The following is a 230,686-nucleotide window of genomic DNA, read 5'->3' as shown; positions in this document are numbered from 1 at the left end:
GGTTGTGATATGACCCAATGCTCGCTGGCCATCCCGCAGTGGGACCTGGTGCTTGGCATGGCCGGCCCGGCGCAGGCGGGCGAGACGGCCTTTGGGACCGCCGCGCCCGACGTTACCGCCAGTAGCCTCAAGCCGTTAACCCGGGCGTTGAGCCATGTGAGCCAGCGGCAACACCTGCGGACGTTCGATGACGAGGATATCCGGGGTAGCGTTGAGCTGCGCGGGCAAATCGCCCGGCTGATGATTGACGGCGGCAGCCGCATGGATGCCGGCAACATCCTGATTACCGACGGCGGCCGGGAAGCGCTGTCGATTGCGATTCGCTGCGTCTGCAAGCCAGGGGATCTGGTGGCGGTGGAAAAACCTTGTTTCCCGGCCGGTTTGCAACTGTTGCACGGACTGGGCATGCATATCCTGGAAATCCCCACCGACCCGGTAACGGGCATCAGCGTCGAGGCGCTGGAACTGGCGCTGGAGCAATGGCCGGTAAAAGCCATCCTGGTCACGCCCACGGGGCAAAACCCGCTGGGCTGCCATATGCCGATCGCGCGCCGCAAGGCGCTGCTGGAGCTGGCTCAGGGACATGATGTGGCCATCGTTGAAGACGATGTCTACGGCGAGCTGTCTTATCCCTATCCCCGGCCGGCCACGATTACGTCAATGGATTTTTCCGGCAATGTGCTGTTATGCAGCTCCTTTTCCAAAACCCTTGCGCCGGGCTTAAGGGTCGGCTGGCTTGCCCCCGGCAGCTATATGAACCGCGCCGTCCATATGAAATATATCGGCACCGGCCCCACCGCCAGCCTGCCGCAGCTGGCCATCGCCGATTTTATCAGGCAGGGGCATTACCTCAAGCATGTCAGGCGTATGCGTGGCCAGTACCAGCATAATCGGGATGTGATAACCGGATGGGTGACGGATTATTTTCCCTGCGGTACGCGGGTAAGCCGCCCGCAGGGGGGCTTTTTATTATGGATTGAGCTGGATCGCCGTATCGATGCCCAGCGACTGAACCAGGCATTATCAGACCAGGCGGTTTCCATAGCCATCGGCGCGGTGTTTTCCGCCGCCGGTAAATATGACAACTGCCTGCGGATAAATTACGCGCGCCCGCTTTCAGACGAGATAAAGCAGGCCATACGGCAGATCGGTATGAAGGTTCAGCAGTTGCTGGAGCAACCCTGATTTCGTCCGGACCTTAAACAGCCAATGATTTAGTCAGCGTGATAAGCGCCAGATCGTCGCGTAAAGGCACGCCCACGTTGGGATCATTATAGGGAAAGGGCTCCGTATCACCGGTTTTGGCAAAACCGCGCCGTTCGTACCACGCAATCAGCTTATCCCGCACATTGATAACGGAAATCTTGAGGCTCCCGGCACCCGCGTCGCGGGCAAATTTCTCCGCGCCCGCCATGATGCTTTTGCCGAGACCGGCGCTTTGCGCATGCGGGCTTACGGCCAGCATCGAGAGATACCATTCGCCTTGATCCAAGGGCGTGAGCGCCACGCACCCGCATAATTCGCCGCGAGCGGGCTCCACCGCCAGCAGAATGATCGACGCGCCATTCTCTATCATGTCGGCCAGGTCGCGCCGGCTGGTGCGCGGCCCGTCGATCAGCCCGACTTCAGTGGTCCAATCCGGCGCCGAGAGGCCTCTGTAGGCCTGGTTAACCAGTTCCGCCACGCTGTCCAGTTCTTGTGCCCCTGCGATGGATAGCTCCATGTTTTCCTCTGCTTTCTGGCCATTTCCCAGTGCTTATTAAAGCCGCATTATCACCGGCCCGTCAATAAGCAGAGGCCGTCATGACGGCGCGCCCACCCGGTATGACGCCCCCTAGGCGGTCACATCAGCGCAGGCGCGCGGTTTTGCGCATTGTCGCCTGACTTACGGCTGTTCAGGCGTGGGAAACCGGCCCAACTGCTGAAACAAACCGAACCAGTCCTCAAGATGCCAGGTCCTCTTAATGCGCGCCCCTTCGAATTCGTGGAATTCATGGATAGCAAAACCGACCTGTTTGCCCGTCGCCGGAATGCCGAACAAAGGCCCTAGATGGGTGCCGGTAATCTCCGCCCGCACCCCCATGCGCCCGGCCGTCTGGATGACATCGAGGATAGTGATTTTGACGTCGGGCATCGCCGCGATAAAGGCGCGGATAATCGGCTTAAGACCATCGGGGCCGGGACCCTGGCCGGGCGCCAGGGGAATATCGTCCCAGTCGGCGGTGACGGCGATATCCAGCAAATCCGGGTTCTGGTCGTTAAACGCACGGTAGAGCATGTCGACCGTTTGCCGTTCAACACGCAGTTGTTCTGTTTCAGCGAGCGCGGTGGAGGATGTCATTTGCGGCCGTTCCTTTCTGATAAGTGGAAATATAAGGTTGGAGTCTGATGAATCCGCTATTATTTGTCCAACAGATATAAGATATGAATGAGTATTTGATTTATGGATTTCCACGGTATCGATCTGAATTTGCTGGCCGCCTTTGACGCGCTGATGGACGAGCGGAACGTCACCCGCGCGGCGGCGCGCGTAGGGGTAAGCCAGCCGGCGATGAGCGCGGCGCTGTCGCGTCTGCGCGCGTTATTTGGCGATCCGTTGTTCCTGCGCAGCGCCGAGGGGCTGCTGCCCACGCCGCGCGCCAGGGATATCGCGCAACCCATCGCTCAGGCGCTGCGGCAGATAGAAGCGGCCCTGGTGGCCAAACCGGCGTTCATGCCGGCGAAGGCGTCGCTGGCCTTTACCCTCGGGGTGCCCGACTATCCGGCCTTTGTGCTGCTGGCGGCCCTGGTCACGGCGCTGGAAAAGCAGGCGCCGGGCGTGTCGTTAAACGTGCGCGCCTTTACCGGCCGGGATAGCGCCGTCGATCTGCTGGACGCGGGCACTATCGACGTCGCGGTCGGGGTCATGCCCACCCGCCCGGAGACCCGGATAATGACCCGGCCCATCCTGCGGGACGAGTTTGTCACCATTACCCGCCGCGCCGGCGCGGCGGTGGAAGACGCGATGACATTGGAGCGCTTCCTGGCCCTGCGCCATGTCCTCGCGTCCCCGGAGGACGACCGGCACGGCCTGGTGGACCAGGCGCTGGCGCAGATGGGCAAACAGCGTATCCTGGCGCTGACGCTGCCCCAGATGTTCGCGGTGCCCGGCGTCGTGGCGCGGACCGCATTGACGGCAACCCTGCTGCGGCGGGTCGTGCTGAATTCGCCCGTCCGGCACGAACTGGCCTTGTTTGCGCCGCCGGTGGTATTGCCGCCGATAGAATTCCACCTGATCTGGCACCGGAAAAGCGATCAGCACCCGGCCCAGCGCTGGTTCAGGGAACTGATCGCGTCACATGCTTTAGCGTTGCAATAACCATTTGCCTGGCGGGCAAACCGGCGTTACGGTAATTCAGCGATTATTTTTCCCGCGAGGACATGATGACGGCAAAAAACAGTGAAAACGACAACCCCGCTTCCTTATCGGCCATCGCCCTGGCGCAAAAATTACAGGCTTTGGCGCAAACCGGGCTGACCTATACCAAAGATCGTTATGATATCGAGCGTTACCTGGAGCTACGGAATATCGCCGCGCAGCTGACAGCCGACGTATTGGCGTTAGATAAGCCGCCGGTATTGGACATGTTCAAACAACAGGAAGGGTATGCCACGCCAAAGGTCGACACCAGGGCGATAATTCTGCGCCAGGGTAAAATACTGCTGGTGCAAGAGGCCGATGATCGGCTGTGGAGCCTGCCCGGCGGCTGGGCCGATGTCGGCGATAGCCCATCCGGCGCGGTGTGCCGTGAGGTCGAGGAAGAAACCGGCCTTACCGCCAGCGTGGAGTGCTTGCTGGGCGTATGGGACCGTAATCAGCATGGCCATCCGCCTTATCCCTGGCACGTCTATAAGCTGATATTTCATTGCCGGGAATTGGGCGGTGAAATCCGCTTAAGCGAGGACTCGCTGGACGTTGATTTTTTCGACCCCCTCGACCTGCCGCCGTTATCGTTAACCCGCATCGTGCCAGTAGAAATTGCAACCAGCCTGGAGATTATAAAAAACAATAAAAGCACCTGGTTTGATTAGCGCCAGGGGAAGAATATCCGCGGGTAAACATCGCCACGGATTTCTTCCGGCGGGATATTATTCCCTATTTTCAGCGGTATTCCCGGCTTTGCGTTGCGATATTTCACCCGCCGGTTTCCGGCCCGTCTTCTGCCAATAAGGCGGTAGCAGAAAGCTGGCCACGGCAATAATGCCCAGCCCCGCCCCCGCCAGCAATAATGTTTGGGCGCCGTAGTGATCCATCCAGATTCCGCCCGACATGGCGCCGGCGCCGATGCCGATATTAAAGGTCATCACGTACAGCGCCGACGCCGCCTCCGCCTGCCCCGGCGCCAGCTCTATCACCCAGCTCTGCAGGCCGATAATCAGCATGGCGATGGATGCGCCCCATAGCGCCATTACCAGCCAGGAAATACCCGGCAGCCCGGCGAAGCACAGCATCAGCAGTTGGCTGATAACAATACCGATGGCGGAAACCACCGCCAGGCGCATCGGCCGCGGCCCCAGCCAGCCGGCCAGCAGCGTACCCGCGGCACCCGCCAGGCCGAAGACCAGCAACGCCAACGGCAGGCGCGCGCCGCGCATCCCCAGGGTCTCGGTCACCAGCGGGGTGATATAGGTATAGCCGTTAAAATGGGCGGTAATTATCAACAGCGTTATCGCGGCGGCCCCGTAGAGCGGCCAGTTGCGACGGGGAAACCCCGCGCCCTCGCCGCGCGCCGCCACGGCCATCGGCGGCAGCCAGAAATAGCCCATGATAAGGATTATCAGCCCGAACGCGCCGAAGATCGCGAAGCCCTGCTGCCAGTTAAAAGCCTGCCCCAGGGCGGTTGATAACGGCACGCCGGCCACGATGGCCAGGGAAATTCCCGAGAACACCCAGGCGGTGGCGCGGCTGGCCGCCATGCGCGGCGCAATTCTGACCGCGTAGGACGCCAGGCTGGACCAGAAGACGCCATGCCCCAATGCCGCCACGATCCGCAGTCCCATCAGCTGTCCCCAGGAATGGGTTATCAGGGCCAGGCCGTTGCACAGGGTAATAATCCCCAGCAGGACCAGAAATAGCGGCCGGCGATCAATGCGATTGGTCGAAAGCGTCAGGGGGATTACCGTCAGGGTAATGATCCAGGCATACCCCGTCACCAGCGAGCCGACCGCGGCGTGGGAAACCCGCAGATCCGCGGCAATGCGCGACAGCAGTCCAATAGGCAGGTACTCGGTGGTTTGGGAAACAAACGCGCCCAACATCAATACCAGCAACGCACGTATCATCTTTTGAATATCCAGTAATGCACGGGAGGTGCGTAAAGACCGACGGATGGCGTTAACCATAACCGCTAAAGGATTAAAGAAAAATACGATACTATTCACTTCTCAGATGACATTTACGTCATGAATGGAGGGAGCATGGGCTCTTTAAACGGCCTGGAACTTTTTGTCCAGGTGGTCAGAGCGGGCAGTTTTGTCGAGGCGGCCCGTCTTTGCGGCCTGTCGCCCTCGGCGGTGAGCAAAGGCATCGCCCGGCTGGAGGCGCGTTTAAGCGTCCGTTTGCTGAACCGAAGCACCCGCAGCGTCGCCCTGACGGCGGAAGGCGCCCGCTTTTACGACAGCAGCCAGACTATCCTGCGCGCTGTTGAAACCGCGGAAAATGAGCTGACCCAGATAAAGGAATATCCCCGGGGCAAGCTTAAGGTCAGCCTGGCGGATGAAAGCATGGTATTGCCCCGCCTGGCCGACTTTGCCCTGGCCTGGCCGGCGATAGAGCTGGAACTGGATTTTTCCGATCGCATGGTGAATGTTATCGCGGAAGGCTTCGACGTGGTGGTGCGCAGCGGCGCTATCAGTGATTCCCAATTGATGGCCAAAAAACTGGCGGTCTTCAGTTCAAAAGTGGTCGCCTCGCCCGCTTATCTTGCCAGGGCCGGCATTCCGCTGCATCCGGATGATTTACAGCGCCATGCCTGCCTGCATTACCGTTTCCCCCACAGCGGTAAACTTGAATCCTGGCAGTTGCTGGGCGTGGATCCGGCATCGGCCAACCCGCTGCCTGTCGCCATGGTGTGCAATAACATTCAGGGACGGCTGAGCTTTGCCCGGCGCGGCGCGGGGCTGGCATGGCTGCCGGATTATATTGTCCGCCCCGCGCTGGATGAGGGCGCCCTGGTCAGCGTACTGGATGAGTATGCCGTCAGGGCGGAGCCGTTATGGCTGTTATGGCCTTCCGGGCCGTACCTGCCGTTAAAGACCCGGGTTTTTATCGATTATCTGGCCGGGTGTTTCCAGCCCGGCGCGAACCTAGCCGGCGGATAGCGCTGTAATGCGCCAGGCTCAGGCCGCGCCGGGCTCGGAATCACCCGCCACGGTCGGACGCCGGTGCGCGGCAAAACCGGACTGCCCCGGCGCAATCTCAGGCCGCAGCGTCAGTTCGGGGATAATATACTCGCCGCCGTTCTGCGCACGAAAAGAGAGGGGTGGGGTGCGCCACAGGTTGTCCAGGCGCTGCGCGAGCGTGTCGCTGATAGCCGAAAACCGCGCCTCGTCCATGCGGCCGGTGCGATAGACCAGGAAGGGCGGCAAGACGTCGAACCCGGGATAATAGAGGATCCCGTGTTGGATCGGGAACAAAATATCCTCCATCGGGCCATTGATGCCGCGCGGGCTATAATGCGGCTCCCATCCCCCCGTGGTCACGATCAGCATCGCCCGTTTTCCCGCCATGGCGCCTTCCCCGTAGCGATCGCCCCAGCGCGCGTCGGAGTGTTCTCCCACACCGTAAGCGAAGCCATACGCATAAACGCGCTCCACCCAGCCCTTCAGGATGGCCGGCATCGAGAACCACCACAGCGGAAACTGCAAAATCACCGCATCCGCCCAGCGCAACTTGTCCTGCTCCTGGGCGATATCCGCGCTTTGCCGGCCGTTTTCGAAGGCGAGCCTGGAATCCAGCGAGGGATCGAAACGCGCGCCGGCCGGTCCGTCCAGGCTATCGTTGGCGTCAAGCGCGGCTTTCCACTTCATGGCATAGAGGTCCGATACCTGGACCCGGTGGCCCGCCTGTTCTAAATGGGTAACCGCGAAATTTTTCAGCGCGCCGTTTAAGGATTGAGGCTCGGGATGGGCATAGACGATCAGGATATTCATAGCGGGACCTTGGTGATGGCAAAGAGGCAGAATAGGCTGTGGTCAGGTATAGTAGAAATTAATTTATTCTATTCCGGGTATAGCGATGATTAATCTCCAACGACTGGATCTTAACCTGCTGGTGACGCTGGATGTGCTGCTCGCGGAACATAACGTTACGCGCGCGGCGCGGCGGCTGAACCTGTCGCAGCCCTCGGTCAGCGTCCATCTCGCCAAATTAAGGGAAACCTTTGGCGATCCCCTGCTGCTGCCGGGACCCAGGGGCATGATCCCCACGCCAAGGGCCGAGGAGCTGCGCGCGCCGTTACGGCAAGCGCTTGACGCGCTTTCGCATGCGATGTCGCCCGGCGCGCCCTTTGACCCCGCCACATCCAGCCATACCTGGCGCGTCGCCGCCTCCGACTACAGCGAATCGACGGCGCTGCTGCCCGCGCTGCCGGGATTACGCCTGATGTCCCCCGGCAGCAGGCTGGCGGTGCTCGCGCCGGTGCCGTCGCTTATCGCCCGGCAAGCGGAACAGGGTGAAATTGACCTGGCCTTTCATACCAGCGAAGGATCGCCGCCCGGCCTGCATCGCCGGGTGCTGTTCGCGGAGCGCTATGTACTGGTCGGCCGCGCCGGTCATCCGCGCTTGAAAAAACCGCCGACCCTGGCGCAGTTCTGCGAACTCGATCAGGTGATCGTATCGCCGGATGGCGGGGGATTTTACGGCATTACGGACAAAACGCTTGCCGATCTGGGGCTGGCGCGCCGGGTGGTGCTGTCAGTGCCCCATTTCCTGCTGGTGATGGCGGTGCTGGCCCGCACCGATCTGGTGGCGATGCTGCCATCGCGCCTGGTGCGCGACGCCACCGCGCTGCGGGTGACCGAACCGCCGGTGGAGGTCGAAGGATTCGAACTGGCCATGCTATGGCATGATCGCGCCCATCACGACCCGGCGCATCAATGGCTGCGCGGCCATATCGCGGCGTCGGTGTGAACAAGGGCCTCGTCTCATCCGGCCGGATATTTAGAGGCTTTATATCCCGCTGAAAAGTGATCTGTCGCAAAGGTTATTATGACGATGATTAAAGAATGTATACTGTAAATATAATCTATTGAATATAGATATTTTATTGAACCAACCCTATCTAGCCGTTTATTTATAAAAATTGTATTAGCCACATTATTTATTTTTTTGCGGAGGAATGATGAAAATATTAACCACTGTTGTGCTGGTCCTGTTAATCATTGGCGGACTGAACTGGTTACTGGTCGGACTGTTTCAATATGATCTGGTCGCCGCCCTGTTCGGCGGACAGGCCGCCGTCGTATCACGGATTATTTATGCGCTGGTGGGGCTATGCGCTATTTACACGATCGCGCTGTTGCCGAAACTGCGCACCGCCTGCCACCACGCATAACAACACCGCCTCCCGTCCGCGGCGGGACGGGAACAATAATGACTCTCCCGCCGCGCAGGATGGAAAAACCGATAAATACCCCCGCCCATTCCGGGCCGGGGATATTATTATCACGATTTAAAAATCGACATTGACCCCCACTTGGAACGAGCGTCCCGGCTCGACGGCCAGCGCCTGGTTGGCGAAATCCTGCCGGGTGACATTGGTTAACTGGCGGCTGCTCAGATAATCCCAGTATTTGCGATCGGTCAGGTTATAAATGCCGCCGCTGAGTTTGACGTTTTTCGCCACCTGCCAATAGGCGGTAAGATCCACCAGGCCGTAACCGGGAATACGCATATAGTCCGTGGTGGCGTCGGTTAATGCGCCACCGCTATTGGTATAGCTTTGGCGGTTGGTGGCGGTGGCCTTTTTCCCCTTCTGGAATGTCGAGGTAATGGCGGTGCCGTAGCGCCGGCCCGGATCGTCCCAGGCCAGTCCCACAATGGCTTTCATCGGCGCGACGCTGTCTAAATCGACATAGTCGTCGCCCATATAGCTGGATTTGGACTTGCCCTTATTATAACCGAACGCGACGGTGGCGCTTAAGCCATTGACCGATTCAAACCAGGTGCCGAAATTAAATTTACTGCTGAATTCTCCGCCGTAGATATAGGCTTTGTCGCGGTTCTCAGCTTTATAAGCGACAAAAATATTGCCCGGAACGCGGGTAAATTCCCCCGGATTGGCGCTGCGGGTATAGCGGGTATTGGCAATAAAGTTTTTATAGGTGTTGTAGAACAGCGCGCCGTTAAAGGTCACGCCGGGAGTAATATCGCCTTTCAGGCCCCATTCAAAGTTATTACTGGTCTCCGTTTTCAGATCGCTATTGCCAATCAGGGCATATTGCTGGCTGCCGGCATAGCTCGAGCCGAGATTCCACGACCCATATAACTGGCTGGCGTCGGGGAACTGCGCGCCGCGTTTATATTGCAGGTAGGTGGTCATGGCCGGGGTGAGATCGTACAGGAAACTCAGGGACGGCAGTATCTGGGTATCGCTGTTGGTCTTGCCGTACAGGGATTCCACCTCGCCCGGAGTGAGCACCGCGCTGCCCGAGGCCAGGCTGGACAGGTTGGTGGGTTTACTGTTCTGGTAGACCGCCCGCGCCCCGGGCACAATGGCAAAGCCGTGCCCGGCCAGGTCAAGGCTGATGCGGTCCTGAACAAAACCGCCCAGGGTGTAGGTGCGGCTGTCGGCCTCGGGCTGCATAATGGCGGTATAGATGCTCGGGGCCGGGAATTGCGCGAACGGCCGCTCCGTTTCTGATTGACGCGCATTAAGGCCGGCGCTCAGCGCATGAATGCCGACGGTTTTCAGCCAACGGCTATCAAAGCCCCAGGTATCGACATTATAATCCGACTGCACCCGCTCGCGCGTGGCGGCGGTCAGCGGCATGTCGGTGTTGTCGTGGGCCTCGGCGTTCTGGTAATAGAGCTGCGTATCCAGCTGGTCTACCCAGCCCAGGTCAATCGGCGTCCAGCGATCCTTCACGCTCAGGCTCCAGCGGCGGGTATCGCTCTGCTGCCGGGACGTGCCGATCACGCTGCTGCCCGCGCTATTCCAGGTATCAAAGTGGGTATGGTTGGTCTTATCGTAATATTCCGCCGTCCCGGTGAACTGATGCTCTTCGTTGGGTTGCCAGATGCCGCTGGTCATGATGGCGGTGGAATGCCAGTTGGCCGGGAAGGCGTCGGCGCTGTCGCTATTGGTCCGCGTCTCCTGTCCGTCCCGGCGGCTTATCACCACCAGGCCCCGCAGCTCCTCATCGCCCGCCGCGGCGGTGATGCCGTTGTGCCAGGCGCGGTTGGCCGAATCATAATCGCTTTGATAACCAAAATAGGTGTTCTTTTTATAGCTCAGGTAATCGTCAGGCGACTTGGGCAGAAAGGATACCGCGCCGCCGATGGCGGTGTTGGCGCGCTCGGTGGGCGTGGCGCCGGAGGCGATATCCACCTGGCCGTACATATAGGGGTCGATATAGTCGCGGCCGATGCCGAAGGTTCCCAGGCCGGCGCGGCTGGCGTAGGCGCGGCCGGTGGCGTTGGGCAAGGGGATGCCGTCCACGTCGATGGCGACGCGGTTGCTTTCCAGTCCGCGGATGTTATAGCCGGTATAACCGCTGCGATCGAAGCCGCTTTTACCCGACGACGAACCGGCGCTTGAACCGGTGGCGCTGATTAACGGCTGGTAGCGCATAAGGGTACCGAAATCATTACCGCCGTGGCGTTGCATATCCTCCGCGCTGATGCGCGTAGCGGTGCCGGCCTGTTTCACCAGGCGAGGCGCATTGACCTTCATGACATCTTCAACGGCGGCCGGTTCTTTTGCCGGCTGCCCCTTGGCGTCATTATCCGAAGCGGCCGGCGGCATTTTGTTTTCCACGGCGCTTGCATGCCAGGCCGGCAGGATAAATAGCATCGCCGAAATAAGGGCGTTAAAAGGCCTGTTTCGCCTTTTTTCAGTGAACATAATAGAGCCTCAAAGCGGTCAAATTATAAGTTAATGCTCAACCATTGCCGGAGTATTAGTAAGGGAATAGCTATCCCAATTATTATTATTGCTAAAACGCGCTGCATTTAATGACGTAAAAACCCTACGGAAATAAGCAGTATTAGTCTGGCTACCCGTTATAAAAGTCAGGTTTTTGCTTTCCTATTCGCTGACGATAACATTATTTTAATTACGGTTATCTGACGGCTTCAGGCGTTGACGCTTGCTGGCGTGGTGTTATATCCCTAATAAAAAGTGGTGAGCCGAAGGCATATTCACAATTGATAACGATAATCTTTACGATAACAGAAATCATTATCATCTTTATACATTTTTAAGTTATATTTGCAACAGTTTCACTGCGAATGATTTACACGCCCGTTAAGCAGGCCCATTCGCAGCCGTATCCCGCTAACATCCGCTTTCGCCGGCACAAAAAGGAACCCTGAATGAACCAGCGTTATCAGCATTACCTTGAGCTAAAACAGCAGCATCCGAAAAAATATGCCCGGGAATTGGCGCAGTTGCTGAATATCAGCGAAGCGGAGCTGGCCTGGGCCAGGGTCGGGCATGACGCGCGGCGCCTGGACGGCGATATGCCGGCGCTATTGCAGGCGCTGGCCGCCGTGGGCGAGACAAAATCCATTACCCGTAATGAATATGCGGTACATGAACAGATCGGCCATTACGACAACCTGCGTCTCGGCGAGCACGGCGGCCTGGTCTTAAACCCGCGGGCGTTGGATCTGCGCCTGTTCGTCGGCCAGTGGAACTGCGCCTTTGCACTTATCGAATCGGGTCCGCGCGGCGAGCGCCAAAGCCTGCAGATTTTTGATCATCAGGGCGACGCGGTACTGAAAATCTATGCCACGGAGCAAACCGATCGCCATGCCTGGGAACAGCTTATCGCGCGTTTCGTCAGTGAAGATAATGCGGCGCTGGCGCTGGCGGCGGCGGCGGATAAACCGGCGCACAACGACAGTCCGGATAACCGGCGCATCGAACTGGACTGGCGCGCCATGACCGATGTGCATCAGTTTTTCCCCTTGCTTAAACGCCACAACATTACCCGGCAGCAGGCGTTTCGCGCGGTGGGCGACGACCTGGCCATACGTGTGGATAACCGGGCGCTGAGCCGGGTATTGCAAGCGGCGCTTGCGGATGCCAACGAAATCATGGTGTTTGTTGGTAACCGCGGCTGCGTGCAGATATTTACCGGCGCCATAGAGAAAGTGGTGCCGATGGAAAAGTGGATCAATATCTTTAACCGCCGGTTTACGCTGCATCTGGTGGAAGACGCCATTGCCGAAACCTGGGTAACGCGCAAACCGACCCGGGACGGCATGGTCACCAGCCTGGAACTGTTTGCCGCCGACGGCACGCAAATCGCCCAATTGTTCGGTCAGCGCAGCGAAGGGCAACCCGAGCAGATCGCCTGGCGCGGACAAATGGCCCTGCTGACGCAAAAAGGCCTACCGGCATGAAAAAATGGCTTATCGTTTTGCTGGCCCTGCCGATGGCGGCGCTGGCGCAAACGCGGGTGGTCAGCATCGGCGGCGATGTAACGGAAATCATCTATGCCCTCGGCGCGGGCGACCAACTGGTGGCGCGCGACAGCACCAGCCAGCATCCCGCCGCGGCCGTCGCCTTGCCCGACGTGGGTTATATGCGCATGCTCAACGCCGAGGGCATCCTGGCCATGCACCCCGGGATGGTATTGGCCAGCGATCAGGCCAAACCGTCGGTGGCGCTGCAACAGGTAGCCGATAACGGCGTCACGGTGGTTACGGTGCCCGGTACGCCCGATATCGCCGTCATCGACAGTAAAATCGCCCGCATCGCCTCGGCGCTGGGCCGGCAAACGCAGGGCGAGACGCTGCGCGCGGATATCCGCCGCCAGATGGCGGCCATCCCCGCCACGCCGCTGCCGGTAAAAGTCCTGTTTATTTTCAACCATAGCGGCATGACCACCATGGCCGCCGGCCAGGAAACGGCGGCCGATGCGGCCATTCGCGCCGCCGGCCTGCAAAATGCCATGCAGGGATTTAAACATTACCAGCCGCTGTCGCAGGAAGGCGTCATCGGCAGCGCGCCGGATCTGGTGCTGATTACCACCGACGGGGTAAAAACCCTGGGCGGCGAGGAGAAGGTCTGGGCGCTGCCGGGGCTGGCATTGACGCCGGCGGGCAAGGCGCGACGGCTGCTGGTGCTGGACGATATGGCGCTGCTGGGGTTCGGCCTTGAAACGCCGGCGGCCATTGCCCGCCTGCGCCAGACCGCTGAAACGCTGCCATGATGCGCCAAGCCCGGCCGGGACGGTTTTTACTGTTGCTGGCACTGGTGCTGCTGGCCATGGCGGCGCTGGCGGTAAATGTCGGCGCGATGCATTTGTCGCTGGTTAGCCTCTGGCGCCGGCCTTTTGACGCGGCGCTCTGGCATATCTGGTGGCATATCCGGCTGCCGCGCATCCTGCTGGCGGTGATCATCGGCGCGGCGCTGGCGCTGTCCGGCGGCGTGATGCAGGGGCTATTCCGCAATCCGCTGGCCGACCCTGGCCTGCTGGGCATCAGCAGCGGCGCGGCGCTGGCGGTGGCCCTGTCGGTGGTCCTGTCCGTGACGCTGCCGCCGCTGCTGGCGCTTTATTCTCCCATGCTGGCGGCTTTTATCGGCAGCCTGGCGGTGACGCTTATTATTTTTTCCCTCGGACGTCCCGGTCATCGCTCTTTGTCGCGCCTGCTGCTGCTGGGCATTGCCATTAACACCCTGTGCGGCGCTGCCATCGGCGTCTTGTCCTGGATAAGCGACGACCGGCAGCTGCGGCAGTTGTCGTTATGGGGCATGGGCAGCCTGGGGCAGGCGCAATGGCCGACGGTACTGGCCTGCGCCTCCCTGGTGCTGCCCGCCGCCCTGCTGGTGCAGCGTCAGGCGGCGCGGTTAAATCTGCTGCAACTGGGCGACGAGGAAGCTCATTATCTTGGCGTGGACGTGAAACGCACCCAGCGGCTGTTGCTGATGCTCAGCGCGCTGCTGGTGGCGGCGTCGGTGGCGGTCAGCGGCATTATCGGCTTTATCGGCCTGGTGATCCCGCATCTGGTGCGCATGTGCCTGGGGGCCGACCATCGCTGGCTGTTGCCGGGCGCCACCCTGGCCGGCGCCGCCCTGCTGCTGCTGGCCGATACCCTCGCCCGCACGGCGGTGGCGCCGGCGGAAATGCCGGTGGGATTGCTCACCAGCCTGCTGGGCGGCCCCTGGTTTTTGTGGCTTATCCTGCGCCGGCGCGGAGGCGAAAATGAATAAGGGCTTAACCGCCGAAGGCGTGGGCTATCGCATATCCAACCGGACGTTATTAGAGGATATCTCGTTATCGCTGGCCCCCGGCGAGCTGGTTGCGCTGATAGGCCCCAACGGCGCCGGAAAATCCACCCTGCTGCGCCTGTTGACCGGTTACCTGACGCCAAGCGTTGGGGAATGCCGCCTGCTGGGCCGCCCCCTGCGCCGATGGCCGGCGCAGGAACTGGCACGGCAGCGGGCGGTCATGCGCCAGCAAAGCAGTCTCTCCTTTCCGTTTACCGTGGCCGAAGTGGTGGCCATGGGCCGCGCGCCCTGGCAAACGCAGCCAAACCGCGACCGCGTGGCGGAAATCATGGCGTTTACCGGCTGCGATGCCCTGGCGGGGCGCGATTTCCGTCGTCTGTCCGGCGGCGAGCAGCAGCGGGTGCAGCTGGCCCGCACCTTGGCGCAGCTGTGGCAGGACGACGGCCCGGCCGGCTGGCTGTTTCTGGATGAACCCACCTCCGCGCTGGACTTATATCATCAGCAGCATATCCTGCGCCTGCTGCGCCGGCTTACGCAGACCGGCCGCCTGACGGTCTGCTGCGTACTGCACGATCTGAACCTGGCGGCGCTGTGGTCCGATCGGATTTTGCTGTTGCATGAAGGCAGGCTGGCGGCAAGCGGCGCGCCGGGCGATGTCCTGACCGAAGCGCGGCTAACGCGGTGGTATCAGGCGGATCTGGTGGTGCGGCCCCATGCGGAGTATGGGGTGCCGCAGGTTTCGCTGAAACGGTAAATAAGAACGCTCTGGCATCTGTGACCAGTCATGACTCGCGCACAGATGCTGCGCCCTGTCCTCTACGATATTTTCTCCTGCAAACGCTGCGTTATGAAAGCTGTGGCGACCAGCCGCGATGCCGGAGCGTTAGTCTGGACATCATAGCCGTCGCCTATCGTCAGCCCTGGCGGGTACCGCCCACCACCAGGTTATCCACCTTAAGCGTCGGCTGTCCCACGCATACCGGCACGTTTTGCCCCGCCTTGCCGCACACGGCGGTGCCACGATCCAGCGCCAGGTCGTTGCCGACCATGCTGATTTGTTGCAGGGTTTCCGGGCCATTGCCGGTCAGGGTGGCGCCTTTGACCGGCGCGGTGATTTTGCCATCCTCAATCAGGTACGCCAGGGCGGTCTGGAAACTGTATTGCCCGCTGACGATATCCACCTGCCCGCTGCCCAAGTCAGCCAGATATAATCCGCGTTTGACCGAGGCGATAATCTCACCTGGATCATATTGCCCGCTGCGCATAAAGGTATTGGTCATGCGCGGCATCGGCAAATGCGCATAGGACTGGCGCCGGCCGTTGCCGGTGGGCGGCAGCTTCATCAGGCGCGCGCTCAGGCTGTCGTGCATATAGCCTTGTAAGACGCCATCCTCGATAAGGGACGTGCACTGTGTCGGCTGTCCCTCGTCGTCCACATTCAGCGACCCGCGTCGTCCCGCCACCGTGCCGTCGTCGACGATATTGACCCCCGGCTGCGCTACCCGTTCGCCGATGCGCCCGGAATAAACCGAGGTGCCCAATCGGTTAAAATCGCCCTCAAAGCCGTGCCCCATGGCTTCATGCAGCAACATACCGGGCCAGCCGGCTGCTATCACCACCGGCATGCTGCCGGATGGTGCCGCTACCGCCTCCAGGTTAATCAATGCCTTTTCAACCATAGCGCGCAATGAGACCTGCAGCGCGACGTCATTGAACATGCCGAAATCCCCGCGCCCGCCCATGCCGGTACCGGCCGATTCCTTATTGCCGCGCTGCTCGACCACCACGCCGACATGCAATACCAGCATCGGCCTGATATCCGCCGCCTGATGGAAATCATGACGCAGAATATAATTGACCGAATGGGTTAATTCCAGGCTGGCGGTAACCTGGACGACCCGCGGATCGAGAGCCCTGGTCATGCGGTTAATTTTTTGCAGCAAGCCGATTTTCTGCGCCGCGTCGCACGCCAGCAGCGGGTCATCGTCGATAAAACGCAGCCGTGCCGGGGGGTAAGCCGCAGGCGCTGGCAAAGAGAGCCGGCCCGGCACCGCGATACTTTTTACCGAGCGGGCGGCCTCTTGCAAATACTTAAGATCAATATGCTGAGAATAAGCGAACGCGGTCTGGTCATGTTCGACCGCACGCAGGCCGAAGCCCTGGTCGACGTCAAAAGAGCCGAAATTCACCACGCCGTTCTCCATGGCCCAGCTTTCACGTCTCAGACTCTGTACAAAAAGATCGGCGTAATCCACCCGGTGCGACAGCACCTGATCCATCACCTCCTGTAGTTGCCCATCGGATATGCCATGCGATTCCAGCAACTGCTGTTTAGCCGGCGCCAGATGGGAGGTGGCTAGTGTTTCAATCATGATAAAACTCCTTTGGCTTAGCGTCCTGCCACCTGCAGGCTGTTGATTAACACGGAACCGCTGGTAAAGGCGCCCTGGGTGAAATTATCGGTGCCGACAGCGGCAATATCGCGGAATATATCCGCCAGGTTGCCCGCCACGGTCACTCCATCGACGGCATGGCGTATTTCACCGCCCTCGACCCAAAAGCCACGCAGGCTGCGGGAGTAATCACCGGTTATCAAACGCGCTCCGCCGCCGCTAAATCCGGTAATCAGAAGACCTGTATGCAGTTTTTTCACCATGGCGGCAAAGTCATCGCCAGGCTGGGTCAGGCTGCTGCGCAGCGTCAAATTGCCCGGTCCCCAACCGTTGCCGGTGGGCGTCATTCCGAGGCGCCGCGCCGCATAGGCCGACAGAAAAAAGCCTGTAAGGTGTCCGTCGTCCACCACCCGCCGCACCGCACCGCCGATACCGTCGCTATCGAACGCCCGGCTGGCGAGCCCCTGCGGGATAAAGGGATTTTCCTCAACGGTGATATGCCCGCTAAAGATCGCCTGGCCAAGCCGTCCGGCGAGAAAACTGTTACGGCGATACAACGCCGCGCCGCCGGCGGCCTGCACCAAATGATCAAGCAGCGTGAGGGCGCAAAGGGGATCGAACAACACCGGACAGCGTCGACTACCGGCCAGCGGCGCGCTATCCAGGGCGGCCAGCGCACCGCTCGCGGCCCGGCGCCCAATAGCTTCCGGCGTCATCATCGTCGAAGCAAGATGGGAATGGGAATTACAGAAATCCAGTTGGCTGTGGCCCTGATTTTTGGCCAGCGCCTTGGCGCTCATCACATGGTCGGTTTGCCGCTGGCCCTGGGCGAAACCACGGCTGTTCATCAAAAACCAATGGGACTGACCGGAACGTACCCAAACACCGTCACTCATCGCGCCCTTGCCCGCTGATGAAATACCGGACTCGATACGATGAGCCAGCGCTTGCGCGCCGGGCTCGTCCAGACCCCAGGGATGCCATAAATCGAGCTGTCGCGGCTCCCGACACAACAACGGCTCCGGTGGCAGGCCGGTAAATTCATCCTCGCCGGTATAACCGGCGATACGACATGCCGCCTGCACCGTTTCGCGCAGGCGCGCGGGTGAAAAATCGGTGGAGCTGGTAGTGCCCTGATGCTGTCCGCGATAGACGGTGAGCGACATGCTGGACTGCGCATCGCGGGTGCGCGCCCGCAGCCGGCCCTGGCGCATTTCAATCAGCAAGCCGTTGCTTTCGGAAAATATCACCTGCGCATCGGATGCGCCTTCCCGGACAGCCTGCGCTATGACGTTATCGGCCAGTTCAGCCAATTGCTGCTGGCTGTGCGCAAAAGTATTCGGCATGGATGCCTCCTGGTCAAAGGTCATGGTTTAAAAGTCCGGCGCTTCGGCCAGCAGCCGGTTCAACGCCCGCTGGATCTTGGTGTTTATCGGTTCGCTGAGCTGGTTGTAATTTTGATGAAAGGTATTTTCTTTGGCGATAAACGCCGGATTTTGCGCCAGCCACTCCGCTCTTAACAGAGTGATTTCCTCCTGGCTAAGCTTGCCGGCCGGGGACAAACGCTCTTTTTCGGTAAACCAGGCGAAACGTATATCGGGCGTGGCGCGATCATCGTCGCTCCACCCTGCTAGGATCTGCAATTGCTGGAACTGGGCCCAGCTTACGCCAAGGGCTACGTTGCCCCATTTTTCGTCATCGGCGGCGGCGGGCAACGGCGAGAGGTGCTGCAAAAGCGTGGCGATGATTTTTTCCAGCTGGCGTTCCGGCTGCTGGTAATCATGCAGCAGCAGGTCCGCCTGCTCCTTGATGGCCGACCAGTCGCCCGGTGCCGTCTCCCCTCCCGCAAGCCGCCCGGCGCTCAATGTCAGCCAGCGCATGAGCAGTTGCCCCAGCCTAGGATCGCGCAGGTAATCAGCCCATGGCGCCGATTCCTCACTCAGCCACCAGTGCATAAATCGCTGCGGCACCAGCCGGTAATCCTTGCCTGGGCGTAACGCGGCGAACAAACCGCCGATCTGCTCCGGGGTCAGGTAGCCGCAGCGGTCCAGCAGCCTACCCAGAGCAATCGGTAACCCGGTAATACGTTCAAAGGCAACGCTATCCGGCTGATGAATCATGGCCGCCATAGTAGTGCCTTTGCCGTCAAGCCAAAAGCTCCCAGGGGCAACAGTAATATCCCCGGCCTTAGCATGTCCGAGGGTGCGTTGCGCGATAAAACCATGCAAGCCCTCATCGCCGTAAAAACTGCTCCACTCCAGCGCCTCCGTCTGACGTACCGGCGGTTGCGAAACGACGTCCACCTCATGAGCCGCCAGCCAGGCATTCAACTGGCCCAGGGATTGGGCACCCACCTGGCGTACCGGTTCCGCCTCGCCTCTGAACAGCAACAGGGTGGGAATGCCGCGCACGCCATAGCGCTCCATGATGGCCGGGTATTTTTCCACATCAATCTTGGCGACCAGTAGCTTGCCTTCGGTATTATTGGCCAGCTTATCGATAACGGGCGCCATGGCGCGGCAAGGTACGCACCAGGGCGCCCAGAGATCCACCAGCACCGGCAGTCGCGCGCCCGCCAGGTAATTATCAAAATTGCTATCGGTTAACTCGTTGGGTTTGAGCGACATACAGGTTCCTATAAAATGTTAGCGACCCTGATCGGGTGTCAGGGTTAAAATATGCTGGTGGAAGTGTTCCAGCTCTTTGCGATGGGCCACGCTGATAATGGTGCTGCCGGGCAATTGATCGATCAGCGCCTGGTATAAACGCCGCTCCGTTTCCGGGTCCAGGGCGCTGGTCGCCTCGTCAAGGAAGAGAACCTCCGGGCGATGCAGCAGTACCCGCGCCATGGCCAGCCGCTGCTGCTCGCCGCCGGACAACACTTGCTGCCAGCGGTCGGACTGGGTAAGCGAATCGGCCCGTTCCGCCAGGCAACAGTCCGTCAGCGCCTGGCGGTACTGCCGATCGGTAAAGGCCTCCGGCTCATCGGGATAGGCCAGCGCGCTTTTTAATGTACCCACCGGGATATAGCTCTTTTGCGGTATAAATAGACTACGCGCCGTATCCGGCCGGATGATACTGCCTTCCCCAAAAGGCCATAACCCCGCGCAGGCCCGCAGCAAGGTGCTTTTGCCGCTGCCGGACTGCCCGCGAATCACCCAGCGTTCGCCGGCCTCGACCTGCCAGCGCGCCACTTGGCATAACGCCGCGCCGTCCGGACGCCGCAGGGTTAACGCCTCGCAGCAAAGCGCTGTGCCCTGGCGCATTAGCTGAATGCCATGGGGCTGGTCGCGGGCTTTGTTTAACGCCCACAGCATATCCCGCAGCCGGTTGGCCAGCGCTATCCAGTTAGTAAAGGATTGATAAGCCTGCGGGAAAAAGGCCAGGGTGCTCAATAGCGTACCGTAAGCCATGGTGATCTGGGTCAGGCCGCCGAGGGTAATTTTTCCCGACAGCAGTAAGGGCAGCGCCAGCAGGGTGGGCAGCGGGGAAAATATCTGGGAGAAAATGCTCTGGAAGAAATTCAGCTTAAAGGTTTTACGCATCATCAATAGGGTATTATTCCGTACCCGTATAAAACGGGACAGTAATCTTTCCCCCTCGCGCTCGCCGCCGCCAAAAAAAGCGATTTGTTCGGCGTTTTCCCGCACCTGCATGCCGAGAAAACGAAAATCGGCTTCTACGGTTTGTTTATTCATATTCACGCCGATCAGCACCTTACCCAGCCAGTGGGCCAGGGCGAGATGGGCAAATGAATAAAGGTACACGGCAAACACCATATAGCCGGGGATAGACCAGGTCCTGCCGCCAAGAGGAAACGACAACGTGCCGGACAGTCCCCAAAGCATAATAGTGAAAGTGACGACGCTGACCACGACGTTGATAATATTGGTGGACAGGTTAATCGTCACATCGGTAAAGAGATTGATATCCTCGGCGATACGCTGATCGCCGTTGCTGATTAAATTGTCGCGCTCCAGTTGGTAATACGCTGGATGACGGGTCCAGCGTTCTACAAAGCGGGTGGTCATCCAGGTACGCCAGCGCAGCGTCAAGTAATTAATCGCCAACACACTGACCAGCGGCAATAATACCGTTACAGTGCCAATGGCCAGGCTTCTTACCATCGTAGCGCTGATGAGGCTCCAATTCAGCGCCACCAATGCGTCGGTTAACTGCCCCTGCAGTTTATTTAAAGCCACAAACGCATAGGTGGTGGTGAAATTAATGGTCAGGATGACGGCAATTAAAAATATGGCCAGCCACTTTTCCGGCGATACCCAGAAAGGACGGATTAATTGCCATATCCCCGGTCGATTACCATCATTGGGTATTTCTTTTGTAAACTTTTGAGCCGTCATAATGTCCATTGCTTAAAACGAATAGGTCACCGATAACCTGGCGGTACGGCCTGGCTTGACGCCGATATACGTTGGTGTGGTCGAGTAATAATACAGATCGCGGTCAAAGATATTTTTCACGCCCAGGGTGACGGTATATTTCGGCTGATGGTAAAAAATAGAGGCGTCGGTCTGGGCCCAGCCACCCATTTTGAAGTAATTACCCGTATAGCCGTTGACCGTGTTGCTGGCCGCCTCTACGCCTACGCCGGCGCCCAGGCCTTGCAAACTCCCCTGCTGTAGTTCGTAGGTAGTCCAGAGGCTACCGGAGTGTTTGGGCTGTGCGGTAACCTTGGTTTTATAGCCGGTAAGATCGGTGGTATCCGGATCCTTAGGCTGGGCAAAGGTGTAGCTGGTGGTGATATTCCATCCCGGTAAAATCTGGCCGTTTAAATCAAAATCGAAGCCTTTGGTTTCCCGCCCCTGCGCGCCGACCGCGTCGCCGGCGATATTGTAGACCACCACATTGTCCTGCACGATATGGAATACCGCTGTGGTAATGGTCAGGTTATCGTCCAGCAGGTTAAATTTAAACCCAGCCTCCTTGGATTTACCGGTCGACGGCGCCAACGGTTTACCGGTAAGGGTATTGATCGTGCCGACGGTTTCGAAGCTATTAAGCAGGTTGGCATAGACCGTCACTTCCGGCGTGATATCATAGCTGATGCCATAGCTGGGTATCCATTTGGTCTCATCTGAAAACGAGGTCACATGACGGGTGGCGGAGTAATTCGCCGTGCTTTGCATCGTCCATTCAGCCCGCTTAGCGGAAAGCTGGAGATGCAATTTTTTCCAGAAATCGATCTGGTCTTGCAATATCAGCCCCCTTTGATCCTGGGTGTTTTTATAGGATTTAAAGGTGGGGTCGGGGATATCGGGAAACGACAGGCTGTCGGGATCGTTGTAGTTGGCGGTGGTGAAAATCCTGCCGTCAGATAAATCCCAGCTGGTGGTTTTTGAATGCTGATAGTCGTAGCCGACCAAGATATTATGGGTTAACGGGCCCATATCAATCTTGCCGCGAATATCGTTTTGCAGGCTTAATGAATTTAAATCCTGCTTATTGCCCAGCTCATGAGTGACCAACGAGCCGTTGGGGTACGCCACGTAAGTCTCATGAATGCGATAATTAAGGGTATTATCAAGATAGGTGGCTTTACTGTTAAAAGACCAGTTGTCGCTTAAATTCTGGTTGAATTCATAATAGGCGGTTTTCGCATTGCCCGCAAAATGATTATCTTTATCCCCCAGACGATATTCCGGCAGGCGCTGAATACGGCCGTTGTTATACAGGGTCGCCGCAGGTCCTGAGGTTCTGCCGGTACTGAATTCCGCGCCTACTTTAAATTTGGTTTTATCCGTTACCCAGGCCAGCACCGGCGCAACATAATCGGCGCGCTTGCCGTTAAAATCAGGAAAGCTGTTATCTGCCCGCATAGTGGAAGCGTTAAAACGGTATTGAAAGGTTTTGTCATCGTTTATCGGGCCGCCGAGATCGATGGCGGTTTTCACTTCGCCATACTTGGCGACCTCGAATTTTAGCGTATGCAGCGGATCGGCCGTGGGGGCTTTACGCACTATGTTGACCGAACCGGCGGGAGAACTGTTGCCCGCCAGCACCGCCTGTGGCCCTTTCAGTACCTCGACACGCTCGATACCGTCGATATTGGAATAGCCGGTGGCGCTGCCGTTCATGGTGCTGTTGGGGTTGGAAACGCCGTCCGTAGAGCCGGAGGTGACGTTAAATCCACGAATATTTATCGAATTAATACCGCGATTACCGCCCTGCATCGTGACGCCGCCGGCGTTGCGCAACGCATCCTCCACCGAGACCGCCTGGCGGTCTTCGATCAGTTTGCGGCTGACCACCTGCACCGACTGCGCGGTATCCTGCAATGATAAATTAGTGCGGGTGGCGGAACTGGACATTGACGGATTATAGACCGTGGCGTCTTCGCTTTGCTCGGCGCCGCCGCTGACGGTAATAGTCGGCAGCGTCTGGCCGCTGTCCTGCGCCGCCTGTAAATCCGACGAGGCGGTGAGCGGCTTGGCCGTGGTGACGGCATCAATGGTCAGGGTGCCGTTGGCAGTGGTGGTGACAGACAGCGGCGTACCCTGCAACTGTTGTAAAATGACCTGTTCCAGGGTATAGCGGCCGTCAACGGGTTTAGCCTGGTAAGGGGCCACCAGTTTAGGATCAAATGAGATGGTCTGTTGGCTTTGCCGCGCTATGGTTAATAGCCCTTGCTCCAGGGAACCCGCCGGTACTGAATAATGAGCTAAAGCCGCCGGCGCGGCATAAGCCGTTTGCGGCAATATCAGCGCCATACCCGCCACGGCAAATGTTAAATCAATCGCCAACGCCAGCCGGCCTGGGGTAAAACGAGTTTTCCTTGCGCGTTGCAGTACTGCATTCATTGTTACGGCTCCCGGAGAAAAGGCAAAGGTTAAGCGACGCCAGTTTGGTAGGGGTCTGCGTTTCATCTCAGTGGGTATGTGCAATGAGGGAAAAAATGTGTCACCGGGTTATATTTATTTTTTTGCGACTTATCGGGATTTTTAACTTAATTTATTAATTACATTACTGTTTTTATTTTAACGGATAAAGTTGTTGCGCGTAGACTTTCGGTTAACGCTCAAAAGCTGAGGGTAAAATGGCTTCTGCGGTACTGAATTGGTGCAAAAAAACGTGCATTGATCGACAACAGTGCACGTTGGTTTTCGTTTGTTGTACAAAACGGCTTGCAGTTACGGCCTTATAACAAAAGCGGCCTTAGTTAATAAAAAAATATACTTATACTCTATGGATATAACCTAGATGTAAAAATTATTGGCTCGCTTATTGCTGGCCAGGCTTGAATGCTCATTCCACTCCCCCCGCGCTGACACGCAACGCAGGAAAGAGCGGCAAAACTGAGGATTGGCCGTAACGGTCCTTATTTGAAAGCCTGAGAAAGGTATTTACGTTAGATTTAGCAAGACGGACAAGACGATGCCTGGCGAATTTACCAACCGTTCAGATGTATTAACGTTTATTTTTCGCAGTGATTACCGTTGGCTCACTGACAAATTAAGACGGCGTATCAGCCATGGCACCGGCGCGGAGGATATTGCGTCCGAGGCGTTTGTACGGCTGGCGGCAATTCCTGAACTGCTCAATATCCGCGAGCCGCGGGCCATGCTCACCACGCTCGCCCAGCGGGTGTTGTATGAAAACTGGCGGCGCCGCGACCTGGAGCAGGCCTATCTGAAAGCGTTAGCGGGCAACCCGCAGCTCTGTCATCCTTCGCCGGAAGAACAGGAACTGGTAATTGAGTCTTTACTGGCCATTGACCGGGCGCTGGACGGTTTATCCATTAATGCCCGCAAGGCGTTCTTGTTTAATCAGCTTGACGGCATGACCTATGCGGAAATAGCACAAGAGCTGGGCGTCTCCACCAGTATGGTGCGCAAGTATGTGGCGAAAGCGCTCACCAGCTGTTATCTGATAACCGCTGGCCAACATGAATAACCGGTTGAACAACGCATGATAAAATTAACCCAGCATCCCGACGCCGCCGCCCAGCACGCCATTGAATGGATGGTGCTGCTGCGTTCCGGCGAAGCCACGGAGGAGGATTTCAGGGAATATGAACGCTGGCGTTATGCCGATGCCAGCCATGACGCTGCCTGCGCCAAAATTGAAACCACCCTGGGTAAAATCCAGTTCCTGACGCACGCCATGCCGCCGGAAAACGTGCGCCAGACTCTGCTGGCGCCTTCCAGCCGGCGTAAATTCCTGCAAAACGCGCTGGGCGTGGCCGCTATTGCCATGGTCGGCGGGACGGTGGTAAACCAAAAATACCCTTTGCCCTATCTGTTGACCGATGTGCATACCGACACCGGCCAACGGCGGCGTATTGAGCTCGATGACGGCAGCACCCTGGATTTGAACGCCCGCACGGCGCTGAATATTTCCCTCAGCGAGACCGTGCGCAGCGTTGAGTTACGCACCGGCGGCATTATTGCCCGCGTGGTGGGCGACGGCAATCGCCCGTTTAGCGTCAATACCGCCATGGGACAAATCCTGGCCGGGGAGGGACTTTTTCACGTACGCCAGGAATCCGGGGGTATTCATCTGGCGGTGCTGGAGTCGGTGGTAAAGGTGACGAACCGGCGCGGCGGCAGCCAACAAGTCGGGGCCGGCCACGGCCTGTGGTTTAATCAGCATACGTTGATGCCGGTGGGCATTTCCCCTTACGCGGAAATAGCCTGGACCCAGGGCAGGCTGGAAGTGAGGGATACGCCGTTAAGCTCGGTGATCGCTGCGCTGAAAAATTACAGCCCGGCGGTTATCCGCCTGGATCCGGCGATAGCCAATCTGCGCGTCAGCGGCAACTTCCCGCTGGACGATGTACCCTATGCGCTCGACGCCTTGGCTCAGACCATGCCGATTGCCATTACCCGCACCACCGGCTATTGGATCCGCATCACCGCGGCCGACGCATGATTTTTTTCAATTCTGCGCTTTTTTTTGCCAACGCCGGTGTCACTTTTTATTCCTCGTTGCACATAGAAAATAAGTCTTCCAGAGATTGCTGGTAATACATATTTGCGGGCAGTCAGGATTTATCACGAGGTAGGGGTGAAAGCACAGCACCGGATGTTGAAAGATAAAATCGAAGTGCCTGCACTGACGGCGACGGCGACGCTGTTGTCCGCGCTCGCCTCGGCGCCGAAAAAAAATCATCAGCCTAAATTAACCATTGCCGCCGTGGTGCTGGCGCATTTGGCGCTGATTGCCGTGGCGATTACCCATACCACGCAATATCGACCGCTGGACATCATCAATCCCGCCGAGCAGACCAGCGTCGAGGTGACCATGGTCGAAGCGCCGCAGCCCGAGGCGCCGCCGGTGCCCCAGGTTACTGAAACGCCGCCGGTGCTGACCGCGGATAACGGCGAACGCGACGTGGCGCAAACCGAGGCGGCTCCGGTTGTGGCTGCGCCGGAAATCAAGCCGGAAACACCGCCGCCGCCAAAACCGCAGCTCAAGCCGAAACCCAAAATCATCGTAAAACCCAAGCCTGAGCCGGTGATATCTCGTTCGCAAGCACAGGCAAAACCTTCACCGCTACAAAATGCCAAGGTCGCCGACCAGGCGGCCCTGCCGGCGACCTCTCAGGGTGAAATGCTGAAAAGCGTGCCCAATGCCGTGCCGAAGACGGTTTCCACCGTCGGCTGCCAGGTACCGGCGCCAGACTATCCGCGCAAGGCAAAACGGCTGCAGGAGGAAGGCGAGGTACTGATCCGGCTGGTGATCAACGCCAACGGCACCCTGGGCCGCAGCGACGTTGCGCGCAGCAGCGGTTATGACGACCTGGATCAGGCGGCAATGGCGGCAGTATCCCGGATACGCTGCAACCCCTATGTGGAAAACGGCCAGGCGATCGCTGTTATGACGGTGCAGCCCATTACGTTTAAATTAACCCGCTAGCTCTCACGGGCGGCGCATGAATATTACCGATAGCCTTTTTTGATAATCGAGGTAGCAAAATGAATGAGTTTGGCATTGAGCACGTTTGGCAGCAGGGCGACATAATCACCCGCGCGGTGGCCCTGGTGCTGCTGGTCATGTCCGTAATGTCCTGGTCGGTGATTGTGATTAAATGCATCCAGGGAGCGGGACTGCGTAAAATCGCCCAGCGCACTAAAAACCGGTTTTGGAGCGAAAAGAATTTACCGTCCGCCATTGATTCATTGGGCGACGGCGGCAACAATCCGTTTCGCGAACTGGCGATCGCCGGCCATGCCGCGATGTCTCACCAATACAATGTAGAGACCAGTATCAGTAATAATCTGGATATTAGCGACTGGCTGGCGCGCGGCCTGAAAAACAGTATCGACGACAGCAGCGCGCGTCTGCAAGCGGGCCTTGGCATCCTTGCCTCCATCGGCAGCACCGCGCCGTTTGTCGGGCTATTAGGTACCGTCTGGGGCATCTATCATGCGCTGCAGTCCATCAGCCTGGCGGATCAGCCGGATCTGGCCCACGTCGCCGGCCCGGTGGGCGAAGCGTTGATCATGACGGCGTTCGGCCTGTTCGTCGCTATTCCGGCGGTGCTGGGATTCAACACCATCAGCCGGCGCAACCGCGGCCTGCAGCATGCCATCGCCCGCTTCGCCCACGATCTGCATGCCTACTATCTCACCGGCTCGCGTATTACCACCGGCGATGTCACCGAACTGCGGGCCGGCGACGCCACGGCCGGTAATCGTGTCCAGCCGTTTCGCGCCGGTCAGTCGATGTAAAGGCAAGTGAGAGGAGTAAAAATGAGCATATCCGGTAATTCACAATTCGAGATAGACGAAGAGCCCCTGGTCAACGATATTAATATGACGCCGTTTATCGATGTCATGCTGGTGCTACTGATTGTATTTATGATCACCCTGCCGGTGATCAATCACTCGGTAAAGGTAAATCTGCCCAAAGCCAATGCCAGCGTGGTGGATAAAGACGTTAAATCCGTTGATATCTCGGTCATGGCCGACGGCAGTATCGCCTGGGATAAGCAGGCGGTGGATGACGCCACCTTTAAAATCCGGCTGGAAGAGACGGCAAAACTGCCGCAACTTCCCCACCTGCGCATTTACGCCGATAAAGCGTCGGAATATGGCCGCGTCTCATTTATCATGACCAGCGCACAGAGCGTCGGTCTGACCAAGTTTGATTTTATCGTCGATAAACACGGTGCCTGAGCTCGCCGCCGTCAGCTTTGCGCCAACCCCATCCGCTGCGGGAAGTAGATCGACGGCGCATGACCCAGTTCGCGTCTGAACATGGTGGCGAACGCGGCGCTGCTTTCGTAACCGAGATCGAAGGCGATGGCGGTGACCGGTTCGCCGTCGGCGAGCCGGGCCAGCGCCAGTACGACACATGCCCTGCGGCGCCATTGCGCGCAAGCCATGCCGGTTTGCTGGCGGAAAAAACGCCTGAAGGTGCTGATGCTCATAAAAAACCGCGCCGCCCATTCTTCCGGCGGCTGGTGTATGGTCGGGTGTTCGAGGAACTGCCGGCACAGCGCCAGCAGGCGCGCATCCTCCGGCAAGGGAATATCAAACGGTACGCCGGGCATTAGCGCCAGCTCATGCAGCAACAGGTTAATCAACTGTCCGTCGCGCCCCGCCGGATCATACAGCGGCGTTACGGCCACCGCCTCGATAAGCAGCTGGCGCAGCAAGGGGGATACCGTGACGATACGGCAACGGTCTATGGCAAACAGCGGCCGGACCGATTCCGGTTCGATATACAGGCTGCGGGTGGAAACCCCCTCGAAACGTACGCTGTGCTCCATCTCCGGCGGCACCCAGACCGCATGCTGCGGGGGCACGATCCAACTGCCGGTACGGGTGCGGACATGCATCACGCCCGACGCGCCGTACAGCAGCTGCGCGCGCCGGTGCCGGTGGGCGGGCAGGGAAAACCCCCGCGGATAATCAGTGCCGATGGCGACGACCGGACGCGCCACATGATCGACATCATTTATGGCAATATTGTACATTCACCGCCCGGCATGACGTGAAATGACCGAATCTCGATGATAGTTGATTGGTAATATCAAGTAAACGCCGCCACGGACGCCTATTATCCCCCTGCCCCGTATAAACCCGCCCGGAATAACCCCAAGCCTTGCTTATTCACCGCCAGGGCTATCAGGCATCATTAACCGCAGGAAATAGGATATGAACGAAATCATCATCATACTCGCCGCCGGCTTGCTCACCGGTATTACCACCATTATGTTCGGCTTCGGCGGCGGTTTTGTGGTGGTGCCCTTCGTTTATCATCTGGTATCGGCCACGCCCGGGCTATCTCATGAGGCCATGCATATCGCGGTCGCCACCTCGACGGCGGTGATGGTGGTGAATTCAGGTTATGCCACTATCATGCAATGGCGCGCGGGGGGCCTGCTAAAAGAAACCGTATTGCCGATGATCTATTTTATTGCCGCGGGTGCGCTGGGCGGCGCGCTATTATCCTTAATATTAACGGATCGGATCATCCGGGTATTGTTTATTCTCTATATGCTGCTGACCCTAATGGATTGTGTTTTTCGCCGCGGTTTTCTCGACCGTCCGGCGGAAAAACGCTTGTCAGGCACCGTCTCGGCGGGAGCGGGTCTCGCCATCGGCGCCGTTGCCGCCATGCTGGGGGTGGGCGGCAGCGTTATGACGGTGCCTTTACTGCGCCGGCACGGCTACGCGATGAAGCATTGCGTCAGCGCCGCCAATCCTTTATCCCTGCCGGTGGCGCTGGCGGGTTCGGCGATATACGCCGTTGCGGCGTGGGGCCGCGACCGGGGCCTGGATTATATCGGTTTTATCAATCTCAAGATCCTGGGTTTGCTGATTATCGCGGGTTTTAGCGGCATCTGGCTGGCGAAAAAGTGTATCCCGCCGGTAAACGACGCGCTACATGCCGGCATATACGTCGGTTTACTGGCGGCGGTGCTGCTGGCCATCGCGCTCTAGGATGCGCGGCGACCGTCAGAGCGCCTGGATATCCTCCTCATGGATTGCGCCGTGCTCCAGGCGGAAAAGGCGATTGCACAACCGTTTGACCAATCCCAGGTCATGGGAGGCAAAAACAAAAATATCGGTCCCGGCAATCCAGTCCTGCATGCGCGTCTCGGCCTTATGCCGAAAAGCGGCGTCGCCCGTGCCGAACATTTCGTCAATCAGCAGGATATCGGGCCGCACCGAGGTGGCCACGGCAAACATCAGCCGCATGGTCATCCCCGATGAATAGGTGCGCACCGGCAGGGCCAGAAAGTTGCCCAGTTCGCTAAAATCCTCGATATCCGCCACGGCGGCCCTGGCCTGTGCCCGGGAATGCCCCATCAACAGCAGCATGCGCATGATATTTTCATAACCGGACAATTCGGGGTCCATGCCTGCGCCCAGCTCGAACACCGTCGCCACCGACCCCGTGCGCGTCACCACGCCGGCGGTAGCGCTGTAAATGCCGGCCATGGTTCGCAGCAGGGTGCTCTTGCCTGCGCCGTTATGTCCAATCAACCCCACGGCATCGCCGCTCTGCAAGCGAAAACTCACCCGATCCAGCGCGGTCACCGTGACGATGGCGCCGGCGCCCTTGCCGATGCGGCCGCCGGTGCCGATCCTGACCAGCTGATTACGCAGGGATTGCGCATGGGCGTTGTAAATCGGATACGCGACCGTGACATTATCAAAGACAAGAGAAGCCATAAGAAGAGTTCCACCCCAAAGAACCGCGCGGTTAAATCCAAAATGCCAGACGCGGAGCGCGGCGGTTAAACAGTATCAGCGTCGCCGTCCAGCCCAGCACGGCCATGGCCCCCGCCGTCAGGTAGACAAAGGCCCCCGGCGCCGCGCCGAAAAGAGGTTCACGCACCAGGGCGATAAAATAGGTAAAAGGATTCATCCAGATAATCGCCTGGTTCACGCCGGCATGGCCCGCCTTATAGATAACCGGCGTCAGGAAAAAGACTATCGGCATCAGCGACTGCACGATTTGCTCCACGTCGCGGAACCGGGCGCCGATTAACCCCAGCAGCACCGACATCCACAGCAGGTTAACCAGCACCAGCGCCAGGCCGGGCAGGCAGAGCAACGTGACCCATCCCGCCGGCTGGGGATAGACCAGCAGCACCAGGACCAGCACTATCAGGTTATGCAGCAGCGTAATGGACTGGCGCGCCATCAGCTGGATGGGATGGATAAAAAAAGGCAATTGCAGGTTGCGGATAATCTGCGCCTGGCGCACAAACACCGAGGTGCTTTCCGTCACGCAGCCTGAGATGAATTGCCATAACAGCAATCCCACGGTCAGCGAAGGGATAAGCTGGCTGCGCTCCTGGTTGAGCAGCTGGCTCCAGACCAGGCCCAGGCCGACCACGCCGATGGCCGCGCCAAGCGTGAGCCACAGCGGCCCCAGCATGCTGCGCTTATACCGCGCTTTGGTGTCGCTGTAGGCCAAATGGCCGATCAGCGGCAGGTGGCGCAGGCTGTTAAGCAAGTCGTTAAAAGCAAAGTCCATTGCGGCGGCTCATCCTAAAGCGCGGTGGTAGAAAGGATAAAAATTCACGTCCGGCATTGCCCGGACCCGGGGGCGTCATCAGGTCCCGCCTCCGTGGCACCCAGTGTAGTGATTTACCGGCACGCCACCAATTGCTACAGCCGCAATATCTTTTTCACCCGGGTAAACACTCTATTCCCTGCGCCGGCGACCATTCCTGTACTAGCATTTCCGCAATGGATGCCTGCCTCATCGCCGTATCGAGGCCATTATTTGCCGGAGAGGGAGAGGGACTCGTTTGGATACCTTGCAGCCGCAGAACGCCGACAGGAATAAGGTCGCAATAGTGATGGGCACCTACAACGCCCAGGAATTTCTTGCTATGCAATTGGAATCCATTGCTCGGCAAACCTGCAATGATTGGTCGTTATGGATTTCCGACGACGGCTCGCAGGACGCAAGCCTGGCGATAATTTCCACCTTCGCGCAACGCTGCGGCGCGCGCAGGCTTACCCTGCTGGCGGGTCCGCGCCAGGGCTTCGCCGGCAATTTCCTGTCGCTGATATGTAACCCGGCAATCAAGGCGGATTATTATGCTTACGCCGATCAGGACGATATCTGGGAGCCGGATAAACTGGCGCGGGCGCTGGCTATTCTCGCGCCCAAAGGACAGACGGAACCTGCCATGTACTGCTCCAGAACCCGGCTGGTGGATGAATGCAACCGTGAAATCGGTTTTTCGCCGTTATTTCGCAAGCCGCCGAGTTTTGCCAACGCGCTGACGCAAAGCCTGGGCGGCGGCAATACCATGATATTTAACCACGCGGCGCGCGGCCTGCTGCTGGAAGCCGGGCGGGTCAATATTGTCTCCCATGACTGGTGGACCTATCTGCTGGTCACCGGCTGCGGCGGCTGCGTGATTTATGACGACTATCCGTCGGTACGCTATCGCCAGCATGCCAATAATCTGGTGGGCACCAATAAAGGCGTTAACAACAAAATACGCCGCCTCAAGATGTTATGGCGCGGCGAATTTCGCCAGTGGGTCGATCGCAACATCATGGCGCTGCTGCTGGCCAAAAATCAATTGAAGCGGGAAAACATCGGGCTGCTGCATACCTTTATCCGCGGCCGTGATGTGCCCTTGTTCGCCAGGTTGAAAGTGTTAAGGCAGACCGGCATCTATCGTCAGACTCTATTGGGAAACATAGGGTTATTTTTCGCCGTGATTTTCAGGAAGATTTGAGGCTATGAGTATATTGGTAACGGGCGGGGCGGGATTTATCGGCGCGAACTTTGTCCTGGATTGGTTGGCGCAGCACGACGAACGGGTAATCAACCTCGACAAGCTGACCTATGCCGGCAACCGGCAAAACCTGGCGGGACTGGCCGACGATCCGCGCTATATCTTTATCCGTGGCGATATTGGCGATCGCGATGTGGTCGACAGTCTGCTGAAAATCTATCAGCCCCGGTGCGTGGTCCATTTTGCCGCCGAAAGCCACGTCGATCGCTCCATTCTCAACCCCGGCGAGTTTATCCAGACCAATGTGGTCGGCACCTTCAATTTACTCGACAGCGTGCGGTTATACCTGGACTGCGCCGATAGCGCCGTCAGGACCGGTTTTCGTTTTATTCACGTGTCCACCGACGAAGTCTACGGCACCCTGGACGCCGGCGCGCCGGCCTTTCGTGAAACCGATAACTATCTGCCCAATAGCCCCTATTCCGCGAGCAAGGCGGCAAGCGATCTTTTGGTGCGGGCCTATTGCCATACCTACGGCCTGCCGGCGATTACCACCCATTGTTCGAACAACTATGGCCCGTATCATTTTCCGGAAAAGCTGATCCCGCTGGTAATCCACCAGGCGCTGGCCGGCAACCCCCTGCCGGTCTACGGCGACGGACGGCAAATCAGGGACTGGCTATACGTGAAGGATCACTGCGCGGCCATTCGCTGCGTCCTGGCCTCCGGCCGGGTGGGGGAAACCTATAACATCGGCGGATGGAACGAGCATAGCAATATCGATGTAATAACTAAAATCTGCTTCCTGCTTGATACGCTGCGGCCGAGGGCGGACGGCAAGCCTTACGCCGGGCAAATCCGCTTTATCAAAGACCGGCCGGGGCACGATCGCCGTTATGCCATCGACGCCACGAAGATCGAGGCCGAACTGGGCTGGCGGCCGGCGGAAACCTTCGAGACCGGCATCCGCAAGACCGTACAATGGTATCTGGACCATCAGGACTGGGTCGGCAACGTCGTCAACGGCGCGTATACCCGCTGGGTGGAGAAACAGTATTTATGATGTTGCCCCTGATGTCCGTGGATACGCGTCGGGACGTATAGAAAAATGGCTTCGCCTTGTGTTGGCGCGGTAATCGTCACCTATCATCCCGACCCGGACGTGCTGTCCGAACTGCTCGCCGCCGTCGGCGGGCAGGTACAGGAAGTGGTGATCGTCGATAACGGATCCGCCGCCGCATGCGTAGCGGGCCTGCTGGCATTCGCCCACGGCTCGCCGCGCCGGCATATCCTGCCCCAGCCCGGCAATCTCGGCATCGCCGCCGCCCAGAACCGTGGCATCAGGCGGGCGCTGGACCTGCATTGCACCCATGTGTTGCTGCTGGATCACGACAGTATCCCGGCCTTAGATATGGTGGCGCAGCTGTTGCTGCTGGAAACCCGGCTCTTAGCCGACAATATCCAGGTCGGCGCGGTCGGTCCGACCCAAGTGGACAGACGCACCGCCACCCGTTCAGGCTTCGTGCGCAAACAAAGCCTGTTTATTCGCCGCCGCTATCCCCGCCGCGGGGGCTACGCGGAAACAGATTTCCTTATCTCCTCCGGCATGCTGATCCGCGCCACGGCGCTGCGGGAGATTGGCCTGATGAACAGCGGCTTTTTTATCGATCACGTCGATACCGAATGGTGCTTTCGCGCCGCTCACCGCGGCTACCGCCTGTTTGGCGCGCAGCAGGCGGTTTTGCGCCATACGTTAGGCCACGGGGTAGTCAAAATCTGGTGCGGCCGCTGGCGCGAGGTGCCGCAACATAACCCGCTGAGAAATTATTATCTCTTCCGCAATACCCTTGTTATGGTACGCCGCACGCCGATGAGCATGTCCTGGCGTCTCGCCCATCTTTATCGCCTGGCGCTGTTCCTGGTCTTCTTCCTGCTTGCCGGCAAGCGTCGGGCGCGGCGCCTGCGCATGATGCTGCGCGGCATCCGGGACGGCGTAATGGGGGTGGAGGGCATGATTGACCGCGGCAAGATTACGCCGGGCGAATAGGCCCGGCGCGGTTGTCCCGCGCCAAGCCGGGTGGGAAAACAGGCTCTGTCATCCGCTATTAGCCGCGACGTACTCATAGATGTCCGTCATCTGCCCTTCCCAGTCCAGCGGCGCCATGGCGGCCAAACCGCCGTCCGCCAGGGTTTGCCGCAGCATGCGATCGTGATAGAGCGCGGTAAACGCCTCCAGCATGGCCTGCGGGGTGGGATCCGCCAGCCAGGCGTTGACGCCGTGGCGGCAAAACCACTCCACCTGCGGTCCATTATTGGAAATAACCGGCACGCCGCAGGCCATTAACTCCACCGGCAGGTACGACAGATTAGTACCGGAGAACGCCATGCCCAGATCGCAGGTGCGATACAGATCCCCGGTGTCTTTAAGGGTCATATTGCCCAGCAGGGTGGCCGGGAACGGCGGGCGGGCTTTTAAGTCCAGGCCGGCAATCACGATGTCGACATCAGGGAAATGGCGGGCGATTTTCTTCAGCGACGCCATACCCAAATCGAAGCAGCGGCGCTCCGTAGACGGCCGGCCGTAAAAGAACAGCCTAGATACCGTCTTGCGCACCCTCGGTTCGCCCGCCGCCGGATAAAAGATGTTGCGATCGGCGGCAAACACATAGTTCCGCGCGCGGCCGCCATGGGACTCGTAACATTGCTTAAGCCAGCCCCCGCCGGTAATACCGGTAAAACCAAAACCATAGGTGGCGTTGGCCTGCATGGACGCCGTGCCATAGGCATAAAACAGGCTTTCATAATCCTGCATAAAATAGAATTTCTGGCGCGCGAAAGGAAATGCCCGCACCTGGTATGCGGATTGCCAGGTGGTGGCGATAGCGCCGGCGCACGCGGGAAGCAGGGCGGGATCGGTAATCACTTCCAATAAACAGCCTGGCAAGGCTTGCATTAGCTCGTCCTGCAATTGCGCCGGGGAAGAGTGCCGTTCATTGTTATAAATAAATATAATATTCCGGGTATCATATTTAGCAAAATGGTTGGCAAAACGAAATAAGGTATAATGGCCCCCGCCCCAGACATTAGACCAATCCGGGACAAACCAGATAAAGGCCGGCCGTTCCTCTTTACTGCGGGCGGCAACCGGCGCGCCGCCATAGGCGGTCCAGGGGATATAATCCAGCACGGCGTTAGCGGAAACGACAGGGTCCACCGTCGCCATTTCCGGCCACACCGTATTCGTGCCGGCATTGACTTTTTGATGCAATAAAACAAAAAAGCGGGGACAGAGCTTGAATAACGAAAATATCAGCGCGTTGCCATAGCCAAATTCACGGGCATAGTGAAAAAAATAGTGCATTTTACTTTTTATCATGCCGTTTCATCCCTGAAATGAGGCAACATAGCTTGCCAGATCATCCTTCCAATAACCCGGTGCGCACGCAGTATCCAACGACGGAAGATAAATGGATTGGATGCCCTCGGAAAAGGGACGCGGCGCGGACAAAGGGAATCGGGACGACTCCACCGGCACGATATCGCCCTGGAACTTTAATATATCGCCGATGGCGCGCGCGATATCAAAACGACTGATGGTACCGTGGCTGGCAAAATGAAAGGTTCCCGTCTGGCGATGGGCCATCGCATTCATAATAAAAGCGCTCAACTGACCGGCGGAGGTAATACTGCCCAGACGATCGCTGACCGCTTTAAGTTCGGTAGCGCCTTCCTTGATTTGCCGGACAATCTTGCCGACAAATTTATGATCCTTCCCCGGACCGCCACCTATCATCCAGCCGGCGCGCAATATCAGGTGATTATCCGGACAGTTGGACCTGACCGCCTCTTCGCCGTTAAGTTTCGAGCGTCCGTAATAATTGGTCGGCAGGGGGATATCCAGTTCGTTATAGCTTATCTTGCCCTCGGCGCCAAAAACGTTCGACGAGGAAATATATAACATCCAGGCACCGCAGGCCTGGGCCGCCCTGGCGATTTGTTCCGTTGCCAGGTGATTGCAGATGCCGGCCCGCGCCGGTTCGCGCTCACAGAGATCCACATCGGTTTCGGCGGCAAAATGCAGGACCACATCCGGCGCGATCTCTTTTACGTAGTCATAGATGGCCTTGTGATTGGCTAAATCGAAATGGCGGCGATCGGCAACGATAATCTCGTAGCCGCGATCGTTAAGCGTGACGGTGACATAGCTACCGAGCATGCCGGTACCGCCGGTAAGGAATATTTTTTCCATAACGTTAAAATACCTCGGCATCGGCCAGCAGGTTGCCGCGCTGGTCCTTGGCGGATAATGTCGGTTCAACGGGTCCGCCGTCGGGCGCCGTGATCTCCCGCCATGTCACCCGGATATCGGGATCGTCGAAACGGATGCAGCGGTCGTATTGCGGACACCAGTAATCGGTCACCATATATTGCAGTTTGGCCGTGGCGGACATGACCTGGAATCCGTGGGCAAACCCCTGCGGGATCCACAGCTGGTGGTGATTGTCCGCGGACAGCAGCGCTCCCGTCCAGCGGCCGAAAGTCGGTGACTGGCGGCGCAAATCCACCGCCACATCAAACACCTCTCCCGCCACCACGCGCACCAGTTTGCCCTGCGGCCGGTGAATTTGATAATGCAAGCCGCGAATCACATGCTGCCCGGAAAAAGATTCATTGTTCTGGACAAAACACAGGTCGCGCTTAACGGCCCATTGGAATTTCTCCAAATTAAAACTTTCATAAAAATAACCGCGTCCATCTGCAAATAACGTGGGTTCAATTAACACGACGTCGGAAATAGACTGGGGGGTGAATTTCATGGCGTATTTTCTTCCAGTAAAAATTTCAGATATTGTCCATAACTATTTTTCATTAACGGCCGGGCCAGCGCGGCAAGCTGCCGTTCGTCGATCCACCGCTGTTTGTAAGCAATTTCCTCCGGGCAAGACACTTTTAATCCCTGCCGGCTTTCAAGCGTGGCGATAAATTGCCCCGCCTCCAATAACGCCGTATGAGTGCCCGCGTCCAGCCAGGTGTATCCCCGGCCCATGACGTGCACCGTCAGCGCCTCTTTTTCCAGATAGAGCCGGTTTAAATCGGTAATTTCCAATTCACCGCGCGGTGAAGGTGTTAACGTTTTAGTTAATTCACAGACCTCCTCATCGTAAAAATACAGTCCGGTTACCGCGCAGGTGGAATTAGGATTGATCGGTTTTTCCTCGAGACTGACGACTTTTCCTCCCGGGCCGAATTTTACGATACCGTAGCGTTGCGGGTCATGGACGTGATAAGCGAAGGCGCAGGCCCCCTTATCGCAACCCATGGCTGTATTCAGTAGTTTTGGCAAATCATGACCGTGAAAGATATTATCCCCCAGGATCAGCGCGCAGGGGTGGCCATTCAAAAATGATTCCGCCAGGATAAACGCCTGCGCGAGGCCATCGGGGGAGGGCTGTACCTGGTAATTCAGATTGATTCCCCATTGTTCCCCGCTGCCTAACAATTGTTGGAAGCGCGGCGTATCCTGCTCGGTGGAGATAATTAATATATTTTTTATACCGGCAAGCATCAGGGTGCTTAGCGGATAATATATCATCGGTTTATCGAATACAGGCAAAAGCTGTTTAGAGATGGCCAAGGTGGCAGGATGCAGGCGTGTGCCCGCACCGCCGGCGAGAATGATTCCTTTCCGTTCCATTTAAATAGTCCTCAACGCTCGGAGCGCACCCTGCCCAGGATATGGGGATAGAGTTTACGGAAATATTGCAAAAAATTGATGATTAACTATTCGTTACCTATTTTCTTTAAATACAATTTTATTGGTTGCGGTGCAATTCCCTTAATATAGCGTATTTGGCGAGAATAAATACCCGCGCGCCGGAAACTTATTATTATCTCAATCGGCCGGACGTAATAACGGACCGAATTCCGCGGCCGCCTTATTCAGCGCAATGGATGCCGGGGCGAGGGCGCTGAACCGCGCCTTGAGATCGCTAAGCGGGGCAAAATAGCCGATGCTGATGGCCGCCAGCTGCTGACGGGAGCCGGGATCCAGCGCCTCGATTTCCACCGACGCCCCGCCCCGGTCCAGGGGCGCGGCAAACATCGCCACGCTCAGCACGTTTAACGAGGGGGATACGGTGGCGATATCGGTGATCGCGGCGCGGATTTCCGCCGGGCGGCCGTCAGCCGCCGCCGGCAGGCGGTTGATCTGCGCCTGGAGTCCCGCGCGCAGTTCGTTGAGCAGCCTGGCGCGCTCGAGCGGGGACAGCGAATCGCCCTTCTTTACCCGCCATTCCACCGTGGCGATAACCGTATGCGCCGGATCCAGCGCATACGGCGTGCGCAGCCTGCGTTGGCTGCCGTCGGGCGATGGCGCCAGGCGATCGTAGGAACCGAGAAACCCACTGGCTTTGGTCGGCATGGTGGTGCTGCAGGCCGATAACAGCAGGACCGCCGCTGCCAGGCTTAATGTCCGCTGACGCTGATAACGCATATTGACTCCGGTGATAATGCCTGGCCGCTTGCCGCGCCGATGCCCACCAAATTATCATCCGCCGCCGGAGAAAGCGACCCCGGCCGCCGGCGCCGGCGAATTACCGCCATGGGGCGCGTCCGGCCAACCCCTGGCACCCGCCAGGCATTGGCCGCGTGAGCTGTTTCACACATTCCCACCCGCCCCGCCCCGTTTACTTGAGTGGCCTCACAAAAGCGGCGCAAATGAATGGAAACCGGTTTCCGTTTTGTGTCCAATTGCGCTCGTAACTTCCCTTTCCCCAGAGGCTGAAAATGAAAAGCATTATGTTGTGCTGTTCCGCCGGGATGTCCACCAGCATGCTGGTGAGAAAAATGCAGGCCGAGGCTGAAAAACGCGGGCTGGATGTGAAAATCGACGCCTACGGCGTGAGCGAATTCGACGGGCAGTTCGCCCGCTACCAGGTGGTGCTGCTGGGTCCGCAGGTCAAATATATGTTGGCTTCGCTTTCGGCCAAAACGGCGGCGCAGGATATCCCGGTGGCCGCCATCGATATGATGGATTACGGCATGCAGCGCGGCGACAAGGTGCTGGATTTCGCCCTTTCCCTGATTAAATAACCGCGCATAATCAAAACAGGACGACACCATGAGTACTCTTTACCAAGCTATGGTCGAGGTCATTGAGCGTTATATCACCCCCATGGCCGGTCGCGTCGGCCAGCAAAAACACATTATCGCCATCCGCGACGGCTTTCTGGCCGCGCTGCCGTTTATGATTATCGGCTCGTTTATGCTGGTGTTTATTTTTCCGCCGTTTTCACCCGATACCCAGTGGCGTTTCGCCCGCGGCTGGCTGGATTTTTCCGTGCGCTATCGCGACCAGCTGATGCTGCCGTTTAATCTCAGCATGGGCGTGATGACGTTTTTTATCTCGGTGGGCATCGGCGCCAGTCTCGGCAAGCATGATAAGCTTGACCCCATCATGACCGGCCTGCTGTCTTTTATGGCCTTCCTTCTGGTGGCCGCTCCCTATCACGACAAACAGATTTCGGTGGCCTATTTCTCCGGCCAGGGCATTTTTACCGCCATTCTTGCCGCCATCTACGCCAGCGAAATGTACGCCTGGCTAAAACGCCGCCATGTCACCATCCGGCTGCCGAAAGAGGTGCCGACCGGCGTGGCGCGCTCGTTTGAAATCCTGATCCCGGTGGTGGTCATCGTCGCCACCCTGCATCCGCTGAACCTGCTGGTGGCGCATTTCACCGGCATGATCATTCCCGAAGCCATTATGCAGCTGCTGGCGCCGCTGGTGTCCGCGTCGGACTCGCTGCCCGCCATGCTGCTGTCGGTGCTGGTATGCCAGATCCTGTGGTTTGCCGGTATCCACGGCGCGCTGATCGTCACCGGCATCATGAATCCCTTCTGGATGACCAACCTGGCGCTGAACCAAAGCGCCCTGGCCGCGGGAACCCCCTTGCCGCATATCTACCTGCAGGGGTTCTGGGATCATTACCTGCTGATAGGCGGCGTCGGGTCCACCCTGCCGCTGGCGTTCCTGCTGCTGGTCAGCCGTTCGGTCCATCTGCGCACCATCGGACGCATGGGCGTGGTGCCGAGCTTCTTTAATATCAACGAACCCATTTTGTTCGGCACGCCGATTATCATGAACCCGGTGATGTTCCTCCCGTTTACCCTGGTGCCGATGATTAACGCCACCTTCGCCTGGACCGCCACCAGACTGGGCTGGGTCGCGCAGGTGGTACAGCTGACCCCCTGGACGACCCCGGCGCCCATCGGCGCGTCCTGGGCCGCCAACTGGACCCTGAGCCCGGTGATCATGTGCCTGTTTTGTATGGTGATGTCGGCGGTAATGTACTACCCGTTCCTGAAAGCCTACGAACGCGCGCTGCTGAGAAAACAGGACGAGAGCCTGGCCGCGGACGCGCGCATGGCGCTGGATTCGTGACGGCGTGACGCCATAAACCCCGGCAGATCCAGCCGGCGGGAAGGGAGCAGGCAAGACGCCCGATGCCGCCGGCATGACATGGAGACCTTTTTATGCAGTATCAATTTCCGGATGATTTTTGGTGGGGCAGCGCCAGCTCGGCGCCGCAAACCGAGGGGGAGAGCCTGGGCCACGGCAAAGCCGCCACCGTCTGGGACCACTGGTATGCCTTGCAGCCCGAACGTTTTTTCCAACGGGTCGGGCCGGGGGATACCTCGACCTTTTACCGCCACTGGCGCGACGATATCGCCCTGCTCAAACAAACCGGCCATAACAGCTTTCGCACCTCGATATCCTGGGCGCGGCTGATCCCGGACGGCCGGGGCGACTGCAATCCGCAGGCGGTGGCGTTTTATAACCAGGTTATCGACGAACTGCTGGCGCAGGGCATTACGCCTTTTATTAACCTGTTCCATTTCGATATGCCGATGAGCATGCAGGCGCTGGGCGGCTTTGAAAACCGCCAGGTGGTGGACGCCTATGCCGATTATGCCGCCCGGTGTTTTGCCCTGTTCGGCGATCGGGTCAGGCACTGGTTTACCTTTAACGAACCGATCGTGCCGGTGGAAGGGGGGTATTTATATGATTTCCACTATCCCAACGTGGTGGATTTCAAACGCGCCGCCACCGTGGCCTATCACACCATGCTGGCGCACGCCGCGGCGGTACGGCGTTTTCGCCAGGACGGCCGGGACGGCGACATCGGCATTATCCTCAACCTGACCCCCTCCTATCCCCGCTCGCAGCACCCGGCGGATCTGGCGGCGGCGAATAACGCCGATCTGCTGTTTAACCGCAGCTTCCTCGACCCGGCGCTGCGCGGGCATTATCCGCAGGAGCTGATCGCGCTGCTGGCGCGTTACGATCAACTGCCGGCCTGCCGTCACGGCGACGACGAACTGCTGGCCGCGGGCATCGTGGACCTGCTCGGCATCAATTATTACCAGCCGCGCCGGGTGCAGTGCCGGATGAACCAGGTCAACCCCGACAGCCCGTTTATGCCCGAATGGCTGTTCGATCATTACCAGATGCCCGGGCGTAAAATGAATCCCTGGCGCGGCTGGGAAATCTACGAGCGCGGCGTCTACGATATTCTCACCAACCTGCGGGAAAACTATCATAACCCGCGCTGTTTTATTTCCGAAAACGGCATGGGCGTAGAGGATGAACTGCGTTTTATGCAAAACGGCAGGATCGAGGATGACTATCGCATCGATTTCGTACGCGAACATCTTATCTGGGTACACCGCGCGCTGGCGGAGGGCAGCCGCTGCCTCGGTTATCATATGTGGACCTTTATCGATAACTGGTCCTGGAGCAACGCCTATAAAAACCGTTACGGCCTGGTGCAGCTCGACCTCGCCACGCAGCGGCGCACGGTGAAAAAAAGCGGCCGCTGGTTTGCCGGCGTGGCGCGCAATCACGGCTTTGACGGAGAAAGTACATGATAGATATGGAAACCACGATAATGACCCTGCTGGTCAACGCCGGCGAAGCCCGCAGCCTGTGCATGACGGCGCTGGCCTGCGCCCGCGACGGCGATGTCGACCGCGCCGGGATGCTGCTGGCGGACGCGGATAACTTTATCAAAGCCGCCCATCGCCTCCAGACCGGCCTTATCGGCGCGGACCAGGGCGAAGGCAAAATCCCCATGACACTGATTTTGGTGCATGCGCAGGATCATTTAATGAATGCCATCTTGGCGCGGGAATTGATTAATGAGATGGTGATACTTTATCAACGGCAACAAGCACAGCAGGATTATGGCGACCATAAATGATGTTTCCCGTTTGGCGCGGGTATCAAAAGCCACGGTATCCCGTGTGCTCAGCGGTAATCGCGGCGTCAGGGAAGAGAGCCGCCAGGCGGTGCTGAAGGCCGCCCAGGCGCTGAACTACCAGCCCAACCTGATTGCCCAGTCCCTAAGCGCCCAGTCCACCGGTTGCGTGGGGGTCATCTGCGCGATGGAGTCCATGCAGCATGCGGTGAATTACCTGCCGGCGCTGGAAAAACAGTTCCGCCGCCATAACAAGCATCTGCTGCTGCGCTTTGCCGATAGCGCCGCCGGCGTCGAGAGCGCCGTATCGTCGCTGGGACGGGGGTTATGCGATGCCATGATTGTTATCGGCGCGCGTTTCGAACTGCCGCCATTGGACGGCAGCGTGGTGCTAATCGACTGCCTGAACGCGCCGAGCGCGCTCAGCATCAGCTTCGATCACGCCTTTGCCGCCGAAACCGCCTGCCAGTACCTGATAAGCCACGGCCGCCGCCAGCTGGCGCTGCTGAACTACCCCGACGGCGAAACCGCGGAAAACGTACTGCACGGCTACCGCCAGGGGCTCGAATACCATCTGGTGCCCTATAACCGCCGACTGGTCGCCTGCCGCGCGCCCTCGCCACGCGCGGCGCTCCAGGCGCTGATCAACAGCGGTACCCCGTTCAACGGGCTGGTCGTCATGAACCAGGCCGACGCCCAGGAGGCCATCTCGGTACTGCACGCCTATCGGCGCGACGTACCGGAGCAATTGGCCATCATCAGCCTGGATGGCGCCACGCCCCTGCCCGGATCCCTGCGGCCGCTGCCGGCCATTGAATACCCCCTGGAAAAACTGGCGGAACAGGCGCTGGCGATGATAACCGATGCCGACGGCCGCGGCCCGCTGGTGATCCGCGGCGATCTGGTGGCCGGATAAAACGCCCGCGCCGGCGGCGGCGGGCCTGCATCGGTTATCACCTCGTTATTAAACATACCCGTACCTGTAAATGATAACTGTTAATTGCGGGCGGTCCTTCACCCCTGCATAGCGATATTTACATCCCCGGCCCGGTTGTTTATGATGTTTACGCCGCAGCGGACATCATCAGGATAAAACTATTTCTTTAGCAGCTTTCCATCAGCACGTTAATTTTTTTATTAGTCTATTAAACTGACCTAAAGAAACTTTACCGACACCATTAATACTTAAATCATTTACAGGGAAATGTAGAAAATGAATCTTTTAAAACCGGCTGTTGTTTTTTTGGTATGTATTATCTCCCTGGCCGGCTGCGCCCGCACCGCCACCATCGCCAACGTCACTACCCCGCTGGCGGCCCACTATTCCGACGATCGGGTAAAAAACGCTATTTTACAAGCGGGCCTGGCGCGGCAATGGAAAATGACCCCGGTCCAGCCCGGTATCATTAACGGCCGGCTTGACCTGCGCGGCCATCAGGCCGATATTCAAATCGTCTACAGCGCTACCGGTTATAAGATCAATTATATTGCCAGTAAAAATCTGTTGGCAGACGGCAAAGGCCATATTCACCGCAATTATAATAACTGGATAAATAACCTCGATAAGGATATCCAGTTAAAATTGTCCGCAACCGCGCAATAAGTCAAGCCAGTGATTTCAGGGCCGGTCTATAACCGGCCATTTTTGCAGGCCTTGACCTTTCCTGGTTTCTCATCACGGCAAGCTGCCCGACAGTCCGGCTAATTCTCGCCGGAGCGGCCGGATTGCGCCAAACAGCCATGCTATCCTGCCGTCGGCATGCGCGGGTTGGCGGCCAACGGCGCATTTATGCATTGTAAACAAATGTAAACGTGGCATCAACGTATCGGCTATGATAGATAAGAGACCTGAAAGGGTGATGCCAGTGAGATTATATGCAAATATCGTTAAACATCCTTGACTGGCAGGCCTCGGCGCCCGGCTTGTCCAGGCGGGACGACTGGCGGCGCTGGAGCGTTGCCGCGCCGCTTATCGCCCGCAATGCGCCGCTGCCGGACTGCCCTCACCTGCCGATGATGACGGCCCGGCGCCTGAGCGCGGGCAGCCGGCTGGCGGTAGACAACGGCCTGGCATTGTTGCAGCGCCATCAGCCCGATGCGGTAATTTTTTCCAGCCGTCACGGCGAGCTGGAGCGCAACCAGCGTATACTCGAGGCGCTGGCGGGGCTCACGCCGCCGTCTCCCACCGATTTCGCCATGTCGGTACACAATGCCGCCGTCGGCAGCCTGACGATAGTGGCGAAGGCGCCGCTGGCATCCGCCTCTCTTTCCGCCGGGGAAGACAGTTTCCAGCAGGGCCTGGTTGAAGCGCAGCTATTTTTGCACAGCGGTTATCAGCGGGTGCTGCTGGTGGATTTCGATAATACCATCCCGGCATTCTACCGCCCGTACCTGGCGGAACAGACCCCGGATTATCCTTATGCAGTGGCGCTGTTGCTGACGCCGGGCGCTACGCTGCGCTGCCGATCGCAGCGCCTGGATAAGCCCATTTCTCCCGGCATGCTGCCGCAAAGCCTGGCTTTCCTGCACGGCTGGTTAAGCGGCGCGCCGGCGTTTACCCTGACCAGCGAGCGCCTGAGCTGGCACTGGAGTTGTTAATGAGCACCCGCGTGGCCACACCCGCCGTCCGCCGGCCCGATAATCAACTGAAGTTTGTCTGGCGCATGCTGATGACCGGCTGTTGCTTCGCTTTATTCGGAATCGGCGGATTGCTGCTGACGGCGTGGTTTCATATCCTGTGCCTGCGGCAAAAAGATCCGCATGCGCGCACCCGCCGCGCGCGCGCGGTCATTTCCGGCAGCTTCCGGTTATTCCTCGGGGTCACGCGGCGGCTGGGCGTTCTGGATTACCATATCCACGGCGCGCATCTGTTGCGCGAAGATAGCGGTAACCTGGTACTGGCGAATCATCCGACGCTGCTTGATTACGTACTGCTGGCCTCGGTCATGCCGCAATGCGATTGCATCGTCAAGCGGGCGCTATTGGATAACATCTATGTCCGCGGGGCCATCAGGGCGGCGGATTACCTGATTAATACGCAGGCGGAGCTGCTGCTCATGGAAAGCAGTAAACGGCTGCACGCGGGGAGCAGCCTGCTGATTTTTCCGGAAGGAACGCGATCGCGCCCCGGCGTACCGATGAAGCTGCACCGCGGGGCGGCGAACCTGGCGGTGCGCAGCGCATGCGATATCCGTATTGTCCATATCCACTGCAGCCAGCTGTTTCTCAGCAAGGGCAGCAAGTGGTACCAGATCCCGCGGACCAAGCCGCTGTTCACCGTTGAGGTCAAGACGCGGTTTTCCGCCGGTGATTTTTTTGCCGGTGGGGACCCGTCGCCCGCGCTGGCGGCGCGGCGTCTGACCCGGCATTTGGCCGGGATCCTGGCACCGGAACATTGCTAAATTTTTTGAGATAACATCATGGAACAGCTTAACCAGGAAATTAAACAGTTGATAATCGACACCCTGAATCTGGAAGGGATCGGCAGGGACGACATCGACACCGACGCACCGCTGTTTGGCGATGGGCTGGGCTTGGACTCTATCGACGCCCTGGAATTGGGGCTGGCGGTAAAAAACCGTTATAACGTCGTACTTTCGGCGGAAAACCAGGAAATACGCAGGCACTTTTTTTCGGTGGCTACCTTGTCGGCGTTTATTCAGTCGCAACGCGCCGCCGGATAAGTATTCTTCAAAGCAGTGCTTATAAAAACAGGTCCAAAGATGGATAAACACGCAATTTACCAAGACGTGACGCAACTGCTGATCGCATTATTTGAAATCGACCCGGCACTTATCACGCCACAGGCGCGCCTGTATGAGGATTTGGATCTCGACAGCATCGACGCCGTGGATATGGTGGTGCATTTGCAGAAAAAAACCGGCAGGAAAATCAAGCCCGAGGCATTTAAATCCGTACGCACGGTGCAGGATGTGGTGGATGCGGTGGCCATACTGCTGGCGGAATAACGCCGTGACTGCCCGTTGCGCGGCTGTCCCGGCCCGCTTCCTGGCGCTCGGGGCGGCCCGCCTGTTCAGCCTGGGGGGGATGATACTGTATCCGTTCGCCGTGTGGTACGGCAGCGCCCACGGGCGACCCGGCCTGACGGCGCTGGCGCTGGCCGCCGTTTTCCTGCTGCGTCTGCTGGTGCTGCGGGGCCTGCTGCCGGCGCTGGACTGGCTGGCCAAAGCGCTGGCGCTGTTCGGCATTCTGCTGTGCGCGGCCAGTTGGCTGCTGCGAAGCCATCATTTACTGCTCTGGTATCCGGTGATGATGAACCTATTGATGCTGCTGCTGTTTGGCGCATCGCTGCTCAGCCGGGCCAGCTTGGTGGAACGTCTGGCCCGGCTGCGGCGACCCCGGCTGCCGCCGCGGGCGATAGCCTATACACGGCGGGTGACGCAGGCCTGGTGCCTGTTTTTTATGATTAACGGCGGCGTGGCGCTGTTTACCTGCCTGTACGGGAATATGTCCTTATGGGCGCTGTATAACGGCGTCATCAGTTATCTGCTGATGGGGCTGCTGATGGGAACGGAATGGATAATCAGGAAACGGACACAAGCCGGCTAGCGCCTTTGCCATTTTTCCCTCCCGCGCGCTGGCTGAGCCGGGAGCGCCCCGATGCCACGCCTGTCGCCTGGCAGGGCGATCGATGCCTCGACCTGGGGCAATTGCGCCATGACGTCACGGTATTATGGCATGCCCTGGCCGATGCCGGCGGCACTCGGTGGGCGCTGTGCTTCGACGATGCCTACGGCTTCCTGGTGGCGCTGCTCGCGCTGTGGCATAGCGGCAAAACGCCGGTCATTCCCGGCCATAACCGGCAGGCGCTGCTGGCGGAGCAACGGCATTTATTCGACGGCGTCATCAGCACCCTGCCGCTGGCCCTGGACTGCCCGCTGCTTGACCCCCGGCAGCATCAACAGCCCGCCGCCCTGCCCCTGCCGCCGCTGGCGGAAGACGCCCGTCTGGTACTGTTCACCTCCGGCTCCACCGGCCGGCCGAAAGAGGTGACCAAAACGCTGCGCGCCATGGAAACCGAATCCCGCTGGCTGGCGGCGCTGACGCGCGACCAGGCGGGGGGGGATACGCTTGCCGGGTGCCGGGTGATCTCAAGCGTTACCCATCAGCATTTATACGGACTGACCTTCGCCCTTTTTCTACCGATGAGCCTGGGCCTGCCCTTTACCCTGGAAATCGCGCGTTATCCGGAACAATTTATCCGCCAGTGCGCCGGGCACCCGGTGCTGTTTATCAGCAGTCCGGCCTTTCTGGCGCGCATCGACCCCCGGCTGCCCGCGCCGCGCTGTATTGCGCTATTTTCCGCCGGCGGGCCGCTGTCCTGGCCCGACGCACGGGCCGCCGGGCAATGGCTGTCGGCCGCGGTGACCGATATTTACGGCGCCACCGAAACCGGAATTCTGGCCTGGCGGCGCCGCTTTGGCGAGACTGATTTATGGCAACCGTTCGACGGCGTTGAATTTCATGCCGCCACGGGCGGGATCAGGGCGACTTCGGCGCTGATAACCGGGCCTGAAGGGCAATTACTGGACGATCGGCTGGTATTCGGCGAAGATGGCCGTCAGTTTTCCCTGGCGGGACGCGACGATCGGGTGGTCAATATCGAAGAAAAGCGGCTGTCGCTGGCCGACATCGAGCAGCGCCTGAACGCGCTGCCGGATATCGCCGAGGCGGTGGCGCTGCCGCTGACCAGGCACGGCCGCCACACCCTCGGCGCGGTGATCGTGCTGTCGCCGGCGGGAAAAGAACGCCTGGCCGCAGGCTCCATGCCGGCGCTGGTGCGGCAATACCGGCGCGCGCTCGGCGCCTGGCTCGAACCGGTGGCCGTGCCGCGTTACTGGCGCGTGGCCGGCGCGCTGCCGCGTACGGCGCGCGGCAAATACGACTGGGATCGGCTCAAGGAGTTGTTTTTTATTATGCTTCCCACTGAGATTTCCCGCCTGACGCCGGACTGGAACCGGGCCGAACTGCTGCTGCGGCTGGATCCGGCTCTGTTCTGGTTTCGCGGCCATTTTCCCGCACGGCCGATATTACCGGGGGTGGCGCAGGTAGATTGGGCGCTGCACTATTTCCGGGAGCTGCTGGCGCGTGAAGCGCCGGGCGGCGATCAGCCGGCGCCCGCCGTTCAGTTCAGCGGCATTGAGAACGTTAAGTTCCAGCTTCCGGTTAAACCGGGCCAAACGCTGCGCCTGCATCTGGAGTGGCAGGCGCCGCACCGGTTATTACGCTTTCGCTATACGCTTTGCGATGCCGATCTCATGGACGGGCCCACGGTCAGCAGCGGGAAAATAATGCTATGTCCCTGACCGATGCCCGCGCCGCGGAGCCGACGACCTGTGTCATCATCCCCTGTTTCAACCATGGTCCCATGCTGACCGGGGTACTGACGCGCCTGCGGCCCTACGGCCTGCACTGCTTTATTATCGACGACGGCAGCGGCGCCCCTACCCGGAACATTCTTGAGCGGCTTTGCGCCGGGCAAGACGGCATCACCCTGCTGCGCCTGGCGGCAAACCAGGGTAAGGGCCGGGCGGTAATGACGGGACTTGCCGCCGCGGCGGCGGCCGGTTATACCCATGCGCTGCAGGTGGACGCCGACGGCCAGCATCAGCTGGAGGACATCCCCCTGCTGCTGCGCGCCGCCGCCGCCGCGCCGGATAAGCTGATTTCCGGCCGGCCGGTATACGATGATTCGGTGCCGCGCGCCAGGCTGTATGGCCGCTATATTACCCATGTCTGGGTATGGATCGAAACGCTGTCGCTGTCGCTGCAAGACAGCATGTGCGGCTTTCGCGTCTATCCCATCGCCGCCACCCTGTCGCTGGGCCGGCGGGTTACGCTTGGCGCGCGCATGGACTTCGATACCGAGGTGATGGTCCGCCTTTATTGGCAGGGCAACGAGAGCCTGTTTGTGCCGACCCGGGTCATCTACCCCGTGGACGGATTATCCCATTTTGACGGGCTGCGCGATAACTGCCGCATTTCCTGGATGCATACCCGGCTGTTTTTCGGCATGTTGCCGCGTATTCCCGCGCTGTTGCGGCGCAACTGGCGGCGGCGCCCGCCGTCCCTGCATTGGTCCGGCATGGCCGAGCGGCACGGCGCCATGGGTATGCGTTTTATGCTGGCCGCCTACCGTTGCGGCGGCCGCAGGCTATTTAACGCCTTGCTCTATCCGGTTATCGGTTATTTTTGGCTCACCGGCCGGGCCCAGCGCCGCGCGTCCGGGCAGTATTTGCACCGGCTGAGACAGACCGCCGCCCTCCAGGGTATTGAGCTGCCGGGCCGCTTGTCCAGTTTTCGCCATTTTATGCGCTTCGGCGACGCGATGCTGGATAAGCTGGCCGGCTGGCAAGGCGATATCAGGCTCGGGGAGCAGATTGATTTTGCCGAACAGTCCCCGGCGCAGCCGGATATCGACCGCCAGCGCGGCCTGCTGATCCTGGCCTCCCACCTGGGCGATATTGAAGTCTGCCGCGCCCTGGCGCAGGGCGGCGGCCGGGTCAAGATCAACGCGCTGGTATTCAGCGCCCACGCGCAGCGTTTCAGGAGGCTGCTGGAACAGATCAACCCGGATGCGGGCATCAACCTGATCCCGGTGACGGATATCGGGCCGGAAACCGCCATCCTGCTGCGCGAGAAGCTGGATCTGGGGGAATGGGTGGCCATCGTCGGCGATCGCACGCCGGTACAGGCGCAGCAACGGGGCGCCGGACGCCGGGTCATATGGAGTGAATTCCTCGGCCGGCCCGCGCCGTTCCCCCAAGGCCCGTTTGTGCTGGCGGCGGCCCTGCGCTGCCCTGTAGCCCTGATGTTTGCCCTGAAAGAGCAGGGCAAGCTACGTATTTATTACGAACATTTCGCCGACCGGCTCGAGCTGCCGCGCCAGCAGCGGCAGCAGGCGCTGCAGCAAACCGTCGACAGGTATGCGGGGAGGTTGCAGCACTACTGCCTGCGCTCGCCGCTCGACTGGTTTAATTTTTTTGATTTCTGGCGCCTGCCCGACGAGCAGGCGCCGCAGCCACCCGAGGCCTGATATGCTGTTAACCGATCCGCGGTTTCGCGCGGAAATAGAGATAACCGTCCCGTTTCATGATGTCGACGCCATGGGCGTCGTTTGGCACGGCCACTATTTGCGGTATATGGAGATCGCGCGCGAGGCGCTGCTTAATCAGTTCGATTACGGCTACCGGCAGATGGAAGCTTCCGGTTATCTGTGGCCGGTAGTGGATGCGCGCGTCAAATACCGCGCGCCGCTGACCTTTGAGCAATCCATCCGCGTTCAGGCGCGCATTGAGGAATACGAGAACCGCCTGCGCATCGGCTACAGCATTTTCGACCGGCCGAGCGGCAATAAAACCACCACCGGCTACACCATCCAGGTGGCGGTGGAGCGCCACAGCCGCGAGCTCTGTTTTGTCAGCCCGCAGGCACTGTTGCAACGCATGGGGATAGCATGATGAAAAAGCTGTTGCCGGGCCTGCTGCTTTGCTGCCTTGCCGCCGTCAACGCCCGGGCGGTTACGCTTGATGCGCTGCAGCAGCGTTTCGCCGGGCAGCCGGTGGTGCGCGCGCATTTTGATCAGCAGCGCAGCATCAGCGGCATCGCCCGCCCGCTGCGCTCATCGGGCGAGCTGCTTATCGCCCGGCAAAACGGTCTGTGGTGGCAGCAGCAGCAGCCGTTTCTGCTAACCCTGATCCTCAACGACAGCAAAATGGTGCAAATCACCGGCAACCAGCCGCCTGAGGTGGTCACCGCCGCCGGTAATCCGCAGATGTTCCGCTTTAATCATCTGCTGCGCGCCCTGTTCCAGGCCGACCGCGCGGTGCTGGAGCAAAACTTTACCCTGCAATTCACCGATAAAGGCCAGGAAAACTGGCAACTGGTGCTGGTGCCAAAGACTTCGCCGCTGGATAAGCTCTTCACGGCCATCACGCTTACCGGCCAAACCTATCTTGATCATATCCTGCTGGAGGATAAGCAGGGAGACAGCACCGCCATTACCTTCAGCCGGCAGCGCACGCAGCCCGGGGTGCTGAGCCATGACGAGCAGCAGCGCTTTGAGCAGTGAATCCTTCAGTAAATTCTACCTGCGCGCGGCGGCGGCCTGGCTGCTGATCTGCCTGGGGCTGTTGCTGGCGTTGGCGCTGCTGCTGCCGCGCAGCCAGATTAACAGCAGCGTATTGGCGTTGCTGCCGCGCCAGGCCATGGGCCCGTTGCCGCCGGCGGTGTACGACGGTTTTATGCAACGCCTCGACCGCCAGCTGGTCTGGATGGTCAGTCCCGCCGACGGGCAGGGATTGGCGCCGGTGCAATGGTGGGCGCAACAGGTGGCTGCCCTGCCCGGCATGGGCGCGGTGAAAGGCCCGATGACCGAACAGCAGCAGCAGCAATGGGGCCGGTTTTATTTCCAGCATCGTAACGCCATGATTGACGACCAGACCCGCGCGCGGCTGCAACAGGGCGGCGGCGCGCAGGCCGACTGGATTGCCGGCCAGCTTTACTCCGCGTTTGCCGGGGTCGGCGGCCAGGAACTGCAGCACGACCCGCTGCTGCTGGTGCGCGGGTCCCAGCTGGCGCTGCAACAGTCCGCCGGCCGCCTGACCCTTGACCAGGGCTGGCTGATGAGCCGGGACCCGCAGGGCGCCGCATGGTATCTGATCCACGCAGAGCTGGCCGCCTCCTCCTATGATATGCAGTCGTCCCATCAGGTGGCCCTGCGGCTGGCGCAACTGCGCCAGCAATTGGAAACGCGCTGGCCGGGCGCGCGGCTGTTATCCCGCGGCACGCTGTTTTACAGCGACTACGCCAGCCAGCAGGCCAGGCATGATATTTCCACCCTGGGACTGGCGACGGTCATCGGCGTGCTGCTGCTGATCGGGCTGGTATTCCGTTCGCCGCTGCCCCTGCTATGCTGCGCCCTGTCGGTGGCCGTCGGCGCGCTGGCGGGCACCGTGGCCTGCCTGCTGCTCTTTGGCGAGCTGCATGTCATGACGCTGATGATGAGCATCAGCATCGTCGGCATTTCCGCCGACTACACGCTCTACTACCTGACCGAGCGCCTGGTACACGGCCGGCAAAATACACCGATGGCCAGCCTGCGCAAGGTACTGCCGGCGCTTTCGGCGGCGCTGGCGACCACGGTGGCGGCCTACCTTATCATGGTGCTGGCCCCCTTCCCCGGCCTGCGTCAGCTGGCGGTGTTCGCCGCCGCCGGGCTGAGCGCCGCCTGCCTGACGGTGATCTGCTGGTACCCGCTGCTCACCAGGCGTTTGCCGGTGCGGCCCACCCCGGCGTTGCCGCTTATCCGCGCCTGGCTGTCCGCCTGGCGGCATCGTAAGGTCCTGCGCGTCGGCCTGCCGCTGGCGCTGGCCGTATTTACCCTGGCCGGGCTGCTGCAACTGCGGATTGACGATGATATCGCCCAATTGCAGGCGCTGCCGCAGCAGATTCATCAGCAGGAAGAAGACATCGCCCGGCTCTCCGGCCAGGAACAGGATCAAAAATGGTTGGTGGTTACCGGCGCCAGCGCGGAGCAGACGCTGCAGCGCATGGAGCAACTGGCGCCGGCCCTGGCGCAGGCGCAAAGCCGGGGCATTCTGGCGGGCTACCGGATGCCGCCGTTGTCGTCGCAGCGGCGCCAGCGCGAGGATCTGGCCTTGCTGACCCGGGCGGCGCCGGCGGCGGTCGAGCGCCTGGGGCAAATCGGGGTGGGCGCCGCGGCGCCCGATCTCAGTCCGATGCCGGTATCGCCCACGGACTGGCTGGCAAGCGTGGTCAGCGAAGGCTGGCGCCTGTTATGGCTTAGCCTGGCCGACGGGCAAAGCGCGGTACTGATCCCGGTAAGCGGCGTGACCGACAGTGCGGCGCTGCGACACCTTGCCCAATCCCAGCCCGGCGTCAGCTGGGTGGATCGCAAGGCGGACTTCGATGCGATGTTCGCCGCCTACCGGCATAAGCTCGGCTGGCTGCTGCTGGCCTCGATTGGGGTGATTGCCGCGAGCTTTATCGCGCGCCAGGGCTGGCGGCAGGGCCTGCTAAGCCTGATCCCGACGCTATTATCCCTGGGGGCGGGCCTGTCGGTGCTGGCGTTAAGCGGCCATACGCTGAATTTATTTTCCATGCTGGCGCTGGTATTGGTGCTGGGCATCGGCATCAACTATCAGCTGTTTTTCGCCAATCCGCGCGGCACGCCCTCCACGTCGATGCTGGCGGTGACCCTGGCGGTGATGACCACTTCCCTGACCCTGGGCATGCTGGTGTTCAGCCACACCCAGGCCATCGCCAGCTTCGGCATCGTTCTCTGCAGCGGTATTTTCACCGCCTTTTTATTGTCGCCGCTGGCTTTGCCGCCCGGGCGGGGGGATTATTGATGAAAGCATTATCCGCACTGGTGCTGCTGCCGGCCCTGCTGCTTGCCGCCTGCGCCGCCGGACCGAAAGCGCCGTCGGCCTGGCTAAAACCCGGGGTGTCCGTAAGGCTGCCGCAGCCCGGCATAACACCGGCCATCAGCGAACAGCAGTTACTGACCGCCACAGTACCGGGACACGGTGCGCAATCCCTGCTGGTGCTGCTGAATGCCGATGGGCAGCGGTTAACCCTGGTGGGGCTGTCATCGCTCGGTATCCGCCTGTTTAAAGTCGCCTACGACCGGCAGGGGATCCATACCGAGCAATCGGTGGTGCTGCCGCAGCTGCCGCCGGCGAGCCAGGTTTTGGCGGATATCATGCTAAGCTATTGGCCGGCCGCGGCCTGGCGCGAGGTGCTGCCGCCAGGCTGGACGCTGGTGGACCAGGCCGACCGGCGGGTGCTGGCGGATCCCGGCGGCCATAGCGTAACCGAGATACGCTATGGGTTAATTGCGGGCCGGCGTCAGCCGGTCGAGCTGCATAACCTGGTTTTCCATTACCAGATCGCCATTCAACATCTGGACGACTAAACGATGATTTCAATTTCAGCGGTCGGCATGCTAAATGCCCTGGGTAACGATATGGCGGAGATCGCCGCCAATCTTACGCGCGGCGTGGCGCCGGGGATGAAACTGAGCCATGACTGGCTATTGCGGGGGCGTCCCTGCTGGCTGGGAGCGGTTACCGGCCCTCTGCCGCGGATACCCGCCCGGCTTCAGCGCCACGATAGCCGTAATAATCGCCTGCTGCTGGGGGCGCTGGCGCAAATCCGCGCCCAGGTGGACGACGCCGTGGCCGCCTTTGGCGCGGAGCGCGTGGCCATCGTGCTGGGCACCAGCACCTCGGGGCTGGATGAATGCGATCGGCAGGTTACCGCCGCCGCGCGCGGGGAAACATCGCCAGGATATTATTATCAGATGCAGGAATTAGGGGATCCGGCGCGTTTTCTCGCCGCGTTCCTGCAATTGGAGGGCCCGGCCTATACCTTATCCACCGCCTGCTCTTCCAGCGCGCGGGCGATTATCAGCGGACGCCGGCTGATTGAAACCGGCATGGCGGACGCGGCCATCGTCGGCGGCGCCGATAGCCTGAGCCGGATGCCGATCAACGGGTTCGACAGCCTGGAATCGTTATCCGCGGAACGCTGCCGGCCGTTCAGCGCCGAACGCGACGGCATCAGCATCGGCGAAGGCGCGGCGCTGCTGCTGCTGACCCGGGCGCCGGGCGCCGTTGCCCTGCGGGGCATCGGCGAATCCTCCGACGCCTGGCATATGTCAGCGCCCCATCCCGAAGGCAGCGGCGCGATCCGCGCCATTGAAATGGCCCTGGCGGACGCCAATCTCGCGGCGTCGGATATCGGTTACATTAATCTACACGGTACCGCCACCCCGCTGAACGACCGCATCGAAGCGCTGGTGATTCACCGTCTGTTCGGTCAACAGGTTCCCTGCAGTTCAACCAAACACCTGACCGGCCATACGCTGGGCGCCGCCGGGGCAATCGAGGCGGCGCTCGGCTGGTTATTGCTGACCGACTCCCTGCCGCTGCCGCCGCAGGATTTCTCCGCCGCCACCCTCGATCCCGGCCTGGCGGAGTTCGGCCTGCTGACCGCGCCCGCCCGCCTGGCCCGGCGTTATATCATGTCCAACTCGTTCGCCTTCGGCGGCAATAATACCTGCCTTATTCTGGGCGATAACGAGGTAAGCCATGTTGCCTGAAACACCCGTCATGCCCGATGCCTTGCCCGCCGCGCACTATCTGCCGCACGACACGCCGATGGTGCTGATCGAACACGTCTGCGCTATCGACGATCTGCATGCCCGCTGCCGGGTCGCCGTCGGCCGCGAAGGCGTGCTGGGTCCCTTTCTGAATATGCACGGCGATTTGCCCGCCTGGTACGCACTGGAGATGATGGCGCAAACCATCGGCGTCTGGTCCGGCTGGCATGGGCGGCAGCGCGGCGAGCCGCCCCGTCCCGGACTGCTATTGGGCGCGCGCGCCTTACACTGCGCCCGGCCGGTATTCCCCCATGGCAGCGAGCTGGATATCAGTATCAGCCTGTTGCTGCGGGATGAGCGTATCGGCAGCTTTGAATGCCGGATAGAGTGCGCCGGCGACACCCTTGCTTCCGGGCGGCTGAATACTTATCAGCCCGATGAAAATGAAATTAACCCATTATTACAGGAATAAGACGATGACACGCTCGGTATTGGTGACGGGAGCCAGTAAGGGAATAGGACGCGCGATAGCCTGCCAGCTGGCGCGGGACGGCTTTACGGCAATCGTTCACTATCATCATGACCGGGCAGGGGCGGAGGAAACGCTGCTGCGGATAACGGCGCAGGGCGGCCGGGGACGGATTATCGCCTTTGATGTCGCCGACCGCGACGCATGCCGTCAGGCGATAACGGCGGATATCGACCGGCACGGCGCGTATTACGGCGTGGTCAGCAATGCCGGCATGACCCGCGACGGCGCCTTCCCGGCGCTGGACGGCGAGGATTGGGACAGTGTAATGCATACCAATCTCGACAGTTTCTATAACGTGTTGCATCCCTGCATCATGCCGATGATCGGCCTGCGCGACGGCGGGCGCATCATCACCCTGTCCTCGGTATCCGGTCTTATCGGCAACCGGGGACAGGTCAACTACAGCGCGGCCAAGGCCGGCATTATCGGCGCCACCAAGGCGCTGGCGGTTGAGCTGGCGAAACGGCATATCACCGTTAACTGCATTGCGCCGGGGCTGATTGATACCGGCATGATCGACCTGGACGCGCGCGCCCTGGACCAGGCCATGGGCCTTATCCCGATGAAACGCATGGGGCAGGCGGATGAAGTGGCGGGACTTGCCGGCTACCTGATGTCGGACATAGCCGGTTATATCACACGCCAGGTCATCTCCATTAACGGAGGCATGCTATGAACCGCCGCGTGGTGATTACCGGCATGGGCGGCGTCACCGCCTTTGGCGAAAGCTGGCAGGCGGTGGCGCAAGGCCTTAAGCGCCTGGAAAACGCCGTGGTCGCCATGCCGCAGTGGCGCGAGTTCGACGGGTTGAATACCCTGCTGGCCGCCCCGCTGCCCGCCTTTGCGCTGCCCGAACATTATACCCGCAAGCGCATCCGCTCCATGGGCCGGGTATCGCTGCTGGCGACCCGGGCCACCGAACTGGCGCTGGAACAGGCGGGGCTGCTGAATGATGCCATCCTGACCGGCGGCGAAACAGGCATTGCCTACGGCTCGTCCACCGGCAGCACCAAACCCATCAGCGATTTCGCCACCATGCTGACGGAGAAACACACCCACAATATCACCGGCACCACCTATGTGCAGATGATGCCGCATACCACGGCGGTCAATGCCGGATTGTTCTTCGGCCTGCGCGGCCGGGTAATCCCCACCTCCAGCGCCTGCACCTCCGGCAGCCAGGCCATCGGGTATGCCTATGAAGCCATCAAGCATGGCTACCAAACGGTCATGGTGGCCGGCGGCGCCGAGGAACTCTGTCCTTCCGAGGCGGCGGCCTTCGATACGCTGTTTGCCACCAGCCAGCTTAACGACGCGCCTAAGCTCACACCCGCCCCCTTTGATGTCAACCGGGACGGACTGGTCATTGGCGAAGGCGCGGGCACGCTGGTATTGGAAGCGCTGGATTTTGCCCGGGCCAGGGGCGCCACTATTTATGGCGAGCTGGTGGGGTTCGCCACCAACTGCGATGCCAGCCATATTACCCAGCCGCAGCAGTCCACCATGCAAATCTGCATGGCGCAGGCGCTGCAAAACGCCGGCGTATCCAGCGGGGACATCGGCTATATCAGCGCGCACGGCACCGCCACGGAACGCGGCGACATTGCCGAGAGCCGCGCCACCGCCGCGCTATTCGGTAATACCACGCCGATATCCTCGCTGAAGAGCTATTTCGGCCACACGCTGGGGGCCTGCGGCGCGCTGGAAGCCTGGATGAGCCTGGAAATGATGCGCGAGGGCTGGTTTGCCCCAACGCTTAACCTGCGCCAGCCGGACCCGGAATGCGGCGATTTGGACTATATCACCGGCCAGCCCAGGCTCATCGACACCGGTTATATCCAGTCCAATAACTTTGCCTTCGGCGGTATTAATACTTCACTGATTATTAAACGCTGGGCACACTGACGCCGCCCGCGCGCTCATCCACCAAGCCGATGCCCGTTCCATTGGTGCCGCCGGTCGCGGCATTGGCAAGAATATAGCCCCATAACACGGCCATGGCATGCAGTGAATCGCCATATTCTTTAGAACCGGAACACGACAAATCCATACGGCCTATTTCCATGGCCAGAACGAGCAGCGACACGGCAAAACTTTTCTGCCCTTTGCAGCTGCTATCTATATGCCTCAGCATACCGATGCCCGGATGGTCATCACCCTTATTTATTATTTCACATGCCTTTTTCTTTGCGCGGCCATGAATTAAGTTCTGCGCTTTCGATTCAGCCAGCCGTATAACGGCAATCCCGATAAAATAAACCTTTTCTTCAACTGTCTGTTGTTTATCTCCCAGGGACGGCAAAGGGACCATAAGGTCGTTAATGATAAGGGTAGCTCTTGCCATTGACGGCTCATCAAGTAATGGTACGATAGCGCCCATCTTGGGGTGAGAACTGTTTGTGGCGCCAAAAGACCACTGTTGGTCGCCATGATGAAAATAATTGCCGACATAAGCCAGCATATCGGCCATGCGCTGCATTACGCGCCGGAAAAAAGGCTTGTGAACGGGCATATTAGTAGCGCTAGCATTTATAGATATTTGACTATTACTGATCGAGTTTACCTCGGATATAAGCGGTTGATTGGCCTCCTCAGCATAATCAAGGTAATCATTATTTATATCATGCCGTATATTGGTTGCCGAAAAATACCACATAACCTTCCTTGGTAACGATAAATTAAATATAAGCACCTTTTCCCGGCCCATTTAATGATAAACCAACGCGGTTGTACATGTACTTTTATGCAATGATAATTTGACGATCCTTGCTTAATATTGCTTAAACCAAACAAACCGGGACAGCAAGCGAACACCGGACGCCTATTTTTTAGGTTTTGCCGCGATCATCTCCACCTGAACGGAAGGATCCATGGCCTCCACCGCCTTTTGCAGCTCCGCCAGGGCGAATTTCAGGGAGGCGATCTCCTGCTGCAGCGCCCGCACTTCGAGCGAAGTGCGGTTGGCTTTGGGAAACGCGTCAAGCACGTCATGTTCATGAAACATGCGCACCTGACGGTTATCCAGGTTAACCATCTGATATTTCAAGCGGCCGCTGTTGATGGCGTTATAAACCGTCTTGCGGCTGACCATTGCTATCTCAATCACCTGGCTTATTCTTAACATCGCATTTCTCTGAAGGCGTAGGGAGATTCCGGCTTCATTCTAACGGGTAGTGATGGATTCAGTGAACAGTTTCGCGATGCCCTCCGGCGAGTTTCCGCCGATTTTGTTAACCTGCTCAATATCCCCCAGCAATGCAAACAGGGATTGGATAATGGCCACTTTTTCGCACGACGGATCGATGGCCATCAACACCACGACGGCCGGTTTTACCACCGCTTGTGGCTCATCGGTGCGATGGAACTCCACCCCCGCCTGGTTTACCGCGACGGCAAAGCCGGTGGCGAGCACATGTTCAAACTCGGTATGGGGTATGGCGATACTGTGCGTCTCCATATCGATGCCGGTGGGATAAACCGCTTCCCGATCAAGCACGCCCTGGCGAAAGCTTGCTTTGACCAAGCCGTCCGCGTACAGGCTGTCCGCCATCAGGGTCAGCAGTTCATCACGGCTTATCGGCTGGGTAATGGTGAAGACGCGCTCGGCGCTGAACATCATGATTATTCTCCCATCTCTGTGCCGGCGGCGCCCGTTTGCGCCGCCAACCGGTCCTCACGGAGGATTTTTTTGCGGTTCCATAGCGCCAGCAGCAGCGCCAAGAGGATCAGCACGCCGACGCCGATGGCCTTGAAATAGAACCCCTGGATAATGACCCAGGGCAGCATTGCGCCGGCATAATCAACGCTGCTGATACTGGTTGCGCCATGGGGTAACGAGAACCCGGTGCTGACGGCGGTACTGGTCACCAGCGGCGCCAGGCTGGTGCCGATTAACAGCGCCAGGCTCAGGGTAAGCAGGCCGGTGAGCAGGGTGCGGAACATATCGCCCCGGCATACGGCGGTCACCAGCACAAAGGCAAACGGCAGGCCCGTCAGCGAGGCGAACGGCAGAAACTGATTACCGGGGATAATCGCCGCCAGCACCAGCATAATCGGGATCATCAGCATCGACACCGACAGGGTAACCGGATGGCCGACGCTGACGGCGGAATCCAGCCCGATGGAAATTTTGCCGAACGAACCGGCCCGGGACTGCGCAATTTCCTGGATACGCTCGCTGATGGGATAGACCCCTTCCATCAACATCTTGGCCATGCGGGGGATAATGGTCATCACCGCGGCCATGGTGATAGCGGTTTGCAGGATGGCCTTCACATCAACCCCGGCGATAACGGCCAGGATGGCGCCGATAATCGCGCCCAGGCAGGCGGGATCGCCTAATATCGATAAGCGCTTTTGAATCACATCGGTATCGATTTTAATATCGCGCACGCCGGGGATACGATCGACTATCGCGTTAACCAGCCAGGCGGCGGGCACAAACGACGCGGAAAAACCATGCGGCACCGAGATACCCGGCAAATTGAGGTATTTTTCCACATCGGCGGTGGTGCGATCGGCTATCACCATGGTGACGATACAGTTCAGCCCGGCGGCCAGCACCCCCAGCCAGAGATTACCGGTGATAATGGCCACCAGCGAGCCGGTAAACGCGTGATGCCACAGGTTCCAGATATCCACGTTCAGGATACGGGTGGTCTTGGTATAGAGCATCAGGACATTGATGGCGACGCACACCGGGATCACCAGCGCGCCGACCCGGGTACCCATGGCCACGGCGGCGGCGGCGGGCCATCCCATGTCCAAGACCGTCAGGTTCAGGCCGAACCGCTCGACAATGGCATGGCTGACGGGCGTTAACGAATCAATCATCAGGTTAACGGTAATGCTTAATCCGATAAAACCGATCCCCACCATCAGCCCGGCTTTAATCGATTTGGCGATGGATAAACGCAGCAGCAATCCCAGCAGAATGAAGATCAGGGGCATCATGACCGAGGCCCCCATGCTCACGATATAATCGATAACAAACATGGTATTAACCCTCGGCGAGAATCAATTCTTTAACGCTGCTGAATACTTTGTCGGTCCCCATGCCGGTCAACAGGGGCAAAGCGTTAATGACCGGTACGGACACTTTCACCGGCGAGGTGGAAACGATAAAGTCCACATCGTCGCGGGTGGCGGCTTCCGCCACGGTACCCTGTGATATGCGCACCTTATCCAGCAAGTTTTCCCCCTGCAGGTAAGCTTCCAGTTTTTTCAGCGCCACGGTGCTGGTGGCAACGCCGGCGCCGCAGCAAATCATCATATGTTTCATAGTCAGTTCCCAGTCGAAGAAGTGGGATGATTAAAACATGTTAATGAATCGCTAAATGTGATCGATGTGTAATTTTACACACTGAGATGACAATATATTTTTAACTACACTATTATCCTTATATATGTTGTTGATATATAATTATTTATATTATAAAAAACATTATGGCCGTGTGTTCCACTGTGTAACACCCACCAGCCGGGTTAAGCGGGTATCCACCGCTGCCCGCGGCCGGGGCCAAAAAACAGGCGCGGCAACGGGTTAAGCGATCGCTTGTCCGCCCTGATCGGGTAAAGTAAGAGCGGATATTCCCGGCAACGGTATAAGGACAGGGTTAATGACGGACAAAACATGCGTATTATTTGATTGTGACGGCACGCTGGTGGACAGCGAGATCTTGTGTTGCGAGGCCTATGTGCTCCTGTTCGCCCAATACGGCATTGCGCTGACGCTTACCGATGCCATCAGGGATTTCAAAGGCGTAAAACTCAATGACATCTTCGATCGCATGAGGGAACAGCACGGCCTGCGCCAGCGGGCGGATATCCTGGAAGCCGAGTACCGCGCGCATGTAGCCCGGCTGTTTGATGAGCGGCTGGTTGCCATCGAGGGCGTGCGCGAGCTTTTGCAGCGGATCGTCGTACCGATGGCGGTGGTGTCCAACGGTCCGGTCAGTAAAATGGAGCACTCGCTCGGCCTGACGTCGCTGCTGCCGTTTTTTGCGCAACGTCTGTTCAGCGGTTACGATGTGCAGCGCTGGAAGCCCGACCCGGCGGTGATCCATCATGCCGCCGCCCAGCTGGGGGTACCGGTGGCGCAATGCATTTTAGTCGAGGATTCGGTGTCCGGCGTCCAGGCGGGCATCGCCGCCGGCATGCCGGTATTTTACTATTGCGCCGATGCGCATAATCCGCCGATCGACCACCCGCTGGTCACCCGCTTTGATGATATGGGTCAGCTGCCGGCGTTATGGCGCGCGCGGGGATGGACGTTGACCGGCGCACCGGAAGTATTGGTATGATCGGCCAGGATTATTATTCCTTCGGCGGACTGGCCTCGCCGCCGGCATCCGCGGCCTTATCTTTACCCGTGCCCGTCAGCAGCGTTTCCAGCGCGTCGCCGCCCACATGGCGGAAGTCCTGTCCCTTAACAAAATAGAAAATATATTCGCAGATATTCTGGCAGCGATCGCCGATACGCTCGATGGAGCGGGCGCAAAACAGCGCCGTCAGCACGCTGGGAATAGTGCGGGGATCTTCCATCATATAGGTCATCAACTGACGGACGATACCCTCGTATTCCTGGTCGACTTTTTTATCCTCGCGATAAATCCGGATCGCCTCATCCAAATCCATGCGCGCAAAGGCGTCCAGCACGTCATGCAGCATCTGCACCGTATGGCGTCCAAGCGACTCCAGGCTGACCAGCATCTGCAAATGCTGCTGGGAGTATTTTTCCAGCGCGGTACGGCAGATTTTATCCGCGCCGTCGCCGATACGCTCCAGTTCGGATATGGTTTTGATGATCGATATCACCAGGCGTAAATCGCTGGCGGTAGGCTGGCGCTTGGCAATAATACGCACACAGGCTTCATCAATGGCCACCTCCATCGCATTCACCTTGACGTCCCCGGCGATGACCCGTTTGGCCAATTCTTCATCCTGGCTGTGCATCGCGCTGATGGCGTCGGTAAGCTGTTGCTCCACCAGGCCGCCCATCGCCATCACCTGGGTGCGTATGTGTTCCAGTTCGGCGTTAAACTGGCCGGAAATATGCTTATTGAGATTCAGGTTTTCCATGATATATCCCGTTATTAACCATAGCGGCCAGTAATATAATCTTCGGTTTGTTTGTTCTTCGGTGCGGTGAAAATGCTATCCGTATCGTTGAATTCAATTAACTCGCCGAGATACATAAATGCCGTGTGATCGGAGCAACGCGCCGCCTGCTGCATATTATGCGTCACTATCACCACGGTATAATCCGCTTTCAATTCTGAAATCAGCTCTTCGATACGTCCGGTCGAGATCGGATCCAGGGCTGAACAGGGCTCATCGAGCAACAGCACATCGGGGCGAATGGCGATGCCGCGCGCGATACATAAACGCTGCTGCTGGCCGCCGGACAGGCTATAACCGCTCTGGTGCAATTTGTCCTTGGTTTCGTTCCACAGCGCCGCTTTGGTCAGCGACCACTGCACGCGCTCCTCCATCTCGCTGCGCGACAGTTTCTCAAACAGGCGCACGCCGAACGCGATATTGTCATAAATAGACATCGGAAAGGGGGTCGGCTTCTGGAACACCATGCCGACCCGGGCGCGCAGCAGGGAAACATCGCGCTTATCGGTGAGGATATTGTCCCCGTCCAGCAGGATCTCCCCTTCGGCGCGCTGCTCCGGATAAAGCTGGTACATTTTATTAAAGCAACGCAACAGCGTGGATTTACCGCAGCCGGACGGGCCGATAAAAGCCGTCACCTGGTTACGGGCAATATCCAGGCTGATATTTTTCAGCGCATGAAATTTACCGTAATAAAAATTCAGATCGCGAACCTGTACTTTGCTGTCGTTGGCGTTGTTGATCCCGCTCATGCAACACTCTCTCTTTCGATCAAAGACGCGTCGGCGCCTGACGCTTAATAGGTTTTTTTGGCGAAAATAATCCGCGCGATAATGTTCAGCAACAGCACGCACAGGGTAATCAGCAGCACGCCGGCCCAGGCCAGCTGTTGCCATTCGGCAAACGGGCTCATGGCGAATTTGAAAATCGTCACCGGCAGGTTGGCGATGGGCTGCATGAGATCGGTACTCCAGAACTGGTTGGAGAGCGAGGTAAACAGCAGCGGCGCCGTTTCGCCGGCAATGCGCGCCACCGCCAGCAATACGCCGGTGATGATGCCGGAAACCGAGGCCTTAAGCGTGATGGCGGAAATCATTTTCCATTTCGGCGTACCCAACGCATAGGCAGCCTCACGCAGCGTATCGGGCACCAGCCGCATCATGTTTTCCGTGGTACGGATAACAATCGGCACCTGCAGCAGCGCCAGGGCGATCACCCCGGCCCAGCCGGAGAAATGCTCCATTTTCGCCACCACCAGCGTATAGACAAACAAACCGATAACGATGGACGGCGCGGACAGCAGGATATCGTTAATAAAACGGATCACTTCCGCCAGCGCGGACTTACGCCCGTATTCCGCCAGGTAAATCCCCGCCATGATGCCCAGGGGCGTGCCGAAAACAGTGGCCCAGAGAATCAGCAATCCGCTGCCGGCCAGGGCATTGGCCAGCCCTCCGCCGGCGGTATTGGGCGGCGGCGTCATTTCGGTAAACAACGCCAGCGACATACCGTCAAAACCCCGGCTTACCGTGGTCAGCAAGATCCAGCATAACCAGAACAGGCCGAAGGCCATGGTGATCATGGATAATAACAGCGCCAGACGGTTCTTCTGCCGCCGCCAGGACTGCATTTTACGCCGCGCTTCCATTTGTGGCGCGGTATGGGTCATTTGGTGCTCGACGGTCGCCATTATTTGACCCCCTCGTTTTTCGCCAGGCGCATTATCATGAATTTGGAGCAGGCCAGCACGATAAAGGTAATCACAAACAGGATTAACCCCAGCTCCATCAGCGCGGCGGTATGCAGACCCGCCTGGGCTTCGGCGAACTCATTGGCCAGCGCCGAGGTAATGCTGTTGCCCGGGCTAAACAGGGAAATGCTGTCCAGCTGGTTGGTATTGCCGATGATAAAGGTCACCGCCATGGTTTCGCCCAGCGCCCGTCCCAGGCCCAGCATCACGCCGCCGATCACGCCGTTTTTGGTGAAGGGCAGCACGATACGCCAGATCACTTCCCAGGTGGTGCAGCCGATACCGTAGGCCGACTCCTTCATCAACACCGGCGTTTGCTCAAACACATCGCGCATCACGGCGGCAATATACGGGATGATCATGATAGCCAGGATAATACCGGCGGCCAGGATGCCGATACCAAACGCCGGCCCCGAAAACAGGACGCCGATAAAAGGGATGGTCGACATCACATCGCCCAGGGGCTGTTGAAAATACTGGGCGAACAGGGGAGCAAAAACAAACAACCCCCACATGCCGTAGACAATGCTTGGGATGGCCGCCAACAGCTCAATGGCGACGCCAAGGGGACGCTTCAACCAGTTGGGGGCAAGCTCGGTAAGGAACAGGGCGATGCCGAAGCTGACCGGAACGGCAATCAGTAACGCGATAAAAGAGGTCACCAGGGTGCCGTAGATAGGAACCAGCGCGCCGAATTTTTCACCGGGCGGATCCCACTCCTTGGTCCACAGGAAAGCGAAGCCGAACTTTTCCATGCTCGGCCACGAAGCGACAATCAGCGAAACGATAATTCCGCCCAACATCAATAAGGTAATCAATGCGGCCAACCTGACCAACGTACCGAATATCAGGTCGCCTTGTTTACCGGGGGCATGCCGTGCCGGCGTATTGTCAGCCATAGAGTACTCTTTTTGTTGGTTCGTAATCCCTTCCCGTAAGGGAAGGGACGAAACACAAGGACTTAGTAGAGCGCTTTACCGTTACTGTCTTTGATATTGGCCTTCCAGGCGGCGCGGATCTGTTCGACCACGTCCTTTGGCAAGGTGGCGTAGTCAAGGGCGTTAGCCTGGTCGGCACCCTTGTTGTAGGCCCAATCGAAGAATTTCAGGGTTTCGCGGCCCTGCTCAGGCTTGGTTTGGGTAGTATGCAACATAATAAACGTGGTGGAGGTGATCGGCCAGGCATTGTTGCCCTTCTGGTTAGTCAGATCCTGGGCAAAAGATTGCTGCCAGTTGACGCCTTTCGCCGCCGCGCTGAAGTTATCCTGCGTCGGCATTACCGGCTTGCCGTCGGCGGAAATCAGCTTGGTGTAGGCCAGGTTGTTCTGCTTAGCGTAGGCGTACTCCACATAACCGATGGAACCCGGCAAACGCTGGACAAAGGCGGCGATGCCGTCATTGCCCTTGCCGCCCAGTCCGACCGGCCAGTTAACCGTGGAACCGGCGCCGATTTTTTCTTTCCAGGTCGCATTCACCTTGGACAGATAGCTGGTGAAGACAAACGACGTGCCGGAACCATCGGCGCGGCGTACCACGGCGATATTCTGATCAGGCAGCTTCAGGCCCGGGTTCAGCTTGGTGATGGCCGGGTCGTTCCATTTTTTGATGTTGCCCAGGTAAATTTCACCCAGGGTATGGCCGTCCAGGGTCAGTTCGCCGCTTTTGATTCCCGGTACGTTGATGGCCAGCACCACGCCGCCAATCACGGTCGGAAATTGGAATAAACCTTCTTTCTTCAGGTCGCCATCGCTTAAAGGAGCATCGGACGCGCCGAAATCAACGGTATTGGCGATAATCTGTTTAATGCCGCCGGAAGAACCGATGCCCTGGTAGTTAACTTTTACGCCGGTTTCTTTTTGATAGGTATCAGCCCATTTAGCATAAACCGGGGCGGGGAATGTGCCGCCGGCACCTGTCAGGTTGGCGGCAGCGAACGAAGAAATACTCGCCAGGGCGAACGTAGCTGCTACAACACTGGCAACGGTGGTATGCATCAGTCTCATAATCCCTCCTGTGGGATATTTAAAATCGGCCCATGGCCGTTTTCTTCAATTATTATAATTGCTGCAGGAGGGAAAATAGGACAATTAGGTTACAGATACATGTCGGTAATATGACATTTTTATGACACCGGGATGGGTACCTATTTTAATGGCATATTAGCCTTTTTTTTCAATCCCCGCCTCCGCAATCCGATCAATTTCGCGCATAATGCCGGCGGCCGGCCGATGGCGCGCCAGTTCGCCGGCCATATACGCCATATAGGGCGCGATATGGGAAAAAATAGCTTTATAGCCGGCGCAAAGATGATTATGCCACTGGCCCCCGATGCGGTGAATACGGTGCTTAGGACAGCCGCCGTGACAGGCAAACCGATAGTCGCATGACAAACACGGCGTCGCCACATTGGCTTTTAGCTGGCCGAACTGGCGCTGTTTTTTCCCACCGGCCATGGCGGCCAGGTTCCCTGTCATCAGGTTGCCCAGTCTATGCTCAGGGTAGACGAAATGATCGCAGCTATAGATATCGCCGTTCTGCTCGACGATCAGGCCCTGGCCGCAGGTGGGCTGCATCACGCACAGGCTTGGCATCACGCCGCACCAGGCGGCCAGCGCATTATCGAATAGCTGCACAAACACCCTGCCGACATCATGCCGTACCCAGTAGTCAAACAGGGTATTGATAAACGTGCCGTAGGCTTCGCCGCTCACCGACCATGGCGTCAGCGTTTTATCCGCCGTCGACCGGGGATAAATCAAGTCCCCCCGCGCGGCTCCGGACAACCTTTGTTCCACGGCCGGGATAAATTGCACATACTGCGCGCCCAGCTCTTGCGTGATAAAAAGATATATTTCCAGCGGCGCCTGGGCGGTTTTATCGTTCACCACGCTCAATACATTGTAATCTATATGATATTCCTTAAATATCCGGATGGCGTTGATCACGCTGTCAAATACCGGCCGGCCGCTGGCGGTATGGCGATAATGATTATGCAGCCTGGCGGTGCCGTCCACGGAAATACCCAGCAGGAAATGATTATCGGCAAGAAAACGGCCCCATTGATCGTTTATCAATACGCCGTTGGTTTGCATGCTGTTGGTAATCCTTTTTCCCCGGGCGTAACGCTGCTGATAGCGCAGCGCGGCGGCATAAAAGTCAATTCCGGCCAGGGTCGGCTCGCCGCCCTGCCAGGCAAACATGACCTCGTCGCCAGCGCTGGCGTCAATATACTGCTTAATAAATTCCCTGAGCACATCGTCGGCCATATGCTTCGACGCCGATGCTCCGGCGGGTAACAGGGTATTTTTTTTGTCCACATAAAAACAATAATCGCAGTGAATATTGCATTGATAACTGGTGGGTTTCGCCATCAGGGAAAACGGGCGTTTCATAACCGCGACTCCAAACAATATTGCGCGTCAAATACCATGCCGCACCGGCAGCGGCGGCAGTTAACCGGTAAATTCATCCGGCAACAGTCCCTGTAGCTTGAGCTCACTGCCATGGCGGATAGCGGTTTCCGTTTCGCAACCCGCGTATTCGGCAATTTCACGCCAGGTCCATTCATAGCCCGGCCATTGCCGGTATAAATAGTGAATGCCCAGTAATACCCGTTGCTGGGATTTATCGTAGGCCATGCTGGCCAGCCTTTTTTCCGCCTCGCCCAGATCACGCGCCAGCCGCATGAACAAATAGACATTCAGGCGCGGATAGCGGCATAAAAACCGCTGCGGCTGATAGGGGGTAATGCGCGTTACCGTAGCGGTGCGCTGCACGCGCGAGGAACAGTGGTAAAACGTATTACCGAACAGGCTGCGGTAGCCGAAAAAATCACCGGGGCCGAACAGGCGGATCAGGCACACCTTACCGTTCTCCAGCATATGGTACAGCCCCACCAACCCACTGTGCAGGTAATAAAAAGAGAGGGCCTCATCCTCCTGGGGATAAATGCGCGTTTGCTTCGGCAACTGATCCAGCCGGGTAAACATGGCGTGTTCGCTGCCGGACAATTCTGCGAATACGGCGCGGCCCTCGTCCCCATCCTCAGAATTTTTGTCTTTTTTCCTCAATTTTTACTCCCTTGGTCGGCAGGCCGGTATCGTAATCCCTGACCACCGGCGAGACGTAATCATCCGGTTTAGGACGAAACGCGCCCAGCCATTGCTCATGCCTGTCGGGCCGCCACGGGCGCATGGCCCAGCGATAGCTGCGAAACGGATCGCGAATACTATCCATATAGTCTAATAAGCTATCATGCAATGCATTACGCCGTTCCGCATAGTCGTCCCGGCCAATCAGGTTTATCAGTTCCTCGGGATCGTTGCGCCGGTCATAGAGTTCATCATCGTCAAACAGATTAATCACCAGTTTTAAATCATTGGTGACCCAGGCACGCATCGGGATAAAACCGCCGAAGCTGTCATGTTCTATTTCATAACGGTTAAATTCCACCATGACCGACCGCTCCCGTTCCCGCTCCGCCGACGACAGCATAGGCAGCAGGCTTTCGCCGTGCAGCGACGGCGGCACCGGGATACCGGCAATCGATAATAACGTCGGCAACAGGTCGATATGGCTCACCGGTGTATCAATCTCCCGCGCCGGCAGGCCGGGCCCGTGGATGATAAAGGGAATGCGGCAGATGTCGTCATAGCCTGCCGAGCCTTTGCTGATAAGTTGATGCGCTCCCATCATTTCACCGTGATCGGAGGTATACACTATCCAGGTATTTTCCCATTCGTCGGGGGTAAGGTGGTTCAGCACGCGTCCTATCTGGTCGTCGACAAAATCATTGCAGGCAAAATAAATCGGATGATGATAGGTGGCGCCATCCGTTACCGGCGACGGCATCGCCCTGGCCCACAAACGCTGGTGCATCGGTTTATCGCTGAGATCATCGGTTCCTTTTGCGCCCAGCGGGTAATGGAAATCGGCAAAACGGTCGAGATAACGCGGCGGGCAGGTAAAGGGATGATGCGGCTCATCGTAAGAAAGCACCAGCAGGAACGGTTTCTCGCGCCGCAGGCGCTGCTTATCGATAAAATGTATCGCGCGCTGGCTGATGCGATAGCCCCAGGTAAATTCATCATCAATCTGATGTTGTTCAAGTTCTTCCTTTGAATTCAGCCCGTTGCGCCATAAGCTGATTTTTTCTTCCGGCAGGTCATGCAGGTAATTAGCGCCATCGTACCAATATTCCGCCGCCCATTCCGGCGGACAGATGCCGGTGCCGAAATAGTCGTGGCCATCAAGATGCCATTTACCGATATAGGCGGTTTGCCAGCCGGCATCCTGAAAATAGTTGCCCAGGGTGCGCATATTCTTACCCGGCGCCAGATTATTGGTCCAGGGACCGCTTTGGTTGGAATACAGGCCGGTGAACAGTCCCGCGCGCGCCGGGGTGCACAGCGGCGCGGTGGTAAATGCCGAATTGAATTTGGCCCCGCGCCCGGCCAGCGCATCGATATGCTCGGTATGCAGGGGAAGGCCGGTATAGCACCCGACCATATTGGTGGCCTGCGTATCGGTCATGATAAAAATAATATTAGGTTGCATCAGGCGATTTCCTCCCTGGTTTTGGTTTTTCTCAAACCGGCGAATATCAGCCAGCCGGAAATGGCGACAACGGTTATGCCCGCGATCCAGCATAACCAGAGGCTGTGCCAGCCGCCGAAGCGGGCGAGAAAGGCATAAATAAATATCATCGCCGCAATAACGCCGACGGAGGCGATTTTTACCGACCGCCACGGCGACATATCCACCGCCAGGGAATCATGGAAGACAAACGGGGTGGCGCGCGGCGCAAGTTTACCGATAACCAGCATCACCAACGCGTTCAGGCAAAACGTTATCGCCAGCACATACAGGAAATGAATAGGGAAATGGAAAACGTAATTGATCAGGATATAGCTGACGATACCTAACAGCAGCGCCAGCTTGGCCGCCATGGCCGGGATACGCGGGAAAAAGAACCCCATGATGATAATGGTGACCAGGGGAACGTTGTACACCCCGTTAAGCTGCTTCATCCAGCTGTATAATCCTTCGGGGGCATTGGCAATGCCGGGGGCCACCACCACCGACACCAGCGCCAGGATCAGGGCGAAATAACGCCCCACCAACACCTGTTTCTTGGACGTGGCGTCAGGATTGATAATACGGCTGTAGATACCCATGCTGAATAAGGTGCTGGCGCTGTTTAAAAACCCGTTGAACACGCTGATAATGGCGCCGAACAGCACGGCGCCGAAAAAACCGACCAGGGGCGCGGGCAGGATCTGGTTGACCAGCACCGGGTAGGCCATATCCGCCTTGGGCAGCCCTTGATACAGGTGATAGGCGATAACGCCGGGCAGGACCAGGATTATCGGGTCGAGCATTTTCAGCAGCGCCGTCAGCAGCGCGCCTTTTTGCCCTTCGGCCAGGTTCTTGGCGGCCAGGGTACGCTGGACGATGCCCTGGTTGGTACACCAGTAAAAGGTATTCACCAGCACCAGGCCGGTCAAGGCGGCGCCGATGGGCACCGGGTCATGGGCGCCACCGATGGAGTTGAGGCGCTCGGCATGATCCGCCGTCAGTGTATTCAGGCCGGCGATAACACTGCCGCCGCCAAGCGCCATCAGCCCGAAAAACGGCACCATCAGCCCGCCAATCACCAGGCCGATGCCATTGACGACATCGGCGACGGCAATCGCGCGCAGTCCGCCGATAACCGCGTACAGGGTGCCTATCACGCCAAGGGCTATCACCATGACTATCGTCGCGCTGCCCTGGCTCAGCCCGGTAAGGTCGCTGAAATGAAACAGGCTGTTGAGCGCCAGCGAGCCGGAATAGAGTACTATGGGCAGAAAACAGACGCCGGTGGCGATTAAAAAACAGCAGTCCACCATAATACGCGTGGTTTTGTCGTAGCGTTCTTCGATAAAATCCGGAATGGTAATAATGCCCCGCTGCAAATAACGCGGTAAAAACACCAGCGCCAGCAGGACCAGGGGAATAGCTGAAATCACCTCCCATGCCATCACCGACATGCCGAATTTATAGGCCTGTCCGCTCAGGCCGACCAATTGTTCCGTTGAAAGATTGGTCAGCATCAGCGATGCGGCAATTATTGGCGCTTTAAGGGAACGACCGGCCAGGAAATAGCCCTGCTGGGTATGGGTATCGTTTTTCCTTACTTTCCACCAGGTAACAATAGCGACAAGGCACGTAAAAAATACAAAAGAAAATATCTGTAGGCTATTCATAAATCGCACCTTTTAGTTATAAAAATATCAGCATAGATGTGACCCTTCCAATAAAATCAGAATAGTGGGCGGTCGATTAATGAGAGAAATGCGCAGCTTAAGCCGTTACGATTATTCCGTTCGGTACAGGCAAGCGGCGAGCGGAGCCATGCCGCACGTCAGGCGGCATTTCCCGCGGTAAAAACCCAGGAGAAAGTCGTCGCAGGCCAGACAAGCCGGTAATAGTGTATTGTTGACATGACAGATGTTTTACACTTTTCAGCACCCTATTTTTATGACCGTTGTCATAAGCCGGCATGACCCCGCTCACATAATCATTATTGTTATATTCCGGGTGGGAACAAGAAGTTTCTCGTAAATAACCATGCGTAAATTAATTAAGCTTATTTGAATTACGCATTTGCAATATCAATATAAGGAAAAGGATTTATTGGGGTGTGATCGGGCAAAAAAAAATCCGCTGGGGCTTTGCCATCCCCACCGGATCCGATTAACGCTGTGTCGGTTTTTGCGATCACTTTGCAAGCGGCGGCTTAGGTGCCGCCGCAGACGCGGGTTACTCCACCGTCACCGATTTTGCCAGATTACGCGGCTGGTCGACATCGGTGCCTTTGATCAGCGCAATATGATACGCCAGCAGCTGCAACGGCACCGTGTAGAATATCGGCGCCACAATCTCTTCTACGTGCGGCAGCGGGATGATTTTCATATTTTCGCTGTCGGTAAAACCGGCGTTCTCTTCGGCAAAGACATATAACAGGCCGCCGCGGGCGCGCACTTCCTCAATGTTCGACTTGAGTTTTTCCAGCAATTCATTATTGGGGGCAATAACGATTACCGGCATATCGGCGTCGATCAGCGCCAGCGGGCCGTGTTTCAGCTCGCCCGCCGCATAGGCTTCGGCGTGGATATACGAAATTTCCTTGAGCTTCAGCGCGCCTTCCATGGCGATGGGGTAAAGCTCGCCGCGCCCGAGAAACAGGGCGTGATGTTTATCAGAGAACCCTTCCGCCAGCTGTTCAATCGGCTTATCCAGCGCCAGCATTTGCTCGATACGGGCCGGCAGGGCCTGCAGCGCATGCACAATCTGCTGCTCGACCTGGCTATCCATGCCCTTCAGGCGGCCCAGGCGCGCCACCAGCATCAGCAATACCGTTAACTGGGTGGTGAAGGCCTTGGTGGAAGCCACGCCGATTTCCGTCCCGGCGCGGGTCATCAGCGCCAGATCGGATTCGCGCACCAGCGAGGAGCCGGCCACGTTACACACCGCCAGCGAGCCGAGGTAGCCCAGGGTTTTGGTCAGGCGCAGGGCCGCCAGGGTATCGGCGGTTTCGCCGGATTGCGACAGGGTAATGATCAGGCTGCCCGGCCGCACGGCGGATTTGCGATAGCGGAACTCGGAGGCGATTTCCACATCGCAGGGCACGCCGGCCAGCGCCTCGAACCAGTATTTCGATACCATGGCCGAATGGTACGAGGTGCCGCAGGCGATGATTTGCACATGCTGTACCTGCTCCAGCAAACGATCGCCGGCCTCGCCCAGTTCGGATAACGTGATCTGGCCGTGTAAAAAACGGCCCGCCAGGGTGTTTTTAATCGCCTGCGGCTGTTCAAAAATCTCTTTTTGCATGTAGTGGCGATAGATGCCCTTATCGCCGGCGTCGTATTTTACCTGGGACTCAATCTCCGCCCGTTGCACCGGGTTGCCGCGCGTATCCCATACGCGCACCGTGCGGCGGGTAATTTCGGCGATATCGCCCTCTTCCAGGAACATAAACCGGCGGGTGACCGGCAGCAGCGCCAGCTGATCGGACGCCAGGAAGTTTTCGCCCACGCCCAGGCCAATCACCAGCGGACTACCGGATCGCGCCGCCACCAGCACGCTTGGGTCCTTGCTGTCCATGATAACTGTGCCATAGGCGCCGCGCAGCTGCGGGATCACGCGCAGGATCACTTCAGCCAGCGTGCCGCCGCCCTGGCGCTGTTCCCAATGCACCAGGTGGGCGATAACCTCGGTATCGGTTTCGGACGCGAATACATAGCCGCGCTCCACCAGCAGTTTACGCAGCGGTTCATGGTTTTCAATGATACCGTTATGCACCACCACGATATGCCCGGAGACATGGGGATGGGCATTATTTTCCGAGGGTTCCCCGTGGGTGGCCCAACGGGTATGGGCGATGCCCGTGCCGCCGGTCAGCGGATGCTCCGCCGCCGCCTGCGACAACGCGGCAACCTTGCCGACCCGGCGCAGCCGTTGCAAATGCCCCTCGTTATCCACCACCGCCAGGCCGGCGGAATCATACCCACGATACTCTAGCCGGCGTAATCCCTCTAACAGGATTTCGGCAATATCACGCTGCGCAACCGCGCCTACTATTCCACACATCAGTGTTATTCCTAAATGAACGGCATGCTCCGCCGTATCGATGTCTTTGACCTGACAGAGACCGGTTTTTCCGGTTTCCCCGAGCCTGTAGAACTGGGGATTATTATGTTTTGTCAGCCACTCTCGTGAAAATGGCTGACAAAACCATGATAACGGGCATGATGGGCAAGATGGTAAAGACGCCCTATCTCTCTTCCCGGCGCCAGGCTTTACTCTCATTGCGCATCATACCCGCGGCAAACTCATGCCCAGATTTGACAAACTGCGCGTAATACCATTAACGATGCTTCTTAACCGGCCGTTGCCAGCCGGTGATATGCACCTGCCGCACCCGGCTAAGCACCAGTTCGTTTTCCCCCACGCTGCGCGTAACTGTGGTGCCGGCGCCGATGGTGGCGCCGTTGCCTATGGTAACCGGCGCCACCAGTTGGGTATCCGAGCCGACAAAGACATCATCGCCGATCACGGTCTGGTGTTTATTGGCGCCGTCATAATTGCAGGTAATGGTGCCGGCGCCGATATTCACACCGGCGCCAATTTCCGCATCACCCAGATAGCTCAGGTGCCCGGCCTTGGATCCGCGCCCCAGGCGCGCTTTTTTCATCTCGACAAAATTGCCGACATGGGCGCCCTCTTCCAGCTCCGCACCGGGCCGCAGGCGGGCGAACGGCCCGACGGTACAGTCCGCACGCAGCCGGGCTTGATCCATGACCGTGTAGGGGCTGACCACCACGTTATCGCCAATGTCGCAGTCTTTTAATACGCAGCCGGTACCGATAACCACATTGTTGCCCAAGGATACCCGGCCCTCGATAATGACATTGGTGTCAATGGTCACATCGCGGCCGTGCGTCAGCTCGCCGCGCAAATCAAAACGCGCCGGGTCGAGCAGCATGACCCCGGCCAACAGCAGATTTTCGGCCTGCTGGCGCTGATAAACCCGCTCAAGGGTTGCCAGCTGCAAACGATTATTCACGCCCTCCACTTCGCTTAGGCGATCGGGGTTAACGGTATTGATACGCCGGCCCTCGCCCCAGGCCAGGGCGATAATATCGGTAAGGTAATACTCTCCCTGGGCGTTATTGGTGGTCAGCCGGCTTAACCAGCGCTTCAGGTCGGCGCCGTTGGCCACCAGGATGCCGGTATTGATTTCGCGGATGCCCCGCTGCGCCTCGTCGGCGTCTTTGTGCTCGACGATACCGCATACATTGCCGTTTTCCCGCACGATGCGGCCATAGCCGGTAGGATCGTCCAGGGTAACGGTCAGCAGGCCGATACCGCCCTCGGGCTTGGCGGCCACCAGGCGCTCAAGGGTTGACGGCGCTATCAACGGCACATCGCCGTACAGCATCAGGATATCTTCATCATCCTGGAAAAACGGCGCCGCCTGCTGCATGGCATGGCCGGTGCCGCGCTGTTCGGCCTGCAATACCCAGCTCAGTTCCGGACCAGGGCCGGCCAACGCCTGCCGCAGTCGCTCGCCGCCGTGGCCGTAAACCAAATGGATACGCGCCGCGCCCAGGGCGGCGGCGGCGTCAATAACATGCCTGACCAGCGGTTTGCCAGCCAACGGATGCAAGACCTTGGGCAGATCGGAATACATGCGGGTGCCCTTGCCGGCGGCAAGGATCACTACGCTCATCAATCGATTCGACATAACCATCCTGATGAACCTGATTCAATAGACGAAAGTAAACCCGTTCAGAGAAGGGATTACCACATATTTTGGGCCGAAAAACACATTATGGCCGCATAATGACGTAAGCCGGGATCATTTTACCCGGTTTAGGACGCAATGCGGAAATAGTGGGCGTTTCGGGGCCAATTACCGCAGGTACAGGCTGGAATTAGCGGTTTAGGTAGGCGAAGAAGGTGAAACTTATTTCAGATCGAAAAATAAGAGCGTCAAGTTGTGACACTCTATGCGTGGAAGAGAATGAATTCCAATAAAAAAGCCAGTCACAAAGGACTGGCTTTTTAATCACACTAGCTTGATTACATTGCTTTTCTGGTCAATTCAATGACCCGCAGCTTGGCGATGGCCCTGGACAGTTCGGCCGAGGCCTGAGCATAATCCACGTCACCATGTGAATTATTGATATGCTCTTCCGCCATGCGCTTGGATTCCATTGCGCGCGCTTCATCAAGATCTTTGCCACGAATGGCGGTATCGGCCAAAACGGTAACGATGTCCGGTTGCACCTCGAGGATGCCCCCCGACAGGTAGATATACTCTTCTTCGTTATGTTCTTTGACGATACGCACCATACCGGGCTTAATGGCAGTGAGCAGCGGGGCATGGCCGGGAAAAATCCCCAGTTCGCCTTCGCTTCCCGTCACCTGGATTTTTTCCACCAGCCCGGAAAACATTTTCTGTTCCGCGCTGACGACATCCAGATGGTAAGTATTTGCAGCCATATCACCCTCCTATCACAGCGTTACAGTTTCTTGCCTTTTTCCACTGCTTCATCAATGGAACCGACCATATAGAACGCCTGCTCGGGCAGGTGATCGTATTCACCGTCCATGATGCCTTTAAAGCCGCGGATAGTGTCTTTCAGGGAAACATATTTACCCGGCGAACCGGTGAACACTTCGGCGACGAAGAACGGTTGCGACAAGAAACGCTGGATCTTACGTGCGCGGGACACCACCAGTTTGTCATCTTCTGACAGTTCGTCCATACCCAGGATGGCGATAATATCTTTCAGCTCCTGATAACGCTGAAGGATGGACTGCACGCCACGGGCCACGTCGTAGTGTTCCTGGCCGACAACCAACGGATCCAGCTGACGGCTGGTGGAGTCGAGCGGGTCAACCGCCGGGTAGATACCCAGTGAGGCGATTTGACGGCTCAATACCACGGTGGCGTCAAGGTGGGCGAAGGTGGTCGCCGGCGACGGGTCGGTTAAGTCATCCGCAGGCACATATACCGCCTGTACCGAGGTGATGGAACCGGTTTTGGTGGAGGTGATGCGTTCTTGCAGCACGCCCATTTCTTCCGCCAGCGTCGGCTGGTAGCCTACCGCTGAAGGCATACGGCCCAGCAGCGCGGATACTTCGGTCCCGGCCAGGGTATAACGATAAATGTTATCGATAAACAGCAGGACGTCGCGGCCTTCATCACGGAATTTTTCCGCCATGGTCAGCCCGGTCAGCGCCACGCGCAGACGGTTTCCCGGCGGCTCGTTCATCTGGCCGTACACCAGGGATACTTTGTCGATAACGTTCGAATCGGTCATTTCGTGGTAGAAGTCGTTCCCTTCGCGGGTACGTTCGCCCACGCCGGCAAACACCGAATAACCGGAATGCTCGATGGCGATATTACGGATAAGCTCCATCATGTTGACGGTTTTACCCACGCCGGCGCCGCCGAACAGGCCGACTTTACCGCCTTTGGCAAACGGGCACATCAGGTCGATAACCTTGATGCCGGTTTCCAGCAGTTCCTGCGAACTGGACAAATCTTCATAGCTCGGCGCCGGACGATGGATGGACCAACGTTCTTCCTCGCCGATCTCGCCTTTCATATCGACCGGTTCGCCCAGCACGTTCATGATGCGGCCCAGCGTGGCTTTACCCACCGGCACTTCGATCGAACGTTCCAGGTTGGTCACTTTCAGGCCGCGACGCAGACCGTCGGACGAGCCCATGGCGATGCAACGGACAACGCCGCCGCCTAACTGCTGTTCTACTTCCAGCACCAATTTGGCGGCGCCGTTTTCCACTTCAAGGGCGTTGTACACCTTAGGTACAGCATCCTGCGGGAACTCGACGTCAACCACGGCGCCGATAACCTGGATAACATTTCCAGTAGCCATCTTGAATCCTCTACGTAATTCGTAACCCTAAACCTAAACCGCGGCGGCTCCCGAAACGATCTCGGTGAGTTCCTGAGTGATGCTGAATTGACGAGCCTTATTGTAAACAAGTTGCAACTCTTTGATCAGGTTGCCACCGTTATCCGTTGCGGCTTTCATCGCTACCATTCGCGCGGCCTGTTCGCTGGCCAGGTTTTCAACGACGCCCTGATAAACCTGCGATTCCACATAACGGCGCAACAATGTATCCAGCAGCGCCTTGGGATCGGGTTCATACAGGTAATCCCAGGTTTTCTTCTTCAGCTCTTCCCCATCTTCCGCGGGCGGCAAGGGCAGGACCTGAAGCAGTTGCGGTACCTGGGACATGGTATTAACGAATTTGTTGCTGACAATATAGAGCTTATCCAGGCGGCCTTCGTCATACGCCTGCAGCATGACTTTAACCGGCCCAATCAGTTCAGACAGCGTGGGGTTATCCCCCATGCCGGTGACCTGGGCAACCACGTTGCTGCCGACGGCGTTGAAGAACGACACCGCCTTGGAGCCGATCAGCGCCAGTTCCGCATCAACGCCCTTTTCACTCCAGGCTTTCATGTCCGTCAGCACTTTTTTGAACAGGTTAATGTTCAGGCCGCCGGCCAGACCACGGTCGGTGGCCACCACCAGATACCCGACGCGCTTGACGTCGCGCTCTTCCAGGTAAGGATGTTTATATTCCAGATTTCCCAAAGCAAGGTGACCAATCACATTACGCATAGTTTCTGCATAAGGACGGCTGGCCGCCATACGCTCCTGCGATTTGCGCATTTTGGATGCGGCAACCATCTCCATCGCTTTGGTGATCTTCTGCGTGTTTTGCACGCTGGCGATCTTAGTACGTATTTCTTTGGCGCTGGCCATCTCTGCTTCTCCTCATGGCGTCATGGCCTGCCGAAACAGGCCATAGCGCGTTACCAGGACTGGGTTGCCTTGAAGTTATCGAGGATGCCTTTCAGCTTGCCTTCGATTTCATCGTTATAAGCGCCGGTCTGGTTGATTTGTTGCATCAAATCGCCTTGCTCGCGGTCTACGTAGGCCAGCAGCGCGGCCTCGAAGTCGCCGACCTTTGCCAGTTCGATGTCTTCCAGGTAACCACGTTCAGCGGCGAACAACACCAGGGACTGCTGCGATACCGACATGGGAGCATATTGTTTCTGCTTCAACAGTTCGGTCACTTTTTGTCCATGATTCAGCTGCTTACGCGTTGCTTCATCCAGATCGGAAGCAAACTGGGAGAACGCGGCCAGCTCACGGTACTGAGCCAAAGCCGTACGAATACCGCCCGACAGTTTTTTCATAATCTTCGTCTGGGCTGCGCCGCCCACACGGGATACGGAAATACCGGGGTTAACGGCGGGACGAATACCGGCGTTGAACAGGCTTGATTCCAGGAAGATCTGGCCATCGGTGATGGAAATCACGTTGGTCGGAACAAACGCGGAAACGTCGCCCGCCTGGGTTTCGATGATCGGTAATGCGGTCAGCGAGCCGGTCTTGCCCTTCACTTCACCCTTGGTAAAGGCTTCTACGTATTCGGCGTTGACGCGCGACGCACGTTCCAGAAGACGGGAGTGAAGATAGAATACGTCCCCGGGATAGGCTTCACGTCCAGGCGGACGACGGAGCAACAGGGAAATCTGACGGTAAGCCACGGCTTGTTTGGACAAATCATCATAGATGATCAGCGCATCTTCGCCGCGATCGCGGAAATACTCGCCCATGGCGCAGCCTGAATACGGCGCCAGGTATTGCAGGGCGGCCGATTCGGACGCGGTGGCAACCACGACAATGGTATTGGCCAGGGCGCCGTGCTCTTCCAGCTTGCGCACGACGTTCGCCACGGTGGAGGCTTTCTGGCCGATGGCGACATAGACGCACTTGATGCCGGATTCGCGCTGATTGATAATCGCATCGATCGCCAGAGCCGATTTACCGGTCTGGCGGTCGCCGATGATCAGCTCGCGCTGGCCGCGGCCGATGGGAATCATGGCATCCACGGATTTATAACCGGTCTGTACCGGCTCATCCACGGATTGGCGTTCGATAACGCCCGGCGCAATAGCCTCGACGGCGGAAAAACCGTCGTTCTCTACCGGGCCCTTGCCATCGATGGGCGCGCCCAGCGTGTTGACCACGCGGCCCAGCAGGCCACGGCCAACCGGCACTTCCAGAATGCGGCCGGTGCACTTGACCTTCATGCCTTCGGCCAGGTCTTCATAGGGTCCCATCACCACGGCGCCGACGGAGTCGCGTTCCAGGTTCAGGGCGATAGCGAAGCGGTTGCCCGGCAGGGCGATCATTTCACCCTGCATGACTTCGGCCAGGCCGTGAATACGGATAATCCCGTCACTCACGGAAACGATAGTACCTTCATTGTGAGCTTCGCTCACCACATTGAACTGAGCAATGCGCTGCTTGATCAGTTCGCTGATTTCGGTGGAATTCAGTTGCATGCTCCAGTCCCCTTAAGACTGCAATACGTCTGCCAGTCGTTCGAGACGACCGCGTACGCTGCCGTCTATCACCATATCGCCCGCGCGAATAATCACGCCGGCAATGACAGACTTATCAATTTTGCAATTCAGCTTAACTTTGCGTGACAGACGTTGTTCCATCGCGGCAGTAATTTTCGCCAGTTGCTCGTCTTTTAGATGGCTTACGGAAATGACGTCCACTTCCACAGTCGATTCGTGCGCGGCGCGCATCTCCATAAACTGTTCCAGCACATCCGGCAAAACTGCTAATCGTCCGTTTTCGGCCATGACCTTGATAAGATTCTGGCCCGCCTGGTCGAGTTGATCGCCGCATACCGCGATAAACGTTTCCGACAGTGTTTCTGGTGCAACCGCACCGGATAACAGTTCAGCCATCTGATCGTTGCGGCTAACCTCGGCGGTAAACGACAGCATAGCCTGCCACTGTTCAACGCTTTGATGCTCGACGGCAAAGTCAAAAGCTGCTTTGGCGTAGGGGCGAGCTACCGTTACTAATTCAGACATCAGCCCCTCCCTCCCTACAGTTCAGCGACCAGTTTATCTACGATGTCGCTGTTGGCAGCTTCATCCACGGAACGTTCGATGATCTTCTCGGCACCCGCTAAAGCCAGCAGCGCGACCTGTTTACGCAGCTCTTCACGAGCCCGTTTGGTTTCGGCCTGAATTTCTGCCTGAGCCTGCGCTACGATTCTGTTACGTTCGTCTTCCGCTTCCGCTTTCGCTTCGTCCATAATCTGAGCTTTGCGCTTGTTGGCTTGCTCGATGATTGCCTGGGCTTCGGCTCTGGCCTTCTTCAGTTGATCGGTCGCATTGGCTTGCGCGATATCCACCTCTTTTTTCGCCAGATCCGCAGAAGCGAGGCCATCAGCAATTTCTTTCTGACGCTTCTCTATGGCTGCGATAAGCGGCGGCCATATGTATTTCATGCAGAACAGGACAAACAGGATGAACGCGATGGCCTGGCCGAGGATTGTTGCGTTAAGATTCACAGCACAATGCCTCTTATAAAGTTAACGGTTTGATGTTGTATTAATTTCACGCAATGCTACACACTACGCTACGGCAAACATCACGTACAGTCCCAGACCCACGGCAATCATCGGGATGGCGTCGACCAGACCCATAACGATAAAGAACTGAGTACGCAGCAGAGGGATCAGATCCGGCTGACGCGCTGCACCTTCCAAAAATTTACCACCCAGGATGCCGATACCGATCGCAGCACCGATTGCCGCCAGACCCATCATCACAGCGGCAGCCATGTACAGCAGATCGAGATTCAGGTTTTCCATGACAGTCTCCAGTTTGTTTCAGATTAAACGCAACAGTATTGTAAAAATATCAGTGTTCTTCGGACGCCATCGCTAGATAGACAATCGTCAGCACCATAAAGATAAAGGCTTGCAACGTAATGATCAGTATGTGGAAAATGGCCCAGGGCACATTCAGGATCCACTGCGACCACCACGGTAACAGACCGGCAATCAGAATGAAGATCAACTCACCCGCATACATATTGCCGAACAACCGAAGGCCTAAGGAAACTGGTTTGGACAGTAAGCTCACGCCTTCGAGAATCAGGTTGATGGGTATAAACGCCCAATGGTTAAACGGCTGCATGGTGAGTTCTTTGACAAAACCACCGATCCCTTTCATCCGCACGCTATAGATGAGAATGAGGATAAAGACCCCCAGCGCCATGGATATGGTGATATTCACGTCGGCGGAAGGCACCACGCGCAGCGCCGGTAGTCCCATATAACGCTCGGCGATGGTCGGCAGCAGATCGATAGGCAGCAAATCCATCAGGTTCATCAGGAAAACCCAGACGAAGATGGTCAGCGCCAGCGGCGCGATAAGTTTGCTTTTACCGTGGAACATATCCCGCACGCTGCCGTCGACAAACCCGATAATCAGTTCAACCGCCGTCTGCAGTTTACCGGGAACGCCGCTGGTAGCCCTTCTGGCGACGCGCGAGAAAATCGTAATAAAAATCACGCCGAGCAGAACGGAAAAGAACATGGAGTCAATGTTCAGCGTCCAGAATGTTGCCGGGCCGTTATGGGGATTAACCAGTTCAAAAGTACGCAGGTCCAACTGAAGGTTGTTCAGGTGGTGGCCTATGTATTCCTGTGGAGTAGAGATTTCTCCTGATGCAGACATGATGCCTCTTACCCTTTGTTGTTAATTACGGCCGGTGCCAATATCTGCACAATCAGCACCGATAAATAGGTCAGGCCCAATGGAACAAACGCGGCCCTGAACATCCCAAGCGCTACGATAAGCAAAGCTATGGTAGCGACGACCTTGAGCGCCTCTCCGATGGCAAAAGACCAGGCAACACGCCCCGCGGCCGGAACTTTCACCTGATGGCGCCAGGTAAAGAGTACAAACAACACGTTCGGCAGCCAGGCCGCCAATCCTCCGCCCAGGGCGGATGCGGCCCACTGCGGGCTGCGCAAGGCGAACAACGCGCCCAGCAGGCCCAACGTCAATAACTGGATAAACAACACTTTTCCAGCAACTTTCCCACTGTAGAGGGAAAAGGACATTATTTCACTTCCCCCATACCTGTTCCGGTCAGGCTGAAGGTGTATAAAACTGCCTTTAGCGCGATGAGTCAAGTAGCGAAAAACGTGCAAATTATACGGGTAGACACTACGAATTCAATGCATAAGTAGCGAAAAGGTGAACAATAATTTAAATTCCTTCGTTTTACCCGTTTTCCCCGCTAAAGCGCGGGAATGATACCATGCATAACTTTATACTGCTTGGGCAATTATTGCTTCTGAAACTGTGCGTCTGATCACGTTATAGTTCGCTAATTTTTATGGCTCGTCGGCGGGCTTTTTTTGCCTCTCATTAAAATAACTATAAAAACACATTAATTTTCAAACAGTTATATATTAACGTGTCCTTAAAAAGCCTTATATCATCACAATCGCGCCGGAGTGTGATGAGGCGGCTTATTCTCTGCCAAAGCCGGCGGTAATATCACTGACATTTTTGGACACATATATTTTACACAGTGACTATTAGCCTTAGAACTAAATGAGCGACAATACAATATGATAAAATAATGTAAAATTTAAGTAACCGAGATTTGAAATTACACCGCCGGGAAATGCGGCCGTCCGGCAAAAACCGCGATAATTCTATTCAATCTTTTATTGATAAAAAACAAATTTAACGCACCCCGATCACCACTAAATGCCGCTCGCCCTGCAATTGCGGCACGGACAGCGTAATCACTGATTCCAGCACGTATTTTTCCGGCAACGCGGACAATTCCTCCGCCGGCACCTGCCCTTTAAGCGCATAAAAACGGCCTGCCGGCACGGCGGGCAAATGATGACACCAGGCCAGCATATCGCCCACCGAAGCAAAGGCGCGGCTGATAACGCCGTCAAAACCCGTGACCGGCGCATAGTCCTCCACCCGGCTCTGCACCGGTTCGATATTGTCCAGCCGCAGTTCGTGTTGCACCTGGCGCAGGAAGCGAATGCGCTTGCCCAGGCTATCGAGCAGGGTAAAGCGGGAATCGGGGCGGACGATGGCCAGCGGAATGCCGGGCAAGCCGGCGCCGGTGCCCACATCGATAAAATGCCGGCCGCGCAGATGCGGATCGACCACGATGCTATCCAGAATATGGCGGATCAGCATTTGCGCGGGATCGCGCACTGACGTCAGGTTATACGCCTTGTTCCATTTATCCAGCAGTTCAACGTAGCGTACCAGCTGCCGCTTTTGCCCATCGGGCAGCGCAATGCCGGCGGCGTTGAGTAAGACTTCCAGTTTGGCCAGCATGGCGGGATCCTTAAAAATAAGCGGGGTGGCGGACATGTCATCTCAGGCGCTGCGGCGCAGCATGCCCTGCTTTTTCAGCCATACCAGCAAAATGGAAATCGCCGCCGGGGTGATGCCGGAAATGCGTGAGGCCTGCCCAATGGAATTGGGTTTGTGATCGTTAAGCTTGGCGATCGCTTCATTGGACAAGCCTGATACCTGCCGGTAATCCAGCTCCGCCGGCAGCAGGGTATTTTCATTACGCAGCTGGCGGTCGATCTCTTCCTGCTGACGGGTGATATAACCCGCATATTTAATCTGGATTTCCACCTGCTCCGCCGCCTGCGGATCGGTAAGCGCGGGCGAAAACATCGGTAGCCCGGTCAGGACGCCGTAAGTCATCTCCGGACGCCTGAGCAGTTCTTCGCCGCTGGCTTCGCGTGACAAAGGCGCCTTAAGCAGCAGGTTGATCTGTTCAACCTCGGCGGTGCGGGGATTAACCCAGACGTCGCGCAGGCGCTGGCGCTCCCGCTCGATATTGTCCAGTTTCTCGCTAAAGCGCGCCCAACGCTCATCGTCCACCAGCCCCAGCTGCCGGCCGGTTTCGGTCAGGCGTAAATCCGCGTTATCCTCGCGCAGCAGCAGCCGGTATTCAGCGCGCGAGGTAAACATACGATAGGGTTCCTTGGTGCCCAGGGTGCAAAGATCATCCACCAGCACGCCCAGATAGGCCTGATCGCGGCGTGGGAACCACCCTTCCTGGTCATTGGCCAGGCGGCCGGCGTTGATGCCCGCCAGCATGCCCTGGGCGGCGGCTTCTTCGTAGCCGGTGGTACCGTTGATCTGCCCGGCGAAGAATAATCCGGCAATGTATTTGCTCTCAAGCGTCTGCTTCAAATCGCGCGGATCAAAAAAATCATACTCGATGGCATAGCCGGGCCGAACGATGGCGGCGTTTTCCAGTCCTTTCATCGAATGCACGATTTTCATCTGCACATCAAACGGCAGGCTGGTGGAAATGCCGTTGGGATAAACTTCATTGCTGGTCAGCCCTTCAGGTTCAAGGAAAATCTGATGGGAGTCGCGATCGGCAAAACGCATGACCTTGTCTTCGATGGAAGGACAATAGCGCGGTCCCACGCCTTCGATGACGCCGGCGTACATCGGGCTGCGATCCAGGTTCTGCCGGATCACCTCATGGGTGTTCTCATTGGTGTAGGTAATATAACAAGGCACCTGGCGCGGATGCTGTTCAACCGAGCCCATAAACGAGAATACCGGTAACGGCACATCGCCCTGCTGGGTCGCCAGCTGGCTGAAGTCGATGGTTCTGGCGTCCAGGCGCGGCGGGGTGCCGGTTTTCAGGCGTTTTACCCGGAACGGCAGCTCACGCAGACGTTTGGACAATGAGATCGACGGCGGATCGCCCGCCCGGCCACCGCTGTAATGATCCATGCCGATGTGGATCTTGCCGTCCAGGAAAGTCCCGACGGTCAGTACCACCGCCCTGGCCCTGAATTTCAGGCCCATCTGGGTCACCGCCCCGACCACGCGATCGTTTTCGACGATAAGATCTTCCACCGCCTGCTGGAAGATCATCAGGTTGGGCTGGTTCTCCAATGCGGTTCGGATCGCCAGGCGATACAGCAGCCGATCCGCCTGGGCACGGGTGGCGCGCACCGCCGGCCCTTTGCTGGCGTTTAGTATCCTAAACTGTATCCCCGCCAGGTCGATCGCCTTGGCCATCAGGCCGCCCATGGCGTCGATTTCCTTGACCAAATGGCCTTTGCCTATCCCGCCGATTGCCGGATTACAGGACATTTGTCCAAGCGTATCAATATTATGCGTCAACAGCAGGGTCTTGCGGCCCATCCTGGCCGCCGCCATGGCAGCTTCGGTGCCGGCATGGCCGCCACCGATGATGATGACGTCAAATTGATCGGGATAAAACATGATAACTCTTCCTCGCATGGGGCCATCGCCTGGGGCGAACGATCGTCAAGGGCGGTTGGGAAAGTGGATTCTACTCAACTTTGCGGGTGATACAAGCCCTGGGGATCCGCAGGTAATTAAAGAAAGATCTTTTTATTTAAAGATCTCTTTATTATGTCTACTACTATGATCGCGATCCTCTGTGGATAAGCCTTTAAACAGCCGCAATATCAGATCGTTGCTGACGATCGTTTGCTGTGAATGATCGGTGATCCCAAACGGTATAAGCTGGGATCAAGATCGGTACTTATCCACTGATTGAAAAACGCACAAGGGTTATACAGTGGATAAGTACCGGTTATAGGCGGGTTTTAAGCATACTTATACACAAAAAATCAGCGATCTTTTTTAGTTTTTATTAAGTCGATCCAGCTTTCCGCCCATTCTTCCGCCGGATCCTCGGGAATTTCATGTTGCGTGATATCGATCTTTAATATTTCGCCGATGCGCACCGCGCCGCGCGCGATCATGTGACGATCGATAGCATCGATCGCCCCGCAAAAGGTATCGTATTCACTGCTGCCGATGCCGACCGCGCCATATCTAACATTGGCCAGCGACGGCTGCTCGGTTTCCAGTTGTTCAAACAGCGGCTGCAAATTATCCGGCAGATCCCCGGCGCCGTGCGTCGAGGATACGATCAGCCACAGGCCTTCCAAAGTTATCTCTTCCAATTCGGGACCGTGCAGCACAGTGGCGGTAAACCCCTGATTTTCAAGAATACCGGCAAGGTGTTCCGCCACGTATTCGGCGCTGCCCAGGGTGCTGCCACTGACGATCGTTATATCGGCCATATTCTTTCCGTCTGATCAAAGAGCCGATATTGTACGCTGTGTATCGCCTGGGATCTACCTGTGGACAATAGGGGTATAACAATTTGCCGTCAGGGGACGATCGTACGGCTGATGGGGTTTTGCAGCGAGATCAGCGTTTCCGTGGATTGGATTTCATCAATGGTCTGGATCTTGTTGATAAGTACTTCCTGCAAGGCATCGATGGAGCGGCACATGACTTTGATAAAAATGCTGTAATGCCCCGTGGTGTAATAGGCTTCCACCACTTCCTCCAGCGCATCGAGTTTTTTCAGCGCCGACGGGTAGTCCTTGGCGCTCTTGAGAATGATGCCGATAAAGCAGCAGACGTCATAACCCAGGTGCTTGGCGCTGACGTCTACCCGGGCGCCGGTAATAATACCCGCCTGCTTCATTTTCTCCACCCGCACATGAATGGTGCCGGCGCTGACCGCTAATTGCTTGGCAAGCTCGGCATAGGCGGTACGGGCATTGGCCATCAGCGCCTGCAAAATGGCGCGATCGAGCGCATCTATCTGATAATTTTCCGGCATTATTTCCTCTTTGGTGACAACAGGCGACCCCTGCTGCCGGCGGTCAGTCCTGACGGCGCCAGCGTCGTAGCAAACGGTTTTTCAGGCCGGTATCGAAGCGCCAGATATGATCGAATATCTTCAGGATACCCGGTTTTCCCAGGGACGACAGCGCAACGGCATGAAACCGCTGAAGCTGCCGCTGCCGCTGCTGTTTTATCCTGGCGGCCAGGTTGTCCGGCAAACGCTGGGCGATAAAATCGGAGATCACTACCGCGTCCGCGTCCCGCCACTCGGGCGTATCCAGCCGATCGGCCAGGGCGGCGATGCAGGCGGTCAAGTCGGTGCCGCCGCTAAAGCGCTGGCCGAGAAAACGGATCGCCTGTTCCAGCCCGGATAGGGCGCTAAGCTCATAGCTGACCATGCCGGTGGAGAACAGCGTAATATAGCAGCGCCGGTTATCCGCCAGCGCAATACGCATCAGCGCCAGGCAGAACGCCTTTGCGCATTGCTCGTTAAATCCGCCCATCGAACCGGACGTATCGACGCAGACGATAAACGGCCCCCGCGGCTGCGGTTGCCGCTGCTCGCCCTGCGCCGACTGTTTTACCACCCGCTCCCGCCAGCCCTCGCCCTGCAGGCGATAGGTCAGCAAGCGTTTCTCCAGCAACCGCCGGTAGAATTCATACTCCAATTCATCAATACCCAGTGTTGCCAGCTCGGTGGGCAGCAACCGCAACAGATCGTCGCTTTGGTGAATACCGCCGACTTCCTCGGGTTGTACCATGGGTTCGCGCACCCGCAGTCGCATCCATTGCTGCGGCGCCTCGGGAGCGGCGGCGGCGTGGGCTTCCCGGCTGCGTCCCAAGCTTTCGGCCAGCCGGCGTAATTCCGGTTGCCGACGTAAAAACTCGCCGTAATGGACCAACTGGCGGTAATCCTGCTGCTGCCTTTGCGCGGCGGCCATGTCCCACAAACGTCCGGCCGCGGCTTCGTTTTCCGCCATCAGGGGCGCCAGCGCGCCGCTGGTCGCCAGCTGCTGCGCGAGCTCGTCAAGCAGCAGCTCGCGTTCCGTATCCAGCAACTGATGGTGCAGGGTGACCGCCCTCAGCGTCAGGTCGATGCGCCAGCGCTGTAAAAACAGGGGATGAAAGCTTTCCTGCGGGCGCGCCCGGGCAAAGGTCGCCGCCGCGGCCAGGCTTGCGGCCTCCGGATAAAAAGGCGAGGAAAGCCGCTGCAGCAGTTCCAGGGTGGGGGCAAGCGCGTCCCTGAACTCGCCTGGCGATAGCAGTTGGCAGTGTTGGAAGTGGTAAAACTCCGTGGCCAGTTCGGATGAAACCCGGGTTTCCATCAATACCCGTGCCAAACGTTGCCGGATAACCGGCATGCGCTTGAGCAAAACGGTTTTGAACAGCGGGTATTTTTCCATGAACACGGCTAACTGCGGGCTGGCAAGCAGCGTCAGGATAAAATCGTCCAGCAGCTCGCCTTCGTTGATGGATAAAAATAAATCCAGAGTGCTCAAGGCCAGCATGATGGGTTAACCTTGTCCGGCTTGCGCGAGCTGGCGGGACACTTCCAGCAGGCTATCTTCTATTTTAGCCACCCAATCGCGCGGGATGAACAGACAGGCTTGCTGTTCGCTGAACCGGGCGCGCTGCTGGCGATACTGCCTCTCCACCAAGGCCAACGCCTCTTGCAGCGCTTGCGGCGGTGCCGCCGGCGGGAGTTGCTCCTCCAGCGCCAATAGCGAGGCTTGCCGGCTGATATCCAATATTTCCAGCTGTCGCTCGGCGTTGATGCGTACCTCCAGGGGCTGGGCAAAGCCGATATTATTGAGCCGCCCTTTTAAAACCGTATCTTTAAGCAGCCACTGTTGCAGCGCCTCACGCTCGACGGCGATATGGGTCACGTTGACGTCATGCAATACCAGCGGTGTTTGCAATACCAGCCGCAGGGTGCCGTCGGTTATCGCTGCGGGCAGGGAATAGACCGGTTTACGATTTATCAATCCTTTGCGCGACTCGAACGCCAGGGCCTGCCGTTGGTTTTGCCGGCGACGGTGCGCCAGGCTTTCCCGCTGTATATCCTGGATTTTCAACAGCATGGTTTGCTGTTGATAGCCTTGCTCGATAAGCAACAATTCAACCTGGCGTTCCACCAGTTGCAGACTGTCCGGATCGTGCCACAGGCAATCCTTTAACAAGATGATGTCTATCGGGGCGATGGCCTGCCGGTCGCTGAAAAACGCGCTTGCCCGCAGCAGGCGCAACGCTTTTTTCCACCGCCGGTCGGAGACATAAGGCGCCTGAGTCACGGCATCCAGGCGCTGGCGCAGCAGGTAAATCAATTCAAAACATTCCGCCGGCAGGCTGATGAGATCTATTTTCGGCTGCCATGCCAGATACTCTTCATCGGTAACGCCCAGGCCGTCGGGTAAAGCCTGCTCCCCGCTATCAGCCGTGTGAATCAGCAACGCGTGGAAATTGGCTTTCTCTTTGACCTTATGCAGCCACAAACGGATCAGCATACGGTCATACAGGGCTTCCAGGCCGCTGTCATTATCCGGGAGTTCATTGGACGCGGTTATCAGCAGCCGCATCGGCAATACCTGCTCGGTATCGCCGTTGCGAAAACGCCGCTCGTTAATGGCCGTCAGCAGGGTATTCAAAATGGCCGGTCCGGCTTTCCATATTTCATCAAGAAAGACAATTTCCGCCTCCGGCAGGTAGCCTTTGGTCAGGCGATGGTAACGCCCGTCTTCTTTCAGGGCCTGGATGGACAGGGGGCCGAACACTTCTTCCGGTGTGGAAAAGCGCGTCATCAGATAATCAAAGGCCCGCGCATGGCTGAACGCCAGTTTAAGACGGCGCGCGATAAGACTTTTGGCGATGCCGGGCGGACCCAATAAAAACACGCTTTCGCCGCATAACGCCGCCAGCAGGCACAGGCGCACGGTATGCTGCCGTTCGTACAGCCCGCTTTCCAGCGCGCTGCTCAGGCGATAAATTCTCTCAACCAGCGGGGATGAATGAGCCATAATAAATGTCTGATCCCGAGTAATTATGATGACGCAACAATAAACTACCGCTTTTTATAATGATAGGACTGAAAACAGGCGGGAGGCAGGGTCATTTCTTCCCGACGGGCTGATATCGATGCGAAGAAAGATGATATTAGATTAGGTATTCTGCTAGTTTCATGCATACTGTGCGCTTTTTGATGAGCTATGGATTAAGCCCACCAAACGCTACGGATACATTACAGCGCGAAAGAGGTTATGAGTAGAGAGAATAAGCAATCCCTATCGGCGGTAACATTGGCCGCTATCGGCGTGGTTTATGGAGATATCGGCACAAGTCCTCTATATACCCTCAGAGAATGCCTAGCAGGGCACTATGGTTTCGGCGTTGAACGGGGCGCGGTGCTTGGTTTCCTGTCGCTCATCTTCTGGCTGCTGATCCTTATTGTTTCCTTCAAATACCTGTCTTTCGTCATGCGGGCGGATAACGCCGGGGAAGGCGGTATTTTAACCCTGATGTCGCTGGCCGGCAGGAATACGTCGGCGCGCATGACCTCGGTGCTGGTTATCATGGGGCTTATCGGCGGCAGTTTCTTTTACGGCGAGGTTGTGATTACGCCGGCCATCTCGGTGTTGTCGGCCATTGAAGGGCTGCAAATCGCCGCGCCGTCGCTTGATGCCTATATCGTCCCCTTATCCGTAGCTGTCCTGACGCTGCTGTTCCTTATCCAGAAAAAAGGCACCGGCGGCATAGGCAAATTGTTCGCGCCGGTCATGGTGGTGTGGTTTCTGGCCCTGGCGGTGTTGGGCGCGCGCGGCATCATGGACAATCCCGAAGTGCTGTACGCCCTCAATCCCAAATGGGCGGTAAGCTTTTTTATTCAATATAAAACCATTTCGTTTTTTGCCCTTGGCGCGGTGGTATTGTCGATTACCGGCGTGGAAGCGCTGTATGCCGATATGGGCCATTTCGGCAAGCTGCCGATCCGTATCGCCTGGTTCAGCGCGGTTCTGCCCTCGCTGGTATTAAACTATTTCGGCCAGGGCGCGTTATTGCTGAAATACCCCGCCGCCATCAAGAACCCTTTCTTTTTGCTGGCGCCGGACTGGGCGCTGATTCCCTTATTGATATTGGCCACCCTCGCCACGGTGATTGCCTCCCAGGCGGTGATATCCGGCGTCTTTTCCCTCACCCGACAGGCGGTGCGCCTGGGTTACCTGCCGCCGATGCGCATCGTCCATACTTCCGAGATGGAATCCGGCCAGATCTATATCCCCTTTATTAACTGGCTGCTGTATGTTGCCGTGGTGCTGGTGATCATGAGCTTCGAGCATTCCAGCAATCTGGCGGCGGCGTACGGTATCGCGGTTACCGGCACCATGGTGCTGACCAGCATCCTGTCCTGCACCGTCGCCATAAAAAACTGGCACTGGAACCGTTTGCTGGTGTTGGTATTGCTGATATTGCTGCTGGGCATGGATATTCCCATGTTCGCCGCCAACGCCCTGAAGATTTTCTCCGGCGGCTGGCTGCCTCTGCTGCTGGGTTTCCTGATGTTTATCGTCATGACCACCTGGAAGAGCGAACGCTTCCGGCTGTTGCGCAGGATGCATGAGCACGGCAATTCCCTGGAGGCGCTGATCGCCTCGCTGGAAAAATCGCCGCCGGTCAGGGTAGCGGGCACGGCGGTATTTATGTCGCGGGCGATGAACGTCATTCCTTTTGCGCTACTGCACAATCTCAAGCACAACAAGGTGCTGCACGAACGCGTGGTGCTGTTGACGCTGCGCACCGAAGACGCGCCATTTGTACACAATGTGCGGCGCGTCACCATCGAGCAGCTTTCGCCGACCTTCTGGCGGGTGGTTGCGAGCTACGGCTTTAAAGAAACGCCGGATATGGAGGAAATTTTCCATCGCTGCGGCCTGGAAGGGCTGTCGTGCCGGATGATGGAGACCTCTTTCTTTATGTCCCATGAATCGCTGATCCTGGGTAAACGCCCCTGGTATCTGCTGGTGAGGGGCAAGCTGTTCATCGCCTTAAGCCGCAACGCCCTGCGTGCGCCCGATCAATACCTGATTCCACCTAACCGGGTTATCGAGCTGGGCACCCAGGTGGAAATCTAAGTCGCCGGCTGATCTGTACTCCAGGCGAGCCAGCCCGGCAGGCCGTTTGTTAACGGCGGCGCGGGGGCCGCTTGCCGTCTTGCGCCGCTGACTAATCGTTTCCTGCCAGCAGCCGCTGGCAGGCCGCCATCGCCTCCCGCGAATCGCCGGCCAGAATGGCATCCACGATAGCCTGGTGCGGGTCGGCCTTCACGTTTTCATCGCTGACGATGGCGCGAAAATAGTTCTGATAGATGGAACTGAACAGATTGGCAAAAGATGAAAGGAATGGATTGCCGCTGATTTCATAGATATGCCGGTGGAACTGGGCATCGACGTGTATCCAGCGTTCACGGTCAAAATGCGCATGCAGCAACTGCATCTCCTCCATCAGCATCACCAGCCTGTTTTTTTCCTCATCGGTGGCATTCACCGCCGCCAGCGCGCAGGCCTGCGGCTCAAGGCTGGTGCGCATGACCAGGAAGTGATCCATCACGCCGTCAAAATTCTCGCGGGTGACCCACCACCCTAGTAATTCCTGATCCAGAAAATTCCACTGGTGGCGCGGTAAGACGCGCGTGCCGATACGCGGCCGGGGCAAGAGCATGCCTTTTGCCGCCAATATTTTCACCGCCTCCCTGACCGCGGTACGGCTGACGCCAAACAGATCGCCCAGCTCAATTTCACCCGGCAAAATGTCGCCGGCGGCATATTCTCCCGCCAGGATGCGTTGTCCCAGCTTCTCGGCCAGAATATAGGAAAGGTTTCGTTGTGCGGCTTGTTGTTGCGGTGTCAAATGCATCGCGTCCCGTCCCATGTGTTTTAATTGACTCTATATTATGCCTGCGCACGGGCATATGGCGGGGTAAATGTCGTAAATGCAGTCCCGATCCCTGAATTTATCCAAGATTTGCTGAAAAATAAACCGATTGGCTTATTTTTACCAATTAACCCTTGTCAGGCTGGGGAAAGTCCCTATAATGCGCCTCCACTGACCGGGAACAAACGCTAACGCGATGCCGGGTCGGGAAGGGAAAAGCGCCCGGTACGGGCAAATAAAAGCTTGACTCTTCAGCGGGAAAACGTAATATACGCAACCCGCGCCAGGTGAGATTGATGCACGCTGGCCATGCTCTTTAACAATTTATCAGACAATCTGTGTGGGCACTCACAAGACCGTATCGAAACACAAAATACCAAGTCTTGAAGAGTGAACAAACAGTTAATTCATAAGATTAACAGTATGACAATCTTTGAGCATCAAGCTTTTAATTGAAGAGTTTGATCATGGCTCAGATTGAACGCTGGCGGCAGGCCTAACACATGCAAGTCGAGCGGCAGCGGAAAGTAGCTTGCTACTTTGCCGGCGAGCGGCGGACGGGTGAGTAATGTCTGGGGATCTGCCTGATGGTGGGGGATAACTACTGGAAACGGTAGCTAATACCGCATAACGTCGCAAGACCAAAGTGGGGGACCTTCGGGCCTCACGCCATCGGATGAACCCAGATGGGATTAGCTAGTAGGTGAGGTAATGGCTCACCTAGGCGACGATCCCTAGCTGGTCTGAGAGGATGACCAGCCACACTGGAACTGAGACACGGTCCAGACTCCTACGGGAGGCAGCAGTGGGGAATATTGCACAATGGGCGCAAGCCTGATGCAGCCATGCCGCGTGTGTGAAGAAGGCCTTCGGGTTGTAAAGCACTTTCAGCGGGGAGGAAGGCGATAAGGTTAATAACCTTGTTGATTGACGTTACCCGCAGAAGAAGCACCGGCTAACTCCGTGCCAGCAGCCGCGGTAATACGGAGGGTGCGAGCGTTAATCGGAATTACTGGGCGTAAAGCGTACGCAGGCGGTCTGTTAAGTCAGATGTGAAATCCCCGGGCTTAACCCGGGAACTGCATTTGAAACTGGCAGGCTAGAGTCTCGTAGAGGGGGGTAGAATTCCAGGTGTAGCGGTGAAATGCGTAGAGATCTGGAGGAATACCGGTGGCGAAGGCGGCCCCCTGGACGAAGACTGACGCTCAGGTACGAAAGCGTGGGGAGCAAACAGGATTAGATACCCTGGTAGTCCACGCTGTAAACGATGTCGATTTGAAGGTTGTGGCCTTGAGCCGTGGCTTTCGGAGCTAACGCGTTAAATCGACCGCCTGGGGAGTACGGCCGCAAGGTTAAAACTCAAATGAATTGACGGGGGCCCGCACAAGCGGTGGAGCATGTGGTTTAATTCGATGCAACGCGAAGAACCTTACCTACTCTTGACATCCAGAGAAGTTTGCAGAGATGCGAACGTGCCTTCGGGAGCTCTGAGACAGGTGCTGCATGGCTGTCGTCAGCTCGTGTTGTGAAATGTTGGGTTAAGTCCCGCAACGAGCGCAACCCTTATCCTTTGTTGCCAGCACGTAATGGTGGGAACTCAAAGGAGACTGCCGGTGACAAACCGGAGGAAGGTGGGGATGACGTCAAGTCATCATGGCCCTTACGAGTAGGGCTACACACGTGCTACAATGGCGCATACAAAGAGAAGCGAACTCGCGAGAGTAAGCGGACCTCACAAAGTGCGTCGTAGTCCGGATTGGAGTCTGCAACTCGACTCCATGAAGTCGGAATCGCTAGTAATCGTGGATCAGAATGCCACGGTGAATACGTTCCCGGGCCTTGTACACACCGCCCGTCACACCATGGGAGTGGGTTGCAAAAGAAGTAGGTAGCTTAACCTTCGGGAGGGCGCTTACCACTTTGTGATTCATGACTGGGGTGAAGTCGTAACAAGGTAACCGTAGGGGAACCTGCGGTTGGATCACCTCCTTACCGAAATAGATACTAATTGTGTAGTGTCCACACAGATTGTCTGATAACTGTAACGAGCAAGAAAAACCTTCTATAGGCTTGTAGCTCAGGTGGTTAGAGCGCACCCCTGATAAGGGTGAGGTCGGTGGTTCGAGTCCACTCAGGCCTACCAGTTCTACTTACCCTGGTCATTTTCACCGCTGCGTGACTCATGTGCTTGCGCACACTGCGTTACTCGCGCCGAAACTGTCTGCGGCTAAGCGAACTGGCTATCGTACCGAAATCCTCCCCGATGTGACATTGCTGAGTATCCTTAACCGGTGCCCGGTCATAAGCGCATGGAAAAGAATGCGGTGGATATAAAAAGGTTAAACGACTTGGGGCTATAGCTCAGCTGGGAGAGCACCTGCTTTGCACGCAGGGGGTCAGCGGTTCGATCCCGCTTAGCTCCACCATTTCCTGATGGGATGGGTGGTAAGATTGTCTGGTTTTTCTTATTTATTTCAGAGCACACTCTTATGAGTATGCTGCGAAATACATGCTCTTTAACAATCCGGAACAAGCTGAAAATTTGAAAAAAAACATGCTGAGCAAAATCAGTATGCGATTCTCTCAAAGCAAGCAAACCTAATGATTGCCGTGTCGATGGCAATCTCTGTAGCCCAGGCGAGGGTTTACTCTCACCAGGGTGAGACTGTGCGAACAGTGTCAGGGCAAGGCGCACGGCGCGCAGCCAGCGGAGTGGACTCAATGTCCATGAGCATGGCGAGCACCGCGCAACGATGCCATGGCAGTGTGCAGCCAGTCGCAACACAGACACTTTAGGGTTGTGAGGTTAAGTGAATAAGCGTACACGGTGGATGCCTAGGCAGTCAGAGGCGATGAAGGACGTGCTAATCCGCGAAATGCGCCGGTGAGCTGATATGAAGCGCTATCAGCCGGCGATGTCCGAATGGGGAAACCCAGTGCAATTCGTTGCACTATCATTACGTGAATCCATAGCGTATTGAGGCGAACCGGGGGAACTGAAACATCTCAGTACCCCGAGGAAAAGAAATCAACCGAGATTCCCCTAGTAGCGGCGAGCGAACGGGGAACAGCCCAGAGTCACCATCAGCATTTGCATCAGGAGAACGGTCTGGAAAGTCCGGCAACACAGGGTGATAGCCCCGTATCCGAAGGTGCAAGTGCTGTGAGCTCGATGAGTAGGGCGGGACACGTGATATCCTGTCTGAAGATGGGGGGACCATCCTCCAAGGCTAAATACTCCTGACTGACCGATAGTGAACCAGTACCGTGAGGGAAAGGCGAAAAGAACCCCGGCGAGGGGAGTGAAATAGAACCTGAAACCGTGTACGTACAAGCAGTGGGAGCCTTGATTTATCAGGGTGACTGCGTACCTTTTGTATAATGGGTCAGCGACTTATATTCTGTAGCAAGGTTAACCGAATAGGGGAGCCGTAGGGAAACCGAGTCTTAACTGGGCGTTAAGTTGCAGGGTATAGACCCGAAACCCGGTGATCTAGCCATGGGCAGGTTGAAGGTTGGGTAACACTAACTGGAGGACCGAACCGACTAATGTTGAAAAATTAGCGGATGACTTGTGGCTGGGGGTGAAAGGCCAATCAAACCGGGAGATAGCTGGTTCTCCCCGAAAGCTATTTAGGTAGCGCCTCGTGAATTCATCTTCGGGGGTAGAGCACTGTTTCGGCTAGGGGTCCACCCCGGATTACCAACCCGATGCAAACTGCGAATACCGAAGAATGTTACCACGGGAGACACACGGCGGGTGCTAACGTCCGTCGTGAAGAGGGAAACAACCCAGACCGCCAGCTAAGGTCCCAAAGTCATGGTTAAGTGGGAAACGATGTGGGAAGGCACAGACAGCCAGGATGTTGGCTTAGAAGCAGCCATCATTTAAAGAAAGCGTAATAGCTCACTGGTCGAGTCGGCCTGCGCGGAAGATGTAACGGGGCTAAACCATGCACCGAAGCTGCGGCAGCGGACATATCACTTAAGACAATTGTACGGAAAACGATTGACGGAGCGCAGCGACGTCAATGCGTTCATCACGTCGAGTTGGCTTAAGGATATGTCCGTTGGGTAGGGGAGCGTTCTGTAAGCCTGCGAAGGTGGCCTGTGAGGGTTGCTGGAGGTATCAGAAGTGCGAATGCTGACATAAGTAACGATAAAGCGGGTGAAAAGCCCGCTCGCCGGAAGACCAAGGGTTCCTGTCCAACGTTAATCGGGGCAGGGTGAGTCGACCCCTAAGGCGAGGCCGAAAGGCGTAGTCGATGGGAAACAGGTTAATATTCCTGTACTGGGTGTGACTGCGAAGGGGGGACGGAGAAAGCTAGGTTCGCCGGGCGACGGTTGTCCCGGTTTAAGCGTGAAGGTGGAAAGAGCAGGTAAATCCGCTTTTTCATTCAACACTGAGGCGTGATAACGAGCCACTACGGTGGTGAAGGAATTGATGCTACGCTTCCAGGAAAAGCCTCTAAGCTCCAGGTCACATCGAATCGTACCCCAAACCGACACAGGTGGTCAGGTAGAGAATACCAAGGCGCTTGAGAGAACTCGGGTGAAGGAACTAGGCAAAATGGTGCCGTAACTTCGGGAGAAGGCACGCTGGCATTAGGTGGAGGGACTTGCTCCCCGAGCTGAAGCCAGTCGCAGATACCAGCTGGCTGCAACTGTTTATTAAAAACACAGCACTGTGCAAACACGAAAGTGGACGTATACGGTGTGACGCCTGCCCGGTGCCGGAAGGTTAATTGATGGGGTTATCCGTAAGGAGAAGCTCTTGATCGAAGCCCCGGTAAACGGCGGCCGTAACTATAACGGTCCTAAGGTAGCGAAATTCCTTGTCGGGTAAGTTCCGACCTGCACGAATGGCGTAATGATGGCCAGGCTGTCTCCACCCGAGACTCAGTGAAATTGAACTCGCTGTGAAGATGCAGTGTACCCGCGGCAAGACGGAAAGACCCCGTGAACCTTTACTATAGCTTGACACTGAACATTGAGCCTTGATGTGTAGGATAGGTGGGAGGCTTTGAAGTGTGGACGCCAGTCTGCATGGAGCCAACCTTGAAATACCACCCTTTAATGTTTGATGTTCTAACTCCGGCCCGTAATCCGGGTCGAGGACAGTGTCTGGTGGGTAGTTTGACTGGGGCGGTCTCCTCCTAAAGAGTAACGGAGGAGCACGAAGGTTAGCTAATCACGGTCGGACATCGTGAGGTTAGTGCAAAGGCATAAGCTAGCTTGACTGCGAGAGTGACGGCTCGAGCAGGTGCGAAAGCAGGTCTTAGTGATCCGGTGGTTCTGAATGGAAGGGCCATCGCTCAACGGATAAAAGGTACTCCGGGGATAACAGGCTGATACCGCCCAAGAGTTCATATCGACGGCGGTGTTTGGCACCTCGATGTCGGCTCATCACATCCTGGGGCTGAAGTAGGTCCCAAGGGTATGGCTGTTCGCCATTTAAAGTGGTACGCGAGCTGGGTTTAGAACGTCGTGAGACAGTTCGGTCCCTATCTGCCGTGGGCGTTGGAAGATTGAGAGGGGCTGCTCCTAGTACGAGAGGACCGGAGTGGACGCACCACTGGTGTTCGGGTTGTCATGCCAATGGCATTGCCCGGTAGCTACGTGCGGAAGAGATAACCGCTGAAAGCATCTAAGCGGGAAACTTGCCTCGAGATGAGTCTTCCCTGTGGCTTTAAGCCACCTGAAGGGACGTTAAAGACGATGACGTTGATAGGTCGGGTGTGTAAGCGCAGCGATGCGTTGAGCTAACCGATACTAATGACCCGTGAGGCTTAACCTTACAACACCTAAAGTGTTTGACGCGAAGAGAGCGTTGCCCCGAGGGGTGGCGAGAGAATTTTCAGCGAAGTTCCGGATAAAGGCCGATGGTCATCAGTAACAGGATGACGGTTGGTAAACGAATTTGCCTGGCGGCACTAGCGCGGTGGTCCCACCTGACCCCATGCCGAACTCAGCAGTGAAACGCCGTAGCGCCGATGGTAGTGTGGGGTCTCCCCATGCGAGAGTAGGGAACTGCCAGGCATCCAATTGACGAAGCCCTCTGTGAGAACAGAGGGCTTTTTCATGTCCGTAACCCTGGCGGTTCGCTACTCGAGTAAGAGAGTAGGACCACCGGCAACGCCGGTGGAACGGAGCCGCAGGCGACGGCCCGCAGGGTGCCTGACGCAGTCAGGCATCCACTGCCAGGCATCCCATTGACGAAGCCCTCAAAGAAAACAGAGGGCTTTTTCATGTGCGTAACCCTGGCAGTTCGCTACTCGAGTCAGAGAGCAGGACAACAGGCGGAGCCTGTTGAACGCCGCTTGCGGCGGCCCGCAGGGTGGCCGCCGCAGGCGGACATCAACTGCCAGGCATCCCATTGACGAAGCCCTCAAAGAAAACAGAGGGCTTTTTCATGTCCGTAACCCTGGCGGTTCGCTACTCGAGTAAGAGAGTAGGACCCCCGGCAACGCCGGTGGAACGGAGCCGCAGGCGACGGCCCGCAGGGTGCCTGGCGCAGTCAGGCATCAACTGTCAGGCATCCCATTGACGAAGCCCTCTGTGCAAACAGAGGGCTTTTTCATAGCGATAAAACAGGCAAGCCAGCAGGGCAAAAGGGTACCCATTGGTAATAAAATAGCATCTGGCTGGCCTGACGTATTTTATACTATTATCGGTTGAACAAATATTGGTTTATTAGCGTCCACCTGCGTCGCGGAAATAACCTCAGTACTAACTTCATCACCATTATGTTTATCATCAATATCTTCATTTTTATCACCAATTACATGTCCTCGACGGCGAGCAAGTGTTTCAATAAGACTTTCATCAAGTTTTTTTGCGGAGTGAGAAGGATCTTTTGACTCATTTGATGGAATATCCTTTTTAAGCACCTGGGGCACTGAGGCTTTAATTTTAGAAAGTAAATCATGCTCAGACGGTTGCCGCCCCAATTGGTCATGATGTTCATTCGAGAAATTACTGGGCTGCCCCGATACTTTTCTTAACCCCTCCCGCGCTTTCTGAATAACATCCAATGTTATCTCCGGCCGGTGCGGTGGCTGTTGCCCAGAGCTTTTTTTGAGAATTCGCCTTTCCTTGGATTCACTATTGAAAGGCGGCGGTGGTGGCGGCGGCGGCGGTGGCGGCGAACCATTGGTACCGCTAGTGTCAGTGGCGATTCCATTATCTTCTGTCTGTGAAGACACTGACTTAGAATTATTTTTTCCTCTGTCGCTCATATCACTATTAATATCGCTAGCGTCAGTGGGGATGCCATCATCATCTGTCTGTGAAGACACTGACTTAGAATTATTTTTTCCTCTGTCGCTCATATCACTATTAATATCGCTAGTGTCAGTGGGGATGCCATCATCATCTGTCTGTGAAGACACTGACTTAGAATTCTTTTTTCCTCTGTCGCTCATATCACTATTAATATCGCTAGTGTCATCGGGGATGCCATCATCATCTGTCTGTGAAGACACTGACTTCACATCCTTTTTTTCATTTCCGCCCGGATTAACTATAGGCTGGATAATCTCAGGTTGATTTATATTATCCTGCGTTGATATAACCATCTTGCTCTCATCTGCGGTATTTTGTTCGTTAAGCTGACGCCACGGGTAGGGCTCGGTGTTTATGGTCATCTCACTGCGATTTGACGCATTTCCCCGCTTATCATACGCAACGGCTGAGACGACATACTGGTTGGTACCATGGCTGCTGAAGTCCGGAAATTGTACCTGGTAAGCATTATTGTTGAGGGTAACGACTTGACCCCCTGCAGGCTTCAGCGCGCTGTCGTCCCATTCAATACGGCTAATATCATGTTTAGCCGAGACCCTAAAATTAATGTGTTTTCGTTCGCCTTCAACCCCGCTCAGCTCCGTGGGTAGCTGGAAATGAATTTGTTCCCTGCGCTGATACTCAAGCACAATATTATTATTACGCGCCACAACATCCAATCGGCTGCCGGCCAGGCTGCGCCGCAGCGGCGTATAATGCGGATCCAGCTGTTTTGCTAAAGGTACATTAAAATGATAATTTAATGAAAGATTGGCTTTACCCTCTGTTTTGCCATTATTCCAACGCGCATGATCCGCGCCAAATGTAATCAGCGGTACCGGAGAATAGGTCAAGCCCGCGGTAAGCGCCGAGGGGTTTCGATACCGTTCATTGCGGCTGAGGGTTACGACCTCAGCGCCGAAATAGCGCTCATATTTTACTTTGGCGCCCACCTGGGGGTATGCCGGTAAAAACGTCTCCGCTACAAGATCAAAACCATTCGCGGCGCGTTCCTTGGTACCTGTGAGTAATGAAGACGTTTTCCAATCCGACAGGCGATAATAGCCGTTAGCCGCAAGCTTAATATTATCTCCCCAGACTTCAAATCCGATACCTGCCCGTTGATGATGATTGCCTGAGATTTGCGCGTCGTAAAAGGCGTTATATCCCAGCATCCAGCTCTCGAAAAAATGACGCTGCCCCACACCAATATTGATGATACTTTTGGCATTATGCCGTCTTATACCGAGCTGGCTGAAGAGCATCCGCTCGTCCCTGTTTGTCAAGGGCACCAGGAAATCAAATGAGGCGCCAGTCAATAAATTGTGTTTTATTGGCAAATTGACTGCCGAGGTGCCAGACGGCGTTCCGTGTTTAACGCGCGGGGCTGTCGTGTTGTCCTTGGAGGAAAGGGCATTTTCATTGAGCGAAGGGATTGATAGTAAAGATTCATGTAATGTATGGTCGTTAAAATTGGGTTGGGGTAATTTTTCCCTGATGGTAATATCTTCGCCTTTATGGGTGCTGGTTTTTTTAAGTTCCTTTTTTTTGTCAGTTGAAAAACAGCCGGCCAACAAGGCCGCTATACTAATAACGGTAACGTGCCATTTTGTATAAATCATATATAATGCCGTAAAGTAAATATTTCAAGCAGTTGCCAATACTGCCACATGATTATATTTATATGCAGGAAGTTATAAATTAAAAGAGAATGAATAATCAGTTTTCTCTGGCAGGCTTCACTGCATGTTTAATGATTATTTAATCTATGATTAAAACACAGGTTCGCTCCTTTCAGGGCCGCTTAGCAGCAAAACAGGCACGATCAAGGAAATGCCCCCATCGGCATGCCGGGACCAGTATAATAAATAAAAATAAACTCATCCCTCGATGGCCTGTTATAAAGCCATCTTGGGATTTTTTAAAATACGATTTATCTGAATGAAACGATGATAATTCTCGTCTTGACCTGATGATTGTAATTTAATCTATATAAACAGTTGATAACTTATTTGAAGAAATATCTTTTTTAGGCAAGTGATGAAAATCCAATCCACTCTTAAAACTTATTTAAAAGGGATTTCAATGCCCCATCCGTCTGCGTCCGGGATCGCCGTTCGCGCGCCGTTCGCGCCGGCGTTGCCCAATCAACCTACGCCGGACTGCTGCTGTACACGCAGCCAGTTGGCGATAAAAATCGCGATAGCATCGGGTTGGTTGATATCCAGCAGCGGCAGGTTGACGTCAATCTGCACGTCGCAGGCCACGGCAATGACATGGCCGTCAATCAATGGCCGCCACTCTTTGCCGGTATCCTGGCGAAACAGGGCGATTTTAGGCACCGGCTCGTCTTTGAACCCTTCGACCAGGATCACATCGATAAGCCCGCTGTCCATTTGACCGGCCAGCCAGAGTAATGTCGGCATCGCCAGGTCCGGCGTTTCGGTCATCAACGCCCAGCGCGCCTCGCTTGCCACCATGGTTTGCCTCGCGCCTGCCTTACGCAGTTCATAGCTGTCTTTCCCGGGTGTATCGACATCCACGTTATGATGGGTGTGCTTGATGATGCCCACGCGTATGCCGGCCTGGTTAAGCCGGGGAATGAGCTGGGTCAGCAAGGTGGTCTTTCCAGTGCCGCTGAAGGCGGTAAACGCCAACAAAGGGGGAACGGCATGCGACATAAAATAGTCCTTAGGTTTTTACCCAGTTCTGCACGTCAAGGGGGGTATTGAGATTATGGAAATTCGGGTTTTTCACCGGGAATATCACTCTTTCGGCGGCGATGCGGTTAAAAAACAACATTACCTTGCGTTCTCCCTGCGCCAGGAAGGCCTCCAGCTGAGAAATCAATACCCGGTGGAGCAGCGCAAAAGCCGGATGTTCCCGCCCTCCTGCGCTGGCAAAGGCGGCAAGAGCTTCCCGCTTACCATCCCATAACCGTTGCACTAAATCCCCCGGGAAAACCGGCACATCGCAAGGGGCGAACACCACCCATTGGGTCGGCGCTGCTTGTAACCCCGCCAGCATGCCGGCAAGCGGTCCGGGATAACCGGGCATGCTATCGCTCACAACCCGCAACCCGCTTTGCCGGTAGAGAGCGATATTGCGGTTGGCGTTAAGCAGCACGGTACCGACCTGGGGCGCCAGGCCGTCCAGGACATAGCGATAAAGGGGGATTTGATTGACCATAACCAACCCTTTGTCTTTGCCGGCCATACGTGTTGCTTGGCCGCCGGCCAGGATTACGCCTGTGATGTCCGCTTTTATAATAACTCTCCTCCAAAGCCTAATCATTGATAGGCAGGCTCACATATTAAGATACAATGTTTCACATGTTACAGAACAATCATGTTTATCCTGCCTGGTGGATCTTGATACATTAACACTGGGACCTATAGAGAGGGATTGCGTTATGAAATATCACCGCCTTAATGAGCTTATCGAACTGCTGCATCCGGCATGGCAAAAAGAGCCGGATTTGAATTTGCTGCAATTCCTGCATAAATTGGCGCAAGAGGCCGGTTATGACGGTGATTTAACCGCTTTGTCGGATGATACGTTAATTTATCACTTAAAAATGCGCGGTGCCGACAAAACGCAAGCTATCCCGGGTCTGCAAAAGGATTATGAAGAGGATTTCAAAACCGCGATTCTGCGGGCGCGCGGCATCATTAAAGACTAGGCAAGGGCGACGAAATGAGCGTTTTATGAATATAACCGCATTTAATTTCAAGACGTTGATGCCGGAGCTTATAATGGATGCCCTGGAAAACGTCGGTTTACGCATAGATTCTGGGCTTACCGCCCTCAATAGCTACGAAAACCGCGTTTACCAATTCCTGGATGAAGACAGAAAACGCTACGTGGTGAAATTTTATCGACCTGAGCGCTGGTCGGTTGAGCAGATCCTTGAGGAACATGAGCTTTCATTGGGATTGAACGAGGCGGAAATCCCGGTGGTGCCGCCGATGCTTATCAATGGATCCACGCTTTTGCAGCATGAAGGCTTTCATTTTGCCGTATTTCCAAGCGTCGGCGGCAGGCAATTTGAACAGGATAATGACGAACAGCTTGAATGGGTGGGGCGTTTTATCGGACGTATCCATCGCAATAACGGCGATAAATGCTTCACTACCCGTCCGACTATCGGCCTGGATGAGTATCTGTATGAGCCAAGGCGTGAATTTGAACGCAGCACGCTTATCGCGGGCAAACAAAAAACCGCTTTTTTACAATCCGTTGACACCCTAATAGCCGAAGTTAAGTTATGTTGGACGACGCAATGGCGTCCGCTGCGTCTGCATGGCGATCTGCATGCGGGTAATATTATGTGGCGGGACGGTCCGATGTTTGTTGACCTGGATGATGCCAGAAACGGACCCGCGGTTCAGGATCTTTGGATGCTGCTTAATGGCGATCGTATCGAACAGCAATATCAGCTGTCGCTTTTGCTTGAGGCTTATAGTGAATTCATGGATTTTAATCCGCGCGAATTGGCGTTGATAGAACCATTACGCGCGATGCGGATGATCTATTACCTGGCCTGGATTAGTCGGCGGTGGGGCGATCCCGCATTTCCCTATAGTTTCCCCTGGATGGTGGAAGCTGAGTTCTGGTCACAGCAAACACTCATCTTTACAGAGCAGGTGAAGCTATTGCATGAACCACCTTTACAGCTTATGCCTACGTATTAAACATTTGGAGAATAACTTAATGAAGAAGATTTGGTTGGCGCTTATGGGGCTCGCGTTGGCGTTTAGCGTTTCGGCCGCGCAATTTACCGAAGGGCAGCAATATATCCAACTTGATAAGCCAGCGACCGGTGAGCCGCAGGTATTGGAATTTTTCTCGTTTTATTGCCCGCACTGCTATGAATTTGAACAAAACTTCCATGTTTCCAGTACCGTAAAACAGGCTTTGCCCGCAGGAACCAAAATGATCAAATATCATGTGGATTTCCTGGGCGGCGATATGGGCAAGCAGGTTACCCAGGCCTGGGCCGTTGCCATGGCATTGGGCGTGGAGGACAAAGTCAGTCCGCTGTTGTTTGACGGTATTCAAAAAACTCAGACGGTGCAAACACCCGCCGATCTGCGTAATGTCTTTATCCAGGCCGGTGTGAGCGGCGAGGAATATGACGGCGCCTGGAATAGCTTTGTGGTCAAATCCCTGGTAGTCCAGCAGGAAAAAGCCGCGTCCGATTTGCAATTACGCGGTGTTCCAGCCATGTTCGTGAATGGCAAATATATGGTTAAGAACGATGGTCTGGATATGTCGTCAAAGGATGTCTACGTCAAACAATTTGCCGACGTGGTAAAATTCCTGCTAACGCAGAATTAAATACTTTAATGTATTACTTCAAAACGCCGGCCATGTCCGGCGTTTTTTATGCAATTGATTAACCTGCCTCACTAAGTTATTTCCCGCGTTGCGCCTGTCGGTCTGGAGGATTTGTGTATATCCTTTTTTAGCCAAAAGCGCTTATCATTTTATGCAGGACTTTAAGCGGCGGGTTATATCCACAAACGCGGAATGCTACTGATAAATATGGGATTAGTGAAAAAATAACCATAACGCGCTGATAAAGAAAGGTTTTTTTGTAAATCTCAACGTTATTAAAGATATAAACATATTAGCGGTTTTTTTTACTCACAAAGTTATCCACAGCACGATCGCGCGGATCAAGTCCAATCGCCAGTTTTTTTATCGTCCTTTTGCTACGCAAACATTCGTCTCAGGCGGCCAGCTGTGGCATGCTACCCCCTATGATGGCTGACTAAAAAGATCGAATTACGCTATGGCTCATATTGCAGACAATCCGTTAATCCTGGTTGATGGTTCCTCCTATCTCTATCGTGCCTACCACGCCTTTCCGCCGTTAACCAATAGCGCGGGAGAACCGACCGGCGCCATGTACGGCGTGTTGAATATGCTGAAAAGCCTGCTCACGCAGTATAAGCCCAGTCATGTGGCGGTGGTGTTCGACGCCAAGGGTAAAACTTTTCGCGACGAATTGTTCGAACACTACAAAGCTCACCGCCCCTCGATGCCGGATGATTTGCGCAGCCAAATCGAGCCGCTGCACAGCATGGTCAAGGCGATGGGATTACCCTTGCTGGCGGTATCCGGCGTCGAGGCGGACGATGTGATTGGCACGCTGGCGCTCGAGGCGGCGCGTACCGGCCGCGAAGTTCTGATCAGCACCGGCGATAAAGATATGGCGCAGCTGGTATCGCCGACGATTACGCTTATCAATACCATGTCCAACACCATTCTCGGGCCGGAGGAAGTGCGGGAAAAATTCGGTGTTCCACCGGAACTGATCATTGATTACCTGGCGTTAATGGGCGACAGTTCGGATAACATTCCGGGTGTGCCGGGCGTAGGCGAGAAAACCGCCCAGGCGCTGCTGCAGGGACTGGGTAGCCTGGATAATATTTACAGCGACCTGGCAAGCGTGGGCGGGTTGCCATTTCGCGGCGCCAAGACGTTGGCGCCAAAGCTGGAACAAAATAAAGAGCTGGCGTATTTATCTTATCAATTGGCGACGATTAAGACCGATGTGCCGCTTGATTTGCCTTTCGATAAGCTCATCGTGACCGAACCCGACGCGGCGGCATTGCTGCTGCTGTTCAAGAAATACGAATTCAAACGCTGGCTGGCGGATTTGGAAGCGGGCAAATGGCTGCAAGGCCGCATCAGCTCGGCCCCCGTCGCGCGCACTCCGTTTAATGCCCCGCCGGCCCCGGCCGATGAGGATGTTGAGGAGGCGGTGCAGCTTTCCCAGGAGGGTTACCAGGTCATCTACGCGCTGGCGGACCTCAACAGCTGGATAGAGCGGATAAAACAGGCGGGGCAGTTCACCTTCGATACCGAAACCGACAGTCTGGATACCCTGAGCGCCAACCTGATCGGGCTTTCTTTCGCCATTGTCCCCGGCGACGCCGCTTATTTGCCGGTGGGCCACGATTATCTCGACGCGCCGGACCAGCTAAATCGCGACGACGTGCTCAGGCTGCTGAAACCGGTGCTTGAAGACCCGGCCATTCGCAAAATCGGCCAGAACCTGAAATTCGATCGCGGCGTGTTGCAACGTTATGATATCGAACTGGCCGGCATCGCCTTTGACACCATGCTTGAATCCTATGTGCTTAACAGCGTGTCGGGCCGTCATGATATGGATAGCATGGCCGATCGTTTCCTGAAACACACCACGGTGACCTTTGAAGACATTGCCGGCAAAGGCAAAAACCAGCTGACCTTCAATCAAATCGCTCTGGAGCAGGCGGGCCCCTATGCCGCTGAGGATGTGGACGTGACGCTGCGGCTGCATGAAAAACTCTGGCCGCAGATTGAGCGCGAGGACGGCCTGAAAAAGGTCTTCGAGGAAATCGAAATGCCGCTGGTGCCGGTGCTGTCGCGCATTGAGCGTACCGGGGTATTGATCGACGAGAAGATCCTGGCTGCACATTCGGTTGAGTTGACGAAACGGTTGGGCGAGCTGGAAACCGAGGCGCATGAACTGGCGGGGGAAGCCTTTAATCTCTCCTCCACCAAGCAGTTGCAGGCGATTTTATATGATAAGCAGAAACTGCCGATCTTGAAAAAAACGCCGGGCGGCGCGCCGTCGACCAACGAGGAGGTGCTGGCGGAGCTGGCGCTGGATTACCCGCTGCCGAAGCTTCTCCTCGAATATCGCGGCCTGGCCAAGCTGAAATCGACCTATACCGATAAATTGCCGCTGATGATTAACCCGCACTCAAAACGCGTGCATACGTCTTATCAGCAGGCGGTTACCGCCACCGGCCGGCTGTCCTCAACCGATCCGAACCTGCAAAATATCCCGGTGCGCAATGAGGAAGGACGGCGGATCAGGCAGGCATTTATCGCGCCGAAAGATGCCGTTATCGTGGCGGCGGACTATTCGCAAATCGAACTGCGCATCATGGCGCATCTCTCGCGCGACCAGGGCCTGCTCAAGGCCTTCGCCGAGGGCAAGGATATACATCGGGCCACCGCCGCCGAAGTCTTCGGCCTGGCGCTTGAGAAGGTGTCTAATGAGCAGCGCCGCAGCGCCAAGGCGATTAACTTCGGCCTGATTTACGGCATGAGCGCGTTTGGTCTGGCGCGCCAGCTTTCGGTTGGCCGCGCGGAGGCGCAGCGTTATATGAACCTTTACTTCGAGCGGTATCCGGGCGTGCTGGAATATATGGAGCGTACCCGCAGGCAGGCAGAGGAACAGGGCTATGTTTCCACCCTCGACGGCCGCCGGCTGTATCTGCCCGATATCCATTCCCGTAACGGGACGCGCAAAAAAGCCGCCGAGCGCGCGGCGATAAACGCCCCCATGCAGGGCACCGCCGCCGATATCATCAAACGCGCGATGATCGCCATTGACGCCTGGCTGCAAAAAGACCGGCCGGAGGTGCGCATGATTATGCAGGTCCACGATGAACTGGTGTTCGAGGTGCGGCGTGACGCCGTGGAGTCGGCCACGCCGCGCATCAAATCCCTGATGGAAGGCTGTTTCGCCCTGGATGTGCCGTTGCGGGTCGATGTGGGTATGGGGGAAAATTGGGATCAAGCGCACTAAGTGGCGATACACTAAGCATTTTTCGTAATTAAGCTACATAAAAAGGTGATTTGGGCTGGGATTATGGCGCTGGGAACACCAAAAAAGTGAAATTAAACTACAAAAAATTCTTTTGCACAGCGATAATTTGATGTAAAGTTACAGATGTAGGGTACAGAGGTAAGATGTTCTATCTTTCAGACCTTTTACTTCACGTAATCGGATTTGGCTAAATATTAGCCGCCCCAGTCATTATTGGCTGGGGCGTTTTTTATTGTGCGCCATACCGGCGCCGCGGGTTATTCCGTATACGGCGGTTCTTCATCCGTCGCCGGCGGGGTTTCACTGAACCAGGTGTCCAGCTTAAGGCGCAGCTTGTCGACGCCGGTTTTTTTCAGCGACGAAAACGCTTCCACCTGTATATCTCCCTCAAAAGCCGCCGCGGCTTCCCGCACCAGGTTCAACTGGGCTTTGCACGCGCCGGAAGCCAGTTTATCGGATTTGGTCAGCAGCACCAGGACCGGGATATCCACCCCAACGGCCCACTGCACCATTTGCTGATCCAGGTCTTTCATCGGATGGCGGATATCCATCAGTACCACCAACCCTTTTAAACTATGGCGCTTTTGCAGGTATTCGCCCAGGGCGCGCTGCCACTTACGTTTCATTTCTTCAGGCACTTCGGCGTAGCCATAGCCCGGCAGATCCACCAGGCGTATTTCCGGCTCGACCTCGAACAGATTGATGAGCTGTGTGCGTCCGGGCGTTTTACTGGTCCTGGCCAGGCTTTTTTGATTGGTCAGGGTATTCAGGGCGCTGGACTTGCCGGCGTTGGAGCGCCCGGCAAACGCGACTTCGATGCCGGTATCCGCGGGCAAATGGCGGATATCGGGAGCGCTCATGACAAAATGCGTCATATGGTAGTTGTATGAGGTGATCAAATTTTCCTCTCCCTCGGGATGACTTATTGCCGCCAATTATACGGGGTAAACGCTAAAAAGCGGTTTTTATCTTTATCCGCAACCGCGCCGCCGCCATTGTTATGGCCCGATGTGAACAACCAGGCCGGTTCACGTGAGTAATCGGCATTTTGTCTTTGTAAGAGATCGGCTCGCTACTCACTAAGCATTCTCGTTTAAATTAGAATTAATTAATTATAAATCATAACGTTAAATAATCATCGCGTTAACAAGAGCCCGTTGGCGCGCGCGGAGCGTATTGCGGGTAAAGCTCATTAGGCTACATTAGCAGACAAGGCATGGAGCGCCTGAAAGTGGCACTTTGCAGCGCGCAAAGCGCCATACTTGGCCCAGTGCTCCGCTTTAGCCCGGCACAAAGCCCTTTTCCTACCTTTCCCAGGGATGAATTCTGCTCAGGATGAGCGCGTAAGGGAATACACCCTAACCAATCCGCTTCGTATAGCGTAGAATAAAACATCATCGCAGCGACGACCCGATACACAGGATGTGGACCGTCAGGTTCATTGCCGTGGGGACTGTTTTTCTCGCGAAGCACCTTTACTTTATGGTGGCAGATTAACTGCCACCTTTTTTATTGGCAGGGTTTCTGATAGATTTCGCCGCAATTCCATACTTAATGACACTTACGACAGAGCAGACAACATGAATCCATCAGCAAAAGGCGGGCGCGGTAAACCCGTCGTCGCCAAGAACAAGCGCAAAAGCCGCGAAGAGTTGAATACCGAAGGGCGCGCCCGCCAGCGTCAGAAAAAACGGCGCGGCCTGGCTTCCGGCTCGCGGGCGCAGGAAGGTAATAAAAGCGGGAGCCGTAATACCCAGGCGCAAGCCCCCGATCACCGCATCGGCAGCAAAAAACCCGTGCCGCTTCTCGCCGACGGCCCCACGGTAAAAAAACCGGTGGCGCCGGACATCGTTATTCCCGTCACCACCGCTATCCTGCCGGAAGTGGAGCTGGAGAATCTGGAAAACGACGAACGCCTGGATGAATTATTGCAACGTTTGGAGCAAGGCAAAGAATTGTCGGCGCCCGAACAGGCCTATGTGGATAAGACGCTGGATCGCATCGATGAGCTGATGACCCAACTGGGCATTGAGATCGAAGATGATGAAGACGACGACGCCAAAAATGAAGATATGCTGCAATTGCTCAAGCGCGGCCAGAAAGATTCCTTTTAATCTTTGAACCCGCTGCTGCTGCTGATCGCGACGCCGTTGACATGTTATTTAGTGTGGTTATTGAGTAAACTATGGCGGCTCTCGCGACGTAAAGAACGGTTACGTTTGGCCCGGGTCGCCAGGCGAAAACCGGCCGCGCCCGTAAAACGGCGGGGACGGCGTAAATTTGGTAAGGAGTAAGCAGCCATGTCAGTGCCAGCGATAGAATGGGATTCGGCCCTCATTCAAAAATATAACCAATCCGGGCCGCGCTACACGTCCTACCCCACTGCCCTGGAGTTTAGCGAAGGGTATGGCGAACCGGCTTTCCTCCAGGCGGTGGCGCGCTATCCCACCCGGCCGCTGTCGCTGTATCTGCATCTGCCTTTTTGCCATAAGATCTGTTACTTCTGCGGCTGTAATAAAATCGTGACCCGCCAGCCGGAAAAAGTCGATCGTTACCTGGATGTGCTCGAGCAGGAAATCCGGCGCCGGGCGCCGTTGTTCCAGGACCGGCTGGTTACCCAGATGCACTGGGGCGGCGGCACGCCTACCTTTTTGTCGCCGGCGCAAATATCGCGCCTGGTGGCGGTGGTGCGCGCGCAATTCCGCTTTGCCCCCGGCGCGGAAATGTCCATTGAAATCGACCCGCGCGATATCGCGCTGGACATGATGGATCATCTGCATGGCGAAGGGTTTAACCGCATCAGCATGGGTGTGCAGGATTTTAACCCTGAGGTCCAGCGGCTGGTTAACCGTGAGCAGGACGAGCAGCTGATTTTCGACCTGATCGGCCGCGCCAAGGCGCTGGGTTTCCTTTCCACCAATATCGACCTGATTTACGGGTTGCCGCGCCAAACGCTGGCAAGCTTCCGGCACACCCTGGAACGGGTGATAGCGCTTAACCCCCAGCGCCTGAGCGTATTCAATTATGCGCATATGCCGGCGCTGTTTGCCGCCCAGCGAAAAATCAACACCGCTGATTTACCCGATGCCGCGCAGAAAATGGACATTTTACAGTATTCCATTGCTGCGCTATGCGACGCGGGCTACCAGTTTATCGGCATGGATCACTTTGCGCGCCCCGACGACGAATTAGCCCTGGCGCAGCGCGCCGGCAAGCTGCATCGCAATTTCCAGGGCTATACCACCCAGGGCGACTGTGATTTGTTGGGGCTGGGTATCTCGGCGATAAGTATGATCGGGGATAGTTATGCGCAGAACCAGAAAGAGATGAAAAGCTACGTGGCAAGCGTTGCGCGCCAGGGCAACGGCTTATGGCGCGGCGTGGCGCTGTCGGAAGACGACTGTCTGCGGCGTGATGTGATCAAGGCGTTGATTTGTCAGTTTTATATCGATTTTAATGTGCTGGAAAGCCGCTATGGCATCGTTTTTAACGAGTATTTCGCCGATGACATCGCCCTGCTGCGGCCCCTGGAGCGCGACGGGCTGGTGGCTGTGGCCGACCGGGCGATTACGGTCACGGCCAAAGGTCGCCTGCTGATCCGCAACATTTGCATGTGCTTTGACGCTTACCTGCGCACTAAATCGCGCCAGCACCAGTTCTCGCGGGTGATTTGATCAGCTGAAAAAGTTAAGCAGCGCGGCGCAAAGGATGGCGGCCAGCGCGGTTTGCGGTGCATGGCCCACCGCGGCGGTCATATCCGCGCCCTGGGACAGCAAATTGATTAATGAATCTAACATGGTCTTCCTCCCGGTCAGCGACAAGATCATACTGTCTGCAATCGGGATGTAAAGGGCAAAATAACGCCGTTTTGCACGTTATTTTGCTTTTTTCTACGCCGCTATTCCGCCAGGTTATAAAACCTGGACTTTTATTCCATGCCCAGCTCTTTTAGCTTACGCGTCAGGGTATTGCGGCCCCAGCCGAGCAGCCTGGCCGCTTCCTGTTTATGACCTTGGGTGTGGCGCAGGGCGGTGGTCAGCAGGGTTCTTTCCATCTCCGGCTGGGCTTCGGAAAGCAGGTTCTGGTGACCGGAACGCAGGGCGCGGTCCGCCCATTGCGCCAGCAGGGTGGCCCAACTGTCCGGCAATGATTGAACCGTGGCGTCCGGTGCCGTGCTTTCAAATAATTCCGGCGGCAGATCCTGGATCAACACTTCCTGGCCGGCGGCCATGACGGTTAGCCAGCGGCAGGTATTTTCCAACTGACGGACATTGCCTTGCCATGGCAGGCGGGTCAGCGCGGTTTCGGTTTCCGGATGCAGGTTTTTCGGTTCAACGCCCAGCTCCTTGGCCGCCACCTGCAGGAAATAGCGCGCCAGGCGGGGAATATCCTCCCGCCGTTCCCGCAGCGGCGGTAAATGCACCCGGATAACGTTCAGGCGATGGAACAAATCCTCGCGGAATTTGCCCTCTTGCACCCGTACCTCCAGATTCTGATGGGTGGCGGCGATAATCCTGACGTCGACTTTGACCGGCGCATAACCGCCGACCCGGTAAAACTGGCCGTCCGCCAATACGCGCAGCAGGCGGGTCTGGACATCCAGCGGCATATCGCCGATTTCGTCCAGGAATAGGGTACCGCCGTCCGCTTGCTCAAAGCGTCCCTGACGTACCTGATTGGCGCCGGTAAAGGCGCCTTTCTCATGGCCGAACAGTTCCGATTCAATCAAATCCTTCGGAATCGCCGCCATATTCAGCGCGATAAACGACGCCTTGGCGCGCGGGCTATGGCGGTGCAGGGCATGGGCAACCAGTTCCTTACCGGTACCGGATTCACCGTTAATCAAGACGCTGATGGAGGAGCGGGACAGGCGTCCGATAATGCGGAAGACGTCCTGCATGGCCGGCGCTTCACCAATGATATCGGTAGTCGGGCCATTAGGCGGCTGCGCGCGCGCCGGCTGCTGCTGTTCCAGATAGTGGCTGACCGCGCGCTCAACCAGCGCCACCGCCTCATCGATATCGAACGGCTTGGGCAGGTAATCAAACGCGCCCTGCTGGTAAGCACTGACCGCGGCGTCCAAATCGGAGTGTGCGGTCATGATGATGACCGGCAGCATCGGATGGCGCTGTTTAATCTGTTTGAGTAATGCCAGGCCGTCCATGCCTGGCATGCGGATATCTGATAACAATACGTCCGGAGTTTGGGTGGAGAGCGCTTCCAGCACTTCATTGCCGCCTTCAAAAGTGGCGCAAGTCAGTCCGGCTCCAGTGAGGGCGCGTTCAAGCACCCAGCGGATGGAGCTATCGTCGTCGACGATCCAGACTATCCCTCGTTGCATAGTGACCTCACTGGCGAATAGGCAGGAACACCGAAAATTCGGTATGCCCCGGCCAACTGTTGAATTCAATTTTACCCGAATTTTGATCGATAAGACTGCGGGCAATGGATAACCCTAAACCGGTCCCGCCCTCACGGCCGCTGACCATGGGGTAGAACAGCGTATCCTGTAATTGCGCCGGTACGCCCGGGCCGTCGTCTTCTATATCAATTCGCGCTACCAAACGATAACGAACGCCGTGCAACGTTAACTGGAACGCGGTACGGGTGCGTATCGTGATCGTGCCACCGTCTTCACCCAGCGCCTGCAGCGAATTACGGGTAATATTCAGCAATACCTGTTCCATTTGATCGGGATCGTGAGCCAGTTCAGGCAGGCTGGGATCGTAATCCCGCAGGAGAGTGACGTTATCCGGCTTTTCCAGCGAGACCAGTTGGAAAACCCGCTCGGCCACCTGGTGAATGCTTTGCGTAACGTGCATGCCGGGCTGCTGCGGCCCGAGCAATCGGTCGACCAGGTTGCGCAGGCGGTCGGCCTGTTCAATGATCACCTTGGTGTATTCCAGCAGCGAGGGATCGGGCAATGCTTTGGCCAGCAGTTGCGCCGCGCCGCGCAGACCGCCCAGCGGGTTCTTGATTTCATGGGCCAGGCCGCGCACCAGATCCCGTGCCGCCACCTGCTGGGCATGCTGAATCTGTTCCTGGCTGAGGCGGCGCTGATTATCCATCGGCGCCAGCTCCATCAGGAAAAAATCCTCGGGCAGGCGTTGCACGGTAAGGGAAAGGATATGCGCCCGCCCGTCAACCACCAACGTGACCTCGTTATCGGTAAACCCCTGGCCGGCGTTAAGGCTTTCGCGCATCAGTTCGACGTTGAGCGAAAAATAGCCCAGCAGCTCAGGCAACGGCGTGCCAAAAAGCTTGCGCGAGCTTTGCGCTAAAAGTTGTTGCGCCGCCGGATTGGCGTAATGAACGGCAAGGTCATTATCCAGCAGCAATATGCTGTTGATCAGGGAATTAAGGATCTGCCCAGCATCGGGCAATGAGCCTGTAGCCATAAAGCAGTCTCCCGCACTCTACCAGTGCATTTAGTCCGTTATGTCGTCATGCGCATGGCTGCGCGCAAGCTTTGCTGGAGAAAAAAGCCCATCCGAAGATGGGCTGAAAGTTTCCACGGCAACAAAAAAACGTCAAGTTATACGCTGTAATACAGCTCGAATTCCACCGGATGCGGCGTCATGCGAATACGGTCTACTTCTTCCGTGCGTAAGGTGATATACGCGTCGATGGAGTCGTCGGTGAAAACACCGCCACGGGTCAGGAACTCGCGATCCGCGTCCAGCGCCTTAAGGGCTTCTTCCAGCGAACCGGCCACCTGTGGGATTTCTTTCGCTTCTTCCGGCGGCAGATCGTAGAGGTTTTTGTCCATGGCATCGCCAGGATGGATTTTGTTGATAACCCCGTCCAGACCGGCCATCAGCAGGGCGGCAAACGCCAGGTATGGGTTGGCGGCCGGATCCGGGAAGCGCACTTCGATACGACGGGCTTTCGGGCTGGCGACCACCGGGATACGGATGGAGGCTGAGCGGTTGCGGGCGGAGTAGGCCAGCATAACCGGCGCTTCATATCCCGGGACCAGACGCTTGTAGGAGTTGGTGGTCGGGTTGGTCAGGGCGTTGATGGCCTTGGCGTGTTTGATGACGCCGCCAATGTAGAACAAGGCGGTTTCGGACAGGCCGCCGTACTTGTCGCCGGAGAACAGGTTATTGCCGTCTTTGGTCAACGACATATGGCAGTGCATGCCCGAGCCGTTATCGCCGAACATCGGTTTCGGCATAAAGGTCGCCGTTTTGCCGAAGGCATGGGCAACGTTATGCACGACATATTTATAAATTTGGATCTCGTCGGCTTTTTTCGTCAGGCTGTTGAAGCGGGTGGCGATTTCGTTCTGGCCGGCGGTGGCGACTTCATGGTGATGAGCTTCAACCACCAGGCCCATTTCTTCCAGGGTCAAACACATGGCGGAACGCAGATCCTGTGATGAATCCACCGGGGGAACCGGGAAATAACCGCCTTTGATGCCGGGACGATGGCCTTTATTGCCGCCTTCGTAAACTTTATCGGTATTCCATGCGGCTTCAACGTCGTCAATAGCGACATGGGAACCGGAAATTGACGAACCAAAGCGGATATCGTCAAACAGGAAAAATTCAGGTTCCGGCCCAAACAGCACGGTATCGGCAATGCCGGAGGTTTTCAGAAACTCTTCGGCGCGTTTGGCGATGGAACGCGGGTCGCGATCGTAGCCTTGCATGGTGGCAGGCTCAAGGATGTCGCAACGGATAATCAGGGTGGTTTCTTCATAGAAGGGGTCGAGCATCGCCGTGCTGGCATCGGGCATCAGCACCATGTCGGACTCGTTAATGCCTTTCCAGCCGCCAATGGAGGAGCCGTCAAACATTTTTCCATCTTCAAAGAAGTCGGCATCTACCTGATGGGCTGGTATAGTGACGTGCTGTTCTTTACCTTTCGTATCAGTGAAACGCAGGTCGACGAATTTTACTTCGTGCTCGTTAAGCATCGTCAAAACGTGTTCAGCGGACATAACTTGTATTCTCCCGGATGTGCCATTGTCGTCGTGGAACGAAATCGTATGGATCGAATTTTATTTAACTTAGCTGGGCTAGGCTAAACTGGACTGGTATAAACAGTAGCTAAAAGTGTGCCAACATTGCCAAAATGATGAGAAGGGCCGCGTTTCCGGCCTTATTAACCAAAGTCCGCCTGCACCAGATTGGTGGGATAGCGCTATATTAGTGCATTTGGGCAGTAAGTGGGCACTATTTTGGTGCAATAAATGGGGCGAGGTGAAATAATGCACTGAGAAAGGGATGACGAAGCGTCAAAAATGACGCAAATGCAGAGATCGTCGCGATCTTGTTTAGTCCCTCGCTTATTACGTGTACAATAACGCGCTATTTCTAATGCCTGAGGCAAAGTTGTGATCGAAAATTTGCGTAACATCGCCATCATCGCGCACGTCGACCATGGTAAAACTACCCTGGTCGATAAGCTGTTGCAACAATCCGGAACATTGGGTGACCGCAACGACGCCACTGAGCGCGTCATGGACTCCAACGATTTGGAGAAAGAGCGCGGGATTACCATCCTCGCTAAAAATACCGCTATTAACTGGCACGACTACCGTATCAACATCGTTGATACCCCCGGACATGCCGATTTCGGCGGCGAGGTTGAGCGCGTGATGTCCATGGTTGACTCGGTATTGCTGCTGGTCGACGCCATGGACGGACCCATGCCGCAAACCCGGTTCGTGACCCAGAAAGCCTTTGCTTACGGTCTCAAACCCATTGTGGTCATCAATAAAGTCGACCGTCCCGGCGCCCGCCCTGATTGGGTAGTGGACCAGGTGTTTGATTTATTTGTCAACCTCGGCGCAACCGATGAGCAACTGGATTTTCCGATCATATATGCCTCCGCGTTAAACGGTGTTGCGGGCTATGAGCACGAGAACATGGCCAGCGACATGACCCCGCTGTTTGAATCCATCGTCAAGAACGTCGAAGCGCCGAACGTCGACAGCGACGGCGCGTTCCAGATGCAGATTTCGCAGCTTGACTACAACAGCTATGTTGGCGTCATCGGTATCGGCCGCATCAAACGCGGCTCGGTTAAACCGAACCAGTCTGTTACCATCATCGACCATGAAGGTAAGCGTCGCAACGGCAAAGTGGGCCAGGTGCTGGGCCATATGGGCCTGCTGCGCATCGAGTCCAAGCTGGCGGAAGCGGGTGATATCATCGCCGTTACCGGCCTTGGCGAGCTGAATATCTCCGATACCATTTGCGATCAGGCCCTGGTCGAAGCGTTGCCGCCGCTGACGGTGGACGAACCTACCGTTTCCATGTCGTTCGGCGTCAACACCTCGCCGTTCTGCGGCAAGGAAGGCAAATACGTCACCTCCCGCCAGATCCTTGAGCGCCTGAACAAAGAGCTGGTGCACAACGTGGCCCTGCGCGTGGAAGAAACCGTCGATCCGGACACCTTCCTGGTCTCGGGCCGCGGCGAGCTGCATTTGTCGGTGCTGATCGAAAACATGCGGCGTGAAGGTTTTGAAATCGCCGTATCGCGCCCGAAAGTTATCTATCGTACCGTCGACGGCAAGAAACAAGAGCCGTTCGAACAGGTTACCCTGGATATCGAAGAACAGAACCAGGGCCCGGTTATGGAAGCCATGGGCATCCGTAAAGGTGAAATGCGCGATATGCTGCCGGATGGCAAAGGACGCATCCGTCTTGATTACATCATCCCCAGCCGCGGCTTGATTGGTTTTCGCACCGACTTTTTAACCATGACGTCCGGCACCGGCCTGCTGTATTCGTCGTTCAGCCATTATGACGATGTCCGTCCGGGTGAAATCGGCCAACGCCAGAACGGCGTGATGATTTCCAACGGCCAGGGCAAAGCGGTAGCCTACGCCTTGTACAGCCTGCAGGATCGCGGCCGTTTGTTCCTGGGCCACGGCGCGGAAGTGTATGAAGGCCAGATTATCGGCATCCACACCCGTTCCAACGACCTGACGGTAAACTGCCTGACAGGTAAAAAACTGACCAACATGCGTGCTTCCGGCACCGATGAGGCCACGACGCTGGTGACCCCGATCAAGATGTCGCTGGAACAGGCCCTGGAGTTTATCGATGATGATGAACTGGTGGAAGTGACACCGCTGTCCGTGCGTTTACGTAAACGTCATTTGACCGAAAATGACCGTAAACGCGCTAACCGTTCGGGTAAAGAAGCTTAAACCCGTCGGCCCAGGCGGCGATAACGTAACAATGCCGGTCTGCGTAAGCAGCCCGGCATTTTTTTGCCCGTCGTTCAGCTATTCCCGGCGATAAAGCAGCCTGATGTCATGCTGTTGGCAATACTCATGAAATTTCGGCGGCGGCGATTGGTCGGTTATCAGGGTATGAAACAAGGATAAAGCACCGATAAAGGCGGGTTTGATGTTGTCGAATTTACTGTGATCGGCCACCAGGATTGCCTGCTGCGACATGGACAACGCGCGATGCTTCATGGTGAGTTCGTCAAAGTTAAAGCAGGTGGCGCCGAAACCGATATCAATACCCGCCGCGGAGATAAACGCTTTATCGGGGCGGATATTATCCAGGATGGAATATTGGGTCAGCGGCGTAAAGATGCAGTTGGCGGGGTGGAACTCGCCGCCGCATAAAATAACTTTGCAATTAGGATGATCTTGTAACGCCAGGAAAGTATTCAGGGAATAGCAGACGGCGGTAAACGCCAGGTCATCGTCAATCGCATCGATGATAAACGGGGTGGTGGTGCCGCAGTCGAAAAAAACCGTGTCGTCCGGCTCGATCAGCGCCGCCGCCAGGCGGCCGGTAAGGGTTTTTTCCTCAACGTGCTTGGCTTTTTGATCCGAAACAAAATAGTGGGTAACGTTATTATTGCGCGGATCGTTAACCACGTAACCGCCCAGCAGTACGACCTGCGCGGGTTCGGCGCTGAGATCGCGGCGGATGGTCATCTCCGAGACGCCCAGCAGGACGGCGGCATCTTTCAAATGAAGCTTATCTTCCCGCTTCAGGGCGAGTATCAGTTTATTAATCCTTTCTTCGCGCCGCGTTTCCATATGACATCCTGCGTTATCAGACCCGATTTCCGCCGGGTTCTCAGAAATTAATAGTCGCTGGCGGACGCCTTGCCCGATACGATCGCGACACCTGAACTGGTGCCGATTCGGGTGGCGCCGGCCAGGATCATGGCGGTGGCGGTCTGGCGATCGCGTACGGCGCCGGAGGCCTTAACGCCCAGCTCCCCGCCGACGGTTTCGCGCATCAGCCTGACATGTTCTTCTTTTGCGCCGCCGGTGCTGAAGCCGGTGGATGTTTTCACAAACGCCACCTTCAGTTCGCGGCATATCCGGCAAACCGCGACAATTTGTGGTGAACTCAACAAACAGGTTTCCAATATTACCTTCAACGGAATAGCCGCGCAAACCTCGCGGACCGCGCGGATATCGGCGGTTACCGCGTCAATATTGCCGCTTTTGAGCCAACCGACGTTAATCACCATATCTATTTCCTGCGCACCCGCCGCAATCGCCGCCTGCGCCTCGAACGCCTTGGCGGAGGTCAGGCCGGCGCCCAACGGAAAGCCGATCACCGAGCAGACCTTTACCGGGCTGTCGCGCAGCAAGCGCGCGGCAAGCGGCACATACCCGGAATTGACGCAGACCGCATAAAATCCGCACTGTTTAGCCTCGCCGCATAACGTGGTGATCTGCGCTTCGGTGGCATCCTGCGCCAGCAGGGTATGGTCGATGTAAGGGGCAAAATCGATTTCAGGGGAAGTCATGTTAATGTCCTTTATGTGGATTATCACGATAATAATGTGAGAATAATAACATTACAGAAGCCTCTTACAATAGGCATGTGGCAATTTAATTTTCATTAAACGATGTGATCATTGTCATGTTACTAACATTTTTGTCTTGTTAGTGTTAATAAAATAACATTGAATAAGGTTAAAAATATGAGGGCTAATAATTATGGATATCGCAGTTATCGGTTCCAACATGGTGGATTTAATCACCTATATCAAAGAGATGCCTAAAACCGGGGAAACGCTGGAAGCCCCCGGTTTTGAAATCGGCTGCGGCGGCAAGGGCGCCAATCAGGCGGTAGCCGCCGCCAAGCTAGGGGCGGAGGTGATGATGGTCAGTAAAGTCGGCGAGGATCTCTTTGCGGACAATACCGTTAACAACCTGGTGCGCCATGGGGTCGATACCCGCTATGTGGAAACGGTGGCGGGCGTATCCAGCGGCGTAGCGCCGATTTTTGTCGATCCAGATTCACATAATCGCATCCTGATTATCAAAGGCGCCAACGATCACCTCGGCGCGCAGGACATCGATCGGGCGGCGGAACAGCTCAAGGGCTGCCGGCTGATTATCCTGCAGCTGGAAATTCCGCTCGCCACCGTCTATCACGCCATTGATTTTGCCGCCCGGCATCAGGTTCCCGTAATCCTTAATCCGGCGCCCGCCACCCGGGAACTGGATATCGCGTATGCCTGCCGGTGCGACTTTTTTATGCCTAACGAGACAGAGCTGGAAATTCTGACCGGCATGCCGGTGGACAGCGAGGAGCATATCCTGCTGGCCGGCCGTTCGCTGCTGGCCAAAGGATTGAAGAACCTGATTATTACCATGGGGCATCGCGGCTCGATGTGGCTAAGCGGCAACGAGGTGTACCGGGTCGATCCGGTACCGGTCGACGCCGTGGATACCAGCGGCGCCGGCGATGCGTTTATCGGCTGTTTTGCGCATTATTTTGTCGCGCGCGGCGATATCAAACAGGCCATGCGCTACGCGTCCGCCTATGCCGCCTACAGCGTCCGGGGTAAAGGCACCCAGCGTTCCTATGCCGAGGCTTCCCAGTTCCATGATTTCCTTGCCACCCTTCATCAGGAATAACATCATGCGCCACAATACGGTACAAATGCCTGACGGCTATTTAAACAAAACACCGTTGTTTCAATTTATCCTGCTGTCCTGCCTGTTTCCGCTATGGGGCTGCGCCGCCAGCCTTAACGATATCCTGATCACCCAGTTCAAAACGGTGTTCGCATTGAGCGATTTTGCCAGCGCCCTGGTGCAAAGCGCCTTTTACGGCGGTTATTTCCTGATTGCCATCCCGGCGTCGATGGTTATCCGCAAAAGCAGCTACAAAATGGCCATTATGATCGGCCTGTCGCTGTATATCATCGGCTGCGTACTGTTCTATCCCGCCTCCCATATGGCCACCTATACCATGTTCCTGGCGGCCATTTTTGCCATCGCCATCGGCTTAAGCTTTCTTGAGACCGCGGCCAATACCTACAGCTCGATGATCGGTCATCGCGATTACGCGACCCTGCGGCTGAACATCAGCCAGACGTTTTATCCCATCGGCGCGCTGATGGGTATTGTGCTGGGGAAATACCTGGTGTTTCAGGAAGGCGGCAGTTTAAGCAGCCAAATGGCCGCCATGACGCCGGAGCAGGTGCATCAGTTCCGTCTCAATATGCTGGAACTGACCCTGGAACCCTATAAATACCTGATTATGGTGCTGGTGGTGGTGATGGTGCTGTTTATGCTCACCCGGTATCCCCACTGCAAACCGCAGCCCGATAAGCAAAACCGCCGCGCCGCGCCCGGCATGGGCGAAACGCTGCGTTATCTTGCCGGCAATGCGCGCTTTCGCAAGGGCATCGCGGCGCAGTTTCTCTATGTGGGCATGCAGGTGGCCGTATGGTCGTTTACCATCCGTTTGGCGCTGAACCTGGGGGCGGTAAATGAGCGTGACGCGTCCAACTTTATGATTTACAGCTTTATTTGTTTTTTTATCGGTAAATTTGTCGCCAATTTCCTGATGACGCGCTTTACCCCGCAAAAAGTTCTTATCGCCTATTCTATCCTGGGCGTGGCGACGCTGGCCTATGTGGTGCTGGTGCCGAACTTCACCGCCGTCTATGCCGCGGTATTTGTCAGCGTACTGTTCGGACCCTGCTGGGCCACCATTTATGCCGGCACGCTCGATACGGTGGATAATAAATATACCGAAGTGGCCGGCGCGGTGATCGTTATGGCCATCGTCGGCGCCGCCGTGGTGCCGGCAATCCAGGGGTATGTCTCCGATCATCTCGGGTCGATGAAACAGGCGTTCGGCGTGTCATTATTGTGCTTTGCCTATGTCGGTTACTATTTCTGGGGCGAACTGCGCAATAAACAACCGCGAATCGCGACCGCGGAATCGATGATGGATAACCAACTTTAAGCAAGGAGTCGATATTATGGCCGCTGTTATTCATCTTACGCGCCAGCAATTCACCGGACAGCCGTTTCGTCTGGTGGAGAATGGTGAACTTAGCGTCACGTTATTTACCTATCCTTCGGGTATCGAAGCCGTGACCCTGCGCAATAGCCGGGGGTTTATCACCCTGCTGCCCTTTTACGGGCAGATGGTATGGGACGCGCAGTTCGACGGCCATAGCCTGCGCATGGAGAACCCCTTTAGCGAACCCAAATGGGGCGAGTCGGTGGTGGATACCTATGGCTGCTTTGCGTTCCACTCCGGCCTGCTGAGCAACGGCTGCCCGGCGCCGGAAGATACCCATCCCCTGCATGGCGAAATGCCCTGCGCACGTATGGATAGCGCTTTCCTGCTGGTGGATGGCGACAGCGTAACCCTGGGCGGCGGCTATGAATATGTTAAAGGCTTTGGTGATCATTACCTGGCGTCGCCCTCGGTCAGGCTGGGCGCCGGCGCGACACTGATGACCATCGCCATGCGGGTCACCAATCTGGCCAGCGTGCCGATGCCGCTCCAGTATATGTGCCATATGAACTACGCCTATGTTCCCCTGGCGACCTTCAGCCAGAATATTCCTGCCGCGGCGTTTGCGCTGCGTACCTCGATTCCAGGCCATGTGCACCCCACGCCGCAATGGCTGGAATATACCGCCGGGCTGGCCCGCGATCCGTTGGCGCTTAAGGCGCTGGACCAACCGCAGTTCTACGATCCGGAAATTGTCTTTTTTGCCGACAACCTGGCAACCTATACCGATCGGGTGGAATGTGTTATGCAGGCGCCGGGGACGGGGCCGCGCTTTGTCACCCGTTTCGATACGGCGCAGTTTAACCATGCCACGCGCTGGATACTCCATAACGGCGATCAAAAAGTGGCGGCGTTTATCCTGCCGGCCACCTGCCGTCCCGAAGGCCATATCGCCGCCAGCCGGGCCGGCACACTGATTGCGCTGGAGCCGGGCGCGACGCGGGAATTCAGCGTGGAGACCGGACTGGCCGGTTAGCCTTCAGGACGCGGCACAACCGAATCAGCATGGCTGAGGTCAACGGCCGGCCGGCGAAAGCATCCGAATGCGTGTTCATGGCTGTTCAGTTGGCCCTTTTCCCGCTACAGTGGGAACATGAGTAAAGATCGGGAGGGAGCCATGCTTTATATCTTTGATTTAGGTAATGTCGTGATAGATATCGATTTTAACCGCGTTTTGGGTGTATGGAGTAATCTCAGCGGTGTGCCCCTGGCCCGTCTGAAGAAACAGTTCGTCATGGGCGATGCTTTCGAGCAGCACGAAAGGGGCGATATTACCGATGAGGCGTTTGCCGCCCTGATCTGCAATGAATTGGGCATCGCCCTGAGTTTTGAGCAGTTTACCGCCGGCTGGCAGGCGGTGTTCGTCGGCGTGCGTCCCGAGGTTATCGACATCATCCATCGCCTGCGCGAACAGGGCCACCGGGTAGTGATATTGTCCAATACCAACCGTTTGCACTGCGACTATTGGCCGAGCCAGTATCCCGAGATCCAGCAGTGCGTGGATAAGCTCTATTTATCGCAGGACCTGGGCATGCGCAAACCCGACCCGGCGATTTATCGCGCCGTGCTCGAGCAGGAAGGGGTAAGCGCCCAGGACGCGGTTTTCTTCGATGATAACGCCGAGAATATCAAGGGCGCGCAAAGCATTGGCTTACAGTCGGTTCATGTAACGGATCCGGGCGTAATACCCGCTTATTTTGCGTAAGTGGCGTATTCATCGGGGAGGCTGTGGCGATGAGAGCTGCTTATCGGAAAAAATTTATCCGTTTTTTCTCGTTCTGTTCCCTGTTATATAAACGTATCGACCATGACGGGATGACGGTGCTGGCCGGCCATCTGGCCTATGTATCCCTGCTTTCGCTGGTGCCGCTGGTTACCGTCGTATTTGCGCTTATCGCCGCTTTTCCGGTCTTTTCCGGCGCCAGCGTCCAGCTGAAGTCGTTTATCTTCCATAACTTCATGCCGGCCACCGGCGACGTTATCCAGCGCTATCTCGAGCAGTTTATCCTTAATACCAGCCAGATGACGGCGGTGGGAACCTGCGGGCTTATCGTGACCGCGCTGTTGCTGATTTATTCGGTCGATACGGTGCTGAACACCATCTGGCGCAGCAAAAACAAGCGGCCGATCATTTTCTCTTTCGCGGTTTACTGGATGGTGTTGACGCTGGGGCCGATACTGACCGGCGCCAGTATGGTGATAAGCTCATATTTAATCTCCCTGACCTGGCTTAACAATACCGGCACCACGACATTCGTCACCCTGGTGCTGCGGATATTCCCGTTGGTGCTTTCCTGCGCCTCATTCTGGTTATTGTATTGCGTCGTGCCCACGGTGCGCGTTCCCGGCCGGGATGCCCTGATCGGCGCGGTGGTGGCGGGCGCGCTGTTCGAACTGGGTAAAAAGGCCTTCGGCTTATATGTCACCATGTTCCCATCGTATCAGCTGATTTACGGCGTGCTGGCGGTGATACCCATCTTATTTCTTTGGGTCTATTGGAGCTGGTGTATTGTATTACTGGGGGCGGAGATCACCGCCTCGCTGACGGAGCACCGGCGGTTGCGGCAAGAGGAGCGGTTATCGCGATGATTGCCTTGATACAACGGGTGTTGCGCGCGGATGTCGCCATCGGGGGCTTAAGCGTGGGCGCCATCGGCCCCGGTTTGCTGATCCTGCTCGGCGTCGAACGGGATGACGACAGGCAAAAGGCGGCAACGTTATGCGAGCGCGTTTTGGCCTACCGCATCTTCGGCGACGGGCAGGGTAAAATGAATCTTAATGTCCGCCAGGCCGGCGGCGACGTGCTGGTAGTATCCCAGTTCACGCTGGCGGCGCAAACCGATAAGGGGCTGCGCCCCGGCTTTTCGCACGCCGCGCCGCCCGCCCTGGCCGAAGAACTGTATGAGTATTTTAACGACTGCTGCCGTAAGAAGGATATCAGGACCGAGACCGGCCGCTTCGGCGCTGATATGCAGGTCTCGCTGGTGAATGACGGCCCGGTGACCTTCTGGCTTCAGGTATAAGACGTTAAAGCCCTTTATAGAGAGAACATGGCATGTATCACCTGCGCGTTCCACACACCGAACAAGAACTCAGCGACTACTATCAGTTCCGCTGGGAAATGCTACGCAAGCCGTTGCATCAGCCGCAAGGCTCCGAAAGGGACGCCTATGACGCGACGGCGCATCACCAGATGGTGGTCGACGAAAACGGCAAGCCGGTGGCCATCGGCCGGCTGTACATCAATGCCGACAATGAAGCCTCCATCCGGTTCCTGGCGGTCGACCCTCAGGTACAGGATAAAGGCCTGGGCACGCTGGTGGCCATGACGCTGGAGTCCGTGGCGCGCCAGGAAGGGGTCAAACGGGTGGTCTGCAGCGCGCGCGAGGACGCGGTGGACTTCTTCGCCAAGCTGGGGTTTATCAACCAGGGCGAAATCACGGTGCCGTCCACCACGCCGATACGCCATTTTTTAATGATCAAGCCCATCGTGACCCTGGATGATATTTTGCACCGGCCGGACTGGTGCGGCCAATTGCAGCAGGCCTGGTACCAGCATATTCCGCTCAGCGAAAAGATGGGCGTGCGCATCAGCCAGTACACCGGCCAGAAGTTTATGACCACCATGCCTGAAACCGGTAACCAGAATCCCCACCATACCCTGTTTGCCGGCAGCCTGTTTTCGCTGGCGACCCTGACCGGCTGGGGGCTGATATGGCTATTGCTGCGTGAGCGCCAATTGGGCGGCACCATTATCCTGGCCGATGCCCATATCCGCTATCTCACCCCGGTGACCGGCCGGCCCTGCGCCGTGGCGGATCTGGGTTCGCTGAGCGGCGATCTCGATCGCCTGGCGCGCGGACGCAAGGCGCGGGTACAGCTTGAGGTCGAGTTGTTCGGCAATGAAGATAAAGGCGCCATATTCAAAGGCGTTTACCTGGTATTGCCGCCAGCGCCGGACAAGCCGCTGGAGCGCGGCGGCTCCCAGGCCGGCTAATATGGGCAAAAAGTGGGCATGAGGGACAAGTCATGCCGTTTACGGCGCTGCCGGCGCCAGTTCTCCGTTGACCATGGTTTGATCCACCGTTTGGCCCTGTACGTTCAGCGCATGCAGCCTGCCGTTCAGGGTGGGTTTAAACGGCGCGTTGGCGGGCATTTTCCCGGCCAGCGTGAGCTGCGTATTGCCGTTGCCCGGCAAGGGCGCCACGGGCCAGCCCCAGCGCTGCAGTATGTTTAACGGCACCGCCCGTCCGTTAAGATTCAGGGTAAATCCCCGTTCGCCCTGCTGGTTGATCACCGCCGTGGCCTCAAACAGCCCCTCGCCGGCAAAGGCGCTCAGTTCGGTGACGGCGATCCTGCCCTGGTCGGCGGTTAACGCCAGCGACGGGCGCCGGACATCGATTTTGTTAAAGGTGGCGTCGCTGCCGTTAAGGGTCAGGCTGCCGGACCAGATGCCCCATTGATGATCCCGCGCCAATACCAGGTTTTTGCCATAGCCGTCCAGCGCGGTGATTTGAAATGGAAACGCGGGATTAATATCTATCAGCAGATTGCGGTTGGCGGTAAATTTGTTCACCTGCACGTCGGCCAGCCACGAGGGCAGGGGTTGCAGCCAACTGTCCAGCCATTGCCCGGGCAAGGTATATTCCAGCCCAGCCACCATAAATTCGTCCAATTCCAGACGCTGGCCGTCCCGCAGCCAGCGACCCGAGGTGCGCATCAGTCCCCCCTGCCAGCGCCCGCTGAACTGGCGTATTTCGATGCCCTGCGGCGACAGGGTCATATTGGCTATGGGATCGTTTAAATGCACGGCGCCGTTAATCAGGTCGCTGGCGTTAAACGACAGGCTACCGTCATCCGACGACCAGTCGCCATCCTGAAAGGTAATATTGCGCAGGGTTAAATCCAGATCGCTAAAGGCCCAGTTCTTGCCTTCCATACGCGCATCAATCAAATCGAAGCGATGGATGGTGATTTTAGGCACCTCCGATAGCTGGCGCAGAAACTCATCCAGGCTTTGCGTGGTCTGCATGCGTACATTGCTCAGGCGCAGGTTATCCACCTGCCAGGCGCCGTCTTCGTCCCGCCGCGCATTGCCGGTTAATTCCCCCTGGGATAAATCGGCGCCCAGATTATCCAGCCGCAGCTGGTTATTATTGATTTCGCCCTGCACCAGGACGTTTTCCGCCGGGATGCCGTTAAGGGTGAGGGAACGGGCGCTGATCTGGAAACGGGCGTTACGCCCCAAGGGAAAGCCGGTCTGCGGTTGCCAGGGAGTGATGCCGGCATTGACGTTTTGACCGTTCAGCTCCCAGCCGCCGTAAGGGGACTGGATGGCCATGCCATTGAGCTGCAGCACATCCGCCTGCAGCGGGAATGCCAGCGAGGCGGGGTCCAGGTTTAGGGTGCCGTCCTGCAGCTGGATGCGGTAGAAGTGATAGGGATCGGTGAATTGGCGGATGCTGAATCCGGCCACCAGCCGTTTGGCCACAAGCGTAGCCCGGCGTTCTTTTTGCCCGAAAGAGATGTTGTCGAAATAAATGTCGCCCGGATCGGACCAGTTGTGGGTGATCTTATTAAACGATAATTGGTAGCCGGTATGCTGGGTGACTAACCGGCTAACCCAGCCGGCGCCCCAGGTGGTTTGCAGCAACACGTAGATCAGGATAATTATCAATAGCACTATCAAAAGTATTGATAATAAGAGTTTCCCAATAAATTTCATTGCTCAAATCCATCGCTGTCATAAAGGTTACCCAGTTTATGCCGTAATTAACGGGGCTTCTCAATAGCCAATGTGCTTCAGACAAAAAAAAGCCGCCGTATTGATACGGCGACCGCAAAAAAATGATAGCTAACTAATTAATTATGTTCCGGCGGGAACAATAAATTCAAGATGATGGCGGTAATGCCGCCGGCGGCAATGCCGGAGGACATCAGGGTCTTCAGCCACTGCGGCGCGAACTGCAAAATCAGCGGCTGCTGCGACACGCCCAGCCCTACCGCCAACGATAGGGCGATAATCATAATGGCGCGGCGATTAAGCCGTTCACGGGATACGATACGTACGCCGGACGCGGCGATGGTGCCGAACATGACGATAGTCGCGCCGCCCAGCACCGGCTCGGGAATATGCTGTACAAAGCCGCTGACCACCGGAAACAGCCCCAGCGCAATCAGCATCAGCGACACCACAAAGCCGACATAGCGGCTGGCGACGCCGGTCAGTTGGATGACGCCGTTATTTTGACCGAAACAGGAGTTTGGGAAAGTGTTGAACACGGCCGACAGCATTGAATTCAGGCCGTTGGCCAGCACGCCGCCTTTCAGGCGCCGCATATAGATGGGGCCGCGTACCGGCTGTTCCGAGACGTCGGAGGTGGCGGTAATATCGCCGATGGTCTCCAGCGAAGTGACCATAAATACCAGCATCAGCGGGATAAGCAGATCCCAGTCAAAACCCAGGCCGTAATACAGCGGGGTCGGCACCATGATTATGGATTGCGCCGGCGCGGGAGCGGTCTGCGGCAACATGCCCATCATCCAGGCCGCCAGATAGCCCACCGCCATGGCGATCACCAGCGAGGCGACCCGCAGATAGGGATTGCGCTGACGATTGAGCAGGATGATGACCAGCAGCACCACGCCCGCCAGCATCAGGTTTTTCGGCGCGCCGAAGGTATGATCGCCCATGGCGGCGAAACCGCCGCCGATGGAAGTCAGGCCGACCTGGATCAGGGAAATGCCGATAATCATCACCACGATACCCGATACCAGCGGCGTAATGATGCGCCGGGCCAGGTGCAGCACGCGGGATAATAAAATTTCCGTGCAGGACGCCACCATCAGCGTGCCGAACAGGGCCGCCATCATCGTGGGCACATCGGCGCCGCCGTTTTTCAGCGCCAGGCCGCCCATGATAAGCGGCGTGACAAAGTTAAAGCTGGTGCCCTGGATGGACAGCAGGCCCGATCCCACCGGTCCCCAGGTCTTGATTTGCAGCAGTGAGGCCAGGCCGGAGGCAAACAGCGACATGCTGATAATATGCTGCGTGTCCTGCGCCGGGAGCCCCAGCGCCTGGCAGATTAACAGGCCGGGCGTAATCACGGCGACAAACATGGCCAGCAGATGCTGGCAGGCGGCAAACAGGGTTTCCGCCAGCGGCGGACGATCGTCGAGGTGATAAATCAGCTCGCTTTTGGCAACGGGAATCGGCGCGTCATCAACGTCAGTGGCTGGCATGGTCATGGGGGGAAACATTCCTGGGCGGCAAAGGAGGCATTTTAATCATCCTGTTTTTAAAAGCAAACGATTGCTCGCGACCTGCGCCCGCGCCGGTTGATATAGGTCAATGCCGGCGCAGATTTCAGGCCGGCGCCCCGGGTGCCGATGCCGGCGGGAGGGAACAAGAGGGAATACTTATGGCTCAGGCGTTGGTATAGCGCACGCGCTCCGGCATCCAGCGCTCAATCAGCGCCTGGGCGGCGGCGGGATAGTGTTGGTGGATATGGCGCGCCAGCCGCTGGACTTCCGGGATCATGGCCTGGTCGCGCAGCAGATCGGCCACTTTGAATTCCGCGTTGCCGGTCTGGCGCGTGCCCAGCAATTCCCCGGGGCCGCGGATCTCCAGATCTTGTTGCGCGATGATAAAACCGTCGTTGGTATCCCGCAGCACCTGTAGACGCCGCTGCGCGGTTTTGCTCAGGGGCGATTTATAGAGCAGCACACAGTGCGAGGCCACCGCGCCGCGTCCCACGCGGCCGCGCAGCTGATGCAGCTGCGCCAGTCCCAGGCGTTCCGGGTTCTCGATAATCATCAGGCTGGCGTTGGGCACATCGACGCCAACCTCAATAACGGTGGTCGCCACCAGCAAGTGAACCTCACCGGCCTTGAATGCCTGCATAATCTGCTGTTTTTCCAGTGATTTCATGCGCCCATGCACCATCCCGACGGTCAGTTCCGGCAGGGCGGCGGCGAGCCCCTCCCAGGTGGCCTGCGCCGCCTGGGCTTCCAGCAGATCGGATTCCTCGATGATGGTGCAGACCCAATAGGCCTGGCGCTGCTCCTGTAAGCAGGCTTGGCGCACCCGCTGGATGACATCTTCGCGCCGGGTGTCGGGAATGGCCACCGTGGTCACGGGCGTGCGGCCGGGGGGCAGCTCATCGATAACCGAGGTATCCAGATCGGCGTAGGCGGTCATGGCGAGCGTGCGCGGGATGGGGGTGGCGGTCATGATGAGCTGGTGGGGATGGAACCCCTGCGCCAGGCCCTTCTCCCATAATGCCAGGCGCTGATGCACGCCAAAGCGGTGCTGCTCGTCGATAATCACCAGCGCCAGCCCCGAGAATTGCACCTGTTCCTGGAAAATGGCATGGGTACCCACCACCATCGCCACCCTGCCGGCGGCGATGGCATCTTGCTGGGCAATACGCGCCTTGCCTTTTTGTTTGCCAGCCAGCCAGCCCACCTCAATGCCCAATGGCTCAAACCAGTTGCGAAACGTTTGCGCATGCTGCTCGGCCAGCAGTTCGGTGGGCGCCATCAAGGCCACCTGCTTGCCCTGGGCAATGGCTCGCAGCGCCGCCAGGGCCGCCACCAGGGTTTTACCCGAGCCGACGTCGCCCTGCACCAGACGCATCATCGGCACGGGTAGAGCCAGGTCGCTCTCGATTTCCGTCGCCACCCGTTGCTGGGCGCCGGTGGGCGCGAAAGGCAGCCGGCCGAGGAATTGCTGCTTGAGATGATGATCGGCGGTCAGCGCCAGCGCCAGCTCCTTGCGTACCCCAGCCCGCACCGCCAGCATACTGAGATTATGGGCCAGCAGCTCCTCCAGGATCAGCCGCCGTTGCGCCGGGTGTTTGCCCAGCTCCAGATCGGCGAGCGAAATGTCCGGCGCCGGACGGTGCAGGGTGCGCAGGGCGTCGGGCAGGCTTATCAGGCCCCGGCTCAGCTCCGGCGGCAGCAGCTCGGCAATCGGGCAGGTATCAAGCAGGGTCAGCGCCTGGTCTGTCAGGCTGCGCAACGTCGCCTGGCGCACGCCTTCGGTGGTGGGATAGACGGGAGTTAACGACGGCGCGAGGGTGACGTCGTCATGATCGCCGAGCACATGATATTCAGGATGGATAATTTCGGCGCCCTGCTGGCCGCGGCGGATTTCGCCATAGGCGGTAACGCGCCGGCCGGGAGCCAGGCTATTTTTCATCGCGGCGTTAAAGTTGAAAAACCGCAGGGTCATCATGCCGCTGTCGTCGCGCATGCGGCAGGTCAACATGCGCCGCCGGCCAAAGCTGATATCGCAGGCCAGCACCTCGCCCTGCACGGTGACAAACATGCCGGGCAGCGCATCGCCAATGGGGTAGAGACGGGTGCGATCCTCGTAGCGCGAGGGCAGATGCAGCAGCAGGTCCTGCAGGTTTTCCAGGCCAAGCCGCGCAAGCCTTGCCGACTGGGCGGGGCCGACCCCTGAAAGCGAACTCAGCGGTATGGCATTCAGCAGACGGCCTTCCATCATTCAGCACTCCGTGGCAGGTAAACTGGCCCGCAATGGCGGAACGGCCATGATGTCGCGCCGGTTGGCGGCCAGGTTGTTAGTTGCGGTTACGGGTGACCCGGATGACATCCGGCATAACGCGTATTTTACGCATAATATTCGCCAGATGGACACGGTCGCGCACGGTCAGGCGGATAAACGCGCTATAGACCCGCCCGTCTTTCTCTTCGGTGTTCAGGCTTTGGATATTGGAATCGGCGGCATTGATAGCCGCGGTCAGGTTGGCCAGCGCGCCCTGGTGATTAAACATATCCGCTTTAATCTCGGCGATAAACTCCTGCTCGGTATCCAGATCCCATTCCACCGCCATGAATTTTTCCGCTTCTTTCTGGTAGCCGCGGATATTGCGGCAGGATTCATGATGAACCACCAGCCCTTTACCCGGGCTGACATGGGCGATAATCGGATCGCCGGGAATAGGGCGGCAGCATTTGGCAAAGGTGATAAGCACGCCTTCCGCGCCTTTGATCGGCAGGGTTTTGGGACCGGAAACGGAGGCGCCGGACGGCGCCATATTGGACTGGTCGCCCTGCAGATTACGGGCAATCACCACGCTCATGGCGTTGCCCAGGCCGATTTCCGCCAGCAGATCGTCCAGGGAGGCCAGTTTCATCCGGTCCAGTTCATGCTGGATATTTTCCGGCGGCACCTCGGCCAGTTTACGGCTGCCGCCAAGGGCGTGGTTCAATAAACGCCGGCCCAAACTGACGGAATCGTCGCGTTTAAGGTTTTTCAGCATCTGGCGAATTTTGGCCCGCGCCTTGGAACTGACGACAAAATTCAGCCAGGCGGCGTTGGGACGGGCGCCGGGGGCGGTAATAATTTCCACCGCCTGTCCGCTGGTCAGGGCCTGGGACAAGGGGTAAGGCTGGCGATCGACCCTGGCGCCGACGCAGGCATGGCCGATATCGGTATGCACCGCGTAGGCAAAGTCCACCGGCGTGGCGCCCGCCGGCAGTTCGACGATGCGTCCTTCCGGGGTAAAGACGTAAATTTCGTCCGGAAACAGATCGGACTTAACGCTTTCAATAAATTCAAACGAGCTGCCGGCGCTTTGCTGCAGCTCCAGCAGGCTTTGCATCCAGCGCTGCGCGCGGATCTGCGCCGTGGTGCCGGTTTCACCCTGTTCTTTATAAGCCCAGTGCGCCGCCACGCCCATTTCCGCCATCTGGTCCATGTCCTCGGTGCGGATTTGTACTTCCACCGGTACGCCGTGGGGGCCGATCATCGAGGTATGCAGGGATTGATAGCCATTGGCCTTGGGAATGGCGATATAGTCCTTCACCCGTCCCGGACGCGGTTTATACAGGCTGTGCATCTGTCCCAGTACCCGGTAGCAGGTATCCACTTCGCCGACGATGACCCGGAAGGCGTAGATATCCATGATGGAGTGAAAGCGCTGCTCTTTGAGATGCATTTTGCAATAAATGGAGTACAGATGTTTTTCGCGTCCGCTGACGCGACAGGGAATGCCCGCTTCGGTCAGCCGTCCTTCAATTTCCGCCAGGATTTTCTGGATCATCTCTTTGCGGTTGCCGCGCGCCGACTTGACCACTTCCTTGATCACCCGGTAGCGGTTGGGATACAGCGCCTCGAAGCCCAGTTCCTCAAGTTCGGTCTTAAGGTGATGGATACCCAGCCGGTGGGCCAGCGGGCTATAGATTTCCAGGGTTTCGCGGGCGATGCGGCGGCGTTTATCAGGACGCAGCGCGCCAAGGGTGCGCATATTGTGGGTCCGGTCGGCCAGCTTTATCAGCACCACCCGGATATCCTGCACCATGGCCATGATCATTTTGCGGAAATTTTCCGCCTGGGCTTCTTTTTTGTCGCGAAACTTAAGCTTATCGAGTTTCGACACGCCTTCGACCAACTCGGCCACGGTTTTACCGAACAACTGCTCCATGTCCTGGTAGGTGGCCGGGGTATCCTCAATCACATCATGCAGCAGCGCCGCCATCAGCGTCTCATGGTCAAGACGCATTTCGGCCAGAATACAGGCCACGGCCACCGGATGGGTGATATAAGGCTCGCCGCTGGAGCGTGACTGTCCCTCGTGAGCATCACGGGCGACAAGGTATGCCTGCCGGAGGAGTTTAATCTGATCCTCGGGCAGGTATCGTTGAATCAGCAGATTCAGGCTTTCAAACAGATACAATTGTGAACCGTTGTCCGAATTTAGCGACGACCTTCAGCAATAGCGGTTACCGCCTGGATTTCCGCGGCTTCCTGCTCCTGCTGTTCCTGGCGATCCCGCAAGTCGAGGATCTGATTGGTAATCAGGCCTTCTTCTATTTCACGCAGGGCGATAACGGTGAATTTGTCGTTTTCTTCCGCCACCAGGGGATCTTTACCGCCGACCTGAAGTTGGCGAGCGCGACGGGCAGCGACCAGCACCAGGTCAAAACGATTACCAATTTTTTCAACGGCGTCTTGTACAGTTACGCGTGCCATATGTGAGCTACTCCGCAAATAGAGAAATGACTGGGCATCATACTGAAAGTTGTTTCAGTCCGCCAACAGTTTGGTGATTAAAGCGTCATGCCGTAATTTTTGCCGGCCCAGACGCAGACGTTCGGCACGAATAATGGTTTTTAAATCCATCAGGGCCGTATTGAACTCGTCATTCACAATCAGGTAATCATACTCGGCATAATGCGACATTTCCGCCACTGCCTGCGCCATACGGCGGGCAATGACCTCTTCGCTATCCTGCCCGCGGCCGCGCAGGCGCCGATCCAGCTCTTCCCTGGACGGCGGCAGCACAAAGATGCTGCGGGCCTGGGGCATGCGCTCGCGAATTTGCTGCGCGCCCTGCCAGTCGATATCCAAAAACACGTCCACGCCGGTGGACAACACCTGTTCGATGGCCTCGCGCGACGTGCCGTAATAATTGCCGAAGACGTTGGCGTATTCGAGGAAGCACTCCTCCCCGATCATGCGCTTGAACTCAGCCTCGGAAATAAAAAAATAATGTTCCCCGTCTTTTTCCCCCGGACGTATGGGCCGCGTGGTGTGGGAGATCGATACCTGGGTGTCGTAAAGCGGTTGTGTTTTAAGCAACGCCTGGATCAGGCTTGATTTTCCCGCGCCGCTGGGAGCGGAAACAATGTAAAGCGTACCATGAACCATAGTGGGAATTTTTCGGCTGTAGTTGATGTCTTTAGTGGATAACCGTCGTTGATGAATCGACGCGTGAAGACGATATCGTCTCACATTATACACGGCATTGATGCAGGTTGCAGCTTCCCTTGCTGTTTAGCGCCGGGCTTTTGCGCCCTTGGCGCCAGGGTGACGGCGGCGGCAAGCATAGCGGGCGCTCAAATAATGGATGTGGTTTACGCTTTTTCGATTATTACATAAAGGAAACTTAAGTGATGAGCCGCTAACTATTTCAGAATCATAGGGGGATGGGATGTCATGGCCAACGTTGCCCCGATCGTAGTCGCATATATCCAGCGAGGTTGGGCTTTATTAACGGCCAGTTTTCCATTCAACCCGGTGTGGCCGAAAAAGCAATAGACATGCATTTATCAAGAATTGCTTATACTTTTGCTACCCGAAGGCGTTCCCTCATCGACAAATAACGCCCTGTGGATGAGGGAAATTTGATACTGCTTATATTTTAGAGCGGCATGGTTTATGCCGCCCATTAAATAGGATATGCAGCGGTCTAAACCGACAATTAACGCTGGCCTGCTTCGAGGGTATTGCAAATTTCACCGAATTTTTCCAATTGCGCTTCAGATAAAGGCGCCAGAATACGCTCAAGGATAGTACGATGAGTCTGCTGGGCAATTTCCAGTTTATCGCGTCCTTTTTCTGTAATATAAACATGTTTAACCCGGCGGTCGGTCGGGCTTTGCTGGCGCTGCAGCATTTCGTCTTTCTCCAGGGCGTCCAGCACCGTCACTACCGTACGGGAAGAAAATCCCATATAATTTTTGATATCCGTGGCGCTGGTCTTGCCATGGGTAATCAATTGCAGGATCTTCATTTTGGACAATGAAAGTCCTTCATTGACCAATTGGCCGTTCACTTCTTTTCTCAGGCGATGATAGATGCGAGATAAAGATTCTACGGTAACTGACATGTCTATTTTTTTGTCCATTGTCGTTCCTCTCTGTAAATTAAGACGATTTACTCGCCGCGATGGCAGGTTAAAAGCTGTTATATTGATACAGGGATTAATTTATCCCTCCGGCATTGAGTTAGTGAAAAACGCCTTGCACAGCAATAACGTTCTACCCGCAATCCACCGGTAGCAAAGAAACCGTCAATATAGTTCGCGCAAAGCGCTACAAGAATCATGAATTGCCCTTCCCTAAGAAGAGCCATTTACAATATTGATTGTTAAAGCCAGTGCAGTTTATATGAATATTTTCTATTTTGAAACATGGCTAATAGAAAAATACGCATGTAATATTGAAATATCACGGCAGTGATATTTTATTTTATTTTATTACTTTTATATTAACTTTATAGCCTGCTATCTTTATATTTTTACAAAAAGTAAAAAATAATAACTTCATGATATATATAGGTATTTTACAAATAACATCAATTAAAAAAGTGACTCACTTATATTGTTAAGTAATAAAATAATAAAGATTTAAAAAAATTAATTTAAATAAATTCCTCACAAAAACATCACCGCGGAATAATTTCCGGGAAATTTTCATTTAAATAACTGATTTATAATCATAATTTTTTCGTTTTACCAAAACCCGGCTAAGACGTCGACGAATAACCGTGAAGTATCAAGGCGTTATTATTTTATACTCCAGCGCCAGGCTGTAAATGCGTCGGGGATAAATCTATTGTCGCGCCGCGAATAGGGGTGGGTAGGCCGGGACACCTATAATCAATACGTATCTGTTCATTTCGGAGGATAGCCGATGTTTAGCCATATCCAACTGGGCGCACGGGAGCTGCCGCGCATGATTGCCTTTTATGATCGCGTTCTCGCCGAGCTGGACTTAGTAAGGATGACGCCGCAGGAGCTGGACTGCCCCGCCGGCATTATCTGGAGCAAAGCCGGTCAGCGCTGGCCGCAGTTTGTGGTCCGGCGTCCCATCAACGGCCTGCCCGCCACCTGGGGCAACGGTTGCCAGGTGAGTTTTGCCGCGCCATCGCAGGACGCGGTGGCCTCAGCCTGGTCGGTGGCCCTCAGCCAGGGCGGAATCGACGAGGGCGAGCCCGGTGTCCGCGCCATCTATGCCGATGATTTTTACGCCGCCTACTGCCGCGATCCCGAAGGCAATAAACTCTGCTTCGTCCATGCCGGCGGGGTAAATCCCTAGCGGGAAGCGCGGCGAGGCATACGGCGTTCTTATATGTCGTTTTTTTGCTAAAACGCGTCGTAATAACGACGTTCAATGGGTGTAAACACTGGCAAGCTTGCTTACGTTTCCTGCTGCCATCAAGCAGAATCCGGCCTGTCCACCGCGGCCTTACCGGTGTGCCGGCGGATGTTCCTTAGCGAAAACTTAAACAGGCTGGGCTTATGTTTTTTTACCTGCTTCGGCGGCTTATGCTGGCGGCGTCAGTGATGTTGCTCGCCATCTCGTTACTTTTTTGCCTGGTGTTCCTGGTGCCGGGCGATCCGGCGTCGGTGGCGCTGGGGCCGCGCGCCAGCGAAGCGCAAAAACAGGCGCTGCGCGAACATATGGGGCTGGACCGGCCGGCCGTCGTGCAGATCGCCCGCTTTATCGCTAACGTGGCCACCGGCGATCTGGGCGAAGACGTCCTCACCCACCGGCCGGTGGCCCAATTGATTGCCCGCGCCCTGCCCAATACCCTGATTCTGGCGCTGTCGGCCATCGCCTGGGCCGTTCTCCTGGGCATCCCGCTGGGCTGCTGGGCGGCGCTGCGCCAGAACAGCCTGGCCGACCGCCTTATCGGCCTGATGTCCACCAGCGTTATCGCCCTGCCGGCCTTTGTGGTGGCTATCTATGCCCTGCTGATTTTCGCGGTCACCCTGAAATGGTTTCCCGCCATTGGCGCGGGACAGCGGGACGATCCCGTTTCCCAGCTGAATGCCCTGGTACTGCCGTCGCTGACGGTGGGCCTGAGCTGGATCGGTTATCTATCGCGGCTGGTGCGGGCGTCCATGCTGGAAGTGCTTAAGGAGAACCATATCCGCACCTATCGGGCGTTCGGCATCGGCGAGCGGCTTATCGCCATGCGTTATGCGCTGCCGATTGCGGTAGTGCCGGTGGTATCTGTGCTGGGGGTCGGCATCGGCTCGCTGTTATCCGGCGCGGTGCTGACTGAAATCGTTTTTGCCCGTCCCGGCCTGGGCAAGCTGGCCTTTGATTCGGTGATTTCACGTAATTTTCCGGTGGTGATGGGCACGGTGGTGGTGACTTCCGGCTTTTATGTGCTGGCCAACCTGATTGCCGATTTGATTAACACTTTTCTCGATCCGCGCGTGCGGCAGGAGCTTTGACCATGGCTCTTATCACCACCAATACCCCGGTCGCGGCCACCCCGGTTTCCGCCGCCGCGCCGCGTCCCGGCGCCTTTCGCGTGCTGCGCCAGGTCTGGTCGGGCGGGATGGGCCGTTTTGCCCTGATCTGCGTCGCCGCGCTGCTGGCCTGCGCCGTTTTCGCCCCGTGGCTGGCCCCGCACGATCCCATCGCCATCAAGGCGGCGCTCAGGCTGAAGGGGCCAAGCATGGAATATTGGCTGGGCAACGATCAGCTGGGGCGCGATATTCTCTCGCGCCTGATTTATGGCAGCCGTATCGCCATGACGGTGGCGTTTATCGGCACCGGCGGCGCGCTGTTGATCGGGTCCATGCTGGGGCTGCTGGCCGGGTATGGCCCACGGCAAGTCGATACGCTGCTGATGTTGTTTTGCGACGCGCTGATGTCGATTCCGATGATTTTATTCGCGCTGGCGGTGGTGACGCTTATCGGCTCAAGCGTCGTCACCATCATCATGATCATCGTCACCTTTATGGTGCCGGGGTATTTCCGGGTCGTGCGCAGCCAGACGCGGGTGCTGAAACGTATGGAATATATTGTCGCCGCCCGCGCCATGGGCGCCTCTCCCCTGAGCGTGGTATTCCGCCACCTGATCCCCAATCTGGTGGGTACCCTGCTGGTACTGGTGGCCATGGATATCCCGGCGGTGATCGCCATCGAATCCGGCCTGAGTTTCCTCGGCCAGGGCGTGCAGCCTCCCGACGCCAGCTGGGGCACGGTGCTCAACGACGGTTATTCCTATATCCGCCAGGCGCCGCATATCGTTATCGCCGCCGGCATCCCCATTATCCTGGCCACCCTGGGGTTCACCTTTCTTGGCGAGGCGCTGCGCGACGCGCTTGACCCGCGCACCGCCCGGCAATCCAGAGGAGAGAGCTGATGGCCCTGCTGGACATCCACGATCTGTCGGTCACCTATGACTCGGCCAAAGGTCCGCTGAAAGCGGTGCGTAATATTTCCCTGTCCGTGGACAAGGGCGAGGTATTGGGATTGGTGGGGGAGAGCGGCTCGGGCAAATCGACGCTGGTCGGCGCCATGCTGACCCTGCTGCCGGCCAACGCCCATGCGAGCGGTCAACTGCGCTACAAGGACCAAAACCTGCTCGACCTGCCGGAATACGCCAAGCGACGGCTGCGCGGCAACGGCATCGCCACGGTTTCCCAGGACCCGTTTACGGCCCTGAATCCGGTGATTACCATCGGCAGGCAACTGCTGGCGTTTCAGCACCATAAATCGGGATCTAAAGCGGAAAAGCTGGCGCGCGCCCTGGTAATGCTTGAGCGCGTCGGAATTTCCGACCCCAAAGGGCGGTTAAAGCAATACCCGCATGAGCTGAGCGGCGGCATTCGCCAGCGCATCGCCATCGCCGCCGCCCTGCTGACCGAACCGGAACTGCTGATCGCCGACGAACCCACCACCGCGCTGGACGCCACCACCGAAATGCAGGTGGTGGAGGTGCTCAGGGCCAGCCGGAAGCTGGTGGACGGCGCCATTATTTTTGTCACCCACGATTTACATCTGGTCAGCGCCCTGTGCGACAAGGTGGCGGTGATGTACGCCGGGGAAATTGTCGAAGCCGGGCCGATAAAGCAGATTTTTTCCGCGCCGTCCCATCCGTATACCCAGGCGTTGCTGGCCTGTGATCCTGAACGTATCGAGGTGGCGACGCGGGAACTGCCGTTTATCGCCGGCTCGGTGCCCATGCCCAGCATCAATCGCGTCGGCTGTCCTTTCCAGCCCCGCTGCGGTGTGGCCTTTGCTCCGTGCGGCGTGCAAAACCCGCCCGACACCCTGCTTGACGCCGACGGTTGGGTGGTTCGTTGCCATAAGGTGAATGCCCATGCTTGAGATCCGGGATTTAGTCGTCCGCTACAAGACGGGCACCCTGCTGAGCCGCCTGCGGCCCGGCGCGGTCCGCCATGTCGATGTGTTGGCGGGCGTCAGCCTGCATGTGCCGCCGGGCAAGACGTTGGGCCTTATCGGTGAAAGCGGCAGCGGCAAAACCACCCTCGGCCGCGCGGTTATCGGCCTGGCGCCTACGGCGCGCGGCAGCATTCAGGTCAACGGCCGCGAACCGCATGACGCCAGCGATTTGTCCTGGCGCGCCATTCGACGGGAAACCGGGCTGATATTCCAGGACCCGATGGCCGCGCTCGACCCGCGCATGACCGTCGAACATCTGGTTACTGAGCCGTTTACCGTCAACGGCCGGGAGATTAAACGCCGGGTGGAGGCCTCCCGGCTGCTCGACCTGGTGGGGTTGCCGTCGCTGTTCCTCGACCGCTATCCCCATCAGCTGTCCGGCGGCCAGGCGCGGCGGGTGGCGGTGGCGCGGGCGCTGGCACTGCGTCCGAAGCTTATCATCGCCGACGAACCCACGGCGGGGCTGGATCTGTCGGTGCAGGGCGAGTTGCTGAACCTGTTGACCGCCCTGCAGCGCGAGCTGGGCATGAGTTACCTGATCATTACCCATAACCTGGCCATCACCCGCCACGTTACCGACCGTATCGCCATTATGTATCTAGGGCGCATCGTGGAAACCGGTCCGACCGACGTGGTGTTCCGCCAGCCGGCCCATCCCTATACCCGGGCGCTGCTGAGCGCGAAAAGCAAACATAATCCGCCCAATGCCGGCGTGCTGACCGGCGAGGTGCCCACCCTGGCGCGCCGGCCTTCCGGCTGTGAATTCCATACCCGTTGTCCCCTGGCGACCCTGCTGTGCCGGACCGCCGCACCCGTATTACGTCCCCTCAGCGGGGAGCACCAGGTTTCCTGTCATACCCCTTTGATTAACGCGCAACCCCAACAGGCTCAGCCCAGCCGCATCATAGTTAAGGAGATGCATCCATGAAAGGCCCCTCGATGAACAGACGTTCCCTTCTCAAGACGATGGCGATTCTCGCCGCGGGGGCTTCCAGCTCGCTGATGATCGGCGGCCAGAGGCTGGCCTTTGCCGCGGATAATAAAAATAAGATCCTGCGGGTGCAAAACGACCTGGATATTACCAACCTCGATCCGGCCAACCGCAGCGGCTGGTATGACGAAATGGTGATGTTCGCGGTGTACTCCGGCCTGTGCCAGTACAAGGCGGGCACCGAGTGGGGCTGGCAGTTGGATGCGGCTGAATCGCTGGAGCAGGTGGACCCGCTGACGGTGCATTTCAAGCTGAAGCCGGGCATAAAATGGACCGGCGACTTCGGCGAGATGACGGCGGAGGATGTTAAATACTCTTATGAACGTTTCCTTGACCCAAAACTGTCCGCCATCTATGCCTCCGACTGGGAGGCGTTGGATCACGTGGAAATCAAGGGCACCTATGAGGGCGTTATCCATCTCAAGCACCCGTTTGCGCCGTTGTTCACCAGCACTCTGCCGCACGCCTCAGGCCTGATCGTCTGTAAAAAAGCGGTGGAAGCCGCCAAGGACAAAAAAATCGCCACCGATCCGCTGGCGTCTTCCGGCCCGTATAAGATTGGCGAATGGCTGCCGCGCGAGCGGCTGACCCTGGTGCGCAATGAAAAATGGAGCGGCCCGCACAGTTTTTATGATCAGATTCAACTGGTGCCGATTGGCGATTTGAACACGGCGGAAATCGCCTTTGAAGCCGGCGATCTGGATATGACCAAAATCAACATCAGCGCCATACCCAAGTACCAGGGCGGCGTTGAAGGCACCACGCTTACCGTGCGGCCGGCGCTGGCCTATACTTGGCTCGGCATGAACGTTGATCATCCGCTGCTGAAAGACCTGCGGGTGCGCCGGGCCATCCAGCAGGCGATCGACGTGCCGTCCATCCTGGATGCCGCCTTCGGCGGCGCGGTGAAACCGGCGTTTGGCCTGGTGCCGCCGCCGCTGCCCGGCGCGCGCGGCAAAAATATCTATCCGTACTCCCCGGAGGCCGCCAAAAAGCTGCTCAAGGAAGCGGGTGTGTCCAATCTGCAACTGCGGCTGGACTTAACCACCTCCACCGACGGCGGCACCGTGGCGCAGGTGATCCAGGCGCAGCTGGCCGAAGTGGGCATCACGCTTAAAATCAATCAGATGGATGGCGCCGCTTTTGTCGCCGCGGGCCAGGAGTCCGAAGGCACCGCCTGGAAGGACGCGCAGCTGCGCATGACCACATTCACCACCGCGCCGGACGCCAGCTGGGTTACCGCGTGGTTTACCTGCAGCCAGGTGGGCATCTGGAACACCCAGCGCACCTGCGACAAGGCATGGGATCAGTTGAATCTTGAGGCGGCCAATGAGCTGGATCAGGCTAAGCGGGCCGCCATGTACGTCAAGCTGCAGGATCAGTTGGAAGAGACCGGCGCCTATGTCTTTTTATATCACGGCAGCAACGCCTGGGTGACACCCGCCGCTATCCATGGCGCCTGGACGCCCGACGGCCAGTGGCCGTTGTTCCGCGAAATCAAAAGCGTCTGATCGGCCGGTTTTACCGCCCGGGCGGGTAGCGCCGGGCTTTATCACTGAAAAAAAGAATATCGGCCCGGGCTGTTGAGTGCGCCCGGCGCCGGATGTGGGAGCTTCCTTGACTACTGCCCGTATTCCCCTCGCCCCGAAAAAAAGCGTACGCACCGCCGCCAGCGCACTGAGACATCCCAACTACCGACGGTTTTTCGGCGGTCAGCTGTTATCGGTGATTGGCAGCTGGATTCATACCATCGCCCTGGGCTGGCTGATTTGGCGACTGGGCGTGTCGTCGCCGGTGATGCTCGGGCTGCTGGCGTTTTGCAGCCAGGGACCCATTCTGCTGTTTGGTTTGTTTACCGGCGTTATCGTCGATCGCTGCGATCGGCGCCGTCTGGTGCTGGCCACGCAAATCGGCCTGACGCTGCTGGTGGCGCTGCTGTCGATACTGACGTTAAACCATTGGATTACCGGGGAAATCGCTATTGTCATCGCCCTCGGCCTGGGCCTTATCAGCGCGTTTGATCTGCCGGGCCGGCAGTCACTGGTGGTCGACCTGGTGGAATATAACGACCTGGGCAACGCGCTGGCGCTGAACTCGGTTATTTTTAACGGCGCCCGCCTGATTGGACCGGCGCTGGGCGGCGTGCTGGTGGATACCGTCGGGGAAGGGTGGTGTTTCGCCTTTATCGCCGCCTCTTATGTGCCGCTGATTCTGTTTTTATCCACCATGCGTATTCCGCAGCGTCCACCGGTAACGCGCGACGGCAACCTGCTGACGGAAATGGCGGAAGGGTTGGCCTTTCTGCGCCAGGATCCCGACGCCCTGCGCATCCTGCTGCTGGTCGGGCTGTGCAGCCTGACCAGCGTGCCCTATTTTTCCTTTCTGCCCATGCTGGCGGATACGGTGTTGCAAGGGGGCCCCGCCGGGTCGGGCATTTTAATGAGCATTACCGGCGTTGGCGCGCTTATGGCCGCCCTGCGCCTGGCATGGAGCAGCGATATCGGCAAGATGCGCCCCTGGCCGATGTGGGCGGCGCTGATGCTGGGCATCTCGCAGATATGCCTGGGCCTGTCGCATCTGTTCTGGCTCAGCGCCCTGATAGCCGCGCCGATAGGCTATGCCATATTGACCCAGAACCTCAGCTCGAACTCGCTGCTCCAGCACCGGGTGCCCGACGCCCTGCGCGGCCGGCTGATGTCGTTTTATTCCATGATGCTGATAGGCACCGTGCCCATCGGCGCCATCATCTGCGGCGGCGCGGCCGAACTGCTCGGCCTGCCGCTGACCATGATCATCGGCGGCCTGGCATGCCTGGCGGGCGTCGCCGCCATTGCCGGCTGGGACCATTTCGGCGCCCGGCGCAACGCATGATTTCCCCTTTTCAGCCCTTATCGCCGGGAGGCACCCGCATGTCTGACATCGTTGAACCATCACTCGTGGTACCGCCATATCGCCAGATCGTTATTCCGCTGTCGGATGGCGTGCAGCTCGCCGCCCGGCTATGGCTGCCGGAAGGCGCGGCGCGAGTCCCCCTGGTGCTGGAATGGATCCCGTACCGCCAGTCCGATAATACGGCGGTGGGGGATGCGATGATCCATGGTTTTTTTGCCGCCCACGGCATGGCCGCCATGCGTATCGACCTGCGCGGCAGCGGCAACTCCACCGGGCTGCTGCAAGACGAGTATCTGGCCCGGGAGCAGGACGACGCGGTGGCAGTCATCGCCTGGATTGCCGCCCAGGAATGGAGCAACGGCAGTGTCGGCATGATCGGCATCTCCTGGGGCGGTTTTGCCGCGCTGCAAATCGCCACCCGCCGCCCGCCGGCGTTGAAGGCCATTATTACCTGCTGCTCCACCGACGATCGTTATGCCGACGACGTGCATTTTATGGGCGGGGCGCTGCTGACCGACGGGCTGCAATGGGGCAGCGGCTTGTTTACCCAACTGGGACGGCCGCTGGACCCGGCCCATGTGGGCGAAAGCTGGCGCGATCTGTGGCTGGAACGCCTTAACGGCATGGAGCCGCCGCTTGGCCGGTGGCTGGCGCATATGGAGCGCGACGATTTCTGGCGGCATGGTTCGGTGTGCGAAAACTACGATGATATCCAATGCGCGGTCTATGCGGTGGGCGGCTGGACCGACGGTTATTCAGACGCCATTCTGCGCCTGATGGCTAATCTGAAGGTGCCGCGCAAAGGGCTAATCGGTCCCTGGACCCATATCTATCCCAACTGGGGCACGCCGGGGCCGGCTATCGACTTCCTCGGCGTTTGCCTGCGCTTCTGGCGGCAATGGCTGCTGGGGGAGGAGACCGGCATCATGGACGAGCCGATGCTGGATCTCTGGCAGGGGGAAAACCTGCGTTCCGAACCGTCGTCGCTGACCCTGGACGGTCATTGGATCAGCGCGCCGGGCTGGCCGGTGGGATCGCAAACCCGGGATTTCTACCTGTCCGGCGGCGGGCTAGCCGACAGCGCGCCCGCGCCCGCCTCACCGCGGGTGATAGCCACGCCCATGCACTGCGGCCTGATGGGCGGCGAATGGTGCCCGCTGGACGGCGGCGGCAATGCCCCTGAATTCCAGGCCGATCAGCGTCAGGACGACGGCCTGTCGGTCTGTTTTGATACGCCGGTCCTCGGCGAGCCGCTTACCCTGTGCGGCAAAGCCGGGCTGGAGGTGGATATCGCCTTTGACAGCCCCTCCGCCATGCTGATATTGCGCCTTAACGAGGTGGCGGCCGACGGCCGCTCAGCCCGCATTACCTTTGGCATTCACCGGCTGGTGCGCCCCGATGTGCCGGCGGGGCAGGCTTTCCGGGTGGTCTTGCCGTTGAAAGGCGTGGCCTACCGTTTCTCCGCCGGTTGCCGGATACGTCTGGCGCTCTCCACCACCTATTGGCCGATGGCCTGGGCGGAACCGGGGCAGGGGCCGGTTACGCTGTGGCCGCACGGCGCGGTGTTGCGCCTGCCGTCCCGGCCTGCCGGCGTAGTGGATCGCGCGCGGCCGTTTGGCCCCGCCCGCTCGGCACCCGCGCTTGCGCATGAAGTGCTGGCCCCGGAAATCACGTCGCGCCAGGCGCTGTGGGACGCGGCCAGCGGCACGCACCGCCTGACCATGGATGCCCAGCGACAGCAAACCCGTATCGGCGAGCTGAGTTTTGACGGCGAGGGCCATGAGTCTTACGTCATTGGCGCCACCCCTGAAAGCGCCCGCTGGGAGGCGGTGCGGATGCAGCGTTACACCCGGCCCGGCTGGCATATCGCGCTACGCAGCGAAACCTCCCTGGCCTGGAAGGACGGCGGCCTGATCCTGACCTCGGCTTATGAGGCGCAGGAAAACGGGCAGGTGGTGTTCGAGCGGCGGTGGGAACAACACTTCGCCGCCAGAATTAGCGGCAAACGCGGCTGATTACGTTACTATGGTGAACATGACGGGCTTATTGGTGCGTAACCGGATTCAGTAATATGCAGTCAAACGACCCCATCGTGTTCACTTTCCTGCTGGGTCATGATTTTTCCATGATGAGCCTGGCATCGGCTATCGAGCCGCTGCGCTCCTATAACCGGCTCTACGAGGCGAAAACCTTCGCCTGGCACCTGGCCAGCCTGGCCGGGGAGCCGGTCGAGGCGGCCAACGGCATTCCCTTTCCTACCGTGCCGGTTAACGATGTGCTGCCGGTGTCCCACTATCTGTTTATCTGCGGCGGCGAACGCGTGGTGGCGCCCAGGTTCGAGCGCGGCTACCTTAAGGCGGTGCGGCAGGCGGCCCGGGCCGGACTGTTTATCGGCTCGCTGTCCACCGGCACCTTTCTGTTGGCCAAATGCGGCCTGCTGAAGGGATATCGCTGTACTATTCATTGGGAAAGCCGCACGGCGTTCGGGGAAAGTTATCCGGAGATTAACTGTACCCGTAAAATCTTCGAGATCGATCGCAACCGGCTGACCTGCTCCGGCGGAACGGCGGCGATGGATATGATGCTGACCCTGATTGCCGAGCGTTATGGCGACGATCGCGCCACCGCCGTCGCCAATCAGTTCCATCATGAACGCATCCGCAGCGCCGCCGACGATCAGCGGGGCGGCCGCCCCACCCAGGGACCGATCCCGGCGACGCTCGCATCGGCCATCGCCATTATGCAGACCCATATCGAAGACCCCCTGCCGCTGCCGGATATCTCGGCACGGGTGGGTATCGGCAGCCGCCAGCTGGAACGGCTCTTCGCCCGCTATTTCGCCAGGACGCCGCAGCGTTATTATCTGGAACTGCGCCTGGAGCAGGCGCGGGAAATGCTGATCTATTCCGACCTGTCGATTATCGATATCGCGGTATCCGTCGGCTTCAGTTCCACATCGCACTTCGCCGGCGGCTTCAGGCGCGCGTTCGGCGTCCTGCCGTCGGATATGCGGCGCGCCAGGCATGCCCGAAACCGCTGATGCCGCTCAATACCGCGGCGGACCTGCCGCTGTGGCGCCAGCCCGCATCCCGCGGCAACGCTTGGCTGGCGCTCGGCCGGTCATATCGAAAGTCAAATCCGGACGGATTTAATAAAGATCGGCCCTGCGGTCCGCCAGATAAGGATGGTCGCGCCGCCACGCTTTTAACGTTTCCAGGCTGATTTGCGCCGTGATAAACGCCGCTGCGCCGGAGGACGCCGTCGCGATAATGGCGCCGTCCGGGCCGGCTACGCGGCTTTGCCCGACGCAGGGGAACGCGCCGCTGTCATCGCCGCGATTGGCAAAGGCGACAAAACAGCCGTTTTCATAGGCGCGGGCGGGCACCGTATGGCGCGGCACCACGTCATAACCGGCGCTGGTGGCGCTGACGCACAGCAGGCAATCCATGCCGTTTGCCGCCAGAAAACGCGCCGCTTCGGGGAAATCCAGGTCGTAGCAGATAAGCAAACCAAAGTTCACTCCCTCAAGCACCACGTTGACCAGGCGTCCGCCGGGACGGAAAAGCGTGGTTTCATAACCGGACCACAGATGGACCTTACGGTAATTCGCCAGCACCCGGCCATGGCGATCGATCAGGCGCAGCGCATTGTACAGCCCGTCGGCGCCCTGCTCAGCATAACCGAAGGCCAATGCCTGCCGTTTTTCCCGCGCCAGCTCCGCCAGCGCCCGCAGTATGGCGTCGCCCTGCGCCAACGCCATACTGCGGATGCGTCCGGGTTCGTCATAACCGCACAGGGCCAGCTCCGGCAACATCACCAGATCGGCCTGCGGCAGGGCCTCCATCGCCGCGCGTACCCAGGCCACGATCTCCTCCCGCCCGCCGGGCGCGCCGGCGACCTGGGCGATACCGATGTTCATGGCGTCTCTCCGTCAGGAAGGGCGGCGGGGAAAAAGGGGAAATACTCATCCCAGCGGCGCGAAAAGAAGGGGCGGTCATGATCAAACGCGTCCAGGCTGGATTCGAGCCGCCATCCGTCGTTATCCGCGCTCAGGCGGTGGGTCACCTCAAGCCTGGCATGCCAGTCGCCGCGCTGGAAACCGGCGCTGCGCACCGCCTGCGAGGTGGCGGATAACGGGTCGAGGGCATTCACTTTATAGGTTTCCCGGCCCAGGGCATCCAGGCGCAGGCCGGTTTCTTCCAGCAGCAGCGCCCCCAGGTTGCGCACCACTTCCAGGGTAGTGTCGCCGTCATCCATATCCCGGATCAGGCGCAGGCGCCCCCGCTGCGGCGGCACCAGAACCCGTGCGGGCACGGCCGGCGGCGACCAGGGCGCGCCCAAATCCGGCGCGGCGCAGGGGGCCGTGGCCTCGCCGCGCAGCGGCAGGTCAATAGCGCCGCCGTGCAGCGTCAGGACCGCGCGCGCCGGGAGAGGCGCGGCCAGCGGCCAGTAGGCGGTTGAAACGGCCACGCGCAGGCGAAAGCCGGCGGGCAGCTCAAACGCGACGGCCTTAAGCGGCAGCCGGACGGTATAACGCTCGCCGGGCACCAGCGGCTCGCAGCGATCGTGGCCGTTACGCTGGGTCAGGTTAAGCAGACCGTAGGTGATACGGATAGAGACGCCGTCCGGGCCCACCGCGTTCAGGCGTACCGCAATCATGGCCTGCCGTCGATCGGCGGCCAACTGAATATTGATGACCGGCCGGCCCACGATTTGCAGCGCCGCCGCCGTTGCCGGGCCGTCAAAACAGGCGGAGCCGGCATCATCCCCGCGCTGGTCGCCGGGCATATCCGGGCCCCACCCATAGGGGCACCATTCGCCCGAGGCGATACCGGTGGTGGCCGGCGAGCAGACGCTGACGGCAAACGGCTCCGGCGCGTCCTCGCGCAACCCCCCGGAAGAGAGGTGCAAGCGCCGCGGGACTGTAGCGCCGGCGGGCCATTGACGCTCGGCGGCCCACCGGCCGCGCCGCACGGTATAACGGGCGCGGGGAGGTTCCGCCTCCTGCAGCCAGTAGGTCAGCATCGGTTCGTCCATGATGCCGGTCGGTTTATTGCCGAGCCAGTGATCGAACCAGCGGGTGACATAACCGATAAAATCAATTTGCGGCCCCGGCGTGGCGATATGGGGGAAGGCGTGTCCCCAGGGGCCGATCAGCCCTTTACGCGGTCCGGACAGGTTTTCCAGCAGGCGCAGTACGGTATTGGTATAGCCGTCCGCCCAGCCGCCGATCGCCAGTACCGGTATCTGGATAGCGGAATAGTCCTCGCACACCGATCCGCTGCGCCAATAGTCATCACGCACCGCATGTCGCATCCAGCGCGCGGCGGGCGGCGGGTCCATGGCCTGGAGCCGTTCCAGCCACATCTCCCGCCAACGTTCACCGACGATGGCGGGATCGGGCGGTGTCGGCGTCCAGGTAAACAGCGTGGCGCCGTATTGCAGGTTATCGTTAAGCAGCACGCCGCCCATATAATGCATATCGTCGGCATAGCGGTCATCGGTCGAGCAGGCGGTGACAATTGCCTTCAGCGCAGGCGGGCGCAGGGCGGCGATTTGCAGCGCGTTAAAGCCGCTCCAGGAAATGCCTATCATACCCACCGCGCCCGCGCACCAAGGCTGCGCGGCAATCCAGGCAATCACTTCACAGGCATCCGCCCATTCCTGCGCCGTATATTCGTCGTTCATCAGGCCGTCGGAATCGCCCGCGCCGCGCATATCGACCCTGATCGCGGCATAACCGGCGCCGGCCAGCGCCGGATGCAGGATGGCATCGTCGCCGCGATGGCGATCCCGCCGCCGGTAGGGCAGGTATTCCAGTATCGCCGGCACCGGTTCCGGGCTGTCCGGCAGCCAGAGGCGCGCCGCCAGCCGGCAGCCGTCCGCCAGGGTAATCCATACCGTTTCCTCTATCCGCATGGGCATTTTTCCGCGCTGGTCGTCATGGTTCTATCTTTACACAGCGGCAGGCGCGGGCCATGATGAATACGACAAGATTTGCCATAAATACGACACATTTTCCAGCCGGGGCCGGGCCGGGGGGGAGGTCGTCCCTGCCGCGTGCGCGGCCTGGTAAGCATACCCTATTGTCCCGCGGGAAATTGACGTACTATATTCGGCGGGACGCATCGCGCCTTAGGGACGGCATGCCCTGCCAAGCGAGTGCGCGCCGGATTTGCGGCCATCTCAAACAGCGCCGGCGTTAATGACACCGCGCCGGCATCTCTTCAAGCCCGACCCTTGCTGTAGGAATCCGATGAACCTGGACTGGTATGACTGGCACCAAAGCGAACTGACGCCACAGAGACTGTATGACATCCTGGCCTTGCGTAACGCGGTGTTTATTATCGAGCAAAATTGCATTTACCAGGATGTGGACGGCCGGGATCTGGTGGGCGACAACCGCCATGTGGCGGGTTATCTGGACGGTGAGCTTAGCGCGTATGCCCGTATTCTGGATGAGGGTGACCAATTGGCCATCGGCCGCGTCATCGTGGCGGCCAAGGCCCGCGGCATGAACCTGGGCCTGCAGTTGATGGCGCGTGCGCTGTCGGCATGCGCGGCGCATTGGCCTGAACGGACCGTTCATCTGTCCGCCCAGGCGCATTTGCAGCCGTTTTATGCCCGGTTAGGTTTCCGCGCGGTAACGGAGGTGTATGACGAAGACGGCATACCCCATATCGGCATGGATAATTACCGGCCGCCGTCAGCGTAAGCAGGGTCCCGCTAAACCAGCAGCCCGCGGCGCAGGCTTCTCGATGACAGCATTATCGTCGGCTGGCCGCGCCGCCGGCCCCGGATAAATATATCGGCATTATTCCCATTGCGATAAGCTCATTTCAGCGACGATGCCCGGCCCGAAACCCGCGATTATTGCTTTGCCCCCTGCGCTGAATACGCTGGATTCATGCATTCGCCGGTAGGCTTCGAATACCACGGAACTGGCGATATTGCCGCAATTCACCAGCGTGTCGCGGCTAAATGAAAATTGCTCCCTTTGTACGCCCAGATATTTACACAAATCATCCAGTATTCTTGGTCCGCCCGCATGGATAATATAATAATCAAGCTTGTCGATCTCCCAGCCATGCTTCTGGGCAAACTCCGTCATCACCGGCGCCAGGGGTTTCATCGTACCCGGCACGCGTTTATCCAGCCGGAAATGGAAGCCGGTATCTTTTACGGCGTAGCGGATCCATTCATCGGTCTGCGCAATGAGATAACTGCAGTTGCGCTGTAGCTCCAGCCCGTGGCCGGAATGGGAGGTGACCGCCGCCGCGGTTATCGCATCGCCAAACAGGCCGTCGGAAAGAAGACTGCCGATATCATCGTCGGTAGGCTGGTAGCTTAGCGAACAGAATTCGCAGCTGACGATCAACACATTGCTGCCGGGATGCGCGCTGATAAAATCAAGCGCCCGGTTTATCGCAGCGCCGCCCGCGGCACAGCCCATTTGTGATATAGGGATTTGCACGGTATCAAGCGGCATGCCCATTTTATTGATAAGCCATGCGGTCAAGGACGGCATCAAAAAGCCCGAGCAGGAAACATAAATTATCGCTGAAACATCCCTGGCGGAAATATCCGCATGGCTCAGGGCTTCTTCAATCACACCCGGAACAAGCCGTTTTGATTGATATTCAAAAATCGCATTCCTGTAACCAAAGCCAGGATGAAGGGATGCAAGCTCAATGGGTTGAATGATATGTCTTTTTTTAACTCCGGTGTGGGTGATGAGTTCGATTGCCTTGTCCAGGTTGGGACTGTCCTTGAATTCCCTTTTCGCTAATTCAATCGTATCTTCCAAGGTAATAACATATTCCGGAAGGTAAATGGCTGGTTTGTGCAGTGTAGGCATTTTTTGTATGGCTCCATAATATCTTTATAATAAGTTAATGCGCTGAATGACATCTCTAATTAATAAAAATTAACCGCTTTAAGATTGGTTGTCCGCAATCAGTTTGTCAATCCTGATAATCCATTGCAGATGGAAAAAATGTTATTTTAAAAATGGCACAATTTTTATTAAATGAGTTGTGTTGACCTGTTTTTTCAGGAGAGAGCTGATTAAGGATCGGGAATAAATATCGGCTTAACTCGTCAGAAATAATTCTTTGCACATAATATTTTCTTATGGAATATGCCTTATTTTTATATATCGGCATTATGTGTTAAATAAACTCATTAGCAATGATATTGGCAATAATAACAGAGGTTAACCAATCGAATATACCATTGCCGATATGAAAAATAGGGTAAAATATAGGCTCTGTTAGGCGAGAAATGGCGTGCATGGTGTGGAGATATTATAAAAAATATATATTGATATTTTCATGATAAGTTAATTAATTATTAATATGTCATGGTGTGAAACCCGCTACCGTTGCCTGAAAAAGGGTGAAAACCACCACCGCCAACACGCCAACACGCCAACACGCCAACACGCCAACACGCCAACACGCCAACACGCCAACAAAGGCGGATGGCGGTGGCTTAATCGTTACCCAGGCGAAGCAGCGCGATCAGGCCCATCAGGACGATGGTAAACGTAATGGCCAGGCTGGCGTCGGCATTGCGGGTCAGCCAAAAAATAGCCTGAGTGCCGCCTTCACCCAGCGCGCCGGAAAATGATAATAATCCGAGGTAAAATGTCTTGCGCTGGGTAAATCGGGTCCGCATGGCCAGACCGTACAACTGCCCGAAGGCGAGATAGCCGCCGAAGGCCAAGACCGACAGCGCAAACAGCAGAATATAAAAATTATGCTGACACAGTACGAATAACAGCAATGCCGCCAGAATCGCCATCAAGCCGATACCGGCATTAAACGTCGTGTTATGCTGGAATAGATTGATATGTTTGAGCAGGAAGAACAGCGCCACAACGACGACGGCATCAAACGATAGCCAGATATTTACACCGTCCCGCCCCAGGAAATGTGCATCAAGCGAGGGCAAAATGATATAAACAACAGAACAGGCCGCCCATACGGAAAGCACCGCGACCCAAATAAGGAAAAACCTTTTATCAAAACTTGGCAGCTTATCGCATCCCATGATGCGATGCTCCTGTGAGCCAACCTGGCCGAGACGGAAAAAATTACCAATAAACATCATTAAAATTAATAGAATAACCGTCATCATGCCCTGGTAGAACCGGGTGGGAAAAAAAGCGAAAAATGGACTAATAAATGCCGACGCATTTATCAGCATTAAGTGAATATTGAAAATATCATGATTGACGCTATTCCCCGCCAGCATTTTGGCATCCCGATCGGCTGATTCAATCAAGCTCACCATCATCGTGGCGGCGGCCCCGCCGCCAATGCCCGCCAGCAGCGCGAAGCCATATGACCAATGCGGAACCTGGACGTAGGCCATAAACAGTAAGGATGCCGATTCAATTATTATCCCAGTGATAAAGATCAGTTCCCGCCGGATAAACCGGCTCAGGTAACTGAACAGTAGCGGCGTGCAGCGGTACATAAATAGGAGAAATGAGTAAAATAATCCCGTTTGTGCAATACTCATTTGTCCGGCGCCTGTCATTTTCAACGGTAAAACAATCGCGACGCCGAGAAAGAGCAGGCGTTCTAGAAAATGCGCGGATAGCAAATTTAACAAACGGTATCCCGCAAGCCTGATGGCCCTTTCATTTTTTCCGGCAACATTTTCTTTGTTTAATAAGTTTAACATCAGTAATTATACACTCTTCTCAGGTCGTTTTTTTGGCTATAAAAATCGACTATCTGCCTATCCTCCTCATTGAGCATTTCAATGAGGCTGCAAATATGTACTAATATCACATTCTGCTCTTCAGCGGAGATGACCGGGATCTCCTTCAGCAGGTTCAGCGTTATAAGGCCATGCTCTCCTTCTTCATTGATATCAGAATGTTTTATTATTGGCGTATAGAAATTTTCCGGAAGGCCATTTTTAATGCAGGCGTTAATGAATGCTTCATTAAAAATATGGCTTGGCGTTTCAAACAACAACAGCGCACAAATGAAGCTTAATAAATGCTGCCTGGCATAGACGCCAAGGCTGGCATTGGCCATAAAAGTAGCAGGTAACGGCTGGCGGGCTGATAAAACCGATTCATCAATGCCAACCGTATCAAGGCAGGCTATTAGCATTTTATCATGATCATATTCCTCGACAAACAGGTTTAATAGCCGGCTGCGGATAGGGTTATTGACGTTATGGCTTAAGGCGGGCGCAATAATCGCCGGGGACATGTGTACCAGATGATAGTACTCCATGGCAAAACCTATTATTTCATTATTGGTAATTTTACCAGAAAGCATTCTGCTATAAAATGGTGAATCACCAGCATTGTATTGCCACTTTCTGATGACGGGTATCAGGCGAGAGTAATAAAAATCATCCCCGCTGAGCGCTCCGGAGGGTTGTGTTTGCATACCGTCGTCTATCAACCCCAGTTGGTCGAGGTGTTTGATAACGTCATTGCAGCTGAAACTTTCTTCTTCAGGGAATTTTTCTATCAATTGCAAGATATTGTATTTACCTTTGGCTAAGGTTTTCAGAAAGGCAAGCAGGCTGTTTTTGGCTTCCGTTCCTACGGTAATGTCGCAACCCTGCTCATGGTAGTGCAACGAAATCCCGCTATCAATAACCGTAATGGCGACCCCTTTCCTGAGCCGTGGTAAACAGAAAAAATTGTTCATAAGAGATATCCTCCCTTGCTGGGTTATATCGATCGCACAAGGCTGGTGGCATCAGAATAATGCTCCCAAATGGCACGATAATAGGCGTCGTATAATTCTACAAAAAGGTGGGTTTGCCTTTTCATCCTGATCAAATTTTCTCTAGATACTACGGGGATGGTTGATAGTAACTGTCGGCCAAAGCTGGCATGGTTATGTTCAATATTTATCAGCGAATGAGATTTTATTTTTTCGATAAATTGGGCATCCATCTTGCCGGATTTTTCCATGGCAATGACATAGCTGTCTACCGCGCAGTCTTTACCCTCCAGTACTTCCATGGTGCTAAAGAAGAACAGCGGATCGCTGGCCGACCAATAGGCGAGGGAATTGGCCAGCCCCAGCGTTTCCGGCAGCGGGACCGACGCGATGATGTTGTTTTCGTCAATACCGAGTAATGCCAACGCTGAAAGGATAATCTCAGCATGGCCATGCTCGCTGCAAAAGACGGCGTTCATTGCCTGCCGGGTCTTCCTGCATCCGTGGAAATAAAGGGCATGGGCATCGAACGAGCTGCCACGGGCAAGCAAATGATAATTTTCAATCGCCATACCGATAAAGACATTTTCCGGCACGTCATCGGGTTCATTACATTTTTGCCAGAATATGTTGTTATATAATGATTTATCCATCAGACGATTTTGGAGATCTTCTATTTCGAGTATGGCCTGTTTTCCGGTGATAAACTCTGTTGGAATGTTTCTGGTGAGCAACCCAAATTCAGACAGGCATTCTATCAGCAAGGTGGCGTCTTCACAGGTCAGGTGGGTTTTGTTTTTCTTAATGATGTCAGGAATGGATGTTTTTCCATCTAATAATAACAAGAATTCATAGGCTTCGTTTGGCGTCACCGGTAATACGTTAATGGTGAACTCATCTTCATCAGTGATCGCCAATAAATGATTGTTAGACAATGAAAGCGTACAATTTAAATGGGGACAGTAGTTTAAGTCGCTCATGACAATGACTCCATGAAGAAAGGCATCTCATGGAGATGCCTTATTGGTTTGGGTTATCATAGGTGCGATGGCATCAGGACAGGACGGGTTTTTTTAGCCACAATGATAATTTTGCGTTTAGTCATATTCATGATTGCTTCTCCTTTGGGTTAAAATGCGTGCCGGCTATCAACACGCACGTGATATTTAATTTATTTTGCAATGTAAAGTGGTAAAATATCTATTTAAATTATTATTATTGAAGTCAATATGCGCGTAAGAATACACAGTTATTTATAAAGATAATAATAAATAAGTAATAATGATAGTATTTATTTTATTGTAATAAACTTTGCTTTTGTAATGACTTATGATGGATAACCCTTAAATGTGGCCAATGACTTTACCCTAAATCATAGGAATGAAGATTGCAATATCAAAATTAAATTAACTGCTCTGATAGAGGAAGTGTTAATTTTTACCCTTTCTTCCGCGAGTATTCTAAAATCAAGTGAAACATAATTTATGTGATTATATAATTTGCTAAGTGAATAGAGTGCTGTTGCAGGCCGGATTAATTTTCTTGCAGCGCGAGATGAATCATCTCATTATTCACTGTGTGGTACGCTTGTTACGCTGCCTGTACTTATGCACGATAAACAACCCATCAGCTGCTGCCATGGCCTTGTCGTGGGCACGCCGCGGGCGGCATTTCACCGTATGAAGGTTTTTGCGCGCCACCCGCCGGCTATCTACCCTTTTTGGAACAGTTCGAACCGGCCCAAGGCCTCGTCGATGGCAATGCGCAGATCCGGCCGCGGCTCCGTGAACCAGGTCCACTTTTGTACCATTAGCCTGCCCGCCGGACGATCCATCTTGAGATCGAGCGCGGCCACGATCTCATCCCCTACCAGCACCGGCAGCGCAAAATAACCCAGTACCCTTTTATCGGCGGGCACATAGGCCTCGAACCGATGTTCATACCCAAAAAACAGGTGTAGCCGCTTGCGCTGGATGATCAGGGGATCGAAGGGTGACAGAATGGCGGTACGGGGAGTCACTAACGGTTCAATGCTATTTTCCAGCGCCGCCGGGACGACCCAATGCTGGCTTTTCGCGTGGTTCTCGATATGGACCGGCACCAATTGCTTTTTCTTTACCGCCGCGTCAATCAGCGTACGCACCGCCGCCTTGGCCCCGGCATTGCCGAAACAAATGGAATCCAGGCTGACCATGCCCTGGGAACGCACGGCGCGCGCCAAAAGATAGTGGGCGAACTGCTGGGCGGTTGCCGGGCGGGGACGGCGGGGCCAAGCGAAATGGCGGGCGGATAAATCATAGCTTTTTAGCATGCCGGTGCGTTTGCTCACCGTCAGGTCGCCGCTGAAAAAGCCATAACGCAGCGCGCGCCGTGACGGCTTGCGGCTGCCCCACGGATGCGTCTTCTCAACCAGCACTTCATCGTTGATATCCCGGATCGACAGCGCCCCGTCGTCACGGATGCGTTTTAGCAGCGCGGCATAATGCTGTGCATCCATGTCGGCATACGACGCATGAGGCCTGGCGCGAAACTGATTCATGGCCGGCAGGAACATGCGGTAATCCGCCGTCGGCACGTAGGCCAGGGCATGTGTCCAGTATTCAAAGACCGATTTAGCCTCCGACTGGGACTGCTCAAGGTCGGCGCGTCGATAGGCGGGAATACGGGTATGGAGAATATGATGGTGGCTGCGCTCGATGACGTTGATGGTATCGATCTGCACATACCCGAGATGTTCGGTGGCTAAACGAACGGCGTCGGGCCCTTCGCCGAAAGGGGCGGGGATATCGAGCCGCTGCGCCCGCAGCCAGATCGCGCGGGCCTGCCGGGCGGTTACCGGGATAGAAGATAGGGTCATAATGTTAGCTTTTCACCATGATGGGAAAAATGCCGGGCATGGTTCACCTGAGCGTGATTGACGGGTTAAACAGGTTATGCGGGTCAGCATCAGGCGGTTTTATTTCGCCGACTGTATGACGGTATATTACTGGCCTATTTTATGCTTGTCTGCACCCTCCGCGCTTTTCACCACGGTGGTGCGTCCGTCCCTTTTTAGTGCAGACATCCCTTTTGTCGCGCGTTTTAAAGAGGTTAATAACCCGAGGGTACCCCGATAAAAACCAGCATTCCCGTGTAATGGGATTCTGTTCCCATACTGTGGCATGGATCCTGCTTGCCAAGGTTACGTCTATGCTCAATACGAAGCCGCCGATGTCCATTAACTCAGCATCCATGCCGGTCCAGGGTCGGGAAAATATTTCCTCCCATGAACGTGTTTTAATGATTTTAAAAGTGCTGGCGCAATTTGGCCGTCCGGTCAACGCGGCGGAGTTAATGAAGGCGACCGGCCTGGCCAAGAGTACGCTTTACCGCCAGTTGGTGATGCTCAAGCGTTGGGGGTTTGTTTTTGAATCAGGCAATTTATATGCCCCCGGCCCGGTCAGCCTGCAGCTCGCCCTGGGCTTTAACACCGTGTCGCTGCTGACGCACCATGGCCGGCCGGAAATGCAATGGCTCTCGGATCTTGCACGCGAAACGGTGGCCATCACGGTTGCCGTGGATGCCCAGGCGGTCTGCGTCGATATGATCGAGGCGCCCCAGTCTCTGCGCTGCTCTTTCGAAAAAGGACGCAGCCTGCCGTTAAGGGATGGCGCCACCGCTAAATGTCTGTTGGCCCACCTGCCTGACCTGCAACAGCAATCTATCCTGCAGGCGGAATTTCCCGATCCGGCCGAGAGAAACGACAGGCTGGCGCAATTACAGGACATCCGTACCCAAGGTTATGCCTGCAGCCAGGGTGAGGTTGACGACGGCGTCTGGGGGATTAGCGCGCCCTTATTTGCCTCCGGCGCGTTTGTGCTGGGCGTGTTATCGCTGATGGCGCCTTGGCAACGGGCCGTTGACCGGCAGCCGCAATTGATAGGCCTCGCCATCGAGGCCGCGGGACGTATCAATAAGCGCCTGCGGGCAAGCTGATTTTTACTCTTTTATTCATTCAAAAGGAAAGAACCATGTCCATTATCCGTCCCGTATTAACCCGCCTGTTTGTCGCCGGCATGTTATGCCTGTCCGCAACGTCTTTTACCCAGGCCGCCGAACCGATTAAAGCGGTAACAGACGCCACTTTCCCGCCCATGGAATATATGGAAAACGGAAAGTTTGCCGGGTTTGATATCGAGCTGGTCGAGGCGATTGGCAAGGTACTTAACCGGCCCATCGCCTGGACCAATGTGGATTTTAAAGGACTGGTGCCCAGCGTGACCGCCAACCGGGCCGATATCGCCGTCTCCGCTATCTATATCACCCCGGCGCGCGCGGAAGTCGTCGACTTTACCCACGCTTACCTGAGCGGCGGCCTGGTGGCGATGGTCAAAGAGGACAACACGACGATCAAAACCCTGGATGACCTGAAAGGCAAAAAAATAAGCGTCCAGGTGGGGACCAAATCGGTGCAATGGCTGCACGACAATATTCCGTCGGCCCAATTGGTCGAGGTGGAGAAAAACCAGCAGATGTTCAGCTTGGTGGATATCGGACGTGTCGATGCCGCGGTCACCGGCAAACCGGCGGCGTTCCAATATGCGCGCACCAAAGGCGGCGTCCGGATATTGGCCGATCAGCTGACATCCGAAGAATATGGTATTGCCGTACAGAAGAACCAGCCAAGGCTTACGGCGGAGATCAACGGGGCGCTTGACCAGCTCAAGGCCAACGGTACTTATGCCGCCCTGGTGCAAAAATGGTTCCCTACCGCTGCCAAGTAAGCATGGCGCGATGAGGCATTGGCATCCTGTCTTCGGCTGTTACGCTTTGATGTAACTCTTTGTATCCGAGGCACAATCGACGGAAATACTATGACCCTAGACCTGAACTTTTCACCCGTCTTTGCCGGGGCCGGACTGTTGCTTCAAGGCACGATAGTGACCGTTGAAATCACGCTTTGCGCATTGCTGTTGAGTTGTACGCTTGGATTGCTGTTAGGCATCGGCCGTCTCAATCCCGAACGGCGCGTTATCTATGCCCTGTGCAGCGCCTACGTCGCGTTGATCAGGGGCACGCCGCTTCTGGTGCAGCTGTTTATTTGGTATTACGGCCTTCCCCGGCTTGGCCTGGTGCTGCCGTCGTTTTTCTGCGGTGTTATCGGCTTGGGATTGTATTCGAGCGCCTACGTGGCGGAAGTGGTGCGCGGCGCGATCCAGTCCATCGAAAAAGGGCAGAATGAAGCGGCGCGATCGTTGGGTATGTCCGGCGGCCAGGCAATGTACAAGATTATCCTGCCGCAGGCGGTTATCCGGATGATACCGCCGCTCGGCAATGAGTTTATCGCGTTAATCAAGAATTCGGCGCTGGTGTCGCTTATCACCATCCAGGATGTGATGCAGGCGGGCTCGACGATTATCAGTAACTCTTACCGGGATCTGGAAACCTATCTGGTGATTGCCGCCGTGTATTTTTTCCTGACCGGAATCTCAGTGCTGGCGTTGCGTTATTGTGAACAACGGCTCAAATCGAAGGGGGCGCTGCAATGACAGAATCACGCGCTATGGGCAATCCCATTATCAGGATCCGCCGTCTCGGCAAACGCTTTGGCGCCAACCGGGTGCTTAACGGTATCGATTTTGAGGTCTTCCCCGGCCAGGTGGTCGTGATTATCGGGCCCAGCGGGTCGGGCAAAAGCACTTTCCTGCGCTGCTGCAACGGGCTTGAGCAAGCGGAAGAAGGCGACATTGAGATTTGCGGCAGCACCCTGATAAAACAGGGGAAAATGTTGCCTGACGTTGAGCTTAACGAACTGCGCAAAAACGTCGGCATGGTTTTCCAGTCGTTTAATTTATTTCCTCATCTGAGCGTACTGGACAATATTTGCGTCGCTCCCCAGATGCTGCGTAACCTTAAAAAAACCGACGCCCGGGCGCAGGCGGTTAAACTGTTGGGCAAAGTCGGTTTGGCCGCCAAAGCGGATGCCATGCCCAACAGCCTGTCCGGCGGTCAAAAACAGCGGGTCGCCATTGCCCGCGCGCTGGCGATGGAGCCGCTGGTGATGCTGTTCGACGAGCCGACGTCCGCGTTGGATCCCGAACTGGTGGGCGAGGTGCTGCGGGTCATGAAAATGTTAGCCCAGGACGGCATGACCATGATTGTGGTGACGCATGAAATGGCCTTCGCCCAGGAAGTGGCCGATGTGGTGGTGGTCATGGACGGCGGGGTGATAATCGAGGCGGGCCCGCCCGCCGCTATTTTCGGCGCGCCGAGGGAAGCGCGGACCAGGACCTTCCTGCAAAGCGTACTGTCCCGCGCATGACAGCCCCGGCGCCGCTGCGCCATCGGCCGCCGGTCTGCCCGGAGCGCTCCCGACCTGATGTGCCGCCGCCTGCTTCCGCGCTGCGCAAGGGCGTATTCAGCACGTCAGCACTATTTTCCCGAACGGGCCGCGATCGAGATGATCCAAGGCATCGGGCAGTTGATCGAATCCGTATTGCCGGTCGATCACCGGCTTCAGGCCGATAGCATCCACGGCGCGCACCAGATCTTCCAGCGCGCGTCGGTGGCCGACGCCAATGCCCTGGATGACCGGCGATTTCAGCAGCAATGGGCCGCCGGGGCCGCTGATGTCAAATCCCTCAAACACGCCGATCGCTGAAATAGTACCGTGGACGGCCACGGCGCGAATCGAATTCGCCAGGTTGGGGCCGCCCACGGTATCGATAATATGGTCGATGCCCCGGTCCTGCGTCAGGCTATAAACCGATTCCACCCAATCGCCGTTCAGGCGGTTGATGCCGTAATCGGCGCCCAGGGCCTTGGCGCGGGCCAGCTTTTCATCGCTGCCGGAGGTGACGTACACCGTTGCGCCGTGCGCTTTGGCAATCTGCAGGGCCAGCAGCGCCACGCCGCCGGTGCCCTGCACCAGCACCGAGTCCCCGGCGCGCAGGCGGCCGCGCTCCACCAGGGCGAACCAGGCGGTCAGACCGGCGCAAGGCAGGGTACTGGCCTGCGCGTCGTCAAGCGTGGCGGGGGAGGCGGATACCCAGTCTTCATGCAAAATCACATATTCCGCCAGTACGCCTTGCAGGGCGCCGCCCAGGGTAATATAGGGCGGCGTGCGGGCATTACCCCCTGGCTTCCCGTCGATCCAGCCGGGCGTAAAATTCGATATCACCCGATCGCCGGCCTTGAACCGGGTGGTGCCCGCGCCGGTGGCATCAATCACGCCGGCCATATCCGACGCCGGGGTAAACGGCAGCGGCAGATCCAGCCCCATGCCGGTTTCGATAGCCAGCTTATCGCGGTAATTGAGGGAAACGGCGTTCACTTTTACCCGGATTTCACGGGGTCCCGGCTGCGGGACGGCGATCTCGGTCAGCTTAAGATTTCCACGCCCAATAGCGTCCATCGTCCAGCGTTGCATGGTGTCGGCCATGATGTCCTCCTGATAATAAAATGTGTTACGTCAGGATAGCGTTGATATCACGTCGCCAGTGGCGATAATATTTCCAATTATTGTTTCCAAAAAGGCGACAACCCATGACGGATCGGCTGAAAGGTATTTCGGTGTTTGTCACCTCGGTCGAAGCGGGCAGTTTTGCCCTGGCGGCCAGCCGGCTGCATCTCTCCCGTTCGGCGGTGGGCAAGACCATAGCCCGGCTTGAGCAGCGCCTCGGCGTACGTTTGTTCCAGCGCACCACCCGCAGCCAAAGCCTGACCGCTGACGGCGCGTTATTTTACGAACGCTGCCAGCGGGCGCTGGAGGAGATCCACACCGCCGAAACCTTGCTGGAAACCGGTAAACAGCAGGTCAGCGGTCGCTTACGGGTATCAATGCCGGTGCTGTTCGGCCGTCTGTGCGCCGCGCCGCTGTTGATCGAGCTGACACGGGAGCATCCCGGGCTGGAGCTGGAGCTTTCGTTCAGCGATCGTATCGTGGATTTGATCGAGGACGGCTACGATTTGGCTATCCGCAACGGGCCTTTACCCGACAGCGCCCGGCTGGTGGCGCGCCGTATCGGCGATCACCGCATGACCTTCTGCGCCTCGCCCGGTTACCTGGCACGGGCCGGCACGCCGCATACCCTTGCGTCACTGGCCCGCCTTGAGACGGTGGCTTATTTGCGCGCGGGAATGTTACAGCATTGGCAGGTTAGTCTGCCCGACGGCACGGTGGAAGAAGTGGTGCCAAAAACGCGTCTGTTAATGGATGATTTACAGGCGATCGCGGATACCGCCGCCGCCGGCTTCGGTATTGCCTGGCTGCCCTGCTGGCTGGTACGGCAACGATTGCAGCAAGGTGAATTGGTCCAGGTACTGGCGGAATACGCGGGCGTTTTTTTTCAGTCCTATGCCGTATGGCCCAAGACCACTCACCTGCCGCTGAAGGTCCGGCTGGCGGTGGACCGTCTGGCGGAGAGATTGGCGACCAGTATGAGTTTGTAGGGGGTGATGATACTGATCTCTTGCAGTAGTCAGGAAACCTGATGGGCGCCAAGCAAAACCGATAATAGAAGATAAAAACCGGCCCGATCGGGTGGACATAGTCGAAGATGAGCTTAACGTATCATGACATTAACCAGCAGAAAAAACCGAGCTGCCGGAATGAAGTCATGGCTTATTGTCTCGACATACAGGCGTTTTAACCACCGGGGAGCAGGCAAACGCGTCATTAATCGCCGCTGTCACCACTCTCACTCGCCCAGAAGTCCAAACATCAGGATTGACCACCAGCCAAATATCGGCGGAGTCGATGCGCGACGGCATCACGTTAATCAGTTCCGGGCAGCATCGTTGCACTATTTCGCGCGCCATCATGCTGATACCCATCCCTTCCCTAACGGCATCCATCAGCAATAACTGCGAGGCGGTTTCCATCACGACAGTACCGTTGGTCAGGGGCTCGCCACACAACTCCTGCCAGTACTGTGGCAACACCTCGCGGGGGAACATTATCAGATCATGCCCCGCAAAGGCGCTGCCGGCCAACGGCAGGCCATGCCGTGACACATAGTCCGCCGAGGCGTACAACCCCATATGGACAGTGGCCAGGCGACGTATGATTAAACTGCCGTCCGTCGGACGTGCACTGCGCACCGCCAGATCGGCCTCGCCTCGTTTGATGTCCAATAGCGCAGGAGCGGTGGAGAGCGTCACGGTAATATTGGGATGGGACCGGCGCAGTCCGCGCAGGGCCGGTAATAAAAAACAACGCGCCAGCGCTTCCGTCGAGGCGATATGTACCGTGCCGGCGAGCGAGCTATCCAAACCGACGGTTTTGCGCCGTATTGCCGCGGCCGCGGCTTCCATCATTTCCGCTTCCGGCACCAATAATTTTCCTGCCGCCGTCAGTCTATAGCCCTCGGGATGACGGGTAAACAGGCCGGTTATTAACTCCCGTTCCAGGGTACGCAGGCGGCGGGCGACGGTGGCCTGATCGACGCCGAGGCTGAGGGCTGCCGCGCGTAAACTGCCGGTACGGGCGATTGCCAAGAAATAACGCGTGTTATCCCAGTTCATGCTCTCCCCACGGCAATTTTGCCGCACCTGGTGTTATTCCTGCTGCATTTTAAGCCTTTAGATTTCCTTTTACACTCACTGCTTATGCATAAATAGAAGGAATTCATCATGCCTGAAACCAGGCTGGTAACGAGCGACGGTGCCATTTCCGGACACATAGGGCAATTTGCCGTGTTGCTGGTGCTCTGTGCCGGTATGTTCATGGCGATACTGGATGTGAATGTGATGAATATTGCCATCGTCAGCATACAGTCGGAATTCCGGACGACGGTTGCGGGTATGACCTGGGCGGTGGATGCCTACAATCTGGCGCTGACCGGCCTGATGCTGTCCGCCGGGGCGCTGGCCGATCGCCATGGCGCCCGTCGTATATGGATGCTGGGCCTGTTGTTGTTTACCGGCGCGTCATTGGGATGCGGTCTGAGCCATTCAATCGTTCAATTGATTGTGCTGCGGTTGGCCCAGGGTATGGGTGCGGCATTATTTATCCCCGCGTCGTTTGCGCTGATGCCGCTTATCTGGCCTATTAACGCGGCCAGGCAGCGCGCGATCGGCCTGTTTGGCGGCATCGTTTCCCTTGCTGCCGCGGCGGGACCGGTACTGGGCGGTTTCCTGGTCGGCTTTTTCAGCTGGCGCAGCGTCTTCTTGATAAACATCCCCATCGGCCTGTGCGGACTGCTGGCGGCGTTTCGTTTGTTACCGGTGGTAACCGGCGGTCACGGGCGTGGCTTTGATCCGGCGGGACAGGGTCTTGGTATCGCAACGTGCGCTGGGATAAGTTATCTACTGATTGAGCTGCCTACGCGGGGATGGACCAATGGCTTAATCCAACTTAGCGCGGGTGTTGCGCTGGCGGGTGCGGCGGGTTTTATCCTGGCTGAACGGCGCGCCGTCTCGCCGCTGATCCCGCAGTCCCTGTTTATGCAGCGCACGTTTAACATCGCCAATCTTACCGGCATGATAATTAACGTGTGCTATTTTGGTGGCATCTACGCGCTCAGCCTGGTCCTGCAGCAACATTTGCGTTTTTCCCCTTTGCGCACGGGGATAGCGCTGCTGCCGCTGGCGGTTTTCCTGATGATCGGCAATATACTCTCTGGCAGGCTCATGGCGCGTTGGGGAATAAAAAAGCAGATGATTATCGGACTAGTGCTAAGCGCCTGCGGTTATTTTGGCATGGCATGTTTACAGGATCATATTACCCCCCTGGTAATCGCCGCGATGGCGGTATTGGCCGGCGGCGCCGCTTTTGTGGTGCCGCCGATGACTGCCGCCGTGCTGCATAGCGCACCTTTATCCATGGCGGCCACCGCCTCGGCGGTGCACACTACGCTACGCCAACTAGGCTCGCTAATGGGCGTTGCGCTGGCTGGGCTGGCCTTTACGCTTATCTCCTCGCCTCTGGCTACGCTGATGCTGGTGTCGATGCTTAGCCATCTTTTTCTGGCACTGGTGGTCTGGCGGGGCTTGCCGCTAAAATGATATGTTTGTGATGTCGCCTGGCATCGGAGGAATGGCGTATGACGGATATTATCGGCGGCCTATGGCATCTGCACTGGCTTGCGGCGCGGGGCAGCCTGCAGGCTCACCAACATGCATTTGTACGGGAATGCCAGCGCGCCTTCGACGTGTTATCCGGGCAAATGTCCCCGCCGCCGCTGGATATTCTTTTTCACCGTTCAACCACACAGGTCATAGCGCAATTGGGTTTATGCGGACGGGCTTGGGAGCCGGCGCTGTTTTCTCTGTATGTCGATCCCGATAACCCCAACCTGGCCGTCAGCCTGGATAACGGCGCGTTTACACGTCAACTGCTGCACGAAATTCATCACTGTATGCGCATGGCCGGCCCCGGCTACGGTTATACGCTCGGTGAGGCGCTGGTCAGCGAGGGCCTGGCCGGGCAATTTGTCTCCTATCTGCTGGGCACGCCGCCGGAATTATGGGAAGCGGCATTGCCCGTGGCCTCCCTTGGCCGCTGGTTGCCGGACCAAACACAATTGGAAGCGACCGGCTATAACCATGCGGAATGGTTTTTCGGTACCGGCCGTTATCCGCTTTGGCTTGGTTATACCCTGGGTTATGAGCTTGCCGGACAATGGCTTGGCCGCACTGAACGACCGCCAATGGAGGCCAGGATCAACGCGCCGGCCAAAGATGTCTTGCGTGACGCCGGGTTTCCGTCGTGTGGACAAAGCGTTATTTAACGGGCCGGTATCTCGTTGTCAACGTACCTTTTCTGCGGGGTATAAAACGTCATCAGCACGGAGAGAACGGCAAACATCGTAAGGGCGAAGGCGGCTCCCGTTTCGGTATAGAGCATACCAAAGACCACCGACCCCGCGACCTGCCCCGCCGCCAGCATGAAAAACACCGCTCCTGCGCCTGAGGCCGGGGCGTCTTGCGCCGCTGAGGTCCCGCAGACCAGCAGTACGCCGGTCAGCGTGACATAGCCGGCGCCGCACAGCGCAACCGCCGGAAAGAACCACCATGAGAACCCGTGGCTGAACGCCAGCAGCAGAAGCGGCGCCGCCATAAACAGCTGTGAAATACGGTAAACCTGATTAAGACCGGCATACGTGGCCATGGGGCCGGTCATTGCGCCGAGTATGCCCGCGCCGCCGCTGACCAGCCAGAGCATACTCGCGGTATTTTCATCCACGCCGGAATGATGGCGCAGCACGTCCGGCCCAAAGCTCCACCAGGCCGCGCTGGCCATTCCGCTGGCGAAGGCGATGATGACCAGCCGCGCTACCGGACGCCGCAGAAGCGTTTCGCGCCGGTTTTTTTCCCCCAGACGGATATTGAGGCGACCGCCGGGCAGGCAACATATCACCGGCGCCAGGCTGGCCAGCGCCACGATGCCGAATACCGTGCAGGCTGCGCGCCATCCGCCCGGCAGATAGAGCAACACCGGCACGGACAGGATAATGCCCGCCCCGGAACCGGCGTTGATGACGGTATTCACCAGCGGCTGTTGTGTGACGGAAATAACCCGGCTGACCGCGGCGGCAAGGGATGGCGAGGCCAGGCCTGAACCCAGGCCGGCAATAAAAAGCCCGGCCGCGAGCATAACAGGAGAAAAAGCGAGGGCAAGCAGCATCAGGCCGGCGGCGGCGCAACAGGCCGCCGCCGCCGCCGGCAAGCGCGGGCCAAAACGTTCGGCCAGTACCGATGCGCATAGGGTGGACAGACAATAAGCCGCAAAGCTGCAGGCGGAAATGACGCCGGCCACCCGGGGGCTGAAGGGAATATCGTTCATGATGGCGGGCAGCATCAGTCCCCATGAGAACCTGGCCATGCCGTAGGTGACGGCGATCAGCGAGAAACCGGTGATTCCGAGCGCCACGGACGCTTTCATCGCCGTTCCCCGCCGGCGATAAGCAGCGCGGCGGCTTCCCCCGCGCGGGTCGCGGCTTCGGGACCGATAATCAGCGCCGACGTGATGGCGCCTTCAAACAGCATCCATATGGCGTCGGAAAGGGCGGCGCCGGCCGCGCAGGGCGAATTCCCGCTACAGGCCGCGATGTAATCCCGCATCGCATAGCGATAGTCAAGAGCCTGCGCCGCCAGCCTGATATCCTGCTGCGCATATTCGCCCCAGGCCTTCAGGAAGAAGCATCCCGATGTGCCGTAGTCCCGCATCCACTGCCCGAGCACCGCGAAAAGCCTGCTGACCGCCTCCGGATGCCGCGCAGGATACAGCGCCGAAAAAAACCGGTTTTTACGATCGTGCATCACCGCCGCCGTCAATGCCTCGCGTGAAGGAAAATAACGATACAGGGTGCGCGTTGATACGCCCGCCTCGCTGCAGATCCGGTCCGTACTGGTGGCGTGGAAACCGTTGGTATAAAACAGCCGCTCCGCGGCCTGGATGATGTCTTGTTTTTTGTGCATAACCGCAAAAGTAAACCGATCGTTTTACTTTTGCAATGATTACCGCAAACATTTACCGCGTTGGGCGATAAGCGGGTGTTTTCGGGATTGACTATAACCCTCCGGGCTTGCCAATCGTCTCCGCCATCGCCTCCACACGCCTGATGGCCGCGTACAGATCCGCCGCCGTAACCTTCCCCGGCATATTTGCCATATCCGGCGCGTGTACCGACGCCCGCACAATGCTGTCCAGCTCTTCAGCGGTCAATTCCGCTATCTCGTTTAACCGCAGCGGCACCGCGCAGGCTTGCGCCAGCGTGATGGCCGCGCGCAGTTCGTCGTCGCAACGGTTTTCCAACGCCAGCAGGCAAAGATTGCCGAACCCCACCAGCAGGCCGTGGCCGAAATCACGGGTTTTATGGCAGACGGTAAAGCCTTCGTAAATGGCGTGGGCGGCGGCGGCATGGGCACCGTTGCTCATCAGCGACGTCAGGCCCGCGAACATAAAAATGGCGTCCAGCACCTGATCCAGCTCCGTATTGGCCCGGCCGTCACGCACCGCCTGGCAAGCCGCCGGCCCGTAGGCGGCAATCAGGTCGTAACAAATTAAACTATTGGCCTGGGACGAGCGCTGGATCCCTATCAACCGGGTCTGTTGCGCGCTGATGGCGCGGAATTCGTACCATTTCGCCAGCGTATCGCCAAGGCCGGCCGCCAGCCAGCGCATCGGCGCGCGTGCCAGCAAATCACTGTCGATAATCACCGCTGCCGGCGCCTGCGGCAGCGGATAAAGATCCTGGAACCGGCCGTCATCAAAATAACGTATCGACAGCGGTGTAACCGCCGCGCAGGTGGCGGCGATAGTGGGGACGGCGACCACCGGCACGGCGGCGGCCACGCCCACCGCTTTACAGGTATCCAGCGCCTTGCCGCCGCCGGCGCCGATGATCAAATCGATACCCAGCTCAGTCACCCTTTGCGTTAACCGGTGGATGTGCGTTGCGCTGCATTCGCCGCCGAACCATGCGCTGTCGACCAGCGTCACCGGGCCGGCGGCCAGCTGTGTTTTAACGGCCGCGTCCACCGCCGCCAGCGCCTGGTGGCCACCTATGAGCAGCGCGCGCCGCCCGAGTTTGCCGCACACCTCACCCAGCCGGGACAGGGTGCCGGGACCGCGCAGGATCTGCGCCGGGAAAATAATGGATTGTGCCTGCATATGTCCTATCTCCGATGACATGTTGTTCTCAATAAAGGCTAATAAGTTAACCGGCATGTCATGCATAAGCCGGATCGTCCGGCTGCTTGCGCCTGCGGCCGGCCCTGTGCGCGTCCGGGGTGATGCGCGTGATCCTGATATTCCCACGCTCTGCCCGGGGGTTCTTGGCGGCGCTCAGATAAAATCATGACTGGGGATCAGCAGTCTGGCCAGCGCGCCGATATCCGTTTCATGCTCCAGATCCATTCCCCTGGCCCACAACGTCTGCGCCTGGGTGGCCGGCAACGCATGAGCCGCCAGGGATAAAAATTTATCCCGCAGCTGCCGGTCGCTGACGGGATTGGCCGGATTGCCGAGCGCGATGTCCACCCGCAGCGTCAGGCGATCGCCCTCGCGGGTATGCAGGGTAATTTCCGGTTCGCCGTCCGCGCTTAGCGCCGGATCCACCCGTAATTCAATGCGGGCCATCATGGCCAGCAGCCGGGGGTCCCGACGCTGCTGTTCCCCATAGGCGTCCAGGCCCGCGTGACCCAATACCAGCCGCGCCGCCACCGCATAGGGCAGGCTCATCTGCGCGGCCGCCAGCGTCTGCAGATGCATATTGCCGCACATATCGTTAAGAAACGGGCAGAGACGGACCTCGATTTTTTCAATTTCCTGATAGCCGGCATTAAGCCTGCCGAGCAACAGACCGGCGGCGTCAATCGCCGCATGGGTGCCGCGACAGGAGGCATAGGGTTTTATCGAGCAGCGCTCCAGCTTCCATATCCGCGCCAGCTCATGTGTTAGCGCCCCGGGAGCGGCGCTGGCGGCAGCGAAGGTGGACAGGAAACCGCCCCAGCGATCGTCAAACAGCGCCCCGGGACCGGTGATACCCCGGCGCGCGCTGAGCGCCGCCAGTACGCCGCCCTCGGCGGCGCGGCCGGCATGCAGTTTTTTACTTTGCGAGCCGTCGTGAATAAATCCCCACAGTCCGCCGCTGAAGCTGCCGGCAATACCCAGCGCGGAGCTGGCCTGCGCGGCGTCCAGCCGCAGCAGGCTGGCCGCCGCCGCCGCCGCGCCGAACACGCCGCAGGTGGCGGTGGAATGCCATCCGGCGCCGTTATGGGCGGCATAACCGCCGCAGGCTTCCAGTACCCGGCGGGCAATGTCATAGCCTATGACGGTCGCCAGAATCAAGGCCTTGCCGCTGACCGGCTGCGGGCACAGCGGCAACACCGCCAGCAGGGCGGGGATCACCACCGCGCCGGAATGGTCGCAGCCGCCGGTATCGTCAAGCTCCAGCGCATGGGCGGCCACGCCATTGAGCAACGCCGCGTTGCGGGCCGAGGTTGCCAGTGAGGTGCCCCAGACTACCGCCTGCGGCGCGGCGCCTTCCTCCGCCAGCAGCCGGGTCATCTCCTGCGCCACCTGGCTGCCCGCGCCCGCCAGGCCCGCCCCCAGGGTATCAAGAATATGCCGTTTACAGCGCGCCACCAGCGCCGGCGGCAGCCGATCGAAGGAGGTATTAGCGATAAAATCCACCAGCGCCTGCTGGGGATTGGCCGCGACGGGCGCGCCGGTGTTCTGCAGTGGTGCGTCAGTCATGGGGCATCCTCTTCGGTAACTCCCCTGTGGGGAAGGGGCCGGCAGGGTTTTCCCGCCCGCGATGGCGCCGCCAGACTTCGGCCGGATGCGCGGGATCGTTATCCGGCTGGCTGCGCCGCCACCAGTCGGCAATGTCGCCGGCGGTGGCGACCCAGACGTCGGGATGCGCGGCAATATAATCCAGCAGTTCGCCCAGTACGCCGATGCGGCCGGCGGTGCCGATCACCTCGGGATGCAAACGCAGGACATAGCACAGGCCGAAGCGGTAAAATCCGTCGAAATCCATCTTCATATTGCCCAGGGTCTGGCTATAGGACGCGATGCGCGACTGCGCCGGCGGCACCGCCGGGCTGAGGTTAAAGGCAAAATAGGGTTCGTCTTCCAGCTCATAGTGCAGCGGCAGTTCCACCAGCCGGGGCGCGGGTACCGCATCCGCAGGCGAGTGTAAGGGAATAAAAAAAGGCAGATCGTCGCCGCGCCAGCCCGAGGTCCAGCATAGGCCTTCAGCCACCAGGGCATCGGGCAGGCCGTCGGCCCAATTGCCCGCCGGCAGGCGAAAACCCCGCGGCGCGGCGCCGGTTATATTGGCGATGGCGGCATTACCGCGGCGCACGCTTTTTATCTGCTCCGCCAGCGTCAGGGCGTCAAACGATTCAAACCGATAGCCGCGGCCGGCAAGCTCATGGCCGCCCTGCCGGATTTGCCTTATCCGGTCGGGATGTTCTTCCGCCACCACGCCCGGCACGCACCAACTGGCGGGGACGTTTTTTGCCGCCAGCAGCGCCAGTAACCGATCGATGCCGCGCAGGGTGCCGTAGCGCCATACCGACAGCGTTTTTTCCCGGCCGGCCACCGCCGGCACCTGGCTCAGGATGCCGTGGATATCATTAAAATCAACCGTCACCGCCACGGCGCAGCGTTTGCCGCCGGGCCAGCGGCCCGGGGATAAACCCGCGTCATTATTCATTGCCATGCTCCTGTAGCCACCAGCGCGCCACATCGCGGCAGCGGGCGAACCACACGTCGTCGCGCCGGCGCAAATGGTCAAAAAACCGGTCGAGCAGCATAATGCGGCCCGGTTTACCGGAAATCTTCGGATGGAATAATGTGGTCAGGCTCAGGCCTTCGTCCATCGCGCCGTCAAATTCGCGGCACCAGTTATCCAGCGTCAGCGCATAACCGGCGGTGCGATCCAGGCCCGAGGGAAAGTTCGGCTCGCGGGTATAGGCCAGGGAGGCATAATCGTCCATCTCCCAGCGTCCGGGGATTTCCACCAGCGGCCGCGGCTGTCCCGGCACCCGTATCAGATAAGGCCGGTCATCACCGCGCATGCTGCTGGAATAGGTTACGCCCGCGTTGAGCAGCATCGCCGGGGTTTCCTGGTGCCAGTCGCCGGACGGCGTACGAAAGCCCTCGGCGCGAACGCCCAATACCTGCTGGAAAATATCCCGGGATGTGTCCATCACCCAACGCTGCTGTTCAGGACTCAGGGCATAGAACGACTCATGCCGGTAGCCGTGGTAGGCCACCTCGTGACCCTGCTCCACAATGGCCCGGCACTGTGCCGGCCAGTTCTCCACGACCCAGGCCGGCACAAAAAACGTGGCGGGCAGCTGGTGCGCCTTGAGCAGATCGAGGATGCGCCCCAGCGCGCGGAAAGGACCGTAGCCGCCGAAGGTAAAATAATCCGCTTTGCGCCAAATGCTGCCGTTCAGCATGGCATCGCCGGTAGGGCCGTCGACATCGAACGCCAGCGCCATACAGCCCGTTTTACCCCCGGGCCAGCGGGTGGAAGTAGAAGACATGATTACGCGCTTTCTCCGCTAACAGGCCGCGCGGCCGCAAACCGTCCACGCGGTAAAACCACGACCGGTTATTTGCCGCCGTTGATGGTGACCTCGGTTACCGCGCCGTCCTGCATGCCCCATTTCGTCAGTATTTTCATGTAGGTGCCGTCGGCAATCATCGCGGTCAGGGCCGATTTCACGCCGTCGATAAGGGCGCTGTCGTCCTTGGCGATGCCCATGCCGGTGACCTGGTAGGCAAACGCCTTGCCCAGCGGTTTATAGGTATTTTTCTCCAGGTTCATGATATACGGCAGGGTTTCGCTGCCCTGCACCACGCCGTCGATGCGGCCCTGGCGCAGCTGGGTACGGGCATCGGCAGTGCCTTCCGCGCCCACCACCACGATGGCCGGTTTACCGGCGGCCTCGCAGTTGGCCTGGCTCCAGGCGGCAATTTCCGCCGGGAAGGTGGTGCGCCGGCTGGTGCCGACCTTCTTGCCGCACAGATCCAGCATCTGGTTTATTTCACTGTGGGCGACGGTGGTGTAGAACTGCGGCCCGCTGTGGTAATAATCCACGAAGGTCGCTATGGGCTGGCGGGCTTTGGTATCGGTCATGCCGGAGAGGATCATATCGATGCGCTTGGTCGCCACCGCATTGACCATTTGTTCAAAGCCGATTTCCTGCCAGTTGATTTTGCGGTTCAGGCGTTTACCGATCTCCATGCCCAGATCGTAATCCATGCCGGTCAGCTCGCCGGTGGCGGGATCCTTGAATTCCAGCGGCGGATAGTTAGGCATCATGGCCACTTTGATTTCATCTTTTTGCGTCAGTTCCGCGGCACCGGCAGTCGTGATGCCGGCCGCCGTATTGAGCAACACGCCGGCGGTTAACAAGGACAACAGCGTTTTTTTCATGATCAGGTTCTCATTATGTAATGATGTTTAAATCAGGACGGCAGAGATAAAATTCTGGGTCCGCGGATTCTGGGGATGGAGCAAAACATCTTCCGGATTACCACTCTCAATGATCCCGCCTTCATCCATAAAGACCACGCGGTTGGCGACTTCCCGGGCAAAACCCAACTCATGGGTGACCACGATCATCGTCATTCCCTCGGCGGCGAGGCCGCGCATCACCGCCAGCACCTCGCCCACCATCTCCGGATCCAGCGCGGAGGTGGGTTCGTCAAACAGCATCAGCTTGGGTTTCATGGCCAGTGCGCGGGCAATCGCCACCCGCTGCTGCTGTCCGCCGGAAAGTTCCAGCGGATAGGCGTCGCGCTTGTGGGCCAGCCCCACCCTGTCCAGCAGCGCCATGGCTTCCTCGGTGGCTTCCTTTACCGGCCGCAGCAGCACCTGCGTCGGCCCCTCGATAATATTTTCCAGGGCGGTTTTATCGGGAAACAGGTTAAAGCGCTGGAATACCATGCCGGTCTTCAGGCGCTGGCGGGCCACCTGACGGTCATTGAGCGGATAGAGCTTTTTACCCACGATGCGGTAGCCCACCAGCTCGTCATCCACCCAGATGCCGCCGCTGTCGATGCGCTCCAACTGGTTGATACAGCGTAAAAACGTGCTTTTCCCCGAGCCGGAAGGGCCGATAACGCACATGACCTCGCCGTGGTCTACAGACAGGTTAATGTTCTTAAGGGCCTGAAATTGGTCGAAATACTTATTCACATTGACGGCGTTGATGATGTTTTTCATCGGTCCTCCCGTTAGCGATCGCGGCGCCGGGTGCCACGGCCGAAATACCGTTCCAGACGCACCTGTCCAAGCGACAGCAGAGTCACCGCCACCAGATACCAAATGCCGGCGACAAACAGCAGTTCCATTACCCGGGCGTTGGCGAAATAGATGGTCTGGGCGTTATACAGCAGCTCGGAATACTGGATCATGCTGGCCAGGCTGGTGGTCTTCACCATGCTGATAAATTCGTTGCCGATGGGGGGGATAATCACCCGCATCGCCTGGGGTAAAATAATGCGCCGCAGGGCATGCAGGCGGGTCATGCCAATGGTTTTAGCGGCTTCATACTGGCCCTGGTCCACCGACAGCAGGCCGGCGCGCACCACTTCCGAGGTATAGGCGCCCTGATTGATGCTCAGGCCGAGCAGCGCGGCCATAAACGGCGTCATGATATCGACGGTGTGAACGCTGAATAGCCCGGGAATGCCCATGACCGGGAAGATCAGCGCCAGGTTGAACCACAGCAGTAATTGCAATATCAACGGGGTACCGCGGAAAATCCAGGTGTAGCCGATAGCCACGGCGCGCAGCACCGGGTTTTGCGACATGCGCATCACCGCGATAACGACGCCGAAGATGACGCCCAGCAGCATCGCCAGGACAGACATCACGATAGTATTGCCCAGGCCGAACAGAATGGCTTTGGCGGTCAGGAACTGGCCGACGAAGCGCCACTCGATGTTGCCGTGGGCGAAGGCATTGATCAGCAACGCCAGCAGCGCCAGAATAATCACCGAGGAGAAAATCCGGCCATAATAGCGCTGCGGCACGTGCTGATATTCGCTGAGATCGATCCTGGCGGACGGGTCGCCGCCAGGATAGCGCTGTTCGTTCATAGCCACTCCCGCCGGTTATTCAACAGAGGTTAACGTCAGACCGGCATAGCTGGTCACCCAGGCGGCCTGGGCCGCCAGTTTCAGGCGTAGCCGGGCGATTTGTTCGGCTACGCGGACCGGCGCGGTTCCGCCCCAGGCGCAACGCGCGTTGATAGCCGCCTCCAGGGTCAGGCACTGGCGCACCTCGCCGGTCAGGCGGGCATCCACCCCGGCCAGCTGATCGTCGCTGAGCTGGTGCAACGCCAGTTGTTGCTGTTCGCACAGCTGTACCAGCCGGCCGGTGATTTCATGGGCTTCTTTAAACGGCACACCCCGGCGGGACAGCCAGTCCGCCACCTCGGTGGCCAGGGTAAAGCCCTCCGGCGCCTGCTGCAGAAGTCGTTCGCGGTCGACGACCAGGGTCTCGATCATGCCGGCCATGGCCGGCAGAACCAATAACAGCTGTTCAACCGTATCCATGGCATTGCGCTTGTCTTCGATCAGATCGCGGTTATAGGACAGCGGCAGGCTTTTCATGGTGGCCAGCATCGCCGTCACGTTGCCGATTAAGCGCCCGCTTTTGCCGCGGGTCAGCTCGGCGATATCGGGGTTTTTTTTCTGCGGCATAATGGAACTGCCGGTGGCGTACGCATCATGCAGCGATACCCAGCGGAACTGGCGCGAGGCCCACAGGCAGACCTCTTCGCACAGCCTGGAGAGATTGACGCCGAGCATGCCGCCGGCAAACAGAAATTCCGCCACATGATCGCGGCTGGCCACCGCGTCGATGGAATTTTCGCAGGGGCCGTCGTAACCCAGATCCCGCGCCGACAGCTCGGGGTGCATGGCAATCGCCGAACCGGCCATGGCGGCGGCGCCCAGGGGGGACAGCGCGCAACGTTTATCCCAGTCCTGCAAGCGCTCGACGTCGCGGGCAAACGATTGGGCATGGGCCAGGAGCTGATGACCGAACACAATGGGCTGGGCCTGCTGCAGGTGGGTAAAGCCGGGGGCGATGCTGTTGATATGCTGCTGCGCCTGCTGCACCAGCGCCGTTTGCAATCCCAGCAGGGCGAGGACGATTTTCCGCGCGTTATCGCGCAGGTAAAGGCGCAAATCGTTGGCGGTCTGGTCATTGCGGGACCGGCCGGCGCGCAGTTTACCGCCCAGTTCCCCCAGCCGCTCGGTCAGCATGCGCTCAATAAAGGTATGCACATCCTCATCATCAATACTGGGCTGGATACGGCCCTGGCGGTGGTCATCGGCCAATTGCCCGATGGCCGCCACCATCAGGTCGGTTTCCCGCGCGTCCAGCAGCCCGGCGCGCTGCAATTCGTAAGCATGGGCGCGGCAGCCTTCCAGGTCGTAGGCGGTGAGGGCAAAATAGGCGTCGGGGCTGCGCGACAGCGCGCTGAGCGCGGCGGCGGGGCCGCTTTTGAAGCGTGCTCCCCATAAACGTTCTACCGGTTGTGGCATGGCATGCTCCTTTCATGGCATGGATGTTGCAATCTTTGCTTTATCCGCGGTCGGTGATGAAGACCGGAAGAAAAGAGGACAAACATCCGCTGGCCATGGCGAAATGAGATAAAAGAGGCTGTTAAATTGATAATGGAGAACGAGGGCGTGGGGGTAAATAGTTATTATGGAAAGTCCACTTTCCAAATTTGGAAACACGTCGCCAGTCAAAAGTGATATTAATCAGCAGAACATTGGCGTTGCCGATTTAAAGCTTTTGCGGGTATTCAAAACGGTAGTTGAGGCCGGAGGATTTACCGCGGCCTGCAATGAATTAAATATCGGACTGGCGGCGATAAGTAAACAAATATCCGATCTTGAAATCCGTTTCGGCATGAAACTGTGCACCCGGGGACGTGAAGGGTTTTATCTTACCGAGCATGGCAAAGTGGCTTATCTGGCGTGCCTTGATTTGTTCTCATCGATAAATCAGTTCCGGGATACGTTAAACCATGCCCGCCATGAAATATTCGGTGAATTAAATATCGGCATTATCGATAATACCATCACCGACGCGCAGTCACCGGTGGTGGGGGCGCTAAGCGAGATACACCGCCAGGCGCCCAAGGTCAGCGTGCGTCTCCATGCCACCCAGCTTGAGGAAATCGAGCGCGGCGTTATCGACGGCCGTTTCACCTGTGGCATAATACCCGTCTACCAGGAAAAACCCGATTTTGATTATTTCTTCCTTTATCATGAAATAGCCTATCTTTGCTGTTCAAACCGGCATGAGCTGTTTTCTTTGGCGCCTAACGCATTAACCAATGAGCGTATTGCCAGCGCCAGTTTAATCAGGCATTTCTACACCAATCATGGCCATCAAAATCCCGGGCTTCATTTTTCCTCTTCCAACGCCGTGGCGGTACAGGTCGAAGCGGTTACCATGCTTATCCTTACCGGTAATTATGTCGGATTTTTGCCCGCACATTATATCAGCCGCTATGAGCGCGAAGGAAAAATCAAAGCGCTCAAACCGGAGAATATCTCGGTGACCACGCCGTTTAATCTGGTGGTAAAAAGAGGCGCGGCGTTAAATTCCGTGGTGAAGTTATTTCGTGATGCGCTTAAAAATGCCGCCATCGCCCCGGCGGATCATACCGGGGCAGAATAATGCACCGGCCCCGCGGCATTGCACCACCCCTGGGCAATCGCTTAAAAGATTTATCACCCACTTGGAAAATATCCCGCAGCGCCATTCACCTTACCGATTCCGCCCGCCGAACTGACATTGGTTAAATTTATTTACATATGTAAAGCTAATGAGTAGTATTCTCATTATCTTCTTTGCGCGCCCTTCTATGCCAGACTCATCAGGCTGCGCGGGGGCGGGAAAGAATCATAAAAGTAGCGGTCAACTCATTGATTTAACAAAACAACGGTCTTGTGGAGAAAGAGAATGTCGGCAGTGCCAGGGGTAATGAAACGCAGCGCGGGGCAACGGGTAACTCATTCAGGCTGGACATGCTCTTTGTCCCTTATTGCCACGTTGATTTCATCCTTTGTCAATCCGGCATGGGCGGATGAGCCGGCCGGCGAAAAAGCGTCTTCTGATGAAACGATGGTGGTCAATGCCCAGGCAAGCGGCGCAACCGATGCCGCCCGGCAGGATTACAGTGTGCCGGTCACCCGCGCCGGAACAAAAATGCTGCTGGTGCCGCGTGATATTCCTCAGTCCGTCAGCATTATCAGCAAACAGCGCATGCAGGATCAAGACCTGCAAACCGTGGGCGAGGTGCTGACCAATACCACGGGCATAACCGCCAATAATATCGACTCCGATCGTTCAACGTATTATTCCCGCGGTTTTTTCATCAACAATTTTCTTTATGATGATATTCCCACCACCCTGAGCGACGTTTGGAACTTCGGCGACGCCGGTTCGGATACCGCCATTTATGATCGTATCGAAGTGGTGCGCGGCGCAACGGGGCTCCTGACCGGATCGGGCAATCCCTCCGCCGCTATCAATATGGTGCGCAAACGTGCCGATAGCCGCGAATTCCAAGGATCTGTTTCCGGCACTTACGGCACGTGGGATAAGCAACGGATGGTAGCCGATCTTTCCGCGCCGCTGACGGAATCAGGCAACGTGCGCGGCCGCGTTATTGCCGGCTACCAGGATAACGATACCTGGCTTGATCGCTATCATAACCGCAAAAAATTCATTTATGGCGTTATTGACGCCGACCTGACGGATTCCACCACGCTATCATTGGGTTATGATTATCAGGAAAGCGATACCAGCAATCCCACCTGGGGCGGGTTGCCGACCTGGTACAGCGACGGCAGCCGCACGCATTTTGACCGCAGTTTTAATCCGGCGCCGGACTGGAGCTACTCCAGCCATGAGTCGAAAAAAGTCTTTGCCGATCTGACCCAGCGCTTTGCCAACGGCTGGCAGTTGCGCGTCAACGGCACCCATGCCGAAACCGATTTCGACTCCAAGCTGATGTATGCCGACGGTTTCCCGGATAAGGACACCGGCGAGGGCGTTTCCGCCTACGGCGGCTGGAATAAAGGCAAACGTAAGCTGGATTCCGTCGATACCTACGCCACGGGACCCTTTGAGCTGCTGGGCCGACAGCATGAGCTGGTGGCCGGCGCCAGCTACAGCAAACAAAATAATCATTTTTTTAACTCCCAGGCCACCATTACCGAGTCCGATATCGGCAATTATAACAACTGGAACGGCCATATCGCCGATGCGGACTGGAGTCCATGGGTTGATTATTCCAACGACACCATCCGGCAAAAATCGGTCTATACCGCGGCCCGTTTTTCGCTGGCCGATCCGCTGCACCTGATCGTCGGGGCGCGCTACACCGACTGGCGCGCCAATGGCTCGACCGCCACCAGCGATAAAGACGACGTCACGCCCTACGCCGGCCTGATTTATGATATCAACGACACCTGGTCCGCTTATACCAGCTATACCGCCATCTTCCAGCCGCAGACCTACCGGGACGCCAGTAAAAACTATCTGGACCCGACGACGGGTAAAAACTATGAAGCCGGCCTGAAAGGCGACTGGTACAACAGCCGCCTGACCGCGTCTTTGGCGATTTTCCGTATCGAGCAGGATAATGTGGCGCAAAGCGAAGGCACCTATATTCCCGGTACGACGGAAATGGCCTATCGCGGCGTCGACGGCACCGTCAGCAAAGGCGTCGAGTTCGAACTTAACGGCGCGGTAACCGACAACTGGCAAGTCACTTTTGGCGGCGCGCGTTATGTGGCCGACGATCAGGACGGCAACGCCATCAACGCCGAACTGCCGCGCACCTCGCTGAAATTGTTTACCCGTTATCAACTGCCGATGCTGCCCGATCTGGCGGTGGGCGGCGGCGTAAACTGGCAGAACCATACCTGGCAGGATGCCGCCGGCCCGCAGGGTACGATGCGCGCCGACCAGGGCAGCTACGCGCTGGTCAGCCTGTTCAGCCGCTACCAGGTTACCCGCCAGCTTTCGGTGCAGGCCAATATCAACAACCTGTTCGACAAAGAGTACTATGACTACCTCGGTCCTTACGCGGTATATGGCGCGCCGCGCAATATGTCGGTAACGGTGGGTTACACCTTCTGATCATAGACAGGGCGGGAGATATCCCGCCTTGTCTTCTGGCATCCATACCCGTTAAACCGCGGTTTTAACAGCGGCGTCAAATCGTTCCTCCTTTAAAAATCTGGTAGCCTAGGTCAATAGAGTAATTGACATCTTCATGGCGGATTTTTTTCAGCACCATTTCCGCCGCGCATTTTCCCATGCCGATACGCGGGGTAATAACGCTTGCCAGGCGGGGGGTTATGGCCCGGCCGATATCCAGCCCATGGAAACCGGCGATGGCGATATCGCCGGGGACGGGGATATTTTGCCGCAGGCATTCCAGCAGCGCGCCCACGGCGATGTCGTCATTGGTGCAAAACAGACCGTCCAGATCGGGGAAGCGTTTTAGCGCCTGGTTAAAAATATCGGCGCCGAGGGAAAACGAGGATATTTCATTGGCGGTGAGCATCAGCGGGGTTAAATCGTAAGACTTCATCGCCTGGGCATACCCCTGGTAGCGCTGGCGGTCGCGCAGATCATCCCGCGAACCAAGATAGACAACCCGGCGTTTGCCGCTGGCCAGCATGGTCGACATCATATCGAAAGCCGCTTCCTGGTTATCATAGCCCACCTGGATATCCATAAATTCCTCACGGGTATCCATCACTTCAACAACGGGGATTTTAGCGGCCAGCAGGCTTTTTATACTGCGCAGGGTATGTTCTTTTTCCATCAAAATAATGCCGTCGATGCTGTAGGAAAGCAGATTAACAATCTGCTGCTCTTCCGTTTCCTTGCTGTAATTATAATTGGCGATTAATGTCTGGTAATTATTAACCGAGGTTACGGACTCGATACCGGCCAGCACGTCGGAAAATACCTGATTATTAAACGACGGCACCAGGATGCCGATGGAGTGGCTGATGGAATTCAGCATCATCTCCGGCGCCCTGTTTGGAATATAATTCAACTCTTCGATAATACCGGCTATTTTGGTCCCGGTCGCCTTGGCAACTTTTTCCGGCGTGCGCAGATAACGGCTGACCGTGGTTTTGGTGACGCCGGCAAAGGTGGCGATGTCTTGCATGCTGACCCGGTATTTTTTCATTCCACCCTCTCTGATGATCCCGGTCCGGCAGCCATGGCCGGCAGACCGGGAATATCCTTTCGCGTTACGCTCCAAAAAATCTGTGCCAACTAATGGATAATCATATTGAGCAATAGTACACCGGCTAATCCGATAAACGAGATCAGTGTTTCCATGACCGTCCAGGTTTTCAAGGTTTCAGCCACGCTCAGGTTAAAATAACCCTTAAACAGCCAAAAGCCCGGGTCGTTGACATGGGATGCGATCACGCTGCCCGCGCCGGTCGCCAGCACCATAAGCGCCGGATCGGCATGGGTGACGGCGATAATCGGTAAAACAATGCCCGAGGTGGTGATCGCCGCCACGGTGGCCGACCCCAGCGCGATGCGCAATAACGCCGCGACGCACCAGCACATGACAAGCGGCGACAGCGACGTGCCGCGCATGATATTGGCGATAAAATCACCGACGCCGCTGTCCACCAATACCTGTTTAAAGGCGCCGCCGCCGGCGATAATAAAAATGATCATGGCGATGGCGGCAATGGAATCGCCCAGGATATCCATCACCTGGCCGATCTGGCGCCCGCTGCGCAGGCCGAGAGTAAAAATACCCAGTACGATGGCGGCAAACAGCGCCACGGCGGGATTACCGATAAATTCCAGCAACAGACGCACGCCGTCGTCTTTCGCCATGGTCATGTCGGCGATCGCGGCCAATGCCATCAGAATGACCGGGATAATGGCCACGGTCATGCTGACGGCAAAACCGGGCATTTCCTGTTCGGTAAAAATTTTCGGGTTGAATAATCCCGCCGGCGGTTCTTTTTCAAATTTTTTCAGCAGTTTGGAAAAAAGGGGGCCGGCGATAATGACGGTCGGAATAGCGATGATCAGGCCATAAATCAGCGTGGTGCCCAGGTTGGCGTTAAAAATGATGGCGATAGCGGTAGGGCCGGGATGCGGCGGCAAAAAGCAATGGGTCACCGACAGGGCGGCGACCATCGGAATGCCCACATACAGCAAAGGCAGCCCCGAGGCGGCCACAATGGTAAATACCAACGGCAACAAGAGGACGAAACCGACTTCATAGAACATCGCCAGGCCGACCACCAACCCGGTTATCACCAGCGCCCACTGGATGCGTTGTTTGCCAAAAAACTGTATCAGCGTCGTGGCGATGCGCTGGGCGGCGCCGGTATCGGAGATCAGGCGTCCGAGCATGGCGCCGAATCCCAGGATCATCGCCAAACCACCCAAGGTGCCGCCAATACCGTTTTGAATCGAGTGCATGACCGCCAGCGGTTTCATGCCCTCGGCGATACCCACCACCGCCGCCACAAACACCAGGGCGATAAAACCATTGACTTTAAATTTGATCATCAATATCAGGAGTAATATTACCCCTAATGCAATAATTATAATCGGCATATCCAATCCCCATGCTAATGACGAAAAGTCGCCCGCGGGCGGCTCCCGTCATTTATTTATTATTCGTTATTTTTTTTACTTTCAGACTGCCGCCAACATACCGCCGTCAACAAAGATCAGGTGACCGTTGACAAAATCAGAGGCTTTCGCCGCCAGGAATACCGCGGCGCCGATAAGTTCCTGCGGGTCTCCCCAGCGGGCGGCCGGGGTGCGTTTGGTCAGCCAGGCGGTAAATTCCTGGTTATCGACCAGGGCCTTGGTCATTTCGGTATTAAAATAGCCGGGGGCGATGCCGTTAACCTGAATATTATAACGGGCCAGTTCCACACACATGCCGCGGGTCAGCATTTTAACCGCGCCCTTTGACGCCGCATAGGGGGTAATGGTGTCACGGCCGAGTTCGCTTTGCATGGAGCAAATATTGATGATTTTACCCCGGTTGCGTTTGATCATGTTACGGGCAACCGCTTGTGAAACCAAAAATACCGCCGTTTGATTTACCGCGATAATATCGTTCCAGTCTTTCTCAGGAAATTCGGTAAACGGATGGCGTCGCTGGATGCCGGCATTGTTAATCAAAATATCAATAGGGCCGATATCGGACTCAATTTGCTCAATAGCGCTATTAACGGCCTGGCTTTTCGTCACATCAAATGCGACAGAATAAGCGGTATACCCTTGGTCCCGTAACTGCTGCGCCGCTTTTTCCGCGCGGGCGGCGGTAATATCATTGATGATGATTTCCGCACCCGATTGCGCCAGTCCGTTGGCCAATAAAAAACCAATGCCTTGGGCGGAGCCGGTAATCAGCGCTTTTTTATTTTTTAATGAAAAAATATCGTTCATTTTGGATCCCTATTTTCAAAAAACCAACTGTACTTTTGACGCTAACGATTTGTCCGCCGCGAAGATCAACGCCTGTTCAAGTTCGGCCTGCGGATATTCACCGGATAACAACGGCAGCGGGTCGATGGTGCCGTTGCCCAGCCAGGCCACGGCGGTATTAAATTCGGTGGTGAAACGAAAACTCCCCACCAGCCTGATTTCCTTGGCTATGACCATCATCATGGGGAACTCCGGCGTCACGCCGCCCATGCCGACCTGGACTAAGGTACCCCTGGCCCGGGTTAATTCCAGGCAGCGCGTAATGGACTGGGGATGGCCCGAGGCTTCGAACGCGATATCGAAGTAGCCTTTTTGATCGGCATACGCGGAGAAATCACCGGCCGCCGCATGCAGGGTTTTGGTGGCGCCCATTTGGGCGGCGATATCCAGGCAACGCTGGCTCAGGTCGGCGCAGATGATTTCCCGCGCGCCCGAGGCCTTGGCGGCCGCCACCAGCAAGCTGCCGATAGGCCCGACGCCGGAGACAAAAACGGTTTTACCCTTAACGTCCCCGGCCTGATTCACGGCGTGAATGGCCACCGCCAGCGGTTCGGCAAAAGCCATGACGCGTTCATCGAGGGCATTGTCAAAGGGGATGCATTGTTCCGTATCCACGACTTTAAATTGCGTGAATCCGCCATCCACATGCGGGAAATACATGGCGCTGCCGAAAAAGCGCATATTAATACATTGATTTTCCTCACCGGACAGGCAATATTTACACTGTTTACAGGGCTTGCTGGGGTTAATGGCCACGCTCTGGTTAACGGATAACCCCGGGGCATCGCTTTTTACCACATGGCCGATAACTTCGTGCCCCAGAATCATGGGCTGGCGCACTTTGAAATTTCCGACCGCACCCTCCTGGTAATAATGCAGATCGGATCCGCAAATCCCGCCGCGGGATATTTTAACCAAGGTCCCCTGGCCGGAATATTCTACGTTTTGCGCCACCACGGCAACGGCTTTTTTTCCGGTAACCACGCAAGACTGGGTATCAACGTTCATTTTTATTTCCTCAACGGTAATGTCGTTGAGGTGCAGTTAAACGGCTATGGATGTGCAAAACTGTGATGGATGTCACTTAAAAATGATGTAACGAAAATGATGTAACGCATAACGTGATTGACTTAATAAAAAGCAACCTCCGTTCAAAATGAACAAGAAATAATGTGAATAACCCGGTATGGTAAATTGGCCGCTAAATAGATGCTAATTATGTTATTAGGTATTTGCTATCCCTCATTATTACGGATCGCGAGAGTACGCCTCTGATAAACAGGCGATAGTTACCGCCGCCGCCTGTCCAGGCATTGTCGGTTGCCGGTGCTGGCTTTATGTATGCTTGGCCATTGGGTTCTATTTTTTATTTTTATGGATTTTATAGCGCGTTATATTCCGCAGGGAATCATTTATCAATTAAGCGCGTCCCAAATCATTGAGGCGCCCGCCACCAGCATCATGGCGTCAATCAGGCGGTTAAAGGTTTTTTCAGCCATTTTCACCAAGAATATTTTACCGATGTACATGCCGGCAACCAGCGTACCGCCTACCATCAGGCCACTGATAACGACGGACCGCGGCAGGGCGCCGATGGCCCCGAACGCCGATGCCTTGGCAAGGTAGATAGCAAAGGAGGCGGCCGCTTCCGTCGACAGCAGCGCACCTTTTGTCAGCCCATACCCGGCAAAAAGGGGGATGGTCAGCGGGCCCGTGGAGAAAACCACCCCGGTGAGGTAACCGACCAGTGCGCCCGCCAGCGCCAGTTGCCTGGCGTTGAGCGTTATTGCCCGGGCATTGGCCCAGTGGCGCGCCGGGATCAGCAGGAAGAAAAACAGGCCGATGCAGAAGTTGGAGAGGGGCGCAGGCATCAGCCACAGCGTATTGGCGCCCAGGACGGCGGCGGGGATACCCGGCAGGGAATACCACAGAAAGGCCCTGATATTGATGTCCCTGCGCCACATAAGCACACGCGAAACATTACCCATAATGGCGGCGATGGCCATGATGGGAACCGCGGCCTTGGGACCAAAGGTATACGCCAGCGCCGGCAACAGCATGATGGAAGCGCCTGTGCCCACCATGCCGCTGATGATGCCGGCCGCTATTCCAATAATGACAATGATCAGATACATCACGCCGGCACGTCCTTTTTCAGGGGGTAGTAACCATGATGATAGCGATCAGAAATGGAATGGTGCGTGATAAAATATCACGCAATAGTGATAAAAAAGGACTGGTTATGCATTCACTCCCACCCCTGGCGGCATTACGGGCATTTTTGGTTGCATGCCATGCCGGCAGCTATACCGCCGCCGCCAAAGAATTATGTATTACCCATGGGGCGGTCAGCCGCCATATGCAGGTGGTTGAAAAATGGTTCGGCGTTAATTTATTCAGCCGGGAAGGCCAGCGACGCGTGCCGACGCCTTACGCCCTGACGCTGGCCCGGGAGCTGGGGAGCGCGTTTGATAACCTGTCCGACATCGCCCTGCGCTACGGCAACGGTGGACGTAATAATGTCTTTAATGTCAGCGTGCCGACCACACTGTGCCTGAAATGGCTGCTGCCCCGCCTCGATGATTTTTATACGCGCTTTCCCCAGGCAAATTTGCAGATTTCCACGGCCAATACCGAGCAATTGCACATTATCGGGCACTATGACCTGTTGATCCGGCGTGATATTAGCGTAGCGGAGTATTCCGCGATCGCGTTTTTGCAAGATCAGCATTGCCTGATGGCCTCCCCCGCGCTGCTTAAGCGTTATCCGCTCCGCCTGCCCGCGGATGTCCTCGCCTGTCCCCGCATTGAAACCCTGACAAGGCCTGGGCAGTGGAATCTGTGGCTGGCGGCGGCCGGCCTGCGAAAAACACCCGCGAGCTTATTTCGCCGTTACGACCATTTCCACGTTTCCCTGCAGGCGATGCTGGAAGGGATCGGGGTGGGATTGGGGCCGGTCAACACGCTGTCGGCGGAGATAATGCATGGCCGTCTTGTCCCGCTGTTTCCGCAATTTACCGTTGCCCCCTGTCAATACCAGGCCTTAACGCCGGTGAGCGTGCAAAAAACCGTATTGCACCAAGCGTTTGAGCAGTGGCTGGTGGTGCAGGGGAAAGCGCTAAATGCCGATGGCGATAACGACGCAAACACAACAGTCTGAGCGAATGCCGTGCCGGCCGGGTTCTTCGACAACGGTATAGCCGCGTCGCTTCAGCTCGGCGAGTAACGTGGATTTCCCACCACCGGAACAGCCGGAAATAACGATAAGTCGATTCATGTTTTTCTGTGCCTGCTGGATATGAATGCCACGATAGAATTATGCCAGGTTTGAACGTTGAGCCACCATGGGTAAAGGCCATCCTGGCCTGTTAACGTCTTTGATGATCCCCGCTATTGATGACCGGTATGGGCTTAGAAAGAGACGCGCGCGGGGGAAGGCTTGCCCACCCGCGGTCAGAAAGCATGGCATCGCCTTAACGGCCGGGATCCCCTTGCTTAAATTATCGGCACCCAGTCAATAGATGAGGGTATTGGAGCAAAAATGGATCCGGCAAGGTGTAAAAATCGCCGGGCCCGAAAGCCCGGCCAGCAACATTAGCCTACCAATGCAACCCGCCCATAGCTCACAGAACCAAAGCTTGAATGAGACTGTATAGTGGCAGAACGAATCTTAATGGTTCCCTAACTGTTCCTAATCTTGCCAAATCAGCGTAGTGAGGCCAGGGGACAACGTCTCGCCCGGCATAGCGCGTTTGTCGCCGGCGCGCCTGCAAAAGCGGATTGAGGATCATTCGCCCCAATACAACGTGCACTTCACTTCCCTCAATGCGATCTCCTCACCCACCCTTATCCAGCCGCAATTCCGGGGCGGCTGCCAGGCATCCGAATCCCGCGCAGATATTTCGGCCGCCTTTGCGGGTGGCGGAAAATGTGAATATTTTTAATGACATAAAGCTACCCAGGCTAAAATATTTATTAATTATTTTTCAGTTTCTTAATCAAATTGTCGTGAACGTTATCACAAATCTTACAGGGCATTATTGCCGGGGTAAAAATCTTCGGTAAAAATGCTAACTCGAATTAGCAAGAATATCTTTACCTGAAAAAACGTGCCGGCGGCAAAGCCTGTGCTCATTTTATACAGGCAAGCATGTTAACGCATTGTTTTGAAAATGCTTAATGATGTAACGGGACGGGTGAGGTTTCGTCTTCACCCGGCGGCGATGGCGGCGGACCCGTATTGACGGCCCATGGGGCGGGTTGTGAGGCAGAGCCGCCGGTGGGCGGACAACGCGCAATGCCGCGCCTGTGAGCTTAAGCATTGTTTCCCCTGTATTTTTTTGTCGCCAAAGCTAACTCGAAGCAGCCTGTTAAATGTCATTGGATACACGTCATGGCATTTGGCGCCCGGGCGCTGACGCAATATAGACGGGTCTTTATCGCCGGCGATGCGGTGAAACCTAGCAACGCGTGACCCTGTTGCCGGCCGCTGCGTCTGGCGCGGCCAACAGGAAGCGCCGGCATCAACGAAGGATGAGTAGGACAGACAGAACGGCGAAATACTCGTGTACCTCAATAAGCAAGGTAAATGGGAGTATATATGCACCAGAATATGAATATCGACAAGCTGATCCTGATGGCCAAGAAACGGCTGGATTTGCAGGAGGCTCCCGGATCCACCAAAGCAGGATGGCTGATGATCACCGCCCTGCTTATCGAGTCATGGGATATCTATTCGATGGCGTTTATTATCTACGCTCTCAAAGATATCTATCATCCGAGCAGTTGGCTGCTGGGATTCACCGCCGCCGGCACCCAGTTCGGCGCCATTATCGGCGCCATGTTGGGCGGCTGGCTAACGGACAAGGTGGGCAGGCGTAAAATCTTCCTCGGCTCAATGCTGATGTTTGCGCTGTTCGCCATACTGCAGGGGCTGGCGCCGAATATCTACTGGCTGGCGATTATCCGCTGCTTCGCCGGCATTCCGGTGGGCGCCGATGTCGCCAACGGCTTCACCTACATCATGGAGGTGATGCCGAAAGGCAAACGGGAGGTGATGGCCAACCGATGGCAGTTTATGTTCGCCCTCGGCATCCTCGCGGCGATTTCCCTGGTCACTCTGTTGGTCGCCCTTGGCGTGCATAGCGATCATGTTTGGCGCATCGTCCTGGCGGTACCCGCCATCCCCGCCTTTATACTGCTGATGCTGCGCCGTGAACTGCCCGAAACCCCCGCCTGGTTTGTGGAACGGGGCCGGTTTGTCGACGCCCGCAAGGCAGCGCGCCAGTACTATGGCGATCGCGATGGACAACTGCTGGACGATCTGCTGCCTGAACACGATGTCACTATCCAACAGCCGAGCATGGGCGAAGCGCTAAAAGATTTGTTCAGTCGCAAATTTTCGCGCCGCACCACGCTGTTCGGCTGGATTTCCTGCGCGGTCCAGTCGTTTGAAAACTACGCTTTTTCCTTTTACCTGCCCCTGATCCTGGTGACCATCGGCATTTCCGGCCAGATCCAGAACAACCTGGCGCTGCTGGCGGTGAACTGCGTGGCGGCGCTTTCGGCCTTTGTCGGACCGCTGTTGCTCAAACGGCTGGGACATCGCGGCTTAAGCCAGCTCGGCTTCCTGCTGGTGACTTTCGGCATATTGTTAGCCGCCTACGGTGTATTCAAACTGAATTATCTGATGATCACCGGCGGCGCCGCCCTGATGCTGTGGGGCCATTACTGGGATTCGGAAAGCGGCATGACCGTGGTATCGCTGGTGGCCAAACCGAAATACCGCGGCGTGGCATCCGGCATCGGCTATACCATCGTAAAAATCACCGCGTTCCTGACCACCCTGGTCTTCCCGCCGCTGTTTGACACCCTGGGCGTGCCGCTGGCCTCATCGCTTATCGCCATCGCGCCGTTCCTGGCTTTTCTGGCCGCGACATTCCTGCTGCCCGAAGTCTTCGGCCATGTCGCCGGCGACAATGAATATGAAAATGATGTGCAAGACACTTCCCACGGGATGTCGGGATTCACGCATCCGGAATTGTTGAACGGACTAAAGAAAGAGGACTGATCATGACTATCACCAAAATGCCGGTAATTGAAAATATCGAACTGATGACGGCGCGCGTACCGCTGCCGGAAGGACCCTGGGGCGACCAGATCCACCACGTCACCGATATTGAGGTGGCCATCGTCGATGTGCATGGCTCCAACGGACTGGTGGGCACCGGCTTCAGCCACACTTCCGGCTGGTGCGGCGCCACCATTTCGGCCTTGATCAAGGAAATCATCCCGGATGTTATCGGACAGCGCTTGTCGCCGCGCGCGCTCTGGGATCGCAGTTACAAATATATTCACGATGTCGGCGGCGCCGGCGTCACCACCCATGCGCTTTCCGCCCTGGATATCGCCTACTGGGATTTGCTGGGCAAAACGCTGAATGTGCCTCTCATCGACTTGCTCGGACGGGTGCGCGATCGCGTGCCGTTGTATGGCAGCGGCATCAACCTGCACATGTCGGTGGAGGAGGTGATCGAACAGGTGCGCCGCTGGAAATCGAAGGGGTACCTCGCGGCCAAGGTCAAGGTGGGTAAACCCGACCTGGAAGAGGATGTCGAGCGCTTAATCAAAATCCAGGAAGCCGTGCCGGGATTCCCTCTGGCGGTGGATGCCAATCAGGGATGGAATTTCCCCCAAGCCCTGCGGGCATTCAAGCTGTTTGATCCGTTGAACCTGCTGTGGATTGAGGAGCCGCTGCCGTCGGACAATATCGCCGGCCATAAACAGCTGCGCGAGAGGACCAGCACGCCGATTGCCCTGGGCGAGAATGTCTATAATCTCAGCCAGTTCAGCCAATATATCGACAACGGTTCCGTGGATTTTGTCCAGGCCGACCTGGGGCGCGTCGGCGGTATCACCGGATACCTGGATGTCGCGACGGTCGCCCGCGCGCATAACCTGCCGATGACGCCGCATTTCGTCCTGGAACTGAGCGCCAGCCTGCTGGCCGCGGTGCCCAATGTGTCCTATGCGGAAGTCACCGACGGCGGACGCTGGAAAGATCTGCGCATCGTATTATCCGCCGGCGAGGAGGTGGACGGGTACTACGTTCCCAGCGAGCGGGCCGGTCACGGCATCATTTTGGACAGAGACTATTTGCATGCCCACAAAATATAACGTCATCACTCGATAGCAGGAGATGCATATGGAAGATACCTTATTTTCCGTCAAAGATAAGATTATCGTCGTGACCGGCGGCCTGGGGCAACTGGGCGCCCAATATGTCAAGGAGCTGCATAAACGGCAGGCCAGGGTGGCGGTTTTCGCGCAGAACATCGCTGAAGAACGGCTGCTGAAGGTGTTCGGCGAGCAGCGGGAATCCCCGCGCCTGGCGTTTTATCAGGTTGATATCACCGACAGCGGCAGTATCAATCGTGCGCTGGATGATATCGAGCGGCAATGGGGCGTACCAGACGGGCTGGTGAATAATGCCGGCATCGATACCCAGCCCAGCGCGCCGCCGGAGGTCTCCGGCCCCTTTGAGCAGTTCCCCGTGGACGTCTTCCGTAAAGTGGTGGAGGTCAACCTGGTGGGCACATTTCTGGCGACCCAGCAGGTAGGCGCCAGGATGAAAGCGGCGGGGAAAAAGGGATCCATCATCAATGTCGGATCGATCTACGGCGTGGTGTCGCCGGTGCAGGATATCTACAGCTACAAAAAAGAGGATACCGGCGTGCCCTTCATCAAGCCGGTCGCCTATTCCGCGGCCAAATCGGGACTGTACAATTTTACCCGTTATTGCGCCACCTACTGGGGCCGGGACGGTATCCGGGTCAATACGCTGACCATCTCCGGCGTGGCGCGACCGGATCAGGATCCGCGGTTCCAGAAAAATTATATCGCCCGCATGCCCATCGGCCGCATGGCCAATGAAGATGAATATAACGGCACTATCGTGTTTCTCCTTTCCGACGCGTCAGTGTATATGACCGGCGCCAATGTGGTGGTGGACGGAGGATGGACGGCATGGTAAAGCGCGGCGGGTGGGATAAATACCGGGGGGTCATTTCAGCGCTGGTCACACCGATGCATGAGGATGAATCCGTCAATTACGATGTGCTGGCGAAGGTGGTGGAACATCAGCTCGAGCGCGGAGTGGAGGGATTTTATTGCTGCGGATCTTCCGGGGAGGGCCCGCTCCTGGGCATGGAGGAACGGGCACAGCTGCTGCGCGTCCTGGCGGCGCAGGTGAAAGGCCGGGTGCCGGTGATCTCCCATGTCGGTACGGTGAGGACCGCTGACGCGGTCTCTCTGGCCCGGCAGGCGGAACAGGATGGCGCCGACGCGGTATCGCTGGTGCCCCCTTATTATTACAAATTCTCCAAAAAAGAGATCATCGCGTATTACCGGCGGGTGCTTGCGGCCATATCGCTGCCGGTGATTGTCTATAATATCCCGCAATTCACTTCGGTTGAACTTGACGAGGAAACCGCCGACGCGTTATTAACCGATGAACAGGTGCTGGGGGTGAAGCATACCTCGCACAACCTCTATTCCCTGGAGCGCATGGCGGCAAAATATCCCGGCAAGGTTTTTTTCAACGGCTTTGATGAGATCTACCTGTCGGCGCTATCGGCCGGCGCGACCGCCACCATCGGCACCACGGTCAATCTGCAGCCCGAGCGGTTTTTGGCCATTCGCGACTTATTCCGGCGGGGCGAGCTCAACCGGGCGCGGGAAATCCAGCTGCAGATTAACAATGCCGTCGAATTTATGGTGGCGCGGGGGATCTTTCAGTCGGCGAAGTATATGACGGGCCTTGGCCTGGAGGACCTCGGGCCGGTGCGGGAGCCGTTCGTTCCCTTGACGGACCGGCAAAAACACGAGCTGGGCGTGCTCAATGACACTATCCGGGAGGGTATCGCGCATGGCCAATGAACCTGCCGGCCTTGCCGCGCGTTATATCCTGCAGGATAAGGTGGCTATCGGTAAAGTCGCCGAAATCATCGCCTCGGCTTCGCTGGATCCCGCCACCACTGGGCTGGCGGTGGCCGTGGTGGGCGTTCACGGCGAATTGGCGGCCTTTGGCGCCCATCACTCCTGTCCGCCTTTGCCGCGGCTGTTGGCGCAACGTAAAGCCTATACTGCGCTGATGCTCAGGCGCAGTACCCGTCTGGTGTCGGAGGAGGTGAAAAACGGTTCCCTGGATATGCGCATGCTCAATGACGCCGCCTTATTGCCAATGCCCGGCGGCGTGCCGATCGTGATAAACGGCGCCCTGGTGGGCGCAATCGGCATAAGCGGCTTGCCGGCGGAAAAGGATATCGCGCTGGCGGACCACTGGGCGCGGCAGTTCGGTTGATACGGCGCGGATGTCAAGACGGCACGCAAGGCTATGTACCTGACCCAGCAAGACATCGCGCTCAAAACCGGGATAATAAAGCAGCACGTTTCCACCAGCGTTACGGTTTCGCCGTTTCACCTGCCCGGGAGCAGCAGTTGCCGTTATTGCGCAAAGATGCGCGTAAGTTGCTGCTGGTTGAGTATTCCAGCGGCAGATAAATCACATAGCGGCTTGCATGGCTCCCGGCATGAGACCAGCAAGACTTGTTTAATGGGAATGGATTACAGCACATACAGCCGTTGAAAGTGTGGTGGACGATGAGCGACACTTGCTGATATACTGGCTATAATTACAGTATTGGAGGCGGTTATGGCTATTGAAACAAAATATGTGGTCGTCAGAAAGGGTGAAGAGAAAATGACATTTGCCAGTAAGAAAGAAGCGGAGGCCTACGACAAGATGCTCGATATGGCTGAAGCGTTCAGCGACTGGTTGTTGACCAGTGGGATGCCGTTGGATGAACCGCAGGCTGAAAAGCTGGGTCTTTATTTGGCCGAGCATAAAGACGACGTCCAGCATATACTGCGCACCAGCAAATTGCCGGAAGCCATCGGCGCTCAGGCTCCCGCAGATGAATCGGAAAGCATGGAAACCGATGGTAATGCTGATGCCGGCACAAAAAAAATCAGAGCGGTAAAAGCAGCCTGATCCCCTGCGGGAAGTACCCCAATACAGAACAGCGCCGTGAGTGATAACGCCTTGCGGTGTAGCGGGATTTTTTCATCGGCCTCACCTCCGTCAACGGCATGGATTTATCATGCCGGATTTCCAGTTCTGGGTGGAGCAGAATATTGGGGTAGGGCCATGCCCGGTGCCGCTCCGGTTAAAGATGCATTTTATAACGTTGCTTTACTGGTTAAGCTGCTGCAGGGATAATTTTGGCTGATTAATTAATAATCTGCCTGATCCCTAACAGTATGATCAACCCGCCGCAAAGCCTATCAATGACTTTTTTGGCCCGCTGATAGGCGGAAGAAATGCGTGGTTGAGAAAGGGTGATGGCAACCGCTCCGTACCAGAGTGATGCAATGATGCCGACAACGCTGAGCATGGCGATAAAGGTGCCCGCAGAAACATGCGCCGGAGCGGCAGTAGAGAATATGGCGGCGTAAAAAGCCATGGATTTCGGATTACCGATATTAGTCATCACGCCCTGAACAAAGGATTGGCGGAAATGACCTGGCAATACGGCATTTTCGTTCGCAACGGGTTGGCTTCCCGCATTGAGGATAAGGCGTAAGCCAAACCACAGCAGATATCCTGCCCCTAATATTTTCACAATCAGCGCAACCCAAGGGAATGCGGCAAATAGCAAACCGATTCCGCCGATAGCGCAACTTGCCCATAATAGGTTGACCACCACAATGCCAGCAACCAGCGCAAGGGCGGCCGAGCGCGTGGAAGCGACCGCTTTATGCACCACGGCGACAAAGTTTGGCCCGGGTATCACCACGCCAGCGAGATAAATCAGCAGCACGGTAAGAACCGCATGTGTATCGATCATGTGTTTTCCTTATAACTCGCTGACGTTAAATCAGTTTAAACTCACCAATAAATCATTGGCTTCCCATTATGCCGGGAGCAGGCCAGCAGTTCGATAACTTTGGTTTAACTCATCAAACAAGCTGAGATCGGGCCGACTCCTGGCTATTTTCACCGCTTCGGGTAGCTCATTGTCTTTAGCGGCCATCCATATAGCTGCCCAGACACATGCGATTATCACTCTACAGCGAACGGCGAAAGATGTCCGGATATTGGCGCAGGCCGTTTAATGGGTCCTGCGGTTCGCCTCACATAGCCTGCAGGTCAGCCGCAAAGCCTCATTAAGCAGGGAATAAAGCGAAGTTGACCAGCTGCTTTGAGCGAGGAGCGGAAGCTCAGTTGTCCTGGTGCTCACGCAGCACGCTTAAAGTATCTGTACGTTCCACGGTATACAGAAAAAATGAAAACGATTAACTACTGATCTTTCGGACGATCAAACACCGAATCGGTCAGTGTAGCCCTCACGTGAGGAAGGCTCTGCGGATAATTTTGCTGAATGAACTCAATCATTTTTTCCCGCACGTGGCAGCGTAAATCCCAGGCGATGGGGGAATTCTGTGCAGTCATCAATAATCTGATGGTCATGGTTTTGTCAGTAGTTTCGGTTACCTGGAGCACCTGAGTCTGTTGATCCCAGAGTTTTGTTTCACTGAGGACTTTTTCAAAATGCTTACGGAGAGGATCTAATGGCATGGAATAATCGAGGTAAAGAAAAACAGAGCCTAATATCTGTGCGTTATTACGCGTCCAGTTCTGGAAAGGATTTTCTGTAAAGTATGTGATGGGCAGGACCAGTCGACGAAGGTCCCAGATACGCACAACGACATAAGTCAGATTTATCTCCTCTATCCAGCCCCATTCATTTTCGACGACTACAGCATCATCAATTTTTATAGGTTGCGTAAAAGCTATCTGAATTCCGGCAAACAGGTTGACAAGCGACTTCTGAAGGGCAAACCCAATGATTATTCCGGCAACCCCAGCACCGGCCAGGATTGTAGTGCCGAATTTTCGGAAACCGGGAAAACTGAGAAGTATCAGAGTAAGGCAGAATGACACGAGCAATACAATAGCGACTTTTTTTACATACATTATTTGAGTGCGAATTTTACGGGCACGAAGATTATTCGAAAGATTAATGTCATAGCGGATAAAAAGCATATCTTGCGCAACATTAACTAATCGAATTAAAATGGAGCAAAATGATAATATAATAAAGATATTAAGGGTGGATGTAATAAAATCAAGGGAGTTTGGCTGAATGTTAATATAATTAACCCCTACATTTATCAACAGTAAGGGAATGAAAAGAAACATTGATCCACGAAGATGTTTTTCAAGTGATTTGAAGAGCTTTCGGTCACGATTCTGCCAGTAGCGGATGAACCTGAGAAGTATAAATCGGGCCAGGAACCCCAGTGCGAGTGAGAGAATGACGAGCAATACCGCAGGCACCCAAATTGGAGCACCAGATAACTCATCGAATATCATTAGCATTCTTTTCCCTTATATCAAGTCAACAACCTCTGGTTGTCAGATCAGTAATAAAAATTCAGTAACCGTTGTCTTAACGGTTATCTGCGGAGTAAATGGTGAACGCACATGAGTTGATGAGAAATGTAGTTAACTGATTTTTTTAACATAAAAAAACCTCGAAAGGAAACCGATAATACAAGCGTAGCATAAATGCAACTCACTGAAATTAATGATGACGTTTAATTTACTCAATCCGCCAGCAGGATGTCCGCGCTCAAACCGCTCTCGTGTCATCTGCCTGTACCCGCCCCTAGTGATGTGTTCATGCTAATAGCACAGGTTACAGATATCCATGCCGCACCTGAGTACGATCTTTTGCGCGTTGGTCGCCCAAAGCGCCAGGGTCAGCTTCTGGCACAAGGCTGCTGTAGCAGCCCTGACGACCTCATACTTCAATCGACTCAGAGATCTCCAACGCATCATCGACTTCAATGCCCAGATAACGCACTGTGCTTTCCAGTTTCTTATGACCCAACAGAAGTTGGATCACCCGGAGATTCTTGGTTTTCTTGTATATCAGGTAAGGTTTTGTTCTTCTCATGGAATGTGTGCCGTACAGCGAAACTTCGAGACCAAGCTTTGCGACCCACCCATGAAAAATTCGGTTGTATTGCCGAGTTGATATATGTTGGCAAGAACCGACGCGGGATTGGAACAAATAGTCTTTACTGTGCAGCTTGCCAAGTTTTATCAACTCGGCGACAGATTCTCTCGTCCCCTTAGTTAACTCGAACTGTACAGGGCTACCGGTCTTCTGTTGCAACACCGTCGCTCTGCTTGAAACAGAATTACCATATGAAACATCTGACACTTTTAGTTTAACCAGATCACAGCCACGCAGTTTGCTGTCCAAAGCCATGTTGAACAGAGCCAGATCGCGTGTTCTACCCTCCAGTTCAAGCCTGATTCTAATCCCCCAGATATGAGATATCTGAAGTGGTCTTTTCTGGCCGATGATACGGTCTTTGTTCCACGGTGATGTGTTCATACTCAAATCTCATGCAATGTGGGAGATTTGAGTATGGTTGTCCCTCAAGAGCGAGGAGCGGAAGTTTGCGATTGCTTTCAAACCAGGTATTGTCATTTCTGACATAGCCGTATGTTCATCAACGAGCAGCAGGTCACAGACCCGGTATAATCCAGGAATTCACTGTGCAGGATGTTCTTTACCCTCAAGTTGGATTACTGTTGATGTATCCGTAACTTTTAATAATTTCCTACCATGACTCAACTACGCTATCGCCTTATACCGCTAGTTTTTTTATCAGGATACGTTTCACACAGTTATGCCGAAGTTCCGCTGCCAGACAGTGTACTGAAGGATAATACCGAAACTTTTGAAATAGCTTGCCCTGACAATCCCCAGCAGACAACTATTGATATGAATGATTGTATAGGCACAAAACGTGATGCAGTTAAGTCTGTCGAAGCGAAGTATTTAAACACAGCACGTCAACGTATTTCGGCAACACAAGATAACCAGACCCTTAATGCCTTTGAGGCAGAAAATAAGGCGTGGGACATTCTGATTGATACGGCATCACATGCTACTGGTGTAGAGTGGCAGGGAGGCACAATTCGAGGGGTTAAAGCTACTGACCGTGAGATAGCCCTGATTGAATTAAGGATTCATAATCAGTGGCAGAACTGGCTGCGCTATGAAGACTCGACACCGCCAGTACTACCGGAACCACTTTTCCATAACGTCGAATGAAATACTAGAAAACAGTGCAACAAGCATGCTTTCCATGAGTACAGAATCGGTCTCGGGAGATCGATTGAAAATGCGGGTTGAGTGTATTTAGCATAAAGCCTCATGCCTCATGATACATCAATGTGATGTGGGGCTTTCCGGCGCTTTTACACTCTTCCCTGCCCCCCGTTTATTAACATAGACTGATTTAGCAACGTCTGCTTTTGGCACATAGCCGACCATCAGTTCAGATGAGATTGTCCAGTACCCGGGGCGCAGATCAAAAGCGAACTGGACGTTAGTGGCAATAAAAATGCCCTGAAAACAGGGCATTGCGGCATTCAGAGGATGTCAGCAGAAATTATTCGATATTCTGTATCTGCTCCCGCATCTGTTCAATCAGTACCTTCAGTTCAATCGCCGACGTCGTCACGCTGGCATTAATCGACTTCGAGCCCAGCGTATTCGACTCGCGGTTAAATTCCTGCATCATAAAGTCCAGGCGGCGGCCGACGGCTTCTTGCTTGGTCAGGATATTATAGGTTTCCTTGACATGGGCATCCAGGCGGTCCAGCTCCTCGGAGACGTCCACCCGCTGGGCCAGCAGCACCAGCTCCTGCTCCAGGCGGTTGTTTTCCAGCTGTACCTGCGCGTCTTCCATTTTGGCCAGCAGGCGCTCGCGCTGCCATACCAGGATATCGGGCATCTGCTGGCGCACTTTGGCCACTTCGGCGCTGACGCCGGCCAGGCGTTGCTCAATCATGATTTTAATCGCCGCGCCTTCGGATTCGCGGGCGAGGATAAAGTCATCGAGGGCGGCATCCAGGGCGGCCAGAAGCTCCGCGCCGATGGCGTCCAGATCCTGCTCTTCGGCCGCCATCACGCCGGGCCAGCGCAGGATTTCCATCGGGTCGATTTCACCCTCGTCGCTTTGCATCTTGACCCATTGGGCCGCTTCCACCAGCTGCTTGGCCAGCGGCTGGTTTAAAATCAGCGCGCTTTGCGTATTGGGATTGACCTCAAAACGCAGGTTGCATTCAATCTTGCCGCGGGTGAGGCGGGTGCGGGTGCGTTCCCTGATGGCAGGCTCAAGGCCGCGAAACTGCTCCGGTAAACGAATATAGGTTTCCAGATAGCGTTGATTAACGGAGCGCAGCTCCCAGGCGGCGTTGCCCCAATCACCTTTAACTTCGCGCCGTGCGAATGCGGTCATACTGCGGATCATATGCGTACCCGTCTCGATAAAAAAGTTGGGGGGATTATACCGTCGCATGGCCGGGCATGATAGGCATATGGTCCCGAAGACCGTATAATGCGCAGCCAATACACGAAATACCAGCCCGGAGAGAGCCATGCGTCCAGCAGGCAGAAACATTCAGCAAGTCCGTCCCGTCACCATTACCCGCCATTTTACCAAGCACGCCGAAGGTTCGGTGCTGATTGAATTCGGCGAGACCCGGGTGCTGTGCACCGCCACGGTGGAGGAGGGCGTGCCGCGTTTTCTGAAAGGCCAGGGCCAGGGCTGGATCACCGCCGAGTACGGCATGCTGCCGCGCGCCACCCATACCCGTAACGCCCGCGAGGCGTCCCGCGGCAAGCAGGGCGGCCGCACCCTGGAAATCCAGCGCCTGATTGCGCGCTCGCTGCGCGCCGCGGTGGACTTGAAGAAGCTTGGCGAATATACCATTACCCTCGACTGCGATGTGTTGCAGGCCGACGGCGGCACCCGCACCGCGTCCATTACCGGCGCCTGCGTGGCGCTGGCCGACGCCCTGGCGGTAATGCAGAAAAAGGGCCAGCTCAAGACCAGCCCGTTTAAGGGATTTGTCGCGGCTATCTCCGTCGGCATCGTGGCGGGAGAAGCGCGCTGCGATCTGGAATATGTGGAAGACTCGGTCGCCGAAACCGACATGAATGTGGTGATGATGGAAGACGGCCGGATGATTGAAGTGCAGGGCACCGCCGAAGGCGAACCCTTCAGCCAGGAAGAGCTCATCACCCTGCTGGAGCTGGCCCGCGGCGGCATAGAAACGTTAATCCAGGCGCAAAAGGCCGCCCTGGCCGGGTAAAGGCCGGTAATATCGGGCGGCGTTAGTCGCCCCGTTGTGAGGAGTGGTAGCCGTGAAAGCGTATCAGCGTGAGTTTATCGAGTTTGCTTTAAATAAACAGGTCTTGAAATTCGGCGAATTTACGCTGAAGTCGGGCCGGATAAGTCCTTATTTTTTTAACGCCGGGCTGTTTAATACCGGTCGCGACCTGGCGCTGCTCGGGCGTTTTTACGCCGCCGCGCTGATGGATTCCGGCATCGATTTTGATTTGGTGTTCGGTCCGGCCTATAAAGGCATCCCCATCGCCACCACCACGGTCGTGGCGCTGGCGGAACACTTTGAGCGCGACGTGCCCTACTGCTTCAACCGCAAGGAAGCTAAGAACCACGGCGAGGGCGGCAGCCTGGTCGGCAGCCCGCTGCAGGGCAAGATTATGCTGGTGGACGACGTTATCACCGCCGGCACCGCCATCCGCGAATCCATGGCGATTATCGAGGCCCATAAGGCGCAGCTGGCCGGCGTGCTGATTTCCCTCGACCGGCAGGAAAAAGGCCGGGCCGAGATCTCGGCGATACAGGAAGTGGAACGCGATTACCATTGCCGGGTGATCGCTATCGTCACGCTGCGCGATCTTATCGATTACCTGGAAGAGAAAAGCGAATTGGCCGATCACCTGGCGGCGGTGCGCGCCTATCAGCGTCAATATGGTGTCTAAGTTAACCCGGCGGGCAAAACAGTGCAACAATCGGCTGCCGCCGGACCATGCCGCGCGCTAAGGGCTCAGCGCCGAAAAGCGCGGCTGGACCCGCTCAGCGCAGCTGGGCCACCAGCAGCGGCCAGCGCACGTCGAACTCGTGCATCGGCGAATAGCGGAACTCAGTACGCACGAAACGCGACAGCATGCCCTCGCAGTACGCCAGCAGCTGGCTGGCCAGCAGGGCCTCATCCAGTTCAAACGCCTGTCCTTCCCGCAATTTCCGCTCGCGCAGCACCTGGCGCAGCTGCACTTCGATACGCTCATACAGCTGGTTAATCCGGCCCTGCAACCGGTCCTGCTCAAACATCAGCGCATGACCGGTCATGATGCGGGTCAGCCCCGGGTTGCGTTCGGCAAAACCCAGGATCAGCTGCAGAATCAGGCGCAGACGATTAAGGGTGTCCTTTTCATCTTGCAGGATCAGGTTGATACGGGAAATCAGGCTATCTTCGATAAACTCGATCAGGCTGTCGAACATCCGCGTTTTGCTGGGAAAGTGGCGATACAGCGCCGCTTCCGAAACGCCGACGGTGGCCGCCAGCTTGGCGGTGGTGATACGTTGGCTGCCGTCGCCGGATTCAAGCATTTGCGCCAATGCCTGAAGAATCTCCTCGCGGCGATTACGTTTCGTATTCTTTTTTTCTACCATGCCGAATAGGTCCCTGAGTAACAACATCAATAATGAATTAACATCAGGCATCGGCCGTAACAGCATGATGTGTTACGGCGTTAAAAGAGTGAATTGTCGATGCCGGGGAAGATCCGCCCGTTAACGCCTACTGGCGGCCGGAATGGCCGAAACCGCCTTCCCCGCGGGAGCTGGCGGTAAACTCGTCGACGACGTTGAATTCCACCTGGACGATGGGTACAAACACCATTTGCGCCAGGCGTTCTCCCGGTTCGATGGTGAACACATGCTGGCCGCGATTCCAGACGGACACCATCAGCGGTCCCTGGTAATCCGAATCGATGAGCCCCACCAGATTGCCCAGCACGATGCCGTGCTTATGGCCCAGCCCTGAACGGGGCAGCACCACTGCCGCCAGGCCGGTATCGGCGATATGTACCGCCAGGCCGGTGGGGATAAGGGTGGTTTCACCGGGCGCCAGCACCACGGCGTCGTCGATACAGGCGCGTAAATCCAGCCCGGCGGAGCCCGTCGTGGCATAGGCGGGCAAGGGGAAACGATCGCCTATGCGGCTATCGAGGATCTTAATGTCGATTTTTTTCATCATAACGGCTGACAATCTCGTCAATTAAACGTTGACCAAGCAGGGACTTATCGCTTAGCGGTAACCGGGTATCCCCGTCTTGCCAAAACAGATGCAGCGCGTTGGTCTCGCTGTTAAAACCCTGTCCCGGCTGGGAAACATCATTGGCGCAAATCAAATCCATATTTTTCGCCGCGCGTTTGCGCCGGGCGTATTCTTCCATATTCTGGGTTTCAGCGGCAAATCCGACCACATAGGGACGATGTTGCGTTAGCGCGCCGACGCTTGCCACGATATCCGGGTTCTTGATCATCCTGATGGTGATTTCCTCACCCCGGGTTTTGATTTTTTCCTCCGCCGGCTCGGCCGCGCGGTAATCCGCCACGGCGGCGCAGCCGATAAAGATGTGCTGATTGCCGATGTCTTTCATCACCGCATCCTGCATTTCCTGCGCGGTGGTGACATTGACGCGCCAGACGCCGGCCGGCGTGGGTAAATTCACCGGGCCGGTCACCAGCGTGACGTGGGCGCCTTTCCGGGCCGCCGCCATGGCAATGGCGTAACCCATCTTGCCGGAGCTATGGTTGCTGATATAGCGCACCGGATCGAGGGCTTCGCGGGTGGGGCCGGCGGTCACCATGATATTGAGATGTTCCAAAGAGCGATCGACGGTAAAATGCCGGCGCGCCAGATCGACCAGATCCAGGGGATCGAGCATCCTGCCCGGGCCGGTATCGCCGCAGGCCTGGCTGCCGATATCCGGACCCCAGAGCAATACGCCGCGGGACTCCAGGGTGCGCAGGTTGGCCTGGGTAGCCGGCGCCCGGTACATTTGCTGGTTCATGGCCGGCGCTATGGCGATCCTGGCGGCGGTGGCCAGGCAAACGGTGGTGAGCAAATCGTTGGCCATGCCCGCGGCGATACGGGCCATCAGATCGGCGCTGGCAGGGGCAATCAGGACCAGATCCGCCCATTTGCCCAGCTCGATATGGCCCATGGCCGCTTCGGCGGCGGGGTCGAGCAGATCGTCGGAAACAGTATGGCCCGATACCGCCTGCATTGTCAGCGGAGTAATAAACGCCTTGGCCGCGGGCGTCATGACCACCCGCACATCCGCGCCCCTGTCGCGCAGACGGCGCACGAGTTCAGGGCTTTTATAGGCTGCGATGCCACCGCTCACACCCAGCACAATATGCTTGCCGGCAAGTTCCGTCATTTCGGTTGTCCGCTTGTAAGCTTAAGTAAAAAACATTTTATCATAACCCTTCCGAGAACAGGCATCTCTCTCGTCAAGAAGCACCCAGTGTTAAATTGCAGCGCCGGCCGCAACTTCTCTCTTATCGCGTCGAGCCGGGCCGCGCATGGTGGCATGATAGGCGGGCGGATGAATGGAGGCGGGCGGATGGAAGAGCAGCATAAGGTGAAAGGATGGCGCGATAAACTGGCGCCGCGCGAGAAATTACTGTTGTTCGGCCCGGCAATGCTCAGCGATGCGGAGCTGCTGGCGCTGTTCCTGCGTACCGGCGTGCCGGGCATGCACGTTATGCAATATGCCGAAAGCCTGCTGGCGCGGTTCGGCTCCGTCCATAAACTCATCACGGCGGACCGGCAGACCCTTTGCGCCGTCAAGGGACTGGGCAATTCTAAATACGCCCAGTTGCAGGCCATTGGCGAGATGGCGCATCGTTTTTATTGCTCCCATCTGATGCGCGAAAACGCCATGACCAGCCCGGAGATCACCCGCGGCTACCTGCAATTATTACTGGCGCGCCGGGAGCGCGAAGTCTTCGTGGTCATGTTCCTGGATAACCAGCACCGCCTGATTAGCCATCAGGAGATGTTCCAGGGCACGGTGAACAGCGTTGAGGTGCATCCGCGTGAAATCCTGCGCGAGGCGCTTAAAGTCAATGCGGCGGCGATAATTTTAGCGCACAATCATCCGTCGGGAAAAGCCGAACCCAGCCGCGCCGATCGGGATGTAACCGATCTGGTGGTCAAAGCGTGCTTGTTCCTGGATATCCGGGTACTCGATCATTTGGTCATTGGGGCGGGAGAATACGTCTCTTTTGCCGAAAAAGGGTGGTTGTGAGACGCTTTCCTGCGATCCTCCGGGATCTTTAGTTGCGCGGGACTTGAGCACTTGCGCTTCAAAGCGTATACTACGCCACCTTTGAGAATCCTGGGTGTAGCGTTGAGAGCCTATCTCAGCAGATTTAAATCTGTTGAAAGTCTCTCCTCAGTGAATGTGCTGAGATGGGCTCTAAAGCCTGACGAGGCGGCTAACACCTTTTTACGAAGCTCGAGCTGATTAGATTTTTGGAGAATAGACATGTCCCGAGTCTGCCAAGTTACCGGCAAGCGCCCGGTGAGCGGCAACAACCGCTCCCACGCAATGAATGCGACCAAACGCCGTTTTCTGCCTAACCTGCACTCTCACCGTTTTTGGGTTGAGAGCGAAAAACGCTTTGTTACGCTGCGTGTATCTGCTAAAGGTATGCGTGTGATTGATAAGAAGGGCATCGAAACGGTCTTGACCGATTTGCGTGCCCGCGGTGAAAAGTATTAAGGAACTGAATCATGGCTAAAGGTGTTCGCGAGAAGATCAAGCTGGTTTCTTCTGCTGGTACTGGTCACTACTATACCACTACGAAGAATAAACGTACCAAACCGGAAAAGTTGGAATTGAAAAAATTCGATCCGGTTGTACGCCAGCACGTACTTTACAAAGAAGCTAAAATCAAATAATTTTAGCGGATTGCAAAAAACCCGGCCCCGGCCGGGTTTTTTTATGACGTGTTTTGCAGGCGTTTTGTTGAAAAGGGCAATTGTGCTTCGCGCTCTTTATCATCATGTTATTTTACCTGAGCAACATGTGCCTGCGCGGCATTAAAAAACAACAGGTGGTATATGCCAGAACTCCCCGAGGTGGAAACCAGCCGGCGCGGCATAGAGCCTTGGGTCGCCGGTCAGCATATTGTCCGGGCGGTGGTGCGCAACGCGCGCCTGCGCTGGCCGGTGTCCGACGAAATCATCGCCCTGCGCGACCGTCTGGTCATCAGCGTGCAGCGGCGGGCCAAATATCTGCTGCTGGAGCTTGGCGACGGCTGGATCATTATCCACCTGGGTATGTCCGGCAGCCTGCGTGTCTTGCCGCAGCCGGCGGCGCCGGAAAAACATGACCATGTGGATCTGCTGATGAGCAACGGCTGCACCATCCGCTATACCGATCCCAGGCGTTTCGGCGCCTGGCTGTGGAGCGCCGATCTGGCCACCAGCCGCGTGCTCGCGCATCTGGGGCCGGAGCCGCTGAGCGATGAATTCAATGGCCGCTGGCTGTTCGGCAAATCACGCAATAAGCGCACGCCGGTCAAACCCTGGCTGATGGATAATAAACTGGTGGTGGGCGTGGGCAATATCTATGCCAGCGAGTCGCTGTTTGTGGCGGGCATCTTGCCCGGGCGCCCCGCCGGTTCGCTGACCGAGGCCGAGTCCGGGCTGCTGGCGGAAACCATCAAGGCGGTATTGCTGCGCTCCATAGCGCAGGGCGGCACCACGCTGCGCTATTTTATGCAAACGGACGGCAAGCCCGGCTATTTTGTGCAGGAACTGCAGGTCTATGGGCGCGGGGGAGAAAGCTGCCGGGTATGCGGGACACCGATCCAGACGGCGAAGCACGGCCAGCGCAGCACCTTCTTTTGCCCCCACTGCCAGCATTGAGTCAGGGCTGCAGGCGCGCGTTGACTTCCCGGGCGATAGGGTCCGGCAGGAAATGATCGACGTTGCCGCCGTGCAGGGCGACCTCTTTGACCAGCGTCGATGAGATATAAGACCACGCCTGGGCCGGCATCAGGAACACGCTTTCCAGTTCCGGCATCAGGTGCTGGTTCATCTTGGCCAGCTGCATTTCATATTCGAAATCCGATACCGCCCGCAGTCCGCGCACCAGGATATTGGCCTGCTGCTGGCGGGCAAAGTTGGCCATCAAATCGCTAAAACCAATAACCTCGACGTTGGGCAAATGGCCGGTAACCTGCCGGGCCAGGTCGACGCGTTCCTCAAGGGAAAACAGCGGCTTTTTGCTCGGACTGTAGGCAATGGCCAGGATCACGTGGTCGAACATCTTCGCGGCGCGGGTCACCAAATCGAGATGGCCGTTGGTGAGCGGATCAAAGGTGCCCGGATAAATGGCTTTGGTTGTCATCAGGCTTCTCTCTTGATAGTGCGGCCAAGCGCCCACAGGGCGGCATACTTATTAAATGTATACTGCGCGTTCACTATTGCCAGCAACAAACCCTGCTTGCCGTCCAGAAAACCGGCGCGGAGCAGCCAGGTCTTGATAAACGCGCCGAGCGTATGTCCGATGATGGCGAAAAAACCACATTTTTTATTTTGCCGGTGGCGCTCAAGCGCCCAGGCCTCGGCATATTGCAGCTGTTTGCGCTGGAAGGCCATCAGATCGCGGCAGGTAAGATGTTGCAGGCAACCTTCAAGTTTGACGACCCGCGCGCTGCCGATATCCAGGGATTCATGCACCGGATTATCGTTGTAGCGAAAGTGTTGGCGGGCATACAGCCGTACCACCCGATCCGGATACCAGCCGCTGTGGCGCATAAAGCGGCCGAGAAACAGGTTGGAGCGCGCGCAGCTGTAAACGGTATCAGGTTGGGGGGGCAGGCGGATTATCTGTTCAATGGCGCGCTTGAGGCCGGGTGTTACCCGTTCATCGGCGTCGAGCATCAGGATAAAATCCCCGGTGGCGTACCCCTGCGCGCGCTGGCGCTGTTTACCGAAGCCCGGCCACCCTTCGGCTTCAAAAACCCGGGCGCCGGCCTGCAGGGCGATGTGGCGCGTCGAGTCGGTGCTGGATGAGTCCAGCACCACGATTTCGTCCGCCCATTGCACCGATGCCAGGCAGTCCGGCAGCAGCCCGGCTTCGTTATGGGTAATGAGCACCACCGACAGACGCGTTTGCGACGGCATTTATTGACTCCGCTGTGGCAGGTATGGCTCCAGCAAGTGTAGCAGCCGCTGCAGGGCGCCCTGGTTTTGGTGCAACACTTCCACCGCGTGACGGCCGTAATACAGGCGATAATCTTCGTCGGTCAGCAGGGTAGTGATTTCCTTGACCAGCGTCGGGACGTCGGTCACGGTAATCAATCCCCCGGCTTCGGCAAGCTTGCCGCAGATGTCCTTGAAATTGATGGTATGGGGGCCCATCAGCACCGGGATGGCATGGGCCGCGGCCTCCAGCGGATTATGGCCGCCGCGCTCGACCAGGCTGCCGCCGACAAAGGCCAGATCGGCAATACCGTACAGCAGCATCAGCTCGCCCATGGTGTCGCCGATCACCACCTGCGTATCATGAGCGGGAATATCGCCGGAGCTGCGTAATATCGAGGTTAAACCGGCCTTTTGCGTCATTTCCCGCGCCACCGGGAAGCGTTCCGGATGGCGCGGCACCAGGATCAGCAGCAGATCGGGAAAGGCGGCCAGCAGCTGGCGATGGGCCTGCAGGAGAAGGGTTTCCTCACCTTCGTGGGTGCTGGTGGCAATCCATACCGGGCGGCGCGACGCCCACTGGCGCCGCAGCGTCAGCGCCCGCGCCGCCAGTTCCGGGGTGACTGATATATCGAATTTCAGGCTGCCGGTGACGGCCAGCTGGTTTCGTTTCAGCCCCAGTTGCAGAAAGCGGTCGCCGTCTTCCTGGGTTTGCGCGGCGATAAGCGTAATCCGCTCCATGATCCGGGCGATAAACGTGCTGAATTTTTTGTAACCGGCGGCGGAGCGGGCGGATAAACGCGCGTTGGCGACCACCAGGGGGATTTTACGTTTGTGCAGGGCTTTGATCAGGTTAGGCCAAAGTTCGGTTTCCATCACGATAACCAGCTTGGGATTCACCTGGTTCAGGAAACGGTTCATGGCCCCCGGCAGATCGTAGGGCAAATAAACATGGTGCACATCCTTGCCGAAGGCGGACTGGACCCGCTCCGAGCCGGTGGGCGTCATGGTGGTGACGGTAATGGGCAAAAAAGGGTAACGGTGGCGCAGTGCGCGCACCAAAGGTATCGCCGCCAGGGTCTCGCCGACCGATACCGAATGCAGCATAATGCCGCCGGGTTTTACCTTGCCCTGGCAATATCCGTAGCGTTCAGCCCAGCGGCGGCGATATGCCGGCGCCTTACGGCTGCGCCATAATAACCGAATCCATATCAGCGGCTGGATAAGATAGATGAGTATGTTATAGATCATTATAGTTAGCTATAGTAAGGCACCGCGGCTGGTGTGCAGAGTTAATGTTTAACCAAATTATTAAAAGCGCATTTTAAGCGCGTCCATGCTAACAGATAAGTCGCTTTCCCACATTATATCAAGTGTTTTTATACGGATAACAATTGGGTGTATAGCCCGGTCAATTGCTGGGAAAGACGCGCGGGAGTACAGTCTTTCACCCGTTCACGGGCGGCCAGACCCATTCCGGGCTGGCGCTGGCGCGAAGGTATGGCGTTGGCGCACTCCGTCAGCGTTTTGATATCCAGCGCATCGCAGACAAATCCTTCTCTCCCGGCCTCGATAAACTCCGCGCCGCCGCAGCGCTCGCTGGTAATCACCGGCAGGCCGCAGGCCATGGCTTCCAGTATTACGTTTGGGAACGGATCGTAGAGGGTGGGTAAAATCAAACCGTCGGCCCCATGATAAAAGGGGAGTACGTCCGTTTGTACCCCGACAAAACGAATGCGCTGCAGGCAGCCTAATCCCTGGGCGAAAGCGCGATATTTATCCTGCTGCTTATCCTGGCCCACCACGATCAGGTAGCGATCGGTGGCGGCGATGGCGGCGATGGCCGCTTTCAGCCCTTTGCGTTCAAATCCGGAACCGACATAGATCAGGGCGCAGGCCTGCTCCGGGATAACCATGTGCTCCCTGGCGCGCCTGCGCTGTTCCGGCGCGGCGGGATAAAAGCGGGTCGAATCGATGGCGTTGTAAATCAGGGCGAATTTCTCTTCCGGCACTTGATAGCAACGGATAATGTCGTTTTTCACCATCAGGGAATTGCAAATGATCTTTTTTAACTCGGGCGCGTGGAACATCGCCTCTTCCGCCGCCAGCACATAACGGTGATAGCCGCTTAACGAGGTCAGCCACCGCTGGTGCGCCGGGATAATACGCGCCCGCTGCTCAAGCCAGACCCGGTGCACGCCGTCGCCGGCGCGGAAAACATCGCAGCCGGCGATACGCTCATGGCTTTGCACTAAATCGAAATGCTCATGTTGCCAGCAACGCCGGGCGGCCCGGGCAAAACCGCGCTCGCGGGACACCCGGCCCCATTTGGCCGGGTTGCAGATATGCACATGCCAGTCGGGCCGGGGTTCGCCCGACCATTGCCGTGTCAGAATATTCAGTTCCAGCCCGGAATTATCCAGGGCATCCAGCGCCCGGGTAATAAAACGCTCCGCGCCGCCGTCGGGGCGGTACTTTTGCCGGACTATCGCCAGCCTGGTTTTTTTCATCATGCCCTGCTTACGGTGCTGTTGATAAATAATACCGCGCGGCGTCCAATACCGTCTCAACGGGAATGGCGTCGAGATAACGCTCCCGTGTCCGGGTATCTATGGCGTCGGGCCGCGGGATCTCGGCAAAATCGCCGGCCCAGATCACGGTGCTGTTATCGCTCCACGGCCGCCAGTGCTGCAGTTTGGTCGGGCCGAACAAGGCCACGCAGGGGGTATTGAGCGCCGCGGCCATATGCATCGGCGCCGAATCGACGCCGATAAACAGCCTGGCATGATCGATAAGCGCCGCCAGCTGGGTCAGCGTCAGCTCCCCCGCCAGGGAGACGACCTGGGGATTATGGCAAAGGGACTGGATATGCGCGATCATGTCGCGCTCTTTTTTATCCGGCCCGGCGGTGAGGATAATGGCTAATCCCTGGGATTGCAGGGCGTCGATTAACTGCGCCATCTTGGCGTCGTCCCAGCATTTGTAGGTCCAGCGCGACGTGGGCTGGATAACGATATATTCGCCGGTGACGGCGCGTTCGGCCAGCAGGCGCCGCCGGCTGGCCTCGTCATCGGGCGAGTAGTGCATCGAGGCGCGGCGGTCGGTAATCGCGATATTCAGCGGCGCCAGGATACTAAGGTTTTGCTCAACGGTATGCAGCGCGCCATGGTTGTCGGTGGCGACCAGGCAGGTATGCGCCCTGCGCCAGATAAACGACTGCCGTTTTTGATAATTGAAGCCGATGCGCACCGGCGCCCCGCTTAATAACGTGATGGCGGCGCTGCGCCACTGATCGGCCAGGTTGATTACCAGGTCGAAATGGCGGGCGCGAATGCTTTTCAGCAGCGCCAGCTCCTGTTTAAGCTGATAGCGGATGCCTTGTTTTTTCCAGGAACGATCGATGGCATGGATAACCGCTATCGCCGGATGGTAGCGGAGTATGGCTTCGGTTTCTTTGTAGAGCAGCACATCGATTTCGCAATCAGGATAGTGCCCGCGCAGGGTATTGATAACCGGCGTGGTCAACAGCATATCGCCGTGATGGCGTAGTTTGATTAACAGAATTCTTTTTACCGGGGCGGATGGAACGGCATGGCGAATGGACATGTTGGCGCAGACCTATTGATATTCTGATAACTCAGACCATGGAATTACGCTAAAATTCAGCGCTCGCGCCACGCATAGATCCTGCGCAGCCACAGCAATAGCTGGTACCACTGCTTAATGCCGCGGGCATTGCGGATCATACGCTTATGGGTTCCGCTGGCAAAGATATCATTAATCATGATTTGCCTGGCCGCCGGGTCAGGTTCGCGGCGCAGGGAATGACAAACGGATAATGCTTCATGCGTCACCTGGAAGGCGAATTCGGGATACATTGTTATCTTGCCGCGATAGCGTTGGTTTATTTCTTCCAGGCGTTGCGCAATGCGGATGTAATGGCGCTGGTACTCAACGTTTTTCATGCCGGTTCTTTTTTGATTGCTGATGGACTGATCATGGATGTAATAGCGGTACAGCACCTCTTGGGTATAGCGCACCCGGCGGGCGTTGAACATCAGCTCCGTGGTCCAGGGAATATCCTGATGATGCAATCCCGGCTCAAAGCTGAGGTTGAGCTGTCTTATCAACGCCAGGCGATAGATGCCAAGCCATACCACATGCAGATAGCGTCTGGTCGCCAGGGCCTTGCGCAGCCAGGTCGGTCCGTCCAGCACCCCGGTGGATGTCAGGCGCTCCGGCGGTATTAACGTTTTAATGCGCTTCGAGCCAAGGAAAAAACGCTCGCCGTTACATTGGGCGACGTCAAGGTCATCCCCCTCGGCCATGTCCATGAGCGTCTGGTACAGCGCGGGATACAGCAGATCGTCGGCATCGGGGAAGGTGACATAAGCGCCGCGGGCAATGGCCAGGCCGGCATTGCGCGCGCGCGATACGCCGCCGTTGGGCTGGTTGATAACGGTAATATGCCCGTAGTCTTGCGCATATTTTTGGGCCAGGGTTTGCGAACCGTCGGTGGAACCGTCGTTGACGATAATGATCTCAATGTCATGCAGCGTCTGGGCGAGCAGCGAATCCATAAAAGCGGCAAACTTTTCGCCCGCGTTATACAGGGGGATAATGACGCTCAGCTTAACGGGGGCTACGGACGGCATGTTAGCAGTCATACAATAAACTTTCCGGCCAAAGTGACGCTATACCCCCGGGCCGTATCGGCCGATAGGCTTGCAAGGTTAAACGGCATTGGTGGTCTTATCAGCGCTGTCTACCCGGCTTTTTACCGTTTCGGGGGCCGGGGCGACCTGGCGCAACAGCAGCAGATAACCCAAAACCATCATGATAAAGTAGGGCGATTCGCGATTATAAAATTGGCAGTCGACCTGGCTAAAGATAACCACCGGCAGCGACAGCAGTAAAAATGCCCCCGCGCCCGAAAACAGGACAAACGGGTAAACCAGCAGCGCCACAAACACCGCCAGCATCAAAAGCGCGCCAAAGATACCCTGTAATGAGAGCGTATCCAGCAGATCGTTATGCATGTGATATTGTACGTTATTCAATGCTTCCTGGTTTCCCGCTTCGTGCTGCTGAATATAGCGCGTTGCCAGCGCATTGCGGCTGTCCACCGATTGTCCGAACGGGTGCTCGCCAAAACTGTGCCAGGCGGATTTCCATAAGCTAAGCCGCGCTCCCAGCGAGGTGCTGTTTTGACCTTGCATATAGAGCTCCGCCTCTTGCTGGATACCGTCCAGGCGGTCCAACGCCGGGTGATAATAGGATTTGCCGTAGAGCAGGGCGCAGACCCCTAAAATCACAATGGCGGTGGCAAAAATGCGTTTATGGTTTTTTTTGCCGTAAAACAATTCATGCCCCAGGCAAAAGATCACGAATATCCCATAAAACACCAAGGCCGAACGGGTCTCGGTGGCCAACAATGTCACCAGGGTCAGGCCGATGGCCAGCAGGCAGAGCGGACGGTAGAGATGCGGCGCAAATCGGCGCAGGCAGTAGACGGCGATCATTGAAAACAGCACCAGCATATAGGCGCCCGAGGTGGCGGCATCGGCGTTGATTTTTATCCGCACGCCGGTCTTCAGGTATTGCAGCGTATCGGTGATAGCGATGATCGCCAGCAGCGCGAACATCAGATAGCCGGCGAGGTTGGCGGCGCGGAAGCTGAAATGCCAGGTTGTCCTGTTGCGTTCGATGCAGTAAAGCACAAAAGCCCCCAGAACCATACGCTTACCGCTAATTTGATAATGGTAGGCAACCAAGGGAAAATCGGGACTGCTGGTTAATGACAGCCACACTAATTTGCTCAGGCCCAGCAGGAAAAACAAGGTCGGAAAAACGTAAAAATGAATTTTTTTATCGACTTTGAAAACCAGGATGAGGAAATGTATGACGCTGATATAGGTCAGGATGTAAAACGCATTGCGGCTCACCGGTCCTGAAAACAAAAAAAAAGCGATGGAAATACTGATGAGAAAAAAGTAGGTCAGCGAAAGAACGTGATCAACATTGCGCCAGCGATAAGCATTATTCAAAGCAATCATTTAGCGGTTCCAGCATGGAAATATTTATTTTTTATGTATCTTATCAGCCACATCAGGCTATCAGAATAACGCTTTTGAAACCAAAGCACATAAGCGTAGCGCTTCATTTCCTTATGTTTGACCGGGATATCCAAGGGTTCGGATTGCCAGGGCGTACGCAGATAATACGTACTGTAGAGATCGGCCAACGGCCCCGAGCCCCATAAATGCCAGGGTTTACATTTGCCGGTGTAGTGGATCAGCACGGTATCGGCGGGGAGTTTGGGCCGATGATTGACCTTATTGGCAATAATATCATAGATGTAGTTATATTTTTTAGGCAATAGCAGGACTTCTTTTTCCAACACCAGGTTAAGCGCATCCTGGTCGGGAAAACGGAAATAATCGCCCTTTTCGTTCAGTACCTTCAGCAAGCGCGCGGTGGTGTTACGCTCCAGCCATAGCGGGACATTGATATACAGAAACCCCGAATTAAAATAATTTCCCGAGGCCAGGCTCAGCTCCGGGCAAAGCGTAGCGCGCGCGCGTTTATTATCGTTGACCGCGCAGAGGGTGTAATTATCAAAAGAGAGATCAATCAAGGGCTTGATGCTACCAATGCACAACGTATCCGCGTCCAGATAGATCACCCGCGACACCCTGTCCTTAAGTATTAACGGAATAAAAATACGGTAGTAAATCGTTTTGGCATACCGGCCGATACAGGGCATGTCATCAAAACAGCCGCTATGGTATTTGTATAATGTCATGGCAAGCGCGCGCCCCGCCACCAGGGTAAGCAGCTTCTTTTTGACGTCATCGGCCAAGCCGTTGCTGAAAATATGGATATGAAAATAGCTATCCGGATTATTTTCCAGCAAAGAAAACAACGTTACACCCATACCGCGCGCATACTGGTTATCAACGCCAAACGCAATATGACAGACAGGTTGGGAGGCGGCCGGCAACGTATCAATGAGCATCTCTTGATGCTCAATCATGTTTGTCACGACTTTGCTATCCATTGATCACTTCCTTATGACTAAGTCTAGCAACAAAGGCGAAAATATCGTCGCGATTAGCCGGCGTTAGCGCAAATAATCTGAGCGGCGAGTGTTCAAAGCGGTAAGGCGCGGAAAATACAAACGATGATGGCGCAATATCCGCCGGCGCGATGATAAGCACCTGGCCCAAAGGCCGCTGTTCGGCCATACAGCATGGGCCCGCCAGACAGATTACCGGTACCCGCTGCGCGTCGGCGATATACACGTTGCCCGAATCCGATGCTATGTAGCAATCCATGCGCGCTATGGCGCAGGGAATTTCCTCCAGCCGCAACTGTCCGACCAGGCTAACCACATTGCCGGCGTCGCCGTTAACCTGGTAAAACTCGTCCAGGTAGCGCTGTTCATCCTGTGGCCCGAAAACATAAAAAACACAGGGCAGGGGCGCAAGGGTGGCCAGGATTTGCCCCCAGACGGCGGCGGGAATGGTTTTGGCTTTATTGCCGGCGGAGATGCTGATGCCGATTTTTATTTTCCCCGGCGCGTCAGGTATCGGCAATGCCCGCGGCGGTTGCCAGAGCGGAAACGTGGCATGTTTGGGCTGGCTGCGCCAGGTCAGAGAGCGGTCGGCAAGCTTCAGGTAGTTCTCAAGCGTCAGCGTGTCGCGGCGGTGTTCAACGCAGCCTGAGGCCGTCAGATAAAAAATGCCGTGGTACCATTTGCGCGTGTAGACGGTAAGAAACTGTTTATTGGGCGCATTGCAGACGGCGGCGTAAAACAGGTTGGTGCTATTGGGTTGCAGCAGGTAGACATTGCTATAGCGGTTAAGCAGCTTCAGCGCCAAACGCATTTTTTTTACCAAGCCGGACTTGTATTCTTCAATAAAAAAGTAGTCCGCCAGCGTGCTGTCGCGGGAGGCGAGCGGCGCCACCGTCCGGCTAAGCAGCGCGTCCGATCGGCCAAGCTGCTGCAGCAGCGGCGTGATATTGACAAAATCGCCAATCTTGGCGGTTTGGATAATTAAATTTCTACCAGTGTGCTTTTGGAATGGCTTTAGCGCTAACTTTATTGGTAGCAATAAAATAAACAGAAACACATAGCTCATTAGTTAATTCGTCCGCTTGCCTCACGCGATAACAGGGCAGCCAACTCGGCGTAAACACGCGTTGCCGGGAGATTCTCCAGCCGGTTATCCTCTGACTGCAATGCATGCTGATTATTGCCGTAACCACCAATAAGCCCGGGATCGGTGGGACCGTATAGCGTAATATTCGGCCGATCGAGCGCGGCGGCAAGATGGCTTAAGCCGGTGTCAACCGAGACCACCGCCGTCGCGCCGGCCAGCACGTCGGCCACTCCCGCCAGATTAAGCCTGGGAAGCACCACAACTGAAGGGAAATTGTCTGAAAGACGCAGGGCGCGTTCATATTCCGACGCGGTGCCCCAGGGCAGCCTGATGTCAAAACCGCTGGGCGATAACAATTCAATCAGCTCGCGCCAATGCGTTTCCGGCCAATGTTTTTCTTTCCGGGTGGTGGCATGCAAAAAAACCAGATAAGGCGCGACAGGATCATGCCGGGGGGCGGCGCCGGTAAAATGTCCGGCAATGGCATAATCCCCGGGCCCCGCCGGCACGTCATAACCGAGGCTGGCGGCAAACAGCTGGCGAATGCGCTCAACGGCGTGCTGCTGGCGATCGATGTGATGGCGATGATTATAAAACCAGCTAGCAAAAGGTTCACGCGCGCTTTTGCCATCCAGTCCATGTTTTTCCCCCCGGGCAACCCGGGTCACCAGCGCGGCGCTTTTTATCAATCCCTGCGCATCGATCACCCGATCGTAGCGTTTTAGCTGCAGCTGGCGCTTAAAGTCGCAGCGTTCCTGGCGGGTTGCCGCGCCAAACCAGTTTTTGCGCCAACGCCTGATTGCCACCGGTATCACCCGGTCGACCGCCGGGTGCCATGAGGGGATCTGCGCAAAACCTTCTTCCACCACCCAATCAAAACGAATGCCCGGCAACGCATGCATGGCGTCGGTCAGGGCGGGCAGCGTATGAAGCACGTCGCCCATGGAGGAGGTTTTGACAATCAGCACCTGCATCAGCGCCCCTCATCCGCAGCGAGCAGTGTGTCCAGCTCCGCCGCCACCCGCTCGGGCTGGATATCCATCAGGCTCTGATGATAGCCTTGTGCGTCGCTCCCTTTACGGATGCGCTGATAACCGCTGATTAAACGGATCACTTTGGCATGCCGGGCCAGCGGCGGGGTAAAATCGGGACTGCTGGGGCCGTAAAGCGCCACCAGGGGTCTCTCCAGCGCGGCGGCGATATGCATCAAGCCGGAATCGTTGCTGACCACCGCCCGACAACCGGCCAGCAGGGCCACCGCCTGTTCAAGGGATGTTTGCCCCGCCAGATTGCGGCAGTGTTCGCCCGCGGACGCCTCCAGCATGCCGGTTATCTCGTCGCCGGTGGCGCGATCTTTCGCCGAGCCGAACAGCAGGACCTGATAGCCGCGGGCGATAAGCGTGCCTGCCAGCGCGGCGTAATGATAATGGGGCCAGCGCTTGGCCGGCCCGAATTCCGCGCCGGGACAAAAACCGATGGCCGGCCGTTCCGTGGTGAGGGAAAAGGCGGCGCGGGCAGCCAGGATTTCATCCCGCCGGACCTCAAGGCGCGGCCAGAGCAATGGCTGCGGTAAATCCTCCGCGCTGCGGATATCCGCTTTATCATATGCCAGCGCCACATAGCGCTGCACCATGAGGGGAAACGCGGTTTTATCCAGCACGCGCAGATCGTTTAACAGGCCGTAGCGCATTTCACCGCGCCAGCCGGTGCGCCTGGCGATGCCGGCAAAAAAAGGCACCAGGGCGGATTTGAAGGAGTTGGGCAGTACGATGGCCTGCTGATAATGCTGCTTTTTCAGGCTGAGGCCAAGCCGCCGCCGCTGCGCCAACGCCAACGCGCCATGGCCAAGCGGCATCGACAGCGCCTGCTTCACCTCCGGCATACGGTTTAGCAACGGACGGCACCAATCGGGCGCCATCACCTCTATTTCCGCGCCGGGATGAAGGCTCAGCAGGGTACGGTACAGGCTTTGCGACATCATCATATCGCCAACCCACGACGGCCCGATAACCAGTATTTTCATACCGCTGATATCATCCTTGCCTGTGCATTAATGGTTGCGATTTAACCATGCTAAATATTCGCCCACGCCTTCGGCCACGGTTTTGAACGACTTAGTGTAGCCCGCGGCCCGCAGCTGGGTCAGATCGGCCTGGGTGTAAGCCTGGTAACGCCCCCTGAGTTTCTCGGGGAAATCGATATACTCAATCTGGCCTTTTTTATGGAAATCCAGCACCGCGTCCGCTACCGCCTGGAAGGACTCCGCCCGTCCGGTGCCGCAGTTGAAAATACCGGAAACCCCTTTTTGCCAAAACCATAAATTCACCTCGGCCACATCGCCGACGTAGATGAAATCACGTTTAAAGCCTTCGCTGCCGGAAAATAATTTGGGGTTTTCACCGGCATTGATCTGGTTATTCAAATGGAACGCGACGCTGGCCATGCTGCCTTTATGACCTTCATGCGGACCATACACGTTAAAGTAGCGAAAACCGCAAATCTGGGACTCGGCTTCCGGCAATATAGCGCGAACATACTGATCGAACAGGAATTTTGAGTAGCCGTAAACATTCAGCGGCTGCTCGTACTGCCGTTGTTCGATAAAATGTTCCGTCCTGCCGCCGTAGGTGGCGGCGGAGGAGGCGTACAGAAAGGGAATCGAACGCTCAAGGCAATAATGCAGCAGCTCCTTGGAGTATTGATAGTTGTTATCCATCATATACTTGCCGTCCCATTCGGTGGTGGAGGAACAGGCGCCCTCATGGAATACGGCTTCGATATCGCCAAAATCATCGCCGGCCATGATGCTGGCGATAAAATCTTCCTTATCCATATAATCGGTGATATTCGCCTCTACCAGATTAATGAATTTTGTGCCGTCCTTGAGGTTATCCACCACCAGGATATCGCTGTGCCCGAGGTTGTTCAGCGACTTAACAATATTACTGCCGATAAATCCGGCCCCACCTGTGACGACTATCATGGGATACCCTTGTTGAGCTTACGCGGAGCTGGCACTGTGTCTGCTCCTTTATGTCCACTATGATACCATTTCCTCTGTGACCTTAGTATCCGTGCGGTAAAATGCCGCCGGGTTATCGCCATGCCATGAGGAATGCATGCAGTCATAATGATTGCTTTTCATTATCAGTGAGATAGCGCACTTTTCGGGTATAATCCTGTGATTTGAACAGCAGTTCGCCATCGGGGGACGCCAGATATTTTTGCCACTCCGCCAGCGGAAAACCTCCATGCGCCCCCACTACCTGCGCTGGAATCACCGAGGGCGTGCCGCCGATTTTTTTCGACACCGGCCAATTCATCCAGTCGCCCAGGTTGATGGTGCGGATATCAAGCGTATCGAGCATGGCGGCCAGAGGCAATTGGTCGGTCGGCGGCTGATCATCGCCCAACTGCGTCCAGGTATCGATGAAAAAAGCCGTCCATATGGGACACATCCGCCGCCAGGTGCTGGCCGTAGCCGCAAGAAAAGCGCCGTTAACATGATCCAGCAGGCCCGGCCGCACGGCATCGCGATAATATGCCGGGATGCGTTCCGGCGCGGCGCGGCTGAGTTTAGCCGTCATTTTCCCCTGCCGGAAACTGGAGTAAATATGATCGTCCACCAGGCGGATAACGGGCATCCGCAGCAGGTTCAAATCGGAATCGATCATCAATATACCCTCGGTGCGGGCCTGCAGGGGCGCCTGCAGCTTGACCAGGCGGCTGAGATAGATTTGTTTATAGCGATAATCGCCGTCACGGGTTTCCAGCGCCAGGGTAACTATCCTGACCTTTTCGGGCAGCGGCGGGAATTTATGCGCCGGCTGGTCGGTGACAATCACGATTTCACGCACCTCCTGCGCATAACGCTGCGCAAAGGTGGCGCTCAGCATCGCTTCCTCAATATAATCCTCGCCCACCGAGGGGATCACGACGGACGTTACCGGCACCCAAGGCAGGGAAGCGTCTATTTTTTCGTCATAAGCGATATTATGACGACGGACGATATGGCGATATTTGGCGTTAAGAAATTCGAACATATCTACCTCAAAGCGTTTTTATGCTGCCGAGCACGGCTTCGACACCCAGGACATATTTATCAATGGTGAAGTGGGTCTTTACCATATGGTTGGCCTGCTGGGCCAGCGTGCGGCGGTATTGGGCGTCCAGGTAAACCGTTTTCAACTGTTTGAACAGGGCCTGGGTATCGCCGTAGGGGAATAGCAGTCCGGTTTCCTGATGTTTAATCAATTCCATGGTGCCGGTGACATCGGAACCGATGACCACCGTATTCAGCAGCATGGCTTCAAGGATCACGCGCGGCAGTCCTTCGCTGCGCGACGCCAGGATGAAGGTATCAAAGGCGGCCAGGTATTCCATGGCGTTGCTTTTGAAACCGGTAAAAATCACCTTATCCAGCAGACGAAAGCCGGCGGCCATCCGGACCAATCGCTGATGCTCGGGACCCGCGCCGACGATCACCATTTTCCAGCGTGCCTCGGGGTAGGCCTGGTTGAATAAATGCAGGGCCTGCAGGGTATGGTGATGGGCCTTGCGCGGGATAAGCGAGCCTATGCTGCCGAAGATAAAGGTGTGATCGTCGGCGCCAAGGGTGTGGCGCAGCGGGAGTCCGTCCGGCAGGGGCTGATCGATGTCGATACCGTTAAACACCGTATAACAGATCTCCGGCTGCACGCCGCTTTGGATCAGCTTGTCCTGCACCCCGGAGGATACCGAGATAATGGCATGGCACAGGGTATTGACCATTCTGACTATCTGGCGGCTCATCACGGGTTCGATACGGCAATGTTGCACCACGGTGGTCGATAAGCCCATGGTGGCGTAGTACCCCTCGACATTGGAGCTGGGCTGGTTGTTCATATATAAAATATCATATTGGCCCATTTCCAGTAATGAACTGATTTTATTGATATTGGGATCAATTCGCCAGATTTTGTCGATGGCGTAAATCGCGGCGAGACGAACCTTTTTATTGAAGAAAAGCAGGGTGCGCAGGATTTCCTTGCCCCATTTGGCCCAGGCAGGTTGCCGGGTCTGGGGAATGAAGAACACCTGAATCCCCAGCGCGGCCAGGACCTCGCTGACCGTTTCGTTATTATCGCGGGCATAATTATTGTAAAAACAGCAGCTGATGTCGAATTTTTCGCGGTCGATGCGTTTAAGCAATTCCAGCATGCTGTTGGTGCCGCCGCCCCATTCCTTGCCGCTGTCCAAGAGAAGAATTTTCATCCGGCTTTGTGGCATCGTCATGCATTCCCAATATTTGAATGATTATCATTTAAGGTACATTAACGCGGGCACCGCCCCGTCACTATTTCGTTATTTATTGCCGGGATCCGCTATTTTTCCGGGCGCAGCGGCGCCGGGAGCGGTTTGCCATGCTCCCCGAGCATAACCCGCCGCGTCTCATCCAGGCTAGAGAATATGGCCTTGAACATGGCGTCGGCGTACACCGGCGGCGGCGCCTGTTTCACGGTACATTGCGGGATGCCGTGGAACGGGTTGCGCGGCCTGACGGGCTTCGGTTCCGGCGCGGGGGCCGGGGCGTAACGTTCATTCAATAACATGCTCGGGCGCACCAGCACAATATCCGCGGGCAGCGTGGGCAACATTTGCGCCAAGACCCTGACGGTATTGGGGTGGGGGTGACCGATGGCGATGGCTGAACCGTTACGCCGGGCCAGGGCCACGGCGCGGTTAAACTGCTGGCGAATGTCCGCTTCGTTGCTGGTATCGTCCAAAAAAACGTTGCGCCTGATGACGCTGATGCCGGTGCCCGCCGCCGCCTGGCGCGACTGGCTGTTGCCGATGGTCATGCTATCGAGAAAATAAAAGGGGTATTGTTTCAGCACCTGCATGACATTCTGCATGCCGCCAAGGCTTGAGGTCATGGCGCTGCCCATATGGTTGTTGACCCCCACGGCGAAGGGCACCTTGCCGACCGCGTCGCGCACGATGCGCGTTATTTCATCGCGGCTCATCTCGGGGCGCAGGGTATCGCGTTCCAGGGGTTGCTTGCTCAGGGGCGCCATCGGCAGGTGGATCAGCACTTCGCGCCCCTGCTGATGCGCCCTGGTGGCCATTTCCCGCGCGTAGGGTGCATTCGGCAGCACCGCAATCGACACCGCCGTCGGCATGGCGAGTACCTGATACTCGTTATGCGGCTGATAGCCGAAGTCATCAATGACGATGGCCAGTTTGCCGGCGTCCACACCGGTGGAGGCGGCGAGCAGCGTGCAGACTAAAATGCGATGAAGGTTTTTCCTTAGCAAACTATCTTCCTAACCAGGGTAACGGATTCACCGCCTGGCCCTGGCGACGAATTTCAAAATAAAGCGCAGGAGTGCCCTGGCCGCCGCTGCTGCCCACCAGCGCAATAGGCTGGCCGGATCGGACCTGGGCGCCCACGCTGACCAGCGCGCTCTGGTTATAACCGTAAAGGCTCATATCGCCTTTGCCATGTTCAACCACCACTACCAGCCCATATCCCTGCAGCCAGTCGGCCATCAGGACGCGTCCGTCGGCGATGGCCCTGACTTCGCTGCCTTCGGCCGCGGCGATGACCATGCCCTTCCAGCGTAGTTCACCCTGCAGGGATTCACCAAACCGATGCAGCGTACGTCCCCGGACCGGCCACAGATCCTGGCCCGCCGGCTGGCCCAGGCCGCCGGTGCGGGATACCAGGGCGCGTTCGCTGGGCGAAGGTTTATACGTATCGCCTTTGCGTTTGGCCTGTTCCTGACGTTCGCGCACCTGCTGCGCCTCCCGCGCTTCACGCTCGGCCCGCGCCCGCGCTTCCCGCTCCGCCCGGGCGATATTATCCCGCAGTCGCGATTCGTTCTGGCGCAGTTCGTTCAGTGTTTGCTGATCCTGCGCGATAGACGAGTCGAGACCGGAGAGGGTTTTACGCCTGGCCGCGCGGGCTTTTTCCAGCGCATCTTGCTGCGCGTGCTGCTGTTGCAACAGGGCGGTTTGCTGCTGCTGCTTTTGCTGCAGGTCTTTTTTCTGGTCCGCCAGCGCCTGCCGGGTCGCGCCCAGGTCGCGGATGGATTTTTCCCGCGCTTCATTCAGGTAGCTGTAATAAGCGAAGATACGCTCGTTACGCTGGCTCTGCTCACCGCTCAGAATCAGCTGCATGCCCGCATTGCGGCCTTGGCGGAACGCGGCGTCAAGCTGTTGTGCCAGCAGTTTTTGCTGCTCGGCCAAACGCGCTTCCAATTGTTTGATGGACTGGTTCAGCCGGGCGATAGCCTTGTCCAGCGCCGCAAGCGTGGTCTGCGTTTCGTGCAGGATGCGGCTGGATTGGGAAACGGCGATTTCCTGCTGTTTCAACTGTCCGAGCAGTTTGCCGCGCTGCTGCTGTTGCAAATGCACGTTTTTTTCTTTTTCGGCAATGCTTTGCTGCAGGGTTTTGAGCTGTTCCTTGTTATCCTCGGCATGGCTGCTGGCAGGCAATAACATAACGCCAGCGAAGATAATGCTGGCGTACATGGTAAGTTTTCGCGCGGAAGGACGGCGCTGCGGGCCGTTTTCCCTGTGACTCAATCTGTTCAACGATGCCTTTCCCCTCATTGTCTGGATTATTCCACGTTGACCAGCCGCTTACCAGTCATCTCTTGCGGCAATACCGCGGCGGCGGCGCGCGCGGACCGGAGGAAACGGTTGATAAACCGCCCGGTTTTTAGCGACATGACGCGCATTGCAGGTAGTTTCTTCTTTCCGGTCATGTATATTGGCTGAATTTGCCGTAATGCGAGGGTATACTCGAAGGCTTTAAAGCGTGGCCACAACTAACGGGAGCTTTTACACCCCATGCAAGAAATTACGCAGTTTGTCAGCGATCACCCTATGCTATGTTTGGCGTGGGTCGCTTTATTGATCGCCGTCATCGTAACAACGTTCAAAAATCGTTTTTCCAAGGTTAATGAAATTTCCCGCGGCGAAGCCATCCGCTTGATCAACAAGGAAGACGCAGTGATCGTTGATCTGCGTACCCGGGATGATTACCGTAAAGGGCATATCGCCAACGCGCTTAACCTGACGTCGGCCGAGATAAAAAGCGGCAGCCTGGGCGAGCTTGACAAGGCCAAGACCAAACCGGTTATTGTCGTTTGCGCTACCGGCAGCACGTCTCGCGAACCGGCCGAAAACCTGAATAAAGCAGGCTTTGATCGGGTTTATGTTCTGAAAGAAGGCATATCCGGCTGGAGCGGAGAAAATTTACCGCTGGTCCGGGGTAAATAAATTATCACCTGAGAGGGGGAACCATGGCCAATATAGAAATCTACACTAAATCAACGTGTCCATATTGCCATCGCGCCAAGGCTTTACTCACCCGCAAGAACGCCGTGTTCCAGGAAATACCCATTGACGGGGACGCGGATAAACGGGAAGAAATGATTAAACGCAGCGGGCGCACCACGGTTCCACAAATTTTCATCGACGGACAGCACGTGGGTGGCTGTGATGATTTACACGCGCTTGATGCGCGCGGCGGCCTGGATCCCCTGCTGAAATAGACGGGGCCGGCTGACGTGCGCGGGCGCATGCAGCAAATTAACCATAGGGTTTTTTTAATGTCAGAACAAAATAGTACCGAGATGGCGTTTCAGATCCAGCGTATCTACACCAAAGACGTCTCGTTTGAAGCGCCGAACGCGCCGAAGGTTTTCCAGCTGGAATGGCAGCCGGAAATCAAACTGGATCTGGATACCGCTTCCAGCCAGCTGGCGGAAGGCATCTATGAAGTGGTGCTGCGGGTTACCGTCACTGCCTCGCTGGGCGAGGAAACCGCGTTTTTATGTGAAGTCCAGCAGGCGGGGATTTTCACCATCTCCGGCATCGACGGCACGCAAATGGCCCATTGCCTGGGCGCGTACTGCCCGAATATCCTGTTCCCGTATGCCCGTGAATGCATCACCAGCCAGGTTTCGCGCGGCACGTTCCCGCAGTTGAACCTGGCGCCGGTAAACTTTGACGCCTTGTTCATGAACTACCTGCAACAGCAGTCGGAAAGCGAAGGAAGCCAACCGGCGCAGGAAGCCTGATAATGCACGCTAACGCCTCAATGATTGTTATCGGTGCCGGTTCCTACGGTACGGCCCTGGCTATTACCCTGGCACGCAACGGTCATGAGGTGGTGCTGTGGGGGCACGATCCGCAACATATCCAGGCGCTGCAGGCGGCGCGGTGCAACCAGGCGTTCTTGCCCGATGTGCCTTTCCCGCCCTCGCTGCGCCTGGAGAGCGATTTATCGCTGGCGCTCGCCGCCGGCCGCGATGTGTTGATCGTAGTCCCCAGCCACGTGTTCGGCAGCGTCCTGACGCAGCTTAAGCCGCACCTGCGGCCGGATGCGCGGGTGGTCTGGGCGACCAAGGGCCTGGAGACGGAAACCGGACGGTTGCTGGCGGATGTCGCGCGCGACGTGCTGGGTGACGCTATTCCCCTGGCGGTCATCTCCGGACCGACCTTTGCCAAGGAACTGGCGGCGGGCCTGCCCACCGCTATCGCCCTGGCCGCCACCGACGCCGTTTTTTCGGCGGATTTACAGAATTTACTCCACTGCGGCAAAAGTTTCCGGGTCTATGGCAACCCTGATTTTATCGGCGTCCAGCTCGGCGGCGCGGTTAAAAATGTCATTGCCATCGGCGCCGGCATGTCCGACGGCATCGGTTTCGGCGCCAACGCCCGTACCGCCCTGATTACCCGCGGACTGGCTGAAATGACCCGCCTCGGCACGGCGCTGGGCGCCGATCCGAGCACGTTCATGGGCATGGCCGGTTTGGGCGACCTGGTATTGACCTGTACCGACAATCAATCCCGTAACCGGCGTTTCGGCATGCTCCTGGGCCAGGGCATCGATGTGCAGTCCGCGCAGGATACCATCGGCCAGGTGGTGGAAGGTTACCGTAACACCAAGGAAGTACTGGCGCTGGCCGGGCGCGCAGGGGTGGAAATGCCGATCACCGAGCAAATCTACCAGGTGCTCTACCGGGATAAAAATGCCCGGGAAGCCGCCCTGACCTTGCTGGGCCGGGCGCAGAAAGATGAGAAAACCGGCGGCTGACGCCGGTATGTCAGAAGATAGCCATCCGCGGAAGGTAGTGAGTATGTCCACTGAAGAATTGGAATTAGTCTGGAATAACATTAAAGCTGAAGCACGTTTGCTGGCGGATTGTGAACCCATGCTGGCCAGTTTTTTTCATGCGACCCTGCTCAAACATGAAAACCTCGGCAGCGCGCTCAGCTATATGCTGGCCAATAAGCTCGCCAACCCGATTATGCCGGCCATCGCCATCCGGGAAATCGTCGAAGAGGCCTACAGCGCCGATCTGCAGATGATTATTTCGGCCGCGCGCGATATCCACGCGGTGCGCCTGCGCGATCCGGCGGTGGATAAATTTTCCACCCCGCTGCTGTATCTCAAGGGGTTCCACGCCCTGCAGGCCTATCGCATAGGCCACTGGTTGTGGCGCCAGGATCGCAAGGCGATGGCGATCTATTTCCAAAACCAGATTTCGGTTTCCTTCGGCGTCGATATCCATCCGGCCGCCAATATCGGCTGCGGCATTATGCTCGATCATGCCACCGGTATCGTTATCGGTGAAACGGCCGTTGTGGAAAACGATGTCTCCATCCTCCAGTCGGTCACGCTCGGCGGGACCGGAAAAACCAGCGGCGATCGCCACCCCAAGATCCGCGAAGGCGTAATGATTGGCGCCGGCGCAACTATCCTTGGCAATATCGAGGTCGGGCGGGGCGCCAAAATCGGCGCGGGTTCCGTGGTGCTGCAATCGGTGCCGCCCCATACCACCGCCGCCGGCGTGCCCGCAAGGATTGTCGGCCGGCCGGATAGCGATAAGCCCTCCATGGATATGGACCAGTTCTTCGGCGGCCATGGTTTTGAATATGGCGACGGCATTTGACCGGCGTTAACGGCTACGGGCGCGCGCTTTCATACCCTAATTGGCGCCAGGCTTCATAAACCACCACTGCGACGGCATTGGACAGATTCATGCTGCGGCTGCCGGGTTGCATTGGAATGCGGATTTTATGATCCCCGGGCAGGGTATCGAGAATGGCGGGCGGTAAGCCGCGCGTTTCCGGACCGAACAGCAAATAATCTCCCGGCTGATAGCTCACCGCGCTGTGGGCGGGACTGCCCTTGGTGGTCAGGGCAAACAGCCGCCGCGGCGCCTGCGCGGCCAGGAAGGCGCCATAATCATGGTGACGCCTGATATCGGCGAACTCATGGTAATCCAGCCCGGCGCGGCGCAGGCGCTTATCATCCCAGGTAAACCCCAACGGCTCGATCAGATGCAGCTGAAACCCGGTATTAGCGCACAGGCGTATGATATTGCCGGTATTTGGCGGGATTTCCGGCTCGAATAAAACGATGTGTAGCATGGTGCCCCCTTGACGAGGGCGAAGGATAGCAAATAAAACGCCGCCATGCCGCAATTGCCTACTTCCGGCCGCGTCTTATTTGCTCTCGGCTTTGTTCTCCGTGCCCGCCGCCGGGCGCCGGTGATGCAACGGCAGCCACATGACCAGCCGCAGCCCGCCAAGCGGGCTGTCTTGCGCTTTAACCCAGCCGTGATGCTGCTCCACCGCTTTTTCGACAATGGCCAGGCCCAGTCCCGAGCCGCCGGATGCGCGATCGCGCGCTTCATCGGTGCGATAGAACGGGCGAAAAATCTGTTCGCGATCTTCAGCGCTGACGCCCGGCCCGTCGTCATCGACGATAATGGTGACCCCCTGCTGATCGGCGGTAAACGTCACCGAAATTTGCTGATTCGAGTAACGCAGGGCGTTGCGCACCACATTTTCCAGCGCGCTGTCGAGCGCGGCGGGATTGCAGACCAGCATCCAATTGCCGGGAGGCGAGGCGATGCGCAGGGTTTTGCCCATCTGTTCGGCTTCGAATTTGGCATCGTCCAGCACATCGTTCCACAAATCGCCGGCCGTGACGTATTCGCGGGTCAATTCGTTCTTATGCTGATTGCGCGACAGCACCAGCAAATCATTAATCATCGAGTCCAGACGCTGCGCCTCGGTCTCGATACGGGCCAGTTCATGGCCCTCGCCATGTTTACGCCGCATCAGGGCGGTGGCCAGCTGTAAACGCGTCAGGGGGGTGCGCAGTTCGTGGGAAATATCGGACAGCAGGCGTTGCTGGGCATTAACCATTCTTTCCAGGGCGCTGACCATCTGGTTGAAGCTGACGCCGGTGGCCAGAAATTCTTGTGGACCGGCTTCCAGCTCGGGATGCTGGCGCAAATTGCCCCGGGCCACCTCATCGGCGGCATGCTTGAGTTTACGCGCCGGTTTCGCCAGGCTCCAGGCCAGCCAGAGCAGCAGCGGGATGCTGATAAGCATGGTGACAATCAACAGCAGCAGCGGCCGGTCGAACATCAGGCTGATGAAGTCCGACTGTGAATTGCCGGCGGGGCGGATTTGATACAGCTGATAGTTATCCTCGCCGTCCCGCACCGGGAACGGCCCCACCAATTCCACGCGGCCATATTTTTTCTTTTGCGGATGATCGGAGTTGTCGGACTGGCCGATAAAATTACGGATAACCTGCATTTCATTACGCTGGGCGCCGATGACCCGCCCTTCGCTGGTGACCAGAATCAGCCGCTGCCCGGGAGGCGCCCATTTATCGATGGAGCGGAACAGCCGCCGCCACCACATCAGGTCGTTGGCAGGATCTCCCGCCAGCTCCGCTTCCACATGCTGTTGCAGCATAATGCCCTGGCGCTGTTCGCTGTCGAGCAGCGGCGTCAACTGACGGGAATCCAGCTTGGGCACCATCAGCACCAGCATCAGCACCAACGCCAGGGTCAGCCAGAAAATGGCGAAGATCCTGGCGGTTAAACTGTTTATCATGCGGCGGATACCATCAGGTAGCCTCGTCCCCGCAGGGTTTTAAACCACGGATGCCCGTCCCTGCGTTCCGGCAGTTTACGCCGCAGGTTGGAGATATGCATATCGATCGCCCGGTCGAACGGCGTCAGGCGTTTGCCCAGCACCTCCTGGCTCAGGTGTTCGCGGGAGACCACTTGGCCAAGATGCTGGGCCAGCAGGTAAAGCAGCGTAAACTCGGTACCGGTCAGCTCCAGCGCAACGCCGTCGAAGGTGGCTTCCTGACGCCCCGGATTCAGGCGCAGAAAATCCACCTCCAGCGCGGGCGTGCCGGCATCGCCGGCCTGCTGCTGCTCGGTCCAGTGCGAACGGCGTAAAA

The 230,686-nt window shown here is 56.9% G+C and carries 212 protein-coding genes, 2 tRNA genes and 3 rRNA genes (2 of these 217 only partly in view); 99 read left to right on the top strand and 118 right to left on the bottom strand.

What is annotated here, in order from left to right; genetic code table 11:
• Positions 1-1,185, top strand: the 3' portion of a protein-coding gene (locus ACL2XN_RS18025) for a PLP-dependent aminotransferase family protein (RefSeq protein ID WP_413723518.1). The gene continues 231 nt to the left of window position 1, outside the view; the window shows 1,185 of its 1,416 coding nt (coding positions 232-1,416); its start codon lies beyond the left edge, outside the window; the stop codon is at positions 1,183-1,185.
• A 13-nt stretch (positions 1,186-1,198) separates the two neighbouring features.
• On the opposite strand, the gene ACL2XN_RS18020 is transcribed toward ACL2XN_RS18025, so the two are convergent.
• Both ACL2XN_RS18020 and ACL2XN_RS18015 read right to left on the bottom strand, forming a co-directional pair.
• Positions 1,199-1,723: a GNAT family N-acetyltransferase gene (locus tag ACL2XN_RS18020; RefSeq protein WP_410012911.1), complete on the bottom strand. Its 525-nt coding sequence runs from the start codon at positions 1,721-1,723 to the stop codon at positions 1,199-1,201.
• 162 nt (positions 1,724-1,885) lie between these two features.
• Positions 1,886-2,341: an ester cyclase gene (locus ACL2XN_RS18015; protein ID WP_410012910.1), complete on the bottom strand. Its 456-nt coding sequence runs from the start codon at positions 2,339-2,341 to the stop codon at positions 1,886-1,888.
• A gap of 102 nt (positions 2,342-2,443) precedes the next feature.
• Here ACL2XN_RS18015 and ACL2XN_RS18010 point away from each other — a divergent pair, with 102 nt between their 5' ends.
• Positions 2,444-3,358, top strand: a complete 915-nt coding sequence (locus ACL2XN_RS18010) for a LysR family transcriptional regulator (RefSeq protein WP_413729196.1) — start codon at positions 2,444-2,446, stop codon at positions 3,356-3,358.
• Positions 3,359-3,420: 62 nt separating this feature from the next.
• Positions 3,421-4,071 (top strand): NUDIX hydrolase, encoded by a 651-nt coding sequence (locus ACL2XN_RS18005; RefSeq protein WP_413729195.1) that lies wholly within the window; start codon positions 3,421-3,423, stop codon positions 4,069-4,071.
• Between the two features lie 57 nt (positions 4,072-4,128).
• Here the strand turns inward: ACL2XN_RS18005 and ACL2XN_RS18000 are convergent, their stop codons facing one another.
• Positions 4,129-5,322 carry an MFS transporter gene (locus ACL2XN_RS18000; RefSeq protein WP_413729194.1) on the bottom strand — a complete coding sequence of 398 codons (1,194 nt, stop codon included), beginning with the start codon at positions 5,320-5,322 and terminating at the stop codon, positions 4,129-4,131.
• Positions 5,323-5,457: 135 nt separating this feature from the next.
• Here ACL2XN_RS18000 and ACL2XN_RS17995 point away from each other — a divergent pair, with 135 nt between their 5' ends.
• Positions 5,458-6,360 carry a LysR family transcriptional regulator gene (locus ACL2XN_RS17995; RefSeq protein ID WP_413729193.1) on the top strand — a complete coding sequence of 301 codons (903 nt, stop codon included), beginning with the start codon at positions 5,458-5,460 and terminating at the stop codon, positions 6,358-6,360.
• A gap of 18 nt (positions 6,361-6,378) precedes the next feature.
• On the opposite strand, the gene ACL2XN_RS17990 is transcribed toward ACL2XN_RS17995, so the two are convergent.
• Entirely contained in the window at positions 6,379-7,191 is an 813-nt protein-coding gene (locus ACL2XN_RS17990) for an NAD(P)H-dependent oxidoreductase (protein WP_410012905.1), read from the bottom strand.
• 85 nt (positions 7,192-7,276) lie between these two features.
• On the opposite strand from ACL2XN_RS17990, the gene ACL2XN_RS17985 reads away from it, so the two are divergent.
• Together ACL2XN_RS17985 and ACL2XN_RS17980 are read left to right on the top strand one after the other, a co-directional pair.
• The gene (locus ACL2XN_RS17985; RefSeq protein WP_410012904.1) at positions 7,277-8,170 is read left to right on the top strand and encodes a LysR family transcriptional regulator; all 894 of its coding nucleotides are present in this window, start codon (positions 7,277-7,279) and stop codon (positions 8,168-8,170) included.
• Positions 8,171-8,378: 208 nt separating this feature from the next.
• Positions 8,379-8,594: a DUF378 domain-containing protein gene (locus ACL2XN_RS17980; RefSeq protein ID WP_410012903.1), complete on the top strand. Its 216-nt coding sequence runs from the start codon at positions 8,379-8,381 to the stop codon at positions 8,592-8,594.
• Positions 8,595-8,711: 117 nt separating this feature from the next.
• On the opposite strand, the gene ACL2XN_RS17975 is transcribed toward ACL2XN_RS17980, so the two are convergent.
• Positions 8,712-11,006 (bottom strand): TonB-dependent receptor domain-containing protein, encoded by a 2,295-nt coding sequence (locus ACL2XN_RS17975; protein ID WP_413729192.1) that lies wholly within the window; start codon positions 11,004-11,006, stop codon positions 8,712-8,714.
• 569 nt (positions 11,007-11,575) lie between these two features.
• On the opposite strand from ACL2XN_RS17975, the gene ACL2XN_RS17970 reads away from it, so the two are divergent.
• From ACL2XN_RS17970 to ACL2XN_RS17955, 4 genes are read left to right on the top strand one after another with little or no spacing between them, the layout of a single operon-like run.
• Entirely contained in the window at positions 11,576-12,610 is a 1,035-nt protein-coding gene (locus ACL2XN_RS17970) for a hemin-degrading factor (RefSeq protein WP_413721731.1), read from the top strand.
• Positions 12,607-13,422 carry a hemin ABC transporter substrate-binding protein gene (locus tag ACL2XN_RS17965; protein ID WP_410012901.1) on the top strand — a complete coding sequence of 272 codons (816 nt, stop codon included), beginning with the start codon at positions 12,607-12,609 and terminating at the stop codon, positions 13,420-13,422. The genes ACL2XN_RS17970 and ACL2XN_RS17965 overlap by 4 nt, the downstream gene beginning before the upstream one ends.
• Complete coding sequence (locus ACL2XN_RS17960; protein WP_410016678.1) at positions 13,422-14,423, top strand: FecCD family ABC transporter permease; 1,002 nt, start codon at positions 13,422-13,424, stop codon at positions 14,421-14,423. The genes ACL2XN_RS17965 and ACL2XN_RS17960 overlap by 1 nt, the downstream gene beginning before the upstream one ends.
• Complete coding sequence (locus ACL2XN_RS17955) at positions 14,416-15,195, top strand: heme ABC transporter ATP-binding protein (RefSeq protein ID WP_413727464.1); 780 nt, start codon at positions 14,416-14,418, stop codon at positions 15,193-15,195. The genes ACL2XN_RS17960 and ACL2XN_RS17955 overlap by 8 nt, the downstream gene beginning before the upstream one ends.
• Before the next feature lie 160 nt (positions 15,196-15,355).
• Here ACL2XN_RS17955 and tldD read toward each other — a convergent pair whose 3' ends face one another.
• Genes tldD through ACL2XN_RS17930 form a run of 5 tightly spaced genes read right to left on the bottom strand, consistent with a single transcriptional unit; the run spans position 15,356 to position 23,652 of the window.
• Complete coding sequence (tldD, locus tag ACL2XN_RS17950) at positions 15,356-16,813, bottom strand: metalloprotease TldD (RefSeq protein WP_413721734.1); 1,458 nt, start codon at positions 16,811-16,813, stop codon at positions 15,356-15,358.
• 17 nt (positions 16,814-16,830) lie between these two features.
• Positions 16,831-18,180 carry a TldD/PmbA family protein gene (locus ACL2XN_RS17945; protein ID WP_413729191.1) on the bottom strand — a complete coding sequence of 450 codons (1,350 nt, stop codon included), beginning with the start codon at positions 18,178-18,180 and terminating at the stop codon, positions 16,831-16,833.
• A gap of 27 nt (positions 18,181-18,207) precedes the next feature.
• A complete protein-coding gene (locus tag ACL2XN_RS17940; RefSeq protein ID WP_413729190.1) occupies positions 18,208-19,461 on the bottom strand; it encodes a thioredoxin family protein in 1,254 nt (417 codons plus the stop codon).
• 18 nt (positions 19,462-19,479) lie between these two features.
• On the bottom strand, positions 19,480-21,195 hold the full coding sequence (locus ACL2XN_RS17935) for an ABC transporter ATP-binding protein/permease (RefSeq protein WP_413729189.1): 1,716 nt from the start codon (positions 21,193-21,195) through the stop codon (positions 19,480-19,482).
• 12 nt (positions 21,196-21,207) lie between these two features.
• Positions 21,208-23,652 (bottom strand): TonB-dependent siderophore receptor, encoded by a 2,445-nt coding sequence (locus ACL2XN_RS17930; RefSeq protein ID WP_410012895.1) that lies wholly within the window; start codon positions 23,650-23,652, stop codon positions 21,208-21,210.
• Positions 23,653-24,226: 574 nt separating this feature from the next.
• Between ACL2XN_RS17930 and ACL2XN_RS17925 the strand changes: the two genes are divergently transcribed.
• The 5 genes from ACL2XN_RS17925 to ACL2XN_RS17905 all read left to right on the top strand — a co-directional run bounded on the left by ACL2XN_RS17925 (position 24,227) and on the right by ACL2XN_RS17905 (position 27,972).
• Complete coding sequence (locus ACL2XN_RS17925) at positions 24,227-24,745, top strand: sigma-70 family RNA polymerase sigma factor (RefSeq protein ID WP_410012894.1); 519 nt, start codon at positions 24,227-24,229, stop codon at positions 24,743-24,745.
• Positions 24,746-24,763: 18 nt separating this feature from the next.
• Positions 24,764-25,723, top strand: coding sequence for a FecR family protein (locus ACL2XN_RS17920; RefSeq protein WP_410016677.1), 960 nt, complete (start codon positions 24,764-24,766; stop codon positions 25,721-25,723).
• A 135-nt stretch (positions 25,724-25,858) separates the two neighbouring features.
• Complete coding sequence (locus ACL2XN_RS17915) at positions 25,859-26,710, top strand: TonB family protein (RefSeq protein ID WP_413723557.1); 852 nt, start codon at positions 25,859-25,861, stop codon at positions 26,708-26,710.
• Positions 26,711-26,769: 59 nt separating this feature from the next.
• Positions 26,770-27,525, top strand: coding sequence for a MotA/TolQ/ExbB proton channel family protein (locus tag ACL2XN_RS17910; protein ID WP_413721739.1), 756 nt, complete (start codon positions 26,770-26,772; stop codon positions 27,523-27,525).
• 21 nt (positions 27,526-27,546) lie between these two features.
• The gene (locus tag ACL2XN_RS17905; RefSeq protein ID WP_413729188.1) at positions 27,547-27,972 is read left to right on the top strand and encodes an ExbD/TolR family protein; all 426 of its coding nucleotides are present in this window, start codon (positions 27,547-27,549) and stop codon (positions 27,970-27,972) included.
• An 11-nt stretch (positions 27,973-27,983) separates the two neighbouring features.
• On the opposite strand, the gene ACL2XN_RS17900 is transcribed toward ACL2XN_RS17905, so the two are convergent.
• Positions 27,984-28,775 carry an AraC family transcriptional regulator gene (locus ACL2XN_RS17900; RefSeq protein WP_413729187.1) on the bottom strand — a complete coding sequence of 264 codons (792 nt, stop codon included), beginning with the start codon at positions 28,773-28,775 and terminating at the stop codon, positions 27,984-27,986.
• A gap of 181 nt (positions 28,776-28,956) precedes the next feature.
• Between ACL2XN_RS17900 and ACL2XN_RS17895 the strand changes: the two genes are divergently transcribed.
• Positions 28,957-29,745, top strand: coding sequence for a sulfite exporter TauE/SafE family protein (locus tag ACL2XN_RS17895; RefSeq protein ID WP_413721741.1), 789 nt, complete (start codon positions 28,957-28,959; stop codon positions 29,743-29,745).
• A 15-nt stretch (positions 29,746-29,760) separates the two neighbouring features.
• Here ACL2XN_RS17895 and ACL2XN_RS17890 read toward each other — a convergent pair whose 3' ends face one another.
• Positions 29,761-30,480: an ABC transporter ATP-binding protein gene (locus ACL2XN_RS17890; RefSeq protein WP_410012888.1), complete on the bottom strand. Its 720-nt coding sequence runs from the start codon at positions 30,478-30,480 to the stop codon at positions 29,761-29,763.
• Between the two features lie 31 nt (positions 30,481-30,511).
• Complete coding sequence (locus tag ACL2XN_RS17885) at positions 30,512-31,291, bottom strand: ABC transporter permease (RefSeq protein WP_410012887.1); 780 nt, start codon at positions 31,289-31,291, stop codon at positions 30,512-30,514.
• A gap of 277 nt (positions 31,292-31,568) precedes the next feature.
• Between ACL2XN_RS17885 and ACL2XN_RS17880 the strand changes: the two genes are divergently transcribed.
• The 3 genes from ACL2XN_RS17880 to ACL2XN_RS17870 are packed head-to-tail and all read left to right on the top strand — an operon-like array spanning position 31,569 to position 34,563.
• The gene (locus ACL2XN_RS17880; protein WP_413729186.1) at positions 31,569-32,516 is read left to right on the top strand and encodes a glycosyltransferase family 2 protein; all 948 of its coding nucleotides are present in this window, start codon (positions 31,569-31,571) and stop codon (positions 32,514-32,516) included.
• A gap of 4 nt (positions 32,517-32,520) precedes the next feature.
• Entirely contained in the window at positions 32,521-33,579 is a 1,059-nt protein-coding gene (rfbB, locus tag ACL2XN_RS17875) for a dTDP-glucose 4,6-dehydratase (protein WP_413721743.1), read from the top strand.
• 45 nt (positions 33,580-33,624) lie between these two features.
• Positions 33,625-34,563, top strand: coding sequence for a glycosyltransferase family 2 protein (locus tag ACL2XN_RS17870; RefSeq protein WP_413729185.1), 939 nt, complete (start codon positions 33,625-33,627; stop codon positions 34,561-34,563).
• 48 nt (positions 34,564-34,611) lie between these two features.
• On the opposite strand, the gene ACL2XN_RS17865 is transcribed toward ACL2XN_RS17870, so the two are convergent.
• From ACL2XN_RS17865 to ACL2XN_RS17845, 5 genes are all read right to left on the bottom strand, one after another.
• On the bottom strand, positions 34,612-35,892 hold the full coding sequence (locus tag ACL2XN_RS17865) for a glycosyltransferase (protein WP_413729184.1): 1,281 nt from the start codon (positions 35,890-35,892) through the stop codon (positions 34,612-34,614).
• A gap of 6 nt (positions 35,893-35,898) precedes the next feature.
• Entirely contained in the window at positions 35,899-36,765 is an 867-nt protein-coding gene (locus ACL2XN_RS17860; protein WP_410012882.1) for an SDR family oxidoreductase, read from the bottom strand.
• A gap of 4 nt (positions 36,766-36,769) precedes the next feature.
• On the bottom strand, positions 36,770-37,333 hold the full coding sequence (gene rfbC / locus ACL2XN_RS17855) for a dTDP-4-dehydrorhamnose 3,5-epimerase (protein ID WP_410012881.1): 564 nt from the start codon (positions 37,331-37,333) through the stop codon (positions 36,770-36,772).
• The gene (rfbA, locus tag ACL2XN_RS17850) at positions 37,330-38,211 is read right to left on the bottom strand and encodes a glucose-1-phosphate thymidylyltransferase RfbA (protein WP_410012880.1); all 882 of its coding nucleotides are present in this window, start codon (positions 38,209-38,211) and stop codon (positions 37,330-37,332) included. Before rfbA ends, rfbC begins: the two co-directional genes overlap by 4 nt.
• A 198-nt stretch (positions 38,212-38,409) precedes the next feature.
• On the bottom strand, positions 38,410-39,009 hold the full coding sequence (locus tag ACL2XN_RS17845; RefSeq protein ID WP_413729183.1) for a DUF3313 family protein: 600 nt from the start codon (positions 39,007-39,009) through the stop codon (positions 38,410-38,412).
• A gap of 293 nt (positions 39,010-39,302) precedes the next feature.
• Here ACL2XN_RS17845 and ACL2XN_RS17840 point away from each other — a divergent pair, with 293 nt between their 5' ends.
• The 21 genes from ACL2XN_RS17840 to ACL2XN_RS17740 all read left to right on the top strand — a co-directional run bounded on the left by ACL2XN_RS17840 (position 39,303) and on the right by ACL2XN_RS17740 (position 58,356).
• Positions 39,303-39,608: a PTS sugar transporter subunit IIB gene (locus ACL2XN_RS17840; RefSeq protein ID WP_410012878.1), complete on the top strand. Its 306-nt coding sequence runs from the start codon at positions 39,303-39,305 to the stop codon at positions 39,606-39,608.
• A gap of 28 nt (positions 39,609-39,636) precedes the next feature.
• Complete coding sequence (locus ACL2XN_RS17835; RefSeq protein ID WP_413721747.1) at positions 39,637-40,956, top strand: PTS sugar transporter subunit IIC; 1,320 nt, start codon at positions 39,637-39,639, stop codon at positions 40,954-40,956.
• 92 nt (positions 40,957-41,048) lie between these two features.
• Positions 41,049-42,443 (top strand): glycoside hydrolase family 1 protein, encoded by a 1,395-nt coding sequence (locus tag ACL2XN_RS17830; protein ID WP_410012876.1) that lies wholly within the window; start codon positions 41,049-41,051, stop codon positions 42,441-42,443.
• A complete protein-coding gene (locus tag ACL2XN_RS17825) occupies positions 42,440-42,775 on the top strand; it encodes a PTS lactose/cellobiose transporter subunit IIA (protein WP_410012875.1) in 336 nt (111 codons plus the stop codon). Before ACL2XN_RS17830 ends, ACL2XN_RS17825 begins: the two co-directional genes overlap by 4 nt.
• Positions 42,759-43,688 carry a LacI family DNA-binding transcriptional regulator gene (locus ACL2XN_RS17820; RefSeq protein ID WP_413729182.1) on the top strand — a complete coding sequence of 310 codons (930 nt, stop codon included), beginning with the start codon at positions 42,759-42,761 and terminating at the stop codon, positions 43,686-43,688. The genes ACL2XN_RS17825 and ACL2XN_RS17820 overlap by 17 nt, the downstream gene beginning before the upstream one ends.
• Before the next feature lie 297 nt (positions 43,689-43,985).
• Complete coding sequence (locus tag ACL2XN_RS17815) at positions 43,986-44,375, top strand: hypothetical protein (protein ID WP_413729181.1); 390 nt, start codon at positions 43,986-43,988, stop codon at positions 44,373-44,375.
• A gap of 272 nt (positions 44,376-44,647) precedes the next feature.
• Complete coding sequence (locus ACL2XN_RS17810) at positions 44,648-45,370, top strand: beta-ketoacyl synthase chain length factor (RefSeq protein WP_413729180.1); 723 nt, start codon at positions 44,648-44,650, stop codon at positions 45,368-45,370.
• Positions 45,370-46,173, top strand: coding sequence for a lysophospholipid acyltransferase family protein (locus ACL2XN_RS17805; protein WP_413729179.1), 804 nt, complete (start codon positions 45,370-45,372; stop codon positions 46,171-46,173). Before ACL2XN_RS17810 ends, ACL2XN_RS17805 begins: the two co-directional genes overlap by 1 nt.
• Positions 46,174-46,191: 18 nt before the next feature.
• A complete protein-coding gene (locus ACL2XN_RS17800) occupies positions 46,192-46,455 on the top strand; it encodes a phosphopantetheine-binding protein (protein WP_410012870.1) in 264 nt (87 codons plus the stop codon).
• 39 nt (positions 46,456-46,494) lie between these two features.
• Positions 46,495-46,740 carry an acyl carrier protein gene (locus ACL2XN_RS17795; RefSeq protein ID WP_410012869.1) on the top strand — a complete coding sequence of 82 codons (246 nt, stop codon included), beginning with the start codon at positions 46,495-46,497 and terminating at the stop codon, positions 46,738-46,740.
• Between the two features lie 4 nt (positions 46,741-46,744).
• Positions 46,745-47,341, top strand: a complete 597-nt coding sequence (locus tag ACL2XN_RS17790; protein WP_413729178.1) for a hypothetical protein — start codon at positions 46,745-46,747, stop codon at positions 47,339-47,341.
• A gap of 5 nt (positions 47,342-47,346) precedes the next feature.
• Positions 47,347-49,098, top strand: coding sequence for an AMP-binding protein (locus ACL2XN_RS17785; RefSeq protein ID WP_413729176.1), 1,752 nt, complete (start codon positions 47,347-47,349; stop codon positions 49,096-49,098).
• On the top strand, positions 49,089-50,828 hold the full coding sequence (locus ACL2XN_RS17780; protein WP_413729175.1) for a glycosyltransferase family 2 protein: 1,740 nt from the start codon (positions 49,089-49,091) through the stop codon (positions 50,826-50,828). Before ACL2XN_RS17785 ends, ACL2XN_RS17780 begins: the two co-directional genes overlap by 10 nt.
• Before the next feature lie 4 nt (positions 50,829-50,832).
• Positions 50,833-51,252, top strand: a complete 420-nt coding sequence (locus ACL2XN_RS17775) for an acyl-CoA thioesterase (RefSeq protein ID WP_413730991.1) — start codon at positions 50,833-50,835, stop codon at positions 51,250-51,252.
• Entirely contained in the window at positions 51,252-51,863 is a 612-nt protein-coding gene (locus tag ACL2XN_RS17770; protein WP_410016675.1) for a LolA family protein, read from the top strand. Before ACL2XN_RS17775 ends, ACL2XN_RS17770 begins: the two co-directional genes overlap by 1 nt.
• Entirely contained in the window at positions 51,835-54,165 is a 2,331-nt protein-coding gene (locus ACL2XN_RS17765; protein WP_413729174.1) for an MMPL family transporter, read from the top strand. The genes ACL2XN_RS17770 and ACL2XN_RS17765 overlap by 29 nt, the downstream gene beginning before the upstream one ends.
• On the top strand, positions 54,165-54,731 hold the full coding sequence (locus ACL2XN_RS17760) for a DUF3261 domain-containing protein (protein ID WP_410012864.1): 567 nt from the start codon (positions 54,165-54,167) through the stop codon (positions 54,729-54,731). Before ACL2XN_RS17765 ends, ACL2XN_RS17760 begins: the two co-directional genes overlap by 1 nt.
• Positions 54,732-54,734: 3 nt before the next feature.
• Positions 54,735-55,919, top strand: coding sequence for a beta-ketoacyl-[acyl-carrier-protein] synthase family protein (locus ACL2XN_RS17755; protein WP_413729173.1), 1,185 nt, complete (start codon positions 54,735-54,737; stop codon positions 55,917-55,919).
• Between the two features lie 10 nt (positions 55,920-55,929).
• Positions 55,930-56,391, top strand: coding sequence for a 3-hydroxy-fatty acyl-ACP dehydratase (locus tag ACL2XN_RS17750; protein ID WP_410016674.1), 462 nt, complete (start codon positions 55,930-55,932; stop codon positions 56,389-56,391).
• 4 nt (positions 56,392-56,395) lie between these two features.
• A complete protein-coding gene (locus tag ACL2XN_RS17745; protein ID WP_413729172.1) occupies positions 56,396-57,127 on the top strand; it encodes a 3-ketoacyl-ACP reductase FabG2 in 732 nt (243 codons plus the stop codon).
• Positions 57,124-58,356: a beta-ketoacyl-ACP synthase gene (locus ACL2XN_RS17740; RefSeq protein ID WP_410012861.1), complete on the top strand. Its 1,233-nt coding sequence runs from the start codon at positions 57,124-57,126 to the stop codon at positions 58,354-58,356. The genes ACL2XN_RS17745 and ACL2XN_RS17740 overlap by 4 nt, the downstream gene beginning before the upstream one ends.
• Here the strand turns inward: ACL2XN_RS17740 and ACL2XN_RS17735 are convergent.
• The 5 genes from ACL2XN_RS17735 to ACL2XN_RS17715 form a co-directional block, all read right to left on the bottom strand.
• The gene (locus ACL2XN_RS17735; protein WP_413729171.1) at positions 58,337-59,107 is read right to left on the bottom strand and encodes a hypothetical protein; all 771 of its coding nucleotides are present in this window, start codon (positions 59,105-59,107) and stop codon (positions 58,337-58,339) included. The two genes, ACL2XN_RS17740 and ACL2XN_RS17735, sit on opposite strands and share 20 nt — an antisense overlap.
• Positions 59,108-59,272: 165 nt before the next feature.
• Positions 59,273-59,557: a DNA-binding protein gene (locus ACL2XN_RS17730; RefSeq protein WP_413721759.1), complete on the bottom strand. Its 285-nt coding sequence runs from the start codon at positions 59,555-59,557 to the stop codon at positions 59,273-59,275.
• 57 nt (positions 59,558-59,614) lie between these two features.
• Positions 59,615-60,070 (bottom strand): PTS sugar transporter subunit IIA, encoded by a 456-nt coding sequence (locus tag ACL2XN_RS17725; RefSeq protein WP_410012858.1) that lies wholly within the window; start codon positions 60,068-60,070, stop codon positions 59,615-59,617.
• 2 nt (positions 60,071-60,072) lie between these two features.
• Complete coding sequence (locus ACL2XN_RS17720; protein WP_410012857.1) at positions 60,073-61,446, bottom strand: PTS galactitol transporter subunit IIC; 1,374 nt, start codon at positions 61,444-61,446, stop codon at positions 60,073-60,075.
• Between the two features lie 4 nt (positions 61,447-61,450).
• Entirely contained in the window at positions 61,451-61,732 is a 282-nt protein-coding gene (locus tag ACL2XN_RS17715; RefSeq protein ID WP_410012856.1) for a PTS sugar transporter subunit IIB, read from the bottom strand.
• A gap of 337 nt (positions 61,733-62,069) precedes the next feature.
• On the opposite strand from ACL2XN_RS17715, the gene yieH reads away from it, so the two are divergent.
• Positions 62,070-62,753, top strand: coding sequence for a 6-phosphogluconate phosphatase (gene yieH / locus ACL2XN_RS17710; RefSeq protein WP_410012855.1), 684 nt, complete (start codon positions 62,070-62,072; stop codon positions 62,751-62,753).
• A 13-nt stretch (positions 62,754-62,766) separates the two neighbouring features.
• On the opposite strand, the gene phoU is transcribed toward yieH, so the two are convergent.
• The 26 genes from phoU to ravA all read right to left on the bottom strand — a co-directional run bounded on the left by phoU (position 62,767) and on the right by ravA (position 91,452).
• The gene (gene phoU, locus ACL2XN_RS17705) at positions 62,767-63,531 is read right to left on the bottom strand and encodes a phosphate signaling complex protein PhoU (RefSeq protein ID WP_410012854.1); all 765 of its coding nucleotides are present in this window, start codon (positions 63,529-63,531) and stop codon (positions 62,767-62,769) included.
• Between the two features lie 14 nt (positions 63,532-63,545).
• Entirely contained in the window at positions 63,546-64,322 is a 777-nt protein-coding gene (pstB, locus tag ACL2XN_RS17700) for a phosphate ABC transporter ATP-binding protein PstB (RefSeq protein WP_410012853.1), read from the bottom strand.
• A 44-nt stretch (positions 64,323-64,366) separates the two neighbouring features.
• Positions 64,367-65,260 carry a phosphate ABC transporter permease PstA gene (gene pstA, locus ACL2XN_RS17695; RefSeq protein ID WP_410012852.1) on the bottom strand — a complete coding sequence of 298 codons (894 nt, stop codon included), beginning with the start codon at positions 65,258-65,260 and terminating at the stop codon, positions 64,367-64,369.
• A complete protein-coding gene (gene pstC / locus ACL2XN_RS17690) occupies positions 65,260-66,219 on the bottom strand; it encodes a phosphate ABC transporter permease PstC (RefSeq protein WP_410012851.1) in 960 nt (319 codons plus the stop codon). Before pstC ends, pstA begins: the two co-directional genes overlap by 1 nt.
• 62 nt (positions 66,220-66,281) lie before the next feature.
• A complete protein-coding gene (gene pstS, locus ACL2XN_RS17685; RefSeq protein WP_410012850.1) occupies positions 66,282-67,322 on the bottom strand; it encodes a phosphate ABC transporter substrate-binding protein PstS in 1,041 nt (346 codons plus the stop codon).
• Between the two features lie 156 nt (positions 67,323-67,478).
• Positions 67,479-68,711, bottom strand: coding sequence for an anaerobic sulfatase maturase (locus ACL2XN_RS17680; protein WP_413729170.1), 1,233 nt, complete (start codon positions 68,709-68,711; stop codon positions 67,479-67,481).
• 60 nt (positions 68,712-68,771) lie between these two features.
• Entirely contained in the window at positions 68,772-69,389 is a 618-nt protein-coding gene (locus tag ACL2XN_RS17675; RefSeq protein WP_410012848.1) for a Crp/Fnr family transcriptional regulator, read from the bottom strand.
• Positions 69,364-70,878 (bottom strand): sulfatase-like hydrolase/transferase, encoded by a 1,515-nt coding sequence (locus ACL2XN_RS17670; RefSeq protein ID WP_413730990.1) that lies wholly within the window; start codon positions 70,876-70,878, stop codon positions 69,364-69,366. Before ACL2XN_RS17670 ends, ACL2XN_RS17675 begins: the two co-directional genes overlap by 26 nt.
• Positions 70,875-72,566, bottom strand: a complete 1,692-nt coding sequence (locus tag ACL2XN_RS17665) for a solute:sodium symporter family transporter (protein WP_410012847.1) — start codon at positions 72,564-72,566, stop codon at positions 70,875-70,877. The genes ACL2XN_RS17670 and ACL2XN_RS17665 overlap by 4 nt, the downstream gene beginning before the upstream one ends.
• Before the next feature lie 556 nt (positions 72,567-73,122).
• The gene (glmS, locus tag ACL2XN_RS17660; RefSeq protein ID WP_413721762.1) at positions 73,123-74,955 is read right to left on the bottom strand and encodes a glutamine--fructose-6-phosphate transaminase (isomerizing); all 1,833 of its coding nucleotides are present in this window, start codon (positions 74,953-74,955) and stop codon (positions 73,123-73,125) included.
• 277 nt (positions 74,956-75,232) lie between these two features.
• Positions 75,233-76,612 carry a bifunctional UDP-N-acetylglucosamine diphosphorylase/glucosamine-1-phosphate N-acetyltransferase GlmU gene (gene glmU, locus ACL2XN_RS17655; RefSeq protein ID WP_413729169.1) on the bottom strand — a complete coding sequence of 460 codons (1,380 nt, stop codon included), beginning with the start codon at positions 76,610-76,612 and terminating at the stop codon, positions 75,233-75,235.
• A gap of 338 nt (positions 76,613-76,950) precedes the next feature.
• Entirely contained in the window at positions 76,951-77,373 is a 423-nt protein-coding gene (locus ACL2XN_RS17650; RefSeq protein ID WP_410012844.1) for a F0F1 ATP synthase subunit epsilon, read from the bottom strand.
• A 20-nt stretch (positions 77,374-77,393) separates the two neighbouring features.
• Positions 77,394-78,776 carry a F0F1 ATP synthase subunit beta gene (gene atpD, locus ACL2XN_RS17645; protein ID WP_410012843.1) on the bottom strand — a complete coding sequence of 461 codons (1,383 nt, stop codon included), beginning with the start codon at positions 78,774-78,776 and terminating at the stop codon, positions 77,394-77,396.
• Between the two features lie 33 nt (positions 78,777-78,809).
• Positions 78,810-79,676: a F0F1 ATP synthase subunit gamma gene (gene atpG / locus ACL2XN_RS17640; protein ID WP_410012842.1), complete on the bottom strand. Its 867-nt coding sequence runs from the start codon at positions 79,674-79,676 to the stop codon at positions 78,810-78,812.
• Between the two features lie 50 nt (positions 79,677-79,726).
• Positions 79,727-81,268, bottom strand: coding sequence for a F0F1 ATP synthase subunit alpha (gene atpA / locus ACL2XN_RS17635; RefSeq protein ID WP_410012841.1), 1,542 nt, complete (start codon positions 81,266-81,268; stop codon positions 79,727-79,729).
• Positions 81,269-81,280: 12 nt separating this feature from the next.
• Positions 81,281-81,814, bottom strand: a complete 534-nt coding sequence (atpH, locus tag ACL2XN_RS17630) for a F0F1 ATP synthase subunit delta (RefSeq protein ID WP_410012840.1) — start codon at positions 81,812-81,814, stop codon at positions 81,281-81,283.
• Between the two features lie 14 nt (positions 81,815-81,828).
• Positions 81,829-82,299 carry a F0F1 ATP synthase subunit B gene (gene atpF, locus ACL2XN_RS17625; protein ID WP_410012839.1) on the bottom strand — a complete coding sequence of 157 codons (471 nt, stop codon included), beginning with the start codon at positions 82,297-82,299 and terminating at the stop codon, positions 81,829-81,831.
• 63 nt (positions 82,300-82,362) lie between these two features.
• The gene (gene atpE, locus ACL2XN_RS17620; protein ID WP_132924133.1) at positions 82,363-82,602 is read right to left on the bottom strand and encodes a F0F1 ATP synthase subunit C; all 240 of its coding nucleotides are present in this window, start codon (positions 82,600-82,602) and stop codon (positions 82,363-82,365) included.
• Positions 82,603-82,651: 49 nt separating this feature from the next.
• A complete protein-coding gene (gene atpB, locus ACL2XN_RS17615) occupies positions 82,652-83,473 on the bottom strand; it encodes a F0F1 ATP synthase subunit A (RefSeq protein ID WP_410012838.1) in 822 nt (273 codons plus the stop codon).
• An 8-nt stretch (positions 83,474-83,481) separates the two neighbouring features.
• Positions 83,482-83,862, bottom strand: a complete 381-nt coding sequence (gene atpI, locus ACL2XN_RS17610) for a F0F1 ATP synthase subunit I (RefSeq protein WP_410012837.1) — start codon at positions 83,860-83,862, stop codon at positions 83,482-83,484.
• A gap of 634 nt (positions 83,863-84,496) precedes the next feature.
• Entirely contained in the window at positions 84,497-85,117 is a 621-nt protein-coding gene (gene rsmG / locus ACL2XN_RS17605; RefSeq protein WP_410016672.1) for a 16S rRNA (guanine(527)-N(7))-methyltransferase RsmG, read from the bottom strand.
• Positions 85,118-85,159: 42 nt separating this feature from the next.
• Entirely contained in the window at positions 85,160-87,049 is a 1,890-nt protein-coding gene (gene mnmG, locus ACL2XN_RS17600; RefSeq protein WP_410012836.1) for a tRNA uridine-5-carboxymethylaminomethyl(34) synthesis enzyme MnmG, read from the bottom strand.
• 374 nt (positions 87,050-87,423) lie between these two features.
• The gene (gene mioC / locus ACL2XN_RS17595) at positions 87,424-87,882 is read right to left on the bottom strand and encodes an FMN-binding protein MioC (RefSeq protein WP_410012835.1); all 459 of its coding nucleotides are present in this window, start codon (positions 87,880-87,882) and stop codon (positions 87,424-87,426) included.
• A gap of 89 nt (positions 87,883-87,971) precedes the next feature.
• A complete protein-coding gene (gene asnC / locus ACL2XN_RS17590; protein WP_410012834.1) occupies positions 87,972-88,433 on the bottom strand; it encodes a transcriptional regulator AsnC in 462 nt (153 codons plus the stop codon).
• A gap of 43 nt (positions 88,434-88,476) precedes the next feature.
• Complete coding sequence (gene viaA / locus ACL2XN_RS17585) at positions 88,477-89,946, bottom strand: ATPase RavA stimulator ViaA (protein WP_410012833.1); 1,470 nt, start codon at positions 89,944-89,946, stop codon at positions 88,477-88,479.
• A gap of 6 nt (positions 89,947-89,952) precedes the next feature.
• The gene (gene ravA, locus ACL2XN_RS17580) at positions 89,953-91,452 is read right to left on the bottom strand and encodes an ATPase RavA (protein ID WP_410012832.1); all 1,500 of its coding nucleotides are present in this window, start codon (positions 91,450-91,452) and stop codon (positions 89,953-89,955) included.
• A 240-nt stretch (positions 91,453-91,692) separates the two neighbouring features.
• Here ravA and kup point away from each other — a divergent pair, with 240 nt between their 5' ends.
• The gene (kup, locus tag ACL2XN_RS17575; protein WP_410012831.1) at positions 91,693-93,561 is read left to right on the top strand and encodes a low affinity potassium transporter Kup; all 1,869 of its coding nucleotides are present in this window, start codon (positions 91,693-91,695) and stop codon (positions 93,559-93,561) included.
• Between the two features lie 91 nt (positions 93,562-93,652).
• On the opposite strand, the gene ACL2XN_RS17570 is transcribed toward kup, so the two are convergent.
• Positions 93,653-94,342: a FadR/GntR family transcriptional regulator gene (locus tag ACL2XN_RS17570; protein WP_410012830.1), complete on the bottom strand. Its 690-nt coding sequence runs from the start codon at positions 94,340-94,342 to the stop codon at positions 93,653-93,655.
• Between the two features lie 467 nt (positions 94,343-94,809).
• Here ACL2XN_RS17570 and ACL2XN_RS17565 point away from each other — a divergent pair.
• The 5 genes from ACL2XN_RS17565 to rrf all read left to right on the top strand — a co-directional run bounded on the left by ACL2XN_RS17565 (position 94,810) and on the right by rrf (position 100,399).
• Positions 94,810-96,352 (top strand): 16S ribosomal RNA (locus ACL2XN_RS17565).
• Between the two features lie 74 nt (positions 96,353-96,426).
• Positions 96,427-96,503 (top strand) — tRNA-Ile (locus tag ACL2XN_RS17560).
• A gap of 207 nt (positions 96,504-96,710) precedes the next feature.
• Positions 96,711-96,786 (top strand) — tRNA-Ala (locus ACL2XN_RS17555).
• Between the two features lie 378 nt (positions 96,787-97,164).
• Positions 97,165-100,157, top strand: a 23S ribosomal RNA gene (locus ACL2XN_RS17550).
• Between the two features lie 126 nt (positions 100,158-100,283).
• Positions 100,284-100,399 (top strand): 5S ribosomal RNA (gene rrf, locus ACL2XN_RS17545).
• Together the 16S, 23S and 5S rRNA genes with 2 tRNA genes alongside form the textbook arrangement of a ribosomal RNA operon.
• 620 nt (positions 100,400-101,019) lie before the next feature.
• On the opposite strand, the gene ACL2XN_RS17540 is transcribed toward rrf, so the two are convergent.
• The 3 genes from ACL2XN_RS17540 to mobA form a co-directional block, all read right to left on the bottom strand.
• The gene (locus ACL2XN_RS17540; RefSeq protein WP_413721767.1) at positions 101,020-103,266 is read right to left on the bottom strand and encodes an inverse autotransporter beta domain-containing protein; all 2,247 of its coding nucleotides are present in this window, start codon (positions 103,264-103,266) and stop codon (positions 101,020-101,022) included.
• 525 nt (positions 103,267-103,791) lie between these two features.
• Complete coding sequence (gene mobB, locus ACL2XN_RS17535; protein WP_413729168.1) at positions 103,792-104,325, bottom strand: molybdopterin-guanine dinucleotide biosynthesis protein MobB; 534 nt, start codon at positions 104,323-104,325, stop codon at positions 103,792-103,794.
• Positions 104,326-104,335: 10 nt separating this feature from the next.
• Entirely contained in the window at positions 104,336-104,911 is a 576-nt protein-coding gene (gene mobA / locus ACL2XN_RS17530) for a molybdenum cofactor guanylyltransferase MobA (protein WP_410016671.1), read from the bottom strand.
• Between the two features lie 145 nt (positions 104,912-105,056).
• Here mobA and ACL2XN_RS17525 point away from each other — a divergent pair, with 145 nt between their 5' ends.
• The 4 genes from ACL2XN_RS17525 to polA all read left to right on the top strand — a co-directional run bounded on the left by ACL2XN_RS17525 (position 105,057) and on the right by polA (position 110,237).
• Complete coding sequence (locus ACL2XN_RS17525) at positions 105,057-105,326, top strand: YihD family protein (protein ID WP_410016670.1); 270 nt, start codon at positions 105,057-105,059, stop codon at positions 105,324-105,326.
• Positions 105,327-105,351: 25 nt separating this feature from the next.
• Complete coding sequence (locus ACL2XN_RS17520) at positions 105,352-106,338, top strand: serine/threonine protein kinase (RefSeq protein WP_410016669.1); 987 nt, start codon at positions 105,352-105,354, stop codon at positions 106,336-106,338.
• Positions 106,339-106,357: 19 nt separating this feature from the next.
• Positions 106,358-106,984, top strand: a complete 627-nt coding sequence (gene dsbA, locus ACL2XN_RS17515) for a thiol:disulfide interchange protein DsbA (RefSeq protein WP_410012827.1) — start codon at positions 106,358-106,360, stop codon at positions 106,982-106,984.
• A 457-nt stretch (positions 106,985-107,441) separates the two neighbouring features.
• Positions 107,442-110,237 carry a DNA polymerase I gene (gene polA / locus ACL2XN_RS17510; RefSeq protein ID WP_413729167.1) on the top strand — a complete coding sequence of 932 codons (2,796 nt, stop codon included), beginning with the start codon at positions 107,442-107,444 and terminating at the stop codon, positions 110,235-110,237.
• 278 nt (positions 110,238-110,515) lie between these two features.
• On the opposite strand, the gene yihA is transcribed toward polA, so the two are convergent.
• Positions 110,516-111,133 (bottom strand): ribosome biogenesis GTP-binding protein YihA/YsxC, encoded by a 618-nt coding sequence (gene yihA / locus ACL2XN_RS17505; protein ID WP_410016668.1) that lies wholly within the window; start codon positions 111,131-111,133, stop codon positions 110,516-110,518.
• A 705-nt stretch (positions 111,134-111,838) separates the two neighbouring features.
• Between yihA and yihI the strand changes: the two genes are divergently transcribed.
• Together yihI and hemN are read left to right on the top strand one after the other, a co-directional pair.
• Entirely contained in the window at positions 111,839-112,372 is a 534-nt protein-coding gene (gene yihI / locus ACL2XN_RS17500; protein ID WP_413729166.1) for a Der GTPase-activating protein YihI, read from the top strand.
• Positions 112,373-112,558: 186 nt separating this feature from the next.
• The gene (gene hemN / locus ACL2XN_RS17495; RefSeq protein ID WP_413729164.1) at positions 112,559-113,932 is read left to right on the top strand and encodes an oxygen-independent coproporphyrinogen III oxidase; all 1,374 of its coding nucleotides are present in this window, start codon (positions 112,559-112,561) and stop codon (positions 113,930-113,932) included.
• On the opposite strand, the gene ACL2XN_RS17490 is transcribed toward hemN, so the two are convergent.
• From ACL2XN_RS17490 to glnA, 4 genes are all read right to left on the bottom strand, one after another.
• On the bottom strand, positions 113,933-114,055 hold the full coding sequence (locus ACL2XN_RS17490) for a YshB family small membrane protein (protein ID WP_410012823.1): 123 nt from the start codon (positions 114,053-114,055) through the stop codon (positions 113,933-113,935). It abuts the gene before it with no gap.
• A gap of 131 nt (positions 114,056-114,186) precedes the next feature.
• Positions 114,187-115,599, bottom strand: coding sequence for a nitrogen regulation protein NR(I) (gene glnG / locus ACL2XN_RS17485; protein ID WP_410012822.1), 1,413 nt, complete (start codon positions 115,597-115,599; stop codon positions 114,187-114,189).
• A gap of 7 nt (positions 115,600-115,606) precedes the next feature.
• Positions 115,607-116,656: a nitrogen regulation protein NR(II) gene (glnL, locus tag ACL2XN_RS17480; RefSeq protein ID WP_410012821.1), complete on the bottom strand. Its 1,050-nt coding sequence runs from the start codon at positions 116,654-116,656 to the stop codon at positions 115,607-115,609.
• Between the two features lie 137 nt (positions 116,657-116,793).
• Positions 116,794-118,203 (bottom strand): glutamate--ammonia ligase, encoded by a 1,410-nt coding sequence (gene glnA, locus ACL2XN_RS17475; protein ID WP_410012820.1) that lies wholly within the window; start codon positions 118,201-118,203, stop codon positions 116,794-116,796.
• 396 nt (positions 118,204-118,599) lie between these two features.
• Between glnA and typA the strand changes: the two genes are divergently transcribed.
• Positions 118,600-120,423 (top strand): translational GTPase TypA, encoded by a 1,824-nt coding sequence (gene typA, locus ACL2XN_RS17470; RefSeq protein WP_410012819.1) that lies wholly within the window; start codon positions 118,600-118,602, stop codon positions 120,421-120,423.
• A 78-nt stretch (positions 120,424-120,501) separates the two neighbouring features.
• Here typA and deoR read toward each other — a convergent pair whose 3' ends face one another.
• Together deoR and deoC are read right to left on the bottom strand one after the other, a co-directional pair.
• Positions 120,502-121,275 (bottom strand): DNA-binding transcriptional repressor DeoR, encoded by a 774-nt coding sequence (deoR, locus tag ACL2XN_RS17465; RefSeq protein WP_410012818.1) that lies wholly within the window; start codon positions 121,273-121,275, stop codon positions 120,502-120,504.
• 47 nt (positions 121,276-121,322) lie between these two features.
• The gene (deoC, locus tag ACL2XN_RS17460) at positions 121,323-122,000 is read right to left on the bottom strand and encodes a deoxyribose-phosphate aldolase (RefSeq protein ID WP_413727439.1); all 678 of its coding nucleotides are present in this window, start codon (positions 121,998-122,000) and stop codon (positions 121,323-121,325) included.
• 193 nt (positions 122,001-122,193) lie between these two features.
• Here deoC and rbsK point away from each other — a divergent pair, with 193 nt between their 5' ends.
• The 7 genes from rbsK to fabY all read left to right on the top strand — a co-directional run bounded on the left by rbsK (position 122,194) and on the right by fabY (position 128,519).
• A complete protein-coding gene (gene rbsK, locus ACL2XN_RS17455) occupies positions 122,194-123,120 on the top strand; it encodes a ribokinase (protein ID WP_413727438.1) in 927 nt (308 codons plus the stop codon).
• 4 nt (positions 123,121-123,124) lie between these two features.
• Positions 123,125-124,462 carry an L-fucose:H+ symporter permease gene (gene fucP, locus ACL2XN_RS17450; RefSeq protein ID WP_410012815.1) on the top strand — a complete coding sequence of 446 codons (1,338 nt, stop codon included), beginning with the start codon at positions 123,125-123,127 and terminating at the stop codon, positions 124,460-124,462.
• Positions 124,463-124,478: 16 nt separating this feature from the next.
• Positions 124,479-125,498: an aldose 1-epimerase family protein gene (locus ACL2XN_RS17445; RefSeq protein WP_413729162.1), complete on the top strand. Its 1,020-nt coding sequence runs from the start codon at positions 124,479-124,481 to the stop codon at positions 125,496-125,498.
• A gap of 141 nt (positions 125,499-125,639) precedes the next feature.
• On the top strand, positions 125,640-126,227 hold the full coding sequence (gene yihX, locus ACL2XN_RS17440) for a glucose-1-phosphatase (RefSeq protein ID WP_410012813.1): 588 nt from the start codon (positions 125,640-125,642) through the stop codon (positions 126,225-126,227).
• A 29-nt stretch (positions 126,228-126,256) separates the two neighbouring features.
• Positions 126,257-127,111: a virulence factor BrkB family protein gene (locus tag ACL2XN_RS17435; protein ID WP_410012812.1), complete on the top strand. Its 855-nt coding sequence runs from the start codon at positions 126,257-126,259 to the stop codon at positions 127,109-127,111.
• On the top strand, positions 127,108-127,545 hold the full coding sequence (dtd, locus tag ACL2XN_RS17430; protein ID WP_410012811.1) for a D-aminoacyl-tRNA deacylase: 438 nt from the start codon (positions 127,108-127,110) through the stop codon (positions 127,543-127,545). Before ACL2XN_RS17435 ends, dtd begins: the two co-directional genes overlap by 4 nt.
• Positions 127,546-127,577: 32 nt before the next feature.
• Entirely contained in the window at positions 127,578-128,519 is a 942-nt protein-coding gene (fabY, locus tag ACL2XN_RS17425; RefSeq protein ID WP_410012810.1) for a fatty acid biosynthesis protein FabY, read from the top strand.
• Between the two features lie 39 nt (positions 128,520-128,558).
• On the opposite strand, the gene ACL2XN_RS17420 is transcribed toward fabY, so the two are convergent.
• The 7 genes from ACL2XN_RS17420 to ACL2XN_RS17390 form a co-directional block, all read right to left on the bottom strand.
• On the bottom strand, positions 128,559-130,247 hold the full coding sequence (locus ACL2XN_RS17420) for an AsmA family protein (protein ID WP_410012809.1): 1,689 nt from the start codon (positions 130,245-130,247) through the stop codon (positions 128,559-128,561).
• Positions 130,248-130,384: 137 nt separating this feature from the next.
• Positions 130,385-131,764, bottom strand: a complete 1,380-nt coding sequence (locus tag ACL2XN_RS17415) for a nucleobase:cation symporter-2 family protein (RefSeq protein WP_410016667.1) — start codon at positions 131,762-131,764, stop codon at positions 130,385-130,387.
• 184 nt (positions 131,765-131,948) lie between these two features.
• A complete protein-coding gene (gene recG, locus ACL2XN_RS17410) occupies positions 131,949-134,030 on the bottom strand; it encodes an ATP-dependent DNA helicase RecG (protein WP_413730989.1) in 2,082 nt (693 codons plus the stop codon).
• Between the two features lie 79 nt (positions 134,031-134,109).
• Positions 134,110-136,227, bottom strand: coding sequence for a bifunctional GTP diphosphokinase/guanosine-3',5'-bis pyrophosphate 3'-pyrophosphohydrolase (spoT, locus tag ACL2XN_RS17405; protein ID WP_410012808.1), 2,118 nt, complete (start codon positions 136,225-136,227; stop codon positions 134,110-134,112).
• Between the two features lie 20 nt (positions 136,228-136,247).
• The gene (gene rpoZ, locus ACL2XN_RS17400) at positions 136,248-136,523 is read right to left on the bottom strand and encodes a DNA-directed RNA polymerase subunit omega (RefSeq protein ID WP_132924177.1); all 276 of its coding nucleotides are present in this window, start codon (positions 136,521-136,523) and stop codon (positions 136,248-136,250) included.
• 54 nt (positions 136,524-136,577) lie between these two features.
• The gene (gene gmk / locus ACL2XN_RS17395) at positions 136,578-137,201 is read right to left on the bottom strand and encodes a guanylate kinase (protein WP_410012807.1); all 624 of its coding nucleotides are present in this window, start codon (positions 137,199-137,201) and stop codon (positions 136,578-136,580) included.
• A 553-nt stretch (positions 137,202-137,754) separates the two neighbouring features.
• On the bottom strand, positions 137,755-138,180 hold the full coding sequence (locus ACL2XN_RS17390) for a MarR family winged helix-turn-helix transcriptional regulator (RefSeq protein WP_410012806.1): 426 nt from the start codon (positions 138,178-138,180) through the stop codon (positions 137,755-137,757).
• Between the two features lie 787 nt (positions 138,181-138,967).
• Here ACL2XN_RS17390 and ACL2XN_RS17385 point away from each other — a divergent pair.
• The 9 genes from ACL2XN_RS17385 (at position 138,968) to ACL2XN_RS17345 (ending at position 149,406) form a co-directional block, all read left to right on the top strand.
• A complete protein-coding gene (locus ACL2XN_RS17385; RefSeq protein WP_410012805.1) occupies positions 138,968-139,372 on the top strand; it encodes a VOC family protein in 405 nt (134 codons plus the stop codon).
• 203 nt (positions 139,373-139,575) lie between these two features.
• Complete coding sequence (locus ACL2XN_RS17380; RefSeq protein WP_410012804.1) at positions 139,576-140,520, top strand: ABC transporter permease; 945 nt, start codon at positions 139,576-139,578, stop codon at positions 140,518-140,520.
• Between the two features lie 2 nt (positions 140,521-140,522).
• Positions 140,523-141,440 carry an ABC transporter permease gene (locus ACL2XN_RS17375; RefSeq protein ID WP_410012803.1) on the top strand — a complete coding sequence of 306 codons (918 nt, stop codon included), beginning with the start codon at positions 140,523-140,525 and terminating at the stop codon, positions 141,438-141,440.
• Entirely contained in the window at positions 141,440-142,408 is a 969-nt protein-coding gene (locus ACL2XN_RS17370; RefSeq protein WP_410012802.1) for an ABC transporter ATP-binding protein, read from the top strand. Before ACL2XN_RS17375 ends, ACL2XN_RS17370 begins: the two co-directional genes overlap by 1 nt.
• Positions 142,401-143,411: an oligopeptide/dipeptide ABC transporter ATP-binding protein gene (locus ACL2XN_RS17365; RefSeq protein ID WP_413721770.1), complete on the top strand. Its 1,011-nt coding sequence runs from the start codon at positions 142,401-142,403 to the stop codon at positions 143,409-143,411. The genes ACL2XN_RS17370 and ACL2XN_RS17365 overlap by 8 nt, the downstream gene beginning before the upstream one ends.
• Before the next feature lie 11 nt (positions 143,412-143,422).
• Positions 143,423-144,985, top strand: coding sequence for an ABC transporter substrate-binding protein (locus ACL2XN_RS17360; RefSeq protein ID WP_410012800.1), 1,563 nt, complete (start codon positions 143,423-143,425; stop codon positions 144,983-144,985).
• A 106-nt stretch (positions 144,986-145,091) separates the two neighbouring features.
• Entirely contained in the window at positions 145,092-146,345 is a 1,254-nt protein-coding gene (locus tag ACL2XN_RS17355) for an MFS transporter (RefSeq protein ID WP_410012799.1), read from the top strand.
• A gap of 38 nt (positions 146,346-146,383) precedes the next feature.
• Complete coding sequence (locus tag ACL2XN_RS17350; RefSeq protein ID WP_413729160.1) at positions 146,384-148,381, top strand: CocE/NonD family hydrolase; 1,998 nt, start codon at positions 146,384-146,386, stop codon at positions 148,379-148,381.
• 56 nt (positions 148,382-148,437) lie between these two features.
• Positions 148,438-149,406 carry a GlxA family transcriptional regulator gene (locus ACL2XN_RS17345; RefSeq protein ID WP_410012797.1) on the top strand — a complete coding sequence of 323 codons (969 nt, stop codon included), beginning with the start codon at positions 148,438-148,440 and terminating at the stop codon, positions 149,404-149,406.
• 108 nt (positions 149,407-149,514) lie between these two features.
• On the opposite strand, the gene ACL2XN_RS17340 is transcribed toward ACL2XN_RS17345, so the two are convergent.
• Both ACL2XN_RS17340 and ACL2XN_RS17335 read right to left on the bottom strand, forming a co-directional pair.
• Positions 149,515-150,285, bottom strand: coding sequence for a nitrilase-related carbon-nitrogen hydrolase (locus ACL2XN_RS17340; protein ID WP_410012796.1), 771 nt, complete (start codon positions 150,283-150,285; stop codon positions 149,515-149,517).
• A complete protein-coding gene (locus ACL2XN_RS17335) occupies positions 150,282-152,285 on the bottom strand; it encodes a CocE/NonD family hydrolase (RefSeq protein ID WP_413729158.1) in 2,004 nt (667 codons plus the stop codon). The genes ACL2XN_RS17340 and ACL2XN_RS17335 overlap by 4 nt, the downstream gene beginning before the upstream one ends.
• A 337-nt stretch (positions 152,286-152,622) precedes the next feature.
• Here ACL2XN_RS17335 and ACL2XN_RS17330 point away from each other — a divergent pair, with 337 nt between their 5' ends.
• A complete protein-coding gene (locus ACL2XN_RS17330) occupies positions 152,623-153,081 on the top strand; it encodes a GNAT family N-acetyltransferase (RefSeq protein ID WP_410012794.1) in 459 nt (152 codons plus the stop codon).
• Positions 153,082-153,180: 99 nt separating this feature from the next.
• Here the strand turns inward: ACL2XN_RS17330 and ACL2XN_RS17325 are convergent, their stop codons facing one another.
• The 5 genes from ACL2XN_RS17325 to ACL2XN_RS17305 all read right to left on the bottom strand — a co-directional run bounded on the left by ACL2XN_RS17325 (position 153,181) and on the right by ACL2XN_RS17305 (position 159,926).
• A complete protein-coding gene (locus ACL2XN_RS17325; RefSeq protein ID WP_410012793.1) occupies positions 153,181-154,224 on the bottom strand; it encodes a type III polyketide synthase in 1,044 nt (347 codons plus the stop codon).
• Positions 154,225-154,859: 635 nt separating this feature from the next.
• Positions 154,860-155,894 (bottom strand): hypothetical protein, encoded by a 1,035-nt coding sequence (locus ACL2XN_RS17320; protein WP_410012792.1) that lies wholly within the window; start codon positions 155,892-155,894, stop codon positions 154,860-154,862.
• Positions 155,895-156,058: 164 nt separating this feature from the next.
• Positions 156,059-157,051, bottom strand: coding sequence for an iron-containing redox enzyme family protein (locus tag ACL2XN_RS17315; protein WP_410012791.1), 993 nt, complete (start codon positions 157,049-157,051; stop codon positions 156,059-156,061).
• 23 nt (positions 157,052-157,074) lie between these two features.
• On the bottom strand, positions 157,075-158,049 hold the full coding sequence (locus tag ACL2XN_RS17310; protein WP_413729155.1) for a hypothetical protein: 975 nt from the start codon (positions 158,047-158,049) through the stop codon (positions 157,075-157,077).
• A gap of 731 nt (positions 158,050-158,780) precedes the next feature.
• Positions 158,781-159,926 carry a winged helix-turn-helix domain-containing protein gene (locus ACL2XN_RS17305; RefSeq protein WP_413729153.1) on the bottom strand — a complete coding sequence of 382 codons (1,146 nt, stop codon included), beginning with the start codon at positions 159,924-159,926 and terminating at the stop codon, positions 158,781-158,783.
• A gap of 332 nt (positions 159,927-160,258) precedes the next feature.
• Between ACL2XN_RS17305 and ACL2XN_RS17300 the strand changes: the two genes are divergently transcribed.
• From ACL2XN_RS17300 to ACL2XN_RS17285, 4 genes are all read left to right on the top strand, one after another.
• Positions 160,259-161,044: an IclR family transcriptional regulator gene (locus ACL2XN_RS17300; RefSeq protein WP_413729152.1), complete on the top strand. Its 786-nt coding sequence runs from the start codon at positions 160,259-160,261 to the stop codon at positions 161,042-161,044.
• Positions 161,045-161,079: 35 nt separating this feature from the next.
• On the top strand, positions 161,080-161,832 hold the full coding sequence (locus ACL2XN_RS17295) for a transporter substrate-binding domain-containing protein (RefSeq protein ID WP_413729150.1): 753 nt from the start codon (positions 161,080-161,082) through the stop codon (positions 161,830-161,832).
• A 90-nt stretch (positions 161,833-161,922) separates the two neighbouring features.
• Positions 161,923-162,597: an amino acid ABC transporter permease gene (locus ACL2XN_RS17290; RefSeq protein WP_410012786.1), complete on the top strand. Its 675-nt coding sequence runs from the start codon at positions 161,923-161,925 to the stop codon at positions 162,595-162,597.
• 26 nt (positions 162,598-162,623) lie between these two features.
• Entirely contained in the window at positions 162,624-163,370 is a 747-nt protein-coding gene (locus tag ACL2XN_RS17285; RefSeq protein WP_413723522.1) for an amino acid ABC transporter ATP-binding protein, read from the top strand.
• A 96-nt stretch (positions 163,371-163,466) separates the two neighbouring features.
• Here the strand turns inward: ACL2XN_RS17285 and ACL2XN_RS17280 are convergent, their stop codons facing one another.
• Entirely contained in the window at positions 163,467-164,489 is a 1,023-nt protein-coding gene (locus tag ACL2XN_RS17280; RefSeq protein ID WP_413729149.1) for a zinc-dependent alcohol dehydrogenase family protein, read from the bottom strand.
• Positions 164,490-164,593: 104 nt separating this feature from the next.
• Between ACL2XN_RS17280 and ACL2XN_RS17275 the strand changes: the two genes are divergently transcribed.
• The gene (locus ACL2XN_RS17275) at positions 164,594-165,499 is read left to right on the top strand and encodes a LysR substrate-binding domain-containing protein (protein ID WP_410012784.1); all 906 of its coding nucleotides are present in this window, start codon (positions 164,594-164,596) and stop codon (positions 165,497-165,499) included.
• Between the two features lie 165 nt (positions 165,500-165,664).
• Here ACL2XN_RS17275 and ACL2XN_RS17270 read toward each other — a convergent pair whose 3' ends face one another.
• A complete protein-coding gene (locus ACL2XN_RS17270) occupies positions 165,665-166,573 on the bottom strand; it encodes a LysR family transcriptional regulator (RefSeq protein ID WP_413729147.1) in 909 nt (302 codons plus the stop codon).
• Between the two features lie 108 nt (positions 166,574-166,681).
• Here ACL2XN_RS17270 and ACL2XN_RS17265 point away from each other — a divergent pair, with 108 nt between their 5' ends.
• Complete coding sequence (locus tag ACL2XN_RS17265) at positions 166,682-168,055, top strand: DHA2 family efflux MFS transporter permease subunit (protein WP_410012782.1); 1,374 nt, start codon at positions 166,682-166,684, stop codon at positions 168,053-168,055.
• A gap of 38 nt (positions 168,056-168,093) precedes the next feature.
• On the top strand, positions 168,094-168,780 hold the full coding sequence (locus tag ACL2XN_RS17260; RefSeq protein ID WP_410012781.1) for a DUF2268 domain-containing putative Zn-dependent protease: 687 nt from the start codon (positions 168,094-168,096) through the stop codon (positions 168,778-168,780).
• Here ACL2XN_RS17260 and ACL2XN_RS17255 read toward each other — a convergent pair.
• The 10 genes from ACL2XN_RS17255 to argH all read right to left on the bottom strand — a co-directional run bounded on the left by ACL2XN_RS17255 (position 168,777) and on the right by argH (position 179,078).
• Complete coding sequence (locus ACL2XN_RS17255) at positions 168,777-169,934, bottom strand: MFS transporter (RefSeq protein ID WP_413729144.1); 1,158 nt, start codon at positions 169,932-169,934, stop codon at positions 168,777-168,779. The two genes, ACL2XN_RS17260 and ACL2XN_RS17255, sit on opposite strands and share 4 nt — an antisense overlap.
• Positions 169,931-170,470, bottom strand: a complete 540-nt coding sequence (locus tag ACL2XN_RS17250) for a TetR/AcrR family transcriptional regulator (RefSeq protein WP_413729142.1) — start codon at positions 170,468-170,470, stop codon at positions 169,931-169,933. Before ACL2XN_RS17250 ends, ACL2XN_RS17255 begins: the two co-directional genes overlap by 4 nt.
• A gap of 91 nt (positions 170,471-170,561) precedes the next feature.
• Positions 170,562-171,665 carry an iron-containing alcohol dehydrogenase family protein gene (locus tag ACL2XN_RS17245; RefSeq protein ID WP_413730988.1) on the bottom strand — a complete coding sequence of 368 codons (1,104 nt, stop codon included), beginning with the start codon at positions 171,663-171,665 and terminating at the stop codon, positions 170,562-170,564.
• A gap of 174 nt (positions 171,666-171,839) precedes the next feature.
• Entirely contained in the window at positions 171,840-173,252 is a 1,413-nt protein-coding gene (locus tag ACL2XN_RS17240; RefSeq protein WP_413727424.1) for an MmgE/PrpD family protein, read from the bottom strand.
• Positions 173,245-174,219: a polysaccharide deacetylase family protein gene (locus ACL2XN_RS17235; RefSeq protein ID WP_413729140.1), complete on the bottom strand. Its 975-nt coding sequence runs from the start codon at positions 174,217-174,219 to the stop codon at positions 173,245-173,247. The genes ACL2XN_RS17240 and ACL2XN_RS17235 overlap by 8 nt, the downstream gene beginning before the upstream one ends.
• Positions 174,212-175,057, bottom strand: coding sequence for a polysaccharide deacetylase family protein (locus tag ACL2XN_RS17230; protein WP_410012776.1), 846 nt, complete (start codon positions 175,055-175,057; stop codon positions 174,212-174,214). The genes ACL2XN_RS17235 and ACL2XN_RS17230 overlap by 8 nt, the downstream gene beginning before the upstream one ends.
• A gap of 68 nt (positions 175,058-175,125) precedes the next feature.
• Positions 175,126-175,953: an ABC transporter substrate-binding protein gene (locus ACL2XN_RS17225; RefSeq protein ID WP_410012775.1), complete on the bottom strand. Its 828-nt coding sequence runs from the start codon at positions 175,951-175,953 to the stop codon at positions 175,126-175,128.
• A 27-nt stretch (positions 175,954-175,980) separates the two neighbouring features.
• Entirely contained in the window at positions 175,981-176,745 is a 765-nt protein-coding gene (locus ACL2XN_RS17220) for an amino acid ABC transporter ATP-binding protein (RefSeq protein ID WP_413729139.1), read from the bottom strand.
• A gap of 11 nt (positions 176,746-176,756) precedes the next feature.
• The gene (locus tag ACL2XN_RS17215; RefSeq protein WP_410012773.1) at positions 176,757-177,623 is read right to left on the bottom strand and encodes an amino acid ABC transporter permease; all 867 of its coding nucleotides are present in this window, start codon (positions 177,621-177,623) and stop codon (positions 176,757-176,759) included.
• A 15-nt stretch (positions 177,624-177,638) separates the two neighbouring features.
• The gene (argH, locus tag ACL2XN_RS17210) at positions 177,639-179,078 is read right to left on the bottom strand and encodes an argininosuccinate lyase (protein WP_410012772.1); all 1,440 of its coding nucleotides are present in this window, start codon (positions 179,076-179,078) and stop codon (positions 177,639-177,641) included.
• Positions 179,079-179,244: 166 nt separating this feature from the next.
• Here argH and ACL2XN_RS17205 point away from each other — a divergent pair, with 166 nt between their 5' ends.
• Both ACL2XN_RS17205 and fhuE read left to right on the top strand, forming a co-directional pair.
• Entirely contained in the window at positions 179,245-180,228 is a 984-nt protein-coding gene (locus ACL2XN_RS17205) for a LysR family transcriptional regulator (RefSeq protein WP_410012771.1), read from the top strand.
• 306 nt (positions 180,229-180,534) lie between these two features.
• Entirely contained in the window at positions 180,535-182,700 is a 2,166-nt protein-coding gene (fhuE, locus tag ACL2XN_RS17200; RefSeq protein ID WP_413730987.1) for a ferric-rhodotorulic acid/ferric-coprogen receptor FhuE, read from the top strand.
• A gap of 76 nt (positions 182,701-182,776) precedes the next feature.
• On the opposite strand, the gene idnR is transcribed toward fhuE, so the two are convergent.
• The 5 genes from idnR to ACL2XN_RS17175 form a co-directional block, all read right to left on the bottom strand.
• Positions 182,777-183,769 (bottom strand): DNA-binding transcriptional regulator IdnR, encoded by a 993-nt coding sequence (gene idnR, locus ACL2XN_RS17195; protein WP_410012769.1) that lies wholly within the window; start codon positions 183,767-183,769, stop codon positions 182,777-182,779.
• 89 nt (positions 183,770-183,858) lie between these two features.
• Complete coding sequence (locus tag ACL2XN_RS17190; protein WP_413729138.1) at positions 183,859-185,178, bottom strand: gluconate:H+ symporter; 1,320 nt, start codon at positions 185,176-185,178, stop codon at positions 183,859-183,861.
• Positions 185,179-185,259: 81 nt separating this feature from the next.
• On the bottom strand, positions 185,260-186,024 hold the full coding sequence (gene idnO / locus ACL2XN_RS17185; RefSeq protein WP_410012767.1) for a gluconate 5-dehydrogenase: 765 nt from the start codon (positions 186,022-186,024) through the stop codon (positions 185,260-185,262).
• A 15-nt stretch (positions 186,025-186,039) separates the two neighbouring features.
• Positions 186,040-187,071, bottom strand: coding sequence for an L-idonate 5-dehydrogenase (gene idnD, locus ACL2XN_RS17180; RefSeq protein ID WP_413727419.1), 1,032 nt, complete (start codon positions 187,069-187,071; stop codon positions 186,040-186,042).
• Between the two features lie 407 nt (positions 187,072-187,478).
• Complete coding sequence (locus tag ACL2XN_RS17175; RefSeq protein WP_413730986.1) at positions 187,479-188,198, bottom strand: sulfite exporter TauE/SafE family protein; 720 nt, start codon at positions 188,196-188,198, stop codon at positions 187,479-187,481.
• 107 nt (positions 188,199-188,305) lie between these two features.
• Between ACL2XN_RS17175 and ACL2XN_RS17170 the strand changes: the two genes are divergently transcribed.
• Positions 188,306-189,223: a LysR substrate-binding domain-containing protein gene (locus ACL2XN_RS17170; RefSeq protein WP_413729137.1), complete on the top strand. Its 918-nt coding sequence runs from the start codon at positions 188,306-188,308 to the stop codon at positions 189,221-189,223.
• Here ACL2XN_RS17170 and ACL2XN_RS17165 read toward each other — a convergent pair.
• Positions 189,182-189,340: an AAA family ATPase gene (locus ACL2XN_RS17165; RefSeq protein ID WP_413729135.1), complete on the bottom strand. Its 159-nt coding sequence runs from the start codon at positions 189,338-189,340 to the stop codon at positions 189,182-189,184. The genes ACL2XN_RS17170 and ACL2XN_RS17165 overlap by 42 nt on opposite strands.
• Positions 189,341-190,663: 1,323 nt before the next feature.
• Here ACL2XN_RS17165 and ACL2XN_RS17160 point away from each other — a divergent pair.
• From ACL2XN_RS17160 to ACL2XN_RS17135, 6 genes are all read left to right on the top strand, one after another.
• Complete coding sequence (locus ACL2XN_RS17160; protein ID WP_410012763.1) at positions 190,664-192,133, top strand: MFS transporter; 1,470 nt, start codon at positions 190,664-190,666, stop codon at positions 192,131-192,133.
• 2 nt (positions 192,134-192,135) lie between these two features.
• Positions 192,136-193,239 (top strand): mandelate racemase/muconate lactonizing enzyme family protein, encoded by a 1,104-nt coding sequence (locus tag ACL2XN_RS17155; protein ID WP_410012762.1) that lies wholly within the window; start codon positions 192,136-192,138, stop codon positions 193,237-193,239.
• A 28-nt stretch (positions 193,240-193,267) separates the two neighbouring features.
• Entirely contained in the window at positions 193,268-194,095 is an 828-nt protein-coding gene (locus ACL2XN_RS17150; protein WP_410012761.1) for an SDR family oxidoreductase, read from the top strand.
• The gene (locus ACL2XN_RS17145; RefSeq protein WP_413729133.1) at positions 194,089-195,000 is read left to right on the top strand and encodes a dihydrodipicolinate synthase family protein; all 912 of its coding nucleotides are present in this window, start codon (positions 194,089-194,091) and stop codon (positions 194,998-195,000) included. Before ACL2XN_RS17150 ends, ACL2XN_RS17145 begins: the two co-directional genes overlap by 7 nt.
• Positions 194,990-195,424, top strand: coding sequence for a GlcG/HbpS family heme-binding protein (locus ACL2XN_RS17140; RefSeq protein ID WP_410012759.1), 435 nt, complete (start codon positions 194,990-194,992; stop codon positions 195,422-195,424). Before ACL2XN_RS17145 ends, ACL2XN_RS17140 begins: the two co-directional genes overlap by 11 nt.
• Positions 195,425-195,775: 351 nt before the next feature.
• Positions 195,776-196,114, top strand: a complete 339-nt coding sequence (locus ACL2XN_RS17135) for a YebG family protein (protein ID WP_413729132.1) — start codon at positions 195,776-195,778, stop codon at positions 196,112-196,114.
• A gap of 238 nt (positions 196,115-196,352) precedes the next feature.
• On the opposite strand, the gene ACL2XN_RS17130 is transcribed toward ACL2XN_RS17135, so the two are convergent.
• From ACL2XN_RS17130 to ACL2XN_RS17120, 3 genes are all read right to left on the bottom strand, one after another.
• Positions 196,353-196,970, bottom strand: coding sequence for a LysE family translocator (locus ACL2XN_RS17130; RefSeq protein WP_413729130.1), 618 nt, complete (start codon positions 196,968-196,970; stop codon positions 196,353-196,355).
• A 452-nt stretch (positions 196,971-197,422) separates the two neighbouring features.
• Positions 197,423-198,505, bottom strand: a complete 1,083-nt coding sequence (locus ACL2XN_RS17125) for a mechanosensitive ion channel family protein (protein ID WP_410012756.1) — start codon at positions 198,503-198,505, stop codon at positions 197,423-197,425.
• A 424-nt stretch (positions 198,506-198,929) separates the two neighbouring features.
• Positions 198,930-199,532, bottom strand: a complete 603-nt coding sequence (locus ACL2XN_RS17120; protein ID WP_413721794.1) for a site-specific integrase — start codon at positions 199,530-199,532, stop codon at positions 198,930-198,932.
• A 234-nt stretch (positions 199,533-199,766) separates the two neighbouring features.
• On the opposite strand from ACL2XN_RS17120, the gene ACL2XN_RS17115 reads away from it, so the two are divergent.
• A complete protein-coding gene (locus ACL2XN_RS17115; protein WP_413727412.1) occupies positions 199,767-200,258 on the top strand; it encodes a lysozyme inhibitor LprI family protein in 492 nt (163 codons plus the stop codon).
• A 340-nt stretch (positions 200,259-200,598) separates the two neighbouring features.
• Here ACL2XN_RS17115 and ACL2XN_RS17110 read toward each other — a convergent pair whose 3' ends face one another.
• The gene (locus ACL2XN_RS17110) at positions 200,599-201,462 is read right to left on the bottom strand and encodes a YicC/YloC family endoribonuclease (protein WP_413721797.1); all 864 of its coding nucleotides are present in this window, start codon (positions 201,460-201,462) and stop codon (positions 200,599-200,601) included.
• 127 nt (positions 201,463-201,589) lie between these two features.
• Here ACL2XN_RS17110 and rph point away from each other — a divergent pair, with 127 nt between their 5' ends.
• Positions 201,590-202,306 carry a ribonuclease PH gene (gene rph / locus ACL2XN_RS17105; RefSeq protein ID WP_413727410.1) on the top strand — a complete coding sequence of 239 codons (717 nt, stop codon included), beginning with the start codon at positions 201,590-201,592 and terminating at the stop codon, positions 202,304-202,306.
• A gap of 52 nt (positions 202,307-202,358) precedes the next feature.
• Complete coding sequence (gene pyrE, locus ACL2XN_RS17100) at positions 202,359-203,000, top strand: orotate phosphoribosyltransferase (protein ID WP_410012749.1); 642 nt, start codon at positions 202,359-202,361, stop codon at positions 202,998-203,000.
• A gap of 94 nt (positions 203,001-203,094) precedes the next feature.
• Here pyrE and slmA read toward each other — a convergent pair whose 3' ends face one another.
• The 3 genes from slmA to coaBC all read right to left on the bottom strand — a co-directional run bounded on the left by slmA (position 203,095) and on the right by coaBC (position 205,469).
• Positions 203,095-203,691, bottom strand: a complete 597-nt coding sequence (gene slmA, locus ACL2XN_RS17095) for a nucleoid occlusion factor SlmA (protein WP_410012748.1) — start codon at positions 203,689-203,691, stop codon at positions 203,095-203,097.
• A 127-nt stretch (positions 203,692-203,818) separates the two neighbouring features.
• A complete protein-coding gene (gene dut / locus ACL2XN_RS17090; RefSeq protein ID WP_413729128.1) occupies positions 203,819-204,277 on the bottom strand; it encodes a dUTP diphosphatase in 459 nt (152 codons plus the stop codon).
• Positions 204,255-205,469 carry a bifunctional phosphopantothenoylcysteine decarboxylase/phosphopantothenate--cysteine ligase CoaBC gene (gene coaBC / locus ACL2XN_RS17085; RefSeq protein WP_413729127.1) on the bottom strand — a complete coding sequence of 405 codons (1,215 nt, stop codon included), beginning with the start codon at positions 205,467-205,469 and terminating at the stop codon, positions 204,255-204,257. The genes dut and coaBC overlap by 23 nt, the downstream gene beginning before the upstream one ends.
• 186 nt (positions 205,470-205,655) lie before the next feature.
• Between coaBC and radC the strand changes: the two genes are divergently transcribed.
• The 4 genes from radC to mutM all read left to right on the top strand — a co-directional run bounded on the left by radC (position 205,656) and on the right by mutM (position 207,970).
• The gene (gene radC / locus ACL2XN_RS17080) at positions 205,656-206,342 is read left to right on the top strand and encodes a RadC family protein (RefSeq protein WP_410012745.1); all 687 of its coding nucleotides are present in this window, start codon (positions 205,656-205,658) and stop codon (positions 206,340-206,342) included.
• Between the two features lie 240 nt (positions 206,343-206,582).
• Positions 206,583-206,819 carry a 50S ribosomal protein L28 gene (gene rpmB, locus ACL2XN_RS17075; protein ID WP_132924257.1) on the top strand — a complete coding sequence of 79 codons (237 nt, stop codon included), beginning with the start codon at positions 206,583-206,585 and terminating at the stop codon, positions 206,817-206,819.
• An 11-nt stretch (positions 206,820-206,830) separates the two neighbouring features.
• Positions 206,831-206,998 (top strand): 50S ribosomal protein L33, encoded by a 168-nt coding sequence (rpmG, locus tag ACL2XN_RS17070; RefSeq protein ID WP_012882902.1) that lies wholly within the window; start codon positions 206,831-206,833, stop codon positions 206,996-206,998.
• A gap of 162 nt (positions 206,999-207,160) precedes the next feature.
• Entirely contained in the window at positions 207,161-207,970 is an 810-nt protein-coding gene (gene mutM / locus ACL2XN_RS17065) for a bifunctional DNA-formamidopyrimidine glycosylase/DNA-(apurinic or apyrimidinic site) lyase (protein WP_413729126.1), read from the top strand.
• 1 nt (position 207,971) lies between these two features.
• Here the strand turns inward: mutM and coaD are convergent, their stop codons facing one another.
• The 16 genes from coaD to envC form a co-directional block, all read right to left on the bottom strand.
• On the bottom strand, positions 207,972-208,454 hold the full coding sequence (gene coaD / locus ACL2XN_RS17060) for a pantetheine-phosphate adenylyltransferase (RefSeq protein WP_410012743.1): 483 nt from the start codon (positions 208,452-208,454) through the stop codon (positions 207,972-207,974).
• Positions 208,454-209,233: a glycosyltransferase family 2 protein gene (locus tag ACL2XN_RS17055; protein WP_413729125.1), complete on the bottom strand. Its 780-nt coding sequence runs from the start codon at positions 209,231-209,233 to the stop codon at positions 208,454-208,456. Before ACL2XN_RS17055 ends, coaD begins: the two co-directional genes overlap by 1 nt.
• The gene (waaA, locus tag ACL2XN_RS17050) at positions 209,234-210,502 is read right to left on the bottom strand and encodes a lipid IV(A) 3-deoxy-D-manno-octulosonic acid transferase (protein WP_413721801.1); all 1,269 of its coding nucleotides are present in this window, start codon (positions 210,500-210,502) and stop codon (positions 209,234-209,236) included.
• A gap of 128 nt (positions 210,503-210,630) precedes the next feature.
• The gene (locus ACL2XN_RS17045; protein ID WP_413730985.1) at positions 210,631-211,761 is read right to left on the bottom strand and encodes a glycosyltransferase family 4 protein; all 1,131 of its coding nucleotides are present in this window, start codon (positions 211,759-211,761) and stop codon (positions 210,631-210,633) included.
• A 10-nt stretch (positions 211,762-211,771) separates the two neighbouring features.
• Positions 211,772-212,857, bottom strand: coding sequence for a putative lipopolysaccharide heptosyltransferase III (gene rfaQ / locus ACL2XN_RS17040; protein ID WP_410012740.1), 1,086 nt, complete (start codon positions 212,855-212,857; stop codon positions 211,772-211,774).
• Between the two features lie 56 nt (positions 212,858-212,913).
• Positions 212,914-213,918, bottom strand: coding sequence for a glycosyltransferase (locus ACL2XN_RS17035; RefSeq protein WP_410012739.1), 1,005 nt, complete (start codon positions 213,916-213,918; stop codon positions 212,914-212,916).
• Between the two features lie 66 nt (positions 213,919-213,984).
• Positions 213,985-215,307 (bottom strand): O-antigen ligase family protein, encoded by a 1,323-nt coding sequence (locus tag ACL2XN_RS17030; protein ID WP_413729124.1) that lies wholly within the window; start codon positions 215,305-215,307, stop codon positions 213,985-213,987.
• Positions 215,304-216,311: a glycosyltransferase family 8 protein gene (locus tag ACL2XN_RS17025; RefSeq protein WP_410012737.1), complete on the bottom strand. Its 1,008-nt coding sequence runs from the start codon at positions 216,309-216,311 to the stop codon at positions 215,304-215,306. The genes ACL2XN_RS17030 and ACL2XN_RS17025 overlap by 4 nt, the downstream gene beginning before the upstream one ends.
• Complete coding sequence (locus ACL2XN_RS17020) at positions 216,304-217,395, bottom strand: glycosyltransferase family 9 protein (RefSeq protein ID WP_413729122.1); 1,092 nt, start codon at positions 217,393-217,395, stop codon at positions 216,304-216,306. The genes ACL2XN_RS17025 and ACL2XN_RS17020 overlap by 8 nt, the downstream gene beginning before the upstream one ends.
• Positions 217,395-218,390 (bottom strand): lipopolysaccharide heptosyltransferase RfaC, encoded by a 996-nt coding sequence (rfaC, locus tag ACL2XN_RS17015; protein WP_413729121.1) that lies wholly within the window; start codon positions 218,388-218,390, stop codon positions 217,395-217,397. Before rfaC ends, ACL2XN_RS17020 begins: the two co-directional genes overlap by 1 nt.
• Positions 218,390-219,439, bottom strand: a complete 1,050-nt coding sequence (gene rfaF / locus ACL2XN_RS17010) for an ADP-heptose--LPS heptosyltransferase RfaF (protein ID WP_413721804.1) — start codon at positions 219,437-219,439, stop codon at positions 218,390-218,392. The genes rfaC and rfaF overlap by 1 nt, the downstream gene beginning before the upstream one ends.
• 27 nt (positions 219,440-219,466) lie before the next feature.
• Positions 219,467-220,399: an ADP-glyceromanno-heptose 6-epimerase gene (gene rfaD / locus ACL2XN_RS17005; protein ID WP_410012733.1), complete on the bottom strand. Its 933-nt coding sequence runs from the start codon at positions 220,397-220,399 to the stop codon at positions 219,467-219,469.
• A 142-nt stretch (positions 220,400-220,541) separates the two neighbouring features.
• Positions 220,542-221,459 (bottom strand): hypothetical protein, encoded by a 918-nt coding sequence (locus ACL2XN_RS17000; protein ID WP_413727406.1) that lies wholly within the window; start codon positions 221,457-221,459, stop codon positions 220,542-220,544.
• A gap of 7 nt (positions 221,460-221,466) precedes the next feature.
• Positions 221,467-222,684, bottom strand: coding sequence for a glycosyltransferase (locus ACL2XN_RS16995; protein ID WP_410016661.1), 1,218 nt, complete (start codon positions 222,682-222,684; stop codon positions 221,467-221,469).
• A gap of 95 nt (positions 222,685-222,779) precedes the next feature.
• Positions 222,780-223,712: a divergent polysaccharide deacetylase family protein gene (locus ACL2XN_RS16990; RefSeq protein WP_410012731.1), complete on the bottom strand. Its 933-nt coding sequence runs from the start codon at positions 223,710-223,712 to the stop codon at positions 222,780-222,782.
• Between the two features lies 1 nt (position 223,713).
• Positions 223,714-225,012, bottom strand: coding sequence for a murein hydrolase activator EnvC (gene envC, locus ACL2XN_RS16985; protein WP_410012730.1), 1,299 nt, complete (start codon positions 225,010-225,012; stop codon positions 223,714-223,716).
• Between the two features lie 240 nt (positions 225,013-225,252).
• Here envC and ACL2XN_RS16980 point away from each other — a divergent pair, with 240 nt between their 5' ends.
• From ACL2XN_RS16980 to cysE, 5 genes are read left to right on the top strand one after another with little or no spacing between them, the layout of a single operon-like run.
• Positions 225,253-225,684 (top strand): rhodanese-like domain-containing protein, encoded by a 432-nt coding sequence (locus ACL2XN_RS16980; protein WP_410012729.1) that lies wholly within the window; start codon positions 225,253-225,255, stop codon positions 225,682-225,684.
• Between the two features lie 23 nt (positions 225,685-225,707).
• Entirely contained in the window at positions 225,708-225,959 is a 252-nt protein-coding gene (gene grxC / locus ACL2XN_RS16975; RefSeq protein WP_331122111.1) for a glutaredoxin 3, read from the top strand.
• A 57-nt stretch (positions 225,960-226,016) separates the two neighbouring features.
• The gene (gene secB, locus ACL2XN_RS16970; RefSeq protein ID WP_410012728.1) at positions 226,017-226,487 is read left to right on the top strand and encodes a protein-export chaperone SecB; all 471 of its coding nucleotides are present in this window, start codon (positions 226,017-226,019) and stop codon (positions 226,485-226,487) included.
• 2 nt (positions 226,488-226,489) lie between these two features.
• Complete coding sequence (gpsA, locus tag ACL2XN_RS16965; protein WP_410012727.1) at positions 226,490-227,506, top strand: NAD(P)H-dependent glycerol-3-phosphate dehydrogenase; 1,017 nt, start codon at positions 226,490-226,492, stop codon at positions 227,504-227,506.
• Positions 227,507-227,549: 43 nt separating this feature from the next.
• The gene (gene cysE, locus ACL2XN_RS16960; protein ID WP_410012726.1) at positions 227,550-228,365 is read left to right on the top strand and encodes a serine O-acetyltransferase; all 816 of its coding nucleotides are present in this window, start codon (positions 227,550-227,552) and stop codon (positions 228,363-228,365) included.
• 13 nt (positions 228,366-228,378) lie between these two features.
• On the opposite strand, the gene trmL is transcribed toward cysE, so the two are convergent.
• The 3 genes from trmL to cpxR form a co-directional block, all read right to left on the bottom strand.
• On the bottom strand, positions 228,379-228,846 hold the full coding sequence (gene trmL / locus ACL2XN_RS16955; protein ID WP_410012725.1) for a tRNA (uridine(34)/cytosine(34)/5-carboxymethylaminomethyluridine(34)-2'-O)-methyltransferase TrmL: 468 nt from the start codon (positions 228,844-228,846) through the stop codon (positions 228,379-228,381).
• 75 nt (positions 228,847-228,921) lie between these two features.
• Positions 228,922-230,331, bottom strand: coding sequence for an envelope stress sensor histidine kinase CpxA (cpxA, locus tag ACL2XN_RS16950; protein ID WP_410012724.1), 1,410 nt, complete (start codon positions 230,329-230,331; stop codon positions 228,922-228,924).
• A protein-coding gene (cpxR, locus tag ACL2XN_RS16945; protein WP_413729119.1) for an envelope stress response regulator transcription factor CpxR crosses the window boundary here: on the bottom strand, positions 230,328-230,686 show its 3' portion. Its footprint extends 340 nt past the window's final position; 359 of the gene's 699 nt are visible here — the last part of the coding sequence; its start codon lies off the right edge, out of view; it ends in the stop codon at positions 230,328-230,330. Before cpxR ends, cpxA begins: the two co-directional genes overlap by 4 nt.

Origin of the sequence: Sodalis sp. RH22 (assembly GCF_047324165.1) — a bacterium.
GTDB lineage: Bacteria > Pseudomonadota > Gammaproteobacteria > Enterobacterales > Enterobacteriaceae > Acerihabitans.
Note: the sequence above shows the minus strand (reverse complement) of the source record. Positions and strands in the feature narration are given on the sequence as shown.

Bases quoted from the DNA above. Each gene is read 5' to 3' on its own strand.
- ACL2XN_RS18020 (WP_410012911.1), bottom strand. From the start codon at position 1,723: ATGGAGCTATCCATCGCAGGGGCACAAGAACTGGACAGCGTGGCGGAA.
- ACL2XN_RS18015 (WP_410012910.1), bottom strand. From the start codon at position 2,341: ATGACATCCTCCACCGCGCTCGCTGAAACAGAACAACTGCGTGTTGAA.
- ACL2XN_RS18010 (WP_413729196.1), top strand. From the start codon at position 2,444: ATGGATTTCCACGGTATCGATCTGAATTTGCTGGCCGCCTTTGACGCG.
- ACL2XN_RS18005 (WP_413729195.1), top strand. From the start codon at position 3,421: ATGATGACGGCAAAAAACAGTGAAAACGACAACCCCGCTTCCTTATCG.
- ACL2XN_RS18000 (WP_413729194.1), bottom strand. From the start codon at position 5,322: ATGATACGTGCGTTGCTGGTATTGATGTTGGGCGCGTTTGTTTCCCAA.
- ACL2XN_RS17995 (WP_413729193.1), top strand. From the start codon at position 5,458: ATGGGCTCTTTAAACGGCCTGGAACTTTTTGTCCAGGTGGTCAGAGCG.
- ACL2XN_RS17990 (WP_410012905.1), bottom strand. From the start codon at position 7,191: ATGAATATCCTGATCGTCTATGCCCATCCCGAGCCTCAATCCTTAAAC.
- ACL2XN_RS17985 (WP_410012904.1), top strand. From the start codon at position 7,277: ATGATTAATCTCCAACGACTGGATCTTAACCTGCTGGTGACGCTGGAT.
- ACL2XN_RS17980 (WP_410012903.1), top strand. From the start codon at position 8,379: ATGATGAAAATATTAACCACTGTTGTGCTGGTCCTGTTAATCATTGGC.
- ACL2XN_RS17975 (WP_413729192.1), bottom strand. From the start codon at position 11,006: ATGCCGCCGGCCGCTTCGGATAATGACGCCAAGGGGCAGCCGGCAAAA.
- ACL2XN_RS17970 (WP_413721731.1), top strand. From the start codon at position 11,576: ATGAACCAGCGTTATCAGCATTACCTTGAGCTAAAACAGCAGCATCCG.
- ACL2XN_RS17965 (WP_410012901.1), top strand. From the start codon at position 12,607: ATGAAAAAATGGCTTATCGTTTTGCTGGCCCTGCCGATGGCGGCGCTG.
- ACL2XN_RS17960 (WP_410016678.1), top strand. From the start codon at position 13,422: ATGCGCCAAGCCCGGCCGGGACGGTTTTTACTGTTGCTGGCACTGGTG.
- ACL2XN_RS17955 (WP_413727464.1), top strand. From the start codon at position 14,416: ATGAATAAGGGCTTAACCGCCGAAGGCGTGGGCTATCGCATATCCAAC.
- tldD (WP_413721734.1), bottom strand. From the start codon at position 16,813: ATGATTGAAACACTAGCCACCTCCCATCTGGCGCCGGCTAAACAGCAG.
- ACL2XN_RS17945 (WP_413729191.1), bottom strand. From the start codon at position 18,180: ATGCCGAATACTTTTGCGCACAGCCAGCAGCAATTGGCTGAACTGGCC.
- ACL2XN_RS17940 (WP_413729190.1), bottom strand. From the start codon at position 19,461: ATGTCGCTCAAACCCAACGAGTTAACCGATAGCAATTTTGATAATTAC.
- ACL2XN_RS17935 (WP_413729189.1), bottom strand. From the start codon at position 21,195: ATGACGGCTCAAAAGTTTACAAAAGAAATACCCAATGATGGTAATCGA.
- ACL2XN_RS17930 (WP_410012895.1), bottom strand. From the start codon at position 23,652: ATGAATGCAGTACTGCAACGCGCAAGGAAAACTCGTTTTACCCCAGGC.
- ACL2XN_RS17925 (WP_410012894.1), top strand. From the start codon at position 24,227: ATGCCTGGCGAATTTACCAACCGTTCAGATGTATTAACGTTTATTTTT.
- ACL2XN_RS17910 (WP_413721739.1), top strand. From the start codon at position 26,770: ATGAATGAGTTTGGCATTGAGCACGTTTGGCAGCAGGGCGACATAATC.
- ACL2XN_RS17905 (WP_413729188.1), top strand. From the start codon at position 27,547: ATGAGCATATCCGGTAATTCACAATTCGAGATAGACGAAGAGCCCCTG.
- ACL2XN_RS17900 (WP_413729187.1), bottom strand. From the start codon at position 28,775: ATGTACAATATTGCCATAAATGATGTCGATCATGTGGCGCGTCCGGTC.
- ACL2XN_RS17895 (WP_413721741.1), top strand. From the start codon at position 28,957: ATGAACGAAATCATCATCATACTCGCCGCCGGCTTGCTCACCGGTATT.
- ACL2XN_RS17890 (WP_410012888.1), bottom strand. From the start codon at position 30,480: ATGGCTTCTCTTGTCTTTGATAATGTCACGGTCGCGTATCCGATTTAC.
- ACL2XN_RS17885 (WP_410012887.1), bottom strand. From the start codon at position 31,291: ATGGACTTTGCTTTTAACGACTTGCTTAACAGCCTGCGCCACCTGCCG.
- rfbB (WP_413721743.1), top strand. From the start codon at position 32,521: ATGAGTATATTGGTAACGGGCGGGGCGGGATTTATCGGCGCGAACTTT.
- ACL2XN_RS17870 (WP_413729185.1), top strand. From the start codon at position 33,625: ATGGCTTCGCCTTGTGTTGGCGCGGTAATCGTCACCTATCATCCCGAC.
- ACL2XN_RS17865 (WP_413729184.1), bottom strand. From the start codon at position 35,892: ATGATAAAAAGTAAAATGCACTATTTTTTTCACTATGCCCGTGAATTT.
- ACL2XN_RS17860 (WP_410012882.1), bottom strand. From the start codon at position 36,765: ATGGAAAAAATATTCCTTACCGGCGGTACCGGCATGCTCGGTAGCTAT.
- rfbC (WP_410012881.1), bottom strand. From the start codon at position 37,333: ATGAAATTCACCCCCCAGTCTATTTCCGACGTCGTGTTAATTGAACCC.
- rfbA (WP_410012880.1), bottom strand. From the start codon at position 38,211: ATGGAACGGAAAGGAATCATTCTCGCCGGCGGTGCGGGCACACGCCTG.
- ACL2XN_RS17845 (WP_413729183.1), bottom strand. From the start codon at position 39,009: ATGCGTTATCAGCGTCAGCGGACATTAAGCCTGGCAGCGGCGGTCCTG.
- ACL2XN_RS17840 (WP_410012878.1), top strand. From the start codon at position 39,303: ATGAAAAGCATTATGTTGTGCTGTTCCGCCGGGATGTCCACCAGCATG.
- ACL2XN_RS17835 (WP_413721747.1), top strand. From the start codon at position 39,637: ATGAGTACTCTTTACCAAGCTATGGTCGAGGTCATTGAGCGTTATATC.
- ACL2XN_RS17830 (WP_410012876.1), top strand. From the start codon at position 41,049: ATGCAGTATCAATTTCCGGATGATTTTTGGTGGGGCAGCGCCAGCTCG.
- ACL2XN_RS17825 (WP_410012875.1), top strand. From the start codon at position 42,440: ATGATAGATATGGAAACCACGATAATGACCCTGCTGGTCAACGCCGGC.
- ACL2XN_RS17820 (WP_413729182.1), top strand. From the start codon at position 42,759: ATGGCGACCATAAATGATGTTTCCCGTTTGGCGCGGGTATCAAAAGCC.
- ACL2XN_RS17815 (WP_413729181.1), top strand. From the start codon at position 43,986: ATGAATCTTTTAAAACCGGCTGTTGTTTTTTTGGTATGTATTATCTCC.
- ACL2XN_RS17810 (WP_413729180.1), top strand. From the start codon at position 44,648: ATGCAAATATCGTTAAACATCCTTGACTGGCAGGCCTCGGCGCCCGGC.
- ACL2XN_RS17805 (WP_413729179.1), top strand. From the start codon at position 45,370: ATGAGCACCCGCGTGGCCACACCCGCCGTCCGCCGGCCCGATAATCAA.
- ACL2XN_RS17800 (WP_410012870.1), top strand. From the start codon at position 46,192: ATGGAACAGCTTAACCAGGAAATTAAACAGTTGATAATCGACACCCTG.
- ACL2XN_RS17795 (WP_410012869.1), top strand. From the start codon at position 46,495: ATGGATAAACACGCAATTTACCAAGACGTGACGCAACTGCTGATCGCA.
- ACL2XN_RS17780 (WP_413729175.1), top strand. From the start codon at position 49,089: ATGTCCCTGACCGATGCCCGCGCCGCGGAGCCGACGACCTGTGTCATC.
- ACL2XN_RS17770 (WP_410016675.1), top strand. From the start codon at position 51,252: ATGAAAAAGCTGTTGCCGGGCCTGCTGCTTTGCTGCCTTGCCGCCGTC.
- ACL2XN_RS17765 (WP_413729174.1), top strand. From the start codon at position 51,835: ATGACGAGCAGCAGCGCTTTGAGCAGTGAATCCTTCAGTAAATTCTAC.
- ACL2XN_RS17760 (WP_410012864.1), top strand. From the start codon at position 54,165: ATGAAAGCATTATCCGCACTGGTGCTGCTGCCGGCCCTGCTGCTTGCC.
- ACL2XN_RS17755 (WP_413729173.1), top strand. From the start codon at position 54,735: ATGATTTCAATTTCAGCGGTCGGCATGCTAAATGCCCTGGGTAACGAT.
- ACL2XN_RS17750 (WP_410016674.1), top strand. From the start codon at position 55,930: ATGCCCGATGCCTTGCCCGCCGCGCACTATCTGCCGCACGACACGCCG.
- ACL2XN_RS17745 (WP_413729172.1), top strand. From the start codon at position 56,396: ATGACACGCTCGGTATTGGTGACGGGAGCCAGTAAGGGAATAGGACGC.
- ACL2XN_RS17740 (WP_410012861.1), top strand. From the start codon at position 57,124: ATGAACCGCCGCGTGGTGATTACCGGCATGGGCGGCGTCACCGCCTTT.
- ACL2XN_RS17735 (WP_413729171.1), bottom strand. From the start codon at position 59,107: ATGTGGTATTTTTCGGCAACCAATATACGGCATGATATAAATAATGAT.
- ACL2XN_RS17725 (WP_410012858.1), bottom strand. From the start codon at position 60,070: ATGATGTTCAGCGCCGAGCGCGTCTTCACCATTACCCAGCCGATAAGC.
- ACL2XN_RS17720 (WP_410012857.1), bottom strand. From the start codon at position 61,446: ATGTTTGTTATCGATTATATCGTGAGCATGGGGGCCTCGGTCATGATG.
- ACL2XN_RS17715 (WP_410012856.1), bottom strand. From the start codon at position 61,732: ATGAAACATATGATGATTTGCTGCGGCGCCGGCGTTGCCACCAGCACC.
- yieH (WP_410012855.1), top strand. From the start codon at position 62,070: ATGACGGACAAAACATGCGTATTATTTGATTGTGACGGCACGCTGGTG.
- phoU (WP_410012854.1), bottom strand. From the start codon at position 63,531: ATGGAAAACCTGAATCTCAATAAGCATATTTCCGGCCAGTTTAACGCC.
- pstB (WP_410012853.1), bottom strand. From the start codon at position 64,322: ATGAGCGGGATCAACAACGCCAACGACAGCAAAGTACAGGTTCGCGAT.
- pstA (WP_410012852.1), bottom strand. From the start codon at position 65,260: ATGGCGACCGTCGAGCACCAAATGACCCATACCGCGCCACAAATGGAA.
- pstC (WP_410012851.1), bottom strand. From the start codon at position 66,219: ATGGCTGACAATACGCCGGCACGGCATGCCCCCGGTAAACAAGGCGAC.
- pstS (WP_410012850.1), bottom strand. From the start codon at position 67,322: ATGAGACTGATGCATACCACCGTTGCCAGTGTTGTAGCAGCTACGTTC.
- ACL2XN_RS17680 (WP_413729170.1), bottom strand. From the start codon at position 68,711: ATGAAACGCCCGTTTTCCCTGATGGCGAAACCCACCAGTTATCAATGC.
- ACL2XN_RS17665 (WP_410012847.1), bottom strand. From the start codon at position 72,566: ATGAATAGCCTACAGATATTTTCTTTTGTATTTTTTACGTGCCTTGTC.
- glmS (WP_413721762.1), bottom strand. From the start codon at position 74,955: ATGTGTGGAATAGTAGGCGCGGTTGCGCAGCGTGATATTGCCGAAATC.
- glmU (WP_413729169.1), bottom strand. From the start codon at position 76,612: ATGTCGAATCGATTGATGAGCGTAGTGATCCTTGCCGCCGGCAAGGGC.
- ACL2XN_RS17650 (WP_410012844.1), bottom strand. From the start codon at position 77,373: ATGGCTGCAAATACTTACCATCTGGATGTCGTCAGCGCGGAACAGAAA.
- atpD (WP_410012843.1), bottom strand. From the start codon at position 78,776: ATGGCTACTGGAAATGTTATCCAGGTTATCGGCGCCGTGGTTGACGTC.
- atpG (WP_410012842.1), bottom strand. From the start codon at position 79,676: ATGGCCAGCGCCAAAGAAATACGTACTAAGATCGCCAGCGTGCAAAAC.
- atpA (WP_410012841.1), bottom strand. From the start codon at position 81,268: ATGCAACTGAATTCCACCGAAATCAGCGAACTGATCAAGCAGCGCATT.
- atpH (WP_410012840.1), bottom strand. From the start codon at position 81,814: ATGTCTGAATTAGTAACGGTAGCTCGCCCCTACGCCAAAGCAGCTTTT.
- atpE (WP_132924133.1), bottom strand. From the start codon at position 82,602: ATGGAAAACCTGAATCTCGATCTGCTGTACATGGCTGCCGCTGTGATG.
- atpB (WP_410012838.1), bottom strand. From the start codon at position 83,473: ATGTCTGCATCAGGAGAAATCTCTACTCCACAGGAATACATAGGCCAC.
- atpI (WP_410012837.1), bottom strand. From the start codon at position 83,862: ATGTCCTTTTCCCTCTACAGTGGGAAAGTTGCTGGAAAAGTGTTGTTT.
- rsmG (WP_410016672.1), bottom strand. From the start codon at position 85,117: ATGCTGGCCAAACTGGAAGTCTTACTCAACGCCGCCGGCATTGCGCTG.
- mnmG (WP_410012836.1), bottom strand. From the start codon at position 87,049: ATGTTTTATCCCGATCAATTTGACGTCATCATCATCGGTGGCGGCCAT.
- mioC (WP_410012835.1), bottom strand. From the start codon at position 87,882: ATGGCCGATATAACGATCGTCAGTGGCAGCACCCTGGGCAGCGCCGAA.
- asnC (WP_410012834.1), bottom strand. From the start codon at position 88,433: ATGCCGGAAAATTATCAGATAGATGCGCTCGATCGCGCCATTTTGCAG.
- viaA (WP_410012833.1), bottom strand. From the start codon at position 89,946: ATGCTGGCCTTGAGCACTCTGGATTTATTTTTATCCATCAACGAAGGC.
- ravA (WP_410012832.1), bottom strand. From the start codon at position 91,452: ATGGCTCATTCATCCCCGCTGGTTGAGAGAATTTATCGCCTGAGCAGC.
- kup (WP_410012831.1), top strand. From the start codon at position 91,693: ATGAGTAGAGAGAATAAGCAATCCCTATCGGCGGTAACATTGGCCGCT.
- ACL2XN_RS17570 (WP_410012830.1), bottom strand. From the start codon at position 94,342: ATGCATTTGACACCGCAACAACAAGCCGCACAACGAAACCTTTCCTAT.
- ACL2XN_RS17540 (WP_413721767.1), bottom strand. From the start codon at position 103,266: ATGATTTATACAAAATGGCACGTTACCGTTATTAGTATAGCGGCCTTG.
- mobB (WP_413729168.1), bottom strand. From the start codon at position 104,325: ATGTCGCATGCCGTTCCCCCTTTGTTGGCGTTTACCGCCTTCAGCGGC.
- ACL2XN_RS17525 (WP_410016670.1), top strand. From the start codon at position 105,057: ATGAAATATCACCGCCTTAATGAGCTTATCGAACTGCTGCATCCGGCA.
- ACL2XN_RS17520 (WP_410016669.1), top strand. From the start codon at position 105,352: ATGAATATAACCGCATTTAATTTCAAGACGTTGATGCCGGAGCTTATA.
- dsbA (WP_410012827.1), top strand. From the start codon at position 106,358: ATGAAGAAGATTTGGTTGGCGCTTATGGGGCTCGCGTTGGCGTTTAGC.
- polA (WP_413729167.1), top strand. From the start codon at position 107,442: ATGGCTCATATTGCAGACAATCCGTTAATCCTGGTTGATGGTTCCTCC.
- yihA (WP_410016668.1), bottom strand. From the start codon at position 111,133: ATGACGCATTTTGTCATGAGCGCTCCCGATATCCGCCATTTGCCCGCG.
- yihI (WP_413729166.1), top strand. From the start codon at position 111,839: ATGAATCCATCAGCAAAAGGCGGGCGCGGTAAACCCGTCGTCGCCAAG.
- hemN (WP_413729164.1), top strand. From the start codon at position 112,559: ATGTCAGTGCCAGCGATAGAATGGGATTCGGCCCTCATTCAAAAATAT.
- ACL2XN_RS17490 (WP_410012823.1), bottom strand. From the start codon at position 114,055: ATGTTAGATTCATTAATCAATTTGCTGTCCCAGGGCGCGGATATGACC.
- glnG (WP_410012822.1), bottom strand. From the start codon at position 115,599: ATGCAACGAGGGATAGTCTGGATCGTCGACGACGATAGCTCCATCCGC.
- glnL (WP_410012821.1), bottom strand. From the start codon at position 116,656: ATGGCTACAGGCTCATTGCCCGATGCTGGGCAGATCCTTAATTCCCTG.
- glnA (WP_410012820.1), bottom strand. From the start codon at position 118,203: ATGTCCGCTGAACACGTTTTGACGATGCTTAACGAGCACGAAGTAAAA.
- deoR (WP_410012818.1), bottom strand. From the start codon at position 121,275: ATGGAAACGCGGCGCGAAGAAAGGATTAATAAACTGATACTCGCCCTG.
- deoC (WP_413727439.1), bottom strand. From the start codon at position 122,000: ATGACTTCCCCTGAAATCGATTTTGCCCCTTACATCGACCATACCCTG.
- rbsK (WP_413727438.1), top strand. From the start codon at position 122,194: ATGGATATCGCAGTTATCGGTTCCAACATGGTGGATTTAATCACCTAT.
- fucP (WP_410012815.1), top strand. From the start codon at position 123,125: ATGCGCCACAATACGGTACAAATGCCTGACGGCTATTTAAACAAAACA.
- ACL2XN_RS17445 (WP_413729162.1), top strand. From the start codon at position 124,479: ATGGCCGCTGTTATTCATCTTACGCGCCAGCAATTCACCGGACAGCCG.
- yihX (WP_410012813.1), top strand. From the start codon at position 125,640: ATGCTTTATATCTTTGATTTAGGTAATGTCGTGATAGATATCGATTTT.
- ACL2XN_RS17435 (WP_410012812.1), top strand. From the start codon at position 126,257: ATGAGAGCTGCTTATCGGAAAAAATTTATCCGTTTTTTCTCGTTCTGT.
- dtd (WP_410012811.1), top strand. From the start codon at position 127,108: ATGATTGCCTTGATACAACGGGTGTTGCGCGCGGATGTCGCCATCGGG.
- fabY (WP_410012810.1), top strand. From the start codon at position 127,578: ATGTATCACCTGCGCGTTCCACACACCGAACAAGAACTCAGCGACTAC.
- ACL2XN_RS17420 (WP_410012809.1), bottom strand. From the start codon at position 130,247: ATGAAATTTATTGGGAAACTCTTATTATCAATACTTTTGATAGTGCTA.
- ACL2XN_RS17415 (WP_410016667.1), bottom strand. From the start codon at position 131,764: ATGCCAGCCACTGACGTTGATGACGCGCCGATTCCCGTTGCCAAAAGC.
- recG (WP_413730989.1), bottom strand. From the start codon at position 134,030: ATGGAAGGCCGTCTGCTGAATGCCATACCGCTGAGTTCGCTTTCAGGG.
- rpoZ (WP_132924177.1), bottom strand. From the start codon at position 136,523: ATGGCACGCGTAACTGTACAAGACGCCGTTGAAAAAATTGGTAATCGT.
- gmk (WP_410012807.1), bottom strand. From the start codon at position 137,201: ATGGTTCATGGTACGCTTTACATTGTTTCCGCTCCCAGCGGCGCGGGA.
- ACL2XN_RS17390 (WP_410012806.1), bottom strand. From the start codon at position 138,180: ATGGACAAAAAAATAGACATGTCAGTTACCGTAGAATCTTTATCTCGC.
- ACL2XN_RS17385 (WP_410012805.1), top strand. From the start codon at position 138,968: ATGTTTAGCCATATCCAACTGGGCGCACGGGAGCTGCCGCGCATGATT.
- ACL2XN_RS17380 (WP_410012804.1), top strand. From the start codon at position 139,576: ATGTTTTTTTACCTGCTTCGGCGGCTTATGCTGGCGGCGTCAGTGATG.
- ACL2XN_RS17375 (WP_410012803.1), top strand. From the start codon at position 140,523: ATGGCTCTTATCACCACCAATACCCCGGTCGCGGCCACCCCGGTTTCC.
- ACL2XN_RS17370 (WP_410012802.1), top strand. From the start codon at position 141,440: ATGGCCCTGCTGGACATCCACGATCTGTCGGTCACCTATGACTCGGCC.
- ACL2XN_RS17365 (WP_413721770.1), top strand. From the start codon at position 142,401: ATGCTTGAGATCCGGGATTTAGTCGTCCGCTACAAGACGGGCACCCTG.
- ACL2XN_RS17360 (WP_410012800.1), top strand. From the start codon at position 143,423: ATGAACAGACGTTCCCTTCTCAAGACGATGGCGATTCTCGCCGCGGGG.
- ACL2XN_RS17350 (WP_413729160.1), top strand. From the start codon at position 146,384: ATGTCTGACATCGTTGAACCATCACTCGTGGTACCGCCATATCGCCAG.
- ACL2XN_RS17345 (WP_410012797.1), top strand. From the start codon at position 148,438: ATGCAGTCAAACGACCCCATCGTGTTCACTTTCCTGCTGGGTCATGAT.
- ACL2XN_RS17340 (WP_410012796.1), bottom strand. From the start codon at position 150,285: ATGAACATCGGTATCGCCCAGGTCGCCGGCGCGCCCGGCGGGCGGGAG.
- ACL2XN_RS17335 (WP_413729158.1), bottom strand. From the start codon at position 152,285: ATGCGGATAGAGGAAACGGTATGGATTACCCTGGCGGACGGCTGCCGG.
- ACL2XN_RS17330 (WP_410012794.1), top strand. From the start codon at position 152,623: ATGAACCTGGACTGGTATGACTGGCACCAAAGCGAACTGACGCCACAG.
- ACL2XN_RS17325 (WP_410012793.1), bottom strand. From the start codon at position 154,224: ATGCCTACACTGCACAAACCAGCCATTTACCTTCCGGAATATGTTATT.
- ACL2XN_RS17320 (WP_410012792.1), bottom strand. From the start codon at position 155,894: ATGAGTATTGCACAAACGGGATTATTTTACTCATTTCTCCTATTTATG.
- ACL2XN_RS17315 (WP_410012791.1), bottom strand. From the start codon at position 157,051: ATGAACAATTTTTTCTGTTTACCACGGCTCAGGAAAGGGGTCGCCATT.
- ACL2XN_RS17310 (WP_413729155.1), bottom strand. From the start codon at position 158,049: ATGAGCGACTTAAACTACTGTCCCCATTTAAATTGTACGCTTTCATTG.
- ACL2XN_RS17305 (WP_413729153.1), bottom strand. From the start codon at position 159,926: ATGACCCTATCTTCTATCCCGGTAACCGCCCGGCAGGCCCGCGCGATC.
- ACL2XN_RS17300 (WP_413729152.1), top strand. From the start codon at position 160,259: ATGCTCAATACGAAGCCGCCGATGTCCATTAACTCAGCATCCATGCCG.
- ACL2XN_RS17295 (WP_413729150.1), top strand. From the start codon at position 161,080: ATGTCCATTATCCGTCCCGTATTAACCCGCCTGTTTGTCGCCGGCATG.
- ACL2XN_RS17290 (WP_410012786.1), top strand. From the start codon at position 161,923: ATGACCCTAGACCTGAACTTTTCACCCGTCTTTGCCGGGGCCGGACTG.
- ACL2XN_RS17280 (WP_413729149.1), bottom strand. From the start codon at position 164,489: ATGGCCGACACCATGCAACGCTGGACGATGGACGCTATTGGGCGTGGA.
- ACL2XN_RS17275 (WP_410012784.1), top strand. From the start codon at position 164,594: ATGACGGATCGGCTGAAAGGTATTTCGGTGTTTGTCACCTCGGTCGAA.
- ACL2XN_RS17270 (WP_413729147.1), bottom strand. From the start codon at position 166,573: ATGAACTGGGATAACACGCGTTATTTCTTGGCAATCGCCCGTACCGGC.
- ACL2XN_RS17265 (WP_410012782.1), top strand. From the start codon at position 166,682: ATGCCTGAAACCAGGCTGGTAACGAGCGACGGTGCCATTTCCGGACAC.
- ACL2XN_RS17260 (WP_410012781.1), top strand. From the start codon at position 168,094: ATGACGGATATTATCGGCGGCCTATGGCATCTGCACTGGCTTGCGGCG.
- ACL2XN_RS17255 (WP_413729144.1), bottom strand. From the start codon at position 169,934: ATGAAAGCGTCCGTGGCGCTCGGAATCACCGGTTTCTCGCTGATCGCC.
- ACL2XN_RS17250 (WP_413729142.1), bottom strand. From the start codon at position 170,470: ATGCACAAAAAACAAGACATCATCCAGGCCGCGGAGCGGCTGTTTTAT.
- ACL2XN_RS17245 (WP_413730988.1), bottom strand. From the start codon at position 171,665: ATGCAGGCACAATCCATTATTTTCCCGGCGCAGATCCTGCGCGGTCCC.
- ACL2XN_RS17240 (WP_413727424.1), bottom strand. From the start codon at position 173,252: ATGACTGACGCACCACTGCAGAACACCGGCGCGCCCGTCGCGGCCAAT.
- ACL2XN_RS17235 (WP_413729140.1), bottom strand. From the start codon at position 174,219: ATGAATAATGACGCGGGTTTATCCCCGGGCCGCTGGCCCGGCGGCAAA.
- ACL2XN_RS17230 (WP_410012776.1), bottom strand. From the start codon at position 175,057: ATGTCTTCTACTTCCACCCGCTGGCCCGGGGGTAAAACGGGCTGTATG.
- ACL2XN_RS17225 (WP_410012775.1), bottom strand. From the start codon at position 175,953: ATGAAAAAAACGCTGTTGTCCTTGTTAACCGCCGGCGTGTTGCTCAAT.
- ACL2XN_RS17220 (WP_413729139.1), bottom strand. From the start codon at position 176,745: ATGAAAAACATCATCAACGCCGTCAATGTGAATAAGTATTTCGACCAA.
- ACL2XN_RS17215 (WP_410012773.1), bottom strand. From the start codon at position 177,623: ATGAACGAACAGCGCTATCCTGGCGGCGACCCGTCCGCCAGGATCGAT.
- argH (WP_410012772.1), bottom strand. From the start codon at position 179,078: ATGCCACAACCGGTAGAACGTTTATGGGGAGCACGCTTCAAAAGCGGC.
- ACL2XN_RS17205 (WP_410012771.1), top strand. From the start codon at position 179,245: ATGGAAAGTCCACTTTCCAAATTTGGAAACACGTCGCCAGTCAAAAGT.
- fhuE (WP_413730987.1), top strand. From the start codon at position 180,535: ATGAAACGCAGCGCGGGGCAACGGGTAACTCATTCAGGCTGGACATGC.
- idnR (WP_410012769.1), bottom strand. From the start codon at position 183,769: ATGAAAAAATACCGGGTCAGCATGCAAGACATCGCCACCTTTGCCGGC.
- ACL2XN_RS17190 (WP_413729138.1), bottom strand. From the start codon at position 185,178: ATGCCGATTATAATTATTGCATTAGGGGTAATATTACTCCTGATATTG.
- idnO (WP_410012767.1), bottom strand. From the start codon at position 186,024: ATGAACGATATTTTTTCATTAAAAAATAAAAAAGCGCTGATTACCGGC.
- idnD (WP_413727419.1), bottom strand. From the start codon at position 187,071: ATGAACGTTGATACCCAGTCTTGCGTGGTTACCGGAAAAAAAGCCGTT.
- ACL2XN_RS17175 (WP_413730986.1), bottom strand. From the start codon at position 188,198: ATGTATCTGATCATTGTCATTATTGGAATAGCGGCCGGCATCATCAGC.
- ACL2XN_RS17170 (WP_413729137.1), top strand. From the start codon at position 188,306: ATGCATTCACTCCCACCCCTGGCGGCATTACGGGCATTTTTGGTTGCA.
- ACL2XN_RS17165 (WP_413729135.1), bottom strand. From the start codon at position 189,340: ATGAATCGACTTATCGTTATTTCCGGCTGTTCCGGTGGTGGGAAATCC.
- ACL2XN_RS17160 (WP_410012763.1), top strand. From the start codon at position 190,664: ATGCACCAGAATATGAATATCGACAAGCTGATCCTGATGGCCAAGAAA.
- ACL2XN_RS17155 (WP_410012762.1), top strand. From the start codon at position 192,136: ATGACTATCACCAAAATGCCGGTAATTGAAAATATCGAACTGATGACG.
- ACL2XN_RS17150 (WP_410012761.1), top strand. From the start codon at position 193,268: ATGGAAGATACCTTATTTTCCGTCAAAGATAAGATTATCGTCGTGACC.
- ACL2XN_RS17145 (WP_413729133.1), top strand. From the start codon at position 194,089: ATGGTAAAGCGCGGCGGGTGGGATAAATACCGGGGGGTCATTTCAGCG.
- ACL2XN_RS17140 (WP_410012759.1), top strand. From the start codon at position 194,990: ATGGCCAATGAACCTGCCGGCCTTGCCGCGCGTTATATCCTGCAGGAT.
- ACL2XN_RS17135 (WP_413729132.1), top strand. From the start codon at position 195,776: ATGGCTATTGAAACAAAATATGTGGTCGTCAGAAAGGGTGAAGAGAAA.
- ACL2XN_RS17130 (WP_413729130.1), bottom strand. From the start codon at position 196,970: ATGATCGATACACATGCGGTTCTTACCGTGCTGCTGATTTATCTCGCT.
- ACL2XN_RS17125 (WP_410012756.1), bottom strand. From the start codon at position 198,505: ATGCTAATGATATTCGATGAGTTATCTGGTGCTCCAATTTGGGTGCCT.
- ACL2XN_RS17120 (WP_413721794.1), bottom strand. From the start codon at position 199,532: ATGAACACATCACCGTGGAACAAAGACCGTATCATCGGCCAGAAAAGA.
- ACL2XN_RS17115 (WP_413727412.1), top strand. From the start codon at position 199,767: ATGACTCAACTACGCTATCGCCTTATACCGCTAGTTTTTTTATCAGGA.
- ACL2XN_RS17110 (WP_413721797.1), bottom strand. From the start codon at position 201,462: ATGATCCGCAGTATGACCGCATTCGCACGGCGCGAAGTTAAAGGTGAT.
- rph (WP_413727410.1), top strand. From the start codon at position 201,590: ATGCGTCCAGCAGGCAGAAACATTCAGCAAGTCCGTCCCGTCACCATT.
- slmA (WP_410012748.1), bottom strand. From the start codon at position 203,691: ATGGTAGAAAAAAAGAATACGAAACGTAATCGCCGCGAGGAGATTCTT.
- dut (WP_413729128.1), bottom strand. From the start codon at position 204,277: ATGATGAAAAAAATCGACATTAAGATCCTCGATAGCCGCATAGGCGAT.
- coaBC (WP_413729127.1), bottom strand. From the start codon at position 205,469: ATGACGGAACTTGCCGGCAAGCATATTGTGCTGGGTGTGAGCGGTGGC.
- radC (WP_410012745.1), top strand. From the start codon at position 205,656: ATGGAAGAGCAGCATAAGGTGAAAGGATGGCGCGATAAACTGGCGCCG.
- rpmB (WP_132924257.1), top strand. From the start codon at position 206,583: ATGTCCCGAGTCTGCCAAGTTACCGGCAAGCGCCCGGTGAGCGGCAAC.
- rpmG (WP_012882902.1), top strand. From the start codon at position 206,831: ATGGCTAAAGGTGTTCGCGAGAAGATCAAGCTGGTTTCTTCTGCTGGT.
- mutM (WP_413729126.1), top strand. From the start codon at position 207,161: ATGCCAGAACTCCCCGAGGTGGAAACCAGCCGGCGCGGCATAGAGCCT.
- coaD (WP_410012743.1), bottom strand. From the start codon at position 208,454: ATGACAACCAAAGCCATTTATCCGGGCACCTTTGATCCGCTCACCAAC.
- ACL2XN_RS17055 (WP_413729125.1), bottom strand. From the start codon at position 209,233: ATGCCGTCGCAAACGCGTCTGTCGGTGGTGCTCATTACCCATAACGAA.
- waaA (WP_413721801.1), bottom strand. From the start codon at position 210,502: ATGATCTATAACATACTCATCTATCTTATCCAGCCGCTGATATGGATT.
- ACL2XN_RS17045 (WP_413730985.1), bottom strand. From the start codon at position 211,761: ATGAAAAAAACCAGGCTGGCGATAGTCCGGCAAAAGTACCGCCCCGAC.
- rfaQ (WP_410012740.1), bottom strand. From the start codon at position 212,857: ATGTCCATTCGCCATGCCGTTCCATCCGCCCCGGTAAAAAGAATTCTG.
- ACL2XN_RS17035 (WP_410012739.1), bottom strand. From the start codon at position 213,918: ATGACTGCTAACATGCCGTCCGTAGCCCCCGTTAAGCTGAGCGTCATT.
- ACL2XN_RS17030 (WP_413729124.1), bottom strand. From the start codon at position 215,307: ATGATTGCTTTGAATAATGCTTATCGCTGGCGCAATGTTGATCACGTT.
- ACL2XN_RS17025 (WP_410012737.1), bottom strand. From the start codon at position 216,311: ATGGATAGCAAAGTCGTGACAAACATGATTGAGCATCAAGAGATGCTC.
- ACL2XN_RS17020 (WP_413729122.1), bottom strand. From the start codon at position 217,395: ATGAGCTATGTGTTTCTGTTTATTTTATTGCTACCAATAAAGTTAGCG.
- rfaC (WP_413729121.1), bottom strand. From the start codon at position 218,390: ATGCAGGTGCTGATTGTCAAAACCTCCTCCATGGGCGACGTGCTTCAT.
- rfaF (WP_413721804.1), bottom strand. From the start codon at position 219,439: ATGAAAATACTGGTTATCGGGCCGTCGTGGGTTGGCGATATGATGATG.
- rfaD (WP_410012733.1), bottom strand. From the start codon at position 220,399: ATGATAGTCGTCACAGGTGGGGCCGGATTTATCGGCAGTAATATTGTT.
- ACL2XN_RS17000 (WP_413727406.1), bottom strand. From the start codon at position 221,459: ATGTTCGAATTTCTTAACGCCAAATATCGCCATATCGTCCGTCGTCAT.
- ACL2XN_RS16995 (WP_410016661.1), bottom strand. From the start codon at position 222,684: ATGCCACAAAGCCGGATGAAAATTCTTCTCTTGGACAGCGGCAAGGAA.
- envC (WP_410012730.1), bottom strand. From the start codon at position 225,012: ATGAGGGGAAAGGCATCGTTGAACAGATTGAGTCACAGGGAAAACGGC.
- ACL2XN_RS16980 (WP_410012729.1), top strand. From the start codon at position 225,253: ATGCAAGAAATTACGCAGTTTGTCAGCGATCACCCTATGCTATGTTTG.
- grxC (WP_331122111.1), top strand. From the start codon at position 225,708: ATGGCCAATATAGAAATCTACACTAAATCAACGTGTCCATATTGCCAT.
- secB (WP_410012728.1), top strand. From the start codon at position 226,017: ATGTCAGAACAAAATAGTACCGAGATGGCGTTTCAGATCCAGCGTATC.
- gpsA (WP_410012727.1), top strand. From the start codon at position 226,490: ATGCACGCTAACGCCTCAATGATTGTTATCGGTGCCGGTTCCTACGGT.
- cysE (WP_410012726.1), top strand. From the start codon at position 227,550: ATGTCCACTGAAGAATTGGAATTAGTCTGGAATAACATTAAAGCTGAA.
- trmL (WP_410012725.1), bottom strand. From the start codon at position 228,846: ATGCTACACATCGTTTTATTCGAGCCGGAAATCCCGCCAAATACCGGC.
- cpxA (WP_410012724.1), bottom strand. From the start codon at position 230,331: ATGATAAACAGTTTAACCGCCAGGATCTTCGCCATTTTCTGGCTGACC.